At 36.7% G+C, this 230,686-nt stretch carries 225 protein-coding genes and 7 tRNA genes (1 of these 232 only partly in view); 104 read left to right on the forward strand and 128 right to left on the reverse strand.

Annotated features, from left to right (window positions below):
• The first annotated feature begins 90 nt into the window (after window positions 1–90).
• Window positions 91–582: a hypothetical protein gene (locus tag O0931_RS01050; RefSeq protein WP_269413710.1), complete on the forward strand. Its 492-nt coding sequence runs from the start codon at window positions 91–93 to the stop codon at window positions 580–582.
• Between the two features lie 646 nt (window positions 583–1,228).
• On the opposite strand, the gene gap is transcribed toward O0931_RS01050, so the two are convergent.
• Genes gap through pfkA form a run of 3 tightly spaced genes read right to left on the reverse strand, consistent with a single transcriptional unit; the run spans window position 1,229 to window position 4,072 of the window.
• A complete protein-coding gene (gene gap, locus O0931_RS01055) occupies window positions 1,229–2,227 on the reverse strand; it encodes a type I glyceraldehyde-3-phosphate dehydrogenase (RefSeq protein ID WP_025144555.1) in 999 nt (332 codons plus the stop codon).
• A 9-nt stretch (window positions 2,228–2,236) separates the two neighbouring features.
• Window positions 2,237–3,079: a hypothetical protein gene (locus O0931_RS01060; RefSeq protein WP_269413711.1), complete on the reverse strand. Its 843-nt coding sequence runs from the start codon at window positions 3,077–3,079 to the stop codon at window positions 2,237–2,239.
• A 6-nt stretch (window positions 3,080–3,085) separates the two neighbouring features.
• Window positions 3,086–4,072, reverse strand: coding sequence for a 6-phosphofructokinase (gene pfkA / locus O0931_RS01065; RefSeq protein WP_269413712.1), 987 nt, complete (start codon window positions 4,070–4,072; stop codon window positions 3,086–3,088).
• Window positions 4,073–4,182: 110 nt separating this feature from the next.
• Here pfkA and O0931_RS01070 point away from each other — a divergent pair, with 110 nt between their 5' ends.
• Complete coding sequence (locus tag O0931_RS01070) at window positions 4,183–4,872, forward strand: NUDIX hydrolase (RefSeq protein ID WP_269413713.1); 690 nt, start codon at window positions 4,183–4,185, stop codon at window positions 4,870–4,872.
• A gap of 203 nt (window positions 4,873–5,075) precedes the next feature.
• Here O0931_RS01070 and O0931_RS01075 read toward each other — a convergent pair whose 3' ends face one another.
• A complete protein-coding gene (locus tag O0931_RS01075; protein WP_269413714.1) occupies window positions 5,076–5,939 on the reverse strand; it encodes an N-acetylglucosamine kinase in 864 nt (287 codons plus the stop codon).
• 425 nt (window positions 5,940–6,364) lie between these two features.
• Between O0931_RS01075 and O0931_RS01080 the strand changes: the two genes are divergently transcribed.
• The 4 genes from O0931_RS01080 to O0931_RS01095 all read left to right on the forward strand — a co-directional run bounded on the left by O0931_RS01080 (window position 6,365) and on the right by O0931_RS01095 (window position 10,346).
• Entirely contained in the window at window positions 6,365–7,390 is a 1,026-nt protein-coding gene (locus O0931_RS01080; protein ID WP_269413715.1) for a threonine aldolase family protein, read from the forward strand.
• Between the two features lie 60 nt (window positions 7,391–7,450).
• The gene (gene accC / locus O0931_RS01085) at window positions 7,451–8,932 is read left to right on the forward strand and encodes an acetyl-CoA carboxylase biotin carboxylase subunit (RefSeq protein ID WP_269413716.1); all 1,482 of its coding nucleotides are present in this window, start codon (window positions 7,451–7,453) and stop codon (window positions 8,930–8,932) included.
• Window positions 8,933–9,115: 183 nt separating this feature from the next.
• Window positions 9,116–9,700, forward strand: coding sequence for a riboflavin synthase (locus tag O0931_RS01090; RefSeq protein ID WP_269413717.1), 585 nt, complete (start codon window positions 9,116–9,118; stop codon window positions 9,698–9,700).
• A gap of 184 nt (window positions 9,701–9,884) precedes the next feature.
• On the forward strand, window positions 9,885–10,346 hold the full coding sequence (locus tag O0931_RS01095; protein ID WP_269413718.1) for a DUF4268 domain-containing protein: 462 nt from the start codon (window positions 9,885–9,887) through the stop codon (window positions 10,344–10,346).
• Here O0931_RS01095 and O0931_RS01100 read toward each other — a convergent pair.
• A complete protein-coding gene (locus tag O0931_RS01100) occupies window positions 10,343–11,494 on the reverse strand; it encodes a tetratricopeptide repeat protein (RefSeq protein WP_269413719.1) in 1,152 nt (383 codons plus the stop codon). The genes O0931_RS01095 and O0931_RS01100 overlap by 4 nt on opposite strands.
• Window positions 11,495–11,631: 137 nt before the next feature.
• Between O0931_RS01100 and O0931_RS01105 the strand changes: the two genes are divergently transcribed.
• The 3 genes from O0931_RS01105 to O0931_RS01115 all read left to right on the forward strand — a co-directional run bounded on the left by O0931_RS01105 (window position 11,632) and on the right by O0931_RS01115 (window position 12,885).
• A complete protein-coding gene (locus O0931_RS01105) occupies window positions 11,632–11,928 on the forward strand; it encodes a hypothetical protein (protein ID WP_269413720.1) in 297 nt (98 codons plus the stop codon).
• Window positions 11,929–11,938: 10 nt separating this feature from the next.
• Window positions 11,939–12,529: a porin family protein gene (locus O0931_RS01110; protein ID WP_269413721.1), complete on the forward strand. Its 591-nt coding sequence runs from the start codon at window positions 11,939–11,941 to the stop codon at window positions 12,527–12,529.
• A gap of 80 nt (window positions 12,530–12,609) precedes the next feature.
• On the forward strand, window positions 12,610–12,885 hold the full coding sequence (locus tag O0931_RS01115) for a hypothetical protein (RefSeq protein ID WP_269413722.1): 276 nt from the start codon (window positions 12,610–12,612) through the stop codon (window positions 12,883–12,885).
• A 36-nt stretch (window positions 12,886–12,921) separates the two neighbouring features.
• Here O0931_RS01115 and O0931_RS01120 read toward each other — a convergent pair whose 3' ends face one another.
• From O0931_RS01120 to O0931_RS01130, 3 genes are all read right to left on the reverse strand, one after another.
• Window positions 12,922–13,818, reverse strand: a complete 897-nt coding sequence (locus tag O0931_RS01120; RefSeq protein WP_269413723.1) for a YihY/virulence factor BrkB family protein — start codon at window positions 13,816–13,818, stop codon at window positions 12,922–12,924.
• A 116-nt stretch (window positions 13,819–13,934) separates the two neighbouring features.
• A complete protein-coding gene (locus O0931_RS01125; RefSeq protein WP_269413724.1) occupies window positions 13,935–14,273 on the reverse strand; it encodes an META domain-containing protein in 339 nt (112 codons plus the stop codon).
• 221 nt (window positions 14,274–14,494) lie between these two features.
• Entirely contained in the window at window positions 14,495–15,043 is a 549-nt protein-coding gene (locus O0931_RS01130; protein WP_269413725.1) for a GNAT family N-acetyltransferase, read from the reverse strand.
• Between the two features lie 320 nt (window positions 15,044–15,363).
• On the opposite strand from O0931_RS01130, the gene O0931_RS01135 reads away from it, so the two are divergent.
• Window positions 15,364–16,149, forward strand: coding sequence for a hypothetical protein (locus O0931_RS01135; protein ID WP_269413726.1), 786 nt, complete (start codon window positions 15,364–15,366; stop codon window positions 16,147–16,149).
• Here O0931_RS01135 and O0931_RS01140 read toward each other — a convergent pair whose 3' ends face one another.
• The 10 genes from O0931_RS01140 to O0931_RS01185 all read right to left on the reverse strand — a co-directional run bounded on the left by O0931_RS01140 (window position 16,150) and on the right by O0931_RS01185 (window position 21,712).
• Window positions 16,150–16,758, reverse strand: coding sequence for an alpha-ketoglutarate-dependent dioxygenase AlkB family protein (locus tag O0931_RS01140; RefSeq protein WP_269413727.1), 609 nt, complete (start codon window positions 16,756–16,758; stop codon window positions 16,150–16,152).
• Window positions 16,734–16,982, reverse strand: coding sequence for an Ada metal-binding domain-containing protein (locus O0931_RS01145; protein WP_269413728.1), 249 nt, complete (start codon window positions 16,980–16,982; stop codon window positions 16,734–16,736). Before O0931_RS01145 ends, O0931_RS01140 begins: the two co-directional genes overlap by 25 nt.
• On the reverse strand, window positions 16,979–17,827 hold the full coding sequence (locus O0931_RS01150) for a methylated-DNA--[protein]-cysteine S-methyltransferase (protein ID WP_269413729.1): 849 nt from the start codon (window positions 17,825–17,827) through the stop codon (window positions 16,979–16,981). The genes O0931_RS01145 and O0931_RS01150 overlap by 4 nt, the downstream gene beginning before the upstream one ends.
• A gap of 217 nt (window positions 17,828–18,044) precedes the next feature.
• Entirely contained in the window at window positions 18,045–18,305 is a 261-nt protein-coding gene (locus O0931_RS01155) for a HepT-like ribonuclease domain-containing protein (protein WP_269413730.1), read from the reverse strand.
• Window positions 18,292–18,603 (reverse strand): nucleotidyltransferase family protein, encoded by a 312-nt coding sequence (locus O0931_RS01160; RefSeq protein ID WP_269413731.1) that lies wholly within the window; start codon window positions 18,601–18,603, stop codon window positions 18,292–18,294. Before O0931_RS01160 ends, O0931_RS01155 begins: the two co-directional genes overlap by 14 nt.
• A gap of 194 nt (window positions 18,604–18,797) precedes the next feature.
• Window positions 18,798–19,346 carry a DNA-3-methyladenine glycosylase I gene (locus O0931_RS01165; RefSeq protein WP_269413732.1) on the reverse strand — a complete coding sequence of 183 codons (549 nt, stop codon included), beginning with the start codon at window positions 19,344–19,346 and terminating at the stop codon, window positions 18,798–18,800.
• A gap of 221 nt (window positions 19,347–19,567) precedes the next feature.
• Entirely contained in the window at window positions 19,568–20,083 is a 516-nt protein-coding gene (locus tag O0931_RS01170; RefSeq protein WP_269413733.1) for a GNAT family N-acetyltransferase, read from the reverse strand.
• A gap of 67 nt (window positions 20,084–20,150) precedes the next feature.
• Window positions 20,151–20,726, reverse strand: coding sequence for a hypothetical protein (locus tag O0931_RS01175; protein WP_269413734.1), 576 nt, complete (start codon window positions 20,724–20,726; stop codon window positions 20,151–20,153).
• A 9-nt stretch (window positions 20,727–20,735) separates the two neighbouring features.
• Window positions 20,736–20,954: a hypothetical protein gene (locus O0931_RS01180; protein ID WP_269413735.1), complete on the reverse strand. Its 219-nt coding sequence runs from the start codon at window positions 20,952–20,954 to the stop codon at window positions 20,736–20,738.
• Between the two features lie 161 nt (window positions 20,955–21,115).
• Entirely contained in the window at window positions 21,116–21,712 is a 597-nt protein-coding gene (locus O0931_RS01185) for a YciE/YciF ferroxidase family protein (protein ID WP_428982612.1), read from the reverse strand.
• A 207-nt stretch (window positions 21,713–21,919) separates the two neighbouring features.
• On the opposite strand from O0931_RS01185, the gene O0931_RS01190 reads away from it, so the two are divergent.
• Genes O0931_RS01190 through O0931_RS01200 form a run of 3 tightly spaced genes read left to right on the forward strand, consistent with a single transcriptional unit; the run spans window position 21,920 to window position 25,346 of the window.
• Complete coding sequence (locus O0931_RS01190) at window positions 21,920–22,474, forward strand: YciE/YciF ferroxidase family protein (protein WP_269413736.1); 555 nt, start codon at window positions 21,920–21,922, stop codon at window positions 22,472–22,474.
• Window positions 22,475–22,486: 12 nt separating this feature from the next.
• Window positions 22,487–24,679, forward strand: a complete 2,193-nt coding sequence (locus O0931_RS01195) for a catalase (protein ID WP_269413737.1) — start codon at window positions 22,487–22,489, stop codon at window positions 24,677–24,679.
• A gap of 58 nt (window positions 24,680–24,737) precedes the next feature.
• Window positions 24,738–25,346, forward strand: a complete 609-nt coding sequence (locus tag O0931_RS01200) for a hypothetical protein (RefSeq protein WP_269413738.1) — start codon at window positions 24,738–24,740, stop codon at window positions 25,344–25,346.
• Window position 25,347: 1 nt separating this feature from the next.
• Here the strand turns inward: O0931_RS01200 and O0931_RS01205 are convergent, their stop codons facing one another.
• Complete coding sequence (locus O0931_RS01205) at window positions 25,348–25,830, reverse strand: ankyrin repeat domain-containing protein (RefSeq protein WP_269413739.1); 483 nt, start codon at window positions 25,828–25,830, stop codon at window positions 25,348–25,350.
• A gap of 136 nt (window positions 25,831–25,966) precedes the next feature.
• Between O0931_RS01205 and O0931_RS01210 the strand changes: the two genes are divergently transcribed.
• Window positions 25,967–26,419: a ferritin-like domain-containing protein gene (locus tag O0931_RS01210; protein ID WP_269413740.1), complete on the forward strand. Its 453-nt coding sequence runs from the start codon at window positions 25,967–25,969 to the stop codon at window positions 26,417–26,419.
• A 627-nt stretch (window positions 26,420–27,046) separates the two neighbouring features.
• Here O0931_RS01210 and O0931_RS01215 read toward each other — a convergent pair.
• The 25 genes from O0931_RS01215 to O0931_RS01335 form a co-directional block, all read right to left on the reverse strand.
• A complete protein-coding gene (locus tag O0931_RS01215) occupies window positions 27,047–27,769 on the reverse strand; it encodes an SDR family oxidoreductase (protein ID WP_269413741.1) in 723 nt (240 codons plus the stop codon).
• A 93-nt stretch (window positions 27,770–27,862) separates the two neighbouring features.
• Window positions 27,863–29,041 (reverse strand): serine hydrolase domain-containing protein, encoded by a 1,179-nt coding sequence (locus O0931_RS01220; RefSeq protein ID WP_269413742.1) that lies wholly within the window; start codon window positions 29,039–29,041, stop codon window positions 27,863–27,865.
• Window positions 29,042–29,895: 854 nt separating this feature from the next.
• Window positions 29,896–31,446 (reverse strand): cryptochrome/photolyase family protein, encoded by a 1,551-nt coding sequence (locus O0931_RS01225; RefSeq protein WP_269413743.1) that lies wholly within the window; start codon window positions 31,444–31,446, stop codon window positions 29,896–29,898.
• Between the two features lie 60 nt (window positions 31,447–31,506).
• Window positions 31,507–31,953, reverse strand: a complete 447-nt coding sequence (arr, locus tag O0931_RS01230) for an NAD(+)--rifampin ADP-ribosyltransferase (protein WP_269413744.1) — start codon at window positions 31,951–31,953, stop codon at window positions 31,507–31,509.
• Window positions 31,950–32,321 carry a nuclear transport factor 2 family protein gene (locus tag O0931_RS01235; protein ID WP_269413745.1) on the reverse strand — a complete coding sequence of 124 codons (372 nt, stop codon included), beginning with the start codon at window positions 32,319–32,321 and terminating at the stop codon, window positions 31,950–31,952. Before O0931_RS01235 ends, arr begins: the two co-directional genes overlap by 4 nt.
• A 144-nt stretch (window positions 32,322–32,465) precedes the next feature.
• Window positions 32,466–33,338, reverse strand: a complete 873-nt coding sequence (locus O0931_RS01240) for an aldo/keto reductase (protein WP_269413746.1) — start codon at window positions 33,336–33,338, stop codon at window positions 32,466–32,468.
• A gap of 201 nt (window positions 33,339–33,539) precedes the next feature.
• Window positions 33,540–34,196: a pentapeptide repeat-containing protein gene (locus O0931_RS01245; protein WP_269413747.1), complete on the reverse strand. Its 657-nt coding sequence runs from the start codon at window positions 34,194–34,196 to the stop codon at window positions 33,540–33,542.
• 39 nt (window positions 34,197–34,235) lie between these two features.
• Complete coding sequence (locus tag O0931_RS01250) at window positions 34,236–34,436, reverse strand: helix-turn-helix domain-containing protein (protein ID WP_269413748.1); 201 nt, start codon at window positions 34,434–34,436, stop codon at window positions 34,236–34,238.
• A gap of 304 nt (window positions 34,437–34,740) precedes the next feature.
• Window positions 34,741–35,793, reverse strand: a complete 1,053-nt coding sequence (locus tag O0931_RS01255) for a DUF5694 domain-containing protein (RefSeq protein WP_269413749.1) — start codon at window positions 35,791–35,793, stop codon at window positions 34,741–34,743.
• A 224-nt stretch (window positions 35,794–36,017) separates the two neighbouring features.
• Complete coding sequence (locus O0931_RS01260) at window positions 36,018–37,820, reverse strand: serine hydrolase (protein WP_269413750.1); 1,803 nt, start codon at window positions 37,818–37,820, stop codon at window positions 36,018–36,020.
• A 288-nt stretch (window positions 37,821–38,108) separates the two neighbouring features.
• On the reverse strand, window positions 38,109–38,546 hold the full coding sequence (locus O0931_RS01265) for a VOC family protein (protein ID WP_269413751.1): 438 nt from the start codon (window positions 38,544–38,546) through the stop codon (window positions 38,109–38,111).
• A gap of 36 nt (window positions 38,547–38,582) precedes the next feature.
• A complete protein-coding gene (locus tag O0931_RS01270; RefSeq protein ID WP_269413752.1) occupies window positions 38,583–39,089 on the reverse strand; it encodes an SRPBCC family protein in 507 nt (168 codons plus the stop codon).
• Window positions 39,086–39,406: an ArsR/SmtB family transcription factor gene (locus O0931_RS01275; RefSeq protein WP_269413753.1), complete on the reverse strand. Its 321-nt coding sequence runs from the start codon at window positions 39,404–39,406 to the stop codon at window positions 39,086–39,088. Before O0931_RS01275 ends, O0931_RS01270 begins: the two co-directional genes overlap by 4 nt.
• A 548-nt stretch (window positions 39,407–39,954) precedes the next feature.
• Complete coding sequence (locus O0931_RS01280; RefSeq protein WP_269413754.1) at window positions 39,955–40,926, reverse strand: M23 family metallopeptidase; 972 nt, start codon at window positions 40,924–40,926, stop codon at window positions 39,955–39,957.
• Window positions 40,927–41,135: 209 nt separating this feature from the next.
• Window positions 41,136–41,594, reverse strand: a complete 459-nt coding sequence (locus tag O0931_RS01285) for an SRPBCC domain-containing protein (RefSeq protein WP_269413755.1) — start codon at window positions 41,592–41,594, stop codon at window positions 41,136–41,138.
• Between the two features lie 309 nt (window positions 41,595–41,903).
• Window positions 41,904–42,320, reverse strand: a complete 417-nt coding sequence (locus tag O0931_RS01290; protein ID WP_269413756.1) for a hypothetical protein — start codon at window positions 42,318–42,320, stop codon at window positions 41,904–41,906.
• Window positions 42,321–42,331: 11 nt separating this feature from the next.
• Window positions 42,332–42,685, reverse strand: a complete 354-nt coding sequence (locus O0931_RS01295; protein ID WP_269413757.1) for a YciI family protein — start codon at window positions 42,683–42,685, stop codon at window positions 42,332–42,334.
• Window positions 42,686–42,763: 78 nt separating this feature from the next.
• Window positions 42,764–43,333 (reverse strand): Crp/Fnr family transcriptional regulator, encoded by a 570-nt coding sequence (locus O0931_RS01300; protein WP_269413758.1) that lies wholly within the window; start codon window positions 43,331–43,333, stop codon window positions 42,764–42,766.
• Window positions 43,330–43,473 (reverse strand): hypothetical protein, encoded by a 144-nt coding sequence (locus O0931_RS01305; protein ID WP_269413759.1) that lies wholly within the window; start codon window positions 43,471–43,473, stop codon window positions 43,330–43,332. The genes O0931_RS01300 and O0931_RS01305 overlap by 4 nt, the downstream gene beginning before the upstream one ends.
• Before the next feature lie 23 nt (window positions 43,474–43,496).
• Window positions 43,497–44,330: a DUF2711 family protein gene (locus O0931_RS01310; RefSeq protein WP_269413760.1), complete on the reverse strand. Its 834-nt coding sequence runs from the start codon at window positions 44,328–44,330 to the stop codon at window positions 43,497–43,499.
• 127 nt (window positions 44,331–44,457) lie between these two features.
• Complete coding sequence (locus tag O0931_RS01315; RefSeq protein WP_269413761.1) at window positions 44,458–45,048, reverse strand: NAD(P)H-dependent oxidoreductase; 591 nt, start codon at window positions 45,046–45,048, stop codon at window positions 44,458–44,460.
• Between the two features lie 80 nt (window positions 45,049–45,128).
• A complete protein-coding gene (locus O0931_RS01320; protein ID WP_269413762.1) occupies window positions 45,129–45,671 on the reverse strand; it encodes a Crp/Fnr family transcriptional regulator in 543 nt (180 codons plus the stop codon).
• A gap of 497 nt (window positions 45,672–46,168) precedes the next feature.
• Window positions 46,169–46,660: a hypothetical protein gene (locus O0931_RS01325; RefSeq protein ID WP_269413763.1), complete on the reverse strand. Its 492-nt coding sequence runs from the start codon at window positions 46,658–46,660 to the stop codon at window positions 46,169–46,171.
• Window positions 46,661–46,817: 157 nt separating this feature from the next.
• Window positions 46,818–47,534 (reverse strand): hypothetical protein, encoded by a 717-nt coding sequence (locus O0931_RS01330; protein WP_269413764.1) that lies wholly within the window; start codon window positions 47,532–47,534, stop codon window positions 46,818–46,820.
• 47 nt (window positions 47,535–47,581) lie between these two features.
• Window positions 47,582–48,502, reverse strand: a complete 921-nt coding sequence (locus O0931_RS01335) for a GIY-YIG nuclease family protein (RefSeq protein WP_269413765.1) — start codon at window positions 48,500–48,502, stop codon at window positions 47,582–47,584.
• A 244-nt stretch (window positions 48,503–48,746) separates the two neighbouring features.
• Here O0931_RS01335 and O0931_RS01340 point away from each other — a divergent pair, with 244 nt between their 5' ends.
• The 4 genes from O0931_RS01340 to O0931_RS01355 are packed head-to-tail and all read left to right on the forward strand — an operon-like array spanning window position 48,747 to window position 52,234.
• The gene (locus tag O0931_RS01340; RefSeq protein ID WP_269413766.1) at window positions 48,747–50,021 is read left to right on the forward strand and encodes a hypothetical protein; all 1,275 of its coding nucleotides are present in this window, start codon (window positions 48,747–48,749) and stop codon (window positions 50,019–50,021) included.
• A complete protein-coding gene (locus tag O0931_RS01345) occupies window positions 50,018–51,424 on the forward strand; it encodes a hypothetical protein (protein WP_269413767.1) in 1,407 nt (468 codons plus the stop codon). Before O0931_RS01340 ends, O0931_RS01345 begins: the two co-directional genes overlap by 4 nt.
• Window positions 51,421–51,813 carry a hypothetical protein gene (locus O0931_RS01350; RefSeq protein ID WP_269413768.1) on the forward strand — a complete coding sequence of 131 codons (393 nt, stop codon included), beginning with the start codon at window positions 51,421–51,423 and terminating at the stop codon, window positions 51,811–51,813. Before O0931_RS01345 ends, O0931_RS01350 begins: the two co-directional genes overlap by 4 nt.
• Window positions 51,791–52,234 (forward strand): PIN domain-containing protein, encoded by a 444-nt coding sequence (locus O0931_RS01355; RefSeq protein WP_269413769.1) that lies wholly within the window; start codon window positions 51,791–51,793, stop codon window positions 52,232–52,234. Before O0931_RS01350 ends, O0931_RS01355 begins: the two co-directional genes overlap by 23 nt.
• A gap of 752 nt (window positions 52,235–52,986) precedes the next feature.
• Here the strand turns inward: O0931_RS01355 and O0931_RS01360 are convergent.
• From O0931_RS01360 to O0931_RS01370, 3 genes are all read right to left on the reverse strand, one after another.
• Window positions 52,987–53,589 (reverse strand): hypothetical protein, encoded by a 603-nt coding sequence (locus O0931_RS01360; RefSeq protein WP_269413770.1) that lies wholly within the window; start codon window positions 53,587–53,589, stop codon window positions 52,987–52,989.
• Window positions 53,586–54,014 (reverse strand): hypothetical protein, encoded by a 429-nt coding sequence (locus tag O0931_RS01365; RefSeq protein WP_269413771.1) that lies wholly within the window; start codon window positions 54,012–54,014, stop codon window positions 53,586–53,588. Before O0931_RS01365 ends, O0931_RS01360 begins: the two co-directional genes overlap by 4 nt.
• A 153-nt stretch (window positions 54,015–54,167) precedes the next feature.
• Window positions 54,168–54,524: a hypothetical protein gene (locus tag O0931_RS01370; RefSeq protein ID WP_269413772.1), complete on the reverse strand. Its 357-nt coding sequence runs from the start codon at window positions 54,522–54,524 to the stop codon at window positions 54,168–54,170.
• A gap of 324 nt (window positions 54,525–54,848) precedes the next feature.
• On the opposite strand from O0931_RS01370, the gene O0931_RS01375 reads away from it, so the two are divergent.
• Complete coding sequence (locus O0931_RS01375; RefSeq protein WP_269413773.1) at window positions 54,849–55,481, forward strand: DUF6266 family protein; 633 nt, start codon at window positions 54,849–54,851, stop codon at window positions 55,479–55,481.
• Window positions 55,482–55,673: 192 nt separating this feature from the next.
• Window positions 55,674–56,018, forward strand: a complete 345-nt coding sequence (locus O0931_RS01380; protein ID WP_269413774.1) for a single-stranded DNA-binding protein — start codon at window positions 55,674–55,676, stop codon at window positions 56,016–56,018.
• A 453-nt stretch (window positions 56,019–56,471) separates the two neighbouring features.
• On the opposite strand, the gene O0931_RS01385 is transcribed toward O0931_RS01380, so the two are convergent.
• The 5 genes from O0931_RS01385 to O0931_RS01405 all read right to left on the reverse strand — a co-directional run bounded on the left by O0931_RS01385 (window position 56,472) and on the right by O0931_RS01405 (window position 63,398).
• The gene (locus O0931_RS01385) at window positions 56,472–58,520 is read right to left on the reverse strand and encodes a TonB-dependent receptor (protein ID WP_269413775.1); all 2,049 of its coding nucleotides are present in this window, start codon (window positions 58,518–58,520) and stop codon (window positions 56,472–56,474) included.
• A gap of 85 nt (window positions 58,521–58,605) precedes the next feature.
• The gene (locus tag O0931_RS01390) at window positions 58,606–59,940 is read right to left on the reverse strand and encodes a PQQ-dependent sugar dehydrogenase (RefSeq protein ID WP_269413776.1); all 1,335 of its coding nucleotides are present in this window, start codon (window positions 59,938–59,940) and stop codon (window positions 58,606–58,608) included.
• An 85-nt stretch (window positions 59,941–60,025) separates the two neighbouring features.
• Window positions 60,026–60,754 (reverse strand): hypothetical protein, encoded by a 729-nt coding sequence (locus O0931_RS01395; protein ID WP_269413777.1) that lies wholly within the window; start codon window positions 60,752–60,754, stop codon window positions 60,026–60,028.
• 95 nt (window positions 60,755–60,849) lie between these two features.
• Window positions 60,850–62,196, reverse strand: a complete 1,347-nt coding sequence (locus tag O0931_RS01400) for an ankyrin repeat domain-containing protein (RefSeq protein WP_269413778.1) — start codon at window positions 62,194–62,196, stop codon at window positions 60,850–60,852.
• 23 nt (window positions 62,197–62,219) lie between these two features.
• Window positions 62,220–63,398: an ankyrin repeat domain-containing protein gene (locus O0931_RS01405; protein WP_269413779.1), complete on the reverse strand. Its 1,179-nt coding sequence runs from the start codon at window positions 63,396–63,398 to the stop codon at window positions 62,220–62,222.
• Between the two features lie 244 nt (window positions 63,399–63,642).
• Here O0931_RS01405 and O0931_RS01410 point away from each other — a divergent pair, with 244 nt between their 5' ends.
• Window positions 63,643–65,862, forward strand: a complete 2,220-nt coding sequence (locus O0931_RS01410; protein WP_269413780.1) for an NADP-dependent isocitrate dehydrogenase — start codon at window positions 63,643–63,645, stop codon at window positions 65,860–65,862.
• A gap of 99 nt (window positions 65,863–65,961) precedes the next feature.
• Here the strand turns inward: O0931_RS01410 and O0931_RS01415 are convergent, their stop codons facing one another.
• A complete protein-coding gene (locus O0931_RS01415) occupies window positions 65,962–66,519 on the reverse strand; it encodes a transposase (protein WP_269413781.1) in 558 nt (185 codons plus the stop codon).
• Between the two features lie 120 nt (window positions 66,520–66,639).
• On the opposite strand from O0931_RS01415, the gene O0931_RS01420 reads away from it, so the two are divergent.
• Complete coding sequence (locus O0931_RS01420) at window positions 66,640–67,047, forward strand: hypothetical protein (RefSeq protein WP_269413782.1); 408 nt, start codon at window positions 66,640–66,642, stop codon at window positions 67,045–67,047.
• An 86-nt stretch (window positions 67,048–67,133) separates the two neighbouring features.
• On the opposite strand, the gene O0931_RS01425 is transcribed toward O0931_RS01420, so the two are convergent.
• A complete protein-coding gene (locus tag O0931_RS01425; protein ID WP_269413783.1) occupies window positions 67,134–68,966 on the reverse strand; it encodes a DNA polymerase III subunit gamma/tau in 1,833 nt (610 codons plus the stop codon).
• A gap of 171 nt (window positions 68,967–69,137) precedes the next feature.
• Between O0931_RS01425 and O0931_RS01430 the strand changes: the two genes are divergently transcribed.
• Window positions 69,138–69,884 carry a DUF3108 domain-containing protein gene (locus O0931_RS01430; RefSeq protein WP_269413784.1) on the forward strand — a complete coding sequence of 249 codons (747 nt, stop codon included), beginning with the start codon at window positions 69,138–69,140 and terminating at the stop codon, window positions 69,882–69,884.
• Window positions 69,885–70,452: 568 nt separating this feature from the next.
• Here O0931_RS01430 and O0931_RS01435 read toward each other — a convergent pair.
• On the reverse strand, window positions 70,453–71,325 hold the full coding sequence (locus tag O0931_RS01435) for an AraC family transcriptional regulator (RefSeq protein ID WP_269413785.1): 873 nt from the start codon (window positions 71,323–71,325) through the stop codon (window positions 70,453–70,455).
• Window positions 71,326–71,498: 173 nt separating this feature from the next.
• Here O0931_RS01435 and O0931_RS01440 point away from each other — a divergent pair, with 173 nt between their 5' ends.
• Window positions 71,499–72,092, forward strand: a complete 594-nt coding sequence (locus O0931_RS01440; protein ID WP_269413786.1) for a T9SS type A sorting domain-containing protein — start codon at window positions 71,499–71,501, stop codon at window positions 72,090–72,092.
• Between the two features lie 77 nt (window positions 72,093–72,169).
• Here the strand turns inward: O0931_RS01440 and O0931_RS01445 are convergent, their stop codons facing one another.
• Entirely contained in the window at window positions 72,170–72,724 is a 555-nt protein-coding gene (locus tag O0931_RS01445) for a sigma-70 family RNA polymerase sigma factor (RefSeq protein ID WP_269413787.1), read from the reverse strand.
• Between the two features lie 228 nt (window positions 72,725–72,952).
• Here O0931_RS01445 and O0931_RS01450 point away from each other — a divergent pair, with 228 nt between their 5' ends.
• The 6 genes from O0931_RS01450 to rplI all read left to right on the forward strand — a co-directional run bounded on the left by O0931_RS01450 (window position 72,953) and on the right by rplI (window position 80,545).
• Window positions 72,953–74,104 carry a FecR family protein gene (locus O0931_RS01450; protein WP_269413788.1) on the forward strand — a complete coding sequence of 384 codons (1,152 nt, stop codon included), beginning with the start codon at window positions 72,953–72,955 and terminating at the stop codon, window positions 74,102–74,104.
• A gap of 346 nt (window positions 74,105–74,450) precedes the next feature.
• Window positions 74,451–77,723, forward strand: coding sequence for a SusC/RagA family TonB-linked outer membrane protein (locus O0931_RS01455; RefSeq protein ID WP_428982637.1), 3,273 nt, complete (start codon window positions 74,451–74,453; stop codon window positions 77,721–77,723).
• 19 nt (window positions 77,724–77,742) lie between these two features.
• Window positions 77,743–79,176 (forward strand): RagB/SusD family nutrient uptake outer membrane protein, encoded by a 1,434-nt coding sequence (locus O0931_RS01460; protein WP_269413790.1) that lies wholly within the window; start codon window positions 77,743–77,745, stop codon window positions 79,174–79,176.
• Between the two features lie 294 nt (window positions 79,177–79,470).
• Window positions 79,471–79,827 carry a 30S ribosomal protein S6 gene (gene rpsF / locus O0931_RS01465; protein ID WP_269413791.1) on the forward strand — a complete coding sequence of 119 codons (357 nt, stop codon included), beginning with the start codon at window positions 79,471–79,473 and terminating at the stop codon, window positions 79,825–79,827.
• A complete protein-coding gene (gene rpsR / locus O0931_RS01470; protein WP_056093004.1) occupies window positions 79,827–80,090 on the forward strand; it encodes a 30S ribosomal protein S18 in 264 nt (87 codons plus the stop codon). Before rpsF ends, rpsR begins: the two co-directional genes overlap by 1 nt.
• Window positions 80,091–80,101: 11 nt before the next feature.
• Window positions 80,102–80,545 carry a 50S ribosomal protein L9 gene (gene rplI / locus O0931_RS01475; protein ID WP_269413792.1) on the forward strand — a complete coding sequence of 148 codons (444 nt, stop codon included), beginning with the start codon at window positions 80,102–80,104 and terminating at the stop codon, window positions 80,543–80,545.
• 286 nt (window positions 80,546–80,831) lie between these two features.
• On the opposite strand, the gene O0931_RS01480 is transcribed toward rplI, so the two are convergent.
• Entirely contained in the window at window positions 80,832–81,536 is a 705-nt protein-coding gene (locus tag O0931_RS01480; RefSeq protein WP_269413793.1) for an SDR family oxidoreductase, read from the reverse strand.
• Between the two features lie 127 nt (window positions 81,537–81,663).
• Here O0931_RS01480 and mtgA point away from each other — a divergent pair, with 127 nt between their 5' ends.
• A complete protein-coding gene (gene mtgA / locus O0931_RS01485; RefSeq protein ID WP_269413794.1) occupies window positions 81,664–82,392 on the forward strand; it encodes a monofunctional biosynthetic peptidoglycan transglycosylase in 729 nt (242 codons plus the stop codon).
• A 107-nt stretch (window positions 82,393–82,499) separates the two neighbouring features.
• On the opposite strand, the gene O0931_RS01490 is transcribed toward mtgA, so the two are convergent.
• The 3 genes from O0931_RS01490 to O0931_RS01500 form a co-directional block, all read right to left on the reverse strand.
• Window positions 82,500–84,911 (reverse strand): AsmA family protein, encoded by a 2,412-nt coding sequence (locus O0931_RS01490; RefSeq protein WP_269413795.1) that lies wholly within the window; start codon window positions 84,909–84,911, stop codon window positions 82,500–82,502.
• A 99-nt stretch (window positions 84,912–85,010) separates the two neighbouring features.
• On the reverse strand, window positions 85,011–85,298 hold the full coding sequence (locus tag O0931_RS01495; RefSeq protein ID WP_269413796.1) for a YciI family protein: 288 nt from the start codon (window positions 85,296–85,298) through the stop codon (window positions 85,011–85,013).
• 5 nt (window positions 85,299–85,303) lie between these two features.
• Complete coding sequence (locus tag O0931_RS01500) at window positions 85,304–85,783, reverse strand: ABC transporter ATPase (RefSeq protein WP_269413797.1); 480 nt, start codon at window positions 85,781–85,783, stop codon at window positions 85,304–85,306.
• A gap of 50 nt (window positions 85,784–85,833) precedes the next feature.
• Between O0931_RS01500 and O0931_RS01505 the strand changes: the two genes are divergently transcribed.
• Window positions 85,834–86,298, forward strand: coding sequence for a hypothetical protein (locus tag O0931_RS01505; protein ID WP_269413798.1), 465 nt, complete (start codon window positions 85,834–85,836; stop codon window positions 86,296–86,298).
• Window positions 86,299–86,310: 12 nt separating this feature from the next.
• Here O0931_RS01505 and O0931_RS01510 read toward each other — a convergent pair whose 3' ends face one another.
• Together O0931_RS01510 and O0931_RS01515 are read right to left on the reverse strand one after the other, a co-directional pair.
• On the reverse strand, window positions 86,311–87,099 hold the full coding sequence (locus O0931_RS01510; protein ID WP_269413799.1) for a (Fe-S)-binding protein: 789 nt from the start codon (window positions 87,097–87,099) through the stop codon (window positions 86,311–86,313).
• A 118-nt stretch (window positions 87,100–87,217) separates the two neighbouring features.
• A complete protein-coding gene (locus O0931_RS01515; RefSeq protein WP_269413800.1) occupies window positions 87,218–88,513 on the reverse strand; it encodes a 4Fe-4S dicluster domain-containing protein in 1,296 nt (431 codons plus the stop codon).
• A 229-nt stretch (window positions 88,514–88,742) separates the two neighbouring features.
• Between O0931_RS01515 and O0931_RS01520 the strand changes: the two genes are divergently transcribed.
• The 3 genes from O0931_RS01520 (at window position 88,743) to O0931_RS01530 (ending at window position 90,971) form a co-directional block, all read left to right on the forward strand.
• A tRNA-Phe gene (locus O0931_RS01520) sits at window positions 88,743–88,815 on the forward strand.
• Window positions 88,816–88,925: 110 nt separating this feature from the next.
• A tRNA-Phe gene (locus O0931_RS01525) sits at window positions 88,926–88,998 on the forward strand.
• 377 nt (window positions 88,999–89,375) lie between these two features.
• Window positions 89,376–90,971 (forward strand): S41 family peptidase, encoded by a 1,596-nt coding sequence (locus O0931_RS01530; protein WP_269413801.1) that lies wholly within the window; start codon window positions 89,376–89,378, stop codon window positions 90,969–90,971.
• Window positions 90,972–91,315: 344 nt separating this feature from the next.
• Here the strand turns inward: O0931_RS01530 and O0931_RS01535 are convergent, their stop codons facing one another.
• The 3 genes from O0931_RS01535 to O0931_RS01545 form a co-directional block, all read right to left on the reverse strand.
• Window positions 91,316–91,915, reverse strand: coding sequence for a hypothetical protein (locus O0931_RS01535; protein ID WP_269413802.1), 600 nt, complete (start codon window positions 91,913–91,915; stop codon window positions 91,316–91,318).
• Between the two features lie 65 nt (window positions 91,916–91,980).
• Window positions 91,981–92,247, reverse strand: coding sequence for a hypothetical protein (locus tag O0931_RS01540; protein ID WP_269413803.1), 267 nt, complete (start codon window positions 92,245–92,247; stop codon window positions 91,981–91,983).
• A gap of 80 nt (window positions 92,248–92,327) precedes the next feature.
• On the reverse strand, window positions 92,328–92,969 hold the full coding sequence (locus tag O0931_RS01545) for a DUF47 domain-containing protein (protein WP_269413804.1): 642 nt from the start codon (window positions 92,967–92,969) through the stop codon (window positions 92,328–92,330).
• Between the two features lie 88 nt (window positions 92,970–93,057).
• Between O0931_RS01545 and O0931_RS01550 the strand changes: the two genes are divergently transcribed.
• The 5 genes from O0931_RS01550 (at window position 93,058) to O0931_RS01570 (ending at window position 99,374) form a co-directional block, all read left to right on the forward strand.
• Complete coding sequence (locus O0931_RS01550; protein ID WP_269413805.1) at window positions 93,058–93,540, forward strand: GNAT family N-acetyltransferase; 483 nt, start codon at window positions 93,058–93,060, stop codon at window positions 93,538–93,540.
• A 91-nt stretch (window positions 93,541–93,631) separates the two neighbouring features.
• Window positions 93,632–94,639 carry a sensor histidine kinase gene (locus O0931_RS01555; protein ID WP_269413806.1) on the forward strand — a complete coding sequence of 336 codons (1,008 nt, stop codon included), beginning with the start codon at window positions 93,632–93,634 and terminating at the stop codon, window positions 94,637–94,639.
• Complete coding sequence (locus O0931_RS01560; protein ID WP_269413807.1) at window positions 94,636–95,349, forward strand: LytR/AlgR family response regulator transcription factor; 714 nt, start codon at window positions 94,636–94,638, stop codon at window positions 95,347–95,349. Before O0931_RS01555 ends, O0931_RS01560 begins: the two co-directional genes overlap by 4 nt.
• A gap of 105 nt (window positions 95,350–95,454) precedes the next feature.
• Window positions 95,455–95,922 (forward strand): nucleoside triphosphate pyrophosphohydrolase family protein, encoded by a 468-nt coding sequence (locus O0931_RS01565; RefSeq protein ID WP_269413808.1) that lies wholly within the window; start codon window positions 95,455–95,457, stop codon window positions 95,920–95,922.
• 71 nt (window positions 95,923–95,993) lie between these two features.
• A complete protein-coding gene (locus tag O0931_RS01570) occupies window positions 95,994–99,374 on the forward strand; it encodes a DEAD/DEAH box helicase (RefSeq protein WP_269413809.1) in 3,381 nt (1,126 codons plus the stop codon).
• A 252-nt stretch (window positions 99,375–99,626) separates the two neighbouring features.
• On the opposite strand, the gene O0931_RS01575 is transcribed toward O0931_RS01570, so the two are convergent.
• The 4 genes from O0931_RS01575 to O0931_RS01590 form a co-directional block, all read right to left on the reverse strand.
• On the reverse strand, window positions 99,627–100,448 hold the full coding sequence (locus O0931_RS01575; protein ID WP_269413810.1) for an NAD(P)-binding domain-containing protein: 822 nt from the start codon (window positions 100,446–100,448) through the stop codon (window positions 99,627–99,629).
• 37 nt (window positions 100,449–100,485) lie between these two features.
• Entirely contained in the window at window positions 100,486–101,418 is a 933-nt protein-coding gene (locus tag O0931_RS01580; RefSeq protein WP_269413811.1) for an NAD-dependent epimerase/dehydratase family protein, read from the reverse strand.
• Window positions 101,419–101,535: 117 nt separating this feature from the next.
• Window positions 101,536–102,159, reverse strand: coding sequence for a Crp/Fnr family transcriptional regulator (locus tag O0931_RS01585; RefSeq protein WP_269413812.1), 624 nt, complete (start codon window positions 102,157–102,159; stop codon window positions 101,536–101,538).
• 42 nt (window positions 102,160–102,201) lie between these two features.
• Window positions 102,202–102,783, reverse strand: coding sequence for a thymidine kinase (locus O0931_RS01590; RefSeq protein ID WP_269414551.1), 582 nt, complete (start codon window positions 102,781–102,783; stop codon window positions 102,202–102,204).
• A gap of 278 nt (window positions 102,784–103,061) precedes the next feature.
• On the opposite strand from O0931_RS01590, the gene O0931_RS01595 reads away from it, so the two are divergent.
• Together O0931_RS01595 and O0931_RS01600 are read left to right on the forward strand one after the other, a co-directional pair.
• Window positions 103,062–103,304 carry a hypothetical protein gene (locus O0931_RS01595; protein ID WP_269413813.1) on the forward strand — a complete coding sequence of 81 codons (243 nt, stop codon included), beginning with the start codon at window positions 103,062–103,064 and terminating at the stop codon, window positions 103,302–103,304.
• Between the two features lie 170 nt (window positions 103,305–103,474).
• Window positions 103,475–104,632, forward strand: a complete 1,158-nt coding sequence (locus tag O0931_RS01600; protein WP_269413814.1) for a hypothetical protein — start codon at window positions 103,475–103,477, stop codon at window positions 104,630–104,632.
• Between the two features lie 101 nt (window positions 104,633–104,733).
• On the opposite strand, the gene rodA is transcribed toward O0931_RS01600, so the two are convergent.
• From rodA to purN, 7 genes are all read right to left on the reverse strand, one after another.
• Window positions 104,734–105,996 carry a rod shape-determining protein RodA gene (gene rodA / locus O0931_RS01605; RefSeq protein WP_269413815.1) on the reverse strand — a complete coding sequence of 421 codons (1,263 nt, stop codon included), beginning with the start codon at window positions 105,994–105,996 and terminating at the stop codon, window positions 104,734–104,736.
• Window positions 105,996–107,996, reverse strand: a complete 2,001-nt coding sequence (gene mrdA, locus O0931_RS01610) for a penicillin-binding protein 2 (RefSeq protein WP_269413816.1) — start codon at window positions 107,994–107,996, stop codon at window positions 105,996–105,998. Before mrdA ends, rodA begins: the two co-directional genes overlap by 1 nt.
• On the reverse strand, window positions 107,996–108,511 hold the full coding sequence (locus O0931_RS01615; RefSeq protein ID WP_269413817.1) for a rod shape-determining protein MreD: 516 nt from the start codon (window positions 108,509–108,511) through the stop codon (window positions 107,996–107,998). Before O0931_RS01615 ends, mrdA begins: the two co-directional genes overlap by 1 nt.
• Window positions 108,511–109,416: a rod shape-determining protein MreC gene (mreC, locus tag O0931_RS01620; RefSeq protein WP_269413818.1), complete on the reverse strand. Its 906-nt coding sequence runs from the start codon at window positions 109,414–109,416 to the stop codon at window positions 108,511–108,513. Before mreC ends, O0931_RS01615 begins: the two co-directional genes overlap by 1 nt.
• A gap of 21 nt (window positions 109,417–109,437) precedes the next feature.
• Entirely contained in the window at window positions 109,438–110,460 is a 1,023-nt protein-coding gene (locus O0931_RS01625) for a rod shape-determining protein (RefSeq protein ID WP_056092903.1), read from the reverse strand.
• A gap of 163 nt (window positions 110,461–110,623) precedes the next feature.
• Window positions 110,624–112,150, reverse strand: coding sequence for a bifunctional phosphoribosylaminoimidazolecarboxamide formyltransferase/IMP cyclohydrolase (gene purH / locus O0931_RS01630; RefSeq protein ID WP_269413819.1), 1,527 nt, complete (start codon window positions 112,148–112,150; stop codon window positions 110,624–110,626).
• 240 nt (window positions 112,151–112,390) lie between these two features.
• The gene (purN, locus tag O0931_RS01635; RefSeq protein WP_269413820.1) at window positions 112,391–112,969 is read right to left on the reverse strand and encodes a phosphoribosylglycinamide formyltransferase; all 579 of its coding nucleotides are present in this window, start codon (window positions 112,967–112,969) and stop codon (window positions 112,391–112,393) included.
• Between the two features lie 239 nt (window positions 112,970–113,208).
• Here purN and rpsT point away from each other — a divergent pair, with 239 nt between their 5' ends.
• From rpsT to O0931_RS01705, 14 genes are all read left to right on the forward strand, one after another.
• Window positions 113,209–113,463, forward strand: coding sequence for a 30S ribosomal protein S20 (gene rpsT / locus O0931_RS01640; protein WP_056871313.1), 255 nt, complete (start codon window positions 113,209–113,211; stop codon window positions 113,461–113,463).
• A 72-nt stretch (window positions 113,464–113,535) separates the two neighbouring features.
• Window positions 113,536–114,234, forward strand: a complete 699-nt coding sequence (radC, locus tag O0931_RS01645) for a RadC family protein (protein WP_269413821.1) — start codon at window positions 113,536–113,538, stop codon at window positions 114,232–114,234.
• A 69-nt stretch (window positions 114,235–114,303) separates the two neighbouring features.
• Window positions 114,304–115,143 (forward strand): endonuclease/exonuclease/phosphatase family protein, encoded by an 840-nt coding sequence (locus O0931_RS01650; RefSeq protein ID WP_269413822.1) that lies wholly within the window; start codon window positions 114,304–114,306, stop codon window positions 115,141–115,143.
• A 3-nt stretch (window positions 115,144–115,146) separates the two neighbouring features.
• Window positions 115,147–115,920, forward strand: coding sequence for a prolipoprotein diacylglyceryl transferase (locus O0931_RS01655; protein WP_269413823.1), 774 nt, complete (start codon window positions 115,147–115,149; stop codon window positions 115,918–115,920).
• Window positions 115,913–117,307 (forward strand): radical SAM protein, encoded by a 1,395-nt coding sequence (locus O0931_RS01660; protein WP_269413824.1) that lies wholly within the window; start codon window positions 115,913–115,915, stop codon window positions 117,305–117,307. The genes O0931_RS01655 and O0931_RS01660 overlap by 8 nt, the downstream gene beginning before the upstream one ends.
• A gap of 1 nt (window position 117,308) precedes the next feature.
• Window positions 117,309–117,497 carry a hypothetical protein gene (locus O0931_RS01665; RefSeq protein ID WP_269413825.1) on the forward strand — a complete coding sequence of 63 codons (189 nt, stop codon included), beginning with the start codon at window positions 117,309–117,311 and terminating at the stop codon, window positions 117,495–117,497.
• 6 nt (window positions 117,498–117,503) lie between these two features.
• Complete coding sequence (locus O0931_RS01670; protein ID WP_269413826.1) at window positions 117,504–117,698, forward strand: hypothetical protein; 195 nt, start codon at window positions 117,504–117,506, stop codon at window positions 117,696–117,698.
• A 183-nt stretch (window positions 117,699–117,881) separates the two neighbouring features.
• Window positions 117,882–120,281, forward strand: a complete 2,400-nt coding sequence (gene pheT / locus O0931_RS01675) for a phenylalanine--tRNA ligase subunit beta (protein WP_269413827.1) — start codon at window positions 117,882–117,884, stop codon at window positions 120,279–120,281.
• Window positions 120,282–120,312: 31 nt separating this feature from the next.
• On the forward strand, window positions 120,313–120,603 hold the full coding sequence (locus tag O0931_RS01680; RefSeq protein ID WP_269413828.1) for a hypothetical protein: 291 nt from the start codon (window positions 120,313–120,315) through the stop codon (window positions 120,601–120,603).
• Window positions 120,604–120,635: 32 nt separating this feature from the next.
• Window positions 120,636–120,926: a cell division protein ZapA gene (locus O0931_RS01685; protein ID WP_269413829.1), complete on the forward strand. Its 291-nt coding sequence runs from the start codon at window positions 120,636–120,638 to the stop codon at window positions 120,924–120,926.
• Window positions 120,927–121,251: 325 nt separating this feature from the next.
• Window positions 121,252–122,823: a ribonuclease Y gene (gene rny / locus O0931_RS01690; RefSeq protein ID WP_269413830.1), complete on the forward strand. Its 1,572-nt coding sequence runs from the start codon at window positions 121,252–121,254 to the stop codon at window positions 122,821–122,823.
• A 133-nt stretch (window positions 122,824–122,956) separates the two neighbouring features.
• The gene (locus tag O0931_RS01695) at window positions 122,957–123,472 is read left to right on the forward strand and encodes an Mpo1 family 2-hydroxy fatty acid dioxygenase (protein WP_269413831.1); all 516 of its coding nucleotides are present in this window, start codon (window positions 122,957–122,959) and stop codon (window positions 123,470–123,472) included.
• Window positions 123,473–123,622: 150 nt separating this feature from the next.
• The gene (locus tag O0931_RS01700) at window positions 123,623–126,379 is read left to right on the forward strand and encodes a TonB-dependent receptor (RefSeq protein WP_269413832.1); all 2,757 of its coding nucleotides are present in this window, start codon (window positions 123,623–123,625) and stop codon (window positions 126,377–126,379) included.
• An 81-nt stretch (window positions 126,380–126,460) separates the two neighbouring features.
• A complete protein-coding gene (locus O0931_RS01705; RefSeq protein WP_269413833.1) occupies window positions 126,461–127,915 on the forward strand; it encodes a hypothetical protein in 1,455 nt (484 codons plus the stop codon).
• 56 nt (window positions 127,916–127,971) lie between these two features.
• On the opposite strand, the gene O0931_RS01710 is transcribed toward O0931_RS01705, so the two are convergent.
• The 4 genes from O0931_RS01710 to O0931_RS01725 form a co-directional block, all read right to left on the reverse strand.
• A complete protein-coding gene (locus O0931_RS01710; protein ID WP_269413834.1) occupies window positions 127,972–128,295 on the reverse strand; it encodes a hypothetical protein in 324 nt (107 codons plus the stop codon).
• 288 nt (window positions 128,296–128,583) lie between these two features.
• Entirely contained in the window at window positions 128,584–128,859 is a 276-nt protein-coding gene (locus O0931_RS01715; RefSeq protein ID WP_269413835.1) for a hypothetical protein, read from the reverse strand.
• A gap of 118 nt (window positions 128,860–128,977) precedes the next feature.
• Window positions 128,978–130,186, reverse strand: a complete 1,209-nt coding sequence (locus tag O0931_RS01720) for a hypothetical protein (protein ID WP_331283616.1) — start codon at window positions 130,184–130,186, stop codon at window positions 128,978–128,980.
• Between the two features lie 122 nt (window positions 130,187–130,308).
• Window positions 130,309–131,127, reverse strand: coding sequence for a 1-acyl-sn-glycerol-3-phosphate acyltransferase (locus O0931_RS01725; RefSeq protein ID WP_269413836.1), 819 nt, complete (start codon window positions 131,125–131,127; stop codon window positions 130,309–130,311).
• Window positions 131,128–131,632: 505 nt separating this feature from the next.
• Between O0931_RS01725 and O0931_RS01730 the strand changes: the two genes are divergently transcribed.
• Window positions 131,633–132,244 (forward strand): hypothetical protein, encoded by a 612-nt coding sequence (locus tag O0931_RS01730; protein ID WP_269413837.1) that lies wholly within the window; start codon window positions 131,633–131,635, stop codon window positions 132,242–132,244.
• A 364-nt stretch (window positions 132,245–132,608) separates the two neighbouring features.
• Here the strand turns inward: O0931_RS01730 and O0931_RS01735 are convergent, their stop codons facing one another.
• Window positions 132,609–134,360: a bifunctional lysophospholipid acyltransferase family protein/GNAT family N-acetyltransferase gene (locus O0931_RS01735; protein ID WP_269413838.1), complete on the reverse strand. Its 1,752-nt coding sequence runs from the start codon at window positions 134,358–134,360 to the stop codon at window positions 132,609–132,611.
• Between the two features lie 94 nt (window positions 134,361–134,454).
• Here O0931_RS01735 and O0931_RS01740 point away from each other — a divergent pair, with 94 nt between their 5' ends.
• The 3 genes from O0931_RS01740 (at window position 134,455) to O0931_RS01750 (ending at window position 137,148) form a co-directional block, all read left to right on the forward strand.
• The gene (locus O0931_RS01740; protein ID WP_269413839.1) at window positions 134,455–135,354 is read left to right on the forward strand and encodes a ComEA family DNA-binding protein; all 900 of its coding nucleotides are present in this window, start codon (window positions 134,455–134,457) and stop codon (window positions 135,352–135,354) included.
• 229 nt (window positions 135,355–135,583) lie between these two features.
• Entirely contained in the window at window positions 135,584–136,738 is a 1,155-nt protein-coding gene (locus tag O0931_RS01745) for an acyl-CoA dehydrogenase (RefSeq protein ID WP_269413840.1), read from the forward strand.
• Between the two features lie 233 nt (window positions 136,739–136,971).
• A complete protein-coding gene (locus O0931_RS01750; RefSeq protein ID WP_269413841.1) occupies window positions 136,972–137,148 on the forward strand; it encodes a DUF6496 domain-containing protein in 177 nt (58 codons plus the stop codon).
• 55 nt (window positions 137,149–137,203) lie between these two features.
• Here the strand turns inward: O0931_RS01750 and O0931_RS01755 are convergent, their stop codons facing one another.
• Entirely contained in the window at window positions 137,204–137,590 is a 387-nt protein-coding gene (locus O0931_RS01755) for a hypothetical protein (protein ID WP_269413842.1), read from the reverse strand.
• Window positions 137,591–138,109: 519 nt separating this feature from the next.
• Here O0931_RS01755 and O0931_RS01760 point away from each other — a divergent pair.
• The 23 genes from O0931_RS01760 to O0931_RS01870 all read left to right on the forward strand — a co-directional run bounded on the left by O0931_RS01760 (window position 138,110) and on the right by O0931_RS01870 (window position 161,443).
• Window positions 138,110–141,283, forward strand: a complete 3,174-nt coding sequence (locus O0931_RS01760; RefSeq protein ID WP_269413843.1) for a SusC/RagA family TonB-linked outer membrane protein — start codon at window positions 138,110–138,112, stop codon at window positions 141,281–141,283.
• A 16-nt stretch (window positions 141,284–141,299) separates the two neighbouring features.
• On the forward strand, window positions 141,300–142,751 hold the full coding sequence (locus O0931_RS01765) for a RagB/SusD family nutrient uptake outer membrane protein (protein ID WP_269413844.1): 1,452 nt from the start codon (window positions 141,300–141,302) through the stop codon (window positions 142,749–142,751).
• 193 nt (window positions 142,752–142,944) lie between these two features.
• Window positions 142,945–143,139 (forward strand): 30S ribosomal protein S21, encoded by a 195-nt coding sequence (gene rpsU / locus O0931_RS01770; protein WP_056871296.1) that lies wholly within the window; start codon window positions 142,945–142,947, stop codon window positions 143,137–143,139.
• 138 nt (window positions 143,140–143,277) lie between these two features.
• Entirely contained in the window at window positions 143,278–144,162 is an 885-nt protein-coding gene (locus O0931_RS01775) for a phage lytic cycle repressor MrpR family protein (protein ID WP_269413845.1), read from the forward strand.
• Between the two features lie 14 nt (window positions 144,163–144,176).
• Window positions 144,177–144,524 (forward strand): ribosome hibernation-promoting factor, HPF/YfiA family, encoded by a 348-nt coding sequence (hpf, locus tag O0931_RS01780; RefSeq protein ID WP_269413846.1) that lies wholly within the window; start codon window positions 144,177–144,179, stop codon window positions 144,522–144,524.
• 232 nt (window positions 144,525–144,756) lie between these two features.
• Window positions 144,757–144,829 (forward strand) — tRNA-Thr (locus O0931_RS01785).
• A gap of 37 nt (window positions 144,830–144,866) precedes the next feature.
• Window positions 144,867–144,952 (forward strand) — tRNA-Tyr (locus O0931_RS01790).
• Window positions 144,953–145,031: 79 nt separating this feature from the next.
• Window positions 145,032–145,104: transfer RNA gene (locus O0931_RS01795), tRNA-Gly, on the forward strand.
• A gap of 86 nt (window positions 145,105–145,190) precedes the next feature.
• Window positions 145,191–145,262: transfer RNA gene (locus tag O0931_RS01800), tRNA-Thr, on the forward strand.
• A 126-nt stretch (window positions 145,263–145,388) separates the two neighbouring features.
• Window positions 145,389–146,576: an elongation factor Tu gene (gene tuf, locus O0931_RS01805; RefSeq protein ID WP_056092819.1), complete on the forward strand. Its 1,188-nt coding sequence runs from the start codon at window positions 145,389–145,391 to the stop codon at window positions 146,574–146,576.
• An 82-nt stretch (window positions 146,577–146,658) separates the two neighbouring features.
• Window positions 146,659–146,729: transfer RNA gene (locus O0931_RS01810), tRNA-Trp, on the forward strand.
• A 13-nt stretch (window positions 146,730–146,742) separates the two neighbouring features.
• Window positions 146,743–146,940, forward strand: coding sequence for a preprotein translocase subunit SecE (secE, locus tag O0931_RS01815; protein ID WP_056092816.1), 198 nt, complete (start codon window positions 146,743–146,745; stop codon window positions 146,938–146,940).
• 7 nt (window positions 146,941–146,947) lie between these two features.
• The gene (nusG, locus tag O0931_RS01820; RefSeq protein ID WP_056092813.1) at window positions 146,948–147,490 is read left to right on the forward strand and encodes a transcription termination/antitermination protein NusG; all 543 of its coding nucleotides are present in this window, start codon (window positions 146,948–146,950) and stop codon (window positions 147,488–147,490) included.
• A 143-nt stretch (window positions 147,491–147,633) separates the two neighbouring features.
• Window positions 147,634–148,077, forward strand: coding sequence for a 50S ribosomal protein L11 (gene rplK / locus O0931_RS01825; protein ID WP_010601094.1), 444 nt, complete (start codon window positions 147,634–147,636; stop codon window positions 148,075–148,077).
• Between the two features lie 19 nt (window positions 148,078–148,096).
• Window positions 148,097–148,795, forward strand: coding sequence for a 50S ribosomal protein L1 (rplA, locus tag O0931_RS01830; RefSeq protein ID WP_056092810.1), 699 nt, complete (start codon window positions 148,097–148,099; stop codon window positions 148,793–148,795).
• 2 nt (window positions 148,796–148,797) lie between these two features.
• Window positions 148,798–149,319 carry a 50S ribosomal protein L10 gene (gene rplJ, locus O0931_RS01835; protein WP_056092807.1) on the forward strand — a complete coding sequence of 174 codons (522 nt, stop codon included), beginning with the start codon at window positions 148,798–148,800 and terminating at the stop codon, window positions 149,317–149,319.
• 64 nt (window positions 149,320–149,383) lie between these two features.
• A complete protein-coding gene (rplL, locus tag O0931_RS01840; RefSeq protein ID WP_025143257.1) occupies window positions 149,384–149,761 on the forward strand; it encodes a 50S ribosomal protein L7/L12 in 378 nt (125 codons plus the stop codon).
• A gap of 157 nt (window positions 149,762–149,918) precedes the next feature.
• Complete coding sequence (gene rpoB / locus O0931_RS01845; RefSeq protein ID WP_269413847.1) at window positions 149,919–153,722, forward strand: DNA-directed RNA polymerase subunit beta; 3,804 nt, start codon at window positions 149,919–149,921, stop codon at window positions 153,720–153,722.
• Window positions 153,723–153,809: 87 nt separating this feature from the next.
• Entirely contained in the window at window positions 153,810–158,096 is a 4,287-nt protein-coding gene (gene rpoC / locus O0931_RS01850; RefSeq protein ID WP_269413848.1) for a DNA-directed RNA polymerase subunit beta', read from the forward strand.
• A 90-nt stretch (window positions 158,097–158,186) separates the two neighbouring features.
• Window positions 158,187–158,396, forward strand: a complete 210-nt coding sequence (locus O0931_RS01855; protein ID WP_269413849.1) for a hypothetical protein — start codon at window positions 158,187–158,189, stop codon at window positions 158,394–158,396.
• Between the two features lie 137 nt (window positions 158,397–158,533).
• The gene (locus O0931_RS01860; protein WP_269413850.1) at window positions 158,534–158,845 is read left to right on the forward strand and encodes a DUF3467 domain-containing protein; all 312 of its coding nucleotides are present in this window, start codon (window positions 158,534–158,536) and stop codon (window positions 158,843–158,845) included.
• A gap of 76 nt (window positions 158,846–158,921) precedes the next feature.
• Entirely contained in the window at window positions 158,922–160,145 is a 1,224-nt protein-coding gene (locus O0931_RS01865) for an OmpP1/FadL family transporter (protein ID WP_269413851.1), read from the forward strand.
• 11 nt (window positions 160,146–160,156) lie between these two features.
• The gene (locus O0931_RS01870; RefSeq protein ID WP_269413852.1) at window positions 160,157–161,443 is read left to right on the forward strand and encodes an SGNH/GDSL hydrolase family protein; all 1,287 of its coding nucleotides are present in this window, start codon (window positions 160,157–160,159) and stop codon (window positions 161,441–161,443) included.
• Between the two features lie 68 nt (window positions 161,444–161,511).
• On the opposite strand, the gene miaA is transcribed toward O0931_RS01870, so the two are convergent.
• The 4 genes from miaA to O0931_RS01890 form a co-directional block, all read right to left on the reverse strand.
• On the reverse strand, window positions 161,512–162,423 hold the full coding sequence (gene miaA, locus O0931_RS01875; protein ID WP_269413853.1) for a tRNA (adenosine(37)-N6)-dimethylallyltransferase MiaA: 912 nt from the start codon (window positions 162,421–162,423) through the stop codon (window positions 161,512–161,514).
• A gap of 74 nt (window positions 162,424–162,497) precedes the next feature.
• On the reverse strand, window positions 162,498–163,148 hold the full coding sequence (locus tag O0931_RS01880) for an IS1096 element passenger TnpR family protein (RefSeq protein WP_269413854.1): 651 nt from the start codon (window positions 163,146–163,148) through the stop codon (window positions 162,498–162,500).
• Window positions 163,149–163,246: 98 nt separating this feature from the next.
• Entirely contained in the window at window positions 163,247–164,701 is a 1,455-nt protein-coding gene (locus O0931_RS01885; RefSeq protein WP_428982621.1) for a CCA tRNA nucleotidyltransferase, read from the reverse strand.
• Window positions 164,702–164,786: 85 nt separating this feature from the next.
• Window positions 164,787–165,353 carry an L-threonylcarbamoyladenylate synthase gene (locus O0931_RS01890; RefSeq protein ID WP_269413855.1) on the reverse strand — a complete coding sequence of 189 codons (567 nt, stop codon included), beginning with the start codon at window positions 165,351–165,353 and terminating at the stop codon, window positions 164,787–164,789.
• 201 nt (window positions 165,354–165,554) lie between these two features.
• Here O0931_RS01890 and O0931_RS01895 point away from each other — a divergent pair, with 201 nt between their 5' ends.
• Window positions 165,555–166,112 (forward strand): DUF4136 domain-containing protein, encoded by a 558-nt coding sequence (locus O0931_RS01895; protein WP_269413856.1) that lies wholly within the window; start codon window positions 165,555–165,557, stop codon window positions 166,110–166,112.
• A gap of 2 nt (window positions 166,113–166,114) precedes the next feature.
• On the opposite strand, the gene O0931_RS01900 is transcribed toward O0931_RS01895, so the two are convergent.
• On the reverse strand, window positions 166,115–167,320 hold the full coding sequence (locus tag O0931_RS01900) for a glycosyltransferase family 4 protein (RefSeq protein ID WP_269413857.1): 1,206 nt from the start codon (window positions 167,318–167,320) through the stop codon (window positions 166,115–166,117).
• Window positions 167,321–167,335: 15 nt separating this feature from the next.
• The gene (locus O0931_RS01905) at window positions 167,336–168,154 is read right to left on the reverse strand and encodes a 2,3,4,5-tetrahydropyridine-2,6-dicarboxylate N-succinyltransferase (protein ID WP_056871280.1); all 819 of its coding nucleotides are present in this window, start codon (window positions 168,152–168,154) and stop codon (window positions 167,336–167,338) included.
• A 205-nt stretch (window positions 168,155–168,359) separates the two neighbouring features.
• On the opposite strand from O0931_RS01905, the gene O0931_RS01910 reads away from it, so the two are divergent.
• Window positions 168,360–168,764, forward strand: a complete 405-nt coding sequence (locus O0931_RS01910; protein ID WP_269414554.1) for an RNA-binding S4 domain-containing protein — start codon at window positions 168,360–168,362, stop codon at window positions 168,762–168,764.
• Between the two features lies 1 nt (window position 168,765).
• Here O0931_RS01910 and O0931_RS01915 read toward each other — a convergent pair whose 3' ends face one another.
• Window positions 168,766–169,485: an EcsC family protein gene (locus tag O0931_RS01915; protein WP_269413858.1), complete on the reverse strand. Its 720-nt coding sequence runs from the start codon at window positions 169,483–169,485 to the stop codon at window positions 168,766–168,768.
• On the opposite strand from O0931_RS01915, the gene O0931_RS01920 reads away from it, so the two are divergent.
• Window positions 169,480–169,722: a TlpA family protein disulfide reductase gene (locus O0931_RS01920; RefSeq protein WP_269413859.1), complete on the forward strand. Its 243-nt coding sequence runs from the start codon at window positions 169,480–169,482 to the stop codon at window positions 169,720–169,722. The two genes, O0931_RS01915 and O0931_RS01920, sit on opposite strands and share 6 nt — an antisense overlap.
• Window positions 169,723–169,807: 85 nt before the next feature.
• Here O0931_RS01920 and O0931_RS01925 read toward each other — a convergent pair whose 3' ends face one another.
• Together O0931_RS01925 and O0931_RS01930 are read right to left on the reverse strand one after the other, a co-directional pair.
• Window positions 169,808–170,290 carry a nucleoside deaminase gene (locus tag O0931_RS01925; RefSeq protein WP_269413860.1) on the reverse strand — a complete coding sequence of 161 codons (483 nt, stop codon included), beginning with the start codon at window positions 170,288–170,290 and terminating at the stop codon, window positions 169,808–169,810.
• Between the two features lie 67 nt (window positions 170,291–170,357).
• On the reverse strand, window positions 170,358–170,954 hold the full coding sequence (locus tag O0931_RS01930; protein ID WP_269413861.1) for an OmpH/Skp family outer membrane protein: 597 nt from the start codon (window positions 170,952–170,954) through the stop codon (window positions 170,358–170,360).
• Window positions 170,955–171,658: 704 nt separating this feature from the next.
• Between O0931_RS01930 and gyrB the strand changes: the two genes are divergently transcribed.
• A complete protein-coding gene (gene gyrB, locus O0931_RS01935; RefSeq protein ID WP_269413862.1) occupies window positions 171,659–173,617 on the forward strand; it encodes a DNA topoisomerase (ATP-hydrolyzing) subunit B in 1,959 nt (652 codons plus the stop codon).
• 185 nt (window positions 173,618–173,802) lie between these two features.
• Here the strand turns inward: gyrB and O0931_RS01940 are convergent, their stop codons facing one another.
• From O0931_RS01940 to mdh, 7 genes are all read right to left on the reverse strand, one after another.
• Window positions 173,803–174,729: a bestrophin family protein gene (locus O0931_RS01940; RefSeq protein WP_269413863.1), complete on the reverse strand. Its 927-nt coding sequence runs from the start codon at window positions 174,727–174,729 to the stop codon at window positions 173,803–173,805.
• Between the two features lie 26 nt (window positions 174,730–174,755).
• Window positions 174,756–175,250, reverse strand: a complete 495-nt coding sequence (locus tag O0931_RS01945) for a hypothetical protein (protein ID WP_269413864.1) — start codon at window positions 175,248–175,250, stop codon at window positions 174,756–174,758.
• A 171-nt stretch (window positions 175,251–175,421) separates the two neighbouring features.
• Window positions 175,422–176,774: a sensor histidine kinase gene (locus tag O0931_RS01950; RefSeq protein ID WP_269413865.1), complete on the reverse strand. Its 1,353-nt coding sequence runs from the start codon at window positions 176,772–176,774 to the stop codon at window positions 175,422–175,424.
• Complete coding sequence (locus O0931_RS01955) at window positions 176,774–177,451, reverse strand: response regulator transcription factor (protein ID WP_269413866.1); 678 nt, start codon at window positions 177,449–177,451, stop codon at window positions 176,774–176,776. Before O0931_RS01955 ends, O0931_RS01950 begins: the two co-directional genes overlap by 1 nt.
• A gap of 517 nt (window positions 177,452–177,968) precedes the next feature.
• Window positions 177,969–178,508, reverse strand: a complete 540-nt coding sequence (locus O0931_RS01960; RefSeq protein ID WP_269413867.1) for an SRPBCC family protein — start codon at window positions 178,506–178,508, stop codon at window positions 177,969–177,971.
• Window positions 178,509–178,585: 77 nt separating this feature from the next.
• On the reverse strand, window positions 178,586–179,011 hold the full coding sequence (locus O0931_RS01965) for an aspartyl protease family protein (RefSeq protein ID WP_269413868.1): 426 nt from the start codon (window positions 179,009–179,011) through the stop codon (window positions 178,586–178,588).
• A 223-nt stretch (window positions 179,012–179,234) separates the two neighbouring features.
• The gene (gene mdh / locus O0931_RS01970; RefSeq protein ID WP_269413869.1) at window positions 179,235–180,173 is read right to left on the reverse strand and encodes a malate dehydrogenase; all 939 of its coding nucleotides are present in this window, start codon (window positions 180,171–180,173) and stop codon (window positions 179,235–179,237) included.
• A 117-nt stretch (window positions 180,174–180,290) separates the two neighbouring features.
• Here mdh and O0931_RS01975 point away from each other — a divergent pair, with 117 nt between their 5' ends.
• Together O0931_RS01975 and O0931_RS01980 are read left to right on the forward strand one after the other, a co-directional pair.
• A complete protein-coding gene (locus tag O0931_RS01975) occupies window positions 180,291–180,833 on the forward strand; it encodes a lipocalin family protein (RefSeq protein WP_269413870.1) in 543 nt (180 codons plus the stop codon).
• A gap of 43 nt (window positions 180,834–180,876) precedes the next feature.
• On the forward strand, window positions 180,877–181,329 hold the full coding sequence (locus tag O0931_RS01980) for a lipocalin family protein (RefSeq protein ID WP_269413871.1): 453 nt from the start codon (window positions 180,877–180,879) through the stop codon (window positions 181,327–181,329).
• Window positions 181,330–181,660: 331 nt separating this feature from the next.
• On the opposite strand, the gene O0931_RS01985 is transcribed toward O0931_RS01980, so the two are convergent.
• The 5 genes from O0931_RS01985 to O0931_RS02005 all read right to left on the reverse strand — a co-directional run bounded on the left by O0931_RS01985 (window position 181,661) and on the right by O0931_RS02005 (window position 190,189).
• On the reverse strand, window positions 181,661–182,578 hold the full coding sequence (locus tag O0931_RS01985) for a DUF58 domain-containing protein (protein ID WP_269413872.1): 918 nt from the start codon (window positions 182,576–182,578) through the stop codon (window positions 181,661–181,663).
• Window positions 182,579–182,636: 58 nt separating this feature from the next.
• Window positions 182,637–183,845 carry a PQQ-dependent sugar dehydrogenase gene (locus tag O0931_RS01990; RefSeq protein ID WP_269413873.1) on the reverse strand — a complete coding sequence of 403 codons (1,209 nt, stop codon included), beginning with the start codon at window positions 183,843–183,845 and terminating at the stop codon, window positions 182,637–182,639.
• Window positions 183,846–183,999: 154 nt separating this feature from the next.
• Window positions 184,000–184,320 carry a thioredoxin gene (trxA, locus tag O0931_RS01995; RefSeq protein ID WP_029275428.1) on the reverse strand — a complete coding sequence of 107 codons (321 nt, stop codon included), beginning with the start codon at window positions 184,318–184,320 and terminating at the stop codon, window positions 184,000–184,002.
• A gap of 157 nt (window positions 184,321–184,477) precedes the next feature.
• Window positions 184,478–188,911, reverse strand: coding sequence for a DNA polymerase III subunit alpha (dnaE, locus tag O0931_RS02000; RefSeq protein ID WP_269413874.1), 4,434 nt, complete (start codon window positions 188,909–188,911; stop codon window positions 184,478–184,480).
• 597 nt (window positions 188,912–189,508) lie between these two features.
• On the reverse strand, window positions 189,509–190,189 hold the full coding sequence (locus O0931_RS02005; RefSeq protein WP_269413875.1) for a type 1 glutamine amidotransferase domain-containing protein: 681 nt from the start codon (window positions 190,187–190,189) through the stop codon (window positions 189,509–189,511).
• A gap of 39 nt (window positions 190,190–190,228) precedes the next feature.
• Here O0931_RS02005 and O0931_RS02010 point away from each other — a divergent pair, with 39 nt between their 5' ends.
• Entirely contained in the window at window positions 190,229–190,378 is a 150-nt protein-coding gene (locus O0931_RS02010; RefSeq protein WP_269413876.1) for a hypothetical protein, read from the forward strand.
• Window positions 190,379–190,663: 285 nt separating this feature from the next.
• Here the strand turns inward: O0931_RS02010 and O0931_RS02015 are convergent, their stop codons facing one another.
• The 3 genes from O0931_RS02015 to map all read right to left on the reverse strand — a co-directional run bounded on the left by O0931_RS02015 (window position 190,664) and on the right by map (window position 192,979).
• Window positions 190,664–191,593, reverse strand: a complete 930-nt coding sequence (locus O0931_RS02015; protein WP_269413877.1) for an aspartate carbamoyltransferase catalytic subunit — start codon at window positions 191,591–191,593, stop codon at window positions 190,664–190,666.
• A gap of 7 nt (window positions 191,594–191,600) precedes the next feature.
• Entirely contained in the window at window positions 191,601–192,146 is a 546-nt protein-coding gene (pyrR, locus tag O0931_RS02020; RefSeq protein ID WP_269413878.1) for a bifunctional pyr operon transcriptional regulator/uracil phosphoribosyltransferase PyrR, read from the reverse strand.
• Window positions 192,147–192,214: 68 nt separating this feature from the next.
• Window positions 192,215–192,979 (reverse strand): type I methionyl aminopeptidase, encoded by a 765-nt coding sequence (gene map, locus O0931_RS02025; protein WP_269413879.1) that lies wholly within the window; start codon window positions 192,977–192,979, stop codon window positions 192,215–192,217.
• Between the two features lie 71 nt (window positions 192,980–193,050).
• On the opposite strand from map, the gene O0931_RS02030 reads away from it, so the two are divergent.
• Window positions 193,051–193,452, forward strand: coding sequence for a thiol-disulfide oxidoreductase DCC family protein (locus O0931_RS02030; protein WP_269413880.1), 402 nt, complete (start codon window positions 193,051–193,053; stop codon window positions 193,450–193,452).
• Here the strand turns inward: O0931_RS02030 and O0931_RS02035 are convergent.
• A complete protein-coding gene (locus O0931_RS02035) occupies window positions 193,449–195,119 on the reverse strand; it encodes a beta-N-acetylhexosaminidase (RefSeq protein ID WP_269413881.1) in 1,671 nt (556 codons plus the stop codon). The genes O0931_RS02030 and O0931_RS02035 overlap by 4 nt on opposite strands.
• 144 nt (window positions 195,120–195,263) lie before the next feature.
• Here O0931_RS02035 and O0931_RS02040 point away from each other — a divergent pair, with 144 nt between their 5' ends.
• Window positions 195,264–195,986: a glycosyltransferase family 2 protein gene (locus tag O0931_RS02040; RefSeq protein WP_269413882.1), complete on the forward strand. Its 723-nt coding sequence runs from the start codon at window positions 195,264–195,266 to the stop codon at window positions 195,984–195,986.
• A 64-nt stretch (window positions 195,987–196,050) separates the two neighbouring features.
• Here O0931_RS02040 and rpsA read toward each other — a convergent pair whose 3' ends face one another.
• The 6 genes from rpsA to O0931_RS02070 all read right to left on the reverse strand — a co-directional run bounded on the left by rpsA (window position 196,051) and on the right by O0931_RS02070 (window position 203,599).
• Entirely contained in the window at window positions 196,051–197,985 is a 1,935-nt protein-coding gene (gene rpsA, locus O0931_RS02045; RefSeq protein ID WP_269413883.1) for a 30S ribosomal protein S1, read from the reverse strand.
• 417 nt (window positions 197,986–198,402) lie between these two features.
• Window positions 198,403–199,389 carry an SH3 domain-containing protein gene (locus O0931_RS02050; RefSeq protein WP_269413884.1) on the reverse strand — a complete coding sequence of 329 codons (987 nt, stop codon included), beginning with the start codon at window positions 199,387–199,389 and terminating at the stop codon, window positions 198,403–198,405.
• Between the two features lie 129 nt (window positions 199,390–199,518).
• A complete protein-coding gene (locus O0931_RS02055) occupies window positions 199,519–201,012 on the reverse strand; it encodes a TPM domain-containing protein (RefSeq protein WP_269413885.1) in 1,494 nt (497 codons plus the stop codon).
• 57 nt (window positions 201,013–201,069) lie between these two features.
• Window positions 201,070–201,900, reverse strand: a complete 831-nt coding sequence (locus O0931_RS02060) for a 3-keto-disaccharide hydrolase (protein WP_269413886.1) — start codon at window positions 201,898–201,900, stop codon at window positions 201,070–201,072.
• Window positions 201,901–202,070: 170 nt separating this feature from the next.
• Entirely contained in the window at window positions 202,071–202,751 is a 681-nt protein-coding gene (gene cmk / locus O0931_RS02065) for a (d)CMP kinase (RefSeq protein WP_269413887.1), read from the reverse strand.
• A 62-nt stretch (window positions 202,752–202,813) separates the two neighbouring features.
• Window positions 202,814–203,599, reverse strand: a complete 786-nt coding sequence (locus O0931_RS02070; protein ID WP_269413888.1) for a hypothetical protein — start codon at window positions 203,597–203,599, stop codon at window positions 202,814–202,816.
• Window positions 203,600–203,756: 157 nt separating this feature from the next.
• On the opposite strand from O0931_RS02070, the gene arfB reads away from it, so the two are divergent.
• Window positions 203,757–204,167, forward strand: a complete 411-nt coding sequence (gene arfB / locus O0931_RS02075) for an alternative ribosome rescue aminoacyl-tRNA hydrolase ArfB (protein WP_269413889.1) — start codon at window positions 203,757–203,759, stop codon at window positions 204,165–204,167.
• A gap of 107 nt (window positions 204,168–204,274) precedes the next feature.
• On the opposite strand, the gene O0931_RS02080 is transcribed toward arfB, so the two are convergent.
• Both O0931_RS02080 and lon read right to left on the reverse strand, forming a co-directional pair.
• Window positions 204,275–205,225 carry a lipid A deacylase LpxR family protein gene (locus tag O0931_RS02080; RefSeq protein ID WP_269413890.1) on the reverse strand — a complete coding sequence of 317 codons (951 nt, stop codon included), beginning with the start codon at window positions 205,223–205,225 and terminating at the stop codon, window positions 204,275–204,277.
• 93 nt (window positions 205,226–205,318) lie between these two features.
• On the reverse strand, window positions 205,319–207,790 hold the full coding sequence (gene lon, locus O0931_RS02085; RefSeq protein ID WP_269413891.1) for an endopeptidase La: 2,472 nt from the start codon (window positions 207,788–207,790) through the stop codon (window positions 205,319–205,321).
• Window positions 207,791–208,120: 330 nt separating this feature from the next.
• Here lon and O0931_RS02090 point away from each other — a divergent pair, with 330 nt between their 5' ends.
• A complete protein-coding gene (locus O0931_RS02090; protein WP_269413892.1) occupies window positions 208,121–208,744 on the forward strand; it encodes a tetratricopeptide repeat protein in 624 nt (207 codons plus the stop codon).
• A gap of 49 nt (window positions 208,745–208,793) precedes the next feature.
• Here the strand turns inward: O0931_RS02090 and O0931_RS02095 are convergent, their stop codons facing one another.
• Complete coding sequence (locus O0931_RS02095) at window positions 208,794–209,327, reverse strand: hypothetical protein (protein ID WP_269413893.1); 534 nt, start codon at window positions 209,325–209,327, stop codon at window positions 208,794–208,796.
• Window positions 209,327–210,847, reverse strand: coding sequence for a 2,3-bisphosphoglycerate-independent phosphoglycerate mutase (gene gpmI, locus O0931_RS02100; protein ID WP_269413894.1), 1,521 nt, complete (start codon window positions 210,845–210,847; stop codon window positions 209,327–209,329). Before gpmI ends, O0931_RS02095 begins: the two co-directional genes overlap by 1 nt.
• 219 nt (window positions 210,848–211,066) lie before the next feature.
• On the opposite strand from gpmI, the gene O0931_RS02105 reads away from it, so the two are divergent.
• From O0931_RS02105 to O0931_RS02120, 4 genes are all read left to right on the forward strand, one after another.
• The gene (locus O0931_RS02105; protein WP_269413895.1) at window positions 211,067–211,465 is read left to right on the forward strand and encodes a DUF4783 domain-containing protein; all 399 of its coding nucleotides are present in this window, start codon (window positions 211,067–211,069) and stop codon (window positions 211,463–211,465) included.
• Between the two features lie 84 nt (window positions 211,466–211,549).
• Window positions 211,550–212,392 carry a carboxylating nicotinate-nucleotide diphosphorylase gene (gene nadC / locus O0931_RS02110; RefSeq protein ID WP_269413896.1) on the forward strand — a complete coding sequence of 281 codons (843 nt, stop codon included), beginning with the start codon at window positions 211,550–211,552 and terminating at the stop codon, window positions 212,390–212,392.
• Window positions 212,393–212,443: 51 nt separating this feature from the next.
• Window positions 212,444–213,091 (forward strand): glycerol-3-phosphate 1-O-acyltransferase PlsY, encoded by a 648-nt coding sequence (gene plsY / locus O0931_RS02115; protein WP_269413897.1) that lies wholly within the window; start codon window positions 212,444–212,446, stop codon window positions 213,089–213,091.
• 94 nt (window positions 213,092–213,185) lie between these two features.
• On the forward strand, window positions 213,186–213,992 hold the full coding sequence (locus O0931_RS02120) for a M48 family metallopeptidase (protein ID WP_269413898.1): 807 nt from the start codon (window positions 213,186–213,188) through the stop codon (window positions 213,990–213,992).
• A gap of 223 nt (window positions 213,993–214,215) precedes the next feature.
• On the opposite strand, the gene O0931_RS02125 is transcribed toward O0931_RS02120, so the two are convergent.
• The 6 genes from O0931_RS02125 to O0931_RS02150 form a co-directional block, all read right to left on the reverse strand.
• Window positions 214,216–215,472: an anthranilate synthase component I family protein gene (locus O0931_RS02125; RefSeq protein WP_269413899.1), complete on the reverse strand. Its 1,257-nt coding sequence runs from the start codon at window positions 215,470–215,472 to the stop codon at window positions 214,216–214,218.
• A gap of 142 nt (window positions 215,473–215,614) precedes the next feature.
• Complete coding sequence (locus O0931_RS02130; protein WP_269413900.1) at window positions 215,615–215,920, reverse strand: type II toxin-antitoxin system RelE/ParE family toxin; 306 nt, start codon at window positions 215,918–215,920, stop codon at window positions 215,615–215,617.
• Window positions 215,914–216,141 carry a hypothetical protein gene (locus O0931_RS02135; protein ID WP_269413901.1) on the reverse strand — a complete coding sequence of 76 codons (228 nt, stop codon included), beginning with the start codon at window positions 216,139–216,141 and terminating at the stop codon, window positions 215,914–215,916. Before O0931_RS02135 ends, O0931_RS02130 begins: the two co-directional genes overlap by 7 nt.
• A gap of 178 nt (window positions 216,142–216,319) precedes the next feature.
• The gene (locus O0931_RS02140; RefSeq protein WP_269413902.1) at window positions 216,320–217,600 is read right to left on the reverse strand and encodes an adenylosuccinate synthase; all 1,281 of its coding nucleotides are present in this window, start codon (window positions 217,598–217,600) and stop codon (window positions 216,320–216,322) included.
• Window positions 217,601–217,640: 40 nt separating this feature from the next.
• The gene (locus O0931_RS02145; protein ID WP_269413903.1) at window positions 217,641–218,138 is read right to left on the reverse strand and encodes a Fur family transcriptional regulator; all 498 of its coding nucleotides are present in this window, start codon (window positions 218,136–218,138) and stop codon (window positions 217,641–217,643) included.
• A 174-nt stretch (window positions 218,139–218,312) separates the two neighbouring features.
• Window positions 218,313–220,520 carry a RelA/SpoT family protein gene (locus O0931_RS02150; RefSeq protein WP_269413904.1) on the reverse strand — a complete coding sequence of 736 codons (2,208 nt, stop codon included), beginning with the start codon at window positions 220,518–220,520 and terminating at the stop codon, window positions 218,313–218,315.
• Between the two features lie 110 nt (window positions 220,521–220,630).
• Between O0931_RS02150 and O0931_RS02155 the strand changes: the two genes are divergently transcribed.
• The 4 genes from O0931_RS02155 (at window position 220,631) to O0931_RS02170 (ending at window position 224,112) form a co-directional block, all read left to right on the forward strand.
• The gene (locus tag O0931_RS02155; RefSeq protein WP_269413905.1) at window positions 220,631–221,245 is read left to right on the forward strand and encodes a DUF4294 domain-containing protein; all 615 of its coding nucleotides are present in this window, start codon (window positions 220,631–220,633) and stop codon (window positions 221,243–221,245) included.
• 9 nt (window positions 221,246–221,254) lie between these two features.
• Window positions 221,255–221,767, forward strand: a complete 513-nt coding sequence (locus tag O0931_RS02160; RefSeq protein WP_269413906.1) for a glutathione peroxidase — start codon at window positions 221,255–221,257, stop codon at window positions 221,765–221,767.
• A gap of 4 nt (window positions 221,768–221,771) precedes the next feature.
• Window positions 221,772–222,488, forward strand: a complete 717-nt coding sequence (bshB1, locus tag O0931_RS02165; protein WP_269413907.1) for a bacillithiol biosynthesis deacetylase BshB1 — start codon at window positions 221,772–221,774, stop codon at window positions 222,486–222,488.
• 262 nt (window positions 222,489–222,750) lie between these two features.
• The gene (locus O0931_RS02170; RefSeq protein WP_269413908.1) at window positions 222,751–224,112 is read left to right on the forward strand and encodes an acyl-CoA dehydrogenase family protein; all 1,362 of its coding nucleotides are present in this window, start codon (window positions 222,751–222,753) and stop codon (window positions 224,110–224,112) included.
• A gap of 46 nt (window positions 224,113–224,158) precedes the next feature.
• On the opposite strand, the gene O0931_RS02175 is transcribed toward O0931_RS02170, so the two are convergent.
• The 5 genes from O0931_RS02175 to O0931_RS02195 all read right to left on the reverse strand — a co-directional run bounded on the left by O0931_RS02175 (window position 224,159) and on the right by O0931_RS02195 (window position 228,754).
• Window positions 224,159–224,572, reverse strand: a complete 414-nt coding sequence (locus tag O0931_RS02175) for a hypothetical protein (protein ID WP_269413909.1) — start codon at window positions 224,570–224,572, stop codon at window positions 224,159–224,161.
• 2 nt (window positions 224,573–224,574) lie between these two features.
• Window positions 224,575–225,906, reverse strand: coding sequence for an L-lysine 6-transaminase (gene lat / locus O0931_RS02180; protein ID WP_269413910.1), 1,332 nt, complete (start codon window positions 225,904–225,906; stop codon window positions 224,575–224,577).
• A 199-nt stretch (window positions 225,907–226,105) separates the two neighbouring features.
• Window positions 226,106–226,357, reverse strand: coding sequence for a hypothetical protein (locus tag O0931_RS02185; RefSeq protein ID WP_269413911.1), 252 nt, complete (start codon window positions 226,355–226,357; stop codon window positions 226,106–226,108).
• Window positions 226,358–226,399: 42 nt separating this feature from the next.
• On the reverse strand, window positions 226,400–227,272 hold the full coding sequence (locus O0931_RS02190; RefSeq protein WP_269413912.1) for a 1-aminocyclopropane-1-carboxylate deaminase/D-cysteine desulfhydrase: 873 nt from the start codon (window positions 227,270–227,272) through the stop codon (window positions 226,400–226,402).
• Between the two features lie 453 nt (window positions 227,273–227,725).
• Entirely contained in the window at window positions 227,726–228,754 is a 1,029-nt protein-coding gene (locus O0931_RS02195; RefSeq protein WP_269413913.1) for a DUF6588 family protein, read from the reverse strand.
• A 103-nt stretch (window positions 228,755–228,857) separates the two neighbouring features.
• Here O0931_RS02195 and O0931_RS02200 point away from each other — a divergent pair, with 103 nt between their 5' ends.
• Window positions 228,858–229,886, forward strand: coding sequence for an RluA family pseudouridine synthase (locus O0931_RS02200; protein ID WP_269413914.1), 1,029 nt, complete (start codon window positions 228,858–228,860; stop codon window positions 229,884–229,886).
• A gap of 3 nt (window positions 229,887–229,889) precedes the next feature.
• Window positions 229,890–230,686 carry the 5' portion of an aminotransferase class IV gene (locus O0931_RS02205; RefSeq protein ID WP_269413915.1) on the forward strand. Its footprint extends 43 nt past the window's final position, so only the first 797 of its 840 coding nucleotides appear in the window; its start codon is at window positions 229,890–229,892; its stop codon lies off the right edge, out of view.

Genomic DNA, 230,686 nt, shown 5'->3' on the forward strand with positions numbered 1-230,686 from the left:
AGAATGTGGTTTGTTACCCTAATCAACTATATTTATCGAAATTTGCTTTAGCATATGTCTTTTTTTAAACTAATTATTTTCCTGTTGATTATGTCAAGTTCGATTGCTTCCTCATATGCTCAAAATAGAAAGCTCCAAGCTCAAAATGGAATTATGATTTACGATTCTAAAAATGGCAGTATACCTCAAGAAGTTTATTTCATACCCGCTTCTTTAAAAGAAAATGAAGATCAGTTTGATATGATTAATAGGGTTTTGCAGTGTTCTACAACAATTGCTTACCAAATATATTTTCAGGGTATTCGATGGATAATGCCAAACCTGAAAAGTGTGCTTTCTAATTTAAAAGGAGATGAAATTAAATATGGATATAAATCAGTGAATCTTCGAGTTTGTTATATTAAATTAATTTTTGATATAACTTTGAATGACGACGTTACAGATGATGACAATTCTAGTCAGGAATCAATACCTGTCCAAGTACCTATACAGTACCACAATAAAAAAAATATCATCACCATCATGGATCAAACTAAAGAAATCGGGATGCTTCATAAGATAGAAGTTTTTAAATTGACATAATAGCCAATGACTTCGTCTTTTAACATGATGTTAATCTAATATTAGTTAAGAAGGAGTTTAAATGTATTAAAAAACCTTAAAAAGAAAAAGGAGACCTCATCCAAGCGTCTCCTTTTTTTCTAACCAAATATAAACCTGTTATGAGCCAGGCTTTGTCTTAAATTTTCCATCTGAAATTATTTCTTCAGGAAAACGATTTATCTTTTTTTATCTGAATAAACATCTTCCGTTTATTACGATACAAATATAGTAAAATTTTTCATAGTGTAAAAAATACACTAACAAATTTTTAAGTATTTTTTTTGTCATTTTTATTTACAATTCTTTTTCTGGAAGATTTTGTGATTTAAAACAACTATAAAACAAATATAGTTCAAAACGGTGTTAACAAATTATTAAATTTTAGCAAATTATGGTCTGATATATCCAATTTGTTTTAAATTTTTACCTTAAAACAGAAAATATCAGATTTACTTTCCTGTATTTGAACATATTTCAATCTAAAACGCAAATCAGGTCATTATGTTTTGCTTAAAAAGTTAAATAATGTTAAAATGCATAAGCTAAACTTAATTAAAAAAGCGTCATTAACAGAAAAGGCTCCAATTTGGAGCCTTTTCTGATTCGTTTATTTTTATTTTAAATATTATAAGCTGGCATAATATTCAACAAATTTAGCTAATGCAGAAGAATAGCCCCACTCGTTATCATACCATGAAACAACTTTAACGAAGTTGTCGTTCAACGAAATGCCCGCTTTTGCATCAAAAATAGAGGCATGATCATCGCCGATAAAATCAGAAGAAACAACTTCATCTTCAGTATAAGCCAGTACACCTTTTAATTCACCTTCTGACGCAGCTTTCATAGCGGCTTTAATTTGTTCGTAAGTAGCAGGTTTTTCCAAACGTGCAGTTAAATCGACTACAGAAACATCGGCAACAGGAACGCGGAAAGACATACCGGTTAATTTTCCTTTTAATTCAGGAAGCACCATACCTACTGCTTTAGCAGCGCCTGTGGAAGAAGGGATGATGTTCGAGAAACCACCGCGTCCGCCTCTCCAGTCTTTTGCCGACGGGCCATCAACTGTTTTCTGCGTTGCAGTTACCGCGTGGATGGTACTCATTAAACCTTCAACGATACCGAAGTTATCATTTAAAACTTTAGCAATTGGTGCTAAACAGTTTGTGGTACATGATGCATTGGAAACTATAGTTTGATCAGCTGTTAATTTATGGTGGTTAACGCCCATAACATAAGTAGGAATATCACTATCTTTTGCCGGAGCAGAGAAAACCACTTTTTTAGCACCTGCGGCAATGTGTTTTTCAGCATCAGCACGGGTTAAAAATAAACCGGTTGATTCGATAACCACTTCAACACCTACAGCATCCCATTTTAAATCAGCCGGGTTACGTTCTGCAGTAACACGAATGGTTTTACCATTTACGACTAAATTTCCATCAACAACTTCAATTGTACCGTCAAACTTGCCGTGAGTTGTATCGTATTTTAACATATAAGCCATATAATCCGGCTCAATCAAATCGTTTATTGCTACAATATCTAAACCTCTTTTTAAAGCAGCTCTGAAAACCAGTCTGCCAATACGGCCAAAGCCGTTTATTCCAATTTTGCTCATTGTTTTTTGTTAATTAATGTAATGTTTTAATAAATTAAGTATTGGTTCCTTTATAATGCTTTTTATTTTTAAATTATACTTTTCCGCGATGTGTATTAACCGGTCTTCAAATTCTGAGGCCACTGTACCCACAAAATGTAAATCTTCTTCGGGATATTGTTTAACCATCGGTAAAATGCAGGTTTGAAAATGCTTATCAAACCCTTCATCAATCATTCTGATAATATGGCCATGTTTATTATTCTGAATGAAGAAATCAAAGAAAGAACTTAAAAAAATATTTGCCTGTGGCTTATTATAAATCCGTTCAAATATTTGTGATCTATCCAGGTTATAGGCTCTTGTAAACTTTATTTCCAGCTCTTTAGGTAATTTCTTATTTAAGTAGCTTTTTAATAACATTTTTCCAAGGTAATTAGCAGAACCTTCATCACCAAGAATATAACCTAATCCAAAGTTATTCTCCAGCGGCTTTTTGCCGTCAAAATAGGCACAGTTTGAGCCGCTGCCCAACATGGCTACCAGGCCCGATTTTTCGAAACAAGCAGCCTTTGCGGCACCAAATAAGTCATTTTCTACGATAACTTTGCTATACCGGAAAAAAGATGACAATGTTTTTGCAAGTTCTTCTTTTCTATCGGCTGATGATGCACCCGCTCCGAAAAAATAAATTTTCTTAATGCTCTCCGCATTATTTATCAAAACTACCTTTTTATTTAAAATTTGAAGAATAGTTTTTGAATCGACAAAATAAGGGTTGATACCTGCTGTATTGCAGTGTGCAACGACTTGTCCGTTTTGAGTAAGTTTCCAAAATGCTGTTCTCGAACCGCTATAAACAACTGCTATCATTTTTAATTATATGGATAAAACATCCGTCATTTCCATTAAATCGTCTTCGAGCTTAAAACTATGGTTAGATAAAGCTTCTTCTATACTGGTTAATTTTATATCATTTCCCCTCAGGCCAACCATTTGAGCGCTTTCTCCGGCAATTAAGGCATTAACAGCTGCAAAACCTAAGCGGCTTCCCAAAATACGATCGAAACTGCTCGGGCTGCCGCCTCTTTGAAGGTGACCTAAAATGGTGACTTTAGTATCGTAATGGTCGAAAGTTTCTTTAACTTTTTTAGCAATGTCGTAAGCACCGCCTTGTTTATGGCCTTCGGCTACAATAACAATGCTCGATGATTTTTTGGTTGCTGCGCCTAATGCCAGCTTCTCAATTAACTCATTTACACTGGTTTCAACTTCAGGTAATAATACGGCTTCCGCACCACTCGCAATAGAACTTCTCAGCGCTATACAGCCAGAATCGCGGCCCATTACTTCAATAAAAAATAACCGGTCATGCGCATCGGCAGTATCTCTTATTTTATCAATTGCTTCAATTACCGTGTTGATTGCTGTATCGTATCCTAAGGTAAAATCCGACCCGCTTAAATCGTTATCAATCGTGCCGGGGATGCCTATAACTTTAACGCCATATTTTTCACCGAAACGTTTGGCGCCGGTAAAGGTTCCATCACCACCAATCACCACTAATCCGTCGATATTGTTCGCTTTTAAATTACGATAGGCAATTTCCTGTCCTTCATCTGTTTTAAATTCCAAACAGCGGGCAGTTTTTAATATTGTTCCGCCCAAATGTAAAATATTACTTACAGAACGGGCGTCCATTGGTTTTATATTGTTAGTGATTAGACCCTGATAACCCTGCATCACACCAAACATGTTGATGCCATGGTAGATTCCTGTACGGACAACTGCTCGTATTGCAGCATTCATTCCCGGCGCATCGCCCCCGGAAGTAAGTACAGCTATATTTTTGATATTTGGTTTCATCTTCGTAGCACGAATATAGTGTGTATTTTCTACACTAAGTAATTTATTTTATTTTTTTTACTTAATATTGAAAGTCATACCTTTAACGCTTAAATTAACTAAATTTTACATTGGAACAAATTTTACCTCATTTAGATTCCGTTTTTTCCATTGACTGTGTGCTGTTTGGATTTGATGGTAAGGAATTAAAAATCTTACTTATCGAAAGGAATGAAGAACCTTTTAAAGATTGGTGGGCACTACCTGGTAATATAGTTGGTGTCGACGAGAGTTTAGATCAGTCTGCAGCCAGAATTTTATACGAATTAACCGGTTTGCGTGGAATTTACATGGAGCAGTATTATGCTTTCGGTGATCCCGGAAGACACCCTCAGGGAAGGGTAATTACACTTGCTTACTACGCGCTGATTCGTTTGGGTGGCGATAAAGATTTACGCCCGATAAGTACATATGCGAAACAAGCCAACTGGTTACCGATTACGGCATTGCCAAAATTGGCCTTCGACCACCAGAGAATTTACGATAAAGGCCTGGAAAAAATAAAGCGCAGAATTAAGCACCAGCCAATTGCTTTTGAATTGTTGCCCGAAAAGTTTACCTTAACGCAGTTACAGCATGTTTACGAATTGGTACTGGGCAAGAAACTGGATAAAAGAAATTTCAGAAAGAAAATTGTCAGCTTTGGTGTATTGAAAGAACTGGACGAAAAACAAAAAGGTGTTTCCTACAGGGCAGCCACCTTATACAAATTCGATAAAAGAAAATATGCCAAATTGTTTGGTAAGGAGATATCTTTTTAACTAGTATCGAGTACTTAGTAGCTAGTATCAAGTTACTTAGTATCGAGTATCAAGTACTTAGTATCAAGAGCAAGGTGTAAAGAGGAGTAATGTTTATAAAGAGAAATGCCCGGCTTGAATTTCAAACCGGGCATTTTTATTTAATCTTTAGTCTTTCAGCTTTAGTCTTTCTGCTTTAATCTTTGGTCTTTCAGCTTTAGTCTTTAGTCTTTCTTCGGCGCCAGTTCCAAATGATAATGAACCAAATCATCTATCGGTGAGCGGATAATTTTGCCTACACCCATTTCATAGCGGTCGGCAACAATACTTAAAATATCACGGAAGCTATAGCCCACAGAGCCAACACAATTTAATTTGTGATCTTTATAATTAGGGTAATGGATAACCAAGGCTTCGAAAAATGCAGTAAATGCATAATCAATTGTTTTGTAGGTATAATCTTCGTAAGTATCTTTAAAATCGTATAAGAATTTACTGAAACTAGCGCAGAAACGATTTGGCAATGGTTTATTGTAGATGTTATCGAAAATATCTTCGTTTGTTAACGCATAGTTATCGTAAAAAGCTTCTCTCAAACCTTTTGGCATATAGCCTTTCATGTAATCGCCTAATATGCGTTTACCGATATAAGAACCACTACCTTCATCACCTAAGAAATAACCTAACGAATCGATATTCAGGGTAATGTCTGTTCCGTCATAAAGGCATGAATTTGTTCCGGTTCCTAAAATACCGGCAAATCCGGGCTCGTTACCCAAAAGTGCCCTGCAGGAAGCAAGTAAATCGTGACCAACAAAAATCTCTGCATTAGTGAAAACCTGTTTCATCGCATCAGCAACAATTTTTTTGTTACCGGGCGTAGAACATCCCGCACCATAGTAATAAACTGCAGTTAGCTTCTCTTTTTCTAAGTGGTCCGGAAGACTCTCATTTAAAGACTGTACAATATATTCTCCTTTTGAGAAATAAGGGTTATAGCCTTCGGTATTAAAGTAAATTTTTCTGCCGGCCTCGTTAATCAAACACCAATTTGTTTTGGTCGATCCACCGTCTGCAATTACTATCATTTTATTTATTTTTGGTTTTAGCACGATAAAAGTATAAAAACTCTTATATTTTGTATCTTTTTTTTTAATAATTTTTTAACAATTTGTTTTTGTTGAAAAATAAGTGTGTAAAAAATACACTATATAAGCTGTTTAACCGGCATAAAACCTTAAAATTAGAGCCTGTTTAAATTTATTATTGTGAAAATGTTTATCGCTTATTTTTCAGCGAAACAAGTCAAATGTTGCAGAGATAGCAAGCCTGTCTCGAAATATTTAACGATGTTGGAGCCAACCTGCAAAGCAAGCTTGAAGACCATTGAAACCATAAAAGCTGCTGAAAAAAAGCATAAACAAATTATTATATATATTTAAACAGGCTCTTATACCATATTAGGCATTGACCTTATTTTTAACCTCAGCAATATTTTACAATTTTTATCAGGATGAATAATAAAATTTTAGATTTCAGAAGTGACACGGTAACAAAACCGACTGCCGGCATGCTGGATGCGATGATGCAAGCAAAAGTAGGAGACGATGTGTTTGGCGAGGATGAAACGGTACATGAACTAGAAACGAAACTTTCCGGACTATTTAATATGGAAGCCGGTTTGTTTTGCCCGTCGGGAACCATGACGAATCAAATCGCAATTAAATGCTTTACCCAGCCAATGGACGAAGTGATTTGCGACCAAACCGCCCATGTTTACCGCTATGAAATTGGTGGTATCGCCTTTCATTCGGCGGCATCTGTCAGGTTATTACATGGCGAAAGAGGTATTTTAACGTCCGAATTAATTGAGCCTGAAATCAATGAAGACAACATTCATTATCCGAATTCAAGTTTAGTCGTATTGGAAAATACCGTGAACAAGGGGGGTGGAAGCTGTTATAAACTTTCAGATATTGCGGCAATTCATCATCTGTGTAATATAAAAGGATTAAAACTTCATTTAGACGGTGCCAGGATTTTTAATGCTTTAACCGCAACCGGAGACAAATCGCATGATTATGGTCAATACTTTGATGGTATTTCGATATGTTTATCAAAGGGTTTAGGAGCCCCCGTAGGTTCGGTTTTATTGGGTAGCAAGGATACAATTCATAAAGCCAGGAAAATAAGAAAAGCATTTGGTGGCGGAATGCGGCAGGCCGGCTTCCTGGCGGCTGCGGGCATTTATGCACTAGATAATCATGTAGAACGCCTTAAAGAAGACCATCAGCATGCAAAAGATCTGGCTGCTGCCTTATTGCAGGCAAGTTATGTGAAATCAGTTATGCCGGTTGAAACCAATATTGTAATTTTTGAAGTTGCAGCCGGAACCGCGAATAAAATTGTAAGTCAGCTGAAGGAAAAAGGCATACTTTGTAATACAACCAGCGCCAGTACGATAAGATTAGTAACACATCTTGATTTGAGTCCTGATATGATTGATGAAGCGATAAAAATAATAGTAAATTTGCGTTAGCAGTTTTGACATTTAGGCCGAGATAAACGAAAAGCGAACAACGAAAAACGAACATTTAAAATGAATAAAATTCTTATTGCCAATCGTGGAGAAATTGCCTTGCGCATTATGCGTTCTGCAAAAGAAATGGGTATAAAAACAGTAGCTGTTTTCTCTGAAGCCGATCGTAATGCATTACATGTTCGTTATGCTGATGAATCGGTTTGTATCGGACCACCACCTTCCAGTCAAAGTTATCTTGTTGGAGAAAAAATAATTGATGCCTGTAAAAAAACCGGTGCTCAGGCCATTCATCCGGGTTATGGTTTTCTTTCTGAAAATGCCGGGTTTGCCCAGATGGTTGCCGAGGCGGGATTGATTCTTATTGGTCCGTCGCCGGAAGCAATGGAAACCATGGGCAATAAACTTTCAGCGAAGGCCGCGGCTTTAAAATATAATATCCCGATGGTTCCCGGAACCGAAGAAGCCATTCAGGATGTGAACGAAGCCAAACAAAGGGCAATTGAAGTCGGCTTCCCGATTTTGATAAAGGCGGCAGCCGGCGGCGGCGGAAAAGGCATGCGTATTGTAGAAAAAGCTGCAGATTTTGAAGAACAGATGCAATTAGCCGTAAGCGAAGCAACTTCTGCTTTTGGCGATGGGGCGGTTTTCATCGAACGTTACGTAACTTCTCCAAGGCATATCGAAATTCAGGTTTTAGGCGATACACATGGCAATATTGTTCATTTATTTGAGCGCGAATGCTCTGTTCAACGGCGTCATCAGAAAGTTGTAGAAGAAGCGCCTTCGGCCGTACTTACAGAAGAAATCAGGCAACGAATGGGTAAGTGTGCGGTTGATGTTGCCCGTTCCGTAAATTACACCGGGGCAGGTACGGTGGAGTTTATATTGGATGAAAATCTCGATTTTTTCTTCCTGGAAATGAATACCAGGCTGCAGGTTGAACATCCGGTTACAGAATTTATAACCGGAATTGATTTGGTAAAAGAACAGATTAAAATCGCATCCGGCGAAAAGTTAAGCTTTACACAGGAAGATTTGAAAATCAACGGCCATGCCATCGAATTAAGGGTTTATGCGGAAGACCCTAAAAATAATTTCCTGCCCGATATCGGTACTTTACAAACCTATAAAATACCAAAAGGAAATGGCGTACGGGTTGATGATGGCTTCGAACAAGGAATGGAAATCCCGATTTATTACGACCCGATGATCGCAAAGCTGATTACTTACGGTAAAGACAGGGCAGAAGCCATTCAAAGAATGGTGCGTGCGATTGAGGAATATGAGATTACCGGGATAGAAACCACTTTAACATTTGGTAAATTTGTGATGGAGCATGAGGCTTTTAAAACGGGTAAATTTGATACGCATTTTGTTAGTAAATACCTTAATACCGAAAGCCTAAAAGCGGAAAATGAAACAGAAGCGCTAATTGCTGCGGTAATTGCCGCTAAACTTTTCCAGAAAAAAGAGGTAAAGACAGGCGATATGTTGGTTAAAAATACCTCAAACTGGAGAAAGAATAGATTGAAATACTAAAGATTACTTTTAAGCGATCGTTATCGCGGTAGATCGTGTTGGCAGCGAAACCCTTCCGTGATGTCATTTCGAGCGGAGTGTAACGCTACCGAGAAATCTATATTGAGATAGAGCTCTCCATTTCACTGCGTTTCATCCGATAGCTATCGAATCGGGATGACGATACGATATAAATAAACACAAATGTTCACAGGAATTATAGAAACACTTGGCGTAGTAACAGCCATTACAACAGAACATACAAATATTCATTTTACGATTGCTTCGGCAATAAGTAATGAATTAAAGATAGACCAGAGCGTTGCGCACAATGGCGTTTGTTTAACCGTTGTTGCTTTAGATAATGGCACACATACGGTGACGGCAATAGATGAAACGCTAAGCAAAACAAGTTTAGGTAATTTGAAAGTCGGCAGTAAAATAAACCTGGAGCGTTGTATGCAAATGAACGCCCGCCTGGATGGGCATATCGTTCAGGGGCACGTCGATCAAACGGCAGTTTGCATTAAACGTGAAGAACTGGATGGAAGCTGGGAATATCGTTTCAGATATGATCCTGCTTCAGGAAATGTAACCGTAGAGAAAGGCTCTGCCTGCGTTAATGGCATCAGTTTAACCGTTGTTAATTCCTCAACAGATGAATTCTCGGTATTTATTATTCCATATACTTTTGAGCACACAAACCTGCAGGAAGTTCAGGTTGGCGATACCGTAAACCTGGAGTTTGATATTATTGGTAAATATGTTGCCCGGCTGATGAATAAATAGTTCATTGGTTCATTGGTTCAATGGTTCATTGGTTATTGTTCATTGGTTATTGTTCATTGGTTCATTGGTTCACTGGTTCATTGGTCATTGTTTCATTGGTTCATTGATTCATTGATCATTGGTTCGTTAACTCAATTTCTGGCTGTTCACTTAAAACCCATTACGTACGATTTAAACCATCAAAATGTACAGCAAAGAAGAAGCCGCACGTTTACGGCAACAGTTTTGGATAAGTTTCGGACAGTATATGAAGCCTGTGCCGGCTGCCGGTGGATATCCTGTAAACTGGATAAATTACAAAACAGGCGTAAAGCATATCTTTTTTAAAATGGATGTGGATAATAAAAAAGCAATCATCTCCATTCAGCTTACACATCCTGATGCGGGTGTCAGAGAATTGGTATTCAATCAGTTTGAAGAATTTAAAAGCTTATTTGCAAATGCACTTAACGAGGATTGGGACTGGATTCAGGATACTACTGATGAATATGGTAAAACGGTGAGCCGCATATCAACAATGTTAGAGAATATAAATATCTACAACCGGCAGCACTGGCCGGAATTGATATCCTTTTTCAAACCCCGGCTGATTGCACTCGACGAATTTTGGGATAATGTTAAACCTGTTTTCGAGGATTTAAATTAATCAGCCGTTTTTAGCTGTTCCATCCTCGCTTTAACGTATTTAATTTCATCCTTATCAATCTCAGGATTTGGTTTACTCTTTAAATAAAGTGCATAATATTTTTCTGCCTGCTTAGGCTGCTTATATTTCGTATCATAAAGAACTGCCAAACGGTAATAAATCGTTGGCGTCGACTTAAACTCAAGCCCTTTCTTGTATGCTTTATTGGCTTGTGGTAGTTTATCCGTCTCTTCATAAATCAATCCAAGTAAAGCATAATAATCGGCCGTATTAGGAGAAATGGCTTCATCAATTGTTTTGTTGGTATAATCTTTAGCTAATGGGAAGTTTTTCATTGCCCGGTAGCATAAAGAAGTATAATAAAGTGTTGCTTCATTTTGCAAGCCTATTGCCTCCAGCATTTTAAAAAGACTTGCCGCCTTTGCGTAATTTTTTGTGAAGTAATAAGCCTTGGCAACATCTTTAATCACCAGCGGATCCTGATCAACTTTTAATATTTTTTCTCCGGAAAGGATAACCTCATTATATTTCTTCAAAAAATTTGCAATCGGCAACACAGCCTTCTGTAAAATTATATTTCCGGTATCTGCCGCCATTGCGATATTCAGCACTTTATAGGCCTTTTCGCGCTGTTGTAAAGTGGCATAAACATCAGCTAAATCGTAGGCTACATCGCCTTCAGTCGGGTTAATTGTGTTTGCTTTTAAAAGGTAAACTAATTTAAGCGAATCGGTGTTAGACGAATAGAGGTTGGCAAGTTGCTTATATACGCTAAAGTTATTGCTGTCAATTTTTACGATTTCGCCGTAATATAACTTTGCTTTTTCGATGTTTCCTCTTCTGGAATTTATACTGGCCAGGCTAAACAATACAGGGAGGTTTTGAGCTTCCTGGCGATAAGCTTTTGTGTAAAATTGCTCCGCTTCCACATTATTCCCGCTCATTAAATAACAATAGCCAATCTGGCTTATGGCTTTAATATCTGTTACGTCTTTACCATAAATGCTCTTAAGGTAATTCGCAGCCTCACTGTAACGCTGGGTTTGATATAAATCGAAAAGTTTTTCTTTATCAATTAAAGCGGGCGTTTGGCTAAAAACAGTTCCATAAGATACAAAGGTTAAAATAATGCAGAGCAACTTTTTCATAGTTTTAATTTTTTAACTAATTTATTAGTTGTTTTTCTGATTTCCAAATCTATTTGTTAAAGATTTAGGAAATAAAAACAAAATTGCTGTCAGGCGGTTTATTATTAGAATAGTTTAACAATTAAAAATAAGAACCTATGAATACTTTAAAAAAGTTTGAATTAATGGAAAAGATTGTGCGTGAATTGGAAGATTTACAAAACTCTAAGCAGGCACTTATTCAAAAAATTGCAAAAATTGAAGTCGACAATATTGAATTAGGCGATAAACGTTTGGAAAACGATTTGCCGGATATTCATCAAAACCTTGCGGATAACTTAGATACCATTTCGGGTATTCTGGATTATTTTGCGGATAAAACTCAAAATTTTGGGGATAAAAATAATGTTGATGCGCTGAAGGAACAAGAAGCCATCAATAATGCAACAAGCTAATAATTAGGTTATGAAATCTATCTATCTGTCCGTCGCCTGCATGTTTGTAGGCTTATGTGCAAGTGCACAGGTTTTGCCTTCATTCCAGCTGGGATTAAAAGCTGGTGCTAATTTTTCAAAATTCGATACTGAAAATACGTTCAGCAGTGATAATAGAACCGGGTTTTACGGTGGATTGTGGGCGAGGGTAGGTGGAGCCGGTGTATTTTTCCAGCCTGAATTATATGTATCAGGTAAGAAAACAAATCTGGTTAGTGATGCAACCGGACAGGTAAATCAGGTTCGGTTTACCAGTCTGGATGTGCCTTTGTTAGTTGGTACTAAGTTTGGCGCTGTAGGAGTAGGGCTTAGGGTGAACACAGGACCTATGTTTTCATTGATTTTAGATGATAAACAAAGTTTAGGTCAGGCCACCGGAAACGTATTTACCGGTAATTTTAAAGATCAGGCCGTTTCCTGGCAATTTGGTGCAGGACTGGATATTAAAAAGCTCAGTATTGATGCCAGGTATGAACTCGGATTGTCTAAATTAAATAAAGATGGTTATCCGCCAACTAAGCTAAACTTGTTTACTATTGGCTTGGGATACAGGATTTTGTAAGTTATCAACATTCTGAACCATTGCGACTTAATGGACTAATAATTGCTTTTGAAAAACAGACCTAATTAAATACCTGACCTATGAATTTAAAAGAATTATTACTGAAAGGCCAAAATTTTATCACTTTGTTAAATCAGTTCAGAATTGATGTGAATGATTTGATTATTAAAGATGAAGAAACCCTTTTTAATCACGAAACCGGTAAAAATACCGAAGTAGTGAAGGAGTCGGTTTGGATAGAAGGTAAAAGTAACGACGGATTAGTCAATCTTTTTGGAACTTTGCATTATAACCTGTTAAATAAATTAGCAGTGTTTGAAATGCAGGGCTATGAAAAAGTTCCGATAATACATTAATCTTATATCATCTCATATAAAGAAAAGGCAATTGTTTCAGTTGCCTTTTTCTTTTTGGTCTGATTCGTTCTCTATTGCCGTAAGTTCATAAGCAAATGCTCCGTTTTTTGGGATAATCGGTGTTTCCCGCCCAATACTCAATGATTTAATAAACGCTGCGCCAAAATAGAATATCAGCGAAGAATAAAATACAAAAAGCATAATTACAATAATTGAGCCTGCAGATCCGTAAATATTGCTGATGTTGCTTAACGGCAACAGAATTCTTAAAATATATTTTCCGGCTGTAAATAAGCAACCTGTAAGTAATCCTCCTGAAATTGCTGCCCTCCAGGTAGGCCTTCCATTGGTTAGAAATCTGAATAATATGGTAAACCAGGAAGTTACAATAATGACAAAAATGATCTGATTGATAATGGAAGTAGCAATTAATTCAAAAGATGGAGAATTTGTTTTAAGGTAAGAGCCAATAATAGCCTGAATGCTATCTGCAAACAGGCCAACTAAAAATAAAATTCCGGCGAGCATAATTATGGTAAAGGAAATTGCCCTTGACTTCAATGTAGCCACAATGCCTTTTTTCTCCTGTAAGCCAATAGTCCAGATTTGCTCCAGTGAATTTTTTATTACGTTGAAAAGCGTTGTGGCTACAAAAAGAAAAAATATAAAACTGACTAAGGTAACATACCATTTTTGATCAATTCCTCTTATGTTTTTTAATGTCGACCTAATTTGAGCGATACTATTATCGTCGAGTATGTTGTTAAGCCGCTTAAAAATATTAGTAACCAGTAACCTGCGATCCGTAAATAAACCAAATAACCTGATTAAGATGATTAAAATAGGGGGCAGGGCGAAATTGGTAAAAAAAGCGGTAGCACCCGCAAGCCTTAAGGGATCATTTTTTTGAAACAGATTAAATGCATTTCTCAATGTAGAGAAAAAAAATTTTAAATTTTCTTTTATCTGTATCGGCATCCTGTGTTATACTAGAAAGCCCGAAAATACTAAAAATAGTCTTTCGGGCTTACCTTAAATATTAGATTTCTTTAATTAACTTCAGTAAAAACCAAAAGCGTTTGATCGCCTTTACGTAACTCAAGTTTACCATCAACCACCTTTGCACCATTTACTTCATTTAAAGCATTTAAAAAAGCATTTTCTTCAGAAGCGGTTTCTTCACAAAACATTTTTGTGCCATATACATTCTTTAGCTTTACCTGATTGTCTTTAATTTCCAACCGACCGCCATAGTTATTACAAAAAGATTTTCCGGTGACGTTGAGACTGTCGTTAAAATTTAGGGTTGCTTTTGCATTTTGTGGTAATATTTTACCGGTTAATTGGGTAAGTTCCCATTTCGTATTCTTAAATGAGTTTGGATCCATTTTTTCTAAACATGAACTTAAAAGGCAAATAAGGAGGCTGCAAATAATTAGATTTTTCATAATAATATTTTTGCTAAATACCTCAAAAACCACTCCAATAAACTAAATAACGCCCTTTTTTAAATTTTCTTCCTTAAAAATACTGTTTTTAAAAACTAAAATACTGTCTTTCAATTATTTTAAAATTGTCAGTTAAATAATGTTTTGCTGTCATTCTTTGTTTAATATACCATGTTATATTCCTGTGTTAATGGTTGCTCTATGCGCATCCAATGGTGGAGCTTCCCGTCATAATTAAATAATTCTATCTTCTTTAAGCCTGCTCTTTCCAGCACTTTTACAGAAGCCAGATTAGCCGTATCAGCAATTCCTATAATTTCCGAAAGTTGCATCTGGTTAAATCCGTAGTTTATGACTGCGCTTGAGCTTTCGCTCGCATAACCTTTTCCCCAGTATCTTTTTATAAACCTGTAACCAATATCATAATAACCTGAACGATTATTACACATTTCTGTAATTAATTTTAAACCTGCCCAGCCAATAACATTTCCACTAGTTTTCTCAATAACCGCCCATCTGCCAATTCCATTTTGCAGATACTGTTCACGGATAAATTCAACATTGGCTTCGCTTTCGGTTTTTTTTGTAAAGGGATTATTGCCAATGTAGAGGTGAACATCTCTGTCCGAATCCATCTCAAACATTGAATCAACGTCAGAATGAAGAATTTCTCGTAAAATGAGCCGTTCTGTTTCGATAAAAATTTTCATGTTGACGTTGTGAGAGGATAACATTCTTCTTTTAATGAGAAGTTTGATTTGACTTTTAAATTAAAGTTCTCCTTCTCAAAAATAACAAAAATTCTAAATGGATTGGTTTAGGTATTCTACTTTACTTGAATTCTTTGCCGTTCATCAGGGCAAATGCATTGAGATTGCTTCGTGGCTGAAAAAGCCTTCTCGAATCCAATAACTATCGATTGACCATTTTGCTGTTTCAAATTAAAGTACATATCAATATAAATTCAATTCTCATTTTTAAAACGTAAATAAAGATGATAAATTAGCCGATAAATAAAAAAACAATCCTCATGAAAACAATTGTATTTGCCCTTTTCTTATCAGTAACCTTATTCTCCTGCAAACAGGAAAAATTAGAAAACACCTACACACCACGGGTATTGAATGTTGGCGAAAGTTTTAACGAATTTCCGAAGGAAAAAGGCGATGCACTTAAAATTGTTAAAATAGATTCTGGCAGGAAAGAAGGCGATCTTTTTGTTTTAAAGTTTAGGGATACGGCAATTCTTATTCTTGATAAGCCAAAACCACTTGCGAACAGGTTTTATCAACCCAGATTTTTAAACACGCAGAAAACGGCGGCTTTGGTACAGGTTGCCGATGGTTCTGGTTTGGTATCTCCATTTTACATCGTTTCACTAAAAAACGAAAAACCTGAAGTGATTAAATTAGACAGACCTTCAGCAGGTGCAAATGACAGCAAAGTTACTGCCGGACTTCAGGAGTTAAGCCTGAGTACTGTTTTGATTAATAACGATTACATCGTTACGCTGATTAATGGCAAGGTTTATCCGGTAAAGCGGCAAAATGAGGCTGAAAGAATTCAAGGGAAATTTCTTTTCAACTCGAGCGATAAGAAAACATTGGTATTTGCAACGGCAAACTCATTATACCAGGTAAATTACATTACAGGAGAAACCGTTAATCTTTCTGTGCCAGCCGCTACACTTAATCCTGAAACGGTAGCAAGTAATGTGCAGCAAAATTATCATTTCAAGGAAAATTCAAAAGGAAGTTTATTCTTAGAGAAAAACGATGACAATAAAATTGTTGACATCAGCGAGTTTAAAAAATAGTTAAGGAATCATTGTTCTGAAGGTCAGGTTTATCCTTGGCCTGCTTACTTTTTTTGTTGGCGGTAAACGGTGTAACCAGTTGGTTTGGGTTTTATCAGCCATGAGCAGCAAACTGCCATGTTCTAAAAAGGTGCTGACGGTTTCTTTGGTTTGTTTATGCCTGAATAAAAATTTCCGTTCAGCGCCGAAACTCATTGAAGCAATCGCCGAATCTTTTGCCAGTGCTTTTTCATCATCGCTATGGTAAGCCATGCCTTCGTCACCACTATGGTATAAATTTAACAGGCAGGAATTAAATGTTGTACCGGTTTTTTCTTCTACTGTTTTCTTCAATTCTAAAAGTTCAGCTGTCCAGGGCAGGGCAGTTTTTGAAGCGCCGGAATACTTGTAAGCATAGTTTTCATCGCCATACCAGGCGACTTTTCTTTTGGTAATAATATGCTTGCCCATAATAAAGGCCTCATCATTTTTCCACTCGATGCTACTCAAAAGTTTATCAAAATAATGATTGGCTTCACTTTGCGAAAATAACTTTCCATAATAGTTTACCGTTCCGCCGTAAGGCAGCAGATTTTTATTAATATCTATTGTTGTGCTGAATAAATCCATTGTTGATATTTTTCTCTTAAACAATGCCCGCAAGGCCTGAAACCATGCTCAAAAGCATCTTTTTCTGATTTAAAAAAGACCCGGTTTTCTTTTTTCATCCGTTTTCCCGACTTACAGTTTAATTTACCGTAAATTTTTAAACGGCTGTTGCCTGCGAAGTAAATTTCCTTATTTTTTATCCCAATTTTGATTAAAACCGAAGATAATTCGGCATGTTTTATCATTGATAGCTGGTTTCAACTTTCGCTGCTTCCCAACCAATCATTGCTGTTTTCCGCTCCGTACCCCAATGGTATCCGCCTAAAGCACCACTTCCCTGAATTACCCGGTGGCAGGGAATCAGAAAAGCAACAGGATTATCGCCAATAGCTGTTCCTACCGCTCTTGAAGCATTCGGGTTTTCCAGATTTTTAGCAATTGTGCCATAAGTTGTTAATTTCCCCATCGGGATTTTGAGTAAACTTTCCCAAACTTTCAATTGAAAATCAGTGCCCTTCAAATGAAGTTTTATCTGCTGTATTTTGCTCCGGTCGTGATTAAAAATAAATAATGCATTTTGTTGGGCTGCATCCATAATCTGCTTATAATTGGCTGCAGGAAACTGTATTTGTAGATTTTTAACCGCTACAGTTTCATCTTCATAAAAAGCCAGATGACAAATTCCTTTTTGGGTTGAGGCTACAATAACATTACCAAAAGGGGTTTCGGCAAAACTATAATTGATATGCAGGTCTTCTCCTCCGTTTTTATATTCGCCGGGTGTCATCCCCTCAATGCGCACAAATAAATCGTGCAGCCTGCTGGTTCCCGATAATCCGGTCTCCATCGCTGTATCGAACAAGCTTTGATTTTCCCTCAATAATTGTTTGGCATAGCCAATACTGATGTATTGTAAAAAACGTTTCGGACTTGTACCTGCCCACTCGCTAAACAACCGCTGGAAATGAAATGGACTTAAATTTACCTTTTCGGCGATTTCCTCCAAACCCGGTTGATTTTTGAAATTTATCTTTATGTAATGAATTGCTTCAGCAATTCTGTTGAAATTAATTTCCTCCTGTACTTTCATAAGCTGTAATTATTAATATACAAAAGTAGTTTCGATTTCAAAGCTAAACCACCCGAAACTTGCTAAGTTTTCGGATGTTAAACTATTTATAGAACAGTATATCTTTTGTTAACTGGAATCTAATTTTTATAAAAAATTATGTGTTTTCAGCAATTATTCTTTGAACCTGTTCTTACAGTTCAGGAAGCTTTGAGACAATAATATCCCAAACAATATCCTAATCAATACCAAAATAATCGTGAATTAACCTGTTTCGTGTATTTGACATTTTTCTCCATTCTATATTTGGATGAATAGATTTAAAATCCGAATCGATCTTTGAACTTGCCTCTCCGATAATTTCAAGGCTTCTTATAATTGCACGAGATAGTATTGGGTCATTAATAACAGCTTCCTTAGTTTTCTCTTTAACCGAATTTAATATAAAGGAAACTTCTTCAAGAATGTGTTTTAGTAATTCTATATTAGATGGCAACATGTTCGGCCTGCTTTAAAATATGTGAGCCAATGTATTTGCTTAAAGACTGAGGTGTAATCACTTCCACTTTCCTTCCCAATAAATCTTCAACAAAAAAAGACAAATCCATAAAATTATCAAAGCTTTTTTTTCCAGGATCAAAGTCAATTAATAAGTCAACATCGCTTTTTGCATTTAACTTTCCTGTAATAAAAGAACCAAAAATGCTTAAATTTAAAACCCCGTAAGATTTTAATTCCTGGCTATTTGCTTTGAGTAAAGTTATTAGCGTGTCTTTATTTTGTACCGAAACTGACATACACAAATATAACTAATAATTACAATTGATAATCGACCTTGCGCTATCATATGGGGAATCCTCGTATACTTTTTTAGTGGCTTTAATATGCGTAAGGGTTCCCGAACAGATTGCCTGCCTGCTGTAAGCAGGTTTCGTCAGATGAAAAAGCCTTCCGGCAAAGACGTTTTTAAAAAGGAGTCTACGATAAAGAACTATATCAACCACATCGGGTTTTGCGTTAATATTTTCTTATGAACCGGGCAATTTTCATCGTGGCAACCGGGCAAATAACCCGTACTCATTAAAAATTCGTTCACAATTTCTCCGCCTGTAAACCTGAAAGTTTTTTTGAAAAGTTTTACCCATTCTTCTCTGGTTTTCGGATGCTGGTATTCCAGCCATTTTTCGAAAGAACCAAACTCATTTTGTAGCTTCAAAATGGTTTTTGCATTTTCGATAGCCGCATTAATTTTTAGCCGGTTTCTTATAATTCCTGCATCATTCAATAACCTTTCCACATCAGTTTCAGTGAAAGCCGCTACTTTTTTAATATCAAAATTATCATATGCCTCACGAAAAGATTTTTCTTTCTTCAGGATGGTTTCCCAACTCAGGCCCGCCTGGTTAATTTCCATAACCAGCCGGCCAAATAGTTCATTATCATCGTGTATCGGGAAACCATAATGATTATCATGGTAATTTTTATGCAAGGCCCTTCTCTCTTCGGGCTGCATCAATTCAATTGCACTACAATAAGACATGTTTTTAAAATGATTTAATAACGAATATCGGAAAAGCCGTAAATTAATCAATATACAATAGCATTTATCATTAGGTGAAATGCTAACACTTTCGAATAATTATCATGTCCTGCTAACTAAAATTTTGAATTACAAGACGTTTTTAACAGGTATTTCTATTGAATTTTTTCGGTCGGTGAGACACCAGCCGATAGGTAAATCGATAGTTGTTTTAATGTCGATTAGGTACCGTATGAATAGCGTTTGAAATTGAAATAATTCCTGAAATTTATAAATGCGCCTGTAATGATTTCCCATTTATTGCGGGTCATACACCATACTGGGTAAGCTTTGCCGGCGCCATCAAATTCAAATTTTCGAAATATGCGGAAGCCAGCCTGTTTATAAAATTGATATGCATTTACATTTTGCGAATTTACATCTACCTGGTAAGCGCCCTTCTTTTTTATCGCAAAATCAATAAGTAATGTGCCGTAGCCCCGCCTGAAAGCTTTTGGTTCAATAAAAAGTAACTGTATTTTACCGGTCGACAAACCAATGAAACCTTTCACTTGATTGTCTTCTTCCAAAAGATATAAATCTACCCTGTTGAGGTAGGTGCTGGCAAGCAGTGATCTATAATCTTCAATATCCTGTTCCTGCAGAAAATCGTGCGAAGCCCTCACGGAAGCTTCCCAAACCGTTAAAAGTACGTGGTGTTCTGAAGGTCCGACTTTTTTGATTTTAGCAGGCGTCATTTATAATTATTATGATTTAATTTAGACAGCAAGGCAATTTTAATAGAAATACATATGGTATAGACTCTTAATTTACCGGTAACAGGATGAAATAATTGCTTGTGGGTTTTTTCACAATTAAATCTATATGCTCGTCAAATTCAGCAAGGTTTGGAAGTTCATCCCTCAAAAAAGTGGTAAATACCTCTAAATCGGTATTTTCATTAACGATAACTTCCAGGGTTTCATCCGTTTTCCAGGTGGTTGATTCAATTTCCGGGTACACACCACACAGTACATCCGAAAACGTGTGCCTGGAGCCAGGATTAGACAAATGCCGGATAATAACATCAAGATACGGTTTTAGCGCCCTGCCTTTAGCAACCCAACTGTTTCCCTTCCTGAATACCCGTCCAAGGTATTTCCCTTCCACACGTATGGCAAAAGATGAACCCCTACGCTCGAGTTCAATTGAATTTGACTTTTTATTCTGGGGTATTTGAAACCTGTAGCGTTCTTTATCCAGACCAATTTCGCCGGGAACAAGCACGTGTTTATTTTTATGGAATCTTCTTATAAATATCCATGTAGTTGTTACAGCTAAAGCCGTAACCATAAAAGCCTGAAATGCTTTTTTATTTTGTATGATAAGCTTGTTGTTCATAAACAAATTTTAATTCCCGGGAAGTTTCGGTGCATTAGACGTGCTGTCTTTTACAGTATCTGTTTTTATGCTTTCACTTGCTGTAGTATCCGCCAGATTTGTGGAGGAGTCGGCGTGCCCGGTTATGGTATCTTTGCCTGATTCATTTTTTCCATCCGCTCTGTTTCCGGAACATGCGATAAGATTTATCGAAATCGCTGTAACAAAAATTAAAATTAACTTTTTCATAATTATTGATTAAAACAATACTAATTATACAGCCAAAACCCATGATAAGGCTAAAAGTTTTATATCCGCATGGAATTCGGATAACCATTATAAAAACAGGTTGTAAATTTTAAAAAGAAAAAGCCCCGTTTTCGAGGCTTTTTAATTTAATTTTTTGGGGTTTATTCCTGAGCCGCTGCCTGATTGACAAAGCCAACTGCACATTCTGTTAAGGCTACGTCTGTTGCTTTTTCGTTATCCAGCGTTTGGCCAAGTAAATCGGCCACATCGTTATGTCCCATGTTTTCAGCAAATACTTTCAGCGTGCCATAGGTAGCGATTTCATAATGTTCAACCTTTTGTGCAGCCAGAATAAGTCCTGCATCACGAACCATGGTGCCTGCATCTGTGTCTTCTATAATGCTGCTGGCTTCTTCAAGCAGCCCAGCCATCGCATCACATTTTTTTGCTGCTGCTTTCTCTTCTAAAAGTGAAAATACCTGTTCAAGGGTTTCTATATGGGTTTGAGTTTCCTGCGTATGCTTTTCAAAAGCTGCAGCAAGCTCCGGACTGGTTGCTGCTTTTTTCATTTTGGGCAATGCCTTTACCAAATGCTTTTCTGCCCAGTAAATATCTTTAAGTTCATCAATAAAGAATTCATGAAATTCTGAATCTTCCATCTTACCGGTTTTAGATTTAGCTATTGCTTTTGGGGCAGATTTGGTTTTTGCCGCACTTTTCGTTGTAGAGGTTGATTTGTTTTTTACTGTCGTTGCCATAATCGTGTTTAAGTATGTTGTTCATATATAACCCGGTTAAGCTTTAAAAGTTCCTTAATTAATTAAGAATTAATACCTGATTTGCAAAACTAATACGCAGCTAAAAATAATAATACGGTTTCAACCCAGTATTCTTTACCTAAATAAAAAACTAAAACTTATTTGTAAAACAGATGGTTGTATACTAATTAAACTAGCTAAAATATAATGAAAACAAAAGACACTGGCAGCGACGCAAAATTTGCGGCTAAAATAACAACAGAGGATGCTTCCGCATTAGGCGCTCTTTTTAAAGATTCAATTGCTGATTTATACTGGGCGGAGAATCACCTTGTAAAATCGCTTCCAAAAATGATTTCTGCCGCGACTGCTAAAGAATTAAAAGATGCTATCTCTAATCACCTCGAAGAAACTAAAGGGCATGTTAAAAGACTGGAACAGGTTTTTGAATTGCTGGGTGAAAAAGTTATTGCAAAAAAATGTGATGCTATGGAAGGTTTAACTAAAGAAGCAGAAGGTATTGTTGAAGGAACAGCACCCGGTACGGCAACGAGAGATGTAGGCATTATCTTAGCCTCGCAAAAAGTAGAACATTACGAAATTGCCAGCTACGGAGGCCTTTACCAGTTGGCCACAACCTTAGGCCTTACCGATGTTGCAGCTATTCTGGAACAAACATTAGCTGAAGAAAAATTGGCAGATAGTAAACTTACAGATATCGCCAATAATGAAATTAATTACAAAGCAGCCGAAGAGGCTTAATATAAACATCAAATGGCTAAGAAAACGTCTGATAAAAATAACGCTCCTGCACAGCAGGAAAATGATAAAACAATAAAGCTCGAATCTTTTGTTGCGGATTCTTCCGGAGAGTTTATGACAAGTAATCATGGACTGAAAATTAATGACGATCAGAATTCGCTCAAGGCCGGGGATAGGGGAGCCACATTACTGGAAGATTTCATTTTGCGTGAAAAAATAACGCATTTCGATCACGAGCGTATTCCTGAAAGGGTTGTGCATGCCAGGGGTTCTGCAGCGCATGGTGTATTTAAAGTTTATGAGGACATGTCTGAACTGACAAGGGCTGCGTTTCTATGCGACCCTGGCGTGGAAACACCTGTTTTCGTTCGCTTTTCAACGGTTGCCGGTTCCAGGGGTTCTTCAGATCTGGCAAGAGATGTACGTGGCTTTGCAGTAAAATTTTATACTCAGGAAGGCAATTTTGATTTGGTCGGTAATAATATGCCGGTATTTTTTATTCAGGATGCGATTAAATTTCCGGATTTAGTACATGCGGTAAAACCGGAACCTGATAATGAAATGCCACAGGCAGCATCTGCTCATGATACCTTTTGGGATTTTATTTCGCAGCTGCCCGAATCTGCACACATGATTATGTGGGCCATGAGCGACCGGGCCCTGCCCAGAAGTTACCGCATGATGGAAGGCTTCGGCGTACATACCTTCCGGTTCGTGAATGAGAATGGCGTCGCTAACTTTGTTAAATTTCATTGGAAACCGCTGCTTGGTGTGCATTCTGTTGCCTGGGATGAAGCGCAGAATATCTCGGGTAAAGACCCTGATTTCCATAGAAGGGATCTCTGGGATGCTATCGAAGCCGGTGCTTTTCCGGAGTGGGAGCTTGGGGTTCAAATTGTACCTGAAGCGGATGAATTTAAATTTGAGTTCGACATTCTGGACCCGACCAAGTTAATCCCTGAAGAACTTGTGCCTGTACAACGCATCGGTAAAATGACGCTTAACCGCAATACGGATAACTTTTTTGCCGAAACCGAGCAGGTTGCCTTTCACGTTGGCCATGTCGTACCCGGGATAGATTTTACAAATGACCCCTTATTGCAAGGAAGGTTATTTTCTTATACCGATACACAATTAATTCGCCTGGGTGGACCGAATTTTCACGAAATACCAATTAACCGGCCTGTTGTTCCGGTTCATAATAACCAGAGAGACGGGCATATGCGTCAAACCATAAACAGGGGTAAAACAAGCTACGGGCCAAATGCCATTGGCGCGAACGATCCTAAGCAGGCGAAAGCGGCAGAAGGTGGTTTTGTAAGCTATAACGAACGGATAGATGCAAAAAAAATCAGGGCCAGAAGCCGTAGTTTTTTTGATCATTTTTCGCAGGCCAGGTTGTTCTTTAATTCGCAAAGCGATGCGGAAAAAAATCACATTATCGATGCGCTGAGTTTTGAACTGGGAAAAGTTAAGGCGGTAGCGATTAGAGAACGGATGCTTGCCTTATTAAATCAAATCGATGGCGCACTTGCGGCAGAAATCGCATTTGCTTTAGGTATTCACATTCCTGATATTCCGTTGGAAGAGCTTAACAACAGTGTTCCTGCAGATGCTGATCGTTCGGAATACGCTTCCCTGAATCCTGAAGGAAGCCTCACCAAATCTGATGCTTTGAGTATGGCCGGAACAATTAAAGATACCATTCAAACCAGAAAAGTAGCGATTCTTGCCGCCGACGGCGTCAATGAACAAAGCTTAAGTAAGGTAAAAGATGCTTTAATTGCGGAAGGTGCCGTTGTACACATTATAGCGCCGAAACTCGGACAAATTATCGCTAAAAACGATAAACTGATAACACCCGATGAAAGTTTTCTTACGGCTGCTTCAGTTCTTTATGATGCGGTATATGTTCCGGGCGGCGGGAATTCGGTAGCTACGCTAGAGGCCCATGCCGATGCGGTTCATTTCTTAAATGAAGCTTTTAAACATTGTAAAGCAATAGCCGCAGATGATGAAGCCATTCAGGTACTGGAATCGACCTACTTTTTTAAGAAGCTACCCGCAGAATATTCACAGGAAACTGTATTGCGGGAAGGTGTTATCGTTTCGGCAGATGTAAAAAATTTAACGGAAACTTTCATAAAAATGATTGCCATGCACCGCTTCTGGGACAGGGAAAATCCCAGAAAAATTCCTGCATAAATCAAAAAGTTCAGGCAGGCGAAGATCTTTACCGGTCTTCGCCTAATTTTTTAAAGATATGGAAAGCGAAAATGTTGATATGAATATCATTCCGCCGCAAATTGCAGGAGGCGCTATGGATGCCGTAGAAAAGCGGTTTTTTGAAACGGAAGCAGAAGCAAAAACATTTTTTGAAAACACCTCAAAACGTTTGCTGAGCGTTAATGAATGGGGAAAATATGCCGGCATGTCTTCATTTCAATTGATGGATGCGCATGGCATCCGCGCAGACAGAACCGCAGAACCTGGCGATTTTATCAGAATTGATATCCCTGGTCCGGGTACGCATGCCGGAATGGGCTACGATTGGGTTAGGGTGAAAGAAATTAAAGAGCTTTCAAATCATGAAGAGCAAATATCGTATATAATTGTTCAGCCCTGTAGTCATCCGATGGATAAGGATGGCGCAATAGCGCATTTTTTTAAAGACGATGCTACTTCAACGTTTATTATCCGAAAATTCGGGCTTGTGGTATCGGCCGAAGAACATGGGCGAAATGAAATCCCGAATACTGATCATGGAAAATTCCTGGATAAGAGCAGGAATTTTGTTGTAGGAATGGCCGCGAAAGTTGGTTTATCTTATCCCCAATGGAAAAACCTCGTTAAAGGTTTATTGCAAAATTAATTTAGTATCCAGACGCCTGTAATAATCTCAAGCCGGCTTCATTTCCCTGAAGCGCAGCGAGTTCCATCGCATCCTGACCTTTATTATCCCTGATGTTTTTATTTGCGCCACTTTCCAGCAATAATTTTAATATTTCGTTTCTGCCGAACATTGCGGCAAACATCAGTGCTGTTCCGCCGTTTCCATGTTGTAAATCAAGATCGGCTCCATGTTTTATAAGCAATTCTGCAATTGACGTATAGCCTTTGAAACTTACACCCATCAGTGCTGTATTTTCACCTTCATCAGCTGCATTCAGATTCGCATTAGCCGCTATGAGTAGTTTGGCGGCTTCTATCTGGTTATTGTAACAAGCAATAATCAAGGGCGTATAGCCTTTTAAATCGCAGTAATTCACATCTGCGTTTCTAAGGATAAGTTCCTGCAGTACTTCAATCTCTCCCTGTCTTGCCGCAGGGATAATTAATTCGTTTAAATTCGTCATGTGCTTAAATAATGTGCTGGCTGAAATAATTCATAATCAACACCAACTTTAAGGAATAGTTTTATTAATATTTTGAATAACAATTATTAAAACTATTAAGCGATATATCGGGTTGTTATAGATATCGATTAAAATTATGGAAAATAACAATGAAATTATCTCAGATTTAAAAGGACTTGTTTCTATCGTTAACGATGGTAAAGAGGGTTATGAATCTGCCAGCGAATCAACTGACAATGTCGAATTAAAAGCAATATTTCTAAAATATGCTGCGGAAAGAAAAGCATACGAACTTGAATTGAAAGCGCATTTGGCCAGTCATGGCGGTGAATCAGATAACAGCGAAGGTGGCATACTTGGCGCAATACACAGAACCTGGATCGATATTAAGGAAGCGCTAAGCAGCAAAGAAGATGAAGCTATACTCGGCGCCATCGAAACCGGTGAAACTGCTGCGGTAGAAAAATATGATGCGATTTTGAAAGATCCTAAAACACATGCCGACCATCTTGATTTGCTGAATAAACAGCGTGATGGCATTCAAAATGCACTTACTGAAATTAAATCACTTAAGGCGACAGCTAATTAAATTTAAAATCCCGGTTTATTAACCGGGATTTCTAATATATACTCAACTAATTTTTATTAACTCTACGTTCTTTCCAAGCGTTTTAAAGCTTTACATCAATTTTATAAAAGTTCCCGCAGATTTCGGTGATTCCCGCAGATTTTTTTCCATAAGTCGTCATTCTCGCGCAGGCGGGAATCTTAATGCGTTTCTTTTCGATATCTAAATATTTTTCCGGGGCTCAGCGTTTCTGCGGCAATTCTAAGCGTTCCTGCGGATTTGTGCTCCATAAGTCATCATTCTTGCACAGACAGGAATCTTAAGCGTTTCTATTTAAATATCTGAATAATTTTCCGTGGCTCAGTGTTTCGCAATTTTAATAAGGGTTCCCGCAGATTTAGTTCTCTAGTAGTCGTCATTCTCGCGCAGGCGGGAATCTTAATGCTATTTCTTTTTCAACTTCTAAATATTTTCCTGTGATTTCCGCGTTTCCGTGGCAAATTCTATAAGTTTCCCGCAGATTATTCGGTGTTTCTGGTAAACAATTTTCTTCGTAAATCTTTATATCTGTCTGAAACCATAAAGCAATTTAACAATAGAACTATACCAGCAGCTACGGCAAATTGATTTTTGCATTTCCATTCCAAACTATGGATTCATCAGCTTAAAGTATTTCAAAATGGCTTCATTATTTGCTTCAGCCCTTGCTTCACTGGTGCCAAAAGTAAGCTCATTTTTTCCTGCTTCAAGTTGTTTAAATATCGATTCGATAAAGTCGCTCACGGATGGATGCTCATCGTGTAAGCCCTTTCCTCCGAGGTCGGTGTTTAAAGCAGGTGGAATAATTTCAATTACTTCGATGTTTTTATCTTTTAACTGGTGCCTTAAGGATAGGGTGAACGAACGTAAAAATGCTTTCGTTGCGCTATAAACAGGAACTTTTGAAAGCGGGACAAATGCCAAACCCGAAGTAACATTCATAATTGTATCTAAAGAGTTCAGCTGAAGGAAAAGGTTTGCTAAATGTACCGGGGCGGTGATGTTAATTTCAATTTCGTTTGCTGCTTTGTCAAAAAGATTTCCATCAGAAACGTTAACCCAATTTTGAATACCTGCATTATTTACAAGCACATTTAAATCGGCGTGATTCTCCTCAATCCAATTAAAAAGGTCTAAACGGTCGGTTGCTTTTGCCAAATCGCAAACCCTGGTGATAACAGCAGGAAATTTAGCTGCTACTTCTTTGAGTAGTGATTCGCGTCTGCCACAAATGATTACCGTATTGTTTTCCTGAATAAATCTTTCCGTTAAACCTAGGCCAATACCACTTGCACCACCGGTTATTAAAATTTTATTATTTGCTAATTTCATCGTTCTGGTTTTTATATAATATAGATTATAATGAACTAACATTCTGATGAACGTTAAGTTTAAATTTCTTTGTTCTTTATACTGGTGACCATGTTATTTAATTTTTAACTCCCGGGCATATTTATACAGGTCTTCGTATATATCAAAAAATTTGCCTTCTTCTTTTTCACTCAGAGCGGTGTTGAAAAATACAATTACGCCAATTTTTTTTGCTAAATCAGAAAGCATAAATGTTCTTACGCCGGGGTCCGAACCGTTATGTCCGATTCGTGTAGCACCCAGTTTGGTCGCCCAAAAAATCCCTGAATTAAGTTTATCAGGTTTTACATTTTCGGGTTTACTTCTTTCATTATATTGAAAACGAAGCATTTCCTGAACCGTTTCTTTTTTTAATATCCTGACATTTTTATATGCGCCATCGTTCAACAGACTGATAAAAAACTTAGTTAAATCGTTTACGGAAGTGTGAATACCGCCATCAGGGTAGGTTGTTCCTTCATATAATTGTACTTGTGTAATGCTATCGCCTTGTTTATCATACAGTTTGGCGTGTTTACGGATATCGATTTCAGCTAAACTCCAGCCTGTGTTTATCATTTTCAGAGGTTTGAAAATATGTTGTCTGGCATACTCATTTAATTTTTTTCCGGTTCTTAATTCAATGATATAACCTGCCAATCCGGCGCCTATGTTTGAATAATCTCGTTGAGTACCTGGTTTAGCTTTTAAAAAATTGTCATTTAAATAATGTTTTCCTCCTTTTACAAAATAGCTTTTTAAAAAATCGCCCAGGGGTTCTGGTTTATGGCCTCCATAAAAATAAGTGCTGTCGGTATAAAAAGGGTAGCGGTCTACTAATCCCGAAGTATGCGTAGCCAAATGCCTTAATGTAATTTTCTCATTCGGGAAATTTGGGTTAATTATTTTAAATGGCAGGTAAGTGTTAATGTCTTCATCGAGTGACACTTTTCCATCTTCAACGGCTTTCATTATACAGGCACCGGTAAAAGTTTTACTTATCGAAGCAATATTGATGATGGTTGAAGGTGTAAACGGAAGTTTGTTTTCTTTGTCGGCATAACCATATCCTTTTGTCCAGACTACTTTTTTATCTATAATAATTGCAGCTCCGATTCCAACTATACCCGTTTCGTTCATCTTCTTTTTAATAAGGCTATCAATTGAAGTTGTCTTGTTATTTTGAGCAAAAAGACGCGGACAACTTATAAGCACTGTGAAAAAAAGCGTGATCGTAAAAAAAAACGATTTCATGACGGGTTTAGTTTTTTGGTGATTTATTTTTTTCTAATTCTGGATGTTTACCTGAGTATATTAGAATTCATGAATAGGCGTTTGTTACAGTCTGTTCAGCATATGATGTTTTCTGTGGCAATTCTTATAAGGGTTCCGCAGATTTGGCGATTACCGCATATTTTTTTACGTAAGTCGTCATTCCCGCGCAGGCGAGAATCTTAATGCATTTCTATTTTGATATCTAAATATTTTTCCGTGCTTTCCATGTTTCTGTGGCAATTCTTATAAGGGTTCCCGCAGATTTCGGTGATTCTCGCAGATTTGTTTTCCCGTAAGTCGTCATTCTCGCGCAGGCGGGAATCTTAATGCATTTCTATTTTGATATCTAAATATTTTTCCGTGCTTTCCGTGTTTCCGTGGCAATTCTTATAAGGGTTCCCGCAGATTTCGGTGATTCTCGCAGATTTTTTTTCCGTAAGTCGTCATTCCCGCGCAGGCGAGAATCTTAATGCATTTCTATTTTGATATCTAAATATTTTTCCGTGCTTTCCGTGTTTCCGTGGCAATTCTTATAAGGGTTCCCGCAGATTTGGTGATTACCGTAGATTTTTTCCCGTAAGTCGTCATTCCCGCGCAGACGGGAATCTTAATGCATTTCTATTTTGATATCTAAATATTTTTCCGTGCTTTCCGTGTTTCCGTGGCAATTCTTATAAGGGTTCCCGCAGATTTCGGTGATTCTCGCAGATTTGTTTTCCCGTAAGTCGTCATTCCCGCGCAGGCGGGAATCTTAAAGCGTTTCTTTTTTTAATATCTGGATATTTCTTTGGTTCAGCGTTTACGTGGCGACTTACGAGGGTTCTAGCAGATTTTTATAATTCATTGATATGAGAAAGGTAATATTGAGCTTGTTCCAATAGCTCTGCTTTTGCCTGGGGCTGCATTTTATGCCATATCGAATACATCATGCCTATGCGCTGGTTTTTAACAAGTTTGGCCTCATGCTTGTCATAGAAATTCCAGTACAAGCTATTAAAAGGGCAGGCTTTTTCTCCGGTTTTCTTTGCTTTATCATAATAACAACCGCTACAGTAAGCACTCATTTTATGGATGTAAGCGGCAGAACTTACGTATGGTTTGGTACCAACGATTCCACCATCAGCAAACTGACTCATGCCTCTTGTATTGGTTATTTCGACCCATTCAATGGCATCAATATAAATACCCAGATACCAGGCATCTACCTCATCAGGATGTACACCGGCTAATAATGCAAAGTTGCCAGTGATCATTAATCGTTGTATATGGTGCGCATAAGCGAATTGAAGTGACTGTTGTACCGCATTTTTAAGGCAATTCATTTTAGTTTTACCCGTCCAGAACCATTGCGGTAATTCATTACGGTGGTCAAAATAATTAAGCGTAGCATATTCCGGCATTTTTAGCCAGTAAATGCCCCTCATATACTCCCGCCAGCCAATAATTTGCCTTACAAAGCCCTCTAACTGGTGATAGGCAATTTTATCCGGATTTTTATAGTAGGCTTCGATGGCTTTATCAACCACTTCTTTTGGCGAGAGTAATTTGGTATTCATTAAAAACGACAGGCGGGAATGGTAAACAGACCATTCACCGGGCGCCATAGCATCCTGAAAGGTGCCGAATAAGGGCAAACAATGTGTTATAAAGAAGTTAAGCAGTGCCAAACCCTGGGTCCGGTTTACGGGCCATAAAAAATGCCGGCTATCAACGCTACCCATCGTTTTAATATTGGCTTTATGGATTTCAGTTTCTATATCACTTAAATTATTATCAAAAACGAAAGGGGGGATGGGTTTATGCGTTTTCGGTAACTTCCGGCGATTGTCTTCATCAAAGTTCCATTTACCATTTACGGGTTTATCGCCATCAACAATTAATACCCGGTGTTTTTTACGCATGTAGTGGTAAAATGTTTCCATTAAAAACATTTTTTTATCTGCAAAAAAGTCTTTCAACTCCGCCCTGGTACTGTAAAAATGTTCCGTATCGCTTATGCTGAATGCAATTTTAAGCTGACGTGAAAACGCTTTTAAATGTTCATCTACTCTATATTCATCGGGTAACTGGTATTCAAATTTCGTGAATTTATATTTGGCGATAAGCGCCTTACAATTCTTATCAAAACTTTGCTGGTTATTTTTATCGTTCAGCTTTATATAAATTACCTGATGTTGTTTTTGCTTTAGTTCTTCAGCAAAATTTCGCATGGCCGCAAAAAAACCAAGTATCTTTTGAATGTGATGTTGAGTATAATCGGTTTCACTCCGTATTTCCATGAGCACATAGCTCACGGAATCATCAACTGTTTTGTACCAGCTATGGTTAATATTAAGTTGATCGCCCAATATTAAACGTAATGTTTTAGATTTCTCGTCAGCCATATTAGGAATAACAATACAGTGGCGATGCGGTTTGCATAAAAATAACCTGGTTTTACAGCATTAATCTTCAATGGCTTCGATACCCATTTGCTTAAGCTTTTCGAGGTGATCTTTCATCTCTTTAAGTCTTTCGGGTGAATGGCCCTCCCAACCGGTAATTTCACCAATAACGCGAATAGGGCTGTTGGTTCGGTACGACCTGGTCGGGTTGCCAGGAAATTTCTTATCTGTTAAGTTCGGGTCGTCTTCTATATCGCCTGTCGGTTCTACAATATAAATTCTGCCGGGCGCATCGCCAAAAGCAAGTTCAGCACCCCAGGTAGCCGCATCAAGTGTTGCCGTTAAATAAACATAAGCGGCCTTTTTTCGTTTGCCGTAGTTTGAATTAAAACCAGGTTCGATAAGGTCTCCAATTTTTAAATCGGCCTTTGTTCCGTGATAAAGCTGCTGTGAATTTAAATCGTTGGCAGATTTTAACAATTCATCTTTAGATTTATTTGCTTTCATTGCTTATCCTTTTTTGCTTCAACAACTGCCATGTTATTTATCAGTTTACACTCGTTGTCCGTCTCTAATACCAAAGAGTTATAGGACACAAAATAATTTTCAGAACTTTCTAAGCGTAGTTTAATCATGGCAATCGTTTCACTATAATCAATACTTTCTATTATCATTTTTCTTGCTAATTCGCCAAAAATACCGTCTTTTATATTTGATAAATATTTTTGTTTATCAATAATTGTAAAGCCCGGGGTGCCCATAAAACCATTATTGGTTACCCTAAAATCTTTATGCAAAACATTATCTAACAGAACAGTGTCGCTATTATCGCCACCTTTTACAAAATTTGTTATGGCTTGTTCTATTTTTTCCAATTGTTATCATAGATGAATTTTAACCCGATATAATTTTTTTCTTCATTTGAAAATAATAACAAAATTGAAATTAATTTGTCTCTTTAATTTATAATTGTGATGTATTTACCTATTCTGGATAAAAAATCAAAAACAGAAATAACGTTAGGGAACCGGTACGCCCGAACTCTCAGTCCATAAAACAAACCAATCTTGTAATTCCATTTCTACCCTAGCTGCTTTCATTAAATTTGCAATTCTTGATGGATCTGCAGTACCGCAAACAGGTAAAATTCCGGATGGATGTTTTAAAATCCAGGCGAGCAATATTACATCAACCGGTACATCGTATTTTAATGAAAAATTTGCAGCAATTTTTTTTATACGGTGCGATTTTTCATCATCGTTTTTAAAAACAGAACCCAATGGAGACCAGCACATGGGCGTAATATCATGTGCTTGCATGTGACTTAAGCTTCCATCAAGCATGGCATCGAAATGAGTGATTGAAAATTTAACCTGGTTGTAATTGATTTTAGTTTTCGTTTCTATTAAATCTGTTTGTAATGGCGTAAAATTTGAAACGCCAAAATCTAAAATTTTCCCGTCATTTTTAAGTTTTTCAATGGCTTCTGCAATTTCATCAGCTTTCATCAACGGACTTGGGCGATGCAATAAAAGTAAATCCAAATAATCGGTTTGTAAGTTTTTTAAAGACTGCTCAACAGACCAGATAATATAGGATTTAGAATAATCGTAATGTTTTACAGCATTTTTCCGCTTTTCTGATAGCATTTGAATACCACATTTCGAAATCAGCTGTATTTTATTTCTGTCAATTTTACTATCGCGTAAAGCCTCTCCAAAAGCTGTTTCGGTGGTGTAATCTCCATAAATATCTGCGTGGTCGAATGTGGTGATGTTGTTTTCTAAACAACAGTTCATCAATTCGATCATTTGTTTAGTATTGCAGTCTTTACCCCAAATACCCCATGTCATGGTGCCGGCAATAATCTTCGAAAATGGTGTTTTATTCATGGTTTCATTTGTTGAAATAGCGAAGTAAAATTGCTATTGTTAATAGCTGTAATTGGCAATATTACGCTCTTTTTGCCAATGCTGATAATTTTACGAATTTTTAGCCATTACGTTTAAAATATTTAAGGCTTTTATTTTAAAATGAAGTATGTTTTAATTCTTCTAACAAATTGTTATTCGTTTTAATATTCTTAATCATGTTTATACCGTTAATAAAGATAAACCCGTTAAATCTGCCTTTCCGTGTTTCAATAATTCATAAGTCATTTTATCTGCTTCACAATCAATAAATTTGATGTTTTTCAATACATTATATTTAAAGAAGGTATTAGTGAATTTTACATTTTGAAATGTTACTTTAGAAAAAGAACAGGCTTCAAAATAACAGTCTTCCATTTTACCTTCAAAAACTACATTGATAATTTTTATAGAAATAAAAGAGGTGTATTTCCAAACCGTATTTGTAATTATATTTTTTTCAAAGCCACCCGATTTCAATTTTACTCCTGTAAAGTCTGCCGATGTAAAATCGCATCCGAATAGATAACTCCATAAAAATTCGCTTTCTTTAAGTGTGCAGTTTTTGAATAAACTGTTCGCTAGATTGCACTTTTGTACTTGGCTGTTGCTGAGGTCAGAACCAGAGAAATCACACTGGTCAAAATTGTTACTTTTAAACAAAAGCCCTGATAAATCTGAACCAAGGAATTTGCAGTTCTTCATATTTGATGAGCTGAATTTTTCTTGTAAATTTTTTAATCCTGAAAAGTCGACATTTTCCCAATTACCGTCTGACATATTCAAACTATGTTTGTCCTTTTGTTTTCGGCCTGGTAATAAATCAGATGGCTTATGCAATGGCTCAATACCTGTAATGTTAGCTGAAGGAGGAAAATTTTATGAAAAATAGTTAAGGTCTACACTTAAAATTTCGGCCAGACGGTTTAGCATGGTAATGTCTGGCATTGATTCGCCACGTTCCCATTTGCCTACTGCTTGAGCACTGATGGATACCCGCTGTGCAAGTTCTGCTTGTGAAAGATTTATTTTCTTTCGTGCCATGGCAATTTTATTGCCAATCGATTTTGAATTTAGCATGATTTTATTTTTAATTATTTGATGCTGTAAAGTTAATTTCGACTTTGCATCATAATGTAAAAAAGTCAGCTACTTATGGTTGTAATATTGCTACAAATAGTTGTTTTTTAATAACTTATAGTGGTTTTAATTAGTTTTCGCTCGTTTTGTTTAAAAAAAATAATATATCTTTTGGTTTTATGTTTAAATAATATCAGGAGTTTTTAGCTATTAATGCATTTACAAATTTTAATAATATGTGATTAATTCAGGTTATGTGCTGAGAATTATTACCAAGTCACCATTTATTTATGCTCAGTAAAGCTTATTCAATTTCATTGATATTTCTTACTGTAATACCTGGCATTGTTTTGAAAATGTCCTGCATATACTTTCTGTGATTGGCGCCGGCAATAACCACCACTTTGCCCTTACGTAAAGTTCTGGCTTGATTCACCACATTATCGCACATACGCTTATTTCTCATTATCCACCAATGTATTTTCGAAAGCATTTCTTCTTTAGGGAAATTGTTCATAGCATACATCTCGGGTAAATAAAAATCTCCTGAAGCAGAAATTGCCGATGCCTCTTCGGTATTTAGCCATTCCGTAACATTTTTCGAAGTTTTTTCGATACTGTTATATTTTTCAAAGCCTTCGTTAATTTTATTAAGATGACTTTTTAATTCTTTTTTATGAAGTGTAGCTGTATCTTTTCTAAATACATTGAATTTTGCATCGAAAGCAGCCCATGATGCACTCCAATTCAAATCATAATCTTGACAATCCATAGCAAGTAATTCGCTAATGCCCATTTCCTGCATTATTGGAAATGCAATTAGTGCATATTCAGATGTTTTTAGCCTTTTCATACTTCGCCCCGTGGTATCCAGTTGTGGACTGAGCAATTTATTAACATAACTTTCAAGTTTGGTATCCGGATACTGGCGGAGGTTATTAAAAACCTGCCAAAATTGGTAATGACCATTTGCCACATCCTGATTAAGGTAATATGCATGAGCCAAATCGGTTTTTAGCTGATAGTCTTTTGGTTTTAGTAGAGATAGTTTTTTTAAACTATCAATTATTTTAGGAAGCAATGCCGCCGTAATGCTTCGATTGTTCATCAGCATTTTTAGTCGTTTACTGTTGTCTGCTTTGCACCAATAATCCATAACAAGCCGTTCATCCTCTTTGCTCAAAAATTCCCCGAAAAAAGCAGTTGGCTTAAATTTTTTAATTTTACTGTAAATGCCCGAAAAATCTTGTTCGGAATAGCTACTATAATTATGCGAAACACCTATTAATAAGATGTCTACTTTTTGAGCATATACTTTAACGGATAAAAATAGAATTAGAAAAAACGAATATTTCATGCTTTTATATTTCTTGTTTTACAGGGATTATTTACCAATAAACAGAAGTACCATATTTTTTGGACTGGTGCCGTTTACAGTATTAAATGTACACAAGTCTGCGAGAAAACAAAAGCTGGTGGTAGCAAAGTTAATTGTTTGAAGCTATTCCCTTGTGAATTTTATAACGTAAAATTTCTTTTGAAGCATAAAAGCATAATTTTGCAGGTTAGTTGCTATACACCTTATTTTTTTAAAATGTTTAGAATTTCTTTCGTTTGCTCGTCGTTAGGGTCAAGCTCCAGTGCTTTCTGATAACTTTTTATTGCATTGGGTTTATCGTTATATTTTAAATAATAGTCGCCCCAACGGCTGTAAACGATTGACGAATTTGCATGCTGTTCCAGTGCAACATCCAAAACCGTTTTTACAGCAGCCATATCCAAAGGTTTTTTGTTCATCAACTCATAAGCGAAATAGGTAATCTTATATTCATTCATTTTCATACTTCCAATTGCCTTTTTTGCCTCATCATATCTTTTCAATTTTAAATATTCGGTTGGCGAAAATTCATCATCTTTCATCTTTGGCATCGGTTTTTCCTGGTAAATATTTTGAAGCCCGGTTACTTCCCCTTTATCATTTCTTTTAAAAAAGCCTTTTATGTTGTAGTCCGTAAAAACAATTGTATCATTAGCAACCGGGAAGCAATAAATGTCATTCCCTTCGTTTATGTTTTCTACTAAATAGTTTTTTTCCTTACGCAAGTAAACAACTTCATCTGTCGACATTCTATATCGCCCCACAAGTTTTTCTAACTCTTCGTCAGGCAATTTTATTGGGTTTAACTCAGCTGGTAAAAAGTTTGTCCAGTGATATGCTTTGGCAACTGCTCTTCTGATTTCTTTACCCAATCCATTTACATCGTCTCCGGAATTAAGCATGATCACGACGCCATTTCCGCTGGTGATACCTGCAATACCATAAGCCAGAAAACCTGCATTTACGCCGGTAAATTCAAAATAAACGCCCTCTGCCGACTTGTTATCGGTTCGCTGAATTAAAAAAGGTCCTATTCCTATTTGCTCTTTATACGAACCATCAGAAACGTTTTGTTGTGCAGTAAGCATTCTCCTTGTTGTAGCCTGGCTTAATATTTTTCCTTTTCCATTATAAGACTTCTGAATGTCTATAAAAAACTTTGCGAGGTCAGTTGGCGTGGTGTATAGCCCTGCTGCTGCCTGCTGCGGATAAACATAAGGCATTCCCTTAAACCATGAAGCGCTTGAGTAAGCCCAGGAACTTTGACTTGTAAACTTTGCCGGAACCGGCTGTTCAAAGGTTGAATTTTTCATGCCCAGTTTGTCAAAAAGCAAGTTTTGAGTTAACATAGAAAAACTTTTTTTAGCAACATCCATTAAAGCCAGCTGCGCAATCATACTCCCGCCACCTGAATAGCGAAATTCTTTATTCGGCTCACTATTTACAACTACAGGCCTGGTTCCGGCAATTTTATCACCATTCAAAATTTCTACAAGGGTGGGCAGCGGTTGTGATGGCGTAAAGCCAAAATAAGAAGATTGAGAGGTTCCGGCAGAATGACTCAACAACATTCTTAAGGTAACAGGCGTCTTTTTTGTAAAGTCATTTTCTTGAATTTTCCAGGAAGAAAGGTAATTATTTATTGGTTTTTCCAATTCAATTTCTCCGTTTTCAACCATTTTTAATGCCGTAACAGCCATTAAAAATTTACTGATAGAACCAGCAGAAAACATTGTTTCGGTAGTAACAGGTGTTTTTTGTGTTGTATCTGCTAAGCCATAACCTTTCGCCCAGTCAATTTTATAATCTTTAATAACCGCAATACTTACACCCGGAACTTTGTAATATTTCATCCTGTCTGTAATAGTCCAGCCTTCAAATCCCTTTACCGGGACAAAAGGAATCAGGCTGTTTTCAACGGCTTTAATTCTGTTTGACAGGGACATGTTTTGGGCATAAACTTGTCCGGCTATAAGCATTAGTAAAAACCAGATTATTTTTTTCATGCCGTTTCGATAATTAGCAGTATATATTACTATAACTTTACTGATTTTGTTTACGTTACAATTTAGATATACTAATTAACTTAATGAAAAATTAACCAATTATTTTTCGGATCGGCCAACTGACTGCTATTTGATAATGAACAGCAGTTTATTAATCTTTCTTAATTTATTAAACAGTGATTGCTTAAAATCATCTGTAAATTTTATTTTTTGCTTAATAATGCAGGAAGCTAAATGCCTCAAAAGCCAGGTTAGCCCGGCTTTTGACGAACCGATGTTTAGTGTTCATTATTTTTCCGGGGTTATCTGGGGCATAAAATCTATTATCCATTCAATGCCGAATTTGTCTCTAAACATTCCAAAATAAGAATTCCACGGACTATCCCCGATGGGTACTTCGATATCTCCACCTGCTGAAAGCGAATGATATAACTTGTCAGCTTCTTCACGACTTTCTGCATTAATAGATATTTTGGACCTGTTTTCTCTTTCGTTTACTTTACCAAGAATTTCAGGTACATCATTGCCAATTAGCATGTTTTGGCCAATTGGCAGCGCAATGTGCATAATTTTGTTTGCCTCGTTTTCAGATATGGGTTTTTCTGCACTTGCTATATCCTTAAAGCGTACGATTCTTTCGAAATCTCCGCCAAATGCTGATTTGTAAAAATTAAATGCTTCTTCGGCATTTCCGTTGAAGTTGATGTGTGGGTTTATTAGTGCCATAATTCTAATTTTTAATGTTGTGTTTAGTATATCTGTTTAACTGTTATTTTTTGATAGCGTGGCGAGTAGTTTTTCTAAATTATCTACAGAGGCAGTGAAGCCTTCTTTAAAGCCCATTTCAATCATCCGTTCCAAACGGGCCAGCGATTCATTGTAAATGGTAATAACTACTTTGGTTATGCCATTTTGTTCACTGAAATTATAATCCCAGTCAGAACCCGGCAGCTCTTTATTTTCATCTTTATCCGCAAAAGTATTGTACATCTTAAAATTACTTTTCGGTGTAATAGCAGTATATTCCTGAACAGACCAGCGCTCATCACCTTCGGGACTCACCATGGCATAGAATCTTCGTCCGCCGACTTCGAAATTCATATGTTTTGTTCTGGCTGTCCAGGGTTTAGGTGCAACCCATTGATCGAGTAGCTCTGGTTTTGTAAAAGCATCCCATACCAGCGCTTGTTCAGCATCAAATTCCCTGGTTATAAATACCGTTTTTGTTGTTTTGTCTACGGTAAAATCAAATTGCAAATCGTTTTTCATATTTTTTGTTTTTTAAGTGTCGATAATACATTGTCGAGTTGATTAAAACGGATTTCCCATATTTTCCTGAACTGGTCTAACCAGTTATCCATTTCCTTCATTTTTTCAATTTCAAGGGTATAGTAAATTTCCCTGCCTTGCTGTTCCTGCTTCACTAATTCGCATTCTGTTAAAATCCGGAGGTGCTTTGAAACCGCTTGGCGGGTTGTGTTAAAGTTTTCGGCAATGGCATTGGGTGTCATTGCCTGCAGTGCAATTAATGCAATAATCGCCCGTCGGGTGGGGTCGGCAATCGCCTGAAAAATATCTCTTCTCACTTTTTTAAAATTAATTATGAAACCATTCAGTTGCAAATATATGTGCAACTATTCGGTTTCGCAAATTTTCAGATAAGTTTTTTTAAAATAGTGGTTAATTTTTTTAATAATGATTGTTTATGACCTCCCAGCCCCGTAAATAAAATAGATAGATTGCTGCTCACAACCAGGTAGTTTCTTGTGATTTGTCGCTTTAATGGTGTAGCGGCCTTGCAATGGGAGCGGGCAATCAAAACAAAAACCCGAATTTATTACTAGTGTTTAACTGAAGCGCGCGTGTATTGAATTTTGCAATTCAGGGCGCACGACCTAAATCTGCGTTCAATGATTTTTAATTTTTTAGTCTTTCAAAAATTAAGCTTTAAAACTTGAAAACCTGGTTCTTATACACGCCTCATCAGCTTCAAGATTTGGCGCATGGTTCATCGCAATAATTCCTTTCTCGATATTAGAGCTTCCAAGAAGGAGGTAACATCAGGCAGTGCTGCTGGAAATATGCAAAATCATTGTTGAAAAACGGAACTTGCCCAACGTCCATGATACTTTTGCTATTTTTTTTCGTTGCTTATTTTCTCTTTTTGAATTGGCGAATAATCTGTTTTTATTTGACCATTTACCAGTATTTTGTCAAAATAACATTTTACGCCTGTTGCTGAATTCATATCTTCTACATTTTGTATGTGGAAATGTAAATGAGGTTCTGATGAATTGCCTGAATTTCCACAGCTTCCAAGTAGTTGTCCTTGTTTTACTTTTTGTCCTTGCTTAACAACAATGGAATGTTGTTTAAAATGAGCAAAAAATAGATACTCGTTGTTTTGGGTTTTTATGATAACCGTATTGCCCGGGACGTACACAGGGTTTAAAATTCCCGGAACATTATCTTTAACGCCGTCAACTACTAAAACAACTTCTCCGTCGCAAGGTGCAATGAGATCTTTTCCAAAGGCATAATAATCTTCATTGGTTTTCCCGTTTGTCTTATATGAGGTTCCTTTATCGTTAGTTATTACCAAATCAAAAGCATTTTTTTGAGCCTTGTTTTCAATATGATAGTTTAATTCTTTTGTATCGCCACCCCAGGTAACTGTCCACTCATCTTTAAATGGTAAAATTAGTTTTGTTGTGTTGCGAACTAAAGTTGGCAGATTACTTTCTTTGAAAGGTTTAACAAATAGTCCATTAATTTCTGAGTTGTTGTTAACGGATATATTAACTGCAAGTAACGCCTTTTCAAAATTTGTCTTATATGAAGCATAGGTTTGTTCATACTTTACAAATTGTCTTTTTGTAATTCTTCCGGCCTGTTTTTTCAAGTTTGTCAAAAATTCTTTTGTTTTGTCAAGTGGTAATGCTTTTTGCATTTCAGCAGAAAAACTCGAAAATATTGCATCAAAATTATCTGCATTATAATTCATCTCAAAACTGTCTGCAACAGATTTATTTTCTGTTTTTTCCATCTGTCCAAATACAAAGTTTACAAAAATTGATAGTAAGATTGTTACTAAATATTTTTTCATTCTGTCAGAATTTTATGGCATTTATTACAACTACAAATTAAACACATACGGTCAACTATAGTTTTTGTTTCCTGTTGCATAATTGTTAATTATTAAAATGAATGGAAGTAACAAACATTGCCCAGATTAGTTCAAATCTTGTTTTAGTATCTGCCGAAAAATTATCAACGATTGCCAGTACCTGAATATAATGGTGTCATTTCAAGTAATTATCGCTCTGAAATTTCTTTTAATTTAGCCAATGCTGCCGGATAAGTGTTGTTGAAGTAATCCAGATAGTCGTCTATCACGTCCATATCTACCGTTACAGTTGTGATGCCGTTTTCTTCTTTGTAAGAATAATTTTCGTGTCCGCCTGCCCATTTTTCAACTTCTTCACCAGTTGTTACTTCGGTATCGCCATCCAAAAAACCGTAATGCCTTATGGATATAAATCTGGCAGGCTGGTGTTCTTTGATTTCAGAAACCATCCCGCCTTTTTTCCCGTTTTCATCTACGCCTACAAAGTGAATTTTGCTTCCGTTTTCCCAACTTCCTTCGTAAGTGGACGTAGGATTAAATGCCGATGTCCAATATTCATAGGTGCTTTTGTCTTTTAGGCCCAACATCGTTTCATACACTTTTTGAGCTGATGCGATTATCTCTGTTTTGAATTGTAGTTTTTCCATTTTTATTCTCGTTATATAAACTTACACTTATTTTTCTTATAGTGGTGTATCGTTCTAAACTGAGGGCCGGCGCTTTGGGGTCGTTCCGGACATTAATTTATAAAATTGAATTTAGCACGAGGCTACTTTCAGCATGAAATGGTTGCCGAGGCGCAAATCCCCATTAACAACAAATGTTTATACGTAGTACTGAACCGCCAATTTCTTATAGGTACTGTCAGGCATATGGACTTCTTTTTCCACCGTGTTAAATTACATAAAGTCGGAACATGATTTGTCCCGACTTGAAAAAATAAAATGTCATTTTAATTAACAAATTACGCTTTTGTCTTTCGCTACAAATTTTGCAAAGGCCAGTAATGCACCTGTTACCATAATGTTTCTGAAAAAATTGACCATTTCCAATTCTTTTTCCCTTGTAAAATCAGCCGTCATATTTTCTGTCCCTAATTCGTGTCCCATTGCCCGTGGCAGGTGAACCAATACAGCCATTAAAATTACATACAAAGCCATCAGCGAATAGGCTAGTTTGTCGTATTTGCCAATTACGGCACTCACAATAAACAGCAGTATACATACCAGAGTGAAGTAGTTCCAAAAATATGGAAACGGAAGGTAATCAGGCACGAACGAAGCGCCTACTTCTGGTTTTCCAAGGTGCAAACCAACATACAGTAAAAACGACAGCGGAAAAATGTATCTTCCTGAATTTAAAATTTTATCCATTCCGGTAAAGTTTAATTGGTTGGAAATGGAATAAGTGGTCTGATTTCTACCGAACTGTTCGGATATTTAAGGATTGGGCAAGTCTTGCTCCATTCCTGAACATCTTCCAAATTGTCGGATTTACAGATTAAAAAGCCACTAACTAAAACGCTGTCTGTTTCTTTGTGCGGACCGGCTTTAACCTCATTGTTGTTTACAATGGTTGCTTCATAACGAACGGGTGCAGTATGAACCAATTTGCCTTGACTTGCGATAGTACCAATCCACGATTGCCACCTCGGCATATCTTCGGCCATATCTTGTGAGGTTGTTAAGTAGCCGGTGTCGGCACTTGCATTGCGAAATAATAATAAATAGGTTGTCATTGTCTTGAATTTTAAATGTGAATGATGAAATAAAATTCAGTAATTAAAATTCCGTGAACGATGACAAAAGTCGATGTTTTATAATTTAGCTTTCAGCCGGCTAAAAACATCTTTATTGATGCCTAAATACGATGCAATGAGTTTACTTGAAAGTCTGGTCATTAGCGTTGGTCGGTATTCCATCAGCCATTTTATTCTGTCCAGTGCAGAAAGCGCAATAAACGTGTTGATGCGATAAACAGAATTGGCGTAAGATGCTTCAAGAATTTGTTTATATACTTTATCAAACTGCGGAACGGTTTCCATCATGGTTTGAAAGTTTTGTCTGTCAATGGCGAAAAGTTCGCAAGGTTCAACAGTTCTTATATTTTCATTTGCTGGATTACCACTCCCAAAGCTTACTAATTCTGAACACCAATTGTCTTCTATTACGATGTCGCGAGTGGTTTCACAAAAGTCTTTATCATACACATAAACCTGTAAACATCCTTTGGCAATAAAATAAACATATTTACAAGTTTCGCCTTGTTTTAAAATTTCTTCATTTCTTTTGGTCGAGATGTGTTTAAAAGCGGAGAGCACCTTGTCTAAATTGTCAAGGTCGTTTCCCAGTCGACATGTAATATGATTGCGTAAAACTTCTATCATTTGTTATCTGTTGTCGATGTTTGTACGGTTTCCGGATGCATTACGGTGTCTATAAAGCACTGAACCACCACTTTTGCCAAACTCATGTTAACATCAGTTTCCTTCTGTCCGGTTGTATTAATTCCAAGATTTCCACCCATTTTTTTTATCGTTGGGCTTGCTGTTAATACCTTTTGTTTTTTTCTATGTCCAAATACTTTTGAATTTCGTCCTCTTCATAGTCCCAAGTATGTTCTGTATTTTCGTTACAAAGAAAACCTTCAAATAATTTTGCTGAAATGATTTTATTCATTTTCTCCTGCCCAGTTGCGATTAGGAAAAAGAAACTGTCCCATTCAATAGTGAACAATAGTTCTTTGTCTAGGGAATAGATGAAATAGTCTTTGTAACCTATTTTTTCTGCAAAGTCAAAGGCTGTTTGTTTGTCAAGTTCGAATGTTGAAGTTGTTTCATAAAACTCGTCTGTTGCAATAATTTCATTCTTTTTGAGAAGCTTGAAGGCATTATAAATTGCAACTTTTGAAAGTATATCAAATCCGCCCTCTGTCGGGTGCCAAATACTCTGATTACTTGTGTAATTATTTAATTTCTCTGTCAACTCAGGTCTGCGGAAAACTTGTCTTAATGCACCGATTGAAGTCCGCAAACCTTTGTTTAGCTCTGAATTGTCTTTGAGTCCAGAGCCTTTAACTACTGCATCCCAAGAAATAGCCTGTCCGCTGTCAAAAATTTCCCGGTCTGTTGGAAAGTCCTTATTTGAGTAACTAAAAATGTCGGCATTAAGTGCTTGTATGTCTTTGAGAATATCAAATTCTTGTCTTGCTTCTTCGTGTGTAATTTGTTTTGATTTTTTTAAGTTTGTATTGTCCGTATTTTTTCTGTCAACTTTAAAGAATGGTAAAAAAGCAACAAATGCAGCTTCATAAAAGTCCTTATAGTGGTCTTTTATTTTTCCTTCGTGAGGATAGATATTTTTGTCTGCGAAGATGTCGTTCATAAAATTGGTGCTAACGTCTCAAGGCTTTGCGATTTGGCGGCTTGAAATAAAATCTTATGCAATATAACAGGCTGACGTTAAATTCCCTACCAATTTTGACAAACTTTTGCTAGCGCTTATCTTCTACTTATTTCATTTTTGCAAATTTATTCTCAAGGCTTGTCAGCCATTTTATACGTTTCTTGTCCGACGCCATTTTAACCATACTTAGATTTATCCACTTTCTGTTTTTGTAACCCATTTTCCAAAAAGTCCCTGTTATGACTGCCTTTTTTATTGCGTTTCCGAAAAGTATTCGATAAAGAATGCCTGGTGTATTCATTGTTGTTATCACGGTAACACTTTTCACATTTTTAAAAAGGGGTATCATTCCGTTTCCGCTCGGTGTATAATCATATGCTACACCTGGAAAGATTACTTTGTCAATAAATCCTTTTGTCATTGCAGGCATTAACTCCCACCAAATTGGAAAAATAAAAAGCAAATGGTCGGCTTCATCAAGCCGTTGTTTATATTCGATAACTTTCGGGTCGATGGGTTTCCTGTCTTTGAAAGCTTTAAGGTCCGCCGCTGTCATTACAGGATTGAAGCCGTCCCTGTCAAGATGAATAAGGTCAATTTCGTGATTGGCTTTTTGAAGTCCTTTTGTTACTGCTTTTAAAATTGCGTTGCAGTAACTTCCCTCATAAGGGTGATTGAAAACGATTGCTATTCTCATTTTTGTATTGTTTAAAATTTACGCTACAAAATTGAGAAGCTACTTCCTTGTGGAACGATAACAATTGTAAAGAAATGATTTTAATGTCTGTTTCTTATTCGGCTTAGTGAAACAGGTGTAATACCAAGATACGAAGCAATATAATGTTGTGGAACACGCTTTAAAATTTCGGGATGTTGCTTCAATAATTCTTTGTAACGCTTTTCGGGATTGTCTTTTATTCTTGAAAGAAAAAGTTGTTGATAAAAGAATAAACGCTGAAAAATATGCTCATCCACTTCTTTTTTTATAATTATTGACTCGTTTAAAACAAACTCAAAGTCTTTTTTTGAAATAGATTGAATAATGCAGGGTTCAATGCTTTCGATAGTAAATAAGCTTGGTTCGTTTTTTTTAAAACTTTCAATAGAAGAGACACCATAACCTTCAAAAAAAAACTGAAAAGTAATGTCTTTACCATTGTTGTTAAACCAGGAACGCAGGCAGCCGTTCTCAATAAAATACGCAGTTTTCGAAATTTGACCTTCTTTTAAAAGGGTGGTCTTGGCAGAAATTTCCTGTCGTTTAAATAGGTGGCTAAACTTTTCCCACTCGCTTTTTTTTATACTTGTCTGTTCATTCATCAGGCTTTAGTTTTACCGTTGCCACTAACTGTTTTCAGGTTTTGCGAATTTTGAACTTACTTATGCAATTGCCCACGATAATAACATAATAAATAATGCTACACTTAGCTAATACATGTTGCCCAAAAATTACAAAGCTGTTAGTGGCTAGTAAGGTTTTGCGGCCTGGCGATGTGTTTAGAATACAAAGTACTAATTAAAACTAAGTTCATCTGAAAAACTAACATTTGAATTTGCGTTTTAACATATCTGACAAAACTTTTTTGGCTATTGGAATAAATTCGTCAAAACCCGCTCCACTTTTATTGTCAATTATGGTCTGAATTGAATAATCTTATTTACAATTATAAATTATCCATTCAGCATTTTGATTAAGTATTTCACTTTTTAAATTTTCTACTTTACCATTATAAAATTTATTAGTAGAAAAGTAATTGTTATTTTGCTTTTGTTATCATATACTTACTACCACTATTAACAGTTATTTTTATTCATTTTCAATGTCCGGGTATTGTTGGTGTGGTCAACCACATTATCGTCATACCTGCAATGCCTCCTGCCAAGGCTAGTGTCCAAAATATTTTTATTATCACAGGGGATGTAATTTCCTTATTAAAACCTGGTCCATTAAATGTTATCAGTCCAGGATGTTTTGCAAGAAAGGTTGCTCCACCTTTTAGATAAATCCAAATACTCCCCCGGATCCAAATAATTATAATGGAGAAATGAAAAATTAAAACCATTGGGTTCATTGATTTAGGATTGAAATAGTCCCAAATACCATATGTAATACCAGTCAAGTCACCAATTGCCATAATCACCCAAGGAATATTCCCATAAATAAGCAAACCTTTTATTAGTTTGTCGTAACCTTCTTTGCGTTCAGGGTTATCTGCAATGTATTTATCTGAACGGGTTTTGAAAATGATTCCGTTGATAATCATCACGGCAATGAATATTACCCAAGTATATTTAAAAATGAAATCCATTCTTGTTCTTATTTAATTGGTGCTAACATTGAAGCATTGGCGTTATAGGAGAAATCAGGGAACGTCAGCTTAACCCTTGTACTAAAGTTCAATTGAAAAACTGATCTTGAACCTTTGTTCGTCAGCCCCTATAACGCTATCCCTGTTAGTGCCAGTCTTATTTGAGTCGCTTGTCTTCAATGTACTTGTATAGTTCAGTAATGGTTTCAAATTTTGTCTGGCTAATTTGTCTGTCCTTGTAAGCCCTAACAATTTCGTTAAAGCTTTGTCCCCAAGCAGTAAAATCATAACGTGTACCGCATTTCTCTCTTATGTCTTCTGGGCATAAACACAACCATACGAAATCATTTATTTCAGTCCAATTTATAAACTTGTCAGCATTGTTGATATTAATTTTTTCAGGGCTAAATAATATTGGTCTGATTGCTATTTTCCCGAAATTAGTTTCTATAAACTTGGTTGAACGAAAAGACTGTAATTGTGAGTTCTCTTTGGTTTGAACAAGAGAATTTAATTCAGTGGCTATATCGTCAATTTTATCGTCTGCTAAAACTCCTGTCCACCGAAGAAGCTTTTGCAATGGCTCAAGAGTCTCTTTTTGTTTTAAGCAATGATTAAATTGTAAAGGCTGTCCTTTGCTTTTTACTTCTGCAATAATGATGTCAATATTAGAAGAAATTTCTAAAAATTTTGATGAGTTATGTTCTGTGTAATATTGATTGTGTAAAGGAAAACGTACAGCTAATATGTCAAGTTCTCCTTCTATCTTCTTTTCGTCAGAATGAATAATATAACCCGTCGTAAAATAGCCATTTAAACGAAGGTATAATGTCGCAAGTTGTTCCTGAATTGTGGATTTTTCTTTGTCTGTCATTGTCGTGAAGATAGTCTGGAAAGGTTGACGCTTGTTAGCTACCGCTATTATTGTGTTTTTAGTCGTTCTTCTTCAATTTCTTTTAACGTTTTTCCGTACTTATCTTTCCATGTTTGTGGTCCTGTAATACTGTAGCCGACGATTATTGCTGCTGCTGGTGAAGCGGTGTCAAATAGTGCGTTCTTTTTAAAAATATATTTGTTGTTTTCTAAAACTAATGTTTCATTAATTATTAGTTTATCCCTAAGTTCTTTATAGCCGTTTGGCATACTTGGCTTAAGGTCTTTGGCTGCTTCAGAACCTTCTAACACAACTATTCCTTCGTCAGTCTGTAAACCTTTTGCTTTGAGACCTGAAACTGAAAGAAAAATTTCCAAGTTACTTTTCATAGAAACTATTTCGCTGTCTTGGATTGTTGTAGTTAATGGAATATGCTCTTCTTTCTTTTTCGAAGTTGTAGTGACATCTTCTAAAAATTTATGTCCTAATACACCAATTAGTAATTTAATATATGTTAAAAATTCTTCCATCGCATCTCTGTCTGCAGGTGGCAAAGAAGAAAGTTGTGATTGGTTATAATTGTCAATTGTGTATCTCTTTGTAAAAAAAGCAATTTGAATTAATCTACTTTCGAGATATTTGACATGTGATTTAGTTAAATTCTCATCCTTACTAACAAAAAAAACAACTTCATTCCAAAATTCCTTATTCGTAATATGGTTTTGTAATCTGTCAAAAACATTTTCTGCTTCACCAATATATGCTTTTGGGTCACCTGTTTCTTCATCTTGTCCAAAAAGAAAATAAACTCCCGGTCTTTTAGCTTCAGCATATTCTTTGAGTTCAGAAGTTCTAAATCTTGGACACGAAATTGATTGAATTGTCTGATTAACTACTTCCCCAAATTTTATCCCTGTTACAGTTCCGTCTTTTAGGTAAATTCGTATGCTTTTGCCAAATGTTGTCATTCTATGTTTTTTGTCTGTTATTTCGTTTGTTATAGTTGCAGCTGATGCCCCAGGGCTTTACGACGTTGGTGTGCTTGGGTTAAATTTTATACAATATAACATTCTAAAGATGAATTTTCCGCCAATTTTGCAAAACCTCCTGTTAGGTGCAGCTATGTTATGAGCAAGATAGCTTATTGATGACTATCTGATCTTTATCTTTTAGTCGAAAATATTCATAACTTTAAATCTGTAATATCTATAAGTGAACATTTTCGAGCAACTAAATTATAAACTATCAGAAGTTAAGAAATTTTATTTTTTTGACTACTTTTATATTCTACTCAAAGCCATTGAAGAAGCGGAAGGCTTCAATGTGTTTGTACGCTTCCAAAATTTAAAACAGGCTTTAAATTTAGGGGAATCAAAATATAAAAAAATAGGTGCGATTGCGGAAACAATTTCTGATTCAATGTTAAACCGATATTGGTATACATTTGGTGAAGTTGTTGAAGAATCAGTAACACTTGGACTAATCCAACATCAAGGCAATAAATATAAACTTAGCGAAAAAGGATATGGGTTATTGGAAACTTATAAAACTTCAGGACAAGAGATTTTTAATGAACAACTATTTACTTTAATCGAAAGTAGGAGCTTTGGGTTTCATTATTTGTTGACGACAATATTTGCAAACAATCAAAATAATGCTGGAACACTTGTGTTTCCGAGTTATTCACCACTAAAACTGCATTTTTCCAAACAACAACTTGTTGAAGAAAATAAGTTTGTTGATTATCTCAATGCTCTTTGCGGAAAGTTAATGGAAGACATTTTTCAACATATTGGGATTCAAGTTAATTTAAATACAGCAAATAATGAGTTGATTGACAAACTAGTTGAGACTGGTCTTATTGATAAAACGTATAACTTAAGAGATGCTAAAGAATATAATCTTATAGTTAAACGAGTTCGTGACTTCTGGGCCAGCCATTTCTTAAGGAATATTTATGGATTTAAAAACATTAATAGCATAAGTAACTTTGACATTTGGGTATATAGAGCAAAGCAACTAGGAATTTTAAATATTACAGAGTTTCACCCTGGATTTAGTGGTAAAATGATTTATCCAACATCAATCATTTATAAAAAAATTAAATCTAGTGAGTTTAAAAAAATCTATGAATATCCTACAGGTGATTTTTTGTATATACACAACCCTTCATTTAGCGATAGTTTTATTTCAAGTTTATATGAATCGTACATTGAATTAAAAAGATCACACACAACATATTTTGTTAACCTTAATGATATCAGAGACATAGTTTGCTATAAATTAAAAATATCAAATAAAAAGTTTTCTGATTTGTTAAGTGAGGCTTATGAACTGAATTTAAAAGGGACGTTAAGTATAAGCATAAGTTTAGAAGCTGATAAACTTCCTTCAGAGAAAGCCGTATATTTAATCAGAGATCCAATATACATTGGTGGAAAAGTTAAAAACATTATTGCCATTGAAATTAATACTAATAAAAAATGAGTAAAATCTTTAGAAAGGCTACCGTACCAATAACAGAGGATCTTATAAATAGAAAATTTTTGAAATATGGGTTGTCAGAAAATCCATTTCCAATTACTCCATATGTCAATCAAGATTCTCCAGAGAAAAAATATAATGGGAGTATTTATGATGATTCTATTCGACAAGATGAGTTTGAAAAAATAAAAGCTAATTTTCTAAGTATATCTCAAAGCGAACCAGATCATTTGCGTTTAGGCTTTATTGTTGATAAATCATTTATCGGAAGAGGAAATGGAAAGTCTTCTTTTTTACTTCATTTAAATAAGGCTATAAATAGTGATTATTGTTTAGATATTTCAAATAGCGTTAATAAGTGTTTTTCCATTTATTTCTCACCAGATGGTAGTGGTACAATAAAGAGCTTCGACAAATTTGTTGATAATTTTTTTCAAGCAATATTAAAGCAAAAAATAATTAATGAGGCACTTGCTATCCTTAGATATGAAGCTATTGAAGAGTTAAATGAGTGGAAGGATATTGATGTTTCAACTCTGGAGGAGAATGAAATTGTTGATGTTTTAAATGATAAGGATTGGTTGACAAAGCACACTAAATCATTTAGAGTTGTCATTACTAAGCATATCTTAAAGAATCCATTACTAGCATCATTACCAGGTGATTCTCCTTTATACAACGACTCAAAAGGGTATAAATTTGCTAATCAGGACACGTTTGTAGAGTACTACAGTACTTTAAAAAAGGATAAGGCAAAATTGGAATTTGTTTTTGATCATTTGATATCAATATTTATAGCTGCCGGGTTTAATGGGGCATATGTTCTTGTTGATGATTTTGAAAAAATACCAGACTTTCAAAGTTCTAATCAAAAAAAGGATTTCGCAACTCAATTGAGAACTGTGTTATTTGATGGTGGTTACTTAAACTCGAAAATTGGGTTTTTCAATTTCGTTTTAGCATTACATGCTGGAGTGCCTAGATTAATGGCTGAGCCTTGGAGCTTGGCAGGAATGGAACAACGTGTGCCGATGTCTGCCAATGTTGACCAAAAGCACATCATCGATTTTGGAAAATTAGAAAATAAGCACGCTATCACATTAATTAAAAAATATCTTAATGAATTTCGGATTGACGAATTTAAAGGAGAAGAATTATCTCCATTTGATGAAGAAAGTATAATCTTATTAGCAAATAATTCCGAGATGAATATCTCTAAAATCTTAAAAAATTCAAATCAAATTCTAGAAATTGCAGATGCAGATGCAGTAGGAAAAATTGATTCAAATTATGTTAAATCTTTTTTTACTAAAAAAACTGAGTCAAGCCAACAAGTAGAAGATAAAATTATTAATAAATCTGAAAAAGTTGATTTGTTAAAAAAAATAGATCCTTCTCAAAAATGAACTATTGCTTAAGAAGAGAGGAATTTTCATCATTTTTTGATGTTTTGCTCAATGATAAACAACTCGATAACAACTTTGAAGAGGAGCTACAAATGCGAATTGATGCATGTTGCAACTGGGAAGATAGCTTAGGTATAATGTTATACGTTTTCACTCATTATTTACAGAAGAAAAAAAAAGATACTGGGATAATTAATTCAGAGCAATTAACTAAGGTTTTAACTCTAAATGAGATTGGAAATTTTGTTGTTGAAACATTAGATCGTGATTTTATCTTGTATATGATGTCTTATAACAGAGCTAAAATAAATGAAGAATTAGCAGATACTTTAGTTCTTATACATCAAAACTATTTAGACCACACATATGACTCATCTTTTTGTTTTTGATACTGTAAGTTTTATAAACTATCATTTTGATTTTTTTGATGAAAAATTGAAATTGTCAAAGAATGTTGTTGATGATATTAAAAGATGCTTGAGTCCAGACTTTCTAGACTATAAGTTAATAATTCCTAGTATTGTTTTTGTAGAAATTTTCGATAAGCAACTCAAAACTGATGAAAAGGCATCAAAATTTAAATCGGAAATTTTATCTGTTTTTCTTGATAGTGATGATGTTGAAATCAAGGGACTTGATGCAGAAATTCTAGAAATTTTTTATAATATTGACAATGACATTATTAAGTTAGAAACACACGATAAGTTAATATTGTCATCCGCAATACAAATGAAGGCTAAACTTATCACGAATGACGAAAAAATTAAGACTTACATCGATACTACAGGTGAGGTTGAGATAGTTTTCTGATATCATGTGATATCTAATTGGGATTATTATATTTAATTAAAAAATTAGTCGATTTTATCCGTTTAGCCTCCTACTAGCTAATTTCCTTTTCTCATCCTTATTCTGCGAATAACGTGGGAGAAATCAACAATTTTTTTATCTTGCCATATACCCAAGCAGACTGGTGGAAGTCCAGGAATAATTCGGTACTCCGACGTTGTTCGCAGCGACCTGGTATTTTAAAATTTTTTATTATGCGAACGTCGAAAAATCTAAAGGCTATCCAAGAATTCCAAACAAACAAAATCTGCAAATGCGGAGCCTATGAACCATGAAAGCGAAAATTACCAGAAGGCAAACGTCGGCTCAAAGTTTCAGGCAAACTTATTGTACACCAACGAGCTTGGGGCAAAGAAGATAGTATTTATGACAATGTTCCAAAGATTAGACTTGAAGGGCAATGGTTAAGAAATACTGGTTTTGAGAGCGGCTAATATGTTGTTGTCTCATGTGAAAACGGGAAACTCATTATTGAAATTAAGAAAGATTAAGCCAAAGACCTGTCGGCTATAATTGTCGGTAGGTTGATATGAAATTTTTTAGGTATGCGAAACGGGATGTATGCGCCTAGTATTGCACATAACGTTTCGCTGCTTTGCTTCGCTGCGAAATAAAGCGAGCTTAGTTCTTTCCGCCAAGATAATGATTTTTTGTGGGGAAAATTATAAGTGAAACTGACAATCGCAGTGAGGCAAAACAGCTGTTATGCACAGTTAATTTTGAATTGAATAGCCAAATTTTAAAAATAACTCTTCGATATCATGAAAACCATAATAATTAATATATGTCCAAACTCTTTTTTTATACTCCTCACTTTTTCGTTGATTTTTTATGTCAGCTAAAATCCTAATTTGATATTCTAAGAATGGCTTTACATCTTCATATTCAATTACCCCTGATTTTATATAACGATTAAAAACAGAAAGTTTGTCAAAATAGTCATCAAAAACTTCTCTAATTTTCGATTCATTTTCTGAAAAATCTCCACGAATTGTATCAATTACTAACGCTTCATAAACTAAATCATCATGAATCGATTCCATTTCATTTTCTTTGTAAAGTGGGATGTTTGCATTATTGTAATCAAGAATTTTTTGAACCATTTTTACTGATTTACTTTCACTAAACTCATTTATACGAGCTGTTGTGAATTTTGCTCTTTCCCATTTTTGATTGGCTCTAAAAGTTAAAAAAGTAAAGACAATAGCTATGCTAGTTAACAAAATGCCAATAATTTTTATCGTACTTTCCAACCTATCTTTTTTGGGCATTTTGGTTGGCAAAAAGTTGTATGAGAAAATGTTTTCTGAACTCATTTTACGTAGTAAAAGTTGTAAATTTTTGCTTCTAAAATAGCTGTGATTTTTCTTCCTGGACAGTCAGACACTGCGTTTAATTCAAATTTATAACTCATGTAATCTTTCTTGATAAAAGGTGGAAATTTATAAATTTTTTCGCTTTTTGAAGGTTTAGTTAGTTCTTGTTGTTCTTGCGTGCCTTTTTTTGGAAACCATTCTCTTATTTTTTTCTGATATACTGCACATCCCCTGATTGTTAGAGTATCCACTTTACTTTTAGGGTTATAACTTTCTCTAAATTCAATCACATCATTGTGGTGTAATCGAATTTTTTCGCTAGTTATAATTTGTGGAATATTATTTACAAAAATTTGAATTCTATTTTGAGCACTTGAAGTTTGTGTCACTAAATAGAAAAGAAGTATTGAAATGATTGTTTTCATGATGTCGATTTAATTGTGCATAACACCCAAGGCTTTGCCAAGTTGGCGGTTAAGATAAACTTTTATGCAATATAACTGGTTGAAGATGATTTTCCGCGAATTTTGCAAAACACCCATGTAAAAGCACCTTTTTGAAATATATTTTTCCCAAATTCATTTCTCCTTCTGCTTAACCAATAAAAATTCACCATCAGCTAAATCCAGAAAACCATATTCATAACAAAAGCTATAGATTTTTCCGGTTTGGGTTTGATATACAGAGGTGAAATAATCAAAATTGAAACCTTCAGCCGTTAGCTTCTTCCTGCTTATTTTCCTGGTCTTTCCTTCGGGATTTAGTTTAGCCAGGATGGTTCGGTTTCGTTTAAGAATGCAGTTTACTTTCTTAACCATCAGGCTGTCTTCAGCTTTGAGGTGGTTGTTGTAATTGTTGCGGCATAAATCATCGCAGTATTTTTTGTCGGATCTGCCTTTAACAGGCGTACCGCAATCGAGGCATAAGCGTTCCATAATAATTCGGTTTTTTATTATGGGATGATGACTAAAAATAATAATAATAATTTCAATTCCAAAACCAGAAGAAAGTTCCTGATTTGGTTGCTGATGAAGCTAATCGCGCCTTGAAAACATTAAGTATATCTTAAGTATTTTTTATTTAAATATGGATATCAATCGGATATGGTTCGGATGTAAGACGGAACTGTGACAATTCTACCCGATTAAAACCGGTTTAAAATCAATTTATTATACATTATATGACTTAGGTTTTTCATATATTAGCTTAACCCAATCATCCCTGAACTATTTTGTTAATTTTTAAAATAAATACAGGTTATGGCAATATTAGATGGCGGTCCTAATGGTGGTTTCAGCGGTAAAGTCGGCAGTGTTGTTGGCTATTTGCGTTATGGTAAATGGCTAATCAGAGCTTTGCCAAAAAAACGAAAAGATAAGCCCAGTAGTAAGCAATCCCTAAGCAGGTCGGGCTTTACGGCTGTTCAGCATTTCCTTGGCCCATTGCTTCCCTTTATAAGAGTGGGTTTTAACCTCGATGCGCAGTCAAAAAACATGTCAGCCCATAATGCGGCAAAATCGAACATCATGCGCATGGCGCTTAATACGGAGGGTACAATAGATTATTCAAAAGTAAATCTATCTTCTGGAAATTTACCAGGTGTTAAAGAACCGGCGGTAGCGGCAGATGATGCGGGCTTGCATTTTAGCTGGAGAAATAATCAGAACGAGCCTGGTGTTGGTTATAATGACCAGGTAATGATTGCCGGATATGCGGAGCAGCTGCATCAGGCTTTTTTTATACTCAGCGGCGCAAGACGAAGTGAAGGTTATGAGAAGATGAGCCTGGATACAATTGTAACCGGCCATACATATCATGTTTGGATGGCTTTTATTTCCGACGACCGACGGCGTATTTCTACATCAGTTTACGTAGGGGAGGTGGATGTTTAAGCGACTTCATTATTCCTGTTTTCAAATCAAATGTTTATTTACCGTCTTTAAAGGATGATTATCCATTTTAAACGTTTATAAACGACTATAAATATTTAATGTACGGCTAATTTTTGATGCCTCCTGCAACTTTGTGCTGTCGATAGTCATGGTGGCTATTGGTCGTTAAACATTTAGAAAATTTAAAAGATTATGGAAAACGTAACAAACAAAGTCGTATTAAGCGGCTATGCAGGTGCTGATGCAGAAGTAAAGAATTTATCAGGAACACAAAAACTGGCTAAGGTAAGGTTAGCGGTAAATGATTATTATAGAAATGCTTCCGGCGAAGAAATCAAAAACACACAATGGTTTAACCTGACTTTCTGGAATGCCAAAGCAGATATTGCTGAACAGCAAATTAAAAAAGGCACCTATTTATCAATTGAAGGCAGACTGTTGAATAATTTTTATGAAGCTAAAGACGGAAGCAAGCGGTATACCACAGAGATCGTCGTAACTGAAGTTTCCTTTAAAGAAGCAGAAGTTGTTAATTAACAGCGTATTTGGTGTTATGCTGGTATCTTAATGCAATAGGTGATTTATGCCTATTGTATTAAGAATGCCCACCTGCGTGGGCAGGACGGCTTGCGAGAAAAGGCGATTTGAGGAAAAACGTTTTTAGAAGAAAGGCGATTTGAGGAAATGGTTTGAGGTCTTTTTTCGTTTAGTTTTGGCATTTCGCCATTCCCTACCGGATAGGGAATCCTAATGCGTTAGGTGGGTTTATTCATATTACATTAAGATGTCCACCTGCGTGGGAAAGACGGCGTGAGGGGGAAGGATGATATGGTTGAGGCGTTAATGAATACAGTTTTAGCGTTTCGTCATTACCTGCTTTTGACAGGGAATTCTAAAGCGATAGGTGGGTTTATGCATATTACATTAAGATTCCCACCTGCGTGGGAAAGACGGCGTGAGGGGGAAAGGCTGGTTATTTAAAAACAAGCGCTACAATTTTGCGGAAAGCCCTGTATAGTAATTTCTTCCGGCTGCAGGATTAAAATACCGGTTGTTCGCTGCATTCAGGTCGTTTCCTAAACTGTAATTTTCATTCAGCAGGTTATTTATACCGGCAAATATTTCGAGGTTTACTTTACCGATTTTTAAATTTCTGAAACCTGCTTTGCCTTCAATTAAGTTATACCTTTTTGCGAAAACGGTGTTTGCATCATTTAACGGAATAGCAGATGTATAATTATGCTGCCCAAATAAGTAAAAACCTTTCGCAAATTGGAATTCCAGGCTGCTTACCAATACATGTTCCGGTACACCGGTTAGCTTGTTCCCTGAATAATCGGAGGTTCCATTTATGAAACTTTCAAAACGATAATGGCTGTAGCTATAATTGCTTCTTAATTGTAAAGCATTTAAAAAGCCTTTGTTGTTTTGTATCAACCAGAATACGGTTTCTATTTCAATACCTTTTTGTTTAGTACCACCGGCATTAATAAAATATTCAGCATCATTTGCATTCAGTCGCCTTACGATTGCATCCTTTAACTGAAATTGAAAAAGATTCCCATTCGCGTAAAAGCGGTTATTTTTTGTTTTATACCTTAACCCCATTTCATAATTCCAGCCTTTTTCTGCCTGCAGGTTATTATTAATGTTGTTGTCAGAAGAACGGACCTCGGCCAGGGTAGGCGGTGAATAACCTTTACTCACAGAAGCGCGGACAGAAAATTCGGTATTTAACAAGTATGAAAGCGCCAGCTTAGGCATCAGCTGTGCACTAAAATTTCTTTTCCGCAGGTCTATTGCCTTTGGAAAAAAGCTTTCATATTTATAATTAAAAAAGTTAAGGCTCGAGGCCAGTTCAATAAGCAATTTACTGCTGATGTCGAAATTGAAACGCAGGAATGCAAAATCCTGATTGGCTTTTAGATCATCATAAGCCTGCATGGCAGCAGCCGAACCTGCATTATTATTAAAATTTTTAACCTGTGTTCTGGTTCCTGAACTTTCTATACCGCCCTGGGCATTCCATTTAAAGTTTTCGGTATTTTGGGCATATTCTAAAAATGTGCGTAAGCCCAAAGTGCTTTCATAACGTTTTTCGTAATTGGTTATGAACGGATTCTTAAAATCGGTATAAGAGGTAAATAACGCAATAACATGCCTGAAATGCTTGTCGATTTGATAGGTGTTTGATAAGCCTGCAAAAATAGTTTTATTATAAATTGCCGCTTGCTGCGTGATGGCTCCGGGAATTGTTGCTGTTGCAGGCCGGGCGAGTTTTGGATCTTGAGCCAGTTGTGCTGCCGTTAAGCCACCCGGGGTTTGATAAGCCAAATCACTGAAAAAAATAAAAGCCTTTAAAAATCCCGAAGCATTATAATTCCATTGCTGCGTGGTCTGAAAATATTTTCTATCCATGGCACTGTTTTGCCGGTACCCGTCACTTTTCTGGTAACCTTGTGTAACACTGAGCTTGTAATTCCTAAAAGTTTGCTGAATGTTTGCAGTTTGATGAAATAAGCCATAAGAACCACCAGTTAAAGATGCCTCTATTTTATTCCGGATTTCAGGCGTATTTATCAGGATAGCACCCCCGGTATTAGCACCAAAAATACTGGCATCCGGGCCTTTGTAAATTTCCATTGAACCGATGGTACCCACATCCAAAAGATTCAGATAGGTATTTCCCCCCGCATCGGTTAAAGGGAAATCGTCTAAATAAATTTTTATATTACGAATACCAAAAGGCGATCGCAACAAACTACCGCGTAGCGATAAGCGGTAACTTCCCGGCGAACGTTCTTCCATGCGCACACCCGCAACCGAATTGAATGTACTGACCAGTGAACTGTTTTGTTGATTTCTGATTAAATTGCTGTCAATTAAACTAACAGCAGAAACTGAACGGATAAGGGGTTGTGTATTGTAGTAACCCTTTACAACAACATCGTTTAATTTTTTTACAGAATCTGTTTGCGCATTTTGTGCTGCTGCAGTTAGGGCAAAACAAGTAAAAATAAAAGTAAGCGTTAATTTCAATAGAGATTGATTAAGTATTTTAAAACGGGTGCGCAGATTAAGTACCAAAAGTACAATAATCTGCGCACCCGAAGCAAAGGGAAAACTATTTAGCTGCAACTTTCCATATTATGCCGCTCACATCATCTGCAACGAGTAATGCCCCCTCAGGTGTTAACGTTACACCAACCGGACGGCCATAAACTTCTCCTTTATCTGCATTGGCAATAAAGCCGGTTAAAAAATCTTCAGGCTTACCTGTTGGTTTGCCATTTTTAACAGGTACAAATGCAACTTTATAGCCAGATAAAGCAGAACGGTTCCATGAACCATGCTGACCAATAAATGCACCACCCTGGTATTTGGCAGGGAATTTAGTTGCTTTGTAAAATGCAAGTCCTAACGAAGCTGTATGGGAGCCGAGAGGAACATCCGGTACAATCGCTTTTTTTACAAGTTCAGGATTTTTGCCTTTCATTCGCGGGTCTTCATTTTGCCCGTAATAAGAGAACGGCCACCCATAAAAAGCGCCTTCTTTTACACTTGTAATGTAATCCGGAACAAGGTCATCACCTAAGCCGTCACGCTCATTTACGGCGGTCCAAAGTTTATTTGTACCGGGTGCCCAGTCAATACCGACAGGATTGCGTAAACCACCTGCGTAAATTTTTTCGCCTGTTCCATCCGGATTTACCTCTAAAATATTTGCCCGGCGAACTTCGTGTTCCATACCATTTTCACCAACGTTACTGCCTGAACCTACAGTTATATAAATTTTGCTTTTATCTGCGTTGGCAATTAGATTCCTGGTCCAATGGTTATTATAGCCTCCTGCGGGCAGTTCTACTATTTTTTTTCCGTTGCCTGTAATTTTAGTGTCGCCGGTTTTATAGGGGAATTGTAAAAGCCCGTCGGTATTGGCAACATAAAATTTATCACCAATAATCAGCATGCCATAGGGCTGGTTTAAACCTTTAAGAAAAGTGGTTACCGTTTCAGCTTTTCCATCCTTATCGGCATCGCGGTATAACAAAATGGTATTTGCGCTTTTTCCGGGTACTTCCGATTTAGATTTACCGGTAACTACACCGGCAATGGCTTCGGTTGTACTTCTTTCTGAATTGCTTAACACCACTAAAACATCACCATTTGGTGCGATATATGTATTTCTGGGACTTTTGATACCGGAAGCAAACCTGGTTACTTCAAAGCCCTCTGGTGCAACCGGGGTTTTACCATCCGGCCAGCCAATAACCTTACTGAATTTATTTTTTGATGCCGTTGTGTCTGCAGCAGGCAGATTTAATTCAGCAGTATAAGTTTCAATAGTGGTATCAGCAGCAGCAAGGCTATCATTTTCCTTTTTAGAATTCGAGTTCGATTGGCAGCCGGCCAGCAGGGCTGATGCAAATAATGCGGTGTATAAGATTTCTTTTTTCATAGGTCATAGTTGAGCAATAGATAGGATTGTTACCCGACTTATAACAGCAAAAAAGAAAGGATGTTTTTGGTGATTGAAAAACTGTTTATAAAATTTTATAGGACAGTCCAAATCTTAATATCCCTGAGTTTACTTTTTGGTCACTGCCGCCAACAAAGCCTTCTCTATAATCTGATAAGCCAAAGGCATAGCCGGTGTACGCACCTAAACGGCTATAATTTACGCCAATTTGAAATCTCGGCCTGATGTCGGTATTGATTGTTTTGCGGTCTGCATCTGAAGAATACCCTCTTCCGTTAACAGCAGTTGCTTCGCCTTTTTCTCGCATGGCCAGAATAAAACCTAAATCAAATCCTCCGGTTAAATCTATGGTAGTTTTCCCTTTGCCAAACCGGTAGCCAAAATTTGGATGTAAGTTTAGCACATCAGAATTTAAAAAAGTTTCACCGGAAGCAGAAAGATCTGCGGTAAGACTACCGGCATTGGTATCAGAAACACGGGTAATTGGTGTTTTTGCGCTTAATCTCTCGAAACCCAAGTCAAACCCTAATAAAAGGTTATTACTGAATATCAGCTTTGAATTTGCCGAAAGCCCATAACTCAATGTGAATTGATGTCCGTAAGGGTTATTTGTATAATTTAGTTCCTGACCGTTAACTGTGGCTACATTTAAAAAGCTATTGTTGGCTGAACCAACACCACCATAATGGTACCAGCCGGAATTTAAGGCTGCGGATAATTCTAATTTTTGAGCAAAAGTTTTTTGAGCGAAAAAAAGAACGACTAAGAAGGTTAATTTGATTGGGTTTTTCATTTCAGGAGTATTTGATATAGATTTAATAAAAGTACAAAATCTAAAATATGCTCACTTATTTTTATTCATAAAATAAAAATACATTGTTCTGTAAGCTAACCCTTCAGGATTTTTGTTTTTTCCATATCAAATTCCTCCTGTGAAAGTATGCCCGCATCAAAAAGCTCTTTTAAGTCCAGCAAAGCCTGTTTCTTTGAGCTGATGTCATTTTTTGCAGGCTCTGAAACGCTTTCTGGACGCGTTTGGTTAGGCTGACTTTGATTTATGGAATTTGATGGACTGGCTTTTAAAAGCAGCTCTGTAATTTCATTAAAGCCTTTTATGTTTGAATAATCAATGGCTTTCTGTTCTTTTACGTTTACAATAGCTGAATCAGCAGCTTTTTCCAAAAGAAATTTAACGATATCTTTCTTGCCATTTGCAGCTGCATAATGTAAGGCTGTATTGCCGCTTTCATCCTGGATATTAACGTTTGCACCCTTTTCTAAAAGTAATTTAAGCATGCTTAAATGGCCACTTTTAGCGGCTACATGCACCATGCTTTCACCGCCATAGCTATAGGCAGTATCTAAGGAAAAACCTGCAGAAACAGAAATATTACCGGCTGTTTCTACCCATTCCAGGTAAGAATACATGGAATCGTCATTTCCCGAAAGTGGCTTGGCATAATTAACATCAATACCATTTTCTAAAAATAGTTCAACAATTTCTTTCTGGTTATGGCTGCAGGCATACCAAACCGGCGATAATCCATTTTTGGAGGATACAAATACATCTGCACCATGTTCAATCAGAAGTTTGGTCAGCATTCGATTGGAATCGTAGCAGGCGATAAGCAGGGCAGATGCGCCTTCATGATTGACATGGTTGATAAGTCCGCCATTTTCCAGGATTAATTCAACCATAGGTGTATTTTTAGATTTCGCCGCCAGTAATAAAGGCGAATCGCCTTGCTTATTAGTGGTGTTTACATTGGCACCCTGGGCAATCAATTTCTGAACAATTTCCTTGTTTCTCCATCCCGATGCAACCAGGAGCGGGGTTTCTGCTTCGTTATTTTCAACATCAACCGCTAAACCGGCTTCAAGCAATTTTTCCAGCACTTCTGTTTGTCCGTTTTGCGCTGTTAAATGGAGCAAGCTGTTTCCCTTATTATCTTTAATATTTACGTTTGCGCCCTGTGCAATTAAATAAAGTGCGGTTTGTTTTTGTTTTTGTAAACAAGCAAAATAAAGTGGTGTTTCCCCTGCATGGTCTTCATAATCAATTTCGGCACCTGCGCTTACAAGTACCTGTACCAAATCTAAATAACCCCGATGCGCAGCGTAATGCAAAGCGGTTCTACCTTTTTCATCCGTATATTTTACGTCTACTTCCTGGTTTGCCAATAAAAGTTCTGCTATTTTTCGCTTGCCGCTTTCGCAGGCAATTATAAAAGACATCGACATGTGTTTTAATTTAAATGTTAAGATTGTTTCATCAACAGTTCAACTGTTTTAATTTTCAGGTTATCATCAGACGCTAACATCAACGCTGTTTTATCCTGATCGTTAGTGATAGAAATATCGGCGCCATTTTCAATCAGAAGCTTCACTTTTCGATAGATTTCTTTGGCTTTTTCAGCTTCATAATTAACATTAAAGGCACAAACTTTATGCAATAAGGTATTGCCCTGGCCATCTTTTTGATTTACATCAACCTTTCCAGAATCAAGAACTGCTTCCAGAATATCGGCTGATTTTTCAGCAATTAAATCTAAAGGTGTACTTTCTTTACCGTAATAAATATTTGTCTGATAAATATCGGCACCATCTTCAATAAGTTTACGAAGCAATTCCAGCCCTTTTCCGGAACTATAGAACATCCTTGTATATTCAAATAATAAGCTTACCCCATCTTTATTTAAAACCTCAAAATCAGGACTGGCATATTCCCTTAGTTTAGTGTAGATGTCTAAATCCTGTTTATGGGCTACCGCGTAAAAAAAAGCTGAATTACCGTCTTTATCCAAATCGTTGGGATTGGCGCCGTTTTGTAACAATAGATCCAGGTATTCTTTTTTATTAAATTCTACTGCCGTAATTAACGGTGTTTTCTGTACAACATTTGGTGCATTTACGTCTAAACCCTCATTAATTAAAAATTCGATATAGGCCAATGAAAGTTCTGGTTTCATTAAATTGGTTTTTATCACCTGATGAATGAAATTTTCCTCTGCATTGTTTTTAAAATTTACATCGCAGCCCGCATCGGTTAAAACTTTAATTTTTTCTATGCCGGCGCCTTGCTCAAAGAAGTAACCAAGCAGGGTTTTAGCAGCTACTTCATCGTTAAGGTTGTCGAAATGTGTAATAAATTGATTGAAAAACTGAATGCCATCTTCATCATTGCTGAGGTTTCTGATAAGGCTTTGGAAAATACTTTTATCAAAACTGTCAAATTCGTAAATATCGGTTTCGATGGTGTTATCTTTTGCCATCAAATGAAGGATTTCGTACTGTTTTTCCCTGAACAGGCTGTCGAAAATTTGTGCTTTTTGATGTTCCTGTAAGCTTTCAGATAGCTTAAAACCTTCGGTTATCAATGTCTTTGCCTCTGTATAATTTTTACTGTATAAAGTTTGTTCTAAGTTCTGCTCGCTCATTTTTTATATGCTTTATGCTTTTTATAAATAACCGGTTTCCTCGTTTTAATAAACGTAAAAAGGAAAGAGATGTTTATTCAACCTCATAAAAATATATTTATTGGCACCTCAAAAACCATAAATAACATTGCGGTGTTCCTTAATTCAATCGATTATTTTATCTTTAGGCGATTTTAAAAAAAGAAGGATTTTAATCAGAAATCTTGTTGTTTCATTCAAATTATTAGTAAAAATCAAATATAATATGTCAAATACATCAAAAATCATCTACACCAAAACAGATGAAGCGCCAATGCTGGCTACCTATTCGTTGTTACCTATTGTGCAGGCTTTTACTGCATCAGCAGGTATTGATGTAGAAACCAGAGATATTTCTTTAGCGGGAAGAATTTTGGCAAACTTTCCGGAGTATTTAAAAGACGACCAGAAAATCGGTGATGCTTTGGCAGAATTAGGTGCATTGGCCACCACACCTGAAGCAAACATTATAAAGTTACCAAATATTTCCGCATCAATTCCGCAATTGGTTGGTGCGATTACTGAATTACAAGCACAGGGATTTGCAATTCCGAATTACCCTGATAATGCACAAAGTGATGAAGAAAAAGCAATCAAAGCTAAATATGCAAAAGTTTTAGGTTCGGCTGTTAATCCTGTTTTACGTGAAGGTAATTCGGATAGGAGAGCGCCTAAAGCAGTTAAAAATTATGCTAAAACCAATCCACACTCAATGGGTAAATGGTCTGCAGATTCTAAAACAAAAGTGGCCAGCATGAGCGAAGGCGATTTTTATGGTTCAGAAAAATCAGTTACGCTTTCAGAGGCAAGTCAGTTCAAAATTGAATTTGTAGCTGAAGATGGTTCAGTAAAAGAATTAAAAGGTTTAGCGCCTTTAAAAGCAGGAGAAGTTATTGATAGTTCTGCATTGAGTTTATCGGCTTTAAAAACTTTTGTTGCCAAAGAGATTAAAGAAGCAAAAGCTGCCGGCGTATTATTATCGGCACACTTGAAAGCAACGATGATGAAGGTTTCAGACCCGCTTATATTCGGTGCCATTGTAGAAGTTTATTTTGCGGATGTATTTGCTAAATATGCTGATTTATTCGCTGAATTAAACATTGAAACCAGCAATGGTTTAGGCGATATATATGCTAAAATTGCAGGTAATCCTAAACAAGCTGAAGTTGAAGCGGCATTAGCGGAGGCAATAGCAAATGGCCCGGCTTTAGCTATGGTAAATTCTGATAAAGGTATTACCAACCTGCATGTACCAAGTGACGTGATTGTTGATGCATCGATGCCGGCAATGATTCGTACTTCAGGACAGATGTGGAATGCAGCAGGTAAACCCCAGGATACCATTGCTCTCATCCCGGATCGTTCATACGCTGGTGTTTATACGGCAACTATTGATGACTGTAAAGCACACGGTGCTTTCGATGTGACGACTATGGGTTCGGTGCCTAATGTTGGCTTAATGGCTCAAAAAGCTGAAGAGTATGGCTCACACGATAAAACTTTCCAGGCTGCCGCTAATGGAACAATCCGAGTAACGGATGCGGATGGTAAAGTTTTCTTCGATCAAAAAGTTGAAAAGGGAGATATCTTCCGTATGTGCCAAACTAAAGATGCCCCAATTCAGGATTGGGTTAAACTTGCCGTTAACCGTGCTCGTTTATCGGACACGCCAGCTGTTTTCTGGTTAGATGAAAATAGGGCACATGATAGAGAAATTATTGCAAAAGTTAATAAATATTTAAAAGACCACGATACAAACGGTTTGGATATCCGTATTCTTGCACCAATCGAAGCAACTAAATTTACTTTAGAACGTATTCGTAAAGGGGAAGATACGATTTCGGTTACGGGTAATGTATTGCGTGATTATCTAACAGATTTGTTCCCGATTTTAGAATTAGGTACTTCGGCTAAAATGCTTTCTATTGTGCCTTTAATGAACGGTGGCGGTTTATTTGAAACCGGTGCCGGGGGCTCTGCTCCTAAACACATCGAACAATTTATTGAAGAAGGTTATTTGCGTTGGGATTCTCTTGGTGAGTTCTTAGCACTTCAGGCCTCGTTAGAGCATTTATCGCAAACGCAAAACAATGCAAAAGCCCAAACCCTGGCCGATGCTTTGGATGAAGCTAATGCGAAATTTCTGGCTACAGATAAGTCTCCGGGCAGAAAATTAGGTACTATTGATAACCGTGGTTCTCATTTCTATCTGGCTTTATATTGGGCAGAAGCTTTAGCTGCACAAACAAAAGATGCGGAACTGCAGGCAAGATTTGCGCCTTTAGCAAAAGCTTTAACAGAAAATGAAGCGAAAATTAATGAAGAATTAATCGGTGCACAAGGCAAGCCTCAGGAAATTGGTGGTTACTACAACCCAAATGATGAGTTGGCTGATAAAGCCATGCGTCCGAGTGCAACGTTAAATGCTGCTTTGGCTTCTTTGTAAGTTAAAACAAGCTTAAATACAAACCCCAATCGGATTAAATTTCGATTGGGGTTTTTGGTTTCTTAAGCACTTAGCATCCTATTTATTTACACTATTAGTTTAAATATGTTCATGAAACTTATCGGTATTCCAATTTGCAGCATTGGTTATGATATAGTTTGAAATGTTAGAAAATGATGCCGAATTACGAATAATATGATCGTGAAAACGTGACTGCCACGCAAATTCAAAATCCAATCGGTTACAATGTTTTGTTACAGCAGATTTGTATGAACCCACAATAGATGAAATGGTATTTTTTCCCTGATTTTGAAATCGTTGTTGTCCGATTGTTTTTTCGGTTGAAGGTAGAGACAGGGTATGCCCTGTCTCTACCTTGTCCAAATTATTTAAAATCAAAATTCCATGTACGTGATTCGGCATTACGATAAATTCTCCCAATTCAACATTTTTGTTATGATTTTTTATTTCATACCACATTAAATTAGCAACTATTCCAATATTCGATAGAAGCATTCTCCCGTTGGCAACTTCGCCAAAATAATGCTGCCTGTCCTTCGTGCAAATCGTAATAAAATAGGCACCCTCACTTGCATAATCCCAGTTTTGGCAGCGTGCGGATGATATCCTATATTTATTTTCATACTTTTCGTTCATTAGAAATATGTCGATTACGATTAATACTAAAATATAAAAAAATATTTTTCAAAAGAATAATCAAAAACCATCTAGCCGTCCCATTGTTATATCTTCAAATAAAAACAGGAGATTAACATTATGGCAACCAACGAAAATAAAGGCTCAGGAGATAAAATACACAGTACAACCGAAAACAGTGAAATCAATAGAGAAAATTTATCTTTTGACGAACATAAACAAAGCTATGAGTTGGACGTAAAAGGAACAGAACCAGATTATGATCACCCAATGGGTTATGAAACGGTTGCTGCCGGTGCAAAAGATGATGATTCAACTTATGATGAAGCGAATCCTTATGTTGGTGATGAATATGCCAAAGAAGAAGACATCGCAGATGATAATTTAGAAGAACTAGGCATGCACGTAGATAATGGGGAGAGTGTAAAGTTAAGTCCCGAAGATGAAATTTTAGCCCGTACACCCGAAGATAACCGCGATGATTTGGATGAAGAAGGTTATCCGGTAAATGATACGCCGGAAAAATAGGTAGCAATTCTCAGTTGGCAGTTTACATTTTTGTAATCGGTAGTAATTGGAAAACTGTTCCTTAAAAACTGCCAACTGAGAACGGATTACGGATTTACATCTAAATTAAAACGTCTTCTCAGTTCGTCTAGTTTTGGGTTTTTATTGACCAGGTAGTCGTATTTTTCGCGGTTACCATAGAGCCGGTTTTCTATTTTCCGCTCCATTTGTTTGTAGGTAACTTCGATACCAAAATTTCTTAATTCGTTTCTTAAATAATTCAGCAATTCTACAGACTCTTTCTGTACAAATTGTTCCTGTGTTTTGCTTTCTACAGAGATTTCGATAACTTCAGGATTGAGCAGGGTAGGTGCAAAATTATTTAAAATGGTAAAAAGGTTAATTTTATCAGCTGCTTTAAGAATTTGAATGTAGTTATTCCAGACTTCCAACAATCTTTCGTAGCTAAAAGCTTCCCTGGCTTCACCGGTAACTTTTTTCGGACCGGTATCTTCCTCTCCGCTGGCCAGGCGTTCCAAATCATTAAGCGACGGAATGAGCGTGCTCGCTGCATTCGATTTCGGAATATTAATGCTTATAGAAGTAGCTGATGGTAGCGGAGCAACCCTGGGGACTTCCTTAGATTTTTCATCCGTAGAAGAAGGATCGAGGACTATTTTTGAAACATTTTCTACTGATGATTCTGAAAGAACTGACACCGGTTCGGGAGAACTTTCATCCTTTAACCTTTCACCTTCAACCTTATTTAAATTAGTTTTTTTTTTATCCTGATCTTGGTCAGTTGCTGTATTACTAAGGCTTAAAGGTTGCTGGGCTAAATGAACGACCGACCGGATGTGGCACATTTTTATCAGCGCCAGTTCTACCTGTAATCGTTGATTTTTAGAGTTCTTGTAATTCAGATCGCAGGTATTGGCCAGGTTTAAAGCGGTTAAAAGGAATGATAATTCCGTTTGCCTGCATTGCTCCAAGTACTTTTGCTTAATGTTTTCGCTAACTTCCAGGAGCTTAATGGTTACCGCATCTTTCCCAACTAATAAGTTACGGAAATGCGAAGCCAAACCATTGATGAAGTTATTGCCATCAAAACCGTTATTTAAAATTTCATCAAATAAAAGTAAGGTATTGCTAACATCAGCTGCGGTTAAATAGGCGGTAAGTTTGAAAAAGTAATCGTAATCTAAAATATTAAGGTTATCAATTACTGCTTTATAGGTGATGTTTTTATTGGCGTAACTGGCAATCTGATCAAACATGGAAAGCGCATCGCGCAAACCGCCGTCTGCTTTCTGGGCGATGATGTGTAAACCATCTGATTCAAAAGCAATATTTTCCCTTTGGGCGATGGTTGCTAAATGGCTCGAAATATCCTCAACCTGTATGCGGTTAAAATCAAAAATCTGGCAACGTGATAAAATGGTTGGCAGGATTTTATGTTTTTCTGTTGTCGCGAGAATAAAAATCGCATAAGAAGGGGGTTCTTCGAGGGTTTTCAGAAAAGCGTTAAACGCGTTTGCTGAAAGCATGTGAACCTCATCAATAATATAGATTTTATATTTTCCGGCTTGTGGCGGTATTCTAACCTGTTCAATTAAACTACGGATATCATCCACGGAATTGTTAGATGCCGCATCTAATTCATGAATGTTAAAAGAATGGCCTGTTTGAAAAGAAACACAGTTTTCGCATTGTCCACAAGCTTCCATTTCTGCCGTTGGACTGGTACAGTTAATGGTCTTGGCAAGGATACGGGCACAGGTTGTTTTACCAACACCTCGTGGGCCACAGAATAAAAATGCCTGTGCCAGCTGGTTGTTTTTGATGGCATTTTTTAAAGTGCCGCTAATATGCTGCTGGCCAACAACGGTTTCAAACGTTGCCGGACGATATTTACGGGCAGAAACAATAAAATTTTCCATCGGCACGAAAATAGGAAAATTTTATGGAGTTGAAATGCCATAAAGCTGGAATGTTGAAAAGTTGAATGCGCTAACTTTTTAATGCTAATCTGTAACACCTTTTACCTGAATTGGTCTAAAATTACAGGTTTGCTCCGGCAATTTAATCATCCTTAAAATTTAAATTTACAAATGAGAAAACTACTACTTTCGACAGCGCTTTTATTTGTTTTTACGGCTACTCTAATGGCTCAGGTAGATACCATAAATGCGGAAAACCACAAACTGCTTGTAGACCGTTTAAGAGCGGGTAAAAGCAGTTACCTGGTTTATATGACTGATTCGCTTGAATCAAAACGAACCGTTGGAGACATCTGGGAAAGAACGATCTCATTTGGTAAAAAAAATCAAAATGATGTTGTGGAATTTGGCTGGAAGTGGATTCATAATGACTCGCTGTTTGCCTCGATTACCAATATTTGCGATCGGAAAACACTCGCTCCAATTTATCATTATGCGAACTACAAACGCCGGGGTATTTTTGCCTACAATTATAAGAACGGTTTTATGCAGCCGGCCGACACTGTAAAAAATAATGGCGCCTTAAAGAAAGCACCGGTTAAATTGGATATTCCAATCATTTCATGGGAGCAGGATTTAGAAACGTATCCTTTGCTGCCGATTAAAAAGGTTGGTCAGCAGTTCGATATATCTTTTTTTGACCCTAATGAAAAATCAGCGACTTATCATCGTTATGAGGTAACCGGCAAGGATGAATTAAAATTAAATGCAGATGTAATTGCAAAGTGCTGGTTACTCAGAATTAACTATAGTAAAGATAGTTATGCAGTTTTCTGGCTGACAGAAAAATCGAAAGAGGTTATTAAAATGAAGGAATATTATAAAGGTAACTATAGGATAAAAGTTAAGCAGTATTAAATAGATTCAATTTATAAATTAAAGCTATTGCATTTGTATTCCCGCCTGCCTGCCTGTTGTCAATGTCATTAATTTAAGAAAAATGCTGTCAGTCTGAGCCTGTCGAAGACCTTTTTATAATCGATAACAAAAAATATTTGTCCTTCGACAAGCTACCATTGACGCATTGTCAAACCGTCATTTCGACCGCAGTGGAGAAATCTTTAGAATTGTTTTCGGTTCATACTCACGCTCGTTTCCAAACGAGCGTGTAATATAAAATCGTTTCTAACGATAAATTAGCAAAGTTGGTCATTTAAGAAAAGAAGTAATAGAAACTTTGAACCTGCAATTATTCATGCTCACGCTCGTTTCCAAACGAGCGTGTAATATAAAATCGTTTCTAACGATAAATTAGCAAAGCTGGTCATTTAAGAAAAGAAGTAATAGAAACTTTGAACCTGCAATTACTTAATAACTCATGCTCACGCTCGTTTCCAAATGAGCGTTAATATAAAATCGTTTCTAACGATAAATTAGCAAAGTTGGTCATTTAAGAAAAGAAGTAATAGAAACTTTGAACCTGCAATTACTTTATAACTGCTTTTAACTCTTGCCTGTATTGCGAAGCACTTTTCCCGGTAAACTCTTTAAACAGTTTATTAAAATGGCTGAAATTGTTAAATCCGCTTTCGAAACAAATATTAGCTATACTCATCGGTTTTTCTGCCAGAAGTTTCGAAGCGTGTACAATACGGTATTCATTTACAAATTTGGTAAAGGTTTTCTTGGTTATTTTTTTGAAATACCGGCAAAATGAAGGAACAGTCATGCTGGCCATTTCAGCAACATGTTCTAAACTGATTTCTTCTAAAAAATGATCTTTAACATAGTTAAACACCATGTTTATGCGGTCGTTATCCTGAATTTGCATTTCCATTGAAAAGCCGGAAGCATTCAGAATTTTGTAATCTTCAGCTTTTTCAAGTGCTTTTAAAACATTCAGTAAGCTTACCAGTCTTTCAAATGGTTGCTGGTTTTCCATTTTTTCAATTTTCCCGCCTACCGCTTTTATGGTTTCAGCACCAAATGCAATACCACCTTTAGCCTTATCAAACAGATCGAAAATGGGTTTTATTTCCTGTAACTGTAAAAAATCATTTCCCAGGAAATCGGGCTTCATTTGAATCACCGTTTCATTTTTGTTGCCGGTGTTGGTATCTGTAAAGCCACAATGAGGCAAATTGCTGCCAATGAGAATTAAATCACCATCAGTATAATAAGAAACGTGGCTGCCGATTTGCCGTTTACCTGCACCACCATTTACAAAAACCATTTCTATTTCCGGATGATAATGCCAAAGGTGTGCTTTATTATTGGCGTTCTCAACATATTTAGAATAGTAAAAGGAACTTCCGAAAGAAGGTTCAACAACTTCAAAACTTGGTCTTAATTTTTTCATTTTCTATTCAAATTTAGCAAATAAAATATGCTTTATTGTTTTATAAGTCTAATATAAGGTATTATAAGGTTAATATAGCATATTTATTGGAGAATATGCAATCATCTATGTGCCTGAAACAGTGGTAATTTAGCATCATCAAATAATTACAAACCCTTAAAAAATTATTGATTATGAAAAACTTACTAAAAATCAGCTTGATTGCAGCTACCTTGTTTACTGCTTCTGCAACATATGCAAACGACGATGTTTACACACTTAAAGTTAAAAGTGAAGACAACAAAACAATCCGCTTCATTATTGATGAAGCTGCTGACATTAATTTATCAATCAGAGAATTGGATAACCAGGTTTTATTTGAAGAAAACATCCACTCAGATGGTGCTTCTGTAAAAAAATACGATTTAAGTTCACTTCCTGATGGTGAATATACTTTGAATGTTGAATCTGCTTCTAAGCGCGCTGAATACAAAGTTGTAATTGCAAATAATAAAACAACTATTTCGGAACCGAAAATTACCGAACTTTTAAAACCTGTTTTTACACAGGAAAAATCAATGGTAACACTTTCTCTGGATAATGCAGATAAAGGACCGGTTGAAGTTCAGATATTGAACGAATATAACGACGAAGTATACAATGAAACATTTACCAATGCATCGAAACTGGTTAAGAAATTTAACATATCTAAAACCTTTAACAGAGAATTAACTTTTGTTGTAAAATCTAAAAATCAGGAAGTTTTCAAAACCGTTACCATCCGCTAATTATTTAAATATTTAAATTGATTAAAGGCTATCTGAAAAGATGGCCTTTTTTGTGCGGTTAATTCTGTAGGTAAATATTAAAGCGGATGATACCCGTAAAGCAGGATAATTAATATGCCAGAATATTTCATTGCTGTCCGGAGGTATTTAAGTGCTGCGGTTAATTGATTTTCAACGGTTCTTTTTGAAATGTTTAGTAAAATTGCGATTTCCTGTATGCTCAGGTTATCATGTCTGCTCATCAGGTATATTTCTCTGCAGCGATTCGGAAGCGATTCAAGTAGCAACAAAATATTGGATTGAAACTCTTCTTCCTGGATTTTCTGCTCGCCCAGGTTCGAACTCTGAAAATTCATCGACGCGGGTAAAATGTTTTCGTTTTCAAGATAATCCTCTATGTAACTAATCGGAATAGCTTTTAGTGCACGGCTCTTTCTTATTCCGTGGTAACTGGCAGAAGTAACCACATAATTTTGGAAGTTATCGATGTTTAACTGCTTTCTTTTGGTCCAGATGTTTACAAAAATATCGTGTGCAATTTCCAGTGCCAACTCGCGATCCTTTACATACCTGAGGGCCACTGCATAAACTTTTGCCCAATGCCGTTCAAATAGCTCATTAAAAGCATTCATGTCGTCGAGAACAATTTTATGAAATAGCTCTAGGTCGGTAAGTTTGGTTATTGTCATAGAATGGTTACAATAAATCTAGTATTTAAAAATCAAAATAAAAAATCACTTTGAGGTGTATAATGCGGTATTCCTGATTTTATTTTCAATTTATTTTAGATTTTATGTGTGTGCCTTGTAATTATGGTATCTATATAGTTAATAGCCAGATTAAACTTAATGCAGCCAAACATGACAGAAGAACAATATCTTTTACTTTGTGAGAAATACTTTAGGGGGGAATGTAGCCCTGAAGAATTGGCTAAGATAGCTTCCTATCAAAAAAGGCAGGGACTAAATAACATTTCTTTTGAGCAGCAAAATCAGGCTGAAGTACGTGACGCGTTGTTTAATCGTGTGCATGACAGCATAGCGCAAAATGTATCTAAGCCTGTTTGGTTTCGTTCGGCTGCATTTAAGGTGGCTGCTTCACTGGCGGCTGCATTAATTGTTTTTTTTTATTTCGCAATCAGGCCTGCAAAGGATAAAGTTAAGCCGGCAGTAGCTAAAGTTATTAAAAATCAAATTAACGATATTCCTCCAGGTTCGGCAAATGCCATATTAACGCTGGCCAATGGAAAAAGCATTAAGCTGAACGATCAGCAAAATGGGTTAATCAGCCAGCAGGAACATGCTGCAATCTCCAAATCGGGAACGGGAATTATACTCACCGCAAAGAATACTGATGCTAATGAAAGTAATTTAGCATTTAACAAAATTTCGGTTCCAAGGGCAGGGAAATATAATATTACATTATCTGACGGAACAAAAATCTGGCTGAATGCAAGTTCATCACTTAGTTTCCCGACGGTGTTTTCTGGTCAGGAACGTAAAGTAAGGTTAACAGGTGAAGCTTACTTTGAAGTAGCGAAAAATAAAAAGATGCCCTTTATTATTGATGTGAATGGCAAACAAGAGGTTGAAGTACTCGGAACACATTTTAACATCACGGCTTTTGACGACGATAAGGATATCACAACAGCACTTCTTGAAGGATCCGTACGGGTGCACGCTAAAACGAAGCAGGTACTTATTAAACCGGGAGAAATGGTTGTTAACAATCTTAAAGATAATTTAAGCATTAGGAAGGCCGATCTGGATGAAATTATGGCCTGGAAGAACGATATGTTTGTGTTCAGTAATGAGAACATTACTTCGGTTATGAAAAAAATAGCCAGGTGGTACGATGTTGAAGTTTCTTATAAAGGAGATATGGCCAATATGAATATTGATGGTAACTATTCGCGTGCTAAAGGACTTAAAAGTTTGCTCAAAAATATTGAATTATTAGATAAAGTTGATTTTCAAGTCAAGGAAAGGAGGGTTACCGTTATCGCAAAATAAATACTTAAAAAAGCCAAAACCGGAAGTGTTGAGACCACCTCCGGAATTGATAGTCATATAGACTACATGGATTAAAACAATCATTTCCAAACAATAACTATTAAATCCTAACCAAATGTATAAAAATTTTACTGCACTTAAGAGTGGGGACACGCCATGCTATAGGCGAAAAATCCATTTAATTATGAAACTCACGACCATACTGATTCTATCATTGTTTTTCCAGGTTCGTGCATCAACTTTCGCTCAAAAGGTAACTATTGACGTAAAGAATGTACCTGTAAAAGAAGTGCTGAATCAGCTGACGAAACAAACAGGATATAATTTTATTTGCGATGCTGCGGTAATGCGTAATACTGCGCCCGTTACGATAAAGTTAAGGGATGCCGCATTACAGAAAGTACTCGATGCCTGTTTTAATGAGCAATCGGTTGAACTGATATATGGAGATGATGCCACAATTGTAATTAAGAAAAAAAGCAGATCAGAATTAATTCTTCCGCAGCAGGTAAGTATAAGCGGTGTTGTAACCGACGCGAAAGGCACAACAATGCCGGGCGTTAGTATACTTGTAAAGGGTACTAAAACCGGTACCACAACAGATGTTAATGGCGCTTATGTAATTAAAGTGCCTGCTGATAATAATATCCTTGTTTTTTCTTCTATAGGTTATGTAAGCCAGGAAGTTTCAATTTCCGGAAGAACAGTTATCAATGTTTCACTGGTGGAAGTGCCACAATCATTGGGCGATGTTGTTGTGGTGGGTTATGGTTCGCAATCACGAACCACGGTAACCTCTTCTATTACCAAAGTTGAAGGGAAAAATATAGGCAACCAGCCGGTAAGTACGCCGGGTGAGGCTTTGGCGGGTCTGGCAGCCGGCGTGCAGGTTCAATCCGATCAGGGTGGAAAACCAGGTGCGGCGCCAACCATCAGAATTCGTGGGGTAAGTTCTTTGAGTTCATCGAATGATCCCTTATATGTAGTGGATGGTTATCCACTTGAAACTGCAGCAAATTTTAATTTGATTAACCCAAGTGATATCGAATCTATCGAGGTTTTGAAAGATGCGGCTTCTGCTGCGATTTATGGTTCAAGAGCAGCTAACGGAGTTGTATTAGTGACAACCAAAAGAGGTAAAGCCGGGAAAACTGTATTTTCTGTTTCGGCCTATACCGGTATACAGGAAGTAGACCGGTACATTGATGTGCTGTCAAAAGAGCAATATGTGCAACAGGTAAAAGCACTTAGCCGTATTAAAAACTTGCAATACCCGGCTATTTTAGACGGCGATATTTCTAATTTACCTGATGTAAACTGGCAAAAAGAAATTTTTAGAACGGCACCCATCAGAAGTTTTGAATTTAATGCGGCTGGTGGTAGTGAAAAAGTGCGTTTCAGTGCATCTGCAGGCATTTTTAAACAAAAAGGCGTGTTAATCGGCACAGAATATACCCGTTACAATACCCGTTTAAATCTTGATGCAGACATTGTTAAAAACGTCAAATTCGGATTTTCAATTTCTCCGTCATATTCCGAACAGTACCGGCAACCGTCGTCTGGTCAGGCCAGTGGTGCAGGGGCAAATCCAAATGATTATATTATCGGCGTGCCCGGACTGGTTGCTGATTTGAATCTGCCAAGTCCGTTAAATCAGGCCCTGACCTTTCAGCCTATTGTACCTGTATATCGTGCCAATGGCGATTTTGCTCAGCCTTATGATCGTGACCTGAACTACAACCTTTCGCCAACAGCGGTATTTTCTGCATCTAATTTTTATAATCCGGTAGGTATTTTAAGCTTATCGATTAACCGATCAAGAGCTTTTAGAACCTTAAGTAATGCCTTTTTAGAATATGCACCAATAGAAGGCTTAAAACTAAAAACATATATTGGCGCAACTTTAGAAAATGAGCAGGTACATGGTTACATTCCAGGTTCAATGGCTTATAGTTCTGCACCTACTGCATCTAATTCCAGTCCGCAGTTAGCCGGTATTTTCGCTTCGGATAATGTGCGGAACAGTTTTGACTGGGTTTGGGAAAATACGGCAACTTATGATAAACAGATCGGAAAACATCATTTTAATCTGTTAGGCTTGTTCTCTGCGCAGAAATATGAATCACAAATCAATTACACGGCAGGCCTACCCGGAACGTTTATTACCACATCCGTTCAAAGTCCTTTAGCTTCTCCAAATACGGTAGGTACCGAACTTTTTGACGCCAACACTTTCGTTTCTTATGCGGGTAGATTTACTTATGATTATAATAAGAAATACTTATTTACTGCTGCGGTACGTCAGGATGGTTCTTCCCGCTTCGGATTAAACAATAAATTTGCGGTTTTTCCTTCATTCTCATTAGGATGGCGTTTAACGGAAGAGCCATTTATAAAAGAAACATTATCAAAAATTGGTGTCAATGAATTTAAACTGAGGGGCGGTTACGGCCGTACCGGAAATGCGAATATCGGAAGTTTTACCTACGTCAATTCAATTGCCCTAAACCGGAATTATGCATCGGGTAATACCAGAATTTTTGGTACGCAGCAAACTGGTTTTGCTAATCCTGATTTAACCTGGGAAAAGAATGATCAAACCAGTATCGGTACAGACATCGGGCTATTGCAAAACAAAATCGTGCTAACTTTCGATTACTTTGTAAGAAACTCGAATGGCATGCTGCTGAATAAAGCACTACCGCTTGATGTAGGGTATACAACATCCTACCAGGCTAACTTAGGTAAATTACAAAATAAAGGCTTTGAGTTTACCGCCAACACTAATTTTAAGTTTGGCAAATTAATCTGGAATACGAATGCCAACTTTTCTACCTATAAAACCAAAGTACTGGATTTAGGTGGGCCTAGCGCTTTGCCGGCTGTACAAGCCATTAATGGCTGGAACAATGTTTATCAGGTAAAAGTTGGTCAGCCTTTGGGTATTATGTATGGTTATGAAATTGCAGGTGTATTCAGGAATGCAAATGATTTGGCTAATAATCCTAAAGTTACTTCCGGTAATAATATTGGCGATTACATGATTAAAGATCAAAACGGCGATGGTAAAATCGATGTAAACGATGTAACCGCGTTAGGGCATGGTTTGCCTGACTTTACTTATGGACTAACAAATACTTTTCAATACGAAAATTTTGATTTGAGCATTTTGCTTCAGGGTGTTCAAGGTGTAAACATCATTAATGGAAATAACAGGCAAACGATAACAGGCAACAATAATCAAAATTCACTAAGTAAATATTTCAATAACTATTTTGATCCCGCAAATCCAACACGGGATGTTACGTATGCAAGTCCGATTGCTACGGGTGCGCTTCCGGGTCCTGCACTTTCCAGTTTAAGCGTTGAAAATGGTTCTTATCTGCGTGTCAGAAATATTACTTTGGGTTATCGGTTAAGTGAAAATGTGTTACATAAAGTTTCATTAAAATCAGCCAGACTTTATGTAACCGCTCAGAACCCGTTTCTAATCACCAAATATTCAGGTTACAACCCCGAAGCAAATATTATGGGCGGTTCTCCTATCACACCAGGCGTGGATCAGGGAACTTATCCTACGGCCCGCACCATCATCGTAGGTATTAATTTTGGATTTTAACAGCGCTAACACAAAGAACATGAAAACAAAAAAAATAATTATATGTGGTGTATCCATGCTGATGTTAAGTCTGGCTATTACTTCCTGTAAAAAATCTTTTGTCGAAATCACGCCAAAGGGTATTATACCGGTTAACACATTTTACAACACCGAGATAGATATTAAATCCGCCTTAACCGGCGCATACAGTAGTCTTCGGCCAATTTATAATGAGCAGTATGGCTTTGGGGAGCTTCCTTCGGATAATGCCCAGACATACGGGGAAAGCGAAGTGTTATACGGCGAACAGGATAAATTAACATGGACAGCTGTATCTACCAATTTACAGAATGCCTGGGCAAGGTTCTATGCCACTATCGCTTATTCGAATATTGTACTCGATCATGTAAATACGCCGGTAATGACTACCGCTAATCGTAACGGTTATATTGGCCAGGCAAAATTTATCAGGGCCCTGATGTATTTTAACTTGGTAAGAATGTATGGCGGTGTGCCACTTGTTTTAAATGAAATTACCTCTGAAACACAAGCTTACACATACAACAGGGCATCAGATCAGGAGGTGTATGCGCAGATTGAAAAAGACTTAACTGAAGCTGCTGCAGTATTGCCGGCCAGTTATAGCGGATCTGATATTGGTCGTGCAACCAGTATTGCAGCCAATGCACTTCTTGGGAAAGTATTGATGTTTCAGAAAAAGTTTACGCAGGCAGAGTCGGTTTTGGCCGGTGTTGCAGCAACAGCAGGTACTTTGCTCCCATATGATCAGGTTTTTGGACTCGGAAAGGATAATAACAGGGATATTATTTTCGCTGTGCAATATCTGGGTGGTGGTTTTGGGGAGGGGAATACCTTTGCCAGAAGCTTTGTTCCGCAACCATCAGGTACAACAATTACGGCTGTAACCGGTAACAGTAATAACAGTGGCACAAAGGATTTATATGATACTTTTGAACCCGGAGACAATCGTTTAAATACCGCAATTGGGATTTACAGTGCGGGTACTTTAGTGTATTACTACGCGAAAAAGTTTGTTTATCAGAGTGTTGGCGCCAACAGTGAGGGAGATAATGACTGGCCTGTTCTTCGTTATGCTGATGTTATTTTACTTTATGCAGAGGCATTAAATGAAAATGGAAAAACACCAGAAGCACTAATACAGCTTAATCTTGTGCGTACCAGATCTAATCTTGCTCCAAAACTTGGCCTATCACAAACCGATGCACGCACAACAATTTACCACGAGCGGAGGGTAGAGCTTTGTTTTGAAGGCGAGCGCTGGTTTGATTTGAACAGGTGGGGAATTATGGTCGCTACAATGCAAGCACATAAAATCAATTATCCCTCGGTTAACGGGCAAATTGGAAATGTAGTGAGTACTTTGGCGTTATACCCAATCCCAAATCGCGAAAGGCAGTTAAATCCTAAATTAACGCAAAATCCGGGGTACTGATAATATTAAACCACCTAAGACACCTTAGAATAGCTATGGCCTGAATACAAAATTTAATATGTTATCAATAAATCATTTTGTTAATATTTAGCTAAGGTAATCCTAGGTGTCTAAGGTGGTTTTTGTATACCTGCGCATGATAGTGTTTAAGTTGTTTAGGTTTGTGCTTTTGTCTCTTAGCTGAATATCTTTACGCATCTTTTTTTTAATTAAAGGTTTGATTTTAAGAAATATATTGTTACTTTTGCATCCCCGTAATATACCTCGGGATAAAAAAAATAAATTTATATAACAATGAATCAGTACGAAACTGTTATCGTTCTAACCCCGTTGTTATCAGAAGAAGTTGCGAAAGAGGCATTAGCTAAATTCAAATCTATTCTTACTGATGGCGGTGCCGAAATTGTCCATGAAGACAATTGGGGTTTGAGAAAATTAGCGTATCCGATCGCTAAAAAATCTAACGGATTTTTCAATTTGACCGAGTATAGTGCTCCGGGCGACTTGATTGCTAAATTAGAATTACAATTAAAACGTGATGAGCGTGTGCTTCGTTTTTTAACCATTAGGTTAGATAAACATGCAGTTGCTTATAACGCTAAAAAACGCAGCGGTGCGTTCAACAAAAAAACTAAGGAGGTTGCAGCGTAATGGCAAGAGAACAAATTCAATACGTTACTGCCCCTAAAGTAGAGGATAACCGTAAAAAATATTGCCGTTTCAGAAAAAACGGTATTAAATACATTGATTACAAAGACGCAAACTTTTTGTTAAAATTCATTAACGATCAAGGTAAATTATTACCACGCCGTTTAACTGGTACATCGTTAAAATTTCAACGTAAAGTGGCTCAGGCTGTTAAACGTGCTCGTCACATCGGTTTGTTACCATTCGTTGCTGACCAATTAAAATAGGAGGATTTGATATGGAAATTATTTTAAAACAAGATATTAAATCATTAGGCGAGAAAGACGATATTGTTACGGTAAAACCAGGTTATGGTCGTAACTATTTAATTCCGCAAGGATTTGCATCTTTAGCTACTGTTTCTGCAAAGAAAGTTTTAGCGGAGAACTTAAAGCAAGCTGCTTTTAAACAAGATAAAATTAAAAAAGATGCTGAAGGTGTTGCAGAACGTTTAACTGGTGTTAAACTTTCTATCGGTGCTAAAGCTGGCGAAAGCGGAAAAATATTTGGTGCTGTTAACACTATCCAGATTGCTGAAGCATTAAAAGCGCAAGGCTTTGATGTAGACCGTCGTCGTATCACATTTGAAACTGAACCTAAATTTGTTGGTGAGTACACTGCTAATTTAAACTTACACAAAGAAGTGAAAGTTCAGGTTCCTTTTGAAGTTATTGCTGAATAAGCAATTCCTTAAATCATAAAAAAGTCCTTTCAGTTTTCTGAAAGGACTTTTTTTATGATGTAAAATGTAAGATGTGAAATGGATGATGTAAGGTGTAAGATGTAAAATGTAAGATGTGAAATGGATAAGGTTATGATAGTCAAAGAACACTATCCAATACTAATAACTCAGCAATTATGAAACTAGCCAATATGCAATTAAACAATTAAGAAACTAGACAATCTTCAATTTAACAATTAAACAATTTTACATTAACCATCATCCATCTTCCCTTTTCCATCACTCATCATCCTTTCGGAGTCGTTGGTCTGATTTCCACTTTACTTGGTAAGGTTCTGGCTGGCATCGCGAGTAAATCAACAACTAATTTACCCATATCTTCGGGTTGTATTTTCCACGCATCGTCTTCCGCATTTGGAGCATGATCATTAAAATGACTGGCAACCGAACCTGGCATTATTGTACTTACCTTTACGCCATACTTTCTCAAATCTAACATTACCGATTGTGTAAAGCCGGTTAAGCCAAATTTACTGGCATTATATGCGGAACCACCGGCAAAAAAGTTAGTGCCTGCTAAGCTTGAAATGGTTATAATTGTCCCTTTAGTTTTCTTGATTTCCTCAACAGACGCCTTTATGCTGTAAAATACACCGGTTAAGTTGGTGTCAATGATTTCGTTCCAGGATTCGACATTTAATTCGTCAATAGGGGCAAAATGTCCGATTCCGGCATTTGCGATAAGGACATCCAGCTGACCCCATTTTTCAATTATCAGGTTCAGCGCATCCTGTTGAGATTTGAAATCTTTAACATCGGCTTCAATCGCCAATACATCGCCATACTCCACCAGCCTTGATGCTGCGGTATTAGCTGTGTTTATCGTTCTGCTGGTAATGGCAACTTTATACCCATCTTTTAATAGGGCTTCTGCAATTCCAAAACCAATTCCTTTACTACCTCCTGTTACAAGGGCTACTTTTATGCTCATGATTATTCTTTTTTGATTTAACGTTCTAAAAGCAAATATGTTTAACATTCGTTTAATTAGGTCTAATAAATATAATTAAGCCTTTTTTGAAATGATAAGGAGATTAAGATTTTATTAACTTTGCCAAATGGCTAGAACCCGGAAAACGAAAGTAAATACCAAGGCAAAGCATCCTTTATTAAAAAAGGTAATTAACATTGCAACTAAAGTGTTTATATACTTTTTGCTGGTGTCGGTATTCTGGGTTATTGCTTTACGTTTTATCAACCCACCGATAACCTTACTTATGGTTTTGCGCAATATCGAGCGTAAAGCGGATGGTAAACCGTTTAAGACAGAAAAAAAATGGGTTAAGTTTGAAGACATTTCCGATAACATGAAGCGGGCAGCTGTATCGGCAGAAGATCAGTTATTTTTAAAACACATCGGCTTCGATTTTAAATCAATAGAAAAAGCTTTTGCGAGCAATGCAAAAGGTAAAAAGGTTAAAGGTGGAAGTACAATTTCACAGCAAACTGCAAAAAATGTTTTTTTATGGCCAGGTCGTTCCTGGATTCGTAAGGGTTTTGAAGCCTATTTTACCTTACTGATAGAAATGTTCTGGAGCAAAGAACGAATTCTGGAAGTTTATCTAAATGTAATAGAAATGGGCGACGGGATTTACGGCGCAGAGGCCGCAGCGCAGGAATATTATGGAAAATCGTGCAAAAAACTAAGCAGAAACCAGGCCGCCTTAATTGCTTCGTGCTTTCCAAACCCACGCCGGTGGACACCCAAAAATGCCACACCATACATCAGGCATCGCCAATACCTGATATTGAAAAACATGAGGAGGTTAGGGCCTCTTGACTTTTGATGTAAAATAGTAAATGTAAAATGGGGGAATGTAAAACGGGAGATGGATTATGGGCTTTATTACCTCCATTATCCATCAGCCATTATCCATCTTCCATTTTACATGTTTTAATCGTGCTCCTTATTCCACTTCACTTTTAATTCCCCATTCTCATCAAAAGCTTTAAGGTGTAAAACAATGCCACGCATACGGGCATCGCGTTTTTGTTTTTTATCTAATATTTCATCTCCTTTAGGGTTCCTTAACGGGATATCCATGGCGATATTAGTACCTGATGTAAGGCCATAAATACCCTTAACATTGAGGTTTAGCACGCTGGAATTGATTTGCATCGGACTTATATTTATTTTATCACCTTTAATATTTAAAATTCCATCGAGGTTATTAATACGAATATCTGAGAGGTTACGATTGGCAAAAGCAAGCTTGCCTACTTTTTCTAAAGGCTCAAAATTTACTAAGGCTGCATTTTTAAGGTTGAAGGTAACTTTTCCGTTTATAGAGCGGGGTAGGATTTTTCCGGAATGTGATATTCTGCCGGATATATCAACCAAAGAAGATAAATAACCTTTTAAATTTTTATTGGTAATGCTTTTTTGCCCGAAATTATCGAAAGAATAAAAGAAGTCGGAAACACTTACGTGGCTGATTTTAGAATTAATCTTAAAACTATTGGATGCTGCTTCCTGAATAATGCTGCCATTCAGCGCGAGTAGACCGCCAGCGTGCTCAACACTTATCTTGTTAAAGTAAATACCTTCTCCCCGGAGTGCGATATCCGCATCAAGATTTTTAGCTGTAAATTTATCATATATAGCTTTTCCGACAATTAAACGGATATTCATTTTAGAAACTTCAAGCACGTTGCTTAATTCTTTTGAAGCCGTTTTCATTGAACTCGGTGATTTAGTCTTCTTTGTATTTCTGGGTCCTAAAAATGGTAAAAATTCATTCAGATAAAGTTGCGGACTCTGCATTTTCAGATTCACAATAATTTTATCAGGGTCGGTATAATACAGGTTTGCGAAGTTTGCAATGCTGCAATCTATATTGAGTTCGCTTTTACCCAATTGGAAATGACCATTTTGAATGGATAAATTATTTTGGTCGAAATTTATGTTTAAAGCACTTTTTACCAGATGCAGTCTACGTGGTACGTATAAAATGTCGGCGTCGGCAACCTGAATTTTTCCGGAAACAACAGGTTTCGTAAATTGGAAATTATCAATATCCGCTTTGCAATATAAACGAAGGTTTGCAGTTCCGTTTTTAAATTCAAAATCATTTGTACCGATTGAATTGTTTAGATTAGAGAGTGGAAATACAGAAGTTACTAAGCCTGTCGCAATTGGTTTGGCAAGGTTGGTTACCGTGAAGGTATCGATTTTTAAAGGTGCATTGAAATATTTAGCAGTAAGTCTGTGAAATTTTATGGCAGAATTTTCATCACCTATGATTCCGCCTACGGTATCCTGATTGGTGAAGGAACCATCGAAATTAGCTGAGGTTAATTTCCCAGCAGGAATACTTACAACATTATCCCTAACTTTAATACCAACCTTTATTAGCGGATCGCCGTATTTACCGGAGCCATCATCAATAATATTACCTCTGATGTCGATCGGTTTTTCGATGCCGAATTTCAAAAGTTTTGAAGAAATGTTAGGCGATAAGAGTAGCGCAACTTCTCTGAAAAGAATTTTATCAACAGCAATGCTGATGTTAAAGCCAGACTTTGCCAAATCTATTTTTGCGCCGATTTTAAAAGGGTGTTCGCCAATATTAAGTATTTCAGGCGCTAAAATAACGGCATCCAAATCTTTGCTATAATGTGCGGTAAGCGTTCCATCAAGCATTTTGCCTTTTAAAAAACTTCCCTTTCTGGTGTTAAAAGCAAAGCTGTTTACCATTGTTTTCAACTTTATTTTTCCGGTCCAGCCGCTATCGGGATATTTTAACCGGCCCTGAATCTGATCAATGTTAAAATTAAAAAGTTTAAAACGTTTCTTATTGTCTACGACCAGGTTCACCTTGTTAAAATCAATTTTCTTCACGGCGAAATCAGATGATGTGGAAGAAGATTTCTTCTCAGCCGGTTTTTTGCTTTTAAAAATGCTGGTATTACTGTATCCGTTAGTATCCGTGTAGATATAAATTGATGCGTTATTCAGCGTAATCTGGTTTATATTTATGGAGCCGGTGAAAAGTGATAATACGTTTAGCGATACATCAATATCCTGCGCTTTAAGTAAATCATGTTTGTGCTGTGACCAAAGACTATCTCTTAACAAGACACCTTTTAGAGAAACGGATACACCAGGGAACCCCTTAAGTAAGGTTGGTTCCATACTTGTTGCAGTAATTTTTCCGTTCAGATTTTTATTTAGTTGTATTAATATTGAAGCAAGAACTTCTTTCTTATTTCTACCGATGTAAAATGCACCCGCAAGCCAGGTTAAGATAATCAGGATCAGAAGAACCGATAAAATTTTTAAAGAGATTTTGAGCCAGCGCTTCATATATATTGTTTGATGTAATCAATATACTGTTTTTACAGCTAATTGTTTGACGGATAACGAAAAATTAACTGTCTTAGCACTGAAAGTTTTACAAAAAACTTAGCCCAGAAGTGATTTAAGATCGGGATGGTATTGAGAAGTCAGGAATTGAGTAATGGAAAAGTCAGCCAACCGGTGTTTATAGAATGGATCTTCCATCAGGATTTTTTTTAATGTTTCTTCATCCTTCGCCATGGCTAAAATAATTCCGCCTGTCCGGGGAACTTTTCTGCCAGAGGCAATGAAGATATTTTTCGCGTAGTATTTATGAAGGTATTTAACATGTGCTTCCATATGTTCATCCAGTTCTTCCAGCGGAACAATGTATTTTAAGTCAATGATAAACATAAAGCTTATAGTAAATGCGCAAAAACAGTAGAATGCCAGCTGTTTTTAAAAGGTACTTCCCATTTGGTTTCCAGCTCTTGCTGGTTTTGCACCATATTATTAAAAACAATTGTCTCTGGCGTAATATTTTTAATGTTTACCAGCGTTTCAAAATCTTCTTTACTTTGCACATGAACTTCTCCATCTATTTTATATGCAATATTAAAACGGTTGAATAAATCAACGTTGTATACCTGTTCGATATCTTTAATTATTCGCACAGAACTATCAATGGAACAACCTGTAACATTTGCCTGGCTTTCATCAACAGTTAGAATAATAAAATAGCCATACCTGATTTCAGCTTTTGCCATCAGCTCATTGCCATGTGCTTTCCATTGGCCGGTAAAAGCCTCAAGTTTTTTTAAAATTTCAGTTTCTTCAATAGAAGTAAACTTTCTGTTGCTCTGGTATATCCAAATTCTTGATTGTGGAGAAAAAATCATAGACAAATTTATCATTTTAATTAACTTGATACCATCAAAACGCTAACCCTATGAAAAAGTTTACATTCTGCTTGAAATTAATTGCAATTCCGGCCTTTTGTCTGCTTTTAACCGCATTTTCCTTTAAAGATTCACTGGAAGAATACGTTATTTTCCTTCAAAAAAGCTTTACGGCGCATTATGATTCCAGTCAGGAAAGTACTGTTATAAAAAAGTACGAATTAAATGTTACTAACAATGGTTTTTGCAGGTATAAGCGTTATTTTAATAACGGTAAAATAGAATATTTCGCATTCAAGTTAGCGAAATTTAAAGATTTAGATTATTATGGGACAACAACTTCCGGCCTGTTATATTTAAGAACTAAAAACGATGATGTGATTGTTCAAACTTATAACGACAAAAAGGGCGATGTAGATTCAATGGGTACCTGCGTCGTTATTCCATTAAAAAATATAGAGGCCGAAGATTTAAATCAAATCAGGGAAAACCTGACAAAGATTACAAAACCTTAAATTCAAATGGCTTTACAAACCATTAGCCCTTGCCGTAATTTCGGCAATATCCAATACCTTAACTTCTTGTTCTTTATCTTTTAATTTGATTCCATCGCTAAGCATGGTCATGCAGAATGGGCAGCCTGCTGCAATAACCTGAGGATTGGTTTGTAAAGCCTCGTCAATACGTTCTACATTGATGTCTTTATTGCCTTTTTCAGGTTCTTTAAACATTTGCGCGCCACCCGCGCCGCAACATAAACCATTGCTTTTGCAGCGTTTCATTTCCACTAACTGCGCATCTAATACTTCCAGTGCTTTCCTGGGCGCTTCATAAATGCCGTTCGCTCTTCCCAGGTAACAAGGGTCGTGATAGGTTATTTTACGACCTTTAAAGCTTTCGCCGCCTTCGGCTTTTAACTTTCCTTCGTTAATTAAATCCTGTATTAATTGTGTGTGGTGGATAACTTCGTATGTACCACCCAAGCCAGGGTATTCATTTTTTATGGTGTTAAAACAATGCGGACAGCCGGTTACAATTTTTTTAATATTATAAGCATTCAATACTTCAATATTCGTCATGGCTTGCATCTGGAAAAGAAATTCGTTTCCGGCACGCTTTGCAGGATCGCCGGTACAACTTTCTTCAGTTCCTAAAACAGCATATTTTATCCCCACATGATGAAGGATTTTACAGATGTCGCGGGTTATTTTTTGTGCCCTTTCATCATAACTTCCTGCACAACCTACCCAAAATAATATTTCCGGTTCTTCACCTGCAGCCATCAATTCGGCCATTGTAGGGACTTTAAATTCCATGTTCAAGTATAAAGTAGTTAGTGTTTAGTATCGAGTATTTAGTATCAAGTATCAAGTATCGAGTATTGAGAGGCGTGATTGACATCTAAATTATCTTATTGTTTTTAACGGTTAAATTTCAATTTCCCTCTGCCCAGTTAAATCTATCAGCAGGAGAGTATTTCCAAGGTGCCTGGTTGTTTTCTATGTTTCCCATCATTGCATTTAGGCTTGCAGGGGCCTGCGATTCTTCCATTACTGCAAAGCGTCGCAATTCTATAATAATTTGTAACGGATCGATATTTACCGGGCAAGCTTCAACACAGGCATTACAACTTGTACAGGCCCAGATTTCTTCTCTGCTGATGTAGTCATCTAAAAGTGATTTACCATCCTGGTGTGCTGCGCCATGTTTATCGATGTTTTTACCAACTTCTGTAATGCGGTCGCGGGTATCCATCATTATTTTTCTGGGCGATAAGAGTTTTCCGGTGATGTTCGCCGGACAAACAGAGGTACAACGGCCGCATTCCGTACACGTGTACGCATTCATCAGGTTTACCCAATTTAAATCCGTTACATCTTTAGCGCCAAATTTTTCGGGTTCTGTTTCTGCAGGAACGAATGAAGGATCGAGCATTGCTTTTACCTCATTGGTAACAGAAGCCATATTGGTAAACTCGCCCTTAGGTTCGAGATTTGAAAAATAGGTATTCGGAAAAGCAAAAAGAATGTGGAAATGTTTGGAATAAGGTAAATAGTTTAAAAAAGCCAGTATACCAATGATGTGAAACCACCAGCAACCACGTTCCAGTAAAACCAATGCATTTTCTGTATCTGGTAATAAGCCCATTAAAAACTGGCTAACCGGAAAGGCACCTGCATTAACATAATGCTCGGCACCTAAGGCCTGAAGCTTTGCATCGGCTGCGTTCATTAAAAGAAAAGCCGACATTAATAAAATTTCGGTTATGAGGATATAATTGGCATCCGATTTTGGCCAGGTTGTCATTTCAACACCCCTGAAACGTTTTAATTTTAAAATATTCCTGCGTACAAGAAAAATTACACATGAAAGCCAAACGGTTAAGGCCAGAATTTCAAAAGCGCCGATAAGGAAATTATATAAGCCACCCAGACCATTAAAAATACGATGTGTGCCGAAAAGGCCGTCGATCATAATTTCTAACACTTCAATATTGATAATAACAAAGCCAACGTATACAAAAAAATGTAAAAAAGCAGGAATTGGCCGAACAACCATTTTTGATTGACCAAAAGCAACCCGAAGCATGGTCATTAATCTTTTTTGAGGCTGATCATTACGATTTACCGCTTTACCCAAACGGATATTGCGAATGATTTTCCGAAAGTTAACTGTAAAAAGCGCAATTGCCGCTAGTGTCAGTAGAAGAAAAAGGATTTGACTTACCATGCGTTTTAGGTTTGTAACGCTAAATTAGGATATTTAATTCAAATAAATTACTATGCATGCATAAAAAAATATTTAAAAAATGCAGTTTGTAATGATTCTAAATTTTTCCTTAAAATAAAATTCAAAACTGTTAAAAATTAATTAATTGATAATCAGGCTTTGAAAGGCTTTTTTGAAAAAAAGTTTTTCTTTTAGAAAAAGAACGCTACATTTGCAATCCCAAACGGGAGGTGCCATAGCTCAGTCGGTAGAGCAAAGGACTGAAAATCCTTGTGTCCCTGGTTCGAATCCAGGTGGCACCACTTCCAGAAGCCTTTCAGAAATGAAAGGCTTTTTGGTTAACGGGCGGAATTTTTTTAAAGGCTTCTTGCAATTGAAAAAAAGAATATTACATTTGCAATCCCAAACGGGAGGTGCCATAGCTCAGTCGGTAGAGCAAAGGACTGAAAATCCTTGTGTCCCTGGTTCGAATCCAGGTGGCACCACTTCTTAAAAGCCTTTCAGAAATGAAAGGCTTTTTTTTACACCAATAAATACTGTTTCAGCCGGTTCTGCGGCTTTTTTCTAAAGCTTTTGTCAGTTTTTCATATAGTCCAGTTAACCTTCAGCCACATTTAAATCTATTGAATTGTTCATTTTTTTCTTATTCCTTAAGCGTATATTACTGATAATTGAATAAAGCTTATTTGTTCATCGTGATTTTATCGTCATATATTCCCCGTTTAACGATATGTTTAGTATTTAAACTGATTTAAGACTACATTTAAGATAAATAATTTTATAAAAATTTTTCTTAGCGAACTTTTATAAAAAATTAAACGTATATAGTATAGTATTAGATTTTAATATTGGCAAAATTTATATGAAAAAAAATATTATAAAACATCTTTTTGTTCTTTCAATAGCTGGCATATCGATATTTGCTGCCTGTAAGAAAGGTACGCCAACACCTGAAACGCCAACAACACCTACAACACCATCGGTTACAGGTACGAGGGATGAATTAACAAAAGATTCGATATTTTTATATTCGAAGGAACTGTATTACTGGAACACCTCCCTGCCTGCATATGACGTATTTAAGCCTCGTTCTTACAGCTCAAATGAGGCAGAGTTATTTGCAATTACGCAATTTTCAATTAATCCGGATACGGGAAAACCGTATGAATATGTAAGCAGTACTTCAACCACACCAAAATATTCTTTCTTCGACTACGGTACAACTGGTAAAACCTCTGCATTAAAGGCAGATGTAAACGGAACGGAAACAGATTACGGTTTTTCAGTTTCTTATAATACTACAACTGATTTACGTGTTAAGTATGTATATCCAAATTCGCCCGCAAGTCAGCAGGGGCTAACCAGGGGATGTAGGCTAACTTCTGTAAATGGAAGAACGAGTTTAACCTACACCTCCAGTAACGTTACTTTTTTAAACGATGCATTATTCGGTACAGCTGCCTCGGTAAGCTTAACATTTATTGATTTAGCTGGCACAACGAAGACGGTAACCGTTAACAGGGCAACTTATACCGTGAACCCGATATTATTTACAAACGTTTATACTGCGGGAACAAAAAAGGTTGGTTATATCGTATTTAACAGTTTTACCAACAATGCATCCGCGGCAATCGGTAGTGTTTTTTCAAATTTTGCAAGCCAGGGTGTTACAGAGGTTGTTGTAGATTTAAGGTATAATGGCGGTGGCTATGTTAGCACTGCAACTCAAATCATAAATATTCTCAGTCCGACAGCACAAACCGGGAAAACCATGTTTTCGACTTATTATAATTCCTATCTTCAAAATTTAACAACGGCGCAACGTAAGGCTTCAGTTTTAGCACATCAGCCGCTATTAGATGATGCCGGTAAATTGCAAACCTATACTACCGGAGTAAATGGTAAATATGCAACTTATGCCGATTTGGATTATTCGGCAACTTCATCGGATAATGTTGAAAAATTCGCCAAATCGGGTTCATTAAATTTAAGCAGGGTTTATTTTATTGTTACCGGTTCTACAGCTTCGGCAAGTGAACTTACCATAAACAGTTTGAAACCGGTTATGGATGTGAAATTAATCGGAACGACCACATATGGTAAGCCTGTTGGTTTTTTCCCGATAAGAATTGATAAGGTTGACATGTATATCCCGGAGTTTGAGACGAAAAATCAGGCAGGAACAGGAGGTTATTATGCTGGTTTAACTGCAGATAAAGAAGCTTATGAAGATTTAACAAAGGCATGGGGCGACGAAAGCGAAACTTTACTGGCATATGCCTTGTTATACGCGAAGACCGGAAGTTTTGTGACCACCCCTGGTAAGACAGGAAGTTTAAGCGCTCAATCTGCTGCGGCACCATCAAAATTATCGATTGCAGAGGTTAACCTGGTTTCAGATCAATTAGATCAGAATAGCTTTAAAGGAATGGTTTATAAACCGCATAGAAAGTTTTAAAAAAACATTATTGTAAAATTTACTTATAATTTTCGTCCTGTTCAGCCTGTCGAATGCTTTATAGTTCCTGAGCACACTTCATTGACTTGTAAAAACTTCTTATTGATCGTTATTTCGACCGCAGTGGAGAAATCTTTGTAATTGTATTTGGTTCAAAGATTTCTCCATTACGCTGCGCTACATCCGATAGATCGGATCGAAATGACGGCGCTTCTTAATTAACGTCATTTATATTGATTTTTATAAAATAAATTATTCCTCAAGATGACAAAGAATGTTTTACAACGAAGCTATTTTATCACCTAAAGAGCCGTTAATCCGAATCTGTTTTATTAACTTCCTAATTATAATAAAATCTTACTGCTGATGTCTTTATTGATGGTAATGTAACCCGGATATTTTACAGCTGTATTGCCGATCATAATGGTCGGTTTAATCTTTATGGTAAGTAAACCAAGTTTTTCATCACTCTTTGAACCCTTTTGAGCAGCCCTTATAATGTCATTTAAAACATTTCCATTTGATATTAAACTGTATATATTGCTGCCCATCTGAACCGGAACGGTTACAGTTTGGCCTTGCGGAATACTAACAGCCTGGTTTACGATGCCTTCAGCTAAATCTGTATTGTTCACCAGAATTTTATATTCAAACTGATTTATCGCTGCCAGGTTTGCGGAGGGATTTGTAATCTCCAGATTAAGGTTTGCCCTTAACGGAATATCTTTTCTCAATAATCCAAGTGCAACACCGGGTAAACTCGCCAGGGTAAAATCCTGTTGGTCGATTAATCTTTTTAAATCTGTGCCTGCCAGCGTAATTTGATTAACGTTTTTTATTTTATAGGTACAGGCTTCGAGTGCCTTAATCTGTTGAGCCTGCTTATTTATACCGCAACCAAATAATGAAACGGTTAAAAGGCAAAGCAATAGTTTCTTTTTCATGTTAATGATAACGCCGAAATAAATAAACTATTTCAGCAGATAAATTATTTAATCAGATTGTTTAGTTAAGGTGCTACAGTTTCAATTTTATCGCCCTCGTCGTTACCGTGTTTTTCGGCCTCTTTTTCGTCCGTATTACCAGGTAATTCTTCCTCATCGGTATCTTTTTCTTTATCAACAGCTTTTTCTGATTCTTTAATTTCCGGTTGTTCAACTTGAGTTGTTGTACTGGCTTTGTCTTCTGTGGAAGGAATAATGGTTTCTACAAGTGATTGTGCATCATCTGACGGTTTTGGATGAGGTTTAACTGTATTCTTATCTTGATTTTCCATAAATTTCTTTTTATAACAAAAGATTTTAAAACGTTTTTTGTTTCTTTTATTTGAAATTTTAGTAAATAAGCAGCTGGATTTTATGCATTCTTTAAAAATATCGTTTCAATTACATTGGCTAAATCGTCGCACTTATCTGTTGTTTTTTCCAGCTGACTTAAAATTTCAGATTGCCTGATTAATGAAATGGCATCATTTTCATGGTCAAAAAGCAAAGAAATTGATTGTTCGTAAAGTCTGTCGGCTTTACTTTCCAGCTGGCCTACAAGCAGGCAGATGTCGATAATCAGTTGTTTATTTTTGAAATGTTTTATTTCTTTAATTGCTTTGCACAGCTCAGTACACATTTTTGTAATAATCTCAGCAAGTTTCAGCATGGCCTGATTAGAAGTGTCTAACTGGTAAAGTTCCATGTTTAATACTGTTGCAAGTATATCGTCGGCTATGTCATCAATTTTTGTGGCAAGTGCATGTACATCTTGTTTATCAAAAGGAACAATAAAATTTTTATTCAATTCATTGTAAATGGTATCTGTCGCTTTATCCCCAATCAGCTCAAGTTTTTTTATTTCCTTTGCAAGTTTTGCTTTTGCCTCCGGATCTTTGGAGCGTATAAACAAAACCAATGCTGCAGATATAGCAGACAAGTTTTCAGCGCCTTCCTCAAACAAGGGTTGGAAAATTTTATCCTTTGGTATAAATAAACTAAATATTTGATTCATGCTTTCTTTAAAATATTAGTAAATGTACCTTTGGTATATTAACAGAATATCAAATATGTATTATGATGTTGAACCATAAGAAACAGGTATGAGCTTAGTTATTCGTAAAATAGAGGAATCAGATGATAAAAAACTCGCAGAATTAATCCGCGTTGTTTTCAGAGAATTTAAAATTGATAAACCTGGTACGGTTTATACTGATCCGACAACTGATCACTTATCTGCTGTTTTTAAACAGGATGGTTCAGCTTACTGGCTGGCCGAAGAAGATGGTGTATTGCTTGGTGGCTGCGGCATTTACCCGACAGACGGTTTACCTGAAGGTTGCGTAGAATTGGTAAAATTTTATTTATCTGCCGCTTCGAGGGGAAAGGGAATCGGCAAACTGCTGATGCAAAAAAGTATAGCATCTGCGCAGCATTTTGGCTATAACGAAATTTATCTGGAATCGTTTCCGGAACTTTCTACCGCAATTGGTATGTATGAAAAAGCAGGGTTTAAAAAACTCGGTGCACCATTGGGTAACTCAGGCCATTTTGCCTGTAATGTTTGGATGTTGCTGGTTTTATAATTGATATTTAGAAATAGGGCATTGGGATAATTTTTAAGGTAGTTGGCATAACATAATATTTTAAAAGAAATGCTTTATCTAGTTTTATGCTATGAAAAAAACCAAAACCGTTCTGATTCATCTTATTTGTTGGATAGCTGTATTAACATATATTTATGGAGAATCTTTAATAGCAGGAACAACCTTTCAAAAATCGGCGTTCAAAATTTCCATGAATTTCATTCAGGTTGTTGAATTTTACATTTGTTACCTGTGGGTTTATCCATCGTTCCTGAAACGAGGCAAAATTATTCAATTAATTGCAGCACTCTTGCTTACCATAGCGATATTCATTTCGATGAGGTATTTAATTGAGCAGATTTTATACTTCGAATGGTTTGGCATGAAAAATTATGCCGACGATACGCCAATTTTTACCTTTATAACAGACAATATCTATTACAGTATAGCTTTCTTCGTCATTCCCGCCGCTGTTTTTAGCATTCAACAAAATTTTAAAACGGAAAGAATGACCAGGAAACTGAAAGAAGAAGTCGTAAAGTCGGAACTTGCCTTTTTAAAATCGCAGATAAACCCACACTTTTTATATAACACGTTAAATTATGTTTATTCACTGGCAATTCCGGTTTCTGATAAACTGGCGAATGCGGTTTTAAGGTTGTCTGATTTGATGCGTTACACTTTAAATGAAAGTGCTGATGGCATGGTTAGTTTGGCAAAGGAAATCGATTACCTGGAAAGTTATATCGAACTTTTTAAAATGCGTTTTGAACCAGATTTTTATGTGGATTTTACGACAGAAGGCGTTTCTGAAGAAAAGATTGCAGCGCTGGTGTTAATCCCTTTTGTAGAAAATGCATTTAAACACGGTATTGTTAATAACGAACGCCAGCCTGTTAAAATACGATTGAATGTTCAGCATAAAAGATTGAGCTTTGAAGTCAGTAATAAAATCAGCCATGCACAGAAAGATCATTCAAGTGGTGTGGGTCTGGTTAATGTACACAGAAGATTGGATTTAATCTATCCTGACAAACACGAATTGTTGATTTCTAATAACGGAAACACCTATAAAACAACTTTAATATTAAATTTATGATTCGCTGTTTAGCTGTTGATGATGAAGCCTATGCTTCGGATATTATTGCGTCATTTATTAATAAAACACCTTTTTTAGAATTGGTTGGTACCACAACAAATGCATTTGAGGCATTAAGTATGGTTCAGGATGGAAAAATTGATTTGGTTTTTCTGGATATTCAAATGCCTGAACTTACAGGTATTCAGTTTTTGAAAATTTGCGGCGACAAATGTAAAGTGATTTTAACAACTGCCTATCCCGAATATGCGCTGGATGGCTTTGATTTAGATGTTGTAGATTACCTTTTAAAGCCAATCTCTTATGAAAGGTTTTACAAGGCAGTGCAAAAAGCTCAGCAAATCATCGCACCCGCACAATATGAAATTGTAAACACGCCAAATCAATCAAACGACTTTATTTTTATAAAAGGTGATACCAAAAACAAGTTTATCAAGGTAAATTATAACGAAATATTATATATCGAGGGTTTAAAAAATTACGTTTCGGTTTATACGGCCAACCAAAGGATTGTAACCTACCAGGCATTAAGAGAACTGGAAACCCAATTGCCGCATCCACCATTTTATCGCATACATAAATCTTATATTATATCCATAGAAAAAATTAAAATGATTGACGGGAATACACTTTACATTGGCGATCAATCCATACCGATAGGCGATACGTATCGAGAAGAGTTTTTTAAAATTATCAGGGAGAAAAAATAAGCGCCCAGATCAATTAACCATTTAAACAATTAACCAATTAAAGCATATAGCAATTTAACAATCAAACAATATTTTTAACTTTGTTCTTCATAAACCAAACACATTATGCAGGAAACAAATTCACTAAACCAGGTTGCAGAATTCCATACTACATTTAAACATCCAATTTTAGAATCCCCGGTTATTCCTTCAAAACAACGGGCAAATCTTCGGATTTCGCTATTGGCAGAAGAATTAAAAGAATTACAGGAGGCTGTGGAAAATGATGATTTAGTGGAAGTGGCCGATGCACTTTGCGATTTGCAATATGTTTTAGCCGGTGCAATACATGAATTTGGTTTGGGCGGAAAGTTTAAAACTTTATTTGATGAAGTTCACCGTTCCAATATGAGTAAGGCTTGTAAAACCATAGAAGAGGCAGAGCAAACCATTCAGTTTTATTTAGATAAAGACGGAACAGAATCGTACCACAAAGAAATTGACGGTTTGTTTCTCGTTTTCCGTAAATCGGATGACAAAACCCTAAAATCAATTAATTATTCACCTGCAGATTTGAAAGGTTTGTTAGGCTAATGTTTGAGCGGAAAGGCTTAGCCTTTAAAAATTAAGTTCATGTATTTATTTGCCAAACTGTATTGTATTAAATGAATGAACAAAATCCGGGTGTTGAAACGCAGGCAAATAATCCTTATGATTATATCTTAACGGATTTTAACCTGAAAAACCTGAGTGGCTTATTCATTTTAAAGCATTTGAATCAACAGGTTTATACAGATGTTAAAGGCTTTTTCGATATATACCCGGAGCAAATAGAAATTAATTTTGCTGCATTTAGCCATGAAGCTGCGACTTTGCCTTTCCCGGTTGTACAAGTTCAGCAAAATGAAAATTCGGTTAAATTATCTTGCAGATGTGATACGCCCAAAAATAAACTTTGTGCGCACCAGGCGCAGGTTTTGTACAATATTTTACAAAGGCAGGATTTATTAATTTTCTTTGATGAGCACCTGCGCAAACAAAAACTTACAAAAATTGCGGTAGATTATGGCCTGGAACAAGAAAACAATCTCGACGAATTGTTTAATCTGAAATTTGAAAATGACTGCCTGACCATTAAACCTAAAATAGCCACCTTGCAGGCTTTCGATACGGAAGCACAGCAAAATCTAAAGGCTGTTTTACTACCGTCAAAAAATAAGATTCCTTTAACTAACCCACAGGATACCGGAAGTATGATCCTGGTGTTAAGCAACCACAGGTATTACGGTCACTTAACAATCGGGTTATTTAATGCAAGATTAAGTAAAAATGGAAAAGCGAAGAATCCGTTTAAAGCAATTAATCCGGCAGATTTAGTTTTTAAAACGGAGGATAATGCTGAACTCAAGTATTACAGCGGAATTGCTAAATTTCAAAATAATTACACAACTGAAAACATCGATGCAGAACTGGATGCTTTAAAGGCCGTTGTCAAAAACCCTCTAAATATTCCGGTTTATTTACACGATAAGACAACGTCAGCAAATATTCAGGCCTCGTCGGTAATACCTGTTAAACTCCATGTTTTAAACTTGGATTTGCGTTTGGCCGTTAATCAGAAGGATGATTTTTTTGAGATCAACGGCCGTTTGATTATTAACGGAAATCCTTATTCTTTGGATAATCTGCAAATAAGATATAACTATTTTGTACAACTAAATGACCAGCTTTACCTTTTGGCAAATGCTGATTTAATTAAGGTAATCGGTTTTTTTATAAAACAAAGCAACAGGCTGGTTATTCATAAAAGCAAGTATCCGGAGTTTCAGAAAAATATTTTAATTCAACTGGAACGTAACATTCATGTCGATTATTCTTACCTGAGACCCGCTACACCAAGCCAGCTGGAAGAAAAGGGTTTTGATTTGGAAATTGAAAAACTGATTTACCTTTCCGAATCAGAAGATTATATTTTAATTACGCCGGTTATGCGGTATGGAAACCTCGAAATCCCGGTGTTATCGAAAAAGAAAATTCAGGCACAGGATAAATTCGGGAATCTGTTTGCGCTTCATAGAGATGAAGATGCTGAATTGCAGTTTACATCAGAAATTTTAAGGCAGCACCCTTTCTTTTATGACCAGGAAACGAACGATTCTTTTTACCTGCACCGAAAAAGGTTTTTAGAAGAACTCTGGTTTTTAGATGCTTTTGAAGCCTGGAGAAAAAAGGATATTCATATTTTAGGGTTTAACCAGCTTAAAAACAATAAGCTTAATCCGCATAAAGCCGACATCAATATTGAAGTTTTAAGCGGAACGGATTGGTTCGAAACTAAGGTAAAAGTAAAGTTTGGGAAACAAAACGTGGCACTGAAGCACCTGCATAAATCAATCAGGAACAAAAGTAAATTTGTTACGCTTGATGATGGTACACAGGGCATTTTACCTGAGGAATGGATTAAGAAATTTACGGATTATTTCTCTGCTGGTGAAATTGTAGAAGATACATTGCTTACCCATAAGATTAAATATGCTTCGATAAATGATTTGTATGAAGATGCCCTACTTGACGGCAAAATCAGGAATGAACTTAAAAATTTTAAGCAGAAATTTGAAGGCAACAATTTTATTCAGGAAGTTGAAACGCCAAAAGAACTGAACGCTATGCTCCGTGGCTACCAGAAAGATGGTTTAAACAGGCTTAATTTTTTAGATGATTTTAATTTCGGTTCGATATTGGCCGATGATATGGGTTTGGGGAAAACCATTCAGGTTTTGGCTTTTATTTTATCGCAGCGAAAAAAAGTTAAGCATAATACAAATCTCGTGGTTGTTCCGGCGTCTTTAATTTTTAACTGGAAAGCGGAGGTTGAAAAATTTGCACCATCGATAAAAGTGAAAACGATTTATGGTTCTGAAAGGATTAAGCATACAGGCGATTTTGAAAATTTCGAAGTTGTTTTAACCTCTTATGGGACTTTACTTTCAGATATCCGTTTTTTAAAAGACTATTATTTTAATTACATTTTTCTTGATGAATCTCAAAACATCAAAAATCCTGAATCACAACGTTACAAAACCGTAAGGATGCTTCAATCTAGAAATAAGGTTGCATTAACCGGAACACCGGTCGAGAACAATACTTTTGATTTATATGGGCAATTGTCTTTCGCTTGTCCGGGTTTATTTGGAAGCAAACAACAATTTGCCGATTTATATTCTACGCCGATTGATCAGTTTAAAGACAGTAAAAGAGCTGCGGAATTGCAGAAAAAGATTCGCCCTTTTATTTTAAGGAGAACAAAGGAACAGGTTGCAAAAGAATTACCTGATAAAACAGAGATTATTTTATACTGTGAAATGGGAGCGGAGCAACGCGAGGTTTACGAGGCAAATAAAAAGGAAATTCAGGATTACATTCAGGGTAAAACTGAAGATGAGTTGCCTAAAAGCTCAATGCATGTTTTGAAAAGCATCACCAGGTTAAGGCAGATCTGCAATTCTGCAGCTTTACTGGCTGATGGAAAATCTTATTTGCAGGCATCTTCTAAAATTGACGTACTTATAGAGCAAATTGAAGCCAAAGCAGGTAATCATAAAATTCTGGTATTCTCACAATTTGTAACCATGCTCGATTTAATAAAAAAACAGCTTGAAATAAAAGGTGTTAAATACGAGTACCTGACGGGGCAGACTAAAAACAGGCAGGAAGTTGTACAGTCATTTCAACAGAATGCTATTCCTGTTTTTCTAATCAGTTTAAAAGCGGGTGGAACAGGCCTGAATTTAACGGAAGCAGACTATGTTTATTTGGTAGATCCATGGTGGAACCCCGCAGTAGAGAATCAGGCTATTGACCGGGCTTACCGCATCGGGCAGCATAAAAATGTTATGGCCGTACGACTGATTTGCCCAGATACGATTGAGGAGAAAATTATGAAGCTTCAGCATGTTAAAAAGGATTTGGTAAAAGATTTGATTCAAAGTGAGGGTGGAGCTTTTAGGAATTTAACGAAGCAGGAATTACTGGGTTTGTTGAGGTAGATTTCATTTTCCCGCAGATTTTCGCAGATAAGGAGCGCAGATTTCCGGGGATTAAATTTTTTATGGGGTTTGTAATCGCAGGCGTAAATTAGTTAAGCGCTATTGTTGAATTTATTTCCCGCAGATTTTCGCAGATAAGGAAAGCAGGTTTTCGCAAAATAAAAAGGCTTTAATAATTCTAAAATTATCTTTGATATTAGAAAGTAAAATCAGCGTATACCTGCGGGAAATCTTCTATTTGATTCATCTGCGTTAAATCCTTACCTCAAACCGGTAATTTAAAAACTCCGGAACATTTATGCTTTCTACAATTTTCCAGTTTATTTTTTCTTCAAGAAACTCCGGTTCTGTTAATCCTGAATCTTTTGCGGCCTTGGTATAAAAGTCTTTTTTGTTTGGATGCAGTGGCGCGCATGCATTATACGTTTTTCCGAAGGCTTCTTTTTCAAGCAGCTTTATTGCAAGTCCGACAGCATCAGTCTGATGGATTAAATTTACCGGCGCAAGGCCATTTGGAATAGCTGTTTTACCGGCAAAAAATCTTCCCGGATTTCTATCGGGACCAATTAAACCCGCAAAGCGGATAACGGTAAAATCATCTGGATGATATTTCTTTAAAATTTGCTCTGCCAATAAAACAACTTTTCCGGAATCCGTATCGGGATTAGTTTGGCTGTTTTCGTTTACCACTTTGTTCTCGTCACCGTAAACACTTGTCGAACTGATTAAAATGACTTTACAGGTTTTCCCTTTAGCGGCTTCTAAAATGGCTTTAACCTTATCAGGATATTCATATAACTCATTCGAGTTCCTCTTTGGTGGGATACAAACAAAAAGTACATCCGCTTTAAAAAAAGTATCATCTGCCAGTATGCGCTCAGCAGTAATGTTAATTAAGAAAGGATTGATCTGGTTTTCTTTAAGCAATTGAAGTTTTTGAGGCGTAGTTATAGATCCGTTAACCGCATAACCTTTGTTAACCAGATCTTTCGCCAGCGCCAATCCAAACCAGCCACAACCTAAAATAGAAACCTTCTTAATAATGCCCTTATTCACTTTTGTATCTGAACTCATATTTTTCAAAGGTACGCAGTTCCAATACAAATAATTGCTAATCCTGCTTCTTATACATGGTTTTTGATAATTTTAAAATACCATCGTAATAATTCGTTGTTTTAAAATTGAACGCTTTTTCAAATTTTGTAGAGTCGAAATGGTAGTCGTTTTCGTATTGATAATACATTTCTACCGTGCCTGCCACAACTTTTTTAAACAAACCAACCAGACGTAGCATCAACTTATTAATTGTAGTGTATTTAGGTTTGGTTTCGTAGATCTGAGCTGAAATTTCCAGAAAATCTTTTCCTTTTAGCGGAGGCGCAGTAGGTAAATGCCAAATTTGGTTGCCGGAATCAGGGTTTTGGCCTAATAAGAACATGGCTTTGGCCGCATCTTCAACATATGTAAAACTGTGCAGTTTATCAGGATTCCCGATCCACTGTGCACCCTTCTTGTTTGCGAATTTATCCAAAACCATCATATCAAAGAAACTGTTCATCGAGTCTGCGCCATAAAAATCTGCTGCACGGGCAATGGTTACATTAATATTCCCTGCGATACTTTCGGACATTAATTGGTCTGCTATCTTTGCTCTAACCTTACCTTTTAAACTTATTGGATGATAGGGCGTTTGCTCCGTCATAGGGCCATTTACCTGGCCATACATGTAAACGTTATCAAAAAAGATTAGTCTTGCGCCTGCGATTTTGCATAAATTAATTACATTTTGAATGATAACCGGCCATTGTTCCTGCCAGATTTTAACATCGTAAACCAATCCTGCGCAAAGGTAAATTATGGTTGACCCTTCTGCTGCCTTAAATAGCGCTTCCTGGTTTAGCAAATCTGCTTTAATCCAGCTTACATTGCGATTGTTTGTCGAAACTTGTTTTCTACTTATAAGTCGGACAGTTTGATTATCGGCTATTAATTCTTTGGTTAGTGCGTTTGCTATTGGCCCGCCAGCTCCTAATATGGTGTGCATATTTCTTTTATTTTGATTAAATCAAAGGTAAAGCACCGGTTAGATTGAAATCGTTAACAAAAGATAAGGAATAAGTATTTTACGATTTAATAAATAGTTGTTTTTAGCGTGACTGTTTTATTTCGACAACGTTCGTTTGCGGATGCGTGAAAGTGAAACGGGTGTAATACCCAAGAAATTGGCGATAAAGTGCTGCGGTACGCGTTGGAAAATATCAGGGCGTGTTTTTTCGATTGCGGTGTAACGTTCTTCAGGACTTTGGAGGATAAAAGAAGTTACCCGATCATCGTAACAGCAGATGTAATATTCTGCAATTAAACGACCAAAACGTTCTATTTTTAACCCTAACAATTGATTATCTAACATTTTTTGAAAATTATTATGCGAGATTAATATCAACTGCGTTTCTTCTAAAGCCTGAATGTAATTTGTGCTGGGCGTGCGCTTTATAAAACTTTTGTACGAACTTGCAAATTCGTTTTCAAAACTGAAATAACCCGTAATTTCTTGTCCGTCTTTATCATGGTAGTAGCGAACTGCGCCTTTAACAATAAAAGCCATGTAATCGCAAACTTTGCCTTCAACAGCAAAATATTCTTTTTTATTTAGGGTAGAAAAATTAAGATATTGGGTAAGCGCTTCCCACTCTAAGTCGCTGAAAGTTACAAATTGTGCTATCCCTGCCCTAAATACATTAATTTGAAGCTGCTTATCCATATCAGGAATGAAATAACTACCCATTAAATAATTGAAAGTTAACAATTAAACAATTCACCAGCCCACCTAACCCTTGTCCAAATTATAACAAGCTCTGCAACGGGGTTCGTAGCTTTCCTTTTCGCCCAACAAAACGGTCGATTCATCGGCTACCGTGCGATAACTGTATAAGGCAGGATTACCACAGCAAACACAAACTGCATTTACCTTGGTAACATGCTCGGCAATGGCCATCAAGGAAGGCATCGGACCGAAAGGTTTACCTGTAAAATCCATATCCAGGCCGGCAACAATAACCCTGATGCCTTTCATGGCAAGTTTATTGCAAACGTCGGGTAGTTCATTATCGAAAAACTGGGCTTCATCTATACCGACAACCTGTGTGTTTGCACCTAAAAGTAAAATCGCCGAAGCACTGTCGACCGGTGTAGAATTTATTGAATTTAAATCGTGCGATACGACAGCACTTTCATGGTAACGCGTATCGGTGCGTGGCTTAAAAATTTCGACATTTAATTTAGCAATTTGGGCTCTTTTTAATCGGCGAATTAACTCTTCTGTTTTTCCTGAGAACATAGAACCGCATACAACCTCTATACTTCCCGAAAATTCTCCTCTTCTCCTGAAATTTTGCTCGCTGAATAACATAATTAATTTAAATGCGCTTTGGTTTTCACCAAAAGGAATGTGTTTCAAAGGTATTAAAATATATAGTCAGATATACTATTTCCCAGTTCAAAATGATTGAGTTGATTCTAAATAAAATTGGTGCTGCTCACTTCTAATTGATTTTTAGCAAATTATCTGAAATAATTTTTGCTTTATTTTCATAAAAATCTGATACAGGAGCTATTACGTATTTATTGCATCACATTTATTGGTAATGAGCATAAGTCAGCAAAATAACCTTGTCTCATTTATTTTTTATGGAAAAAAAGGAAGAAATTAAAGCTCTGGATCACTTCCTTTCCAGGGTTAAACAACTTCATGGTTACGGAGATATGAATTCTTATTTATTGGTAAAAGAGTTAAAAAGCATGAATAAAATTTCTGAAATTTCAGAAAATGAAATTATCGAAAATTTTGCTTCGCCAAAAACATGGGATAGTGGTAAGAAAAGTTTAGAAAAAAACATAACGATTGCCATTCATAAAATTTTAAAAGACTAGTTATTATTCATCATCGGTTTGATTTTTCCAATTATTGAAAACAATAAGCAATTTTGGATTGTGTTTAAAATAGGAGCTGATTTTTTATAGATACCGCTTAATATCATTTATTAAGTGTTATTTTTGATAGCCGTAACAACATAATCAGCTAAAAAAACCGTTTAATATTTATGATGAATCAACAAGATATTTTCAGAAAAATAGGTAATATTTTAACCGAACTAAACGAGCAATATCAATTTCTTGCTCAAAATCCTGAAAAACTTAATGAACTGGAATTAGAACTTTTTCTTGCAAATACAGATTTTCTTTCTGATCATGTCAGAATTGTAAAAAAACTGAATACTTTGCTGGAAGAAAAGCACACTTCTGAAACGGATACAAGTTTCCTGCTGCAGGCACAAAATACAATTATACTTCCGGAACAAAATTATAATGAAGTGCCAAAATCTTCTGAAAATACATTGGAGGAAATTGCGGAATCTGAAGAAAAGGAAGAGCGGGTTGATATCATGCCTGAAGAAGAACTCATTGAAAATGAAATCATTCATGAAGAAACGGCTGAAAAGATTTTAGAAAAAGATTTTTTTAAACCCGATCAGGAATCAAATACCTTCGAATTTGTTTTGGGTAATCATAACGACGAAGATAAATTTGATTATGAGGAAAAACCAGTTGATGAAATTTTTGACAGGCCTTTAAGTAAAGCAGAGGAGGAAATTCTGGCACAGAAGAAAAGAATTCATGAAAAAGAACAGGCGCCTCTAAAATACGAACCTGTTGCCACTGATGAAGACGAAATCGGACCCGAACCTTTTTTAATCGCTAACGAACAGGAACATACCACTAATGATCCGGAAGTAGAATCATTTTTCGAACAGCAAGAATCAAAACCAATTGAATCGCTGAAGAATGTAGATCTCGATGAGGAAATAATTTCTCCTCCTCTGGTTAATGAGCGCCCTGCGTTTATTCCACATGCTGTCCCTGTACAACCGGCGGTGCAGCCAATTTCATCAAACCCAGCCCCATCTTTAAATGATTTACTTGCCAAAACAAATAGTCACTCAAATGAACCTGTTGCGGCACCGATTTCAGATCTAAAACAGGCCATCAGTTTAAACGAGAAATTACTTTTTATAAAAGATTTGTTCAGTGGCTATAATATGGCTTATTCCGAGGCATTGGATATTGTAAATAAAATGCCAAACTTCGAATCTGCTGATACTTTTTTGCAAAATAATTATGCGGTAAAAAACAATTGGGCAACCAAGCAATCTACAGTCGACCAGTTTTACGAATTATTAAACAGAAGGTTTAGTAAGTAAGATTAAGGAGCAAAGAACACAGATAAAGGATAAAAGATTAGGTATTTTATCAGGCCTAAGATTAGTGTCTTTATTCTTTGCTCTTTTATCTTTTAACCTGACTAAATAAAGCCCATTCTATTTGAATCGAGTTTTAAAAAGATAAAAAGCAATATGGTAAAACTCCATAAAGAAGAACCGCCGTAACTGATAAAAGGAAGTGGAATGCCAATAACCGGGATAATACCAATCGTCATCCCGATATTAATAAATACGTGGAAAAATAAAATACAGGCAACACTATACCCATAAACCCTCGAAAAGGTAGAACGTTGCCTTTCTGCCAGGTTTACCAGTCTTAATAACAGGAAAACATATAAACCAATTACAACTGCACAGCCTATAAAGCCCCATTCTTCTCCGATGGTGGAAAAAATAAAATCGGTACTTTGGGCAGGTACGTAGCCATATTTGGTTTGGGTACCCTGTAAAAAACCCCTTCCGGTTGCTTGTCCGGAGCCGATGGCTATTTGCGACTGAATGACATTATACCCTGCACCCTTATTATCTGTTTTGAGACCCAACATCAGTTCAATACGATTGCGCTGATGTGGCTGAAGTATTTTATCATAGGCTATTTTAACCAGGAAAAGATAACCTATTGCAATCAGGGTGACAAAAACGGTTGTAATAATTAACTTCTGTTTTCTTTTGTTTGCGTAAATAAAAAGTCCGCTAATCGTAAGTAAAATAATAATCAGGATAGAAACCGGTACTAGGAAATCGGCAACAAAAAGTACAATCATTCCTAAAAAAATTAACAGGAAATAACCCGATAAGCCTTCCCGGTATAAGGGAAACATGAAAGCGAGAAACACCAACGCAGAACCGGTATCGGGCTGCATCATAATTAATAATAAAGGAACTGCTACAATGATGCCGGCAATAAAAATCGATTTAAAGTCCCTGAATTTCGGATTGAATGTACTTACATACCTCGCTAAAACGAGTGCTGTACCGAATTTGGCAAATTCCGAAGGCTGAAGTCTGAAGGAACCTATCGGAATCCAGGCCTGGTTACCGCCAACATTCCGGCCGACAAATAAAACGGCCAACAACAGAATTAACGTTATTCCGTAGATGAAAGGCGCAAACACATTAAAAAGCCGTCCATCAAATAATAAGATGGATAAACCTAAAACCAGACCGGAAATTACATAAATCAGCTGCTTGCCATAGCTGCTTGAAAAATCAAATGCTGTAGCGGTATCAGGATGTGGAATAGATGCGTAGATGTTTGTAAAACCAATAACACAAAGTGCGATGTAAATTAACACCGCAATCCAATCTACGTTAAAGAAAAACCTGTTGCCTTGTTGTTGCATTACTTTTTATTTTCGTCAGGTTTTATGATTACATTATTTTTTTTAGCCAGCTTTGCGGAAAAAGCCCGCTTAGCAGTGGCTGTTTTTAATTTTAAACTATCATTGAGGCGTTTAAGTGAATCGGTTTTCCTGATAATTAAACTATCCGCTTTGGTAAGTTTAAGTTTTTTACTTTTATCGATTAGCAGCGGTAAAAGGTTTTGATTTTTCATCCATTCAACCTGACTTGCTCTTGCACCGGAAACCTGACCGGTGAGGTATTTTTCGACCATATAACTCGCTATAGGTGCTGCATAGGTACTTCCGTAGCCTGCATTTTCTACAATTACAGCAATAGCGATTTTAGGATTATCCCTTGGGGCAAAACCGATAAAAACCGAGTGATTTTTTCCATGTGGGTTTTGAACGGTTCCTGTTTTTCCACACATCAGTATATTTGGAATTCGCGACAATACAGCAGTGCCCCATGGGGTATTTACGCAATCCTGCATGCCATCAATAACAGGTTCGAAATATTTTGCATCCACCCCAACATAATTCTTTTCTACATATTCCTTTTTAATTTTATCGCCCATCGCCCTGATTAAGTGCGGCCTGATGTAATAACCACGGTTAGCTATAATGGCCATTGCGTTTGCAATTTGAAGTGGTGTAGCCGTTATTTCACCCTGGCCAATAGCCTGTGAGATGACTGTTGTGTAACCCCATCTTTTACCATAAATTTTATCGTAGTGATCAGCGTTGTAAAAATAACCTTGTTTTTCGAAGGGTAAGTCGATATCCAGTTTTTGACCGAAACCAAATTTTGCAATTTTATCACGCCAGTCCTGATAAGTCTGGCGCTGGTTTTTCATGCCGTTTTTGGTAATCAGTTTTTGAAAAACATGGCAGAAATAAGTGTTGCAACTTCTTGCGATACCCCGCCGCATACTTATATTTCCATCCACATGTTCGCATTTAACCTTATGGTTTCCGGCCATGTAATACCCTGGGCAATTGAATGTCATGTTTACATCGATTACGCCTTCCTGTAAGCCAAGTAATGCATCAATAGGCTTAAATGATGAGCCAGGAGGGTATTTACCCTGTATTGGCCGTACAAGAGATGGTTTATATGGGTTACCGATTAAATCCATATAATTGTTTCCTTGTCTTTTTCCAACAAGCAGATTCGGATCATAACCCGGACTACTTACAAATGCAAGAATTTCGCCTGATGACGGCTCAATTGCAACAATAGCACCAACCTTATTTTTCATCAGCTCTTCGCCAAGTTTCTGAACCTGAATGTCTATGCCGGAAATAAGTCTTTCTCCTGAAACGGCATTCACATCATATTTACCGTCGGCATAGCTTCCCTGAGGAATGTTTTTGGCATCGTAAACCGTGTTAATAACACCTTTCTCTCCCCTTAGTATTTCTTCATATGAAAATTCCAGTCCGCTTTTACCTTTATAATCACCTGGTTTATAAAAACCTTCTGAACGGGCAATATCAGCACTGTCTACCTCTTTAACATAGCCAAACAATTGCCCGCCAACGCTATCAGGATAGTGGCGGATGGTTCTGTCTTGCGTAGAGAAACCCGGGAAACGATACATAATTTCCTGAAGACGGGCGTAACTTTGAACTGAAATCTGTTTTGAAAAGGGAGTTGCCTGATAATTGGATTTTAATCTTGCCTTTCGAAGGTTTTTTCTGACATCTTCAATGGAAATTTCTAAAGCATTTGCCAGTGCAAGCGTATCGAATGGCTTAACTTCATTTGGTATAACCATTAAATCGTAAACCGGCTCATTTTGAACAATTACCCTCATTTTACGATCCAATATCGCTCCACGTGCAGGGTATTTAAATTTCTTTTTTAGTACATTACTTTCAGCGGCCACAAAGGCTTTATCGCTGATGATTTGAATATAAAAAAGTTTAGACAGTAAAATAATGGCGATTATAATAAACAGACCCTGGATAATATACTTACGATTAAATAATTGCTCCATTAGCGATGTGTTCTTTTATAGAAGATAAACTCTACCAGTAAAATAATAAGTAGTGTAAAGATACAACTTAAGCCGCATCTCATTAAGGTATAACCAATTTCTGTTAACCTGAATGTTTCTAAAAAGAACAAAACAAGGTGATGGGTGATTACGCAAAGAAAAGCATATAAGGCAAACCACTGAAAACCCATGTAGCTTAAAGATGGTTCAGGATCGTCGATGGCATCTTTATTTAAGCTAATGGAAATAAAAGATATTCTGACAAAAGCTAACACCACACAAGCGGTTGCATGAACGCCCATCGTATCATAAAAAGTATCCAGTGTTAAGCCTGTGCCGAACGCTAATAAATACAATAAAATGTTTGGTATGCCGAAGGGCAGCAGCAATAAGAATAATACATAGATAAAAGGTGTGGATAAATCATAAAAGCCCATGTTTTTGAGCAAAAATATTTGCACAAAAAGCAATATAAACCATCTGATGCTATTTACAATTATAACGCTGCTGTTCATTATTTAACCTTAACAGGATTTTCTAAAAGGTCTTGTTCCTTTGCCAATTTATTTTTTATCACATAAACGTATTGCAAGGTGCTGAAATCATTAAATAAATTCAATTCGGCAGATAAAAAATTATCGTTTGTAGCGACATTGGTTTTGCTGAGCCTGCCAACCAGAATGCCTGCAGGAAATTTTCCAAAACCGGAAGTGACTACCGTGTCACCCACACTCATCTTAATGTGATTGGGCACCTCTTTTATAAATGCCTTTCGGATATCGAAATTGTTTTCGCCCCAAACCAGCGAACCTAAAGCATTATTTTTCTTAATAATAACGCTGATTTTAGTGTCTTTATGCAGTAAAGACTGGATGGTTGCAAAATGTTCTGAAACGTCCCTGATAAAACCAACTACACCCCGTTGAGGCGATATTACAGCCATTCCCGTTTCCAGCCCGCTAAGCGTACCTTTATTAATCGTCATTACATTATTTCGTAATGTGATTGAATTTTTTACAACTTTTGCGGCCAGGTAAGTATATTGCTGATTGGTCGTGGTATCAATTACCTTTACATCTTTTGCAGAATCTATTGTAGTTAAACCGAGTAAGGTCGTTTTAAGTTTTGCGTTCTCTGCCGCAAGGCTATCATTAACCATACCCAGGTTTATGTAGCTTTTAAAAACATTAAGCCTTGAATAGGCATTACCAACAACCTCATTCGTAGAATTTAAGGTTACACTGCGTTGATAGGAATTATTTTTAATGGTTAAATAAACGCCAATTAAAAAAAAGATTATAAATAAGAAAAATGCGTTGTATCTGCTTATGAAAATCCAAAGGTTACGCATATCAAGGAGTAAATGGTAAATGGAAGATGTATGATGGGAGATGGAAAAGGGGTTAATTCCATTTTCCATCTTACCTTTTCCATGTTAAATTTATTGCATTAAAAATTTATAGGTACCGATGTTTTTTAGTGCGATGCCGGTTCCGCGAACAACGGCACGAAGCGGATCTTCTGCAACGTGAACTGGTAACTTTGTTTTCGCTGCTACGCGTTTATCTAAACCTCTTAATAACGCACCGCCACCGGTTAAATAAATACCGGTCTGGTAAATATCGGCAGAAAGTTCCGGAGGTGTAATCTCTAATGCTTTTAAAATTGCCTCTTCAATTTTAGAAATTGATTTATCTAAACAATGTGCAATTTCAGTATAAGAAACCGTGATTTGTTTTGGAACACCCGTCATTAAATCACGACCCTGAACGGCGAAGTCAGCAGGAGCATCCTGTAATTCAGGCAAAGCAGCACCAACTTCAATTTTAATTTTCTCCGCAGTACGGTCACCAATCATAATGTTGTGCTGGCGACGGATGTAATTCACGATATCAGAGTCGAAGTTATCCCCTGCAACGCGGATAGATTGATCGCACACAATACCGGATAGCGCAATTACTGCGATTTCAGTAGTACCACCACCGATATCGATAATCATGTTACCCATTGGCTCTTCAACATCAATCCCGATACCAACAGCGGCAGCCATTGGTTCGTGGATTAAATAAACTTCCTTTGCACCGGCAATTTCTGCAGAGTCGCGTACAGCACGTTTTTCAACCTCGGTAATACCTGAAGGAATACAAATCACCATTCTTAACGATGGAAACATCCAGCCTTTACCGCCGTTAAGCATGCGAATCATGCCTTTAATCATCGCTTCAGCAGCATTAAAATCGGCAATTACACCATCCTTTAAGGGGCGAACGGTTTTAATATTGTCATGGGTTTTACCCTCCATTTGCATCGCCTGGCGACCAATGGCGATAACTTTATTTGTCGTACGGTCAAAAGCAACAATTGATGGTTCATCAACCACCACTTTATCATTATGTATAATCAGGGTATTCGCTGTTCCCAAATCTATGGCAACCTCTTGCGTAAACCAGTTAAATAATCCCATGTAGAAGGTTCTTTTTCTTTATTTGTTAAATCTATACTATTCCTAATGTAAAAATAGCTTTTTTATTGTTTAGTCAATTAGATTGTTGGTTTTTTAGTTGTTTGGTTTTTTAGTTCAAATAATCTAAACACCGAAACAACCAACCACTTAACAAACTGATCTCCTAATGTTTAAAGTGTCTTACACCAGTAGTAACCATTGCAATGCCTTTTTCATTTGCTTTTGCAACAGAATCGGCATCTTTAATAGAACCACCAGGTTGTAAAACAGCGGTAATGCCTGCTTCAGCAGCAATCTCCACACAATCAGGGAAAGGGAAGAAAGCATCAGAAGCCATTGAACTCCCTTTAACACTGAATCCGAAAGAAGCGGCTTTTTCAATTGCCTGCCTCAAAGCATCAACGCGAGAGGTCTGACCAACACCACTTGCAATTAATACATCGTCCTTCACTAAAACAATAGTGTTTGATTTGGTGTGTTTTACAATTTTATTTGCGAAATATAAGTCTTTTAATTCTTGTTCTGTAGGTGCTTTCTCTGTCACAGTAATCATTTGCTCCGGACCTTCGATAATCAAATCTTTATCCTGTTCAATCACACCGTTTAATAAAGTTTTAAATTGTTTTTTACTTAATTCAACTTCATTGCGTTTTAAGATGACGCGGTTTTTCTTTTTGCTGAATAATTCAATGGCTTCAGGCTGGTAAGATGGCGCAATTAAAACCTCGAAAAACAGGTTGTTAATTTCCTGAGCGGTTTCTAAATCTACTTCAACATTGGTAATTAAAACACCACCGAAAGCTGAAACCGGGTCGCAGGCTAAAGCATCTATCCAGGCTTGTTTTACGGTAGGGCGTGATGCAATACCACAAGCGTTCGTGTGTTTTAAGATGGCAAAAGTCGGGTCTTCAAACTCATCGATTAAAGCAACTGCGGCATCTACATCCACTAAATTATTGTAAGAAAGTTCTTTTCCGTTTAATTTGGTGAACATAGCATCTAAATCACCATAAAATACACCACCCTGATGAGGGTTTTCGCCATAACGCAAGGTTTTCGCTTCCGTTACACTTTGTTTAAAAACGTCGAGCGGTTCTTCCGCATTGAAGTAGTTGAAAATTGCGGTATCGTAATGAGAAGAGGTATGGAATGCCTTTTTAGCATAAGCCTTACGCTGCGCTAAAGTTGTTTCGCCATTTTGTTCTTCTAATTGTGCTTGTAAAGTAGGGTAATCATTTTTTGATGCAATAATTACCACATCATTAAAGTTTTTGGCTGCGGCACGAATTAATGAAATGCCGCCGATATCGATTTTTTCAATGATTTCTTCCGGCGTTCCACCGGCTTTTACAGTTTCTTCGAATGGGTATAAATCAACAATTACCAAATCAATCTCCGGGATTTCGTATTCCGCGATTTGTTGTTTGTCAACTGCCAAGCCTCTTCGGTTTAAAATGCCACCAAATACTTTTGGGTGAAGGGTTTTAACCCGTCCTCCTAAAATAGATGGATAGCCTGTTAAATCCTCAACCGCTGTAACCGGCAGGTTTAAATCTTTAATAAATTGTTCGGTACCGCCTGTAGAAAATAGTTGCACACCTTGGGCGGCTAACAATTTTACCAATGGTGCTAAACCATCTTTATAATATACTGAAATTAAAGCGTTTTTAATTTTAACGGGTTGACTCATTCTACTGTAAATTTTGAGCCGCAAAGGTAGTAAAACACGATGGTTTTTTTGATAATTTTATGTTTAAAGTCGTAGAAAAGTTAATAATCTTTAATTAAACAATTATTTTAAATGGCTACATGGTAATACCAAAATAGCTAAATATTAGCATAGCCATATATATGCATGCAAACTTGTACTGAGGATAATATATAATGAAAATTAATTCTGGAAAATTAGGCTGCCATCATTTGAATAAAACTATTTCTTAATCTTCTTAACTATACCTTCTATTACGCGTGGGTAATGAAGATGTTCCAATTGCTGCCCTTTAAATTTTACCATCTCTAAATTATCGTTTTTATCGATTTTATATTTAGCCTGATAGATGTATTCACCTTCATCGTAATTTTCATCAACATAATGGATGGTAATTCCGCCTTCGGGTTCACCTGCAGCGATTACAGCATTGTGCACATGGTCGCCATACATGCCTTTGCCTCCAAATTTTGGTAAAATGGCAGGATGGATATTAACTATTCTTCCAGGGTAGGCAGCGATTAAATTTTTTGGAATAAGCCATAAAAATCCGGCAAGTACAATGAAATCTATATCAAGGTTTCTTAATAAATCGATAACATCATCTGTTTTATAGAATTCATGCTTGTCAAAAATATGGCTGGGAATTTCAAAATTATCGGCCCTCTGCAAAACGTAGGCTTCGGCATTATTGGTCAATACCAAAGCGATTTCTATGTCGGTACTTCGTTTGAAGTGCTCCATCAGTTTTTGGGCATTGGACCCCGAACCTGAAGCAAAGATGGCTATTCGTTTTTTCACTCAAAATTCATTTTCATCAAAAATAGCATTTTTAAACAGCTAATTTTAATAGAGGCTGTTTTTTATAACATTTATTCGTCATCTGAATCCTAAAATAAATGTATTTTTGAACCGTAAATAACAGGTGAAAAAAAATCAATAAAAAAATTGAAAAGTGTTTTGTAATTTAAAAACATTAATCCTATATTTGCAACCCGAATTATAGGAAACGATTAAGAAAAAATAAAGGCTAAATTAAAATGGCAAATCATAAATCTTCATTAAAAAGAATTAGAGCAAACGCTACAAAACGTTTACGTAACAGATATCAGGCAAAAACTACACGTACTTTTATTAAGAGATTACGTGCAGCAGAAGATAAAAAAACTGCTTCAGATTTATTGCCTAAAGTAATTTCGATGTTAGATCGTTTAGCTAAGAAAAACGTTATCCACAAAAACAAAGCAGCTAATAATAAATCAAAATTAACGAAATTCGTTAACGGTTTAAAATAAGCTAAATTTTTACGATATTAGTGAAGGCATCCCAACCAAAAGTTGGGATGCCTTTTTTTTTATCTGAAAAATATGGGAAATTACGAACAAAAAATCGGCATAAAACTTTGGGCTGAGGAAGACCGGCCCAGGGAAAAATTATTGTTAAACGGAAGGAGGCATTTAACGGACGCGGAGCTTATCGCCATTTTAATAGGGTCGGGCAATAAAAATGAAACCGCCGTGGGTTTAAGTAAACGCATTTTAAGTTTTTACGAAAATAACCTGATCAAACTCGGTAAAGCCTCCATTTCAGAACTTTCTAAATTTAAAGGTATTGGAGAAGCTAAAGCGATTTCCATTGTGGCCGCACTCGAATTGGGCTTAAGACGTAATGAAAATTCAGATGATGAAACCATCCGGTTTACGGCTTCAAGTGATGTTTATAAATACATGCACCGTACTTTTGCGCACCTCAATCATGAAGAATTTTGGATTTTACTCCTGAACCGGTCAAATAAAATTATCGGTAAATACCTTATCAGTAAAGGCGGGCAGGCAGGAACTGTAGCAGATCCTAAAATTATCTTCAAGATAGCTTTAGAAAATAACGCCGCCAATATTATTTTGGCACATAATCATCCTTCCGGGAATTTAAAGCCCAGCGAAAGCGACAATAAATTAACAAGAAATTTGGCCGCCTCAGGTATCATGCTAAACTTGTATGTTGTAGATCACCTCATTTTTACGGATAGCGGATATTACAGCTATAAAGATGAAGGGTTACTGTAAATTTAATCAGCACCAATAACTTAACAATAAATCAATCGGAGGCAAAGAACATTTTTGTAATTTGGTCGCATGAAAACGTTTATAACTTTCGCATTTTACTTGTGTTTTAGTCTTGCAATTTTTGCCCAGAAAAAACAAACTCCGATTAATATAATTACTTATAACATTCGCTACAATAACCCGGGTGATGGTATAAATGCCTGGCCAAACCGAAAAGATAATGTGAAGGCTTTGGTTAAATTTCATGATGCCGATATTCTTTGCGTACAGGAAGCATTGGCAGAGCAGTTTGATGCTTTAAGCGAAAATACAAATTTTGATTTTGTAGGTGTTGGCCGCGATGATGGTAAACGCAAAGGTGAATTCTCCGCTGTTTTTTTCGATAAAACCAGATTTACTAAACAAGATGGTGGCACGTTCTGGTTATCTGAAACACCCAATGTACCGTCAAAGGGTTGGGATGCGGTTTTGCCAAGAATTTGCAGCTGGGTTAAGCTTTACGATAAGCTGAATAAGCAGGAATTTATTGTTTTTAATACCCATTATGATCATGTTGGTGTAAAAGCACGAATAGAATCAGCAAAACTAATCAAACAAAAGATTCAGGAGATTGCACCGAATTTACCGGTAATTTACACCGGCGATTTAAACGTTACGCCGGAAACCGAAGCTATTGCGACTATAAAATCTTTCCTTCAGGATGCAAAGGAGATTTCGACTGAAACACCGTACGGACCATCAGGCACATTCAACGCTTTTGATTTTAATAGTGAGTTGAAAAACCGTATTGATTATATTTTTGTAAATAAAGGCTTTAAAGTTCAAAAGTTTGCTGTACTTAGCGATAGTAAAGATAAGAGCTATTTTTCGGACCATTTGCCTGTTTTTGTAAGGCTTTTCTTTAAATAATTATTGAGCACGAACCATCTATTTCCTTTTCAATTTCAGTTCTTTGGTGAATATTACCACTATCATTACATTTTCGAAACGCTGGCTTTTATAATTGGTGTCAGGGTTTACTATTATCTAAAGAAGGGTACTGTCGATCCGATTTCGGATGAAAATCGTTTGTGGATAATGCTTGGTGCAATGCTTGGTGCTTTAATCGGCTCGAGGTTTATCGCAATCCTGGAAACACCCGGTCAATTAAATCATATAACTTTTTTTACCCTCTACCAAAGTAAAACCATTGTTGGAGGTTTACTCGGCGGTCTTTTTGGTGTCGAATTAATAAAGAAAATTATTGGTGTCAATATTGCTTCGGGCGATTTATATGTGGTGCCAATTATCATCGCTCTGCTTATTGGTAGGGTAGGCTGTTTTTCAATGGGGATCGATGAACCGACTTATGGGCTGCCAACTACTTTTTTTGCAGGAATGGATTTAGGTGATGGCATTAAAAGACACCCAATCATGCTCTATGAAATGTTGTTTTTAATAATATTGTTGATGCTTTTCAAATTTCTTAAAAATAAAGTCATGTTAAACGGTGATCGTTTTAAACTTTTAATGGTATTGTATTTTCTTTTTCGTTTTTTAATTGAATTTATTAAACCTTACGAGCCATTATTCTTAAATTTAAGCAGTATTCATTGGTCGGCAATATTTATTGTTCTTTATTATTATAAATTCATAATAAGAACATTAAAGTCTGCTTTCACTGAACGAACAAAAGAACATGGCTAATACAAGAGATTATATTTACTACGATTATACAAAAAGCCTTTGCCCTGAATGCCTTATGCTTTGCGATGCAAAAATTGTTTTTCAAGATGCTAAGGTTTTTATGCTGAAGAACTGTAAAACACACGGTGATAGTAAGGTGATGATTGCTGATGATGTGGAGTATTACAAGCAGATAAGGAATTACAACAAGCAATCCGAAATGCCGCTTAAGTTTAATACCAAGGTGCATTATGGCTGCCCTTACGATTGTGGTTTATGTACCGATCATGAGCAGCACTCCTGTTTAACCGTTATCGAAGTTACCGACCGGTGTAATCTTGCATGCCCGACCTGCTATGCAATGTCATCTCCGAATTATGGCAGGCACCGAACATTGGAAGAAATTGAGCGTATGATGGATGTGGTGGTTGCTAATGAAGGTGAGCCGGATGTGGTTCAGTTATCCGGAGGCGAACCCACCGTACATCCCGATTTTTTTGCAATTTTAGATTTGGCCAAAACCAAACCCATTAAGCATTTAATGGTCAACACCAATGGTATCAGAATTGCAAAGGATATAAATTTCGTTGAAAAACTGGCCTCTTATATGCCCGATTTCGAAATTTATTTACAGTTTGATAGTTTTAGTGCCGATGTACTTACGCGTTTAAGGGGAGAGGACCTAACGGAAGTTCGCCGGAAAGCAATTGCAAACCTTAACCATTTTAATGTTTCAACCACATTGGTTGTTACATTGCAAAAAGGATTAAATGATGGCGAAATCGGCGATATAATCGATTATGCCCTGAAGCAGAAATGTGTTCGCGGTGTTACTTTTCAACCCACGCAGGTTGCCGGAAGAAACGATGATTACAACGACCAGGCCGGCAGAATAACGCTTACTGAAGTTCGGAGGAAAATTTACGAACAGTATCCAACCTTCACACCACAGGATTTAATTCCGGTTCCATGCAATCCTGATGCACTTTGCATGGCTTATGCCTTAAAAATCGGCGATGAAGTGATTCCGATGACGCACCTTATAAATCCGGAAGATTTATTAAACAACTCAAAAAACACCATCGTTTTTGAACATGATGAAAAGTTGAAAGAACACATGCTCAACCTTTTCAGTACCGGTGTTTCGGTAGATTGTGCCGAAGATACTTTCGGTGAACTAATGTGTTGTTTGCCCAGGGTGAAGTCTGATAGCTTGAGTTATGATAATCTTTTTCGTATTATTATAATGAATTTCATGGATCCGCTGGATTTTGATGTCCGGGCGGTCAAGAAATCCTGTGTTCATATTGTGAGTGAGAAATATAAAATTGTTCCTTTCGAAACCATGAATATTTTTTACCGGGATAATAAAATTGATACCATCAGGGCTGAACTAAATATGAAATAGTATGCTGTTTTTTCTTCTTATCCTTTACGGACTGGCTACGGTGGGTTTATTCGTTGCCGGCATAATCATGATGATTGTTGCTGCGTCAAATAATACGCCGTTGAAGCCAGGGCTGAAGTTGCTTATTGCCTCCGTAATTATGGTCATAATTGGTTTTGGCGCATGTGCCGTTATTCTGGCAAACAGTTAATGAAATATGGAGGGCTTCATCATCTATTGGGTTGTTGTTGTGCTTCTTTTTTTAATAGGCATCATTCAACTCATCATAAAATCGGCGAGGAATCAGCCGCTTAAACCTGCGCTGCGCTTAATCATTGCTTCGGTAATTATGCTTGTGATTGGTGCGGGTGCGTGTGCGGTAATTCTGTCTAACCTAACAATTAGTCATTAATCAATTTATTCTGTCAAGATTATAGGTTTAGCTTTCTGCTTTAACCTTTAAATAATATCTTTGCATTTTATAAAATTTGAGTAAGTTTCAAGATTAGTCTTGATACCTGATACTCACTACTTGATACTCATTACTTGATACTCACTACTTGATACTAACTACTCACTACTCGATACTCCAAAAATGAAAATATCATATAACTGGTTAAAACAATTCGTACAGATAGATAAAACACCCCAGGAACTTTCTTTAATTCTGACCAATGTTGGTTTAGAAGTAGAAAGCGTGGATAAAGTTCAGCCTGTAATTGGCGGTCTGGAGGGATTGATTATTGGTGAAGTTTTAACTTGCGTGCAACACCCTAATGCCGACCGTTTACGTGTTACAACCGTAAATGTTGGTGGAAAGGAAAACCTGCAGATTGTTTGTGGTGCGCCAAATGTAGCTGCCGGACAAAAAGTTGTTGTAGCAACCGTTGGTACAACAGTTTACCCTTTAGAAGGCGAACCTTTTAAAATTAAAGAGTCTAAGATACGAGGGGAGGCATCTCAGGGAATGATTTGTGCTGAGGATGAAATTGGCTTGGGCAAATCGCATGATGGAATAATGATTTTACCTTCAGAAACCCAAATCGGGATGCTGGCTAAAGCGCATTTCCAAATGGAGGACGATTATGTTTTCGAAATTGGCTTAACACCAAACCGGGCAGATGCAGCCTCACATCTTGGTGTTGCGAGGGATTTGGCTGCCTATTTCAGAAGTGAATATGAAATGCCCGATTTATCATCATTCAAAATTGATAATGAAAATCTGATTATCCCTGTTGAAGTTGAAGATTTGGCCGCTTGTCCGCGTTACAGCAGTGTAACCATTTCAGGTGTTACGGTAGCTGAATCGCCGGAGTGGTTAAAAGATAAATTAAAAGTTATTGGCTTACGCCCGATTAATAACGTGGTTGATGTTACAAACTATGTTTTACATGGCTTAGGTCAGCCTTTACATGCTTTTGATGCTGACAAAATTAACGGCGGGAAAGTTATCGTAAAAAAAGTAACGGAAGGTACACCATTCTTAACCCTTGATGATGTTGAGCGTAAATTAAGCGCAGATGATTTGATGATCTGCAATGCAGAGGTGCCCATGTGTATTGCAGGCGTTTTCGGTGGCAAAACTTCAGGGGTAGATGCCGGCACTAAAAATATTTTCCTTGAAAGTGCTTACTTTAATTCGGTTTCCGTTCGTAAAACCGCTAAAAGACATGGCCTAAAAACCGACGCTTCTTTCCGCTTTGAACGTGGTACAGACCCAGAGATTCCGGTTACGGCGCTGAAGTATGCAGCGATTTTAATTAAGGAATTAGCCGGTGGCGAAATTTCCTCATCAGTTGCCGATATATATCCAAATCAAATTAAACCTTTCGAGTTTGAGGTAAGCTATACAAACATTAACAAGCTTATCGGCGCAAATATTCCTTCAGCAGAGATTAAACACATTATTACTGCATTGGGTATTTCGGCTACCAATACATCTGATGATACTTTAGCGTTAAGAGTACCATCGTTTAAAGTTGATGTTACCCGCGAATGCGATATCACGGAAGAGGTTTTGCGAATCTATGGATATAATAACATTGCAATTCCTTCGAAAATTAACGCGTCACTTTCTTATACGTCGAAACCTGATAAGGAAAATACGCAAAACGTAATTGCCGATATGCTTACCGCAAATGGCTATGCCGAAATCTGGTGTAATTCGCTCACTAAATCTGCTTACTCTAAAAATTTAGATGAAGCCGTATTTATTTTAAATCCATTAAGCAGTGATTTAAATGTAATGCGTCAGAGTTTGCTGATGCCGGCGCTGGAAAGTGTTGCCTACAATCAAAACCGTAAAAATGCCGATGTTAAGTTTTACGAATTTGGTAAAACCTATCATTTGGTTAATGAACAGTATGTAGAACGCCCAAGGTTACTGCTTTTAGTTTCAGGTGCCAAACAGGGTGAACAGTGGAATCAAAATACAAAATCGACAACCTTTTATAATATGAAGGCTGCGGTTGATGCCATAATTTCCCGTTTGGGCATTTCAAGCTACCAATCGGATGTTTTGCAGGATGAAAACTTTGCATACGGTATTAAATATTTCAGGGGCGATAAAACACTGGTTAGTTTCGGTGCCGCAACTAAAGCCGACCGGAAGCAGGCGGATGTGAATGCTGAAGTTTTCTATGCAGATTTTGACTGGGCCGGATTGCTTGATATCGTGAAAAAAAATAAAATCGTTAATAAAGACGTTTCAAAATATCCGGCGGTGAGACGAGATCTTTCTATGTTGATTGATAAAGAGGTTACATTTGATTTACTGAAAGGAATTGCTTTTAAAACGGATAAAAAACTGATTAAGGAAGTCGGTGTTTTTGATGTTTATGAAGGCGATAAATTACCGGAAGGTAAAAAATCTTATGCCTTGAATTTTATTCTGCAGGATGAAGAGCAAACGCTTACTGATAAGCAAATTGAAAATACCATGCAGAAATTAATTGCTAATTTAACGCAACAAGCGGGCGCAGAAATTAGGAAATAAAATTTAAATTCGTATTTTTAGAAATAAATTCATGACTTCTGTTGCAGATCAATTAGATAAAGTACTACAAAAAACAACGCGGGTAATCGAGTTGTGTAATGCTTTGCAGGAAGAAAATGATTTATTAAAGCTTGAAAATCAATCGTTAAAAGTTGCGTTTGATACTTTTAAAGGCAAACATGCAGAACTTGAAGAAAAACTACGGGTTACTAAACTTGCCAAAAGTATTGAGGGTACAAGCGAAAAGTCGCTTGACATTAAACAAAAAATTAACGATTTTGTGCGGGAGATTGATAAAAGTATCGCATTGCTTAAAAAATAAGTAATGGGGCAAAATCAGAAACTAAGCTAACAATGGGAGAAATCTCGATTAAGATAACCATTTCCGACCGTATTTACCCGTTAAAGGTGAATACAGAAGAGGAAGAAATTGTGAGACGGGCAGCAAAAATGATCAATGAGCGCATAAAAGATTACCAGGATAATTATGCGGTCAGAGATAAGCAGGATCTTCTTTCTATGGCGGTATTGCATTATGCAACTGCGGTATTGAGAACAGAAAATAAAGTACAAAACCAGGATACTGCTGTTGCTGATAAAGTTGAGGAATTAGATGGTTTATTAAACGATTTCTTTTCAAAATAAGGTACGTTCTTTATAATTATTTGTCATCCTGAACATAGTGAAGGATCTGTAAAAGATGAGTCTTGGTTTTAAAAACCGCTTTATCAATATAGATGCTTCGTCACTCAGCATGACAATAATTTATAGCATAAAAACATAGCCGCGGCTAGTTTTTTGAGTTTCAATTTTATAAAACTTAACACTTCAATATCTATGGGGTTAAGAGGGCGTATTTCATCTGCTTTAGCACCTGAAAATGGCTTAAATCCCAATTATGCTTAGTTGAGGTTTAAAATGATGAGACTTTAAGAAATTAGCTGCGGTTTTTTTTTACTTAAAAAACAAAATGGAGATAACGGAGATTTTAGGATACATATTTGCCTTAATAGCAGGCTTAGGTATCGGTATAGCAGTAGGCAGGTTCCTGCTGCGCAACTTACTTAAACAGCAGGAAGTTGCAGCACAAAACAAGGTAAAAAAGATTTTGAAAGATGCAGAGAACAATGCAGAAATCTTAAAAAAGAATAAACTTTTAGAAGCAAAAGAGAAATTTTTGCAATTGAAAGCAGAACACGAACAAGAAGTAAACGCTAAAAATAATTCCATAAACCAGCGCGAAAACACGATGAAGCAGAAAGAGCAGTCGGTGAATCAGCGCATGGAAAATTTTAATAAAAAAGAAGCTGAACTTGATAAACAAAAAGTTCATTTAGAAAAACAAACGGAGCTTGCTGTTAAAAAACAGGAAGAAGTAGAGCTTTTGAAAAATCAACACCTTAAGCAACTGGAAACAATTGCCGGCCTTTCTGCTCAGGAGGCTAAAGAGCAATTGGTCGAAAACCTGAAGCAGGAAGCCCGTACGCAGGCCATGATGCAGGTTAAAGATATTGTTGATGAAGCCAAGTTAACAGCAAGTAAAGAAGCTAAAAAGGTTGTTATCCAAACCATTCAGCGCACGGCAACTGAGGCCGCAATTGAGAATTCTGTATCTATTTTTCATATCGAAAGTGATGAAATTAAGGGTCGTGTAATTGGTAGGGAAGGTAGAAATATCCGCGCATTAGAAGCGGCTACCGGTATCGAGATAATTGTTGACGATACTCCGGAGGCAATTATTTTATCAGGTTTCGACCCGGTACGAAGGGAAATTGCCCGTTTGGCTTTACACCGTTTGGTAACCGACGGACGTATTCATCCGGCTCGTATTGAAGAAATTGTTGCTAAAACCAAAAAGCAGATCGAAGATGAAATTGTAGAAATAGGTGAACGCACTGTTATCGATTTAGGTATTCATGGTTTGCATCCGGAGCTGATTCGTATGGTTGGGCGTATGCGTTATCGCTCATCTTACGGGCAAAATCTTTTACATCACTCGCGTGAGGTGGCAAACTTCTGTGCTACAATGGCGGCAGAACTTGGCTTAAATGCGAAGATGGCTAAGCGTGCTGGTTTATTACACGATATCGGTAAAGTGCCTGATGATAATCCTGAATTGCCACACGCTATTTTAGGTATGCAACTGGCAGAAAAATATAAGGAACATCCTGAAATTTGTAATGCGATTGGTGCCCACCACGATGAAATTGAAATGACTTCGATGATTTCACCAATTATACAGGCGTGCGACGCAATTTCTGGTGCTCGTCCGGGTGCGCGTAGAGAGGTGGTAGAAAGTTATATTAAGCGCTTAAAAGATTTAGAAGAACTGGCGCTGTCTTATCCTGGCGTGGAAAAAACTTTTGCCATTCAGGCAGGTAGGGAACTGCGTGTTATTGTAGAAAGCGAAAGAATTACGGATGCGCAGGCAGAACTATTAGCAGCAGATATTTCAACCCGCATTCAAACGGAAATGACTTATCCTGGTCAGATTAAGGTTACCGTAATCCGTGAAACCCGTTCGGTAGCTTTTGCGAAGTAATTAAAATGACGCCTCGGTTCGTGTCCTCACGAAACGAAATTATAAATGGTTTGCGAAGACACAACCATGGACAAGATTCTAATAAACAAATTAAAAGCGATGGATATTCCATCGCTTTTTTTATTTTTACATAATGAGCAAGCAAACCAAAAAAATTGAAGTAAAACGTCCTGTAGATCTTTATTTTGATAAATACCAGGAAAGCCATAACAACCACACCAACGAAACCATTCATTGGGTTTGCGTGCCGCTTATTATATTTAGTTTATTGGGCTTAGTTTGGTTAATACCCTTTCCTCACCTGGGTTTTTTAGGAAAATACAATGGTTTCGTAAACTGGGCATCATTTTTAATTGCCTTCTCTATCTATTATTATTACCGCCTTTCGCCGGTACTATCTTATATGATGTTAATTTTAGTGTTCTTAATGAGCTGGGGAATTGTATCATTAGAAAATTGGGAGAAAATTGGAGGACCTGCGGTTTGGTTAGTTTGTTTAGTCATTTTTGTGGTTGCATGGATTGGACAGTTCATCGGGCATAAAATTGAAGGGAAAAAGCCATCTTTTTTAGACGATGTTAAATTCCTGTTAATCGGGCCGATATGGTTATTACACTTCATTTGCAAGAAAGTGGGTATTAAATACTAAACCAGTAGTTGATCACATTAAATTAACCTTTAGCTAAACAAAGCTTAATTAACATCTAACATATAGCTAACATTGTGGTAATAGCTTTGCCTAAAATTAAATACAGGCAAATTGAACTCACTCAAACTTTTTAAAAGCGCAGCATTCACAATGCTGGTTTTATTCTTAAGCATAGCTGCTTATGCTCAAACAGGCAAAATTTCAGGAACTGTAAGCGATAAAAAAACCGGAGAAACTTTAATTGGCGTAACGGTAAAAATTAAAGGTACTACTAAAGGCGTTTCAACTGATGTAGATGGAAAATACACGCTTCAGGCCATGGCGAATGGAAAGTATACGCTAGAGTTTTCTTATGTTGGTTATCAAACAAAGGAAGTTTCAGATGTTGAAGTTAAAGCACCTGCGGTTACAAATTTAAGTGTAATCCTTAGTGAGGCAAGCGGACAAAATCTTGGTGAAGTTGTTGTAAAAGCAAGTTATAAACAAGAATCTATAAATACTTTATATGCTCAACAGAAAAATAGTGCTTTAATTTCTGATGGTATCTCAAGCGAACAAATCAAAAAATCGCCAGATAGAAATACTTCGGATGTTTTGAAGCGTGTTAGTGGCGCAACCATTCAGGATAATAAATTTGTTATTGTTCGTGGTTTGAGTGATCGTTATAATACGGCAACGCTTGATAACTCTACTTTACCGAGTACAGAAGCAAATAAAAAAGCATTCTCTTTCGATATTGTTCCATCTAACCTAGTTGATAAAATTACCATCAGCAAAACGGCAACGCCCGATCTTCCTGCAGATTTCGCAGGTGGTGCGGTTCAGATTGTAACAAAAGATATTCCAGATCAAAATTTTCTCTCATTTGGTGTCGGATATGGTTATAATAGTCAATCAACTCTTAAAGATTTTTCGGCAACAAAAAAGAATGTCCAGAATTATTTAGGATTTGAAGATGGTTCGAAACAGTTGGCCGAAAACTTTCCAAGCAGCGAGCAGGTCGCTAAAGGAACGTTATCAAGTGCTAAAAATATTGCGGCGCTAAAATCATTGCCTAATGATTTAACAGTGAAAAATAGGCCTGCATTACCAACTCAAAATTATCAGTTAAGTTTGGGCAGGGTAAAGCATTTTGAAAGCGGTAATACATTCGGTGCTTTAATCTCAGCAACTTACAGAAATGCACAAACAATAAATCAGGATGTAGAGCGTAATTTCTATGTTTATAATTACACCGATAACCAATATAGGTTTTCCACCAACTTGGGTGGTTTGGCGAACTTTGCTTATAGCTTTGGAAAGAATAAGATTAGCTTTAAAAATATTTACAACAGAAATTATGATGATACCTATGCCGAAAGAACAGGTATAAAAGACGGGAACTCTTTAAACAGGTTTTATGCGTACGACATTATGCAAAAATCACTTTTCAAAACGACCTTAGAAGGCGATCATCAAATTGGTGAAGGTAATAATAAATTAAAATGGACGGCTTCATATAGCAATATCGGTAACAATCAGCCAAATCAATTAAAAATTAACTATACAAAACCATTAGCTGCTCAAAACGACCCAAGTGTATTATATCAGGCGAATATTACTTCATTAGGTAAGGATAATACAAGATTATTCTCCGATTTAAATGAAAACATTTATGCGGGCGATGTAAACTACAGCACGCCGTTTAAATTATTTGATGCTTCCACAACTTTTAAAGTTGGCTTGGGTTCTCAATATCGCGACCGTAATTTTACTGCACGTTTTATCGGTGCTGAGTTAATTACAAACAATGCTGATTTGCAAACGCAAATCAGAAGCTTGCCGGTTAATCAAATATTCTCTCAATCCTTATTTGAATCAGGTGTTTACAGACTTGCAGAAGTTGGTGGTGAACTGGATAGCTACAAAGCAAATTCATTTACGAACTATGGTTATGTAATGCTAGATCAAAAGTTTGGTGAAAATTTCAGAGCAGTTTATGGTGCAAGAGTAGAAAGCTACAACGTAAAAGTGATGAGCATCAGTAAAACTTATGTTGATGATTCACAAGTTGATGTTTTGCCATCTGTAAACTTAACTTATAGCTTAACTAAAAAAGCAAACTTACGTGCATCTTATTACCGCACATTAGCAAGACCAGAATTTAGAGAGTTATCTCTTTCATCATATTATGATTACGAATTGTTAGGTAACATCACTGGTAATCCGAACTTAAAGCGTTCATTAATTGATAACGCAGACATCAGGTATGAAATTTATCCGGAAGCTGGTCAGTTGTTCTCGGTATCTGCTTTCTACAAACACTTTACAAATGCAATCGAATCTTATCGTTACGATGTGTTATCAACACCAGATGTTTCCTTCTTCAATACACCGAAGGCTTATACCTATGGATTGGAGTTTGAGGGTAGAAAAAATTTAAACTTTGTAAACGAGAGCAACTTTTTTAAAAATACTACTGCCTATGTTAACTTATCATTAATCAAGTCGAAAGTTACAAATCCTACTGATCAGAACTATATTGATAAAACACGCCCGATGGTTGGTCAATCACCATATGTTATCAACGCAGGTTTACAGCATAGTGCTTTAGAGAATAAACTTAATTTCAATATCCTTTACAATAAAATCGGTAGAAGAATTGTTCAGGCGAGTGGCATCAACTTTCCAAGCACCTGGGAAAACCCAAGAGATGTAATCGACCTTCAGGTGAGCTATAAAGTACTCAAATCAAAAGGTGAACTTAAATTAAATGCCGGAGATATCCTTAACCAAAGAAGTATAATTTACTTTGACTATAATGGTGATAAAAAATATAATGGTAGTGTTGGAAATGGTGGCGACGAGACTTTTTCATCTTACAGGTCTGGTACAAATATCTCGTTATCATTTAACTATACCTTCTAGTCATTAACAATATGGTAACAGGATATTAATCCTGAAGAAAAATTAAAAATCTCTATTTGTAAAAAATTTAAAGCAAAAAAAATGAAAAACCAATTTATACTACTTGCCTTATCAGTAGTTTTATTTTCAACTTCTTGTAAGAAGAATGTAATTGTAGAAGGACCATCTACAGAAACACCAGGTGGTTCTACAACAAGTGTTGTAGAGGTTAGTGGCGAGATTTCCGCAAATACTACATGGTCTGCAAGCAAAATTTATTTATTAAAAGGATTCGTTTTTGTAAGCAATGGCGCCACATTAACAATTGAGCCTGGAACAATCATTAAAGGTGATAAAGCAACTAAAGGTACTTTAATTGTAACTCGCGGTTCGAAAATTAACGCTACAGGTACAGTAGATAAACCAATCGTTTTTACATCGGCTTTAGCTTCGGGTGCTCGTAGCCAAGGTGACTGGGGTGGTGTAATTTTATTAGGTAAAGCGCCGGTTAATCAAGGTACGGATGTTAAAATTGAAGGTGGTTTAGTTCAACCAACTGGTAAAGACGAAAAATTATACATCTATTATGGTGGTACTGATGCAGCTGATAATTCAGGAACAATGAAATATGTGCGTATAGAATATGCAGGTATCGCTTATTCAGTTGATAATGAGATTAATGGATTAACAATGGGTGGGGTTGGTAATGGTACTACACTTGATTATATTCAGGTTTATCGTTCTGGCGATGATGCTTTCGAATGGTTTGGTGGTACAGTAAATGCAAAACACTTATTGGCTATCGGTACCTGGGATGATGATTTTGATACAGATTTCGGATATTCAGGAAATGTTCAATTTGCTTTAGCCCAACGTGTTTCTACTGTAGCAGATCAATCTCAATCTAATGGTTTTGAATCTGATAACAATGCAACAGGAACTGACCAAACACCTAAAACATCTGCTGTGTTCTCAAATGTAACTGTGTTAGGTCCGATAAAAGCTGCTGGTGGTTCTTTCAATGCAAACTTTTACCATGGTGCTCAAATTCGTCGTAATTCATCTATCAGTATTTTAAACTCAGTAATTTCTGGTTTCCCAATCGGCTTATATATTGATGATACTAAAGTTGTAACCGCTAATTCCACGTCAGCTAACTTTACCAGTGGTAGCATGGTAATTGCCAATAACTTAATTTATGGTACAAAAACAACAGAAGTTAGCGTAAGTAATGCTGCTGCTGCTGCTGCGATTGAAGCTAAATTACGTTTAGACAATACATTCGCTCAAACTACATTTGCCTCTGCATTATACGCTAATCCTTATTTATACTTTAGCGATTTCGGTTCAGGTGCTACTTTAGGTACAGCAGGTTTCACATTAGCGGCTAATTCTGTAGCTGCAACAGGTGCAGCCTTTACAAATGCTAAAGTTTCCAATTCTTTCTTTACACAGGTTGCCTACAAAGGTGCTTTCGGTACAGAAAACTGGGCATCTGGCTGGGCTGAAGTTGATGCGCAAACATTAGCTTACACAACTCCGGGAGCCGTTAAATAAAATATAATAATTCAATGAATAGAAAAGCCGGACATTTTGTTCCGGCTTTTTTTATTTTATTCTGAAACTTCCTTCTTAACCGGAGCTTTTGCTTTCGGTGCAACTGTTTTAGTTGTTACAGGCTTTACCGCTTTTTCTTTTGCTACCGGCGGTAAAATTTTATCTTCTTTAATAAATGACGTTATTGAATCTTCAGGCGTAACAATGCTTATTCGCTTTGAAAGTTGTTTAGCAAACTTTTCAATAACTTTATCCGCTTTTTTTGCTTTGCCAAACTGGCCCACCGTTTCGTTAATTGCTGCTGCTAATTTGGATTCTAAGTCTTTACGTAATTTTTTGCTGGTCGAATGATTTTTCGACTTTGATTTATTCTTTTTCATTTAACTAATCAGGGATTTTTTCAAAGATAAAATATCGAATTGTTAAATTAATATTATGATTATGTTAACAGGTTTGTAAGTGCTTAACAAACAACTAATTTTAAATAATATTTAATTATCTGTTATAAGTTAAAACTTTGACTACGCACCTAGATTACTTATCAGAACAGCAATTATTCTTTTGGCACTTCTAATTTTATTTCTACTCAGAAACAAGAAAGATGAAAAAGATATAATCCAGGAAAATTCAGAATACGAAAGCTAACAGGGAGGTAAAATCTGATTAATTTAAATCTCGGAACCTTTTGCAATGGTTCCACCCATATCTAATGCGCTTTGAAATTCTTCCAGATACTGAAGTAAATGCCGCTCAGCTGTGGCGAAAGACGTAAATGAGGCTGATGGTTCGTAGGCATCAGCACTGTTGTGGTTTTTATAATATAAACTTGTTTGAAATACAAAAACATCTTCCTTGTTTATTGGCGACATAATCCTGGCCTTTATCGGGTTTGAATGTATTTCAGTGAAATATTCTTTTAAAACACTATAGATTACAGGCTGCATGGCAAATGATTTTTTGAATTGAAACTAAAAATAACCTAAAAAATGACAAATGCACCTTTGTTATTAATTTGATAACTTTTAGTTAATGTTAAATTAACATGAATTTAAAACCGGGAGGCTATTTTGAAGGATCGTAATTATAAACAACTTTATAATCTGCATTTTTCAGTTGAGCAGAAAGTTGTCCGATTTTTAAATCCTGCAATTGAGGTGTCGGCTCACAGAATATATATTTTTTCCCATTGTAGATAAGAAAATCACCTTTTACAGGCTGATCAAACTGAACGGCCATGGTTAAATGGGTAGGGTATAGGAGCGCAACCATGGGTAAGTTGTAAATTTCTTTTACCAGATAAAAGAACAAAGCAGCCCGGTCATCACAATCGCTATATTTAGTTAATAAAGTTTGTTCCGGTGATAAATGTTTCTCTTTGCCAAAATTATCCTGGTCGTTTTCATATAAAAAAGCATACCTGGTAAACCGCATTAAATAATCAACACCTTTTTTTTGGTCCATTTTACGGACATTGTTTTTAAGCATCGGAATCAGGGAACTATACGTTTCCCTGCTTAATGGGATGTTGAAGTAAGACTCAAAATCGACACCCGGATAATTAGCGAAAATCGCCTGAACATCATTATTAACTTTTAACTTAAAATGATAGGTTTTTTGCTTGTAACTGAAATCAACGGCCTTTTCGATGTAACTTTCAGGTTTAAAATCAGGCATTCTGGTCACCTTATATGAGAATGCATTTTTACCCTCCGGAATTGAAATGTTTACCGGTTTGTAGGCATTGGCTTGTTTAAATAGTTTTCCATAATCGTGATAATTAAGGCACATATATTTTTTATCATCAATCATAAAGAAAGGGATGTCACTTATATCTTCGTCATTTTTTACATAGAAAATAATTTGTTCATTGCCTACAGCTAACCTGGCATCGTAACCACATTTATTAAGTAAAAACCATTTGTACATCGTGTAACGGCTATAATTTTCAGCCTTCGGACTAATTTGTTCCGCCGTTTTACGGATAAGCTGATAATAAATCCAGTCATTTAATTTATACTTTTCCTTATAGGCAGTTAAGGATGAAATTAGACCAGCATAATTTCCGGTACTCATCTCATTGTAGAAATTTTTTATGGTTTCTGAAGTGGCTGCTCCAGGTGTATTAATTACAATTGATGAATCTAAACTAAAATTAAAAGTGCCATTGTAGAATTCAAATGAGTAATTCTGAGCATCCGCCTTTACAAACGAAAACATCAGGCAAATGCATAAAGCTGCAATGGAAGAATATTTATAAGCCCTTGTTTTCAATTTAATATATTTGGTAATATTAAATTTACATATAATTAATAATAAATCAACAATTTCTTTATGTAAACCAATGTGAGGTTTTTTAACGTTGATTTAACTTTACTAACTTTCAACAAGATTGTTTATCCGCGCTTCTCATCGCCCAGCGCATATAAATTTGCCCTGATGTATTTAAGCATCGAGATGTTACATTCTTTCAAAGGGATTTCACTTGGGAATATGGGCTTTCCGATACTGATTTTAAGCACATGGCCATTTTTATTAAAAAGTTCGGAAATTAGTTTAGCAGTTTGTAAAGATGGATGGATAAATTTTAGCAAACTAAAGAATAACCCATTATTGCCGTGAAAGTAAACCGGTAGAATCGGGACGTTTGCTTTAGAGATTATTTTGCCCACAACAGGATGCCACTCCCTGTCTGTTATTTTTCGGGTCTTTATTTTAAAGGAAGAAACTTCGCCGGCAGGAAAAATAGCAACAGGAATGCCGTCTTTAAGGGTTTTTAACGTAATTTTTAATCCGCTTATGCTCGAAGTATCCTGAATATTTTCAAAAGGGTTTACCGCAATGATACATTTCTCCAGATTAGGAATCTTTTTTAAAAGAAAATTACCCATAAACATGCTTTCTGGCCGGAGCCTGCCTAAAGTACTTAATAAGGCAAGAGACTCTATTGCGCCATACGGATGGTTGGCAAGGGTTATGAAGGCGCCATTTTTAGGAATGTTTTCTATTTCTTCAGCATCTATATCCACTTTAACCCCCAGTGTTTTAATCAGATAATCAGCGAATGGAGCACCTTCAAGTCTATCTGCATCTCTGATGATGGCATTGAAGTGGTCTATCTTCATGATGCTCATCAGAAAAGAAGTTAGTCCGGGGATGGGGATATGGCAAAGACCGGTTGCTTTGGAAAAATCTGACTTGGATATAAGTGTCATAAAATTGCTTAATCTGATTGTATTTTATTTCAAGAGGGCAATATTTTAAATATCAAATACAAGGAGGGGAAGCTTTTTTGATTTTATAAAGCTAAGCGATGCTTATATGGAATAGCTAAAGATAACAGAATAATGTTAACTGAGAAGTTTTTTAACCTTATCGTCAAATTCTATTGATTCAATTATAAAAAAATCATTTTACAAGAATGTTAAGGTAAAATGGTAAAAATAATTGACTTAAAGCGCTGCCTGAAAGAAAAATTGTAAAGGTTAAAAACATTGATATTTCTGATTCAGTATTATGATATGATACAGAATAATATGATACAGATGGCAATCATGATTGAAGCCAGTTTATAATGAGGTGACTTTGTTCATCCGAATGACGCGGGATGTGCAGTAAACAATAAATATATTCGCTATGTATTGCAATCTTTAAATCTTTTACCAGAATAATTATAAATATTAATTTATCTTTCATCCTGTTATAAACAAATATCATTTTATGGATGACCTTTCCTTACAAAGAGTTAGAATTTTGATAAGAGATACAATGCGTAGAATTGAATCTATTTCAAATTTTGAATATGAGGTGTTTATGAAAGAAGGTGCGAAAGGACTAAGTATAGGTGTAGTGATGGAATACTATTGTCAGCAAATAGAAATTTTAATTATAAAATGTTTGATATTAGTTGAGAAACGCGGCAAACACTCTATCTACCATTTCTTAAATATCATTAATGAAGATAATAATATCTCGTTAGAGCAAAAACAAGATATTGCAAATAAAGTAGAAAGTTTTGAAAAAGAACATGGTGAATTTCTAGTAGATGTAAAATTTGCCAGAGATAAATCAATGGTGCATTTAGATGAACTAAAAGCCAAAGAATTGAAAGGTTATATTGGTATTACGCTAGACCATAGATATCTATTGTATGATTTAGATAACATTTATTCTGACATCTTTAAGTTACTTGGAATAACATATTCAACTAAATTTAAAAGAAGTCAGCAAGATATAGAATATGTCAAAATGATGAAATTGTTTTATGCAGCTATTTTGACTGTACCAGAGTTAAAAGAAGATTTCTGCCTTTCAATTAAACATAAAAATTAACCGGCAATTAATCCTGTTTCATTGAGCCAATAATATTTATAGATAAACAAATCCATCATATTAGATACAAAAGGCTTACAAAGTCTAGATTAGAAAGTGAATTATAGTGTTTGGTAATACCTACATGTTCGATGATACAACAGTAAAGAGGGTGATTCACTAAAATGGAAAAAAATTGTTTTGAAGCGTTGCCTAAAATAAATATTGCAGAGGTAAAAACGTCGATTTTATAATGTCCTGTTAACATTCTGATAATGTAATAGCCCCATATTTGTGCCATAAATATTTGGTTAGTATTTATAAAGTTTAGGTTAGTTGATAAGAAAAAACCCGGATGGATATCCGGGTTTTTCTGATTTAAATGCTATAAGTTTTTGCCTAATTTTTCCAGCATTTCAGGTGGGATGTTGTGGGTATCTACGAGTAAAAATCCATCAAGGCAATCCGAAAATTTAGGGTCAATGTTAAAGGAAATAATTTTTGCGTTAAGATTCATGTATTGTCTTAAAAGTACCGGGATTTTGATGTGCGAATTTTCTATATCGCCAATAATACTATCCAAATCTTTAAAAGAATCGCTGCTATCCACGAGTGTATCAGTGGAAATTGGTAATAAGTCGGCTTTAAATTTATTTCTTGGCTTTACATATTTAGCCATTTCATAATCGAAATGGTTTTTGGTAATGTAATCTACAATAAGTGCTTTACTGAATTTTGAAAAACTATTGCTGATGCTTACCGGACCAAACATGTAGCGGTACTGCGGATTATCAATTAAATATTTTAAAATTCCCTTCCAGAGTAAAAAAAGCGGTAGCGGCTTACCCTGGTATTCTTTTCTAATCCACGAACGGCCCAGCTCAATACCTTGTCTGAGCATCGGATAAAACTGGTCTTTAATTTTAAATAGTTCGGAAAGGTAAAAACCACGGCGGCCCATACTTTCTAAAATTTCATCGCCTTTACCAATACGGTAAGCGCCTACAATATTTTCCAGTTCTTTATCCCAGATAAACAAATGATTGTAATAGATGTCATAGTTGTCCAGATCAATCTTCTTGTTTGTTCCTTCGCCGACCTCCCGAAAAGTAATTTCTCTCAAACGGCCAATTTCCCTTAAAATATTAGGGATTTTCAAGGTCGGAACAATATAAACCTCATAGTTTTTTTCTGTCCATACATTAAAATCTTCTAAGTTGGCAACTTCTTCTTTGATCAAAACCCTCGACGTTTCCTCAATGATTTCAGCAGGCTTTTTTTTGATTTTAAATAATTTGAGCGGGTTAAAAAGTTTCTTTTCGGTATCCAATCCAACACCTAAGGCATAAGTGCGGGCCCTTAAAAAGTCCATCAACTTATTGGTTTTGTTCATGTGCGAAATCTCATCAAGCCCGATTGCCTTGCCAATTCTAACCCGAATGGTACGCCCGTGTTTATTTAAAAATTCCGAAGGTAATTTTGCGGTGCGGAGCGTTGGATGGATGAAACTTAAAATATTGAAAAACACACCATTATTGCCATGAAAATATATGGGTATCACAGGCACTTTTGCCTTTGCTATCAGTTTCCCCACTACAGGATGCCACATTCTGTCGGTTACTTGCTGGGCATCTAATTTAAAAGTAGATACTTCACCTGCCGGAAAAATCCCTATTGGTGTGCCATTTCTTAACAAGTCGAAAGTCGTTTTTAATCCGCTGATGCTTGAAGAATGCTGAACGTTTTCGAATGGATTTACGGCAACGAAAAACTCATCCAGGTTCGGTATTTTCTTCAAAATGAAATTAACCATAACCTTCGCATCCGGGCGAACCGTGCATAAAAGTTTAACCAGTGCAAGGCCTTCCACGCCACCGTAAGGATGGTTTGCAATGGCGATAAATGGTCCAGTTTTGGGTATGCTGTTTAATTCATCCTCATCGAAATCAATAGCAACACCAATGGTTTCCAGTATTTTATCTACAAACTCTAAACCTTTAAAATGCTGATTCTGAGAGAAAACATCGTTGATGTCGTTCAGCTTCATGATTTCCATCATTAAACCTGCCAATCCAGGAACGCCCAACTTATCTATTTTCGTCGCCTTCGCAAATTCTGAGGTCGTAATAATTTTCATAAGAATAATTAGCTTGTTGATATGCAGAACAGTAGTTGTTTTTGCAATCCCAAAAATAAGATTTATATTTATAATACACGCTTAATATCACACAATGAGAATCTGGCTCAGTAAATACTTTGGTTTCAGTAAGGGTGAATTCAATGGGTTAATGCTTTTGATTCTGATAATTGCATTTTTAAAATTTCTGCCGTTAATATATAATTATTATAGGCCGATAGAAAAAGATGACCCAAATCTGTTGGCTTCCATTCAAAATATAAAGTTTACGGATGAGCAAAGTTATCTGTACACGCGCGATAAAATTGAAAGTTCAAACCATAAACCAATATCGAAGTTATTCAAATTCGATCCCAATACAATAGATGCTGAAGGCTGGCAGACATTAGGGTTATCATTAAAGCAAGCGCAGTCTATCCTGAATTATCGCAATAAAGGGGGGAAGTTTTATAAAGTAGAAGACCTTCAGAAAATGTATACGATAGCTCCTGAAATGTATAAAAAACTTCTGCCTTATGTTGAAATAGAAAATCAGCACCAGGTATTTGCTAAAAAGGATTTTCAATATGAGAAAAAGGAATACACAAAAAAGGCATCGGTTATTGTCGAAATCAATCAGGCCGATTCGGCAGGATTAGACGAAATAAAAGGTATTGGACCAGCTTTCGCTACCCGGATTTTGAAGTACAGGACGCGTTTGGGCGGTTTCTATAAAAAAGAACAGCTTATGGAAGTTTATGGTTTAGATTCGGTGAAGTATGCCGAGATAAAAGACCAGATTTCTGTTGATCCATCTGAAATAAAAATAATAAATATTAATTCTGCAGATTTTAATGCATTAAAAACCTTCCCGTATTTGTCTTATAAACAAATTAATGCCATTCTGCAATACAGAAAACAGCACGGCAAATATGCTAATGTAAACGATTTAAAAAAGGTTGCCATTTTAACCCCTCAGGTTATAGATAAGGTGTTACCCTATCTTTCATTTTAACTTGTTATTGCTGGTTTGCCTGTTTTATACCGGTATGGATAATTAATGTTTAAGTTTTTTAAAAAATAAATAAAAAACTTTTGTCAGTTTTTATCAACGTTTAAAATTAGTGTATAAACTAATTGAACCGAATACCATTTCATTCTGTACTTGTGCGAATTTTTAATGGTAAATAACTAGAAAATAATTGTTTATCATTGCCGCAACTAACCCATAAAAAATATAATTAATGAGCGTAAGCTATAATTTTTCAGAAACTGAAACCCAGGTAAATGTTAAGGCGATGGTTCGGGATTTTGCCGAAAAACACATCCGTCCAAATATTATGGAATGGGATGAAGCACAAACTTTTCCGGTAGAATTGTTTAAACAATTAGGCGAACTGGGTTTAATGGGTGTTTTAGTTCCCGAAGAATACGGGGGTTCAGGTTTAGGTTACCAGGAATACGTTGATGTTATTGTAGAAGTAGCGAGGGTATGTGGTTCGATAGGTTTATCCTTAGCGGCACACAATTCACTTTGTACGGGGCATATTCTGGCATTTGGTAATGATGAACAAAAACAGAAGTGGCTACCAAAACTTGCAACTGCTGAATGGATTGGTGCCTGGGGTTTAACGGAAGCCAATACCGGATCGGATGCTTTAAGAATGATGACGACTGCCATTGAAGATGGTGACGACTATATCATTAACGGTTCAAAAAACTGGATTACCCATGGTAAAAGCGGAGACATAGCCGTTGTTATGGTACGAACCGGTGAGCAGGGAAGTTCGAAAGGAATTTCTGCGATAGTTGTAGAACGGGGAACGCCTGGTTTTTCAGCAGGTAAAAAAGAAAATAAGCTGGGCATGCGTGCATCAGAAACCACGGAAATGATTTTTGATAATTGCCGTGTGCCAAAAGCAAATTTACTCGGAAACGTGGGTGAAGGTTTTAAACAGGCCATGAAAGTTTTGGATGGTGGCCGTATTTCAATCGCGGCATTGGGATTGGGGATTGCTAAAGGTGCTTTTGATGCAGCGGTTTCGTACTCAAAACAACGCCAGCAGTTTGGGCAACCGATTTCGAGTTTTCAGGCGATAAGTTTTAAACTGGCAGATATGGCCACGGAAATTGAAGCCGCAGAATTGCTGATTCGCCAGGCTGCGGATTTAAAAAACAGGCACTTGCCCATGACAAAGGAATCGGCAATGGCTAAATATTTTTCATCGGAAGTTGCCGTAAAAGTAGCTACCGAGGCGGTTCAGATTTTTGGTGGTTACGGTTATACCAAAGATTTTCCGGTAGAAAAATTTTATCGCGATAGTAAATTATGCACCATAGGCGAAGGCACATCGGAAATTCAAAAGATTGTTATCGCAAGGGAAATATTATCTAAGTAGAGGGTTTTAAGATAGAGGATTTAAGGCTTTATGCATTGAACCTTATACCTTTTAAACCTTCTGCCTTCAACCTTATTAAAAACCAAATATATTATGAGTAATCCGGACGGTTTAACTACCTCCGGATTTTTTTTGTTTAAATTTTCAAAACCAATCTTTTCAAAGTAATGTTTTTACTAGATACTAGATACTAGATACTAGATACTAGATACTAGATACCAAATACTAAAAACATGGCAAAATATTCAGAAAAAGCAGGTGAGAAAGTAGCTGAAACCATGCACGAAATGAAAGAAGGAAAGCTAAAGAGTGGTTCGGGTAAAAAGGTGACTTCTAAAAAACAAGCTATCGCTATAGGTTTATCAGAAGCCAGAAAAGAAGGCGCAAAACTTCCAAAAAAGAAGGATTAACGATATATTATTGAAACTATATCTTAGAATTAAGTTTTCCCTAAACCTCTAAACCCTACTGTGGCAAATCTTTAACCGAATATATACTATCTACTACGTATACTGAAAAACCTCTCCAAGGCAATGTGTTTTTGTATTCTTTATAATGTAATTCAAAAAATTTGCCGCTATTTGCCATCATTTTCTCTGCAATTGCTTCATTTGCAATGGAAAATTCAAATTCATTGTTTTGAAGTGTTCCTGTTTGTCGGGATTTTATACCACTCTGAATCAATTTCCCTTCGTATGTTTTAAACATGTAGCCTTTTTTAACTACATAATTTAATTCGCCGGCTTTAACCCCTTCTCCAAAAACAAAGAAATATTTGTAGTACGCTAAAGCGGCAATAATTAATATAACCAAAATCAAAATAATGGATATTGTTTTTTTTCTAGTTGTCATTTTAAATTATTTATTAATTAAATGTATGAAAAGAATGGAACAACTTATTTGAAAATAAGTTTGGAAATTCTAATTTTTTAAATTAATTAATTTAAGACTTAAATTTTACTTCAATTACATGTTTTTCTTAATTATTTACTATTGATTTTTAAGTATTTAACATTTTTTTTAATTAAAATGTAATAAAACTAATTTATAAGTTGTATTATTTTATTTTATTTAGATTTTTAGTGTATTTTTTATTCTTCTTTTCGTTAAAAATTTTGTTTTTTTAAAAAATCAAACCTAAAACAAACTAATTTCATAATGTATTTTTAATTTTTAACTAAAAAATATTTAATTTTTTTAGTTTTTTATTGTAAAAATATTTATTTAATATTTTTTGTTTAAAATCAGATAAGGATTTTCATGTGTTTTTAAGTCTTTTAGGCTTATTGATTGATTTTATAGGATTGATTTTGTAAATTAAAATACAATTTCTCTAAATAAATACTAAATCATAACCTAAAATTAAAATTTATGAAAGAAAAACTACTCGTTTTATTCCTTTTTGTTGGGCTTAGCTTCGCTGTTCAGGCACAACAAAAGAAAATTACAGGAAAAGTAACTTCAGCTAAAGATGGTTTACCCATTCCCGGAGTTTCCGTTTCGGTACCCGGAGCCAGAATTGTAGCTCAAACGGGTGCCGACGGCATTTATTCTATATCAGTTCCCGGTGACACCAAATCCCTTATTTTTCGTTTCGTAGGCTTCACAGCCAAAACGGTTCCAATTAACTCATCTACTGTGAATGCTGCTTTGGAAGAAGAAAGCAACTCACTAACTGATGTAATCGTAACGGGCTATTCAACCTTCAAAAAGGCTGATAATATCGGCTCAATATCAACAATATCAGGAAAAGAATTCGAAAACAAACCAATTCAGAGTTTCGATCAGGCATTGGGTGGTAAGGCAGCTGGTGTTCAAATTACCATTCCAAATGGTGTACTGAATAACCCGCCGGTTATTCGTATTCGTGGTACAAATTCCATTTCTCTAAGTTCCTATCCGTTAATTATTGTTGATGGCGTTGCTACGTATACCGGTGACGTAAGCGGATCAAGTGCGCCTGGTAATGCATTATCCAGTATCAATCCAAATGATATCGAACGGCTGGAGGTTTTAAAAGATGCAGCTGCTTCTGCAATTTATGGGAGCAGGGGTGCCAATGGTGTTATTGTTATCACCACAAAAAAAGGTAAGCCTGGTAAAGCTGTCGTATCGTATGATGCGTGGGTAAGTTCAACAGAGGCAAGAGGTTTGCCTGTACTTTTAGACGCCTATCAATACACCGATTTAAAAAATGAAGGATTAAGAAATGCCGGTACTTTTGATAATACAAATGCCAACCTGGCCAACAGAAGATATTTTGCGTTATCAAATGATGCTGCCGGAAATGTTATCAATACAAATTGGTACGATTATATTTATAGAACAGGTTTTTCCCATAACAATTCATTAAGTATTTCCGGCGGTAGTGAATCTACCAACTATTATTTATCCGGAAGTTATACCAATCAGCAAGGTATTGTAACCAATAATAATTATAATAGAAAAGCGGCCTTGTTCAAGGTCGACCATAGAGAAGGGAAAATATTTGTTGTGGGTGGTAAAATATCTTATTCTAATGAAGAAAACTTATCTGCAACGTCTACAGGCTCTCTTGCCGGTGAAGCATTCGGTACAGGTGGTTTAGGACGTTTGGCTATTGTAACTGCCCCAAACGTTTCTCCTTATAATAATGATGGAACTTACAGTGTGTTTAATGCAACAACCATTGGAAGAGGCGCAAATGTTGGTTCAGATGTAGGTTTTTATAATCCCGCCGCAGTTTTAAATTTAGATCGTTCAAATAATGAAATTAATCATATTCAGTCTAATATTTACTTACAAGCTAATATTGCACCCTGGTTGTTCGCAAAATCAGTTTATGGTATCGATTATATTTTCTCTGATAATGATTCATTTGCAAATCCTATAAATGGGGGTTCAGCAGCATCGGGAGGTTCAGCGGCAGAAAGTTTAAATAAAAATAAACGATGGGTTTTAACCAATACGATTCAGGCAGATAAAACTTTTGGCGAAAAGCATAACTTCTCTTTATTGTTAGGTAATGAACAACAAAGAAGTACATCATTGGGTTTTGGAGCAAGCAGAACCACCTTATCCGATCCGGCTTTTAATGTATTTGCGGCTGGCTACGCTACACCGGCAGTGAACGTTGCTAATATGGGTGAAAATTACCTGGTTTCGTTTTTTAGCGGATTAACCTATAACTATGGAAAAAAATACTACGTTAATGCAAATATTCGTCAGGATGAATATTCTGCTTTTGGCGCTGATAACAAGAAAGGTGTTTTTTATGGTGTTGCTTTAGGTTGGGAAATTGCCCAGGAAAAATTCTGGTCAAAATTAGGCCTGGATAAAACTTTTACAAGTTTCAAAATCAGGGGTTCATATGGTACAGTAGGGAACACCAGTGGTTTGGGTAATTTGGCTTCTTATTCTTTTTATTCAACCGGTTTATATAATGGAGCATCTACATTAGTTCCAAGTCAAACCGGAAACGATCAAATCGGATGGGAAGAAAGTAAGAAGCTCGATTTGGGTTTCAATTTCGGTATTCTGAATGACAGAATTACAGTAGAAGCTGCTTATTATAAAAATATGCTCGATGGCCTGATTTATAATGTGCCTCAGGTTCCATCGGCAGGTTTACCCAGTACGCCTCAGCTAAACATCGCATCGATGTATAATAAAGGTTTGGAATTAACCGTTAATGCAGAAGCTGTTCGTACACAGGCTTTCAGCTGGTCTCCATCATTTAACATTTCTTATAATAAAAATGAAATTCTTTCTTTGTCAGAAGGTTTAACGCAATTTATTCAAGCAACTTCCAGTTTAGAATCTGCAAGTATTTCCAAAGTTGGTGGTCCGCTTGGTATGATTTACACCGTACAAACTGCAGGTGTAGATCCTGCAACCGGAAGGCGTATTTTTATCGAAAAATCTACCGGCAAAAAAGTGCTTTATCAGCAAGTTGCGCCTGCCGGACAATTCAGGTATTCTTATGAAGACGGTACAGAAGCCAGAAACGGAATTTCGCTTAATAACGACGGCATCGCTTATAAAAATACTCAACCAAAATTTTCTGGTGGTTTTGACAATACATTCAGATATAAGCAGTTTGATTTGGGTTTAACTTTTACCTATCAACTCGGCTTTTATATTTATTATGGTACTAATGCAGGTTTAAGGGATCAGCGTTTCTGGAATAATTCTACTGATATGTTAGACAGATGGACAACCCCGGGACAAATTACGGACATTCCAAAAATCATAAATGGCGATAATGTATCAAACGGTTCTTCTTTTCCAATAGACGTTAACGTGTTTAAGGGCGACTTTTTAAAACTTAGAACGGCGAGTTTTGGCTATACATTCCCAAAAAGTGTGGTATCCAGATTAAAACTATCGAGCGCCAGATTATATGTTAGCGGTAATAATTTAATCATTCTTACCAAATATCCCGGGTCCGATCCGGAAGTGTCTTCTAATGGTAATTCCATTGGCGGGAATGCTTCTCAAGGTGTTGAAAGAAACTCGGTCGGTAACGGAAGGGCTTTTACCGCAGGTTTATCTGTTAAGTTTTAACCAATAAGAAAGAATTATGAAAAAGAGACTATTATATATTACTTATATCACACTAGGTTTATTCACTAGCTGCAAGAAGGAATTATTAACACCACAATCACAAACGGCAGTTGCTACTTTGGATTATGCTCAGTTTTCTACCGTGGGAAGAATCCAGGGGCAGGTTTTAGGTTTATATGCAGGATTAAGAGCCGGTGATTTTTACGGCAGCAGATACCTTGTTTATAATGATTTAAGAGCTGATAATTTTTTAGCTCAAAGTAGTAACTCCGTAACTGCTTATCAAACGTATAATTATACATTAGGTAACGGGGCGCAGGAAGTAACTGATTTTTGGGCTTCCGCCTATAGTACAATTAATCGATGCAATCTTTTTATTGAAGGGATGGCTGCAAAAGGAACATCTGTTATCGGAGATGCAATTTCTAAAAACTACGTAGCAGAGGCCAAACTGGTTAGAGCCATTAGTTATTATAGTTTATTGCAGCTTTATGCCAGGCCTTATTATGACGGACAAGGCTCGAAACCAGGCTTACCCTTGCGGTTAACAGGAAATTCTGTGGCCGGAAATTACGATCTGGCCAGAAGCTCTACAGGTGTTATTTACACTCAGATTTTAAAAGACCTGAATGAGGCAGAGGCTGATTTACCGCTAAATTACGGAACTGTAGCCGTAACCAATACCACCCGTGCGCACCGTAATACGGCTATTGCATTTAAAACACGTGTTTATTTAACCATGCAGCGGTATGCGGATGTTATTACAGAAGCAAATAAAATTGTGAGCACAGCTGCTCCTTTCGTTGCAAGCACGGGTGTTCCGCTGGCTTTACAGAGTGATGTTACCAATGTTTTTAAAACACCTTATACAACCAGCGAATCCATTTTATCCATGCCATTTGTTACCGGTACAGAAGCTGCCGGTGGCCAGAGTGCATTAGGCTCTTATTATTTTGGTGTGAAATTATATTCCTTAAACCCTGACGGGATAATCGGCGATGCTACAATTAAGGCAGCTGATAAAAGAAGATCTTTCGTTACCTTATCAGGAGGGCTGCCTTATTTATCTAAATTTCCAACGCTGGCCGCTGCCGGTTATGCAGATTATGTTCCCGTAATCAGATATGCTGAAGTGCTGCTTAATTTAGGTGAAGCCCGTGCCAGAAGCACAAACTCGCTTGATGCACAAAGTATTGCATTGCTTAACGCCGTAAGAACACGATCGGATGCAACTACAGTATTTACTGCCGCAAGTTTTGCTTCGCCCCAGGCTTTGTTTGATGCCTTTCTCAAAGAAAGAAATATCGAGTTTTTAGGCGAAGGATTACGCAGTCCGGATTTGTTACGTTTAGGATTAACAATACCTGGAAAAGGAAATGTTCCGGCTGTACCACCAACATCTACACAATACATCTGGCCAATTTCCGGTACCGAATTATTGTACAATAAATTAATGACCGACAACTAAAAATCATTTTTTTACTTATGGAAATGCCCTGAAAATTTCAGGGCATTTTTTTTTCTTTCTAATCTGCTATAATACAGTTTATTATATGATAAATTTTTTTGGGTAAAAATTTTTTATTCTTAATATTTTACTTACATTTGCAACCCTTACAATAAGGAAATTTAAAAACCACGAGAGGAGGTATTTCAGCGTTATGATCATTATTAACATTAAAGACGGCGAATCATTAGATAAAGCCCTTAAACGTTTCAAGAAGAAATTCGAAAAAACAGGTGTATTAAGAGAACTTCGTAGTCGTCAGGCATACGAGAAAAAATCTGTAGCTCGTCGTACTGAAATTAAACATGCTGTTTACATTCAAAACATGAACCAGGATACAACTGTATAGTTGTAACATATATAATAATACTAAATGCCTTTAGATTTTTCTAAGGGCATTTTTTTTTTGTAAAAATTTCTGTTAATAATTCCTTAATGTTAAAACTATTAGTAACTTCAATTTTAGTGAAGGACTAATATATACTAAATGTTGCTGAACAGTTTTTTAACCTATCTATCACACGAGAAACGCTATTCTCAGCACACCGTAACCTCTTATCAGGCAGATTTATTGCAATTCCAGGATTATATCCTGAAAACCTTCGAACTTGATGTATTGGAAATCAAGCATACACATGTTCGAAGTTTTATGGTCGATTTAATGGAAAATAAATCATCGGAAAATACGATAAACCGTAAAATATCAGCGTTGCGTAGCTTTTACAAGTTTCTCTTCCGGGAAGGAAAAATTGGTCAAAACCCAATGCTTTTGATAAAAGCACCTAAAATTCCTAAACGCTTACCGGTTTTTGTAGAAACACAAAAGCTGGATAATCTTTTAGATTCAAAAGAATTTTTCAATGAAGGTTTTAATTCAAAAAGAGATCATTTAGTTATAGAACTGCTTTTCGGAACAGGCATACGTTTGGCTGAATTAATTGGTTTAAAAGATACAGATGTTGATTTTTATTCAAATACCATAAAAGTTTTAGGTAAAAGAAATAAGGAACGTATTGTTCCGGTAAATAAACAGCTTATTAGTCAGTTAAATAGCTACATTGAGCTAAAAAAGTTGCAAAACTTTAATAACAATTTTCCTAATTTAATCGTTACCAATACAGGTACTGCGGCTTACCCGAAATTAATATACCGCATTGTAAGTTCTTATTTAAATCTGGTTTCGACTAATGATAAGAGAAGCCCGCATGTGCTTCGGCATAGCTATGCAACAAGCTTACTTAATGCAGGTGCAGATTTGAATGCAATTAAAATGCTTTTAGGGCATGCGAGTTTGGCTGCCACACAGGTTTACACACACAATTCGATCGAAAGATTAAAAACAATTTATAAACAAGCCCATCCAAAGGCGTAAAAAAAGGAGGAAAAATGAAAATCGGAGTTCAATCAATCCACTTCAGTGCAGACAGTAAGTTGTTAGATTTTATACAGAAGAAGGCCAATAAGCTCGATCAGTTTTTTGACCAGATAATTAGTGGTGAAGTGTATTTAAAGTTAGAAAACGTAGAAGATGAAGCCAATAAAATCAGCGAGATAAAGCTGATTGTACCCGGCGGCACCTTATTCGCTAAAGAACAATGTAAATCATTTGAAGAAGCCACAGATTTGGCAATTGAATCATTAAGGAAGCAAATCACCAAGCATAAAGAAAAAACAAGAAAAAAAATCAGTGAGCAAAAAGCGGTTTTAATCGATAGCGAAATATCTGATTACTAAGTAAATATTTTTTTAAATTTTAAATAAAAAATTAGCGGGTTAACAGGCTCGCTAATTTTTTTTTAAATTTATTTTGAATAGAAATATAAATGTGTAGATTTGCATTCCAATTCGGAAAGGGGGTTACCTCAAATAAAGAAATGGATTGTTCTGTGAAAGTATAATATTTTATAAATACGCATTTAATTGTTTAAAAAACCATTTTTTTAAACAATAGCATATAAAAATAAAAGCCTCCTTAGCTCAGCTGGTAGAGCAACTGACTTGTAATCAGTAGGTCATTGGTTCGATTCCGATAGGAGGCTCTTTTATTTTAAGGTGTTCGCATTTTAGGATAAAGTTGGGGAGATTCCAGAGCGGCCAAATGGGACAGACTGTAACTCTGTTATCGCAAGATTTCGAAGGTTCGAATCCTTCTCTCCCCACCAATTGATTTTAGATTGAAAGATTTTAGATTGACGATTGAAACTAATCTTAAATCGTCAATCTAAAATCGTAAATTAATAAGCGGAAGTAGCTCAGTTGGTAGAGCGATAGCCTTCCAAGCTATAGGTCGCGAGTTCGAACCTCGTCTTCCGCTCTTGGAAGTTCATTAGTAATTGGTTCACCGGTTTATTTGTAACCTAATGAACGGATGGACTACTGAACTAATGAGCTGAATAAAAAGCCGACTTAGCTCAGCGGTAGAGCACTTCCTTGGTAAGGAAGAGGTCATGGGTTCAATTCCCATAGTTGGCTCAGGTAAAAGAAGCTTTGTTAAATCTGTTAAATAAACAGAGTAGACAAGGTTTTTTGTGTTGCATTGTATCAAAACAATAAATAAAAAATAATAAAAAGTTAACCTACTAATTAGTTATAAATAAAATGGCAAAAGAAAAATTTGACCGCAGTAAACCGCACTTAAACATCGGTACAATCGGTCACGTCGATCACGGTAAAACAACTTTAACAGCAGCTATTACAAAATGTTTAGCTGATGCAGGTTTATCTGAGGCACGTTCATTCGAATCTATTGACTCTGCTCCAGAGGAAAAAGAAAGAGGTATTACAATCAATACAGCTCACGTTGAGTATTCAACAGCTAACCGTCACTATGCGCACGTTGACTGTCCAGGTCACGCGGATTACGTGAAAAACATGGTAACTGGTGCTGCTCAAATGGACGGTGCAATTATCGTTGTTGCTGCTACAGATGGTCCGATGCCACAAACTCGTGAGCACATCTTATTGGCTCGCCAGGTAGGTGTTCCTTCATTAGTTGTATTCATGAACAAAGTGGATATGGTTGATGATCCTGAGTTATTAGAATTAGTTGAAATGGAAGTTCGTGAATTATTATCATTCTATGAATTCCCAGGTGATGACATTCCTGTAATCCAAGGTTCTGCACTAGGTGGATTAAACGGCGATCCGAAATGGGTTGGTAAAATTATGGAATTGATGGATGCTGTAGATAACTACATTCCAATCCCTCCACGTTTAACTGATCTTCCTTTCTTAATGCCTGTTGAAGATGTATTCTCAATTACTGGTCGTGGTACTGTTGCTACTGGTCGTATTGAGCGTGGTGTAATCAACTCAGGTGATCCGGTTGAAATCTTAGGTATGGGTGCTGAGAACTTAAAATCTACAGTAACTGGTGTTGAGATGTTCCGTAAAATTTTAGATTACGGTGAAGCTGGTGATAACGTTGGTTTATTATTACGTGGTATTGAGAAAACTGATATCCGTCGTGGTATGGTAATCTGTAAACCAGGTTCAGTAACACCTCACACAGATTTCAAAGCTGAGATTTATGTATTATCAAAAGCAGAAGGTGGTCGTCACACACCATTCTTTAACAAATACCGTCCTCAATTCTATTTCCGTACAACAGACGTAACTGGTGAGATTTCATTAGCTGAAGGTACTGAAATGGTAATGCCAGGTGATAACGTTACAATCACAGTTAAATTGATTAACGCAATCGCAATGGAAAAAGGTCTGCGTTTCGCTATCCGTGAAGGTGGTAGAACAGTAGGTGCTGGTCAGGTAACTGAAATTTTAAAATAGTTCCCCAAACCCCTAAAGGGGCTTAAGGAAAATAAGAAAGCAAAGTGCTTGGGAAATAACTTAAGTACTTTGCTTTTAAATTACGGGAATAGTTCAACGGTAGAATAGAGGTCTCCAAAACCTTTGATCAGGGTTCGAATCCTTGTTCCCGTGCAAAAATTTAGATATGGCTAAAGTAGTTCAATTTATAAAAGAATCGTACGATGAAATGACTCAAAAGGTTACATGGCCTACCTGGGGAGAGCTTCAAAATTCTGCGGTTCTTGTTTTAGTAGCCTCTTTAATTATTGCATTAATCATTTTTGCAATGGATAAAGGTTCTGTCTTTGTGTTAGATACTTTTTACAAATCACTTTCTAATTAATATACTAATGAGCGATCTTTTAAAGTGGTATGTTGTAAGAGCTGTAAGCGGTAAAGAGAAAAAGGTAAAGCAGTATATTGATGCTGAAATAAGTCGTTTAGGATTCTCTCATTTGGTTCCCCAGGTTTTAATACCCATGGAAAAATATTACCAGATGAAAGATGGTAAAAAAATTGCAAAAGAACGTAACTTTTATCCTGGTTATGTTTTAATTGAAGCAACTTTAGACGGCGAGTTAGAGCATATTATTAAAGGAATAAATAGTGTAATTGGATTTTTAGGTGATAAAGCCGGTAATCCAATTCCGATGCGCCAGGCAGAAGTTAACCGTATCTTAGGTAAGGTTGATGAAATGAGTGAGCAAGGGGAGATGATGAATGTGCCTTTCTATGTTGGCGAAAACATCAAAGTTATGGACGGGCCGTTTAATGGTTTCACCGGTGTTATCGAAGAAGTTAACGAAGAAAAGAAAAAATTAAAAGTTATGGTTAAGATTTTTGGTCGTAAAACACCACTTGAACTTAACTATATGCAAGTAGAAAAAGAGTAAAATTTATTTTACAAAATATATTGGAGGACTGCAAGATTATTCATATCTTTGCAGTCCTTTTGGTTTTGTATAAAGCCGCCAGGAAATTAAATGTTACATGCTTCCACTATTAACATTGAGTTTTAAATAAATAAAAACACAAAATGGCAAAAGAAGTCAGTGCAATGATCAAATTACAGATCAAAGGCGGAGCGGCAAATCCATCGCCACCAGTAGGACCTGCATTAGGTGCTAAAGGGGTGAATATCATGGAGTTTTGCAAACAGTACAACGCTCGTACCCAAGATAAAGCAGGTAAAGTATTGCCGGTTGTAATTACTGTTTATGCTGATAAGTCATTCGATTTCATCATCAAAACCCCTCCTGTAGCCATCCAGTTAAAAGATGCTACTAAATTACAGAGTGGTTCTGCTGAGCCAAACCGTAAGAAAGTTGGATCGGTGACCTGGGACCAGATTAAAGTTATTGCTGAAGATAAAATGCCTGATTTAAATGCATTTACAATCGAATCTGCAATGAGTATGGTTGCCGGTACAGCACGCAGTATGGGAATCACCGTTTCTGGTGACGCACCCTGGAATAATTAATTAAAAACAGTTTACAACAGTGGCGAAATTAACTAAAAATCAAAAAAAGGCACATGCTAAAATAGAAGCTGGTAAAGCTTATACTTTACAGGCTGCTGCTGCTTTGGTAAAAGAAATCACTACCACTAAATTTGATGCGTCAGTTGATATTGATGTGTCATTAGGTGTAGATCCGCGTAAAGCCAATCAAATGGTACGTGGGATTGCTACTTTACCACACGGAACAGGTAAAACTGTACGTGTTTTAGCTTTAGTAACTCCTGATAAGGAAGAAGAAGCAAAAGCAGCCGGCGCAGACTTCGTAGGTTTAGACGAATATGTGGCTAAAATTGAAGGTGGTTGGACCGATGTAGACATTATTATCACGACACCAGCTTGTATGGCAAAAGTAGGTAAATTAGGCCGCGTTTTAGGTCCAAGGAACTTGATGCCAAACCCAAAATCTGGTACAGTTACTAACGAAGTTGGTAAAGCTGTAACGGAGGTTAAAGCAGGTAAAATTGATTTTAAAGTAGACAAAAGCGGTATTATACACGCTTCAATAGGGAAAGTATCATTCCCGGCAGATAAAATTTATGAAAATGCATTAGAGATCATCTCTGTAATTTCTAAATTAAAACCATCTGCTGCTAAAGGAACTTATTTTAAGAGCATTCACGTGTCTTCTACAATGAGTCCTGGAATTGCAATTGAAACAAAATCAGTAGCGGGGATCTAATCATGAACAGAGAAGAAAAAAACGAAGTAGTTTTAGAACTACAAGGACAAATGCAGGAGTTTGGCAATTTTTACATTGCTGATACATCCAGCCTTTCTGTTGAGCAGATTAATAACATCCGTCGCAAATGTTTTGAAAGTGATATCGTAATGAAGGTTGCTAAAAATACTTTAATCCGTAAAGCGATTGAAGGTTTGGATGGCGATGCTTCTGAGATATACGAAGCCCTTAAAGGTTCATCATCATTATTATTCTCAAAAACAGCAAACGCTCCGGCTAAGTTGATTAAAACGTTGAGAAAAACTTCTGATAAACCTGTGCTTAAAGCGGCATATATAGATTCATCAGTATACGTTGGCGATGACCAATTGAATAACTTAGTAAGCTTAAAATCGAGAGAAGAGCTTATTGGCGATATCATTGGATTATTACAATCACCAGCTAAAAATGTTGTTTCTGCCCTTAAATCAAGCGGTGGCAAAATTGCAGGAATTGTTAAAACTCTACAAGAAAGAGAAGGTTAACGAACACCTTAAGTTCGCAAATTAAACAAAATTATTACACGTAAATTTTTAAAATCTTAATAAAATGGCAGATTTAAAAGCGTTTGCTGAGCAATTGGTAAACTTAACAGTAAAAGAAGTTAATGAATTAGCTCAAATCTTAAAAGATGAGTATGGTATTGAGCCTGCAGCTGCTGCTGTAGTTGCTGGTCCTGCTGCTGGTGGTGATGCACCTGCTGCTGCTGCAGAAAAAACATCTTTTGATGTAATCTTAAAAGAAGCTGGTGGTCAGAAATTAGCAGTTGTAAAACTTGTTAAAGACTTAACTGGTTTAGGTTTAAAAGAAGCTAAAGACCTAGTAGACGGTGCACCAAAAGAATTGAAAACTGGTGTTGCTAAAGACGAAGCAGAAGCTCTTAAAAAACAATTAGAAGAAGCTGGAGCAGTAGTTGAAATTAAGTAATCACTTAATTTAGCTAAGCTAAAAATGTATCAGACACCGACTGAAAATGTCGGTGTCTTTACCTGTTTATAAACACCTCATTTTGCTTGGTTAATGAGAATGTTTCAAACCCGAACCAAACAAATAGTTTATTCTTAAACTAAAATCTTTTAGTCCATTGGCAAAGACAGTCGAACAAAGAGTAAATTTTGCAACGAGTAAGCACATTATAGACTATCCGGATTTTCTGGATGTGCAATTGCAATCATTCAGAGAATTTTTCCAGATAGATACCACATCAGACGATCGCTCTAGCGAAGGTTTGTTTAAAGTGTTTGCTGAAAACTTTCCAATAACAGATTCAAGAAATATCTTCGTATTGGAGTTTCTTGATTATTTTGTTGATCCGCCACGTTACGATATACACGAGTGTATTGAGCGTGGATTAACCTACAATGTTCCATTAAAAGCAAAGCTAAAGCTTTCTTGTAACGATGTTGAACATGAAGACTTTGAAACCATTATTCAGGATGTGTATTTAGGTACTATCCCGTATATGACACCAAAAGGTACATTTGTTATCAACGGTGCAGAACGTGTAATCGTTTCGCAATTACACCGTTCTCCAGGCGTGTTCTTCGGCCAAAGCCGTCACACGAACGGAACCAAATTGTATTCTGCACGTGTTATTCCTTTTAAAGGTTCATGGATCGAGTTTGCTACAGACGTTAATAACGTAATGTATGCTTACATCGATCGTAAGAAAAAATTCCCGGTTACCACTTTATTACGTGCTATCGGTTACGATTCTGATAAAGATATCTTAGAACTTTTTGATCTTGCTGACGAAGTAAAAGTTAGTAAATCAGGTTTAAAGAAATACATCGGTCGTAAACTGGCGGCAAGAGTTTTAAAGAAATGGGTTGAAGATTTTGTAGATGAAGATACAGGTGAGGTAGTTTCTATCGACCGTAATGAAGTGATTCTTGAAAGAGAGACCGTTTTAGAAGACGAACACATTGATATGGTTATCGAAGCCGGTGTTAAAACCATCATTCTTTCAAAAGAAGATGGTGCGAGCCAGGCCGATTATACCATTATATATAATACATTACAAAAAGATACATCAAACTCTGAAAAAGAGGCGGTTGAAAACATCTACAGGGCTTTGCGTAATGCAGAACCACCTGATGAGGAAACTGCACGTGGTATCATTGATCGTTTATTCTTCTCAGATAAACGTTACGATTTAGGCGATGTTGGTCGTTACCGCATCAACCGTAAATTAAAAATGAATACGCCGGATGATGTTAAGGTTTTAACAAAAGCAGATATTATTGCAATTGTTAAATACCTGATTAAATTAATCAATTCTAAAGAAGAGGTGGATGATATTGACCACTTATCAAACCGTCGTGTACGTACGGTAGGTGAGCAATTATACGCACAATTCGGTGTTGGTTTAGCCCGTATGGCCAGAACAATCCGTGAGCGTATGAACATTCGCGATAACGAGGTGTTTACACCAACTGATTTGATTAACGCCCGTACGTTATCATCGGTTATTAATTCCTTCTTTGGTACTAATCAGTTGTCTCAGTTCATGGACCAAACAAATCCATTGGCAGAGATTACACACAAACGCCGTTTATCAGCTTTAGGTCCGGGTGGTTTATCACGTGAGCGGGCTGGTTTCGAGGTACGTGACGTTCACTATACGCACTACGGTCGTTTATGTACAATTGAAACACCTGAGGGACCAAATATTGGTTTGATTTCATCACTTTGTGTGCATGCGAAAATCAATAATTTAGGTTTCATCGAAACACCATACAAACGTGTTGAAGATGGTAAGGTCGTTGTTGATTCAGATGTTATTTATTTATCTGCAGAAGATGAAGATGGCAAAACCATCGCTCAGGCTAATGCAGAGTATGATGATAAAGGTAATTTCATTACACCACGCGTTAAAGCACGTTATGAGGGTGACTTCCCGATTATTGAGCCTGAGAAATTAGACTTGATGGATGTTGCACCTAACCAGATTACGTCAATCGCTGCTTCGTTAATTCCGTTCCTGGAACATGATGATGCGAACAGGGCTTTGATGGGATCGAACATGCAACGTCAGGCCGTACCATTGTTACGTCCTGAAGCGCCAATCGTTGGTACAGGTTTGGAAGGTCGCGTTGCCCGCGACTCAAGAACACTTATCAATGCTGAAGGTAACGGTGTTGTAGAATATGTAGATGCTAACGAAATCACTATTAAATATGAGCGTAACGAAGATGATCGTTTAGTTTCATTTGAAGGTGACAGCAAAACTTATCGTTTAATTAAGTTCAAAAAAACCAACCAGAATACTTGTATCAACTTAAAACCAATCGTTAGGAAAGGTCAGAAAGTTACTAAAGGGCAGGTTCTTTGCGAAGGTTATGCGACTGAAAACGGCGAGTTGGCATTAGGTAGAAACCTTAAAGTGGCTTTCATGCCTTGGCAAGGTTTCAACTTTGAGGATGCGATTGTAATCAACGAGCGTATTGTTCGTGATGACGTTTTCACTTCATTGCATATTGAAGAGTTTGAATTAGAAGTACGTGATACTAAACGTGGAGAAGAGGAATTAACACCAGATATCCCGAACGTTTCTGAAGAGGCTACTAAAGACCTTGATGAAAACGGTATTATCCGTATCGGTGCTGATGTAAAAGAAGGTGATATTTTAATTGGTAAGATTACGCCGAAAGGAGAGTCTGATCCTTCACCTGAAGAGAAATTATTACGTGCAATCTTTGGTGACAAAGCAGGTGATGTTAAAGATGCGTCTTTAAAAACTCCTCCTTCAATCCAGGGTGTGGTAATTGATACCAAATTATTCAGCCGTGCTAAGAAAACGACAAAAGCGGAGGAAAAATCGGCAATTGAGAAATTAGACAAAGGATATAACAATATCACGGAGAAATTAAAAGCAGAATTAGTAGATAAATTATTCACGATTGTAAATGGAAAAACATCGCAAGGTGTATTCAACATTTATAAAGAATTATTAGTTGCTAAAGGTGCTAAATTCACGCAGAAAATTTTAGCAGATCTTGATTACAATCACATCAGCCCTAACAAATGGACTACTGATGATGACAAAAACGAGATGATTAAAATGTTGCTTCACAACTACGGTATCCGTGTTAACGAAGAACTTGGCGCTTACAAACGCGATAAATTTGCGATTAGTGTAGGTGATGAGCTTCCATCGGGAATTGTACAAATGGCAAAAGTTTATGTTGCTAAAAAACGTAAATTAAAAGTAGGTGATAAAATGGCTGGTCGCCACGGTAACAAAGGTATTGTTGCACGTATTGTACGTGATGAAGATATGCCTTTCTTAGCTGATGGTAGCCCTGTTGATATCGTGTTGAACCCACTAGGTGTACCTTCACGTATGAACTTAGGTCAGATTTACGAAACCGTATTGGCATGGGCCGGGAAAGAATTGGGTGTGAAGTTCGCTACCCCGATTTTTGATGGTGCTACGCATGATGAGGTTGAAGAGTGGATTGCTAAAGCGGGTGTTCCTGCTTCAGGAAAAACTTACTTATACAATGGTTTAACAGGTGAGCGTTTCGATCAGACTACAACAGTAGGTATTATCTACATGTTGAAATTAGGTCACATGGTTGATGATAAGATGCACGCCCGTTCAATCGGACCATACTCGTTAATTACACAACAACCATTGGGTGGTAAAGCCCAGTTCGGTGGTCAGCGTTTTGGTGAGATGGAGGTTTGGGCATTAGAGGCATTCGGTGCAGCTAATATTCTTCAGGAGATATTAACCGTTAAATCGGATGATGTTATCGGAAGGGCCAAAACTTACGAAGCCATTGTTAAAGGTGAAAACCTACCAACTCCAGGTGTACCGGAATCGTTCAACGTATTGGTACACGAGTTACGTGGATTAGGTTTAGATATTACGTTAGACTAAGTATCTCGTATAAAGTATCAAGTATCAAGATTGGATTACCTATCTTGATACTTGATACTAAGTACTTGCTACTACAAACAAAAGCATATGTCTTACAAAAAGGATAATAAATTAAAAAGCAATTTCACATCAATCACGATTAGCTTATCGTCTCCGGAAATTATTCTGGAACGTTCGAGCGGTGAGGTGTTGAAACCGGAAACAATTAACTACCGTACTTACAAACCTGAACGTGATGGTTTGTTTTGTGAGCGTATTTTTGGTCCGGTAAAAGATTACGAATGTCATTGCGGTAAATACAAACGTATCCGTTATAAAGGTATTGTTTGTGATCGTTGTGGTGTTGAGGTAACCGAAAAGAAAGTACGTCGTGAGCGTATGGGACACATCGCTTTGGTGGTTCCTGTGGCGCACATCTGGTATTTCCGTTCATTACCAAACAAAATCGGTTATTTATTAGGTTTACCTACTAAAAAATTAGATTTAATTATCTATTACGAGCGTTACGTTGTTATCCAATCAGGCTTAATGGCTGAGGAAGGTATCAATTATATGGACTTCTTAACAGAAGAAGAATATTTAGATATTTTAGATAAATTACCTAAGGAAAACCAATACTTAGATGATAAAGATCCTAATAAATTCATCGCCAAAATGGGTGCTGAAGCATTAGAGGATTTATTAAAACGTATTGATTTAGATACTTTATCTTATGACTTACGTCACCAGGCTGCAAACGAAACTTCTCAACAACGTAAAAATGAGGCTTTAAAACGCCTTCAGGTTGTTGAAGCTTTCCGTGGTGCGAATACACGTATTGAGAATCGCCCGGAGTGGATGATTGTTAAAATCGTTCCGGTTATTCCACCAGAATTACGTCCGTTAGTTCCATTAGAAGGAGGTCGTTTCGCTACTTCAGATTTAAATGATTTATACCGTCGTGTAATTATCCGTAACAACCGTTTAAAACGTTTGATCGAGATTAAGGCACCAGAGGTAATTTTACGTAACGAGAAACGTATGTTGCAGGAAGCTGTAGATTCGTTATTCGATAACTCACGTAAAGTGAACGCGGTTAAAACTGAAGGTAATCGTGCCTTAAAATCACTTTCAGATATTTTGAAAGGTAAACAAGGTCGTTTCCGTCAGAACTTATTAGGTAAACGTGTGGATTATTCAGCTCGTTCGGTAATTGTTGTAGGGCCTAGCCTTAAATTACACGAGTGCGGTATTCCTAAAGATATGGCGGCTGAGCTTTACAAACCATTCATTATTCGTAAGATGATTGAGCGTGGTGTTGTAAAAACAGTTAAATCTGCTAAGAAAATCGTTGATAGAAAAGATCCGTTGGTTTGGGATATTTTAGAAAATGTATTGAAAGGTCACCCGGTGTTATTAAACCGTGCACCTACATTACACCGACTAGGTATTCAGGCTTTCCAGCCAAAATTAATTGAAGGAAAAGCTATCCAGTTACACCCATTAGTTTGTACTGCATTCAACGCCGATTTTGATGGTGACCAGATGGCTGTCCACTTACCTTTAGGTAACGCAGCAATTTTGGAAGCCCAGGTATTAATGTTAGCTGCACACAACATCTTAAACCCTGCGAACGGTACGCCGATTACAGTACCATCTCAGGATATGGTTTTGGGTCTTTATTATATTACTAAAGGCCGTAGAACTGATGATACCAGAGTTGTAAAAGGACAGGATTCAAATTTCTATTCTCCGGAAGAAGTAATTATCGCTTATAACGAGAAGGAATTAGATCTTCACGCTTTCATCAAAGTAAGGGTTAATGTTAAGCAAAATGACGGTTCAATCGTTAATAAATTAACTGAAACGACTGTTGGTAGGGTATTGTTCAACCAATTGGTTCCTGAGGAAGTAGGTTATATCAATGAATTATTAACTAAGAAATCGTTAAGAGATATTATCGGTGAGGTGGTTAAAATGACCGGTATGGCCCGTGCTTCTCAATTCTTGGATGATATCAAGGAATTAGGTTTCAAAATGGCATTCCAGGGCGGTTTATCGTTCAACTTGCAGGACGTAAACATCCCGGTAGAAAAACATACTTTGTTAGAGCAGGCAGCTGCTGAGGTTGAAGAGGTAAGAAACAACTATAACATGGGTTTCATTACCAACAACGAACGTTACAACCAGATTATCGATATCTGGACACGTATCAACAACAGGTTAACGACTTTCGTTATGACACAGTTATCTTCAGATAACCAAGGTTTTAACTCAGTTTACATGATGCTTGATTCGGGTGCACGTGGTTCGAAAGAGCAGATTCGTCAGCTTTGCGGAATGCGTGGTTTGATGGCGAAACCTCAAAAATCAGGTTCAGGTGGTGATATCATTGAAAACCCGATTTTATCAAACTTTAAAGAAGGCTTATCCGTATTAGAGTATTTTATCTCTACTCACGGTGCCCGTAAAGGTTTGGCGGATACGGCTTTAAAAACGGCGGATGCGGGTTACTTAACCCGTCGTTTACATGACGTTGCGCAGGATATGATTGTTAACGATGATGATTGTGGTACTTTAAGAGGTATGTACACAACAGCATTGAAAGACAACGAAGATATCGTTGAACCATTATATGACAGAATTTTAGGTCGTACTTCATTACATGATGTTTATAATCCGTTGGATAATACATTATTGGTAGGTGCGGGCGAAGATATTAACGAAGATGTTGCTAAAGCGATTGAAGAATCTCCTTTAGAAGGTATTGAAATTCGTTCGGTATTAACCTGCGAAGCTAAACGTGGTGTTTGTGCATTATGTTATGGCCGTAACCTGGCATCGGGTAAACGTGTTCAGAGAGGTGAGGCCGTTGGTGTAATCGCAGCACAGTCAATCGGTGAACCAGGTACACAGTTAACACTTCGTACTTTCCACGTGGGTGGTACTGCATCGAATATTGCTGCAGAATCAAACATCGTAGCTAAGTTTGATGGTGTTATCGAATTCGAGAATATCCGTACAGTTGATACGCAAACTGAAGATGGTACAGTACAGGTTGTATTGGGCCGTTCGGGTGAGTTCAAAATTGTTGAGCCAGGTACTGGCAGGGTGATCGTTACAAACAATATCCCTTATGGTGCTTTCTTGTTCGTTAAAGAAGGAGATAAGTTATCTAAAGGTGATAAGATTTGTTCATGGGATCCGTACAACGCGGTTATTCTTTCAGAATTTGCCGGTAAAGCGCAATTTGATGCGATCATTGAAGGTGTTACCTTCCGTGAAGAATCAGATGAGCAAACTGGTCACCGTGAAAAAGTGATTATCGATACACGTGATAAAACTAAAAACCCTTCTGTTCAAATCGTTGATAAAAAAGGCGAAATGATTAAAGGTTATAACATTCCGGTAGGTGCCCACGTTTCAGTTGATGAAGGTGAAGCGATCCAAACTGGTCAGATTATCGCTAAAATTCCTCGTGCAACTGGTAAAACCCGGGATATTACGGGTGGTTTACCTCGTGTAACAGAGCTATTTGAAGCACGTAACCCATCTAACCCGGCTGTAGTAACGGAGATTGATGGTGTGGTAACTTTAGGTGGTGTTAAACGTGGTAACCGTGAGATTACAATCGAATCTAAAGATGGTGAAGTTAAAAAATATCTGGTTCCATTGTCTAAACATATCCTTGTACAGGATAACGACTTTGTGAAAGCAGGTATGCCTTTATCAGATGGTTCAATTTCTCCTGCAGATATCTTGTCAATTAAAGGTCCTGCAGCGGTTCAGGAATACTTAGTAAATGGTATTCAAGAGGTTTACCGTTTGCAAGGTGTGAAAATTAACGATAAGCACTTTGAAGTAATTGTTCACCAGATGATGCAAAAAGTTCACATCGAGGATCCGGGCGATACTATTTTCTTAGAAAACAATGCTGTTGACCGTTGGGATTTCGCTGACGAGAATGATGCAATGTACGATAAGAAAGTTGTGGAAGACGCTGGTGATTCGAATGACTTCAAACCGGGGCAAATTGTTTCTCTACGCAGATTAAGAGATGAAAATTCTCAATTGAAACGTAAAGATTTAAAACAAATTACTGTTCGCGATGCAAGACCGGCAACGGCGAGTTCAATCCTTCAGGGTATTACTCGTGCATCATTAGGTACTAAATCGTTCATTTCTGCGGCTTCGTTCCAGGAAACTACGAAAGTATTAAATGAGGCAGCAATTGCAGGTAAACGTGATAACATGCTGGGCTTGAAAGAAAACGTAATCGTTGGTCACTTAATTCCTTCGGGAACAGGTGTTCGTGGTTACGAAAGAATCATCGTAGGTTCTCAAGAAGAGTATGATAAATTATTAGCTTCGAAACAAGAAGAAGTAGAAGCTTAATATTTTGATATTTTAAATTAAGTCCTCCACCAAAATGGAGGACTTTTTTGTTTGGAATAGATTTGTAGATTTATTAAAATTATTATTGTCATGAGTGTTACAGATATTCAACTATTCCAGATCCTTAAAATGAAACATGGTGGAAAGGAGGCTGAAGCGTTAGTTTCGTTTGTTAAAGAAGAAGTTAGCACGGAGCTTGATAATAAGCGAGAAATTTTAGCTACAAAAGAAGATATTTCTAATACAAAAGAATATATCTTGCAGGTTAAATCTGAGAACTTTCAAAATCAATTTATCTAGTGGGATTAATTCAATTTTTAGCTGTAGTTGTTTCAGTAATTGGTATCGTTAACTTCATGATAAAGTAAGCTCCAATTTTATATTAACATTATTTATAATTCCGCCATTTAGTTGCGGAATTTTTTATTTTTGACCTTATGGAAGAACAACAAAACGAAAACCAATTAAATATAGAGCTGTCTGAAGAAATTGCTGAAGGAATTTTTTCTAATCTCGCAATTATTACACACTCCAATACTGAATTTGTATTAGATTTTATTCGCGTGATGCCGGGCTTACCAAAGGCCAAAGTTAAATCGAGAATCATTTTAACACCAGAGCATGCAAAGCGTTTGTTAACTGCTTTAGAAGATAATATCCAAAAATTTGAAAATGTAAACGGCCGTATTAAAATACAGGAGGAACCGCCTTTTCCAATGGGTTTTGGCGGACCAACTGCTCAAGCTTAATTTCTTTTTATATTATTGAATAATTACTTGATTACTATGTTAGCATAGTATATATTTGTGCTATAACCATTTATAGATGAAAAAAATTTTATTGAGCGTATTACTATCCGCCCCATTATGGGTTTTGGGGCAGGGTTTCCAGGTTAATTTACAGGGACAGAAACAAATAGGTATGGCTGGAGCAGGATCTGCGCTTGCTTTGGATGAAGCTTCTGTATTTTTCAACCCCGGTGCAGTTAGTTTCTTAGAGAAAAACTCAGTTTCAGCAGGTGTTAACCCATTATTATTTAAATCAGCTTTTCAGCGGACAGGTTCAAATGTAACTGAAGATGTAAAAAACAAAATTGCTCCGCCATTTGAATTTTATGCTGTTTGGGGACCAAAATCTAACCGATGGAAATTAGGCTTAGGCGTTTACACCCCTTTCGGGGGATTGGTCGACTGGGGTGATAACTGGTCGGGAAAATATACTTTAACTTCATTAAATCTGAAAGCAATTTATATACAACCAACTTTAAGTATTAAAATTACTGATCAGATTGGTATAGGTGCAGGTTTTGTTTATAACCATGGTGATGTAAATCTTCAGAGAGCACTTCCGGTAAATTTCCCTGATGGCCGTTCCGGAAAAGTAACGCTTGATGGTACCGGTAAAGGGTACGGCTGGAATGCCGGTATTTACATTAAAACCTTAAGCGATATCACTTTTGCCATCGTTCATAAATCAAAAGTAGTTACAAAGTTAGATGGTGGTTCTGCAGAATTTGATGTTCCGAATTCATTAAGAACTTCTTTCCCTGCAGGAAATACATTTAATGCTGAATTGCCTTTACCAGCTACCACAACCTTAGGAATTGGTATTCCATTATCGAAAAGTACATCACTTGCTTTTGATGCAAGTTGGGTACAATGGCATATTTACCAGGACTTATCTTTTGATTATGCGACAAATACTTCCGCACTTGCAGATACAAAATCTGCCCGTAACTACCGCGATGGTTCTTCATTTAAATTAGGTATAAATCACCAGGCATCAGATAAACTGGCTTTGAGAGCTGGCGTTGGCTACGCTTTTAGTCCGGTTCAGGATGGTTATGTAACACCAGAAGCGCCTGATGCTGATCGCTATATCTTAAGTGCCGGTGCAGGTTATTCTTTTACTTCTAAGTTTGAAGTTAATGCATCATTCTTCTTTGAAGATGTTAAATCGCGTAAACAGAAAAATATTGAAACTGGTTTAGATGGTACATTTAAAACCTTAGTTTACGCACCCGGTATTTCGTTAACTTATAAATGGTAGGAGAATTACAAATGAGAAAATATATAATAAATAGTTTTTTAGCAGCTGTTATTCTTTTTGCAGCAGCTTGTAAACCTGAAATTGACACTGCTGTAGGCACTTCCGCAGGACAGGCAAATTTTAGTAAATACATTGCAGTTGGTAATTCATTAACATCGGGTTTTGCTGATGGTGGTCTTTACCTGGAAGGACAAAAAGTTGCCTATCCAAACTTGGTTGCTGCTCAAATGGCAACGGTGGGTGGCGGAAGCTTTACTTCTCCGTTTTTTACTGATGCACAAGCCAATGGTTCAGGTTATTTGTCTTTAACCGCATTAGTTAACGGAACGCCGACGATAACGCCGGTTTTAGGAAATGCAAATCGTCCGGGCTCGTCGACACTTTTAACAAAATATACAGGGGAGGTGCAAAATTTAGGTATCCCTGGTATGCGTGTTGATTTAGCTTTTGCTGCTGCATTCGGTGCTGCAAATCCTTATCTGGAGCGTTTGTTAACAGATACACAGGTTGGAACAGTAAGTTATTTTCAATTTATACAGGGAAGAAACCATACTTTCTTTTCTTTATGGTTAGGCAATAACGATGCCTTAGGTTATGCAACTAATGGTGGTGTAACAACTGATGCAACGAACGTGTTAACAGATAAATCTACTTTTGCATTATTATATTCAAACCTGGTTAATGCTTTAACCGCAGGTGGGCAGAAAGGTGTGGTTGGTACAATTCCGGATGTAACTGCAATTCCTTATTTTAATACGGTAACTGTAGCTGCTTTATTAAATGCAGCAAAAGCAATTAATCCTGCTGCTGCGGCAATTTATATTCAAACGGGTACTGGTACAGTCAGGGCAGCAACTGCCGAAGATTTAATCCGTTTACCGTTTCAATCTGCCGGTTTATTTGGCGTTCCTAATGCTTCAGGGTTACCATACGGATTACATCCATTAAATCCGATAGCTAATAATTGGGTTCTGGATAAAGACGAAATAATCAAAGTTAAAGATTATGTTGTCAGTTACAACAGTACCATTAAGTCTTTAGCCGATAGTAAAGGATTAGCAATTGCCGATACGTACAGCTACCTTAATCAGGTTAAAACTGGCTTGGTAATACAAGGTGTTGGAATTAACTCCGCATTTATAACAGGTGGTGCATTTTCTTTAGATGGTGTTCATTTAACACCCCGCGGGAATGCTGTAATTGCAAATGTCTTTATAGATGCGATTAATGGAAAATACGGTTCGAATATACCTACAGTCGATATTACGCAATACAGGGGCGTTAAGTTTCCAAACTAATCTGTAGAACAAAAAAATTAATGAATAGAAGGCCTTGATGTAAATTAAGGCCTTTTTAGTTAACCTTGTTAAAGTTTTTTAGCTAGCAGTTTAATAACCTCGTTTATTTCATCAGGCTCAAACCAATTTATTTCTTCATCTCTTCTAAACCAGGTTAATTGCCTCTTGGCGAAGCGGCGGGTGTTTTGCTTAATAGAAGCCACTGCATCTTCAAGCGTTATTTTATCATCAATAAAATCAAATAATTCGCTGTAGCCAACCGTATTTAAGGCATTGTATTTTCTATAATCATTTAACGATTTGACTTCATCTAACAAACCGTTCTCCATCATTTTATCTACCCGGAGGTTAATTCTATCGTAAAGTTTAGCCCGGTCGGTGTTTAGTCCTATCTTAATGATATTAAATGGCCTTTTTTTCTTTGTAGCAGATAACATTGAAGAAAGTTTCTGTCCGGTTGAAAGAAAAACCTCTAAACCCCTGATCATTCGTTGCGGATTATTCTGATCAACTTTCTCGAAATATTCAGGATCATATTGCTTAAGTTGCGTCTGAATTGCTTCCAGGCCCTCAACTTCAAATTGATGGTTTAATTTTGCCCGGATTTCCAGATCGATTTCCGGCATTTCATCCAAACCGTTTACCACGGCGTTTATGTACAATCCGCTGCCACCAACCATTATGGCTAAATCGTGATTTTCGAAAATGGAACCGATAATTTTTAATGCCTCAATTTCGAAATCTCCCGTGCTAAAAAGTTGGGTTATGGAGTGAGAATTAATAAAGTGATGTTTAGCTGCAGCCAGTTCTTCTGCATCGGGTTTTGCAGTCCCGATTTCCATTTCCTTATAAAACTGCCTCGAATCTGCTGATAAAATTTCCGTATTGTATTGTTTAGCGATATCGATAGCCAAAGCCGTTTTCCCGATGGCTGTTGGGCCAACGATAACAATTAGGGTCTTCTTGCAGCTTTCGGGCATAAGATTAAGGTATAAAAAAACTGCCGGATGGTTTGTCCGACAGTTAAATATTTTACAAACTGAAACTGAATTTGTTAATAATCATCTTTATGGGTATCATCTTCGTAGCTTTCGGTATCAGAAAACTCATCTCCAAATTCATCGCTGTCTTCCGTTTCCTCATCTTCATCGCGTTCTTCTTCATTAATACCCATCTCGCCCATTGCTTCCAATTCGTCGGTATCTTCAGGTACGAAATTCATTTCATTAAGGAAATCAAATTCACTGGCGGAAGCAATTGCGCCACGCGGATCTACAGCCTGCGGACTATTTTGTTCCATAATTTTTGGTGCTTCACCCGAACTCTTTGCAAGAAAAGGATATTCAATATTCGGATCGGCATCTAAAATAATTTTAATCAGCTCCACATGGAAATCATAAGGCCGATCGAAGTTATAGGTATAATAGAATTTTTGATGAGGATCTTCAATAAAACCACTCAATTTTGAGTTTTCCATCAAAACAACCCGGTCTTTTTTACGCTCACTTGGTAGGTAAGCAATCTCATCACCTTTCAGCCAATTATCGGTACTTACGTAGAATGATGAAGATTTTTCGGCGTTATAACCTGTAGATTTGTGAATTGCTCTGTGCAAATCTTCAAATGTCTGGTTAGATTTAATGTCGATCTCTCTCACAACATCATCAAAATCTTCAAAAGTAATTTTAAATTTATAAATAGCCATTATTGTTTTTTGGAGCTGTAAAAATAAAGTTAATTTGTTTTATCACAAAACAGCAATTGCGACAAAAAGTTAGCTAATCAATTGTTTTGGCAATTAAATTATTTATTAACAGGATTTAATCCCATTTGTTTTGCCAGATTTAGCATAAAATTAAACGCTTCGTTATAGTCGTTTGTTATCTCACCTTCCAAAATTGCTTCGCGAATTGCACTTTTAATTATGCCAACTTCTTTTCCGGCATCTAAAGCAAAGGTTTCCATAATATCGTTACCGGTTATGGGTGGTTGCCAGTTTCTTAATTTATCCCGCTCCTCAACAGCTGCAAGCTTTTGCTTAACTAATTCAAAATTATTACGATACTTAGCCTTTTTGTATTCGTTTTTTGTCGTTACATCTGCATTGCATAGCAGCATAAGGCTTTCAATTTCTTCACCCGCATCGAAAAGCAAACGGCGAACAGCTGAATCGGTAACCGTATCCTGTGCTAAAACAATTGGCCTTAAATGAAGCTGAACAAGCTTTTGTACAAACTTCATTTTCTCATTTAAAGGGAGCTTTAGCTGGTTGAAAATTTTTGGAACCATCCTGGCGCCTTTATCTTCATGGCCGTGAAAAGTCCAGCCGTGGCCTTCTTCAAAACGTTTAGTAGCAGGCTTGGCAATATCGTGTAAAATTGCAGCCCATCTTAGCCATAAATCGTCTGTGCTGGCACAAATGTTATCAAGTACCTCTAAGGTGTGGTAGAAGTTATCTTTATGTCCCTTGCCCTTGATAATGTCTACGCCATAAAGTTGAGCCATTTGAGGAAAGATGATGTGCAATAACCCGGTATCAAACAAAATTTTAAAACCTACAGATGGTTTTTTAGTTAAGATAATCTTATTCAGTTCGTCTGTAATGCGTTCTTTTGAAACGATGCCGATGCGTTCTTTTTGTGTTTTTATCGCATTGATGGCCGCTTCATCAATATTGAAATTTAATTGAGTGGCAAACCTTATTGCCCTCATCATCCGTAAGGGATCATCAGAAAATGTAATTTCAGGGTCGAGCGGCGTACGAATGAGTTTATTTTCTAAATCCTGAATCCCGTTGAAGGGATCTAAAAGTTCTCCGAAATGATTTTCATTTAAATGGATTGCTAATGCATTTATCGTGAAATCGCGGCGTAATTGATCGTCTTTTAATGTGCCATCTTCAACTATTGGTTTTCTAGATTCTGATCGATAAGATTCTTTACGGGCACCCACGAATTCAATTTCTAAATCGCCTATTTTGATATTTGCCGTACCGAAGTTTTTAAAAATGGCAACTTTTGTATTTAATTTACGGCCAACGGCTTCGGCATAATCAATTCCACTGCCAACAACAACAACATCAATATCTTTTGATGGCCGGTTCAAAAATAAATCGCGAACAAAGCCGCCAATAACATAAGCTTCAGTATTATTTTTATCGGCAATGGCTGATAAAGTTTTAAAGATCGGATTTTGTATACGAACCCCCAAATCCCCTAAAGAGGACTTTTCATGTCTATCGCTCAAATTAGATTGCATATTCCAGGGTAATAATTTCCAAAATTAAGAAAAAACATTCGTGATGATTTATTAAAGTTTAAAGCCCCTTGAGGGGTTTGGAGTATTATTTACGAATAAACTCGAATTGACCACCTGGAGAAAGTTTCATAATCGTAGAAGGCTTTTTCGAAGTTCTGTTTTCCTGCTCAAAATCTACAATGTAATCCACTGCATCGATAATTTCGGAACTGATATCATCAAAGTTTTTTGGCGATGGTTCGCCGCTTAAATTAGCTGATGTAGAAACAATTGGCTTGCGAAAACGCTGAATTAGTGGTGTGCAGAAATCGTGTTTTACGATTCTTATTCCTACACTGCCATCTTCATTAATCACATTTTTAGCTAGGTTTTTTGCGCCTGAAAAAATAATTGTCAGCGGGTTTTCAGCGTATTCAATTAAATCATAAGCTACTTCCGGCACATCGGTAACATAGCTCTGAATTTTATTATCGGTATCCAAAAGAACGATAAGGCTCTTCTCGGCCGGACGATTTTTAATTTTAAGTAACTTATCAACCGCTTCAGGGTTTGTTGCATCGCAACCTAAACCCCAAATTGTATCCGTTGGGTAAAGCATTACACCGCCAGATTTTAATACTTCTAAAGCTTTATTGATTTCTTCTTTAAGCATAATGCAAAGGTAGTTTTTAAAACAATATGTTAAATCTCCAAATTGCTATAATATTTAACATTTGAGTTAAAACAAAGGGTTTTTCCGAACGTTTTATCATTAACAATTGTAATGTAAAATAATTGCATTGTTTTTGATTTAAGCAGGAAAACAGGTATTTTTAATATAGGTTATTTTATAAACATAAACACACATTAACAAATGAAAATTTTTCAAAAACTATTAATGCTGATTGCCGTTGTAATCACATTAGCCGGATGCTCATCGCTCCGGACCGCTTCAGATTATGACAAAAATGTCGATTTGAATGCTTACAAAACGTATAACTTTTATGATAAGGGCATTGCCAGGGTAAAGCTCAATAATCTTGATAAAAGAAGATTAATAGCCGCTGTTGAGGCTGAAATGAATGCCAAAGGCTTTACAAAATCTGATCGACCTGATTTATTGGTCAATCTTGTTGTTGTTGCCAGAGAAAAAACAGATTTTTATGGTCCTGCCTACTATGGTGGATGGGGTTGGGGCGGCGGCTGGGGCTGGCGCGGCGGTTGGGGCGGATGGGGCTCTAACTATGTTAACCAATACATCGAAGGCACAATTATTATTGATTTCTTAGATCCGGCAAAAAAGATTTTGTTCTGGCACGGACAAGGTGCAGGTTTTAACCTTGATAATTTTAGTAAGCGCGAGCAACGTTTATATACAGGTGTAAAAGAAATTTTGGCACAATATCCGCCAAATGCGATTGCCGCTAAATAAGTTTAGCTTAAGATATTTTCATAGCAATTTATTAATTGCTGCGTCACCAAAGGGCTGTTGAATTTTTGAACGAATTCCAGCCCTTTTGTTTTCATCTCTTTTTGCAGCGAATCACTCTTAAGAATTTGATTGATCCAATATGCTAATCCCTTTACATCTGTTGGATTCACATAAATACTATCGGGGCCACCGGCTTCTTCCAAGCATGATCCCGTTGCAGCAATTGTTGGTGTACCCGAATAAAGTGCTTCGATAACAGGAATGCCGAAACCTTCATAAAATGATGGATAGACAAATACTTTTGCTAACTGATAAATGCCGGGTAAATCGGCAAATGGGATATTTTGGAGAAAAATCACTCTTTTGTTCAAACCGAGTTTTTCAATTTCCTTTTCAACGGTTTTGAAATAGCCAGTCTTTTTTCCAATTACAACCAGCTTGTAGTCTTCGTCAACATATTTTAATGCCTGAACGATTAATTTGAGGTTTTTGCGTTCCTCAATTGTACCGACATTTAAAATAAACTTTTCAGGAAGCTTATAAGTTAAGCTGATTCTTTTCAGGGTTGAATCTTGGAAAGAACCTTTGAAAATAGGGTCGCAGGTTTGATAGATAACTTCAATTTTATGGGGATTTATTCCGTAAAATTCAATGATATCGGCTTTTGTTTTTTCGCTGATGGCAATAATTTTATCAGCTCTCTTACAAGCAGATTTACTTTTCCATTCGTATAATTTCCTGTCGATGAATTTGTAATATTTTGGAAACCGGAGAAAAATTAAGTCGTGCATGGTTACAACCGATTTAACCCGGGTGTGTTCAATTGCAAAAGGAATTTCATGACTTAAACCATGGAAAATCTGAACATCATCTTTAACTAAATCCTTTAAAATATTTAAACTTCTCCAAAGGAAAGATCCATTTCCTGGAAGTTTAAGTTCAATATTTTCTTTGCTGAAAAATGAATCAATTTGTTTGGCTGCTTTTACTTTTGGTGTATAAACCAGGTATTGGTTTTGAGGAAATTGGTTGGCCAGCGCCTCGATTAACGAACGACTGTAATTACCTAAACCTGTTAAGTTATTTGCAGCTCGTTTTCCATCAAAACCGATTTTAAGCTTAAAGCTTAAAGCCGAAAGACCAAAGCTTGATTGCTCAAGTTGAGAACTTTCGGCTTGTTGGATTTGCTTTTCGCTTTCTGCTTTCACCTTTTTACTTTAGGCTTAAACAGCTACATTATTTTCTCTCAACGCATCGTTAAGTGAAGTTTTCTTATCTGTACTTTCTTTACGTTTACCAATAATTAAAGCACATGGTACCTGGTATTCGCCGGCCGGGAACTTTTTAGTGTAACTGCCTGGAATTACCACTGAACGTGCCGGAACGATACCTTTATATTCTACAGGCGTTGGACCGGTAACATCAATAATTTTAGTTGAAGCGGTTAAAACAACATTTGCGCCTAAAACAGCTTCCCGCTCTACTTTAACACCCTCAACAACAATTGCTCTGGATCCTAGAAAAGCATCGTCTTCAATAATTACCGGAGCAGCCTGAACAGGTTCTAAAACACCACCAATACCTACGCCACCACTTAAGTGAACACGTTTTCCGATTTGCGCACATGAACCAACAGTTGCCCAGGTATCAACCATTGTACCTTCATCAACGTAAGCGCCGATATTAACGTACGATGGCATCATAATAACGCCTTTGGCTAAATACGCACCGTAACGGGCACTGGCCATCGGTACAACGCGAACGCCGGTTGCTTTGTAATCGGTTTTTAGTTCCATCTTGTCGTGGTAAACAAAAGGACCGCTTTTAATTTCTTTCATCTCACGAATCGGGAAATATAAAATAACAGCTTTCTTTACCCATTCATTAATGCCCCAAGAGTTTAAAACCGGTTCAGCAACACGAATTTCACCTTTATCTAATCCTTGAATAACGGTTTCAATTGCTTCGCAATAGTTGCTGTATTTTAATAGGGTTCTGTCTTCCCAGGCGGCTTCAATTAATTTCTTTAAATCTGAATACATGATGTTTTTAAATTTTACGCAAAATAAATCAATTTTTGCTTATTAAAGGGTTAATTGTTTAAATTGTTTGTTCCTTGTTAATGTAAAATATTGCTAAATTGTCAGATTGTAGGGATTGCTGCCCATGGAAAAAGGTTTAGAGATTGTTACTGTTAAGGATTTAACAATAAAGCAATTTAACAATTTTACCGTATTTTTGGACTTTATGGCAGAGGCAGAAAAATTACGTATAGATAAATATTTGTGGGCAATAAGGTTGTTTAAAACCAGAAGCCTGGCTACAGATGCCTGTAAAGCAGGGAGAGTGAAATTGAAAGGGCAAAATATTAAACCATCAGCTATTGTTAAAATCGGCGATGTTTATCAGGTATCAAAAGGAATTGAAAAGAAGATTATCGAGGTTGTCGATTTTTCATACAACAGAACGGATTCGCCAACCGCTTTAACAAAATATAAAGATTTAACACCTGTTGAAGATACGCATGCGTTTAAGTCGATGTTCCACTCACCAAATTTGAAGAGAGACAGGGGAACCGGCAGGCCAACTAAAAAGGACAGGAGAGAAACGGATGATTTAATCGGCGGGTTATTTCAGGATGATGAGGATTAGATTAGTTCTCAGTTCCCAGTTTTCGGCTTTCAGTTTCTTGCGAACCGATAACGGCATATTGCAAACTGAAATACCTCATTCGATAGCACATCATAGCCGTTTTGCCCAGCTTTTCGATTAATTTATAATTGGCCACGGCGCCAACTGCAGCGCCAATAAAGGGCAGCATTTGAGCAAGCTTAGCCAAATCTATATAATCCCTGTATTGTTGTTGAAAGGTTAACCAGTCAAATTCATCAATGTCGGCTGGTAATTTATGCGCTTTATTATCCCAGTCTTCCATTTTCAGAAAGATGTTTTTGCTTTCTTCCTTGCTTGAAAAAGCCAGTTGAAAAATGTGGAGAATAAAAAGGCGTTCACGATAATCTTTCACATCATAACCATAAACAGCCGCGATATCAAAAAGCATTTTCATTTTTATGCCTAATAATAACGGGAAGTCAGCAAGGCTCATCAAAAAGCCTCCCGCCCCGGTTATTCCGCCTTCGGTTGCACCGGTTTTTTTATAATTTTCAATCTTTTGTCTAATCAATGCTTCCCGATGCATTAATGTAAAGTCGGTTACCGGCTTTGAAGTTGTGAATGTTGAACCAAATAGAACGGCTTTAACCATTTGCTTAATTGCTGTGGTAATGGCCTGATGCACTTTATCGGGAATATAGCTGTTTATTTTTTTCTGAACCTTATCGGTCACTTTACTGAACAGCGAAGGTCTTTGCATAATTTTAAATTTCCAAAACACCAGTTCACTGGTAATTTTTTGCTCGTAGGTCATAACCATCATGCTACAAATATTATTCCCGAAAATTTCGGAAAAAAAGACCCATCAAAATTTGACGTCGTAAATGCTTATAAAATCGACGGAATACCAACCTGGTTTATCATTGATGGCAAAGGAAATATCAGGTTTAAATCGGTAGGTTTTTCAGATTCAGATGATGGCGTAGTGAAGGAATAGATTCTATGATTGGTTTGCTCAAGTCAAAAGAAGCCAGCAAATAACAAAAATGCCCGATGGAAATGAAAATCGGGCATTCTTGTTATTAATAATTTACACGCATTGGCGATGTTTCCCAGAGTTTAAAAGCTTCCATGGCTTCATCCCTCAACATTTGCACAACGGGAAGCGTTCGCTGCTCCATTGGCTTATCCAATTCTTCGTAAATAAATTTATCATCGAAACCGATATGTGCCGCATCGGCTTTTGTATTGGCATAATAAATGGTTTCAATGCGTGACCAGTAAATCGCGCCAAGGCACATCGGGCAAGGTTCGCAACTCGTGTAAATTACACAGCCACTCAAATCGAAAGTATTTAACGCTGTGCAAGCCAACCGGATTGCCGAAACTTCTGCATGTGCTGTAGGGTCGTTGGTTGATGTTACCTTGTTTGCCGATTTTGCCACAATTTTTCCATCTTTAACCACTACAGCACCAAACGGGCCACCAACGCACTCACTAACATTTTGTACCGACAGTTCAACTGCCAGGCGCATAAAGGCTTCATGTTGTTCTCTATTTTCCATAATTAATTATTAAGACAAAAAAAATGCCCTGATTGTTCAGGGCATTCTTTAAAAAATATGTTAAAAATTATTTTTTAGCGTAATCTGCATTTAAACCCTTAATCACTTCAGAAGTTACATCTAAGCTTTCATCGGCAAATAAAATTGCGCTGTTGCCTTTTGAGTAGGTTAATACCATTTTATAGCCTTTTTCTTTTGCATAAACTTTTAGGTAACCTGCAACCTTATCATACAATTTCTCATTTTCTGCAGCCTGCTCATTTTGTAAAGCACCACCTGCATTTTGCTGATAAGTTTGCAATTCCTGTTGTTTACGGCCCAAGCGCTCTTCTGTTGCTTTACGGACATCGGCAGCTAACGAACCTGCAGTTTGTTGGTATTGCGCAACTTCTCTTTGAAAAGCCTGAGTTTTTGCCTGCATATCTGCCTGCGCACTTTTCGATTTACCTTCAAATTTTACCTTAAGGTCTTTGTAGTAATCGTATTTGGTTAATAACGAATCTGAATTTACAAATACAATTTTTTCACCTGCAGAAACAGCTGCGGTACTATCTGTTTTTTTTGTCTCTGTTGTTTTAGTGTCTTTGTTTTGGCATGCAGAAAAAGCAGTAATTATAGCTGCAGCTGCAAATAAACCAAAGGTTTTAAAGGTTCTTCTTTCCATTCTAGTTTAATAAATTTTAGCAAAGATAAAAATGATAATTAAGTATGCAATAAATAGTTAATTAAGCATAAACTAATATTATAGTCATTTAAAGTCCGGATTTACGCATAGTATATATAAAATACCACTAATCCAATCTGGATTTACAGTTTGTGTTCCGCTCATTTTTATCCGAAAGTGAATATTTAACGATATTGGCGGCCACCTGCCCCGTTGTGCGCTGTATCTTTTTGGGCAATTTTCTACGGAAATTAAAGAATATTTATCCAAAAAGGATGCCGCTTCCACCGGGCTTAGGAACAGGGGGCGGTGTATAAAAGCGTTACCGAATAACTACTGCTTTTATTAAATAGCCCTGATTGACGCGAAAAGCCCGGAGCGCAGTGAGGACTTGCAGCAAAAGCAGGACCGGAGCCAACCCAAGCGTTACCAGCCCTTGCGCTTCAAATAAATATACCTGTATTCATTTCTGAAAAATATTAACTCAGATTAATCTATTATTAAAAGCGCCCGGCTATTTTTGAACCTCATACAGACTAGTCCGATTCGCATTTAATTGTAGCTAGCCGGATGCTTTTAAGTCTTGTTTAAATCGATTAAAATGTATGCTGTTGTCGGAAGATTAACAGGTCAAAACTTATCCACATATTAGTGTATATGGCAAAATTTCCGTATTTTTGATACTTATAGTTTTTAATTAATATATGAGCGAAGAACAAGATTTAAAGTCAAATTATTCGGCAGATAATATACAGGTTTTAGAAGGTTTGGAAGCGGTGCGTAAGCGCCCTTCGATGTATATAGGTGATACTGGTGTAAAAGGTTTACACCATCTAGTTTACGAGGTTGTAGATAACTCGATTGATGAGGCGCTTGCTGGTCATGCGGATACCATTGATGTTAGGATTTTAGAAGGAAATTCGATTAGGGTAGAAGATAACGGTCGTGGTATTCCAACCGGAATAAATACAAAAGAAAATAAATCGGCACTTGAAATCGTAATGACGGTTTTACATGCGGGTGGTAAATTTGATAAAGATACTTATAAAGTTTCGGGTGGTTTACACGGTGTTGGGGTAAGTTGCGTTAATGCATTGTCTACAGATTTAAAAGCTGAAGTTCATCGTGAAGGTAAAATCTGGATGCAGGAGTACAAAATTGGTGTGCCACAATATGATGTTAAAGAAGTTGGTACAACAGATAAACGTGGTACAATTGTAACTTTTAGCCCGGATCCGACTATTTTTACCCAAACTACCGAATACAAATATGACACTTTAGCGAGCCGTTTACGCGAATTGGCTTTCTTAAATAAAGGGATTAAATTAACCTTAACTGATGAACGTGAAACTTTAGAAGATGGCTCGTTTTTATCAGAAGTTTTTCAATCGGAAGGTGGTTTAAAAGAGTTTGTTTCGTTTTTAGATGGAACTCGTGCATCTTTTTTGCCTGAGCCGATTTACATTGACGGAATAAAGAATGGTGTTCCCGTTGAACTGGCGTTCCAGTACAACGATAGTTATTCGGAAAACGTTCACTCTTATGTAAACAACATTAATACACACGAAGGTGGAACACATATTGCAGGTTTTCGTAGGGGTTTAACCCGTACATTAAAAAGTTATGCAGATAAATCGGGTTTGTTAAAAAACCTGAAAATGGAAATTACAGGTGATGACTTTAGAGAAGGTTTAACGGCCGTTGTTTCTGTAAAAGTGCAGGAGCCGCAATTTGAAGGGCAAACCAAAACTAAGCTGGGTAACAGTGAGGTGATGGGTGCTGTTGATATTGCTGTTGGTGAAGCATTAGGTTCTTATTTGGAAGAAAATCCAAAAGAGGCTAAAATGATTGTTAATAAAGTGATCCTGGCGGCTACAGCACGTGCTGCGGCCCGTAAGGCTCGTGAAATGGTTCAGCGTAAGAGTGTTATGGGTGGTTCTGGTTTGCCAGGTAAACTTGCCGATTGCTCTGATAGTGATCCTGAAAAATGTGAAATTTATTTGGTTGAGGGTGATTCGGCGGGTGGTACCGCTAAACAGGGTCGCGATAGAAACATTCAGGCAATTTTGCCTTTAAAAGGTAAAATTTTGAATGTGGAGAAAGCGATGGAGCACAAAATCTACGAGAACGATGAGATCAAAAATATGTTTACCGCTATTGGCGTAAGCATTGGTACACCCGAAGATGATAAGGCTTTAAACTTAACAAAATTGCGTTACCACAAAATCGTCATTATGACGGATGCGGATATCGACGGTTCGCACATTACAACATTGATCTTAACATTCTTCTACCGGTACATGCGGGCTTTAATTGAAGCCGGATATGTTTACATCGCATCGCCACCTCTATATCAGGTAAAAAAGGGTAAAGATTTTGAATATTGCTGGAATGATGTACAACGCGATGCGGCTGTACAACGCCTGAAAGGTGCCGGTAAAGAAGATAGTGTACACATTCAGCGTTATAAAGGTTTGGGTGAGATGAATGCGGAACAATTATGGGACACTACCTTAAATCCAGCCACACGTACTTTATTACAGGCAACTATCGAAAGTGCTGCAGAATGCGATCATACTTTCTCCATGCTGATGGGCGATGAAGTTGCACCACGTAGGGAATTTATTGAGCGTAATGCGAAATACGCGAAGATTGATGCTTAACCGCTAAGGGTAGACTTTAAAACAAAAACCTCTGTCAAGTATCTAACTTGCAGAGGTTTTTTGCTGTAAACGATAATTGTAAATTCAATTATCAAACTTGTCCCATACCGCTTTCCATCCAGACAAGCGGTATATTGGATTAACTAACCAGTCCTATTTTGGACTTCACTAAAAATCTATATAAATTATAGAATGTAATAAGAGCCTACCGGCGCTAATTCGGTTTGAGGTTTATCCTCGTATATTTTATTATCATCCAGCATCTGGCATAAATCTCTTTCAATTGTTCTGCAAATGGTTGTCGTTGGCGTATCTGTAGGTTTGTTTTCAAACGGATCCTGAAGATGAACAGCCATTTTTTCAACCAATAAAAAGAATGCCGCAATTGCAACAACTAAAGGAATTTCCATATATCCGAAATATTCAATTAAACCAAAGGGCAACAGAATAATGAACAAATGGATAGACATGCTGATGTACTTGCTATAAGTGACCGGAAATACCGTGTTTTTAATTCTTTCCGAGCCACCCATGTGGTTACATAGTCCGCAAATGATTCTGTCTATTTCTATTTGCTGGTACTTATTTATCCAGTCTTCCTGCAAAGCTTTTTTCAAATCCATACCATGTAACTCCAGTAAGGTTGCCGTAACGTTTTTACGCTTCTTAATAAAAGCAACTTCTTCGGGAGTTAGGTATTCTTCCAGGCCTTTGCGGGGATTAAAACCTCTTAAAGATTGGCTAAGGGCATAACACCAGGCAATTTGTCTTTTAATGAAACGGGCTTTGAAAGTTTCGATTTCGTCCTGGCCGTAAGGGTTTTCTACGAAAGATAATATCTGACGGGAGATCGATCTTGAATCATTAACTATGGCACCCCAAAGTGTTCTTGCTTCCCACCATCTGTCGTATGCCTGATTAGAGCGAAATGCTAAGAGAAGCGAAATGATGGTTCCCAGTAATGCCGGTACAGCAACCGGGATAGAAATACGGGTAACATGAAAATTTTGATAAAGAATAACGATACCAACCGAATAGGCGATAACTAAAAGTAATTCTTTTTTGATTTTTCCGAATATATAAGTGAGCGGAATGTTATTTCGTAGTAGCATGATATTTTTTTTTATTTCGTGATTAATTAAGCATTAACTTCAAGCAATTGAACATCCTGCATTTTGGTCTCGATTAAGTTTTCCGAATTGTGGACAGTTAATGTGTTTAAATAAAGTACTTCGCAACCCGAACGTTCAGTTAAAAATTTTGGGTCGATACTATATTTATTTATCGGTTTAAAGGCGTAGTTTTTTAAATAAGCAATACAATCTACATCGAAGGCTTCGATAAAATTCTTAAATGCCGCAACTGTACTTCCGTAAAAATATTCTATCCCAATACAGTTAATTCGATTTGGATATTTATTTTTAAATTGATTTATCAGTTGATAAAATTCATCACTAACATTTTCGTAATCGCGGCTGCGACGACTAAGCATGAGCATATCCGTAATGGAATCTGATAATTTGAAAGCATGTACAAAAATTATATTTAGCTTTTCAGTTTTCTGCTGAACCAGTGTTTCTAGTATATTTAAGCTTTCTAAATTAAAATCGGTAGGAATTAATACTGTTTTCATGGCAATCTTGTTTAAATGAATTGATTAATTATTTATACAAGTTTAAGCCGGTGATATTACAGCGAAATAAGAGCGAGATTAAAAAGAGATTAGAATTTGTTTTTTTTGTTAATTGATCAAAATGTTTAAATGCTAAATTGTTGAACCGCTCGGTTGTTAACAATTTAGCAATTAACCTATAATAGGTAATACAACCTTGATCTCCGTACCAATTCCTTCCTGGGATTTTATGGCGATGCTGCCGCGGTGTAAACGAATAATGTTTAAGGATAGAGGTAAACCAACACCATAACCTTTAAACTTATTTGTGTTTGATGCCCGGTAAAAAGGTTCGAAAATGTGTTGAACATCAGATTCAGGTATGCCAATTCCCTGGTCTGTTACAGCAATGGAAAGTATGTTAGATTTGCTCTCCAGAATAATATTTACAGGTTTATAATCAGAGTATTTGCAGGCATTACTCACGATATTGGTAATGGCCAGTTTTATCAGGTTTTTGTTAACCTTTAGTGTAAGTTGTTCTTCATCTTCAGGCAAGCTGCTAAAATCTATCTCTATCTTGCTGTCCGGATGAACCTGATTTACTGAATCTTTAATTTCCCACAGCAATTCGTCCATTCTGACTTTTTCACGGGGCTGATTTTTTCCGTTAAAACCAGATTGAGCCAAACCCAGTAAGCTTGTTAATATATGCTCTAGCCGTTCAGATTCATCTTTAATTTTTAATAAGGCTTTGTGTTGCTTTAACGAATCGTCGCTGGCTTTCATAGCCAATTCTACTTCTCCGCTAATAATGGTAAGCGGCGTTCTTAACTCATGCGAAGCATTGCTGATAAAATTATTTTGCGTTTCGAAAGCCGTTTCCAGTCGGTTGAGCATATTGTTAAACGTTTCAGCCAGTTGCGACATTTCATCGCTGCCTTTTTTAACATCAAGCCTTAAATGCAAATTTTCAGCCTTAATTTTTTTTACACTTTTGATTATATTTCTGAGCGGCATGAGCATATAGTTGGAAAATTTCCAGCCCACCACAAACGATAATATTACCGAAAGAAAAAATCCAATAATCAGAATTTTTTGTAAATCTTTCAGCTCACGAAAACCAACAGGATCATTTGCGGAGACGACAACGATGTAACCACTTTTATTATTTCTGAAAAATTTGCCTGCGTAAAAGTGATTGTCGGTACGATATCTGGCCATAAGGCCAGCGTTAATTCTATTGTAAAAGCTTTTGGGTAAAACAATGTCAACTTTTATCTCTGGCTTACCTGCTTCGATAATATACTCTTTTTCTGAAGGTAAGCGTTCCAAATACTGGTTACGCATTTTTGCGTAAACACTGTTGTTATCATCTTCATAAAGTTTTAACTGTGCTGCTATATTCACCCTTGCTTCCAGTCGTTTATAAAAATCTTCGAAGGCAAATTCGTTAGAAAAGTACCAAACGAAACCACTTAGCAATGAAATGATAATTGCCGATAGAATTGCAAAAAGTAAAGTGATTTTTTTAGCTATCTCCATTATTTTTCCTTCAAAACATAGCCCAGGCCAACAGCGGTATGAATGAGTTTTTGATCAGCGTTTTTATCTATTTTTTTTCGAAGGTAATTTACATATACATCAACTACATTTGTTCCGAGGTTAAAATCTATATCCCAAACACTTTCCAGAATATCAATTCGCGACAGGATTTTAGATTTGTTCTTCGCCATAAATTCCAGCAGCCGATATTCTGTAGCCGTAAGCACAATATCCTGCTGGTTTCTCTTAACTGTTTTAGCACTTAAGTTAATTTGTAAATCTGCGATGGTTATGATTTGATCCAGCGAAACGACACCACTGTATCTTCTGAGCAAAGTTCTGATACGTGCAAAGAGTTCAGCAAATTTAAAGGGTTTAATCAGGTAATCATCCGCTCCATTATCCAATCCATTTACGACGTTTTCAGTTGTCCCTAAAGCCGTAAGCATAATTACCGGGGTATGGGGCTTGTGTTCTTTAATGATTTTGCAAAGCTCCAGGCCATTTATACCTGGTAGCATTATATCCAGGATAATTAAATCAAAAGAATTTTCCAGCACCATCTGTTTACCGATTAACCCATCAGGCGCAACACTTACGGTGAAACCTTCTTCGGTTAAACCCCTCGAAATGACGGAAACAACGCTCGGCTCATCTTCTACAAGTAATAAATTCATGAATGGCTATTAATCTAAAAAACAGGAATTACAAAATCTTAATCTTACGAAAATAGGAATTGATGTTCATTTAACGTAATGCCGGCACAATTGTTTGTTATTCAATGAACGGCTAATAAAAAAGAGGCTGTCTTATAAACACTCATTATTGAATTTTATCACACTGCGCTTATTGAAACGCTCCAAACGACATTTTTTTAAAGTCCCTGACTTCGAATTTGCTCAGTGCAAATTAGCTACCATTAACACATTAAAAGAAATTTGTCATCTCGATCCGATAGCTATCGGATGAAGCGCAGCGGAATGCCTGACTGCGACAGGCAGGAGAGACCTATTTAAACAGATTTCTCGGCTTCGCTGCACGCCGCTCGAATCAGATAGCTATCGGATGACGGGATCTAGAGGGCTTGATTTCCCTAAATTCTTCTGTAACTTATATTGATTTTATAAAATAAATAGGCCTTCAGGATGACTTGTCGTTTTTATGAGCTATCCTCTGTAAATTCATTTCTGATTTCTAATTTCCTTTTTCTGATTTTTCTTTGAGACTTGCTAAGCCACTTTCAAAATCTTTTCCGATCATTTTATCCATTCCCCCCATTACAAAACACATCCATTTACTTATTAAATTTTGGTCGCCACTCATAGTCCAGGTAACTTTATTACCGCTCCCATCTGACTGTACATCAAATTTGGTATCGGCATGGCTTTCAAAAGGTTCTTTAAAAAACAAATCGATGTCAACTTGTTTATTTGGTTCAACCTTTAAAATTTTCATTTCGCCCGAACCGGTTTCTTTTCCAACCCATGCATATGTGTGACCTGGAGCGGCGGGTGTGCCTGAAAAACTTGTCTTAGCCGTTGGCTCCATTTTCGCCCATGGATTCCATTTATAAAATTCGTTGAAATCTGCAATGTTTTTGTAAATCACACTATCTGGCGCATTAATTACAATGGTTCTGTTTACGGAATAGGTTTTTGGAAGAAACAAGCCGCCCACAAGAATTACTATCGCTAACACAATAATAATTCCGAGTAAAATTTTTAAGAATTTCATATTTGATTAGTTTGGTTGATTAAATTTAATAAGAAACCTGTTTAAATCAAAATGATTAATAGATGGTCGTTCACTTATTATCTATAAAGCTTTAGGGTAAGTTTATCATAATTAATAACTGCTTTGTATTGCATTAAAATATCACCTCCGATAATACTCATAATAGGCGGGTGGCCAAACTGTTGATACGTCTCACTAACTGATTGTAGATCGAAAGCAACTGTTTCATAATCTTTAATTTTTATCGAACCGATTTTTAAATCAGGGATTGTGGCTTGAATTGTTGTAGTTGTGGTAAATAAGGTCGCTGCATTTATTTCATCAGATACCTGGAGCGTTTCCGAAAGATGTTGTTCAATTAAGCCTTTGTCGAACACACTTCTCGACGCACCGGTATCTAAAACGGCGAAATGCTTTTGCTTAAAAACAATAATTTCCACCAAAAGGTGGAAACCATCGTCCTGTAAGTTTATAAGTTTTAAAGGAATATTAATTGACTTCATTCTATTTTTACCACCTAAGATACCTCAGCTTTTAGGGCTATATGATGGTTAATTTAATTTACTATTTGATATTAAGTTTTTTTTCTCAGGTGTTTAAGGTGGGTAGGTATGTATTATTTTTACCACCTAAGGCACCATATAACAGTTAGTGTGGTAGTGCAGAAATTGGCTAGCTTCAGCACGGTTCAAGCCAAACCACAAAACTTTCAAAAGGTCAGGCTTTTTATACCAGTTTCATTTCCGCCAAAACACTGTTCATATTTCTAACCGCATCAGCGCTTTTATTAAATGCCGCTTGTTCGTCAGCTGTTAATTTAAAATCGATAATTTTTTCCCATCCGCTGCGGCCAATGATCACCGGAACGCCTAAGCAAATATCTTCCTGACCATATTCGCCTTCGAGTGATACGCAGCAGGTAAATAGTTTTTTCTCATCTCTTAAAATCGCTTCAACTAAAGCAGCTCCGGCAGCACCTGGCGCATACCATGCGGAAGTTCCGATTAACCCGGTTAAAGTTGCACCACCAACCATGGTATCGGCGGCTACTTTATCGAGTGTTGCTTTATCTAATAAATTGCTTACCGGTAAACTTTGATAAGTTGCCAATCTGGTTAAAGGGATCATCGTCGTATCACCATGGCCGCCAATTACAAAACCTTGTAAATCGTTTGGATTGCAATCTAATGCCTTAGATAAATAAAATTTAAAACGAGAACTATCTAAAGTGCCACCCATACCAATAATACGGTTTTTAGGTAAACCCAAAGATTTTAAAGCCAGATAGGTCATCGTATCCATTGGATTGCTAATCACGATGATGATGGCTTCGGAAGAATATTTTAATATATTTTCGGCAACGCCCTTAACAATTCCGGCATTAATCCCGATAAGTTCTTCACGGGTCATTCCGGGTTTGCGTGGTAAACCTGATGTAATTACCACAACATCGGAACCTGCTGTTTTGCTATAATCGTTTGTTACGCCGGTAATTTTTGTGTCAAAACCTAACAGGGTAGCCGTCTGCATCATGTCTATAGCTTTGCCTTCGGCAAAACCTTCTTTAATATCCAATAATACAAGCTCGTTCGCCAGTTCTTTACGTGCAATATTATCTGCACAAGTTGCGCCTACTGCGCCTGCTCCTACAACCGTTACTTTCATATATCTATTTTTTATGGTTTGCTGTTAATTACCAATCGAAGGTATAAATAAATATAAGGTTTAAAAATGCTTTTCAAAACTTTATAATTGGTAAACTGTTAATTCTTTAAACGTATTATGAAATTGATTAATTTTAGATTTTTCATCCTTTTGGTGCTGTTAATGCCCACCTTAATTTTTTTCTCATTTAAAAATAATAAATCGGAGCGCGTTTTGGAAAACCAGGCGGTTGCTAAAATTAACTTTAAAAATTTTCAGGGTACATGGTATTCATTAACAAGTATACCAACTGCTTTGGATAAAAAATGGCGTAAAACCGTAGAGCATTATACGTTAAAGGAAGGACACTTCGACGTATTTACAACTTACTACAAAATAGGAAACCCGGAAAAGAAATCCATAAAATCTAAATTATTTTTTTACGAAGGCCGCCCAAATGGGGAGATGAAAGCGCAATTCCTTTGGCCTTTTAAAATAGGTTATCGGGTGATTGAATTGCCAGATGATTACAGCTACGTTGTAATTGGGCATCCCGATAAAAAATATTTGTTCATTATGGCCCGGAAACCTGAAATGGATAAAAAATTAATGAATGCTATTGTTGATAGATGTAAACAAAACGGGTACGAAGTTGATAAACTCGTAAGTCAGGAACATTAATTTTAGTGCAACCATTTAATTTGAAAACAGCTAAAATAAAATCATGCAAAATAAGCCCATCTCTAAAATAGACCTAAAAGCTTTCGAAGGAAAGTGGTATTCTTTATATTCTATTCCAACTTTAATGGATAAGCATTGGAAACAGACTATTGAAACGTATACTTTAAAGGAAGACGATCATTTTGATGTACTGACCACTTACCATAAAGAAGGCAAGCCTGAAGAAAAATCGATTACATCTAAATTGTTTTTTGATGAAGATAAACCAGATGGCGATATGAAAGCACAGTTTTTATGGCCCTTTAAAATCGGATACTGGATTATTGAACTTGCTGATGATTATAGTTATGTTGTGGTTGGGCATCCCGACGAAAAATACCTGTTTATTATGGCCCGTGAACCAAAAATGGAAGCAGATTTATTGGTTGATATTATTGAAAGATGTCGTGAAAAAGGTTATGATGTAAGTAAATTGGTGAGCCAGGAGCATTTTTAAAAACTAGGCTATCCGAACGATTTTAACCAGGAACAAAACTCATAAGTTTGATTAAGAACAAGGATAAAAGAACAAAGATTAAAGATCGAAGAACAAAAACTTTGCACCTTAATCTTTATTCCTTACTCCTCGTTCGTTAATCTTGACATTTCTTCACTAAAACTTCATAATTGAAATGCACCTTTGAAATAACGAAACACAAGAAGCGATTTCCGTTTTGTTAAATTCTAAAAACTCATAATTAGTTTTTTAGTTTTCCGGTTACCCTTATCTGATACCTCATGTATTGCAAAATACATGAGGTTTTTATTATATAGTTTCGGAAGCAAAATTATCCTAATTTTTGCCGCTTAATTAAATAAGATTGCAGAATCGGGTAAAACCCTTCATTCCTGTCGGCATCAATTAAATCTATCTTGTATTGAGCACATTTTAATGCAATCTGCTGCCTGTAAGCTGAAACTGAGGCGATGTAGGATTCCTTTACCTGATTGGTATGTATTTTAATTGTTTCTCCGGTTTCCATATCAATAAATTGATAAGGCCTGTTTTCAAAATCAAAATCTACCTCCTTAGCTTTATCCACAACATTAAAAACGACAACCTCATGCTTATTAAATTTTAGATGCTGAAGTGCGTCAAAAAAATCATCTGTTTTTTCGGGATTGCTTTGTGTATTAAATAAATCACTAAAAATTACGACCATCGAACGCTTATGAATTAACTCCGCAACCTGGTGTAAAGCCTCGCTTAAATTAGTTTGTGCATTTATTTTAGGTTTTTGTAACAGCTCCTCCAGTTTTGTGAAAAGATATTTTTGATGAATAGTTGTTGATTTGGCCGGTGAATTCAATAAAACCTCATCTGTAAACAAACTCAAACCAGAAGCATCCCGTTGTTTTTTTAGGAGATACATCAGGGAAGCAGTGGCCTGAATAGAAAATGTAAGTTTATTATTCTGAGGTTCGGGGAAATACATGGATGAAGAAACATCAATCACAAACTGACAGCGCAAATTTGTCTCTTCCTCGAACCGCTTGCTGTATAGTTTATCCGTTTTTGCATATAATTTCCAATCGATATTTTTTACATTTTCGCCGCTGTTATATTGGCGATGTTCTGCAAACTCAACCGAAAAACCATGAAACGGACTTTTATGTAAGCCGGTAATAAAACCTTCAACAACTTGTTGGGCGAGTAATTCTAGGTTACCGTAGCTTGTTTCATTTTCGTAGTATACCGCTTGCATATCGTAAAACCAAACCTCACAGGTTTTTAAAACCTGTGAGGTTTAAATAAAAATTAAACTATTTTTTTGCAATTTTATAAAGCTTTCCGTTATCGGTTACGCTATATAAAGCGCCGTCTTTTTCAACCATATCACGAAAACGTTCGCCCATACCTTCGAGTAATCTTTCTTCGCCAGTTACCTTATTATCTTTAATAACCAAACGGATGATATGCGAACCGCCTAGGCCGCCAACAAAAAGGTTGCCTTTCCACTCCGGAATAGCAGTGCCGTTATAAAAGGCAATGCAACCCGGTGAAATACTTGGATTCCAGAAATACACTGGCTGTTCCATACCTTCTTTTTGCTGAATGCCGTCGCCAACTTTTTTACCACTATATTCTACACCATAGGTGATAACAGGCCAGCCGTAATTTTTACCTGGTTTAATAAGGTTTACTTCATCACCACCCTTCGGACCAAATTCGGCTTCCCATAAATCTCCGGTTTGCGGGTTAATAGCCAATCCGTCAGGATTACGTAAACCTAAAGCATAAATTTCAGGTCTTGCATCTGTTTTACTCGCAAAAGGGCCATTTGGTACCGGCTTGCCCTCTTTAGTTAAATGAAGAATTTTTCCTAATGAAGAATTAAGGTATTGCGCCTGAATACGGATATCAGCACCCGAACGTTCTCCGGTACTTACAAATAAATCACCGTTTTTATCGAATACGATTCTTGAACCATATTGAAGCTTATCCTTATAAGATGGTGTTGCACGATAAATTACGGTTTGATTTTCCAGTGCCGTTTCAGCTGCCGATAGTTTACCCTTTGCAATTGCTAATAAAGCGCCATTCGCCTGAGGTTCAGAATAAGCAAAATAAACCATTCTGTTCTTCGCAAAATCAGGATCTAATGTAACATCCAATAAGCCACCCTGACCTGAAGGGTCAACCTTTGGTAAACCTGTTATTGTTTTACTTAGTTTACCGTCGGCGTCGAGAATTACCATTGTACCACGCTTTTGCGTAATTAAGAAACCACCACCTGGGAGAACAGAAATTGCCCATGGATTTTCGAGTTTATCATTTAGTACAGCAACATCAAAAGCTGTTTTGGTTTTGATACCGGCTATCCGGGTTTGACCTTCAAAAGCGGGTTTATAATCGGCCGAAGGCTGATTGGTTTCAACAGGGCTTTGTGCAGAAACAGTATTGGCAAGTGCCAAACTCATTGATAATCCTGCAAATGCTACACCTAATGTTTTGTTAATTAAAGGGTTCATAGAAATGATTGAGTTTTTAATAAAGAAACGAATTTTTTTGATAAAAAAACCCGAATCAGATTATGAATCGGGTTTAAATATATTAGAAGCTTTCAGTATTAAGTATTTAGAATCGAGTATCTCAAACCCTAAACCCTTTTACCATAAACTTTTATCAGGCTAATTGCTTATTCAATTTTTCTGCTAAAACAGATTTTGGAACGGCACCAACTTGTTTATCAACAACCTGACCATCTTTAAAATACAATAATGCAGGAATGTTACGGATACCAAACTGCATGGAAATTTGAGGATTATTATCTACGTTAACTTTACCAACGACAGCTTTTCCATCATATTCTTTTGCAATTTCTTCTACAACCGGGCCAACCATGCGACAAGGGCCACACCATTCTGCCCAAAAATCTACTAATACGGGTTTATCTGATTTTAATACAAGCTCCTCAAAGTTTGCATCTGTGATTTCTAATGCCATAATTTATTTTTTTATGTTCAAATATATGTATTCAATTGTAATGCCAGCTATATTGTAATGCCAATTTGACATTTCTTTGAGGTTGAAGGTTCAAAGGCTAAAGGCATAAGGTTTTAGGCGCTTTAAACCTTCTGCCTTAAACTTTCCGCCTTCTACCTTAATTCAGCTTATAATTCACAACATTCAATCCGGTTAATTGTTCTAAGAACTTATTGTTAGGATTAATTTTCAAATTTTTCGATGGCAAATCCAGCATTATCTGCTTCTCACTATCAAAAACAGCGAAGTTAAGCTGACAGTTTTGCTGTTCGGAATTTGCCTTATTGTCGGCCAGTATCGCTTCAATCTGGCGCATCAAATCATCATTTACCTTTTCTATCGGCACCTGGATGGTAAGGCTTTTTGTCAGCTTATCCCTTAATTCAGACATAAGGTTAATTGATGTGATTTTGAATTCCCAGTCGCCCGCTTTACCAAAACGCTCGCCAACCCGGCCACGTATCTGCAGGAAGTACCCTTCTGTTAAAAATGATTTAAATTTTAGAAAGTCTTCGCCGAATAAAGCCATTTCACAGGCATCATCATAATCTTCAAAAACAAATGTGCCGAAAGGTTTACCAGTTTTGGTTATTCTTTGCGATGCGGTAACCACTAAGCCGCCCACACAAAGCTCACGGTTTTGCAGCTTCGCAAATTCGGCGAGGACCTCTTCATTCGTATCGCCCATCCTAACTTTATTAATGATGCTTAATTGCCGAACACCGTGTGTACAGAATTTATCAAGTTCCAATTTATAATTATCTAAAGGATGGCCCGAAAGAAAAATTCCAATCGCATCTTTTTCATATTTTAACCTGTCCATTAAAGCCCATTCAGGCGAAACCGGCAAGGTTGGTTCCAGAATCATATCAGCTTTGGAACCCCCAAACAATGAAGCTTGCGAGGTACTTTCATTATTTTGGAAATCATTGGCATATTTAATGATTTTTTCAATGCCATTCATCTTATCGTTCGGACCAATATAGAAATATTGTGCTCTATGGCCGCCAAATCCGTCAAAAGCGCCACTGTAAACAAAACTTTCATATGCTTTCTTGTTTACAATTCTTGTATTGGAACGTTTTGCAAAATCGTAAACAGTTGTGTACGGGCCTTTCGCTAAACGCTCTTCAATAATGCTTTCAACGGCCTTTTCACCAACTCCTTTAACGGCCGACATACCGAAGCGGACTTCGCCTTTGGCATTTACGGAAAATTTAAGGTCAGATTCGTTAACATCAGGACCTAAAACAACAACCCCCATCTGGCGGCATTCTTCCATAAAGAAAGCTACCTGTTTAATATCGCTCATATTATTGGAAAGTACCGCCGCCATATATTCAGCGGGATAATGTGCTTTTAAGTAAGCGGTTTGGTAAGCAATCCAGGCGTAACAGGTGGAATGGGATTTATTGAATGCATAAGATGCAAAGGCTTCCCAGTCTTTCCAGATTTTTTCTAAAGTTGCGGCATCGTGTCCCTTTTCTGCAGCCTGCTTTACAAACTTAGGCTTCATTTTATCGAGTACATCTTTTTGCTTTTTACCCATTGCTTTACGCAAAACATCGGCCTCACCTTTGGTAAAACCTGCTAATTTTTGCGATAAAAGCATTACCTGTTCCTGGTAAACAGTAATACCGTATGTTTCCTTTAAGTATTCTTCACAGGCATCTAAATCGTATTTAATTTCTTCTTCACCATTTTTACGCCGTACGAAACTCGGAATATACTCCATTGGGCCCGGGCGGTATAACGCATTCATGGCAATTAAATCGTCAAAAACCGTAGGCTTCAGTTCCTTCATGTACTTCTGCATGCCCGGGCTTTCATACTGAAAAATACCAATGGTTTCGCCACGCTGGAAAAGCTCATAAGTCAATACATCATCAATTGGAAAATTATCCGGATCCAAATCGATATCGTGTCTTTTCTTAACGAGTTTAACCGTATCTTTTATCAGTGTAAGGGTTTTTAAGCCCAAAAAGTCCATTTTTAATAAGCCTGCACTTTCTACAACCGAGTTATCAAACTGCGTGACATATAAATCAGAATCTTTTGCTGTTGCGACAGGAACAAAATTGGTAATATCGCTTGGGGTGATAATTACGCCACAGGCGTGAATACCCGTATTTCTTAACGAACCTTCTAAAACCTGTGCTTGCTGTATGGTTTCAGCACTTAAATCCTTCAAAAGCCCCATTGCTTTTAATTCCTGAACACGTTCGTATTCATCAGGACGCAGTGCATCTTTCAAACTTTTTTCATCGAGGTTGAAGATTTTTGCAAGCTTCATATTCGGAATGAGCTTTGCAATTTTATCGGCTTCGAATAGTGGTAAATCTAAAACCCTCGCGGTATCACGGATGGATGATTTTGCGGCCATTGTTCCATAGGTAATGATCTGTGCCACCTGACTGGAACCATACTTATTAATTACATATTCCATTACCCTGCCACGGCCCTCATCATCAAAATCGATATCAATATCGGGCATGGAAACCCGGTCGGGATTTAAGAAACGCTCAAAAAGGAGATCGTATTTAATCGGGTCGATGTTGGTTATCCAAAGGCAGTAGGCCACTACCGAACCGGCTGCCGAACCACGCCCGGGACCAACAGAAACATCCCTTCTTCTGGCTTCGGCAATAAAATCCTGCACAATTAAGAAATAACCCGGATAGCCTGTTTTCTCAATTGTCGCCAATTCGAAATCCAATCTATCGATAATTTCAGGCGTTAATTCGCCATAGCGTTTTTTAGCACCTTCATAGGTAAGGTGGCGTAAAAACTTATTTTCACCTCGTTTTCCGCCATCAATTTCATCCTCGGCAACTAAAAACTCCTCCGGAATATCAAATTTTGGAAGTAAAACTTCCCGTGCCAGTTTATAGCTTTCAATTTTATCTACAATTTCCTGAATATTTAGAATCGCTTCGGGTAGATCTGCGAAAATCGCCTTCATTTCTTCTGACGATTTAAAATAATATTCCTGATTGGGTAAGCCATAACGATAACCACGACCACGGCCTATGGGGGTTGCCTGTTTTTCACCATCTTTTACACAAAGCAAAATATCGTGGGCATTTGCATCTTTTTTGTTAATGTAATAGGTGTTGTTTGTAGCAACTAATTTTACATCGTGTTTTTTTGCCAGTGAAATTAAAGATGCATTTACCCGGTCTTCATCTTCCTGGTTGTGGCGCATGATTTCTATATAAAAGTCTTCTCCAAACTGTGCTTTCCACCAGAGTAAAGCTTCCTCGGCCTGGTTTTCGCCCATGTTTAAGATTTTATTGGAAATCTCACCGGAAAGATTTCCGGACAAAACCAGGATATCGTCCTTGTATTGTTCTATAACTTGCCTGTCGATACGGGGAACATAATAAAAACCCTTGGTATAAGCGATTGACGACATTTTGGCCAGATTATGATAGCCATTTTTATTTTTCGCCAGAAGTACCATCTGATAGCCGTTATCTTTTACTGTTCTATCCAAATGGTTGTCGCAAACAAAAAATTCAACACCGACAATCGGTGTCATTACCACTTCTGTTGGTCGTTCGCCCGCTTCTATTGCAGCCGCATTTTTAGCTTCTGCAGCTTTATTATGATTTAAAACGGCATTAACGAAGTGAAAAGCACCCATCATATTTGCATGATCGGTCATTGCAACTGCTGGCATTTTTTGTGCAGCAGCGGCTTTTATCAAATCGGGAATACTGATTGTACTTTGTAAAACCGAAAATTGCGTATGGTTGTGCAAATGCACAAAAGTAGCAGCGGCGAGCTCCTGTTTATTTTCGGCAAGTTCCTGTTTTGAAACCCCTCCACCTTCCGCTTTTTGAAGTCGCTTGCGAATCTCATCAGAAGCGGATTTTAAGTTTACATGCGGAATGCCAAAGCTCGGTATCGACGCAGGATTTACTTCCCTGAAGCGCGGAAAGTATTCCACATCAACTAGTAATTCCTCTTTAGTGAAAACTTCTTTTTTTATCAGTTCCAGAAAGCAACGTGTGGTTGCTTCCACATCGGCCGTTGCATTATGCGCCTCATTAAACGGAACACCAAATAAATAGGAGTGAAGTTCAGTTAATGTTGGTAATTTAAATTTACCACCCCTACCTCCAGGCAGTTTTAACAGGTTCGCGGTAATTTCTGTACAGGTATCTAAAACAGGCATTTCAGCCATACGATTTTCAATACCGAAGCGGTGAAATTCGCAGCCCATAATATTGACATCGAAACCAACATTCTGGCCGACAATAAATTTAGATTTTGATAAAACGATATTGAATTTTTCTAACACTTCGGCCAGGCTGATGCCTTGCTCTTCTGCCAGCTCTGTAGAAATCCCATGAATACGTTCGGCATCATAAGGAATGTTAAAGCCTTCTGGTTTAACCAAATAATCCTGATGTTCAATCATGCGTCCCATCTCATCGTGTAGTTGCCATGCAATTTGAATACAACGCGGCCAGTTATCGGTATCGGTAATTGGCGCATTATAATTACGAGGCAAACCCGTCGTTTCCGTATCAAAAATTAAATACATATCTAGCTGTAAAATTAACCGCTGCAGAATATTAGCGGTTCTTCAAAAATAGGAAATTTGAAGGTGTATGTTGTCAGGATTTTATCAACAAAAGGTAGGGGGATTATTCAGCTGATTTAGAAAAAATCTTTACTTTTAATAATAATGAACCATAATTTTTTTGAGTATATTAACTAAAAAAAAACAAAACTGTCGTAACCAACGATTTGTTCGCAAGGCTTAAACAACATATTGAGGATACAAATAATAAATTTGCATTTACAAAAAAAAATATAATTGTTTTTATTTAATTTTTTTTGAAAGATATCCGTTTGTAGAACATGCTGTTGATAGAGCAAAAGAAATTAAAGGGTAGACAAGCGCAAAGAAAAATTAATCGAAGGCAAAAAATCAAATTGAAATTTTCTGAATGATGAAATTTTTGCAGAATAGAACAAAAATAGTTGTCATTCTGAGCATAGCGAAGAATCCCCAGCCGATGAAACACGAAATTTGAATACTGAAACAAACAAAATTGAACTCATCAGGAATCAAATACTTTCAGGTCAGGGGTTCTTCGTACCTCAGAATGACAAAATAAATATATTATTGCTTTTCTTAAACTGCCAAACTTTCCAAAAGCACTTTTGCAGCTTCTTCTGATGAACCCGGGTTTTGTCCGGTGATCAATAAACCATCTTTTTTAACATAAGAACTCCAGTCGGCGCCTTTACTGTAATGGCCGCCCAGTTTTTTAAACTCGTCTTCTAATAAGAAAGGAACAACATCGGTTAATTTAACTGCTTCTTCCTCGGTATTTGAGAAACCGGTTACCGCTTTACCTTTTACCAAAGGATCACCATTTTGGTCTTTCACTTTAATTAATACACCTGGCGCATGACATACAAAAGCAACAGGTTTATCTGCATTATAAAAATTCTGAATCAGTTCAATAGATTTTTCGTCGTTCGCTAAATCCCAAAGTGGTCCATGTCCGCCCGGATAAAACACAGCATCATAACCGGCGTCGCTTACTTCACTTAATTTAAATGTATTGGCAAGTTTTGTTTTTAATGCCTCATCCGCTTTAAATCTTTTGGTTGCTTCAGTCTGTGCGTCAGGCGCATCACTTTTTGGATCAATTGGCGGTTGTCCTCCTTTTGGCGAAGCGATTGTAATTTCTACCCCGGCATCTGCCATAACATAATATGGTGCAGCAAATTCTTCAATCCAAAAACCTGTTTTTTCACCTGTATTTCCCAATTCACTGTGGGAAGTTAATACCATTAATACTTTCATTATCTAATTTTATTTAATATATAATGATTATCCATTTTTATGCCGAAAAACAGGTTATCGCTTAAAATGACAAATGCAATACGATTAGTTGAAGATGCGCCTGTTTCAACAATTCACGTTGCTTATCACATGCGTTTGTGCTATAAAGTTGATTTGGTTGGTGAGCCACCAACCAAGGAGTTGAGATGAGTTGAAGATGCGCCTGTTTCAACAATTCACTTTGCTTATCACATGTGTTTGTGCTATTAATTTAATTAGGTTAGTTGGTGAGCCACTAGCCAAGAAGTTACTTGTAACAGGCTGTGTGCTGTTAAATTGATTTAGTTGGTTGGTTGGGTTGGTGAGCCACCAACCAAGGAATTAAAGCCACCAACGATGGAAAGGCTATTGTGCTATTAAATTGATCTGATTGGTTGGTGAACCAGCAACCGGGGAATTATTAACATAATAAAAAACCGGATGCCAAATATGCCACTATCCCTGGCTGGCCAGTAAGTACAGCACCGCCATCCTGATTGCAACACCATTTTCAACCTGTTCTAAAATGATAGATTGCTTGCTGTCTGCTACGTCGCTGGTAATCTCTACACCCCGGTTTATCGGGCCGGGATGCATCACAATAATTTCCTTATCAAGGTTATCCAGTATGTGTTTGTTTAAACCATACATCATGGCATATTCCCTTAAAGATGGAAAATATTTTATGTCCTGGCGTTCCAGTTGAATGCGGAGCATGTTGGCTACGTCGCACCAGTTTAACGCTTTAATAAGATTATGTTCAACTTTTACACCAAGCTGGTGAATGTGTTTGGGGATAAGCGTTGTTGGCCCGCAAACCATAACTTCTGCGCCTAAACGTTGTAAACAGAGTATGTTGGAGATGGCTACCCTCGAATGCAGGATATCGCCTACAATAACAACTTTCTTTCCGGCAACATCGCCAAGTTTCTGGCGGATGGAAAAGGCATCAAGCAGGGCTTGTGTAGGATGTTCATGCGCACCGTCGCCGGCATTTACAATTTGTGCTTTAACATGCCTGCTTAAAAACTGGCCGGCACCTGCATAAGGGTGGCGCATTACAACCATATCAACTTTCATCGAGAGGATATTATTTACTGTATCGATTAAAGTTTCGCCTTTGCTAACCGATGATGAAGAAGCGGCAAAGTTCACCACATCAGCAGAAAGTCTTTTTTCGGCCAGTTCAAATGAAAGTTTGGTTCTTGTAGAGTTTTCAAAGAAAATATTGGCGATTGTAATATCACGAAGTGAAGGAACCTTTTTAATAGGCCTGTTAATCACTTCTTTGAAATTATCTGCAGTTTCGAAAATTAATTCAATATCATTCCGGTTAATATCTTTAATGCCTAAAAGATGTCGGGTTGATAATTTTTCTGCTGCCATTTTTTATTTATTGTTTTTCGGATAATAAAATCACTTTGTCTTCTGCACCTTCATCGGCCCAGCTTACTTTTACGTGTTGAGAATTCAGACTGTCTACCTGAAGGCCAATGTAATTTGGCTCGATTGGCAAGTGCCTGCTAAATCTTCTGTCTATCAATACCAAAAGCTCAACCTTTTCCGGGCGACCATATGCAAGTAATGCATCCATTGCCGCTCTTATTGTTCTTCCGGTCCAGAGTACATCATCAATTAAAATCACCTTTTTACCTTCGATGATGAAATCAATAGAATTGCTGCTGGCTGTTACCAGGCCATCTTTACGGCGGAAATCATCCCTGAAGAACGTAATATCAAGGTTTCCCTTTAAGATTTTTTTGTTTTTTAAAATACTTTGAAGTTCGGTTTGAATCCGATCGGCCAGAAAAATTCCTCTTGGCTGGATGCCGATTAAAACGGTATTTGCAAAATCATCGTGGTTTTCAATTAACTGGCGACAAAGCCTTTTAATTGTTATCTGAATTTTTTGTCCGTCAAAGATTGTTTTCTTTTGCATTGAAGAAGGATTGGGCAAATATAGAAAAATGTTTCAAGGTTGAAAAGTTGAATTTGAATTAGATGCCGTTATATCCAGATGTCATTTTCAGAAGTGAGGATAACTGGTTTATCACCTGTAATTAAAATGGTGTGTTCATGTTGTGCAACGTAACCACCTTTATTTCCGGTTAAGGTCCAGCCGTCTTCTTCCGTTTCAGCAATACTCGATGCAGTAGAAATAAAGGTTTCGATGGCAACAGTTGTATTTTTTCTGAATCGCTCCTGATTATATTTATCGTAAAAATTGGCAATTTCATGCGGGGCTTCATGTAAATTTCTTCCAACGCCATGGCCCGTCAAGTTTTTAATTACACGGAAACCTGATTTCCGGGCTTCAGTTTCTATTAATCTTCCGATTTCAGCTATCCGAACGCCACCTTTTATACCATATATTGCTTTTTTAAGAATCGACTTTGAGGCATTAACAAGTACATTATGGTTGTGTAAATCCTCCCCTAATACGAACGAGCCACCATTATCTGACCAAAAACCATTTAATTCGGCAGAAACGTCAATGTTTATTAAATCACCTTCCCTTAAAATTTTGTTTTTTGTCGGAATGCCATGAGCTATCTCGTTGTTAATACTGATACAGGTCCAGCCGGGAAAGTTATAGGTTAACCGGGGCGCAGATTTCGCTCCGAAATCGTTCAGAATTTCGCCACCAAAATCATCAAGCTGCTTTGCAGACAAACCTGGTTTGGCGAAATTGCGCATTTCTTTGAGCGTGTAAGCAACAGCTTTACTTACCCTTTGCATGCCGATTAGTTCTTCTTCAGTTGTGATTGACATAGCGATGAATTTTTAACGAAGATAGCTTTTTAACGATTAAGGTTATAAAATACATAACTTTGTGACCGGATATGGCACATAACCCAATTATTTTCTTCGATGGTGTTTGTAACCTCTGTAATACTTCTGTACAGTTCGTAATCAAGCATGATAAGGCAAATTTATTCAGCTTCAGTGCCTTACAGGGAAATTATGCTAAAAAAGTTTTGCCCGGGTTTAATGTCGATTTTGATAAAATTAATTCTATCCTATTAATTGAAAATAATAAATTATATACCAAATCATCTGCCGCTTTAAGAGTCGCGAAGAAATTGAATGGACTACTGCCGATATTATATGTTTTTATACTGGTTCCAAAATTTATCCGGGATTGGATTTATGATATTATTGCAAAAAACCGTTATAAATGGTGGGGTAAGCAAGAAAGTTGCTGGGTTCCAACACCTGATTTGAAAAGCAAGTTTTATGATTAATTTTCCAGATATCTCTTTGAATAGGTTATGCCCATTAAATCATACCGTTTGAATTGGGTTTTTAACCTTTTTTGAAAATCAGGATAATTTCGTTTCTCTTTCGGACTCCAAAGAATTTCACTCAATGCATCTAATCTGGGAAAGAGCATGTATTGTGCTTTGGCCGTATTTGTGATGTATTCCGTCCATAAACAACCCTGACCGCCCCATATATATTTTGCCTGTCCGGCATTTAGTGCTGCCGGAATCGGTTCATAATTGTAAACATCAATTAATGGTGAAACTTTATTTGCAGTTAAACTATCTTCTTTTGCAAACTGGGCATGATTGAAATATAGGATGAGCTCGGGTGTCATGATGGCTTTATGCTGTTGTTTTGCTGCTTCAATTCCGCCTTTTTCTCCCTGCCAGCTCATAACTACAGCATTTGGAGCTAAACCACCTTGTATAATTTCATTCCAGCCGATAATCGTTTTGCCTTTGCTGTTTACAAATTTCTCCATTCTGCGAATGAAATAACTTTGCAGTTCACTTTCCGTTTTCAGGCCGTTATCTATCATAAACTGTTGCGAAATTGGAGATTGTTTCCACCACACTTTAGAAGCTTCATCTCCGCCAATATGAATGTATGGCGACGGGAATAGGTTCATCACTTCAGTTAATACATTTTCCAGAAATTTAAAAGTGGTGTCAGAAGCCTGAAGTACATTATTGTATTTGTTCATCATGCCCCAGGTTTCGGCAACTTCATATTTTTTATCCGGTGTTGTGCCCAATTCGGGATAGGCCGCTAATAAAGCCAAACTATGGGCAGGCATCTCAATTTCAGGAATTATAGTTATATAACGTTTGGATGCATAATCAACTACCTCCTTAATTTGTTCTTGTGTATAGTACCCGCCATGGCGAATGCCATCTGTTTTAATAACCGCATCCTGAGGGGTGATTTTGATATCGTTTGGTGATACCTGATATTTAATGTTTTCATTACCTTTTCCTGGCCACAAGCCAATAATACTTCCATTGCGCCAGGCACCGGTTTCCGTTAATTTCGGGTATTTTTTAATCTCGATTCTCCAGCCATGGTCGTCGGTTAAATGCCAATGAAAGTAGTTCATCTTATGCAAGGCCAGGTAATCGATATATTGTTTTACAAAATCCACATCAAAGAAATGACGGCTTACATCAAGGTGCATCCCACGGTAGTCGAAACGGGGGTAATCGACAATGTTAACCGATGGTATTTGCAGCGGAAAGGCTTTTGGTGAATAAGGCAAAAGCTGAATTAAAGTTTGGATTCCGTAAAAAATGCCTTTACTTGTCGCGGAATTTATAGTTACCTGCTTTGAATTAATTTCTAATTCATATCTGTCAATATGATTTGTTTTTATGTTGTCATTAATCAGTCGGATAACGTTCTCTTTCTGATTTCCTGTTGAATCTTTAGTTAACAGTATTCCGTAAAACTTTTGCAGATAATTATTTAAAAATGAAGTGGCGTTCAGTAACGAGTCATTCGCAATTATCTTGGTATTTCCATTTATAATAAAGGATTGAGCTTTAGTGTTTAATTGAAGTTGTACAGGTTGCGGTATAATGTTGGCCTCCTGTGCGAGTACATTTAAGCTAAAAATTTTGAGTAAAACTAAAAATGCAAATTTTTTCATACAGAAATTTTATACATCAAAAGTAATAATTATAGTTTGATGAAATGCCGTGAAAGAGAGTAAGCAGAAATTTACCGGTTAAAGATTTAGTTGTATTTTAATAGCAGGTTTTTAATACCTTAGTTAAGGCTAAAGTTATGTACAATGAAAATTAGTGTTCTCACACCTTCTTTCAATTCAGGAAAATACATAAAAAGGGCAATTGAAAGTGTTCTGATTCAGAATTATTCAGATTTCGAACATATTATAGTCGACAGCGATTCTTATGATGATACTGTATCAATTATCCAGGAATACCCTCACATAAAACTTCGATCAGAAAAGGATAGCGGACAATCTGAGGCTATGAACAAGGCATTTAATATGAGTTCCGGGGGTATAATTGTTTATCTAAATGCGGATGATGAGTTTTTGCCTGGTGCATTTGATGCCGCAATATCAGCGTTTCAAGCGAATAAGGACGCCGATATGATTATTGGAAATCTGATTTTTAAAAGTGCAACCGAAAGTTCATTGAGAATACCATCAATCCGATATACAGACGTTTTACAATACTGGCTAAATTTGTTTCCGAATAATCCGGTCAGTTATTTTTATAAGCGCAAAGTTCAGGAGCAGATAGGCGAATTTCCTGTTGATGACCATTATTCTATGGATATTTGGTTCATTCTTAAGGTTTATAAGCAATTTAAGGTGGTTAAAATTGATGCAACACTTGGTATTTTTCATTCTGACGGATACAATAAAACAGCAATTGCAGATTTAGGTCAAAACCTGCACAACGCAACTAAAAATCATCTGATAAATGATAACCCCTGGTTGCTCCTATTTTTTTATTATAAACTCTTGTTGGGGAGATTGAAATAATTTTTTCAAAAAAAAAGCTCCCAAATTTTACATCTGGGAGCTTTTAATTATCAGTTAAAAAGAACTAGCCTTTTTTAGCTTTGCTTTCTTCGCCTTCTAATTGCGATTTCAATTGAGCCAATACGTCTAAGTCGCCTAAAGTAGATTTCTCTACCGAATCTTTAACTTTTTTAACAGCAGTTACGGCAGCTTTAGCTTCTTTTTTCTTAGTTGCTCTTTCTTCAGCAACAGCTTCAGCTTTAACCTCTTCCCAGATACGGGCATGAGATACGACAATGCGTTTCGCTTCTTTGTTAAACTCAATGATTTTAAACTCATTTGCCTCATCAGCTTTAAGTGTAGAACCATCTTCTTTAACCATGTGTTTAGTTGGTACGAAACCTTCTACACCATATGGTAAAGCAATCACAGCACCTTTATCAGTTACTTTAACAACAGTACCCTGGTGAACCGAATCTAACGTGAAGATGGTTTCGAAAGTATCCCAAGGGTTTTCTTCTAATTGTTTGTGACCTAAGCTTAATTTGCGGTTATCAACATCTAATTCTAAAACAACTACGTCTAACACATCACCAACTTTAGTGAATTCGTTAGGGTGGTTTACTTTTTTAGACCAAGATAAATCAGAGATGTGGATTAAACCATCGATACCTTCTTCGATTTCAACAAAAACACCGAAGTTAGTCATATTTTTAACCGTTGCTTTATGCTTGCTTCCTACCGGGAATTTAGCAGCAACTTCTTGCCATGGATCATTAGATAATTGTTTAATACCTAAGCTCATTTTGCGCTCGTCTCTATCTAAAGTTAAAACTTCAGCTTCGATCTCATCACCAACTTTTAAGAATTCCTGTGGATTTCTCAAGTTTTGCGACCAGCTCATTTCAGAAACGTGGATTAAACCTTCAACACCAGGGATAATTTCTAAGAAAGCACCGTAATCTGCAACAGTTACGATTTTTCCTTTTACTTTAGAACCAACCTGAATGTCAGCACTTAAGTTTTCCCAAGGGTGTGGTGTTAATTGTTTTAAGCCTAAAGCGATACGTTTTTTCTCATCATCGAAATCTAAAACAACAACGTTGATTTTTTCATCTAATGATAATACTTCTTTCGGATGCTCTATGCGGCCCCAAGAAATATCAGTAATGTGAAGTAAACCATCAACACCACCTAAATCGATGAATACACCGAAATCCGTAATGTTTTTAACAGTACCTTCAAGTACCTGACCTTTTTCTAATTTAGAAACGATTTCTACTTTTTGGCTTTCTAAATCGTCTTCGATTAACACTTTATGAGAAACAACTACGTTTTTAAACTCATGGTTAATTTTAACAACTTTGAATTCCATTGTTTTACCCACGTATACATCGTAATCGCGGATAGGTTTAATATCAATTTGAGATCCTGGTAAGAAAGCTTCAACGCCCATGATGTCGACAATTAAACCACCTTTAGTACGGCTCTTAACGAAACCGTTGATGATTCTGTCATTTTCAAGCGCCTCATTAATTGCTTCCCATGATCTTTGGGTTTTAGCTCTTTTGCGGGAAAGGATCAATTGACCGTTAGCATCTTCCGGTGCTTCAACGAAAACGTCAACTGAATCGCCGATTTTTAGATCTGGTGTATCACGGAATTCAGAAGTAGAAACTAAACCGTCTGATTTAAAACCTACGTTTAATACCACGTCTTTGTTGTTAATTGAAACAACAGTTCCGCTGATGATTTCACCTTTAGTGATCTGATTAAATGTTCCGGCATACATATCTTCAAACTTTTTACGGTCTGCATCATTGTAATTTCCGAAAACTTTTTCATCTGCATCCCAATCGAAATCTTCGGTTGGTGTTGCTAATGATGATTTGATCGATTCGATCGAAACTGAATCTGCTTCTGATTCAATTGTTTCTTTTTCAGTCAGGCGTCCGCCTTCTCCCTGAAGTTCAGCTGTTTTTGCTGCTAATTCTTTTTCTGCTACTTGTTTTTTAGCCATTAATTAATTATCTCCTTTTTTCCCTATTTAGGGACTGCAAAGGTAAAAATTTTTTAATTAATAGAAAAGATTTTTTTAATAAACATTGCTGATTTTTAGCTCATTAGAAAAATTAGTATCAGGTATTTAGCATTAAGTCGCAAGTATTTAGTATAAAGTAGCAAGATTGGGCGTTTAAAGACGATGGATAAAGGAACGAAGCATAAGATCAGGCATAAAAAAGGCAGTATGCAATTTCCTTATATCAGATCGGGTTAATCCAGGATTAGCTGTTTGTCTTAAAAATATGTAATTATTTGAAAACCAGCATTCAGTAATCCTTCGGAAGCAGCAGCCCCGCTATCGCTTATAGTCCTCACTTCGTTGCGGGCTATTCCGCTCTATCGGGTTTAAAAACAAAGCTTATACGGCTAAGAATTACCTTTTTGTAAAAGTTCCCCGCGTGAAGCCTTCGCCAATCAGCGTGTTTTCGTCTCTTATTAAAAGTAAAATCATGTTTTGTTGATCATACAATTTAATCATATCACCTTCGATAACATATTTTGCCGTAAATGTTGTGTCGGTATAAATATCTTTAACTGCTACTGAATCTTTTGTGTTGAAATTAAAAGACTGATATTGAGTATCTGCATTGCTGGTAAAAATACCTTTTACAGTTTTTTCTTTTATAAAGGTTACAAAGCAAAAATATCCTACTATTAAAACTATTATGGTTGAAAAGCCGATTAAAAATTTGTTTTGACCTGAATATTTAAAAATGAAAAATAAAATGGTACCCATAATTAACGCAACTATGGCAAAAAAGATAATATTGGAATAATCCTTATCAATTTTTGGAACCTCCACAGCAACTGCCGATGTTGACTGCACAGGTTTATTTACCGGCGAAATTCTAACTAAAAACTCTTTGCTTACCCAGCCTTCACCATTGGTAACCTTGATTTTAAAGAAGCTTGTATTTGAAGAGTCCAGAACAGCAACATTTTCATTTTTAGGTAAATACCCGACTATTTTACTATTTGGATCTGCCTGCGATCTGACCCTTAAATCGTCTGCTGTTACCCGATAGATATCGCCACTTGTTGCAGCCGGTTGAGGTGTATCCGTTGCTGGTGTTGTATTTACGGGTGCCGTTGAAGGCTTAGCCGTTGTTACGGTTTTTTCAAGAAAATTCTTACTTATCCAACCTTCGCCATTCTTTAACTTTACTTTGTAGAACTTCGCATCAGCGGCATCTAAAATAACCACGTTTTCATTCTGATTTACCGTAGCTACAACTTTACTTTTTGGATTGTTGCTGGCCCTTACATTTACTTTATCAGCGGTAACCCGGTAAGTATCTTGTGCAATTACACGGTTTGAGAATATACAAAGAGCAATTAGCAGAAAGAAAATTCGGGTCATAAGTTTTAGTATTTCAGCGAAGCTGTTTAAAAATATAGCAATGTCGTACAGCGCAAACATCGTGCTAATTAAGGCAAAATTAGAAAATACTTTTAATTAGGCCATAAAACAATTTAACCATAAAAATCATTACCAACTTCCGCCGGTGCCGCCCCCGCTGCTGCTTCCGCCGCCCCAGCTGCTTGATGAAGAAGAACTGCCGGATGATGAAGAACCCGATGAACTACGCGGACTTTCCTTAACCAGCATGGGCAAAGTAATCCACCGGATAAATTCTGCATGTTTACAAAAACTGCATTCATTAATGAGTTTAGCCTGTCCGTCATGCGTGTAAGTAGCCGTTTTAACGGTAACTTGCTTTTCGAGTTGATAAGTTCGGAACTTACAGGAAGGGCATTCCGTAAACTGATCGTATTTTTCAGCAGGCCAGGCTTTAATAATGTGTTCCTTATGGTCTGTGCTCTCCCATATATCGTAATCGTAAGCCTTTATAATTTCTTCTTTTCGCTGTCCTTCCGTTAAAAAAGGTTTTCCTTCAACATTTATATCCCGGTCTAAACGAATCATGGCTTGCTGTTTACTATCCAAAATGGGTTTAAAACGATTATTTGCTTCCTTACGCCTGAAAACCTGACGAATTACGGCAAATAAAATTAGCGGTGAAAATGCAATTAGCCACCAGTATTTCTGATGGAATGATTTTACTGCATCCGAAAAATTTTCATCGTCGTTATAGGTCTTCCTGATTTCATCAATGAGGAATAAATACCTGAAAAATAAGGATATACTTAAAATACAAAATAAAATAAGGGGTATGCTATCCGGTTTTATTTCCTTAAAAATGCTAAAGCCACCGGTAATGAATAATATTATAGTGATGAAGATTAGGATAATGAATATAACGGCACAGCCTTTAATCAGGGCAGGGTTGTAATCATTTTTATCGGTCTTTTTTGGTTTGAGTTTTTTTGTTGAATACCTTTTAAGCAACCTGAATAAGCCAAAAAAAGACAGGCAAATTATTGCGGTGGGTATCCAGAGTTTTTCCAGGTTATTATTGCCTGTTTGCTGCGTGAAAAGCTGGTTTAGTTCTGATTTGTTTTCGGGGTTTAAAATAATCAGCCCCATCGCATTTAAGGTATTAATAATCCCGGTGCTGAAATCATTTTCCCTGAAGGCCGGGAGTAAATTTTGTTCAGCTATATGTTTCAGTTTTACGTCGGGCAATACACCTTCAGCGCCCGTCCCTGTAATAAACCTATACTTTCGCCTATCTTTTGCAATAAAAAGTAATACACCGTTATTGCTTGATTTTTGCCCGATTCCCCAGGTACTGAAAAGCTTATAGGCAAAATCAAAATCTTCCTGATTATGATCAAAATCGTTTACAATTACAACCGCTAGCTGAACATTAGTTTTACTTTCTAGTTCTGTAATGGTGCTGTTGATACCAGCAACATCACTTTCGTTTAATATTCCATCAGGATTACTTACCCAACCTCCGCCATTTTGTTTCGGATCGGGTAGCTCGGAAACCAGGTAGGCTTTTTGCGCAAACAGCGCATTTGAAAAAAGGATTAAGACAAAAAGTAATACTGTTTTTAACGGAAGATTATTTTGCATTGCATGATTGTTATTATCAAAATCAGCTTAAACCGTTTTTTTACAAACAGGCCGGTTTTACTCTTTTAAAATTCTGGCCAATACCTTATCCAGTTTTCCTTTGTCTTTTGTATAAGATTCTAAATTGAAGAGTTTAACGGATTTAAACTCAATAGGGTGACTTTCGCTCTGTAATGAAATGTAACCGGATGTTAATGGTTTTCCGTCAATTTTAACTTTCGGATCGTAATTAGAAACATTGCCGCCGCCAATTTGGGGTTTTGTATATTCGAGAACAACTTCCCCTTCAATAATATGCTTAATAACCGAATCACCTAAAACTAAGAATTCGGCAGTAACCCATTGGTCGCCTGCATAGGTTTTTGATTTAGAATCCAGGCAATGTTGGGTAAATAATTTTCCATTAAAAAAAATGTTTGTGCCGGGTGTACAAACATTGCTGGTATGCCTTTCATGTTCACCATCGCCTCCTAAAATCTGTCCTTCAATTGAAATTGGAAAATCCTGATCTTTAAGCATTGTTTCGGGGTTCTGGCAATGTAACATCGCCCCGCTGTTTCTTAACGCCCAACCTTCACCACCTTTAACCTGTTCGCCAACAAAACGGTAAGTAACCTTTAATAAATAAGCTGAAAATGGTTTTTTGTAAAATATATGTCCATACTGTTGGTCGAATGTTGTGTAACCATCATAACGCACTTTAATTAAGCCATCTTCAACCCGGAAAGTATTTGCATAATTGTCGTTTAGATCATGCTTGGAAATCTTTACTTTCCAGTCTTTTAAATCTTTCCCGTTAAAAAGGTTAATCCAACCCTTTTGTGCATTAACGTTAAGGGATGCAAAAGCAAAAAAAAGAAGTAGGGTAGAGGTTTGTTTAAATTTCATAATCGCAAAAAAAGGTTCAAGGTTAAAAATATGAAATAAAAACAGAAACTGTTTAAATTCAACAGTAACTTTTATTTGTCGGACATTTTTATCTTAGGCGTTTCGACAAGCTCAATTTAATCCCTGATATAAAACGGATGATATTTAAATAACCTTAAAACGCTTAAAAATTAAAAATTTAATAATGGTTCAACCCTTTCCAATGCAAAAGCCAACTGTTCGTCCTGAGTTAAATCTGTATTATCTAAAATGATAGCATCATCAGCCCTTACCAACGGACTTTCTTTTCGGGTTGTATCGGCATAATCGCGATGCGCCAGGTTTTCGAAAACTTCTTCTAAAGTTGTACTGTTGTTGCCTTTATGCTCGAGTTCTTTAAATCTTCTTTCCGCCCTGATTTTAGGATCGGCTGTCATGAAAAATTTTAATGGTGCTTCTGGAAAAACAGTCGTGCCAATGTCCCGGCCGTCCATTACAATGTTTTTGGATTTACCCATTCTTTGCTGTTGTTTCACCATTTCATGACGAACAATTTTATGCGCAGAAACTTCACTAACGTTTTCGGAAACATGCATCAGACGAATTTCATCAGAAACTTCTTCGCCATTTAGTGTTATATGCGATTCATAATCACGCGAATGAAAATTTAATTCGATGTGTTTTAGTGCATCGGCAACCTGCTCATCATTCGAAATATTAATATTATTCCGCAAAAAATATAAGGTTACCGCACGGTACATTGCACCGCTATCCACATAAATAAAACCTAATTTTTTTGCTAAAGCTTTTGCAAGTGTGCTTTTTCCGCAAGATGAATAGCCATCAATTGCTATTACCAAGTTGTTTTTCATCGTGCATCAAAGGTAAAAAATAGATATAGAATGCTGAATTTTTAAATCAGTAATTGTGTATACTACTTATCGAATTTCGCAATCCATACTGAATTGTAAGGATGCAGCCAGCCTTCGTGTTGTAAATACCAGAACAGACCTTCATCAATCCGGAAAGCAAACAACCCGTATAAATAATGATTCGCGTTATGTGTTGTATAGTTTTTACGATAATGAAAATAGGTAACCAGTGTTGCTTTTTTCTGATTTCCTTCATCTGTAACTTCTAATGTACAAGGATCAAATGCTGCTGCAAACCTGAAATTCTGGTTAAAACGTTCACCCCATTTATTCCAGGCAACCTGGTGTTTACCTTTGGTGTGAAGCAATTTTTGTATGTCGGGCGCATTTAAATAGTCGTCATCATAAAATATTCTCGTTTTACTCTTTTTAGGGAATAACAAATAAAAATTTTGAATACTTGCTTCCGGGAAAGGAATGATATCACCTACTGTTATGATTAACAGTGTGCCATAAATCCCGCACTTTTCCTTAAAATTTAAGTGATAACCGCTGTTTATTTGAGACTGAAATTCCTCTGCATGACGATTATATTGTTTTAAATTATAAGGAGTTGATAAAATGAAAATACCCAGGCCTATTAATAAAGTGATGGTAATAAACTTCCTGTTCTTCTTTTTGAAAAATGCAATAACCGCTATAATTAATGTTAAAACGAAGAAATAGAAAATATGCAGTGAGTAACAAAAAGTCCACAGTAAAAGGAATAAAAAAACAAAGCAAATTATTGAAAATAAGACTGTTTTAAAAAAAGAAGTAACTTTTTGACCGAAAGATTTTAGTGTCATATGATCGTGTAACTAAGCGCTTATTAGAATGAATTTTTGAAGTTAAAATTTCTAAATGAATAAACAAAATTGCATAAATTATAAAAAGTAGATGAAAGGAACTGTTCTACATTGTTTTGATATATATTTGATTTAAATTTATGATTTTTTTAGAATAATGATACCTGACAGAGCGGAAATTTTAAAAATAGTTAGCTTTAGAACATCGAGAAGTGGCGGTAAAGGCGGACAAAATGTAAATAAGGTATCGAGCAAAGTCGAATTAATTTTTAATATTAATGATGCCAATTTTTTAAATGAAGATGAAAAAGCTTTATTAAAATCCAGGTTGGAAAAAAGAACGGCTGCAGATGGATGTATCCATATTATTTCACAAGAGGATAGAAGTCAACTGTTAAACAAAGAAAAAACAATAGTAAAACTCATCGGACTGATCAAGAAATCGTTGCACGTTCAGAAAAAAAGAAAACCGACGAAAACACCAAAATCTGTTATTGAAAACAGGTTAAAAAATAAAACGGTTAAATCAGATTTAAAAAGATCCAGAAAAAAACCGAGCATGGATTAGGTGGTTGATGGCTATCGGTAACCAGTTAGCACTTATACGATTTATAGTTTGCTGTTCGCAATTACATTTCAAGGTTAAATCAACAATATTGGCAATTCGGGAATTAACTATATCTTCCCAAACCTGTAATACAAGCTTAATCCTCCATAGTTTTGTGCTTTTGCAACACTTTTAACTTCTTTAGTTTTGAAAATTATATTGAAATCTGCAGTAAATCTTTTTGAGCTGTAGTTTATGCCAAACTGCTGTTCAAATACAATTGGTTTAACCCCAAAGGTTACGGGGCTGTCATTATTAAAAAGGCTTCCCTGGATGGTTGCATCATAGGCTACAACATTTATTTGTGGTTTTGCATAAAAGAAAAATTCGGAATTGTTTAGGCTTTTGGTTTTAGCATTACCAATAACAGCGTTATGATAAGCACTATTAAACAATTGATTTAATTTACCTGCTCTGAAAAGTACTGAAGTACCCAAGCCACTAAATGTAGTTCCTAAATTTGCATACGCTTGTCCGCTGAAATCGACTGCATTATCACTTGAGCGATGGATTAATTTACTATAATTTCCTGACAGGTTAACAGCCAATTCGTTTTTTATCTGGTATTCCCAGCCTGCCGGTGTATAAAAACCAACTGTTTTGTGCAAAAACTTTTGTGCATCCTCGGCCAGGGAATTTGGCCCTACTGTACCAATTTCTATGCTCGTTTTTAGTACGCTTTCCTTTTTATAAAAAACGGAATAGGCAGCACCAGCATATAAATAACCTGCAAAGGGCCTATCCTGATCTTCTTTTTTCGCAACCTGACCCCAATAAGGCGTGTACATTTTCTGGCCTGCTGAAATTTCGAACGTTTTCTTTTCAATGTTTTCTCCAACCTTTTCAGGGTTTATCGCGCTGCGATAATAGATAAACAAGCCATTGGTATAATACCTGTCATTTAAAGTGGCCAGATAAGCGTCATTTTCTGTTTTAAAGCCAAACTCGTTCTTAAAGTTTTGAGCTTTAGCTACATCAATAACAAACAATATCAAAAAAAAAGTTAAAATCGATTTCATAAAAAAGTCCCGATGATTTATCGGGACTATAAAAGTATCTATTGTAAATGAATTTATTAATCAGGCACTGAAATAAAATCAGAATATTACAAATTAGTTAACAATCGGGGCAATTTTAATGCTCAAATCAATTGGCTTTTTAACTTTATTTTTAAGTAATGCAAGTTCAATTACTTCACTCATTTCTGAAACGTAATGAAATTTTAAATCCTTAACATAGCTTTCTTTAATTTCCAAAATGTCTTTTCTGTTGCTTTTGCAAAGAATGATTTCTTTAATATTTGCTCTTTTTGCGGCTAAGATTTTTTCCTTAATTCCACCTACAGGCAAAACTTTTCCACGTAACGTAATTTCGCCGGTCATTGCTAAATGTTGTTTTACCTTCCTTTGTGTAAATGCAGAAGTAAGCGCCGTTAACATGGTTACGCCAGCAGAAGGGCCATCTTTTGGTGTCGCGCCAGCGGGTACATGAACATGAACATCCCAGTTATCAAATAAGGTGTAATCAATACCAAATTCGTTTGCATGTGCACGCAGATAAGCCAATGCAATTACGGCCGACTCTTTCATCACATCGCCCAGATTACCGGTTAAAGTTAACTTTCCTTTACCGGGACTTAAACTGGATTCAATAAAAAGAATGTCGCCGCCAACGCTTGTCCAGGCTAAGCCCGTAACCACACCTGCAACTTCATTACCTTCATACAAATCTTTATCGTAAATGGGTGCACCTAAGATACGTTCAACATCGTTTTCAGTTAAAGTGATGTTATAGGCTTCTTCCATTGCAATTTTTGTTGCTACACCGCGAACTAAAGAACCAATTTTTTTCTCTAAACCACGAACACCGCTTTCACGCGTATAATCTTCAATTACCTTTTCAATCAGCGCAGGTTTAAGGCTGATATCTTTCAGTTTTAAACCGTGATTTTCTTTTTGTTTTGGCAATAAAAACTTCTTCGCAATTTCTATTTTTTCTTCGATTGTATAGCCGTTAACTTCGATAATCTCCATACGATCTAATAAAGCAGGTTGTATCGTACTTAAAGAGTTTGCGGTGGCAATGAATAAAATATTCGATAAATCGTAGTCCATCTCTACGTAGTGATCGTAAAAAGCATTATTTTGTTCAGGGTCTAACACTTCTAGCAAAGCGGAAGATGGATCGCCACGGTGGTCTGTTCCAACTTTATCAATTTCATCTAATACAAAAACAGGATTATCTGCACCTGCTTTTTTAATTGATGAAATGATACGACCCGGCATTGCGCCAATATATGTTTTCCGGTGACCTCTAATTTCTGCTTCGTCGCGAATGCCGCCTAAAGCCATGCGCACATATTTACGGCCTAAAGCTTTTGCAATAGATTTTCCTAATGATGTTTTACCTACCCCCGGAGGGCCAACCAAACATAAAATAGGCGCCTTCATGTCCCTTTTAAGTTTCAACACCGCCAAATATTCAATTATACGTTGTTTAACTTTTTCAAGACCAAAATGGTCTTTATCTAAAATACGTTGCGCTCTTTTAAGGTCGAAATTATCTTTTGTAAACTCACTCCAGGGTAAATCCAAAAGCAATTCCAAATAGTTAAGCTGAACCGAATAATCTGGTGCAGCGGGGTTCATACGGCCTAATTTGTCAAGCTCTTTATCAAAATGTGCATAAACCTCTTTCGACCATTTTTTCTTTTTAGCCCGTTCCTGTAATGCATCAAATTCCAAATCTGCCGAACTTCCGCCCAGTTCTTCCTGAATGGTTTTTAACTGCTGATTTAAAAAATAATCACGTTGTTGTTTATCTAAATCCGTACGAACTTTAGATTGAATCTGATTCCTCAGTTCAAGCATCTGCAATTCTACCATTAAAAGTTCCATAACCTTCTGGGCCCTTTCAAGCAAATTATCCATCTCAAGAATTCTTTGCTTATCGGCCATTTCGGCATTCATATTCGATGATATAAAATTGATCAGAAATGAATTACTTTCAATGTTTTTTAAGGCAATACTCGCCTCACTTGGAATATTTGGTGAAAGTTGAATAATCTGAGCAGACATTTCACGAATCGAGGCAATAAGGGTTTTAAATTCCTTATCGGTTTTTGTTTTTTGTTCCTCGAATTTTTTAACAGATGCTTTTATGTAAGGCTCATTTTGCACTTCCGCCAAAAGGCTGAAACGTTGTTTACCTTGTATAATAACAGTCGTGTTTCCATCCGGCATTTGCAAAAGCTTAATAATGTTTGCAACTGTTCCAACGGTATTTAACTGCTCAAAAGTCGGATCTTCTATCGACACATCTTTTTGAGAAACCACACCAATTATTTTATTGCCTTTATAGGCTTCTTTAATTAATTTGATGGATTTATCCCTTCCAACGGTAATGGGAATTACAACACCCGGAAATAAAACTGTATTACGTAAAGGTAAAATTGCTAAAATTTCGGGCGTTTCCTCATTATTCATATCTTCCTCATCCTGTTGAGACATTAATGGAAAAAATTCGGTATCCTCGTTAATAATTGGCATTGCGTTATTAAAATCAAATATATCTTGTTTACTCATTCTTATATTATGAAACGACAAACTGGCAGTTTTATCGTCGGTAACCTGTGTGTTTTTTAATGTATACTTTAAATTCAACTCTTGTGCCAAAGTTGCTTTAAGTTAATGTTATCTAAAAATTGATAAAATGTTATGATAAAAAGGCAGTATTATATAAATTATTAACCAAATATCATATATCGAAATTTTGAGCGTTAGAGATATTGTTAATTGACTAGTGAATGTAAAAAAATTAAACCACTTTATTTCTGAGAATTGAATTATATTGCATAAATATTTTATTCATTTATATGCAATGAAATTTTAGATTTGTTAACTTATTAATAGTACATGAACTATATTAAACAAACCATTTTAGGTTTAATTATTTTTTCTTCCAGCAACAGTTTTGCACAAAACAGTAACGATAAAAAAGTTATGGATGCAATGCTTAAGGGAGATTATAAAACTGCCGTTTCACAATTAGAAAAAGCTGATGCCAAAACACCGGATAATTCAAAAATCTTACAGATGCTTGGCTATTCTTATTTTCAAAACGGCGAATTTGAAAAATGCATAGGAACTTATAGTCGTTTAATTGTTTTAAAACCAAGTGAGGTTTCTGCATATTATTACAGGGGTAAAGCTCGTTTAAATATTGCAAACGATCCAAAAGAATCTTTAAATACCATGCGTGAAAATTTTTATACTGCAGCCATTAAAGATTTTTCAAAAGCAAGTGAACTCAGCGGGGACGAAGACCCTCAAATGTTTCAGAACAGGGGTTTAGCTTATAAAGATTATGCAATTTACAGGTCTTATAAAGCAAAAAAGGCCGTAGAAAAAGCGGCATGCATTGCGTTGTTTAATAATTCTATTGCAGATTTTCAGAAAATACTGACTTTACAGCCCTTACGGAAAGATATTATAGACTGGATTACATATAATAAAGCGCAGATTGCGAGCTTAAAGTAAAACAGGTAATTGTAATAAACCATAAAGGCTTGAAATTAATTTCAAGCCTTTATGGTTTAAACCGTCCGGTAATCTCATAATTTTTTGCCGACAACAGTCTTATTTTTTGATGCTTTTTAATCTGATACAAACTATCCGGATAGTAAATTAAGGTATCTCCTGAAGTGTATAAAAGATTTTTGTTTGAAATTACAATCTCCAGCTTTTTAATCCTGCCGTTTTCCTGGGTTAACACAACCCTCTTTACAGGAATCTTTTTATCATCAGAAGTGTAATTTTCTGTTTTATTGGTTTTTTCTACTTTAAAACTGCCGTTCCATGAAGCCTTGTTTATATCCGCATTTGTAAAGATTGCGAATTCTTTGGCCCAATCTGCAATTTTTAAAACTTTGGTTTCCTTAACATTATTAACAGAAACACCTTTAATAACCTTTGGATTTGTCTTTGTTAACCTAGCCGTTTCTTTTTTGAAATAACCATTTATATCAAAGTATAATAAATTGGTATTTACTTTCGATTCGTCGCGCTGATTACAGGCCAAAAAACCTAAAGTAAATACCAGAATACTTAATTTTTTATTCATTATACCAAAACGTTGCCTGTCATTTCTTCAGGAATTTCTACGCCCAGAATTTTTAATACCGTTGGGGCGATATCGCCAAGTTTTCCGTCGGCTATGCTTTTATATTCTTCGTCGATTAATATGCAGGGAACCAGATTTGTAGTGTGCGCCGTGTTTGGAGAACCATCACTATTAACCATAAACTCCGAATTACCATGATCTGCAAGCAGGATAAAAGAATAGCCGTTTTCAAGTCCCTTTTTAACTACAATTTCGGCACATTTATCAGCAGTTTCTACGGCTTTTATTACAGCTGAAAATACACCTGTATGACCAACCATATCCGGGTTGGCAAAATTTAAGCAGATAAAATCAGCCCAACCCGTTTCCATTTCTTTAGTAATCGCATCCGTAATGCCTGCAGCACTCATCTCCGGTTGTAAATCGTATGTTGCAACTTTTGGGGAGGGAATCAAGATGCGTTTTTCATTTGCGAATTCTGTTTCTCTGCCGCCTGAAAAGAAGAAAGTAACATGCGGATATTTTTCGGTTTCAGCTATCCGGATTTGATTTTTTCCATTTTCGGCTAAAACTTCACCTATCGTATGCGATAAATCGTCTTTGGTGAAAATCACGTTGACTTTTTCAAAACTTTCGTCGTAAGTTGTCATGGTAACATAATACAATGGCAACTTGTGCATTTGCTGTTCCGGGAAATCTTTTTGAGTTAGGGCCGTTGTAATTTCACGACCTCTGTCGGTACGGAAATTAAAACAAACAACCACGTCATCGTTTTGAATTGTCGCTACAGGTTCGCCATTATTTTGCGTTAAAACAACAGGTTTGATAAACTCATCCGTAACACCTTCGTCATAAGATTTTTTAATTGCTGCTAAAACATCCCGAGTTTTTTCGCCCAGGCCATTAACCATAACATCGTAAGCTTGTTTAACACGTTCCCAACGATTATCCCTGTCCATCGCATAATAGCGGCCAACCACCGATGCTAATTTTACATTGGTGCCCTGAATGTGGTTTTGCAGATCGGTTATAAATCCGAATCCCGAATTTGGATCGGTATCACGGCCATCTAAAAAAGCATGAACAAATGTATTTGGAACATTGGCTTCATTTGCAGCATCACACAGGGCTTTTAAATGTTCGATATGGGCATGCACCCCCCCGTTTGAAACCAAACCGATAAAATGTACAGCCTTATTATTTTGCTTTGCATAGTCGAAAGCACCAACCAATACCGGATTATTGTGTAATTCTCTATCCTGGATCGATTTATTTATTCTGCCCAGTTCCTGGTAAACTACACGTCCTGCACCTAAATTCATGTGCCCAACTTCCGAATTACCCATTTGCCCGGCCGGTAAACCGACAGCTTCTCCGGAAGCTTCTAATTTTGAATTTGGATATTTTGCTAATAAGGAATCGAAGAAAGGCGTATTAGCGGCATATGCAGCATCAGAATTATCATGTTTTCCATAGCCCCAGCCATCAAGAATAATAAGCGCAAGTTTTTTATTTTTCATTCAAATTATAATTTATTAATAAGGGATTTTAAGTAAGCATATTTATATCACTTATTTAAAATTGTTAATCAATTTTAAAACATTTTGAAAACAGGTATGTTTTAAAAATGCTTTATAAGGCAAATATAAGTTTATTGATGCTTATACAAATTAAGAAATCCTTTTTTTGATAAGCTAATGGCATAATTTTAGCTACACGGTCCATTATAAAATATTGAAATGATCCGAAGCTTACTTTTATTCATTATAGCCATTGCACCAATATATCGTTCTGCGAACCTGCAGGCGGATATTATTGATGATTTATCATCTTATTTTAAGGCGGGAAATTCTAAAGAAATTGCTAAAAATTTTGCACCTACAATAGAACTCATTATCATTGATGAAGAAGATGTATACTCTAAAGCACAGGGAGAACAAATATTAAAGGATTTTTTTAACAAACATGTGCCTGTTAAAACAAGTATTTTTCATAGAATAAATAACAGCCAGAATTATAGGTTTGGTGTAGTCCTGGTGAATACAAATAAAGAAACTTTCAGGGTTTCGATCACGATGAAGAAGTTTAACACATCATTTTTAATTACCGAACTCCGGATAGAACCCTCAAAAGATTAAGGAGATTAAGTTTTTACATTTTCTGCAAAACACTTAAGGATTGCCTGATAAATATTTCTATTTTTGAAGCTTAATTCCTAAACCTTGGATAAGCAACTTATATCACAATTTATAAAAAATGCACTTGCCGAAGATGTTGGCGATGGCGATCATACCTCGTTGGCTACCATTCCAATCGATACACAAGGTAAAGCAAAATTATTGATTAAGGAGAACGGCATTTTAGCCGGTATCGAACTGGCGCTGGAAATATTTTCAACAGTTGATAAATCTTTAAAGGTTAACGTTTTAATTAATGATGGTTCCAGTGTAGAAATAGGAGATATTGTATTAACGGTTTCGGGAAGTACACATTCTATTTTAATTGCGGAGCGTTTGGTATTAAACTGCATGCAGCGCATGAGTGGCATTGCAACTAAAACAAATCGGATAGTTTCGTTACTGAAGGGAACCAAGACAAAACTTTTAGATACCCGGAAAACAACGCCAGGTTTACGTTACCTTGAAAAATGGGCCGTGCGGATTGGCGGGGGTGTAAATCATAGAATTGGTTTGTATGATATGATTTTGATTAAGGATAATCATGTAGATTATGCCGGTGGAATCAGCAATGCCTTGAATGCAGCAAAACTATATCTGGCTAATCATAAAAAATCGCTGCAAATCGAAATTGAGGTTAGGAATTTAGCAGAATTAAATCAGGTAATCGAAGCAGGCGGTGCAGATAGAATTATGCTGGATAATTTTGATTTTCCGGATTTGCGACAAGCCGTCGAATTAATTAATGGCCGCTATATTACGGAAGCTTCAGGGGGCATTACCGAAGAAAATGTAACACAATATGCGGCTTGTGGTGTGGATTACATTTCGATGGGTGCGCTTACACATTCTGTGAAAAGCCTCGATATGAGTTTGAAAGCATATTAATCTATGATTTCTTATATAAAGAAAAGCTTATTTTTTGTATCATTGTAGGCTATGGTTACGGTTTATTCTCTCACAGCCTTATTAGTTGCATACCTTTTTGGATCTATTCCAACTGCGGTTTGGTTGGGACAGGCTTTTTATGGTGTTGATGTCAGAGAGTATGGTAGTGGTAACGCTGGTGCCACGAATACGTTTCGGGTATTAGGGAAAAAGGCAGGCATTGCTGTGATGATTATCGACATTGCCAAAGGTTATACAGCTACCAATCTTGCCTATTTAATTGGCATGTCGGTTACGGGCCCCCAAAATTCTGTCGTTTTCGTTAACTATCAACTGGCACTTGGTGTAACTGCTGTTATGGGCCATTTATTCCCTGTATTTGCAGGTTTTAGAGGGGGGAAAGGCGTAGCAACACTTTTTGGAATGATATTAGCAGTAAACTTTGAAGCGTCTATGCTTTGCGTTCTGGTTTTCGTGGTGGTGTTACTGCTAACTAAATATGTTTCCCTGAGTTCTATATGCGCCGGATTTACTTTTCCGCTTAGTGTTGTATTCTTATTTCAGGTATCTATAAGGTCCGAAGTGTTGTATGGCATGGTCGTATGTGTTTTGATTTTAGTAACACACCAGAAAAATCTCGAAAGATTGCTTAAAGGCAAAGAATCTAAAGTGTATTTGTTTAAGAAAAAGGCAAATTGATTTAACAAAACGCCTTCTTAAAACTTATTTGTAATATTTCTGTTAATAGGAAGATTACTGATGAGGGATTAAAATCATTAACGACAAAAATTTTATGAAAAAGTTATTCTTAACAGCAGGCATTGCTGGTATTTTACTATTTAATTCGTGTTCCACTGTTCCTTTAACAGGAAGAAGCCGATTAGATTTGGTTAGCAACGATCAGGTTTTACCAATGGCATTTCAAGCCTACGGAGAATTTTTAAATGAAAATAAAGCTACTGTCTTACCGGCATCAAATGCCCAGGCATTAAAAGTGAAAACGATTGGAAGCAGGTTAATAACTGCTGTTCAGAGCTATATGAACAATAACAACTATGGTAATTTAATTAAAGATTACAAATGGGAAGTTAATGTTGTGCAAAATAATGAAAAAAATGCCTGGTGCATGCCAGGCGGGAAGATTGTTGTTTACACCGGAATTCTTCCTGTAACACAAGACGATGCAGGTTTGGCAACTGTTATGGGACATGAAATTGCACATGCTATTGCTGGTCACTCGGCAGAGCGGATGTCGCAGGAATTAGCCACCCAAGGGTTAGGTGCTGCGGCAGGTGTAGCCTTATCTAAAAACCCGCAGGCGCAGTCTATCTTCAATGCAGGTTACGGAATAGGCGGGCAGGTTGCCATGTTAAAATTCAGCCGTAACCAGGAATTGGAAGCTGACAGGCTAGGCTTAATTTTTATGGCTATGGCCGGATATAATCCACAAAGTGCAACCAGTTTCTGGAACAGGATGGCATCTGCTTCACAAAGCGGACAAAAACCACCGGAATTTTTAAGTACACACCCAAGTGATGCAACGCGTATCGCGCAGATTCAAAAATATTTACCTGAAGCGCAACAGTATTACAAGAAATAAGGTTGAAAGCCGTAAGGTAGAAAGGTGGAAGGTTTTGCATGATGCAGAGAATTCCACCTTTTTTTTGTTATTACTTCTGGTCTTAGCGTCTCGCTAAGACTTTTTATTTTGTTAAGCTTTGAAAAACTTATTTAACTCGTAGCGGGATGTTACAATAAAAAAGATGTAATAATAAATTTAAAATGTGAAAACCATGCGTTGATCAGGTTGTTTCGACTAACAACTAACCAACCAAAACCTTAAGTATAGCACTCGCTTTTAATAAACATTCATCAAACTCAGCTTTGGCGTCGCTTTGAAAAGTAATGGCGCCTCCAACCTGAAAAGACAGATAACTTTTTTCTTCGTTATAGAGGATGCTTCTGATAACCACATTGAAATCGAAGTCTCCGGCCGGACTTATACATCCAAAAGACCCTGAATAAATTCCCCTTTTTGTTTTTTCATACTGCTCAATCAATTCCATGGCTTTTACCTTTGGTGCACCGGTCATAGAGCCCATTGGAAATGCATTTTTAATTGCATCGATAAAATGAATTGCCGGGTTTAGTTCACAGCTTATGGTCGAAATCATTTGGTGAACCTGCGGGAAGCTATAGATTCCAAATAACTCATCTACTTTAACGCTCCCTTTTACGGCCGATTTTGTAAGGTCGTGACGGACTAAATCAACTACCATTACATTTTCTGCCTGTTCTTTTGAGTTGTTTTTTAATTGTTGTTTGATTTGTTCATCTTCAATTAAATACTCGCTTCTTCTAGCTGTTCCCTTTATAGGTTGTGAAATGAGTTTAGCGCCACGTTTGCATAAAAAACGTTCGGGTGTAGCTGACAAAATATAATGCCCCTTAACTTTAAAGTAACCCGCAAAAGGCGTAGGGGAAACCTGATTCAGCAATTCAAAGGTTTGAACTGGATTGATTATCGCATTTTCTGCAAAAAACTCCTGGCAAAAATTTACCTCATAAATATCACCACGGATAATATGCTCTTTTAAGCGATTTACTTTTTGAATGTAATCCGTTTTTGAAAATCGAGATTGAATGGTAAAGCCATAACTTGTTTTTTCATCAGTAACATGAAAAGAATTAATGTTTTCAAGGATTGATTTTTCGCCAAGTAATACTTCAACTTCATTATTCTTGCTGACGATTAGGTATTCCGGAACGAAAAAATACAATTCCGGGAAGTTCAGTTCGTCTGGATTGTCAGATTTCAAATTTTCAGTTTCATTCTTTAAATCGTAACTAAAGAAACCAAAAAGCCATTGTTTATTTGCTTCGTAAAAGGCTTTTAATTCATCAAATGCATTTCCTTTTGATGATTTCAATTCTGCTTTACGTCCGAAAGCTAAAACAAAATCATATTCAGAATAATTATCTTTGTAGTTGTTAGAATCTAAAAAGCAGCATACATCGAATTGGTTTGCCCAATGCAATGCTTTTTGCTTAAAATCGGATGAGTTTAATTGATTTTCCAAAGGGAGACAAAGATAAATGACCGTAAAATAATTGAAAAGCTTCCGATGTAAAATCTTTCATCTTCAAAAATATTAAATGGGGCTTTAAACATTGTTAGGGATAAAATTTTAAAAGTGATACTGAATCTGTTTCCAGAAAAAATTAAAAATTCTTTGGATTCATTTTAGTATGTCTAACTCTCAAAATTCTAATCGCATTATTCTCATTGCGATATGAGATTCTAATATGATGTTTTTCAAAAGCTCGATAAGTTCCATCATTGTCTTTTTTATACTTATCGATTTTATATTTTTGAGGATGTTTTGCAGCATCTGCTACAGCTTCGGTTAACGTACTTACTACTTGTATTGCATTCTGTAATGATGCCTGGCTTATGTATTCGTATAATTCTTTAAGTTGACTTTGGGCTGTCTTTGTCCAGAAAACTTCAATATTATTCTTTACCACTTATTAATATCTTTCAAAAACTGATTGTGTGTATTATGATGTCCTTTTTGGAATTCAAGCTCAGCATCATCAATTTCTGCATTATATTGTTCGATGGTAATCATTGCATTTTCCTGTTTATTGGCTATAAAAGTTTTTAACAGTTTTACAATCGAGCTTTTGTCGGCGTCATTTAACTGCATAAAATAACTTAACATTTCGTTTTCCAGTATAGTAGCCATAAGAAAAATCTTTTAATCAAAAATACTCAATTCATTATTGAAAAGCAAAAGTGGATAAACTTTAGTCTGCCACAACGAATGTTATAATCAACCAAAAAGCAACCTTTATCTGGTTGCTTTTTTAAGTAATTTAACTAACAATAAAAATCTCTCTGCTGTGGTCGAGATGACGGAAATATTAACGTAATTCTAAAGTTTGCGCTCTATCCGGTCCTACTGAAAGGAATTTAATCGGCACTTCTAATTCTTTTTCCAAGAATGCAATGTAATCCGTCAGTTTAGCCGGAATTTCATCAATGGTAGTAATTTTCGTTACATCAGTAGCCCAGCCATCAATCGCCTTCAATACCGGTTTTGGTTCAATTGAAATGATATCATATGGCATATAATCAATTGTTTCGCCATCATATTCGTAGTGTGTACAAGCATAAATCGTATCGAATGTATCTAAAACATCCGCCTTCATCATAATTAATTCGGTTACACCGTTTAACATGATTGCATATTTCAATGCCGGTAAATCTATCCAGCCACAACGGCGGGCACGACCTGTAGTTGCACCAAATTCATGGCCCAAAGCGCGTAAGTTTTCGCCAACTTCATTATCTAATTCAGTAGGGAAGGGGCCACCGCCAACACGTGTACAATAAGCCTTGAAAATACCATAAACTGCACCAACTTTATTAGGCGCAATGCCTAAACCGGTACAAGCGCCTGCAGTTGTGGTATTGCTCGATGTTACGAAAGGGTACGAACCAAAATCAACATCCAGTAAAGTTCCCTGTGCACCTTCGGCTAACACAGCTTTTCCTTCTTTTAAATAACCATTTACAAAATGTTCGCTATCTACGTGTGGGATGGATTTTAAAAATTCAATTGCCTCAAAGAAAGACGCTTCTTTTTCTGCCAGTTCATATTCAAAACCTTCATAATGAGAAAGAATTTCTGTATGTTTTTCAACAAGCTTTTTGTAACGTTCTTTAAAATCAGGTAGGGTGGTATCGCCAACACGTAAACCATTACGTCCGGTTTTATCCATATAAGTCGGGCCAATCCCTTTTAAGGTTGAACCGATTTTGTTTTTACCCATTCTAGCTTCATTTGCAGCATCCAATAATTGGTGGGTTGGCAGAATCAAGTGTGCTTTACGGGCAATAACCAGTTTGCCTTCGGCAACCGGATCATGACCTGCTTTTTTTAAATTATCTAACTCTCTTTTTAAAATAATCGGGTCGATAACAACACCATTTCCGATAAGGTTCATGGTTTTTTCGTTAAAAATTCCGGAAGGAATGGTATTTAAAACGAATTTTTTGCCATCGAATTCTAACGTATGCCCGGCATTTGGACCACCCTGAAAACGGGCAATAAGATCATATTTCGGACTAAGAACATCAACGATTTTCCCCTTTCCTTCATCGCCCCATTGCAGGCCGAGAAGTACATCTACTTGCGTCATTATTTAAAAATTAAGCTGGTTTTATTTTTTTTGAATTGATTTAATTTGCTTCAATTTTTGCCGCTGTCGCCGCATTTTCACTTACTTTTCTGGCCATACTACAGTCAGAACAGAAACCATACAGATTTAATGAATGGTGTTTTACATCAAATTTTAAAAGATCGCCAACCATCGTCTGGATTTGATGGATACGGGGGTCACAGAATTCCACTACTTTGCCGCACTCGATGCAAATTACGTGATCATGTTGACGATAACCGTAAGATTTTTCGAATTGAGCCATATTTTTACCAAACTGATGTTTCGTAACCAAATCGCAGGAAACCAAAAGCTCTAAAGTATTGTAAACCGTAGCACGACTTACACGATATTTTTGGTTTTTCATATGGATGTAGAGGGTTTCAACATCAAAATGGTCGTTTCGGGAATAAATTTCTTCCAATATTGCGAAACGTTCCGGTGTTTTACGCAGATTTTTGTTCTCTAAATAAGCTTCAAAAATCTTGCGAACCAGCTCATTTGTTTTTTGTTCAGACATAGTTTTTAAACTCCGTTCAAAGGTATATAAATTGTTTGAATGTTTAATTGTTAGATTGTTGAAATGTTGTAATAAGTCAGCGGTTACCAGTTAAGAATTACCAGTCAGTTGCAGAAATAACTATTATCCGCACTAAACCCTTTTCTCAAACCTATTTCTAAACCCATGACCCGTTTATGCATCAAATCTTGTTACCCCGGTTACGCCTTTAACCTGCAACAAGTTTTTAATCAAATTTTCAAGGTGTTCGGTATCATTAACAAAAATCATAATCGAGCCATCAAAAATTCCTTCATTGGTATCAACAGTAATTGAACGCATGTTTACTTTAAAATCGTTCGAGATAACTTTGGTAATGTTGTTAATCAAACCAACATCATCAATTCCAACAATGCGTAAGCCTGTTAAAAAAGTGAGCTCCTGTTGTTTGTTCCATTTTGCCTTAACAATCCGATAACCATAGTTAGACATCAGCTGTGCAGCATTCGGGCAGTTTGTTCTATGAATTTTGATGCCTTCGCTTACGGTAACAAAACCAAAAACATCATCGCCGGGAATTGGGTTACAACAAGCGGCTAAAGTATAATCTATCTTTTGTAAATCTTCACCAATAAGCAAAATATCGTTCTCCGAACCCTTCATTTTGGTTTTAACCATATCAACCGTGAGGTTTTCAGGGCGTTCGGGGCTGCGGTTTTCTACTTCTTTTTCGCTTGATAAATATTCTTTAATGTCTTTAAGTTCAATTTTACCTAAAGCGACGTTTACAAATAATTCCTGTGTAGACGGCAGTTTAAAGAAATAGCTGATTTTTTGAATATTATCGGTATTGTAAGTGATTTTCAGCGACTTTAATTTACGTTCTAAAATCTCTTTACCAGCTTCTGCAATTTTTCTTTTTTCTTCTTTTAATGAAGATTTTATTTTGGATTTAGCTTTTGCAGTAACCACAACGTTCAGCCAATCTTCTTTTGGCGTTTGCTTACTCGACGTAATAATTTCTACCTGATCGCCATTTTGCAGTTTATATGAAATAGGTACAAGTTTGTGGTTCACTTTTGCGCCAATACAGGTTGCGCCAACATCTGTATGAATTTCAAATGCAAAATCTAAAGCCGTTGCACCTAATGGTAATTGAATCAGCGCCCCTTTCGGCGTGAAAATAAAAATCTCATCAGAAAAAAGGTTCATTTTGAAATCATCCAAAAAGTCCAAAGCATTGGCTTCAGGGTTATTCAGCATTTCCCGAACTTTTTGAATCCATTGATCCAAACCATTATCATTGCTCGATTCTTTATATTTCCAATGAGCTGCGAAACCCTTTTCCGCAATTTCATTCATACGTTGCGTACGAATCTGAACTTCAACCCACTGCCCACGTGGCCCCATCACCGTTGTGTGGAGCGATTCATAACCATTTCCTTTAGGTGAAGACACCCAGTCGCGTAAACGATCCGGATTTGGGCGATATAAGTCAGTTACAATGGAATACGCTTTCCAGCAATCGGCTTTTTCATTTTCGTAGGCACTATCCAAAATAATTCTGATGGCAAAAAGATCGTAAACTTCCTCAAAAGGGATATTTTTCTTCTTCATCTTGTTCCAGATGGAGTGAATAGATTTTGGCCTGCCATAAACATCGGCCACCAAACCTTGCTCGTGCACGATTTCATCAATAGGTTCTACAAACTTTTTAATGAACATATTGCGCTCAGCCTTTTTTTCATTTAGTTTTTTTGCAATGAACTTATAGGTTTCGGGTTCCAAATATTTCATTGAAAGATCTTCAAGCTCTGATTTTATAGCGTATAAACCTAAGCGATGGGCGAGGGGCGCATATAAGTAAATGGTTTCTGACGCAATTTTTAACTGTTTATGCCGTGGCATAAAATCCATCGTCCGCATATTGTGCAGTCTATCGGCCAGTTTTATCAAAATTACCCTAACGTCATCGGCAAGGGTAAGTAACATTTTACGAAAATTCTCTGCCTGTAAAGAGCTGTTTGTATCAAAAACACCCGAAATTTTCGTCAGTCCATCGATTATTTTGGCTGTCTTTTTGCCAAATTCACGTTCAATATCTTCCAGTGTGATATCGGTGTCTTCAACTACATCATGCAATAATGCACAAACAATAGAGGTTGTGCCCAGCCCGATTTCTTCAGCTGCAATTTGAGCTACGGCAATCGGATGGTAAATATATGGTTCGCCAGATTTGCGGCGCATATCTTTATGGCTTTCCAGCGCCATATCGAAGGCTTTTCTTATCTCCTTTTTATCTCCTTTTTGTAAAGTTGATTTACTTGCCCGGAGTAATGCCCTATATCGTTTTAATATTTCTTGTTTCTCTGCCTCTAAATCAATCACTAACTCTGTTTTCATTTGTATTTTTTGCGTAAAAAATTGCGTCTTATTATAGAATAAAACTTATATTAGTTTTATAAAACTTCTAATATATGAAATAACACCTAACTTTGTTGAGGTATAAATTTATGAAATTAAAAGGGCTAATCATTCTGTTTATTGTCATGATTTTTAGTGTTTCACTAAAAGCCCAGGAAAATAGTAACCCCATCTTTCCAAAAATGGGAAAAACGGATACCATTCGCGTTACTTCAACAAATGATAATGGTGTAATGATTCCATGGATGCAGCTTAATGAGGTTTCTATTTATGCAGCCAGGATCTGGAAGTCGCCGCAGGAGCAAGCCGCTTTTAACAGGTTACGGTATAATGTTTTGAAAGTGATGCCTTATGCGCTATTTGCCAAAAGGAGATACGAGCAGTTGGAACGGGATTTATTAACTGCTCCGGAAAAGAAAGACCAAAAAAACCTGGTTAAGCAATGTGATAAAGAAATTAAGGATATGTTTAATCGGGAGATTAAAGATTTAACCATAACCCAGGGTCAGATATTAACCAAATTAATTGACAGGGAAGTTGGACGTACTACTTATGATATTGTTAAGCAAACAAAAGGTGGCTTTGCAGCGTTTTCATATCAAATTATTGCCCGTGTGGTTGGTCATAATTTAAAAAGTACTTACGACAAGGACGAAGACCGGGATATCGAATCCATTATCCGCTCTTCGGGATTCTATCAATAACCGTAAAAAATGAAGGAAACCATTCCGAATATCTATTCATTTAAGGTGAAAAAGATTACAGGCGAAGATCAATTGCTGTCTGCCTACAGAAATAAAGTTATCTTAATTGTCAATACAGCATCTGAATGTGGTTTTACACCTCAACTTGGTGAATTACAGCAATTAAAGGATGAAATTAATAATCCTGATTTTGAAATATTAGGTTTTCCTACAAATGATTTTGGCAAGCAAGAACCACTTAATGGGAATGATATCAGTTCATTCTGCGAAATAAATCATGGTGTAAAATTTCCTGTTTTCGATAAAATTATGGTTCGTGGGGCGCATGCTCATCCATTATACCAGTTTCTTAGCGATAAGAAACTTAATACGAAATTAAGTTCCGTTCCGAGGTGGAATTTTCATAAATACCTGATTAACAGAAAAGGTGAAATCGAAGATTATTTTTTTCCTTTCACAAAGCCTTTGAGTTCAAAAATTAAGAAAAAAGTTCAGCGCCTGCTGGAGCACAATACCAAGTAATTTAATGAAATTAGATATTTTAGTTATAGCCGTTCATCCTGACGATGCAGAATTGTGCTGTTCAGGAACGATTTTGAAACATATTGCATTAGGGAAAAAAGTTGGTATAGTAGATTTAACAAGGGGTGAATTAGGTACGAGAGGAACAGCAGAAACCCGCGATGAAGAGGCTGCAGATTCAGCGAAAATTTTAGGTTTGCACGCCCGTGAAAATCTTCGTTTCAGAGATGGTTTTTTTCAAAACGACGAAGCACACAGATTAGAAGTAATTAAGGTTATTCGAAAGTATCAACCCGAAATTATACTAAGTAATGCATTAGAAGACAGGCATCCAGACCACGGCAGGGCAGGCGACCTGGTTTATGATTCGGTTTTCTTATCGGGTTTGCCAAAAATTGAAACCGAACTTCAAGGGCAAAAACAAGAAGCCCACCGCCCCAGATTGTTATTGCAGTACATTCAGGATAGATACCTCAAGCCGGATATAATTATCGACATTACGGAACATATGGACACTAAAATAAAATCGATTCAGGCTTTTAAAACTCAGTTTTACAACCCCGATGTAGAAGGATTAGAAACCTATATATCTTCTCCCGAATTTTTTGAAAGTATGATTGGTCGTTCAAGGGAGTTTGGAAAAAGTATTGGAGCAACTTTTGGCGAGGGCTTTACCTCGAGGAAGTTATTAGGTGTTAATAATTTGTTTGATTTGAGGTAATATGATTTACCACCTTAGACACCTAAGAACATCAAAGTAAAATAATGCTCTAACTTAGGGTTTCTTAGGTGTTTAAGGTAGTGAAAAACGAACTATGTTGCGTAAAGCGTATTCTCCAACTTAGGTGTCTTAGGTGTTGAAATACCAGCCTAACTTTTCTTTCTTCCGTTTTAGCTATAGATGTTCTTAGCTATCTAAGGTGGTAAAAAAAACCAACTACAACAAAACTGCCCTTTATTTGTTACTCCAAAAACGAATCATAATGGCGAATATATTCTCATCATTAAAAAACGCATACAATCTTTTTAAGCACGTAGATTTTGATAAACTCGAAGCCTTATCAAAAAAAGTAGATCTTCCTAAAATGGTTGAAACCATTTCCAGTCTTGATGAAAAACAATTATCGGGCATGATGAAAATGGTTGGTGGTTCCGGGAAGAACAAAGAATTGCCTCCAATCGAAGGCGATTTCTATCATTTAGGTGATGAGGCTTTGAAAGAGGACGACCGTGAATTGCAATTGAAAGTTAGGGCTTTTTTAGAGAAAGAAGTCAAACCAATTGTTAATGAATATTGGAACAGGGCTGAATTTCCGTTCGAAATTATTCCAAAATTAGCAGCATTGAATATTTGCGGATTAACCTATAAAGGCTATGGCTGTCCGGGTAAATCCAATTTAATGGAAGGCATTTTAGCCATGGAAATGGCCAGAATAGACACCTCTATTTCAACTTTTTTTGGAGTTCAAAGTGGTTTGGCAATGGGTTCAATTTACCTCTGCGGTTCAGAAGAACAGAAGCAGCAATGGTTGCCATTAATGCAGCAATTTAAAATTATTGGTGCCTTTGGGTTAACCGAGCCCGAAGTTGGATCTGCTGCGGCTGGTGGATTAACGACCACCTGCAAGAGAAACGGCAATAAATGGACTTTGAATGGCCAAAAGAAATGGATTGGAAATGCCACATTTGCTGATGTTTTAGTGATTTGGGCGAGAGACGAAGATGATAACGAAGTTAAAGGCTTCCTGGTTAAAAAAGATAACCCGGGTTTTGCCGTCGAGAAAATGAAGGATAAAATGGCACTTCGTATCGTTCAGAATGGCCTTATTACTTTAACAAACTGTGAAATTGATGAAACGGACCGATTACAAAATGCAAATTCTTTTAAAGATACAGCGAAGGTTTTAAGGATGACGAGGGCAGGCGTTGCCTGGCAAGCCGTTGGCTGTGCAAGAGGTGCCTATGAAAATGCATTGGAATATACCCGAACCAGAAAGCAATTTGGTAAGCCTATCGCATCGTTTCAGTTAATTCAGAACCATTTGGTGGAAATGCTGTCTAACTTAACGGCTATGCAAACATTGTGTTTCAGGTTGTCGCAACTGCAGGACCAAGGTTTATTAAAAGATGAGCACGCTTCCTTAGCAAAAGTCTTTTGTTCGCTCAGAACCCGGGATGTCGTTAGCAAGGCCAGGGAAGTAATGGGCGGAAACGGAATTTTACTTGAATATAATGTTGCCCGTTTTGTTGCCGATGCAGAAGCAATTTACTCGTATGAGGGAACTAAAGAAATAAATACATTGATTGTTGGGCGTGCAATTACCGGATTTTCAGCTTTTGTTTAATCTGATTATTCATTGGTTCATTGTATATTGGTTATTGAACATTTAATTATTGGTCATTTTTAAAAGGATACTTATTAAAAGCAACCTGACTCATCGCACTTTTTTCAAATAATGCTACGCAAGATTTATTAAATGATGGGTCAAAATTTACATCGCCGGGGTGCAAAGTTTTTGGAACACGACCATTTTCGATAAAATAATAAACTTTAGTGTTGCCATATTTTGAGTGTGGCATTAGATTCCCGTAATCTTCCAGTTCCTTCCAGATGGTATCTTTTATAGTTACCACATAGATTCGCTGAACCGGACCGGTATTATTTGCATTTCTATATTTAACGATTTCCTTAAAACCGGCATTCATATCTCCTACACCAGGCTGGTTAAGGGTGTCCTTAATCATAAAGAAAACCAATATCAAAATGCTTGCAGTTACCAGGTAAACCAAAAGTTTCTTCGTCATACTTACAATAAAGGCAATATTTTTTCCATAACCGTCAAGCCTTCGTCAATATGTTTTTGCTCCATACAAAGTGCCGGGCGGAAACGAATGGTTTGGCTACCACAGCCCAAAAACATAACATTTTGCTCAAGGCCTTTGGTGATAAAGGTATTACGCATTTCTTTGTCAGGGAAATCGAAAGAGCATAATAGGCCTCTTCCTCTTACGTTACTCATTTTGTCAAATTTTTGAGCAAGCCTTTCTAAATTTTTCTGAAGATAACGACCAACCTGAGTGGCATTATCGCAAAGATTATCTTCTTCTAAAATCTGTAAAATTTGAGTTGAGCGTACCATGTCGACCAGATTTCCGCCCCAAGTAGAATTGATTCTGCTTGGCACTTTGAAAACATTGGTTTCAATTTCGTCGACTTTATTTCCAACTAAAATGCCACACACCTGCATTTTTTTTCCAAAAGCAACGATATCCGGTCTTGCTTTTTCGCTGAAATGCTGATGACACCAGAATTTGCCGGTTAGACCTACGCCGGTTTGTACTTCATCATATATTAAAAAGGCATCATTCTCATCGGCAATTTCCCGAAGCTGAATGAGAAAATTTTCTCTTAAGTGATTATCACCGCCTTCGGATTGAATGGGCTCGATAATAATCGCACAAATATCATCTTTAAAATCGGCGAAAGCTTGCTTAACCTGAGCGATTGATACTTCTTCAGATTGAATGGCCCTATCTAAATTTTCATTTTGCAGCGGAAATTTAACTTCCGGAGTGCTTACCCTTGGCCAATCAAATTTAGCGTACCATTTGGTTTTATCGGGCAAAGTATTTGTCAGGCTTAAAGTATAACCCGTTCTGCCGTGAAAAGCCTTTTCGAAATGCAATACCTTAAATCCTTTTTCTTCTTTATATCCTTTAGCAAAGTTCTTCTGAACTTTCCAGTCCATAGCAACTTTAATCGCATTTTCGACTGCTAAAGCACCACCGGCAATAAAAAAAGCATGAGGTAAATAATCGGGAATACCAACCTGGGAAAAGGTTTCGACAAATTGGGCATATTGCTGTGTATATACATCCGAATTAGACGGATTTGCCATCGCTGCTAAAAGTAAGTTTTTCTTGAAATTTTCATCATTAATCATCTTTGGATGATTATAACCCAAAGGAACGGACGCAAAACAAGTAAAAAAATCAAGTAAAGTTCTGTTGTTTTTAGAATCATAAATATAGGCACCATGGCTTTTCTCGATGTCATAAGTAAGATCGAAGCCATCGGCTAAAATATGCTTATTTAAAGATTCACTAACTTGATTAGCTGGTACGGTAAGTTGATACATAGACTTGGATATTGGTACAACCCAAATTTACAAAAATGCGCCTGAATAGCAATTTTAAGCACTTTTTGAACTCCGGTTCAAAAAATAGCTTTAAACTGTTTAAAGTATGATTTTAGATAAAAACAGATTTAAGAATCACAAATGTGGAAAACTTTTTTAATTATGTTTTTCTAGATGACCACGATTAGGAACTCAAATTTCAGTTTTTATCGTACCATTTTGGAATAGGAATATAATTATCCTCCCATATAATTTCATTGGTTTCGCTTTTGTAGCCGGCAGAAATATAGGCTATTTTAGGCGCTTCTTCAGAAATTTCATTTTTGAACTGATAAGCATCTATCGATAAATGATGATATAATTTTTCTTGCTCACTTTTGTTTTTAGCAATTAAAATCAATGCTTTTTCTCCCGAATTTAATGTTATTACCACTGAGCCTTTAACTTTCATACGATCCGTTTGATATGAACACACATAAACCGGCATATTGTTTTAAAATTTATCTTTCATGCCGAAAATTCCGAGCAAACCGCCTGTATGAATTGCCAGGATTTTTTCATGTTTTTGAATACGATTTTGTTTTTGCAAGTCAGTTATCGCATAAAACATTTTTGCCGTGTAAACCGGATCTATAAGTAAACCTGTGTTATGAATAAAGTTTTTAATGAAATCGAGAAGTTCGGGTGTGGTTTTAGCATAGCCGCCAAAATGATAATCGGTATGAAACAGGAGCTGTGCTGAATCGGGCGTATATTTTAGGATTTCCTCTTTAATAAAAAAGCCATTTTTTAAAACCGGAATCACATGGAGCTTAGTTTTTAAATTATTTTTTTTAATTCCTTTTAACAACCCTGCTGCGGTTGTTCCCGTTCCTGCTGCACAGAAAATATGATCATAATGCGCGTCGGTAAGTTCGTCTATAATTTCAGCGCAACCGAGTATTGCTTCAGCGGAAGCACCGCCTTCAGCAATATACATTGCGTCTTTATCATCTTGAAAGTTTTTGTTAAAAAGTGCCGGCTTGTCTTTGTAACTTTCTCTATCTGTGAAAATAAGATTCATTCCGAAAAGTGAACAAATGAATAGCATTTCATTCTTCACCTCTTCTCCGCGAATAAATGCAGTAGATTTTAATCCGGTTCTTGACGCCGCCGCCGCCGTGGCTACTAAATGGTTTGAATATGCGCCGCCAAAGGTGACCAGGTGGGTTTTGTTTTCAGCTTTAGCTTTTATTAAAAGGTACTTCAGCTTACGCCATTTATTTCCTGAAATGTAGGGGTCTATTAAATCATCTCGTTTGGCAAATAAATTGTCGAACGGAAATAATTTTACTTTATCAACAGGACTGTATATTTTTTCAAACACGTGTAAAAATAAAAAACACCTGCAATTTGCAGGTGTTTTTTACTAAAAATTACTTAAAATATATCTTCCTTACCAGATAAGGAAAGAAATTAAGTACGATTTTTACATTTTGAGTAAAATTTTTCATAGATTAATTATTATACTAAAATACATGTTACAAATAGCAAGCCAATATTTGGAATATGTACAGGTTTTCTACAAAGTTAATATAAAATTAATGTTGCAGATCGAAAAGGTTATAAAGTTAATTGACAAGAAATTAAAGTCAGTTATGTGAAAAAAGTTCTTAAAAGGGTGCTAAAGTGATTAATGCATTCAGATTTTAATCAATATTTGTGTTTTAACATTTTATTCAGCAATTCTGAAAAACCAGTTAGGTGTTTTTTTTGTAAAATATTTTAATAAAATTTTATTGGATAATCATTATTTCAGCTAAATAAATGCCTTCTAGCATTACTGACCGATACCAAAGCCTATTCCGGCATTGAAAAGATTGTATTTTGCTGCAGTATAAGAGCCGTAAAGTTTAAAAAATCCAAATTTTAATTGAAAGCCTAAACTGGCACGAACCCCGTCGATATCTTTTTGCTTAACGGCTATTGGATCTGTATACGAAACGGAAGTGCCATTTCCTGTATCAAAAGAATACGTGCCCAAAGCTTTTAAATTAGTGGTTGATGTTTGGTAGCCAATGCTTGCAAATGGCGTAAAAAACAATATTTTTTTCGAAATTATGGCGTCAAAATTTACGCCATTGAACCGGGCGTCAATTCTTTGGTCGGAATTATTGCTGTTGTTAATATTTAATGGTAGTGTATATTTATATTGTGTAAAGCCGCCCGCCAGTGCAATATCAAGAGGAACCAATTTATCTGATTTGCCCATGAAAAGTGGTAACAGTTCAATTTTAGCGCCTGCGCCTATCATGGATAAGCTTCCTAAATCATTGCCAAGTTTTATTTTTGGCATCGCCCGTACAGATAAGTCGATATTTTTAGGTAAACCGATTGTAGCCTGGATTTGGGCAGATGGAACGATGTGAAAACCCACACCTTGTGGTAAATTAAAAAATGTGGTCGTTGGTAAGCCATTACTGCTGTACAGTTGCATACGGCCGCCCGGCTCATCGTTTCCAAAAGCTGTAGGGCCAATAGATGAAGCACCGGCAGCTGGTCTGATATTGCTTAAGCCTAAAGTTTTAACATCATAAGTGCGGGCAGATTGAGGCACCAATGCACCGGAGGCCGAAACCCTGACTTCGAATTTTAGAAATCCTTTCGATTTAGCGGTATTGGTCCAGCCGTCAGATAGGCCTACACCTAAACCCTTGTATAAGGGATCGAAGTATGCATTTACCAATTTTGTTGCATCAGCCGGGCCAGATTTAAATAAGTCTCCAACATTTTCCTGTGCACCTGCAATTTGAATTGTACAGATAAGTAATAAACTCAGGCATAAGCTGTTTAAGTAAATCTTCTTCATAATTAAAGGGTTAAGGGTGCGGCTATTAGCATCAAATGTAATCACTTTTATTTAATCCGTAATCATTCCGGAATACTTACACTTAAAAGTTTATTTTTGCAGCATGGAAAATGTGGTCGAATTGCAGGAATCAGAAGAGCAGGAATTGTATGAACATTTAAAAATAGTTGTTGATAAAGGGCAGTCTTTGCTTCGAATTGATAAATTTTTAATGGTTCGTGTAGAAAATGCTTCGCGTAACCGGATTCAGAATGCAATTGATGCAGGCAATGTTCTGGTTAATCAGAAGCAAATTAAACCAAGTTATAAAGTTAAACCTTTTGATGAGATATCTATTGTTTTACCTCATCCGCCACGCGATACCGAAGTTTACCCGGAAGATTTACCGCTGGATATTATTTATGAAGACAGCGATTTGCTTGTTGTAAATAAAGCCGCCGGGATGGTCGTTCACCCGGGATTTAATAATTACACAGGTACTTTGGTCAATGCACTTGCTTTTCATTTTGAACAATTACCACAACTACCCGGAAATGATGGACGACCAGGACTGGTGCATCGAATTGATAAAGACACATCGGGTTTATTACTCATCAGTAAGAACGAAAAATCGATAACGCACCTGGCACGACAATTTTTCGATCACAGCATCACCAGGAAATACATTGCTTTGGTTTGGGGCGACATCGAAAACGACGGAACGGTAACAGGCTATATTGGCAGGAGTGCAAAAGACCGTCGCGTTATGGACATTTACAACGATGAAGAAAAGGGCAAATGGTCGGTAACACATTATAAGGTTTTAAAGCGCTTGGGCTATGTTACTTTAATCAGTTGTGAGCTGGAAACCGGAAGAACTCACCAAATCAGGGCACATATGCAACATATTGGTCACCCATTATTTAATGATGCGATGTATGGCGGCGATAAGATTTTGAAAGGAACAACGTTTAATAAGTACAAGCAATTTGTAGATAATTGTTTTGAATTATTGCCGCGACAAGCTTTACATGCGCAGAGTTTAGGTTTTATTCATCCAACGACAAAAGAATACATGTACTTTGAATCGCCTTTACCTTCCGATTTTAAGGCCGGATTAAATAAATGGGAAAATTATATCGCCGCATCTTAAAATATGTCTCCACAATACCTTTTATTTAATGATGAATTTCATTTGGCAGATGCGCCCGTTTTAAACGCTTCTAACCGAAGCTTCAAATTTGGCGATGGCCTTTTTGAAAGTATGAGGATGATTAATCATAAGCTCCAGTTTGCAGATTTACATGCGGATAGATTAGCCGCCGGAATGAAGGCTTTAAAAATGGAAGGCCATGCTTTAATGGATGACTATTTTATTCGCCAGAAAACTGCTGATCTGGCTAAAAAGAACAGATGGAATGGAAATGTTCGTTTTCGTCTTTCAGTTTACCGTCAGGGAGCAGGTGTGTATACGCCCGAAAATAATAAGGCAGGCTATATTTTAGAAGGTGTTCCGTTAAAGAGTAATGAATACGAATTAAACAATAAAGGTTTAATTATTGATGTTTTTGATGAAATAACCAAGCCGGTAAATAAACTCTCAAATTTTAAAACATCCAATGCGCTGTTGTATGTTATGGCCGGTATTTTTAAAAGCCAGAATCGTTTAGATGAGGCAGTGATATTAAATCAATACGGTTTTCTTTGCGAAAGCATCAGCGCCAATATTTTTGTGGTTTATGATAATAAAATTTACACCCCGGCATTAACGGAAGGTTGTATTGGCGGCGTTATGAGAACCGCAATAATGCAACTGGCGAAAATGAATGATATGGAGCTAATCGAAGCACAGATTAACCCCGAAATTTTAAAAGAAGCAGAAGAGGTTTTCATTACAAATGCCACCCAGGGGATACAATGGGTTATGGGCTATGGCAGAAAGCGTTATTTTAA

Origin of the sequence: Pedobacter rhodius (genome assembly GCF_027213645.1) — a bacterium.
In the GTDB taxonomy this organism is placed as follows: Bacteria; Bacteroidota; Bacteroidia; order Sphingobacteriales; family Sphingobacteriaceae; genus Pedobacter; species Pedobacter rhodius.

Excerpts from the sequence above, each read along its gene's own strand:
- O0931_RS01050 (WP_269413710.1), top strand. The coding sequence starts at position 91 with ATGTCAAGTTCGATTGCTTCCTCATATGCTCAAAATAGAAAGCTCCAA.
- gap (WP_025144555.1), bottom strand. The coding sequence starts at position 2,227 with ATGAGCAAAATTGGAATAAACGGCTTTGGCCGTATTGGCAGACTGGTT.
- O0931_RS01060 (WP_269413711.1), bottom strand. The coding sequence starts at position 3,079 with ATGATAGCAGTTGTTTATAGCGGTTCGAGAACAGCATTTTGGAAACTT.
- pfkA (WP_269413712.1), bottom strand. The coding sequence starts at position 4,072 with ATGAAACCAAATATCAAAAATATAGCTGTACTTACTTCCGGGGGCGAT.
- O0931_RS01075 (WP_269413714.1), bottom strand. The coding sequence starts at position 5,939 with ATGATAGTAATTGCAGACGGTGGATCGACCAAAACAAATTGGTGTTTG.
- O0931_RS01080 (WP_269413715.1), top strand. The coding sequence starts at position 6,365 with ATGAATAATAAAATTTTAGATTTCAGAAGTGACACGGTAACAAAACCG.
- accC (WP_269413716.1), top strand. The coding sequence starts at position 7,451 with ATGAATAAAATTCTTATTGCCAATCGTGGAGAAATTGCCTTGCGCATT.
- O0931_RS01090 (WP_269413717.1), top strand. The coding sequence starts at position 9,116 with ATGTTCACAGGAATTATAGAAACACTTGGCGTAGTAACAGCCATTACA.
- O0931_RS01095 (WP_269413718.1), top strand. The coding sequence starts at position 9,885 with ATGTACAGCAAAGAAGAAGCCGCACGTTTACGGCAACAGTTTTGGATA.
- O0931_RS01100 (WP_269413719.1), bottom strand. The coding sequence starts at position 11,494 with ATGAAAAAGTTGCTCTGCATTATTTTAACCTTTGTATCTTATGGAACT.
- O0931_RS01105 (WP_269413720.1), top strand. The coding sequence starts at position 11,632 with ATGAATACTTTAAAAAAGTTTGAATTAATGGAAAAGATTGTGCGTGAA.
- O0931_RS01110 (WP_269413721.1), top strand. The coding sequence starts at position 11,939 with ATGAAATCTATCTATCTGTCCGTCGCCTGCATGTTTGTAGGCTTATGT.
- O0931_RS01115 (WP_269413722.1), top strand. The coding sequence starts at position 12,610 with ATGAATTTAAAAGAATTATTACTGAAAGGCCAAAATTTTATCACTTTG.
- O0931_RS01125 (WP_269413724.1), bottom strand. The coding sequence starts at position 14,273 with ATGGATCCAAACTCATTTAAGAATACGAAATGGGAACTTACCCAATTA.
- O0931_RS01130 (WP_269413725.1), bottom strand. The coding sequence starts at position 15,043 with ATGAAAATTTTTATCGAAACAGAACGGCTCATTTTACGAGAAATTCTT.
- O0931_RS01135 (WP_269413726.1), top strand. The coding sequence starts at position 15,364 with ATGAAAACAATTGTATTTGCCCTTTTCTTATCAGTAACCTTATTCTCC.
- O0931_RS01140 (WP_269413727.1), bottom strand. The coding sequence starts at position 16,758 with ATGGATTTATTCAGCACAACAATAGATATTAATAAAAATCTGCTGCCT.
- O0931_RS01145 (WP_269413728.1), bottom strand. The coding sequence starts at position 16,982 with ATGATAAAACATGCCGAATTATCTTCGGTTTTAATCAAAATTGGGATA.
- O0931_RS01150 (WP_269413729.1), bottom strand. The coding sequence starts at position 17,827 with ATGAAAGTACAGGAGGAAATTAATTTCAACAGAATTGCTGAAGCAATT.
- O0931_RS01155 (WP_269413730.1), bottom strand. The coding sequence starts at position 18,305 with ATGTTGCCATCTAATATAGAATTACTAAAACACATTCTTGAAGAAGTT.
- O0931_RS01160 (WP_269413731.1), bottom strand. The coding sequence starts at position 18,603 with ATGTCAGTTTCGGTACAAAATAAAGACACGCTAATAACTTTACTCAAA.
- O0931_RS01165 (WP_269413732.1), bottom strand. The coding sequence starts at position 19,346 with ATGTCTTATTGTAGTGCAATTGAATTGATGCAGCCCGAAGAGAGAAGG.
- O0931_RS01170 (WP_269413733.1), bottom strand. The coding sequence starts at position 20,083 with ATGACGCCTGCTAAAATCAAAAAAGTCGGACCTTCAGAACACCACGTA.
- O0931_RS01175 (WP_269413734.1), bottom strand. The coding sequence starts at position 20,726 with ATGAACAACAAGCTTATCATACAAAATAAAAAAGCATTTCAGGCTTTT.
- O0931_RS01180 (WP_269413735.1), bottom strand. The coding sequence starts at position 20,954 with ATGAAAAAGTTAATTTTAATTTTTGTTACAGCGATTTCGATAAATCTT.
- O0931_RS01185 (WP_428982612.1), bottom strand. The coding sequence starts at position 21,712 with ATGGCAACGACAGTAAAAAACAAATCAACCTCTACAACGAAAAGTGCG.
- O0931_RS01190 (WP_269413736.1), top strand. The coding sequence starts at position 21,920 with ATGAAAACAAAAGACACTGGCAGCGACGCAAAATTTGCGGCTAAAATA.
- O0931_RS01195 (WP_269413737.1), top strand. The coding sequence starts at position 22,487 with ATGGCTAAGAAAACGTCTGATAAAAATAACGCTCCTGCACAGCAGGAA.
- O0931_RS01200 (WP_269413738.1), top strand. The coding sequence starts at position 24,738 with ATGGAAAGCGAAAATGTTGATATGAATATCATTCCGCCGCAAATTGCA.
- O0931_RS01205 (WP_269413739.1), bottom strand. The coding sequence starts at position 25,830 with ATGACGAATTTAAACGAATTAATTATCCCTGCGGCAAGACAGGGAGAG.
- O0931_RS01210 (WP_269413740.1), top strand. The coding sequence starts at position 25,967 with ATGGAAAATAACAATGAAATTATCTCAGATTTAAAAGGACTTGTTTCT.
- O0931_RS01215 (WP_269413741.1), bottom strand. The coding sequence starts at position 27,769 with ATGAAATTAGCAAATAATAAAATTTTAATAACCGGTGGTGCAAGTGGT.
- O0931_RS01220 (WP_269413742.1), bottom strand. The coding sequence starts at position 29,041 with ATGAAATCGTTTTTTTTTACGATCACGCTTTTTTTCACAGTGCTTATA.
- O0931_RS01225 (WP_269413743.1), bottom strand. The coding sequence starts at position 31,446 with ATGGCTGACGAGAAATCTAAAACATTACGTTTAATATTGGGCGATCAA.
- arr (WP_269413744.1), bottom strand. The coding sequence starts at position 31,953 with ATGAAAGCAAATAAATCTAAAGATGAATTGTTAAAATCTGCCAACGAT.
- O0931_RS01240 (WP_269413746.1), bottom strand. The coding sequence starts at position 33,338 with ATGAATAAAACACCATTTTCGAAGATTATTGCCGGCACCATGACATGG.
- O0931_RS01250 (WP_269413748.1), bottom strand. The coding sequence starts at position 34,436 with ATGCTAAATTCAAAATCGATTGGCAATAAAATTGCCATGGCACGAAAG.
- O0931_RS01255 (WP_269413749.1), bottom strand. The coding sequence starts at position 35,793 with ATGAAATATTCGTTTTTTCTAATTCTATTTTTATCCGTTAAAGTATAT.
- O0931_RS01260 (WP_269413750.1), bottom strand. The coding sequence starts at position 37,820 with ATGAAAAAAATAATCTGGTTTTTACTAATGCTTATAGCCGGACAAGTT.
- O0931_RS01265 (WP_269413751.1), bottom strand. The coding sequence starts at position 38,546 with ATGGCACTAATAAACCCACACATCAACTTCAACGGAAATGCCGAAGAA.
- O0931_RS01270 (WP_269413752.1), bottom strand. The coding sequence starts at position 39,089 with ATGAAAAACGATTTGCAATTTGATTTTACCGTAGACAAAACAACAAAA.
- O0931_RS01280 (WP_269413754.1), bottom strand. The coding sequence starts at position 40,926 with ATGAAAAAATATTTAGTAACAATCTTACTATCAATTTTTGTAAACTTT.
- O0931_RS01285 (WP_269413755.1), bottom strand. The coding sequence starts at position 41,594 with ATGGAAAAACTACAATTCAAAACAGAGATAATCGCATCAGCTCAAAAA.
- O0931_RS01290 (WP_269413756.1), bottom strand. The coding sequence starts at position 42,320 with ATGGATAAAATTTTAAATTCAGGAAGATACATTTTTCCGCTGTCGTTT.
- O0931_RS01295 (WP_269413757.1), bottom strand. The coding sequence starts at position 42,685 with ATGACAACCTATTTATTATTATTTCGCAATGCAAGTGCCGACACCGGC.
- O0931_RS01300 (WP_269413758.1), bottom strand. The coding sequence starts at position 43,333 with ATGATAGAAGTTTTACGCAATCATATTACATGTCGACTGGGAAACGAC.
- O0931_RS01305 (WP_269413759.1), bottom strand. The coding sequence starts at position 43,473 with ATGGGTGGAAATCTTGGAATTAATACAACCGGACAGAAGGAAACTGAT.
- O0931_RS01310 (WP_269413760.1), bottom strand. The coding sequence starts at position 44,330 with ATGAACGACATCTTCGCAGACAAAAATATCTATCCTCACGAAGGAAAA.
- O0931_RS01315 (WP_269413761.1), bottom strand. The coding sequence starts at position 45,048 with ATGAGAATAGCAATCGTTTTCAATCACCCTTATGAGGGAAGTTACTGC.
- O0931_RS01320 (WP_269413762.1), bottom strand. The coding sequence starts at position 45,671 with ATGAATGAACAGACAAGTATAAAAAAAAGCGAGTGGGAAAAGTTTAGC.
- O0931_RS01325 (WP_269413763.1), bottom strand. The coding sequence starts at position 46,660 with ATGGATTTCATTTTTAAATATACTTGGGTAATATTCATTGCCGTGATG.
- O0931_RS01330 (WP_269413764.1), bottom strand. The coding sequence starts at position 47,534 with ATGACAGACAAAGAAAAATCCACAATTCAGGAACAACTTGCGACATTA.
- O0931_RS01335 (WP_269413765.1), bottom strand. The coding sequence starts at position 48,502 with ATGACAACATTTGGCAAAAGCATACGAATTTACCTAAAAGACGGAACT.
- O0931_RS01345 (WP_269413767.1), top strand. The coding sequence starts at position 50,018 with ATGAGTAAAATCTTTAGAAAGGCTACCGTACCAATAACAGAGGATCTT.
- O0931_RS01350 (WP_269413768.1), top strand. The coding sequence starts at position 51,421 with ATGAACTATTGCTTAAGAAGAGAGGAATTTTCATCATTTTTTGATGTT.
- O0931_RS01355 (WP_269413769.1), top strand. The coding sequence starts at position 51,791 with ATGACTCATCTTTTTGTTTTTGATACTGTAAGTTTTATAAACTATCAT.
- O0931_RS01360 (WP_269413770.1), bottom strand. The coding sequence starts at position 53,589 with ATGAGTTCAGAAAACATTTTCTCATACAACTTTTTGCCAACCAAAATG.
- O0931_RS01365 (WP_269413771.1), bottom strand. The coding sequence starts at position 54,014 with ATGAAAACAATCATTTCAATACTTCTTTTCTATTTAGTGACACAAACT.
- O0931_RS01370 (WP_269413772.1), bottom strand. The coding sequence starts at position 54,524 with ATGGAACGCTTATGCCTCGATTGCGGTACGCCTGTTAAAGGCAGATCC.
- O0931_RS01375 (WP_269413773.1), top strand. The coding sequence starts at position 54,849 with ATGGCAATATTAGATGGCGGTCCTAATGGTGGTTTCAGCGGTAAAGTC.
- O0931_RS01380 (WP_269413774.1), top strand. The coding sequence starts at position 55,674 with ATGGAAAACGTAACAAACAAAGTCGTATTAAGCGGCTATGCAGGTGCT.
- O0931_RS01390 (WP_269413776.1), bottom strand. The coding sequence starts at position 59,940 with ATGAAAAAAGAAATCTTATACACCGCATTATTTGCATCAGCCCTGCTG.
- O0931_RS01395 (WP_269413777.1), bottom strand. The coding sequence starts at position 60,754 with ATGAAAAACCCAATCAAATTAACCTTCTTAGTCGTTCTTTTTTTCGCT.
- O0931_RS01400 (WP_269413778.1), bottom strand. The coding sequence starts at position 62,196 with ATGTCTTTTATAATTGCCTGCGAAAGCGGCAAGCGAAAAATAGCAGAA.
- O0931_RS01405 (WP_269413779.1), bottom strand. The coding sequence starts at position 63,398 with ATGAGCGAGCAGAACTTAGAACAAACTTTATACAGTAAAAATTATACA.
- O0931_RS01410 (WP_269413780.1), top strand. The coding sequence starts at position 63,643 with ATGTCAAATACATCAAAAATCATCTACACCAAAACAGATGAAGCGCCA.
- O0931_RS01415 (WP_269413781.1), bottom strand. The coding sequence starts at position 66,519 with ATGAACGAAAAGTATGAAAATAAATATAGGATATCATCCGCACGCTGC.
- O0931_RS01420 (WP_269413782.1), top strand. The coding sequence starts at position 66,640 with ATGGCAACCAACGAAAATAAAGGCTCAGGAGATAAAATACACAGTACA.
- O0931_RS01425 (WP_269413783.1), bottom strand. The coding sequence starts at position 68,966 with ATGGAAAATTTTATTGTTTCTGCCCGTAAATATCGTCCGGCAACGTTT.
- O0931_RS01430 (WP_269413784.1), top strand. The coding sequence starts at position 69,138 with ATGAGAAAACTACTACTTTCGACAGCGCTTTTATTTGTTTTTACGGCT.
- O0931_RS01435 (WP_269413785.1), bottom strand. The coding sequence starts at position 71,325 with ATGAAAAAATTAAGACCAAGTTTTGAAGTTGTTGAACCTTCTTTCGGA.
- O0931_RS01440 (WP_269413786.1), top strand. The coding sequence starts at position 71,499 with ATGAAAAACTTACTAAAAATCAGCTTGATTGCAGCTACCTTGTTTACT.
- O0931_RS01445 (WP_269413787.1), bottom strand. The coding sequence starts at position 72,724 with ATGAATGCTTTTAATGAGCTATTTGAACGGCATTGGGCAAAAGTTTAT.
- O0931_RS01450 (WP_269413788.1), top strand. The coding sequence starts at position 72,953 with ATGACAGAAGAACAATATCTTTTACTTTGTGAGAAATACTTTAGGGGG.
- O0931_RS01455 (WP_428982637.1), top strand. The coding sequence starts at position 74,451 with ATGCGTAATACTGCGCCCGTTACGATAAAGTTAAGGGATGCCGCATTA.
- O0931_RS01460 (WP_269413790.1), top strand. The coding sequence starts at position 77,743 with ATGAAAACAAAAAAAATAATTATATGTGGTGTATCCATGCTGATGTTA.
- rpsF (WP_269413791.1), top strand. The coding sequence starts at position 79,471 with ATGAATCAGTACGAAACTGTTATCGTTCTAACCCCGTTGTTATCAGAA.
- rpsR (WP_056093004.1), top strand. The coding sequence starts at position 79,827 with ATGGCAAGAGAACAAATTCAATACGTTACTGCCCCTAAAGTAGAGGAT.
- rplI (WP_269413792.1), top strand. The coding sequence starts at position 80,102 with ATGGAAATTATTTTAAAACAAGATATTAAATCATTAGGCGAGAAAGAC.
- O0931_RS01480 (WP_269413793.1), bottom strand. The coding sequence starts at position 81,536 with ATGAGCATAAAAGTAGCCCTTGTAACAGGAGGTAGTAAAGGAATTGGT.
- mtgA (WP_269413794.1), top strand. The coding sequence starts at position 81,664 with ATGGCTAGAACCCGGAAAACGAAAGTAAATACCAAGGCAAAGCATCCT.
- O0931_RS01490 (WP_269413795.1), bottom strand. The coding sequence starts at position 84,911 with ATGAAGCGCTGGCTCAAAATCTCTTTAAAAATTTTATCGGTTCTTCTG.
- O0931_RS01495 (WP_269413796.1), bottom strand. The coding sequence starts at position 85,298 with ATGTTTATCATTGACTTAAAATACATTGTTCCGCTGGAAGAACTGGAT.
- O0931_RS01500 (WP_269413797.1), bottom strand. The coding sequence starts at position 85,783 with ATGATTTTTTCTCCACAATCAAGAATTTGGATATACCAGAGCAACAGA.
- O0931_RS01505 (WP_269413798.1), top strand. The coding sequence starts at position 85,834 with ATGAAAAAGTTTACATTCTGCTTGAAATTAATTGCAATTCCGGCCTTT.
- O0931_RS01510 (WP_269413799.1), bottom strand. The coding sequence starts at position 87,099 with ATGGAATTTAAAGTCCCTACAATGGCCGAATTGATGGCTGCAGGTGAA.
- O0931_RS01515 (WP_269413800.1), bottom strand. The coding sequence starts at position 88,513 with ATGGTAAGTCAAATCCTTTTTCTTCTACTGACACTAGCGGCAATTGCG.
- O0931_RS01530 (WP_269413801.1), top strand. The coding sequence starts at position 89,376 with ATGAAAAAAAATATTATAAAACATCTTTTTGTTCTTTCAATAGCTGGC.
- O0931_RS01535 (WP_269413802.1), bottom strand. The coding sequence starts at position 91,915 with ATGAAAAAGAAACTATTGCTTTGCCTTTTAACCGTTTCATTATTTGGT.
- O0931_RS01540 (WP_269413803.1), bottom strand. The coding sequence starts at position 92,247 with ATGGAAAATCAAGATAAGAATACAGTTAAACCTCATCCAAAACCGTCA.
- O0931_RS01545 (WP_269413804.1), bottom strand. The coding sequence starts at position 92,969 with ATGAATCAAATATTTAGTTTATTTATACCAAAGGATAAAATTTTCCAA.
- O0931_RS01550 (WP_269413805.1), top strand. The coding sequence starts at position 93,058 with ATGAGCTTAGTTATTCGTAAAATAGAGGAATCAGATGATAAAAAACTC.
- O0931_RS01555 (WP_269413806.1), top strand. The coding sequence starts at position 93,632 with ATGAAAAAAACCAAAACCGTTCTGATTCATCTTATTTGTTGGATAGCT.
- O0931_RS01560 (WP_269413807.1), top strand. The coding sequence starts at position 94,636 with ATGATTCGCTGTTTAGCTGTTGATGATGAAGCCTATGCTTCGGATATT.
- O0931_RS01565 (WP_269413808.1), top strand. The coding sequence starts at position 95,455 with ATGCAGGAAACAAATTCACTAAACCAGGTTGCAGAATTCCATACTACA.
- O0931_RS01570 (WP_269413809.1), top strand. The coding sequence starts at position 95,994 with ATGAATGAACAAAATCCGGGTGTTGAAACGCAGGCAAATAATCCTTAT.
- O0931_RS01575 (WP_269413810.1), bottom strand. The coding sequence starts at position 100,448 with ATGAGTTCAGATACAAAAGTGAATAAGGGCATTATTAAGAAGGTTTCT.
- O0931_RS01580 (WP_269413811.1), bottom strand. The coding sequence starts at position 101,418 with ATGCACACCATATTAGGAGCTGGCGGGCCAATAGCAAACGCACTAACC.
- O0931_RS01585 (WP_269413812.1), bottom strand. The coding sequence starts at position 102,159 with ATGGGTAGTTATTTCATTCCTGATATGGATAAGCAGCTTCAAATTAAT.
- O0931_RS01590 (WP_269414551.1), bottom strand. The coding sequence starts at position 102,783 with ATGTTATTCAGCGAGCAAAATTTCAGGAGAAGAGGAGAATTTTCGGGA.
- O0931_RS01595 (WP_269413813.1), top strand. The coding sequence starts at position 103,062 with ATGGAAAAAAAGGAAGAAATTAAAGCTCTGGATCACTTCCTTTCCAGG.
- O0931_RS01600 (WP_269413814.1), top strand. The coding sequence starts at position 103,475 with ATGATGAATCAACAAGATATTTTCAGAAAAATAGGTAATATTTTAACC.
- rodA (WP_269413815.1), bottom strand. The coding sequence starts at position 105,996 with ATGCAACAACAAGGCAACAGGTTTTTCTTTAACGTAGATTGGATTGCG.
- mrdA (WP_269413816.1), bottom strand. The coding sequence starts at position 107,996 with ATGGAGCAATTATTTAATCGTAAGTATATTATCCAGGGTCTGTTTATT.
- O0931_RS01615 (WP_269413817.1), bottom strand. The coding sequence starts at position 108,511 with ATGAACAGCAGCGTTATAATTGTAAATAGCATCAGATGGTTTATATTG.
- mreC (WP_269413818.1), bottom strand. The coding sequence starts at position 109,416 with ATGGAAAATGGAATTAACCCCTTTTCCATCTCCCATCATACATCTTCC.
- O0931_RS01625 (WP_056092903.1), bottom strand. The coding sequence starts at position 110,460 with ATGGGATTATTTAACTGGTTTACGCAAGAGGTTGCCATAGATTTGGGA.
- purH (WP_269413819.1), bottom strand. The coding sequence starts at position 112,150 with ATGAGTCAACCCGTTAAAATTAAAAACGCTTTAATTTCAGTATATTAT.
- rpsT (WP_056871313.1), top strand. The coding sequence starts at position 113,209 with ATGGCAAATCATAAATCTTCATTAAAAAGAATTAGAGCAAACGCTACA.
- radC (WP_269413821.1), top strand. The coding sequence starts at position 113,536 with ATGGGAAATTACGAACAAAAAATCGGCATAAAACTTTGGGCTGAGGAA.
- O0931_RS01650 (WP_269413822.1), top strand. The coding sequence starts at position 114,304 with ATGAAAACGTTTATAACTTTCGCATTTTACTTGTGTTTTAGTCTTGCA.
- O0931_RS01660 (WP_269413824.1), top strand. The coding sequence starts at position 115,913 with ATGGCTAATACAAGAGATTATATTTACTACGATTATACAAAAAGCCTT.
- O0931_RS01665 (WP_269413825.1), top strand. The coding sequence starts at position 117,309 with ATGCTGTTTTTTCTTCTTATCCTTTACGGACTGGCTACGGTGGGTTTA.
- O0931_RS01670 (WP_269413826.1), top strand. The coding sequence starts at position 117,504 with ATGGAGGGCTTCATCATCTATTGGGTTGTTGTTGTGCTTCTTTTTTTA.
- pheT (WP_269413827.1), top strand. The coding sequence starts at position 117,882 with ATGAAAATATCATATAACTGGTTAAAACAATTCGTACAGATAGATAAA.
- O0931_RS01680 (WP_269413828.1), top strand. The coding sequence starts at position 120,313 with ATGACTTCTGTTGCAGATCAATTAGATAAAGTACTACAAAAAACAACG.
- O0931_RS01685 (WP_269413829.1), top strand. The coding sequence starts at position 120,636 with ATGGGAGAAATCTCGATTAAGATAACCATTTCCGACCGTATTTACCCG.
- rny (WP_269413830.1), top strand. The coding sequence starts at position 121,252 with ATGGAGATAACGGAGATTTTAGGATACATATTTGCCTTAATAGCAGGC.
- O0931_RS01695 (WP_269413831.1), top strand. The coding sequence starts at position 122,957 with ATGAGCAAGCAAACCAAAAAAATTGAAGTAAAACGTCCTGTAGATCTT.
- O0931_RS01700 (WP_269413832.1), top strand. The coding sequence starts at position 123,623 with ATGCTGGTTTTATTCTTAAGCATAGCTGCTTATGCTCAAACAGGCAAA.
- O0931_RS01705 (WP_269413833.1), top strand. The coding sequence starts at position 126,461 with ATGAAAAACCAATTTATACTACTTGCCTTATCAGTAGTTTTATTTTCA.
- O0931_RS01710 (WP_269413834.1), bottom strand. The coding sequence starts at position 128,295 with ATGAAAAAGAATAAATCAAAGTCGAAAAATCATTCGACCAGCAAAAAA.
- O0931_RS01715 (WP_269413835.1), bottom strand. The coding sequence starts at position 128,859 with ATGCAGCCTGTAATCTATAGTGTTTTAAAAGAATATTTCACTGAAATA.
- O0931_RS01725 (WP_269413836.1), bottom strand. The coding sequence starts at position 131,127 with ATGACACTTATATCCAAGTCAGATTTTTCCAAAGCAACCGGTCTTTGC.
- O0931_RS01730 (WP_269413837.1), top strand. The coding sequence starts at position 131,633 with ATGGATGACCTTTCCTTACAAAGAGTTAGAATTTTGATAAGAGATACA.
- O0931_RS01735 (WP_269413838.1), bottom strand. The coding sequence starts at position 134,360 with ATGAAAATTATTACGACCTCAGAATTTGCGAAGGCGACGAAAATAGAT.
- O0931_RS01740 (WP_269413839.1), top strand. The coding sequence starts at position 134,455 with ATGAGAATCTGGCTCAGTAAATACTTTGGTTTCAGTAAGGGTGAATTC.
- O0931_RS01745 (WP_269413840.1), top strand. The coding sequence starts at position 135,584 with ATGAGCGTAAGCTATAATTTTTCAGAAACTGAAACCCAGGTAAATGTT.
- O0931_RS01750 (WP_269413841.1), top strand. The coding sequence starts at position 136,972 with ATGGCAAAATATTCAGAAAAAGCAGGTGAGAAAGTAGCTGAAACCATG.
- O0931_RS01755 (WP_269413842.1), bottom strand. The coding sequence starts at position 137,590 with ATGACAACTAGAAAAAAAACAATATCCATTATTTTGATTTTGGTTATA.
- O0931_RS01760 (WP_269413843.1), top strand. The coding sequence starts at position 138,110 with ATGAAAGAAAAACTACTCGTTTTATTCCTTTTTGTTGGGCTTAGCTTC.
- O0931_RS01765 (WP_269413844.1), top strand. The coding sequence starts at position 141,300 with ATGAAAAAGAGACTATTATATATTACTTATATCACACTAGGTTTATTC.
- rpsU (WP_056871296.1), top strand. The coding sequence starts at position 142,945 with ATGATCATTATTAACATTAAAGACGGCGAATCATTAGATAAAGCCCTT.
- O0931_RS01775 (WP_269413845.1), top strand. The coding sequence starts at position 143,278 with ATGTTGCTGAACAGTTTTTTAACCTATCTATCACACGAGAAACGCTAT.
- hpf (WP_269413846.1), top strand. The coding sequence starts at position 144,177 with ATGAAAATCGGAGTTCAATCAATCCACTTCAGTGCAGACAGTAAGTTG.
- tuf (WP_056092819.1), top strand. The coding sequence starts at position 145,389 with ATGGCAAAAGAAAAATTTGACCGCAGTAAACCGCACTTAAACATCGGT.
- secE (WP_056092816.1), top strand. The coding sequence starts at position 146,743 with ATGGCTAAAGTAGTTCAATTTATAAAAGAATCGTACGATGAAATGACT.
- nusG (WP_056092813.1), top strand. The coding sequence starts at position 146,948 with ATGAGCGATCTTTTAAAGTGGTATGTTGTAAGAGCTGTAAGCGGTAAA.
- rplK (WP_010601094.1), top strand. The coding sequence starts at position 147,634 with ATGGCAAAAGAAGTCAGTGCAATGATCAAATTACAGATCAAAGGCGGA.
- rplJ (WP_056092807.1), top strand. The coding sequence starts at position 148,798 with ATGAACAGAGAAGAAAAAAACGAAGTAGTTTTAGAACTACAAGGACAA.
- rplL (WP_025143257.1), top strand. The coding sequence starts at position 149,384 with ATGGCAGATTTAAAAGCGTTTGCTGAGCAATTGGTAAACTTAACAGTA.
- rpoC (WP_269413848.1), top strand. The coding sequence starts at position 153,810 with ATGTCTTACAAAAAGGATAATAAATTAAAAAGCAATTTCACATCAATC.
- O0931_RS01855 (WP_269413849.1), top strand. The coding sequence starts at position 158,187 with ATGAGTGTTACAGATATTCAACTATTCCAGATCCTTAAAATGAAACAT.
- O0931_RS01860 (WP_269413850.1), top strand. The coding sequence starts at position 158,534 with ATGGAAGAACAACAAAACGAAAACCAATTAAATATAGAGCTGTCTGAA.
- O0931_RS01865 (WP_269413851.1), top strand. The coding sequence starts at position 158,922 with ATGAAAAAAATTTTATTGAGCGTATTACTATCCGCCCCATTATGGGTT.
- O0931_RS01870 (WP_269413852.1), top strand. The coding sequence starts at position 160,157 with ATGAGAAAATATATAATAAATAGTTTTTTAGCAGCTGTTATTCTTTTT.
- miaA (WP_269413853.1), bottom strand. The coding sequence starts at position 162,423 with ATGCCCGAAAGCTGCAAGAAGACCCTAATTGTTATCGTTGGCCCAACA.
- O0931_RS01880 (WP_269413854.1), bottom strand. The coding sequence starts at position 163,148 with ATGGCTATTTATAAATTTAAAATTACTTTTGAAGATTTTGATGATGTT.
- O0931_RS01885 (WP_428982621.1), bottom strand. The coding sequence starts at position 164,701 with ATGCAATCTAATTTGAGCGATAGACATGAAAAGTCCTCTTTAGGGGAT.
- O0931_RS01890 (WP_269413855.1), bottom strand. The coding sequence starts at position 165,353 with ATGCTTAAAGAAGAAATCAATAAAGCTTTAGAAGTATTAAAATCTGGC.
- O0931_RS01895 (WP_269413856.1), top strand. The coding sequence starts at position 165,555 with ATGAAAATTTTTCAAAAACTATTAATGCTGATTGCCGTTGTAATCACA.
- O0931_RS01905 (WP_056871280.1), bottom strand. The coding sequence starts at position 168,154 with ATGTATTCAGATTTAAAGAAATTAATTGAAGCCGCCTGGGAAGACAGA.
- O0931_RS01910 (WP_269414554.1), top strand. The coding sequence starts at position 168,360 with ATGGCAGAGGCAGAAAAATTACGTATAGATAAATATTTGTGGGCAATA.
- O0931_RS01915 (WP_269413858.1), bottom strand. The coding sequence starts at position 169,485 with ATGCAAAGACCTTCGCTGTTCAGTAAAGTGACCGATAAGGTTCAGAAA.
- O0931_RS01925 (WP_269413860.1), bottom strand. The coding sequence starts at position 170,290 with ATGGAAAATAGAGAACAACATGAAGCCTTTATGCGCCTGGCAGTTGAA.
- O0931_RS01930 (WP_269413861.1), bottom strand. The coding sequence starts at position 170,954 with ATGGAAAGAAGAACCTTTAAAACCTTTGGTTTATTTGCAGCTGCAGCT.
- gyrB (WP_269413862.1), top strand. The coding sequence starts at position 171,659 with ATGAGCGAAGAACAAGATTTAAAGTCAAATTATTCGGCAGATAATATA.
- O0931_RS01940 (WP_269413863.1), bottom strand. The coding sequence starts at position 174,729 with ATGCTACTACGAAATAACATTCCGCTCACTTATATATTCGGAAAAATC.
- O0931_RS01945 (WP_269413864.1), bottom strand. The coding sequence starts at position 175,250 with ATGAAAACAGTATTAATTCCTACCGATTTTAATTTAGAAAGCTTAAAT.
- O0931_RS01950 (WP_269413865.1), bottom strand. The coding sequence starts at position 176,774 with ATGGAGATAGCTAAAAAAATCACTTTACTTTTTGCAATTCTATCGGCA.
- O0931_RS01955 (WP_269413866.1), bottom strand. The coding sequence starts at position 177,451 with ATGAATTTATTACTTGTAGAAGATGAGCCGAGCGTTGTTTCCGTCATT.
- O0931_RS01960 (WP_269413867.1), bottom strand. The coding sequence starts at position 178,508 with ATGAAATTCTTAAAAATTTTACTCGGAATTATTATTGTGTTAGCGATA.
- O0931_RS01965 (WP_269413868.1), bottom strand. The coding sequence starts at position 179,011 with ATGAAGTCAATTAATATTCCTTTAAAACTTATAAACTTACAGGACGAT.
- mdh (WP_269413869.1), bottom strand. The coding sequence starts at position 180,173 with ATGAAAGTAACGGTTGTAGGAGCAGGCGCAGTAGGCGCAACTTGTGCA.
- O0931_RS01975 (WP_269413870.1), top strand. The coding sequence starts at position 180,291 with ATGAAATTGATTAATTTTAGATTTTTCATCCTTTTGGTGCTGTTAATG.
- O0931_RS01980 (WP_269413871.1), top strand. The coding sequence starts at position 180,877 with ATGCAAAATAAGCCCATCTCTAAAATAGACCTAAAAGCTTTCGAAGGA.
- O0931_RS01985 (WP_269413872.1), bottom strand. The coding sequence starts at position 182,578 with ATGCAAGCGGTATACTACGAAAATGAAACAAGCTACGGTAACCTAGAA.
- O0931_RS01990 (WP_269413873.1), bottom strand. The coding sequence starts at position 183,845 with ATGAACCCTTTAATTAACAAAACATTAGGTGTAGCATTTGCAGGATTA.
- trxA (WP_029275428.1), bottom strand. The coding sequence starts at position 184,320 with ATGGCATTAGAAATCACAGATGCAAACTTTGAGGAGCTTGTATTAAAA.
- dnaE (WP_269413874.1), bottom strand. The coding sequence starts at position 188,911 with ATGTATTTAATTTTTGATACGGAAACGACGGGTTTGCCTCGTAATTAT.
- O0931_RS02005 (WP_269413875.1), bottom strand. The coding sequence starts at position 190,189 with ATGAAAGTATTAATGGTATTAACTTCCCACAGTGAATTGGGAAATACA.
- O0931_RS02010 (WP_269413876.1), top strand. The coding sequence starts at position 190,229 with ATGCCGAAAAACAGGTTATCGCTTAAAATGACAAATGCAATACGATTA.
- O0931_RS02015 (WP_269413877.1), bottom strand. The coding sequence starts at position 191,593 with ATGGCAGCAGAAAAATTATCAACCCGACATCTTTTAGGCATTAAAGAT.
- pyrR (WP_269413878.1), bottom strand. The coding sequence starts at position 192,146 with ATGCAAAAGAAAACAATCTTTGACGGACAAAAAATTCAGATAACAATT.
- map (WP_269413879.1), bottom strand. The coding sequence starts at position 192,979 with ATGTCAATCACAACTGAAGAAGAACTAATCGGCATGCAAAGGGTAAGT.
- O0931_RS02030 (WP_269413880.1), top strand. The coding sequence starts at position 193,051 with ATGGCACATAACCCAATTATTTTCTTCGATGGTGTTTGTAACCTCTGT.
- O0931_RS02035 (WP_269413881.1), bottom strand. The coding sequence starts at position 195,119 with ATGAAAAAATTTGCATTTTTAGTTTTACTCAAAATTTTTAGCTTAAAT.
- O0931_RS02040 (WP_269413882.1), top strand. The coding sequence starts at position 195,264 with ATGAAAATTAGTGTTCTCACACCTTCTTTCAATTCAGGAAAATACATA.
- rpsA (WP_269413883.1), bottom strand. The coding sequence starts at position 197,985 with ATGGCTAAAAAACAAGTAGCAGAAAAAGAATTAGCAGCAAAAACAGCT.
- O0931_RS02050 (WP_269413884.1), bottom strand. The coding sequence starts at position 199,389 with ATGACCCGAATTTTCTTTCTGCTAATTGCTCTTTGTATATTCTCAAAC.
- O0931_RS02055 (WP_269413885.1), bottom strand. The coding sequence starts at position 201,012 with ATGCAAAATAATCTTCCGTTAAAAACAGTATTACTTTTTGTCTTAATC.
- O0931_RS02060 (WP_269413886.1), bottom strand. The coding sequence starts at position 201,900 with ATGAAATTTAAACAAACCTCTACCCTACTTCTTTTTTTTGCTTTTGCA.
- cmk (WP_269413887.1), bottom strand. The coding sequence starts at position 202,751 with ATGAAAAACAACTTGGTAATAGCAATTGATGGCTATTCATCTTGCGGA.
- O0931_RS02070 (WP_269413888.1), bottom strand. The coding sequence starts at position 203,599 with ATGACACTAAAATCTTTCGGTCAAAAAGTTACTTCTTTTTTTAAAACA.
- arfB (WP_269413889.1), top strand. The coding sequence starts at position 203,757 with ATGATACCTGACAGAGCGGAAATTTTAAAAATAGTTAGCTTTAGAACA.
- O0931_RS02080 (WP_269413890.1), bottom strand. The coding sequence starts at position 205,225 with ATGAAATCGATTTTAACTTTTTTTTTGATATTGTTTGTTATTGATGTA.
- lon (WP_269413891.1), bottom strand. The coding sequence starts at position 207,790 with ATGAGTAAACAAGATATATTTGATTTTAATAACGCAATGCCAATTATT.
- O0931_RS02090 (WP_269413892.1), top strand. The coding sequence starts at position 208,121 with ATGAACTATATTAAACAAACCATTTTAGGTTTAATTATTTTTTCTTCC.
- O0931_RS02095 (WP_269413893.1), bottom strand. The coding sequence starts at position 209,327 with ATGAATAAAAAATTAAGTATTCTGGTATTTACTTTAGGTTTTTTGGCC.
- gpmI (WP_269413894.1), bottom strand. The coding sequence starts at position 210,847 with ATGAAAAATAAAAAACTTGCGCTTATTATTCTTGATGGCTGGGGCTAT.
- O0931_RS02105 (WP_269413895.1), top strand. The coding sequence starts at position 211,067 with ATGATCCGAAGCTTACTTTTATTCATTATAGCCATTGCACCAATATAT.
- plsY (WP_269413897.1), top strand. The coding sequence starts at position 212,444 with ATGGTTACGGTTTATTCTCTCACAGCCTTATTAGTTGCATACCTTTTT.
- O0931_RS02120 (WP_269413898.1), top strand. The coding sequence starts at position 213,186 with ATGAAAAAGTTATTCTTAACAGCAGGCATTGCTGGTATTTTACTATTT.
- O0931_RS02135 (WP_269413901.1), bottom strand. The coding sequence starts at position 216,141 with ATGGCTACTATACTGGAAAACGAAATGTTAAGTTATTTTATGCAGTTA.
- O0931_RS02140 (WP_269413902.1), bottom strand. The coding sequence starts at position 217,600 with ATGACGCAAGTAGATGTACTTCTCGGCCTGCAATGGGGCGATGAAGGA.
- O0931_RS02145 (WP_269413903.1), bottom strand. The coding sequence starts at position 218,138 with ATGTCTGAACAAAAAACAAATGAGCTGGTTCGCAAGATTTTTGAAGCT.
- O0931_RS02150 (WP_269413904.1), bottom strand. The coding sequence starts at position 220,520 with ATGAAAACAGAGTTAGTGATTGATTTAGAGGCAGAGAAACAAGAAATA.
- O0931_RS02155 (WP_269413905.1), top strand. The coding sequence starts at position 220,631 with ATGAAATTAAAAGGGCTAATCATTCTGTTTATTGTCATGATTTTTAGT.
- O0931_RS02160 (WP_269413906.1), top strand. The coding sequence starts at position 221,255 with ATGAAGGAAACCATTCCGAATATCTATTCATTTAAGGTGAAAAAGATT.
- bshB1 (WP_269413907.1), top strand. The coding sequence starts at position 221,772 with ATGAAATTAGATATTTTAGTTATAGCCGTTCATCCTGACGATGCAGAA.
- O0931_RS02170 (WP_269413908.1), top strand. The coding sequence starts at position 222,751 with ATGGCGAATATATTCTCATCATTAAAAAACGCATACAATCTTTTTAAG.
- O0931_RS02175 (WP_269413909.1), bottom strand. The coding sequence starts at position 224,572 with ATGACGAAGAAACTTTTGGTTTACCTGGTAACTGCAAGCATTTTGATA.
- lat (WP_269413910.1), bottom strand. The coding sequence starts at position 225,906 with ATGTATCAACTTACCGTACCAGCTAATCAAGTTAGTGAATCTTTAAAT.
- O0931_RS02185 (WP_269413911.1), bottom strand. The coding sequence starts at position 226,357 with ATGAAAGTTAAAGGCTCAGTGGTAATAACATTAAATTCGGGAGAAAAA.
- O0931_RS02195 (WP_269413913.1), bottom strand. The coding sequence starts at position 228,754 with ATGAAGAAGATTTACTTAAACAGCTTATGCCTGAGTTTATTACTTATC.
- O0931_RS02200 (WP_269413914.1), top strand. The coding sequence starts at position 228,858 with ATGGAAAATGTGGTCGAATTGCAGGAATCAGAAGAGCAGGAATTGTAT.